This window comes from Bifidobacterium ramosum, assembly GCF_009299505.1.
GTDB lineage: Bacteria > Actinomycetota > Actinomycetes > Actinomycetales > Bifidobacteriaceae > Bifidobacterium > Bifidobacterium ramosum.
Window position 1 is genome coordinate 1 of the sequence record NZ_WBSM01000003.1, and the last position, 230,686, is coordinate 230,686.

Genomic DNA, 230,686 nt, shown 5'->3' on the forward strand with positions numbered 1-230,686 from the left:
CCCCCCCCCCCGGCACTGTTGTGATCGTTGCGACGCGCGCCGGTGCCGGCGCTGTCGTTTGCCGCTTTGAACGACTGCCGCCACCGTGCGAAGCAGTGTTCGATGCGCTTGTGACCGATCAGTGCGGGATCGAGTCCGGCCTCACGAAACAGTTTGACCGGCGATGCCCCTTCGTTATACTGACGGATGCAGTATTCCTTGAACGCGTCGGAGTACGTGATGCGTTTGCGCGACGCTGCGACGACGGCTGGCAATGATCTGAGATATGCGACTTCCTCGGGGCTGAAGGCCCCTCCTCCGCTGGCCAACGGAACCTCCTTATGCGGCAGCGATCGGCTCCGATCCCTCCGATCGGCGCTCATCGGGGTGTTTTCATTGTCCTCATCACAGCCAAACAACCCCTTATCGCTGTTGGTTCAAAACTAGTCCCGCTGCATGCGGCATGCTTTACCCCCTTAAGGGGTAATTTTCCGCCCCGTAACCCCGTCGATACGAGGTTCGAGACTCCGTCGTCTTCCCAACGGACATACAGCCGATTCATACGACAAAAACGGCTGTATGTCCGTTAAGATGCAGGTCGCTCGCGCCCCGTCATTCTCCCGCTCCCTTCTCTCAACGGACATACAGCCGATACCACCCCACATATCGGCCGTATGTCCGTTAGAGGCACACGGCAGAGAACCCCGCACAGAGCTCCATCAGCCACCTGCACAGACCTGCACAAACACCCGCACAGCCCCTCGACGATGGACGTCTACAGCTGCTGCGCAATGGCCTGATCCAAGGCCTCCTTGAACTTCACATTCAGAGACTTCCGCGCCTCGGAGATGGACTCGCCCTTGCGGTACTCGGCCAAAGCCGAATCAACCAGCCGGATATCCGCGTCGATATCGTCCTTCCCGCCGGCCTCCGCCCGCCGCTGGCCCACGTACAGCGCGTAATACACTTTCTGGTCGTACACCGACATTCCCAGCTGCCCCATGCGCTCGCGATACGCATAATACCGGTCGATGTAACCCGGCAGCCTGTCGAGATCGAACTTGGGTTCCCCGTTGTTCGCCCCGCCGAAAATGTCGTAGTAGTAGTCGACGAACAGCCGCTTCTTCTGCATCCCGACACGTTCCGGATATCCCTTGATCGTATACAGTATCTGCGCGAGCTTTTCCATATCGATACGCCGGGTGTATTCCCGTTGCCCACCGTGCGTTCCCATGTCGAGACCGGTATCGCCGACCTTGCGCACATATAGGATGCCTTTTTCGCGCAGGTATTGCTCAATGCGGATCTGCACCGGATCGACCGATTTGAGATCCGCCGGGGACACCGCATTCTGGCTGTTCGTGAATTCGGCGATCTTATTGCCGAGGTCGGGGTCGCCCTTCGTGCTGAACAATCGCACGAGCAGGGACGGCATCGCCAGTTCGTCCTCGCCGCTCTTGAGGCCGGCCTTCCACTGGTACAGCGTCCGCAGGGTCTGGCCGCCGTTGACCACTTGGAAGTCGCGTATCGTGAAGTGGTATTTCTTGTGTCCGTTTTCCGGCTGGGCGGTGATGTCGTCTGCGATGATGGTGACGCCGTTGTTGTACATGAAGAACCGGGTCGGCTCCTGCGTCAGCGTCTGGATCATCGACTTGTTGTACGACGAGCGTTCGCCGAGATAGCCGCGCACGTTGTCGTACAGCACCTGGAAGTCGAGTCCGGCGTCGCGCAGCGCGGACAGATCCGACAGCGCGTAGTTGTTTGCCAGCGCCGTGTCCTTTGCCGTAATACGAATGAGTTCGCAGGCCGGCATTCTGACAAGGTACGACTTCGCCGACGACAGGTCGGATTCGGTGAACGACAGCGCGGCGTCGGAGTCCACGATGAATTCCGCTGTGGTGTCGTGCGGCCGTTCGTCGAGATAGACGAGCAGGTCATCGAGCACGACCGGCTGGTAGTCGATGTCGTATTGCCGTTGGATGAGGTCGAGTTCCGGCGTGGGGTCGATCGGATGGGATTCGTTGGAGATGTGGAACAGACGTGTGGTCCATATCTCCGATGAGTTCTCGCGCTGTATGATCGCCTCGAGTTTCTCCTTCGGCCGCCCGGCGAAGCCGGACGCATCCTCCTGGGCGACGGCCATCAGGAACTTGGTGGAATCGACGGCGTCCTGCAGGTGCTGCCCGGCCTGGACCTTGAAGCTTTCCCGATATTTGAAGTTGAAGAGGTTGATGACGTGGTTGTCTTCATCGAACAGCACCGCGTCCACACCGCCGTCGTTGCTGCCCGGTTCGTGGAAAATGGTTCCGCAGAAACTGGTATCGATGATGCTGTCAAGGATGACGCGGAAATCCTTCTGCCCCGTCGCGCACTCGATCCCGAGGAAGTAGAAGCCGAGCCGGGCCTTATCGACATCGTTGAGCGCATCGTTCCGGAAATCGGCGATCTCTTGTTGGATGAGATCGAATTGTTTGAGGGCCTTGAGCTGGACTAGTTTGAAATCGTTTCTGGTGGCCATGGCTGCCGCGCTTTCGATAGGAATGATTGTGATGGTGGATGCTGTGGATTCGAACAACCGGAGGAACACGAGCGGTCATCCGAAGTAACAAAAGGTCCACAGCTCATACGTGCTGTGGACCTTTTGGCTATCTATCGATCCGACGGACGAGCATGCGCGTCAGATCGTCAACGTCGCATCAGGCGCGGAGAGCGCGCTTGGTGGAACGGGACTTGCCGTACACGGTGATGGCAGCGGCGGCGAGCAGCAGGCCGACCATCGTGAACAGCGCGGTGCCGGCGGCACCGGTGAGCGGGAGCTGGGCGGCGGACTTCACGTTGAGGACCGTAGCCGTAGACGCATCAGCAGCGCCCGGGGTGACCAGGTGCAGGTTGTCCTGCTTGATCGTGGCAACACCATTCTTGACGGTGACGGTGAACTCAGCGAGGAAGTTCTTGTCATAACCGGCCTGCGGGGTGGTTTCCTTCACCACGTAGTCGCCATCGGCCAGACCACGGACGTACAGGGAGCCGTCCGCGGTGCCAACCTTGGCGGTCGTCAGATCAGCAGTCGCGCCCTTGGTGTCGGCAGCGGCCTTGACGTACTTGCCATCGGCTTCCTTGGTGAAGACCAGCTTGTTGGCATCGGCGACGGAGTCCTTGTACACGTTGAACGTGACACCGTTCAGACCCGTGTTGTCCTTGTTGACCTTCTGGAAGTTGAAGCCAGCGGTCGGCAGTTCAACGGTCTTGCCCTCGGACTCGGTGTCGCTGTTATTCTTCACGGTCGCGGTGTTGGTGACCTCATTCACGGCATCCGTGGTCACGGTGCCGGTGTAGGTGACCTGAATCGTCTTGCCGGCGTAATCCTTGGCGTTCGTGACGACGATCGTGGTGGTCGTGCCGTTCGCGTCAGCAGCGGAACCGGTTTGGGTGAGGGTGTAGTCACCGGCGGCCTGATCCGTGGTCTGGGTCAGATCCTTGTCAGTGCCATTCGCGTTGCCCTCGAGCACCGTGACCTTGAAGCCCGGGTTGGTGGTCACGTCGAGGCCCTTGGAAGCGACATCCTTGAACGTCACCGCATAGGAATCGTAGCCAGCGGCCACATCCGGAACCTTGGACGTAATCGTGTAGTTCACGGTGTCGCCGACGTTCACGGACGTCTTGTCAGCGGTCTTGGTCGGCGGCGGAGTCACATGATCCTCGCCCTTCGAGTTGAACGAGCCAACAGCCGTGATGTCCTTCTGGCCATCAGGCGTGTTCAGCGCGATCTTCGCAGCGGTCGCGTCAGTCAGCGTGGACGCGACGATAGCAGTCGCGCCACCCCTCGCTCCGGCCTTGGTGTCGGTGACGATGTACCAGCCCTCGGCAAGGTTCTCGAGCTTCGCAGCGGAACCGTCCGTACCATCGACCGTCTTATCGGCGGTCTTGCCGGTCAGCACAAGCGCATCGGCGAACTGGCGCAGCTGAGACGGAGTCAACGTAGCGACATACGCGGCCCAGTTGTTCTGGTAGACGTTCGCATCGTTGCCAGTCGGCGTCAACTTGGCCGTATCGAGAGCGCTTTTGAGCGTCTCGTTCCAACCGTCAGCCGTGGCGACGTCAAGAGTCGTCTTGCCGTTGGCCGTCGTCGGGTTGGAGAACGTGGCGAACTTGTAGGCCGTATACGTGTGATCGGTCTGCGAGTTGTTCACCGTGATCGACGGATCACCCTCGGCCGCGTTGGCGGTGGTGGCGCCGAGGGCGAGACCACCGAACAGGGTCGCCGCAGCGGCGACACCCGCGAAAAGCTTCCTCAACTTCATGAGAAACCCTCTCTTCCTTGATTTCCTTGTGATTATTTGGTTATTGCTTTTCTGCAATCGCGGAGGCAGGAACCGTTTCCGGCTTCCGCGATCCGCAAATCCTGATACGAGAGCGAACGCCCTCGACTCATACCGTCAGCCCTTTGCGCCTGCGGTATTCGTAGGTCAACGCCAACGCGAGCGCGGCCATCGCGGCGAACGCGCCGCCGCCGATCAGCCAGTCACGAGCCGACGCGTCGCCACCGGTCAACGGCAACTCCGACACCGCCACATACGCATTCACGAACGTGGGAGCGGTATTGCCGTCGTTGTCGTACGCGACCGTCGCGCTCAGCGAACCGTCAGCATCGTTCTTCTTGACCGTCACCGTGACGGTGTACGTGGAGTCGTCGTACTTCCAGCCGGCGGCTTTCTCCGTATCGTTTTCCTTGACGGAGAACGTGTACGTGCCTTCCTTCGTGAACGTCAGTTCGGAGAACGCACCATCGGTGACTGACTTGTCGTCCTTCACGCCGACGCGCTGCGTCGTACCGTCCTCGATCTCACCGACCGTGTGAGCGGACAGCGTCACGCAATCCTTCCAGTCGGCCGCGGCGCACTGAGTGAGTTTCGTATCGCCGGCCGTCACATCGGCATTGATCGTATCCGTACGAACCAGCGAGAACGTGAAGTTCTTGTCGTTCGCACCGGACCAATCCGCGCCCTTCACCTGCTTGTTCAGCGAGATACGGGCCTTCGCATCGACGGTCTCGTCGGCAAACTGCACGATCACCGAACCGGTGACGAGGTTGCTCAGACGAAGATCACCGAGATTCGTATGATTGGCCTCGGCATTGTAGTCGGAATCTTTTTCCGACGCGGACGGCACCGCATCTTGGGTCGAGCTGACCAATCCCCAGCCTTCGTCGAACGCATACAACGTATCGCCGCCAGCCTGACGCGCGCTGTAGCCGTATGCCAGCACCGGGCTGCCGTCGACGTCGTACTTCAGTTGCAGATCCGTGGTCGTCTTGCCCGTTGCGGTCACGATCTCGTTCTTATCGACCTTGGCACGGTATCCCTCGGCCGCAGTCGCACCTACCGTCGGGGAACCGCTCGTGGCATTGAATTCGCTGACGCTGCGCGGCGAGCTCTTGATCCACGTCAGTGTGTTGTCCACGTCATCGTTCGTGGCGAACGACGACATCGGGCGCACCAACCAGCCGGCGCCGCGGTACACGCGCATGTCGTCATCGGCCGAACCGGCATCGGCGAACACGCCGTAATCGTTCACCACGATCTTCGACTTGGTCGTATTCAGCTTGTAGCCGTTCGGCTGGCTGGTTTCGGCCAGGCAGTACGTGCCCTTGGTGAGCCTGTTGGCCCCCGTCGGGAAGAGACCTGAGCCGTTGATCTTCAGACCGTTCGCTGTCGATCCGCCGTTCACGGTCACCGTGTCGTATGCGTTGCCCAAGGTCGCCGTGGAGCAGTCGACATCCGCGCCGCTGACGCTGTCGCTGATCTTGTACAGCGAGAACGTCGCATTATCGGCGATCGACTTGCCGGCCTCATCGACCTTCTGCACGAACAGTTCGTTCTTGATGTTCGGAATGTAGAAGTTCGCGGAGAACTGTCGCGTGAAGTTCGCGAAGTTCATGCGCACGGTGTTATCCACCGTGACATTGTTCTTATCCGAGGAGTAGTAGTACGCGACCGTGTATTCGGTCTGGTCCTTCTCGTTGCTGCCGAGCAGGTAGTAGTACTTCTCGATGTCTCCGGGGAGGTTCTCGATATTGACCTCGTAGCCGCCGCTGGTGGTGGGTTCGAACTCGTTCGCTTCGCCATTGGCCTTATTGGCCTTATACGACTCGATCACGCCGGCCAAGCCAGTGGCCGTCGAGTACCGCCAGCCCTTGAGCTGATCGCCGGAGACGCCCTTCCACGCGGCATCCGAATTGATGTCGTCTACCGACTTGTCGCGCTTGAGGACCACGGCGAACATCACACCACCGTTATTGGGACTCGGGTCGATCGGGCGACCATCCACATCGGTGATGTTCGTGGTGGCGGTCGTGGTCACCTTGGCCAGAGCAAGGGAGCCGGTCTGCCACAGGCTGCCCGAATTGCTCGGATTGGTTTCCGACAGCACCACGCCGCTTTCGGTACCTGTGCCCTGCTCGTTGTCCACTACCCTGTAATGCAGGTGCATTTCCGTGGCGTCAGGCGCACGACGGTAGCCGTCCGGAACCTTGTCCTCCACGAGGGCGTAATGCGTGTAGTGGTTGGCGCCGGTGTACAGATCATCGAAGCTGACGATCTTGCCTTCCGCGTCCTTCAGAACCAGCGTGCCATCGCTTTCGGTCGTGCCGGTACCGATCTTGGTGCGACCGGCAGTTGAATACTTGTCGTCCGTGGCGTACAGCGAAAACTCCGCACCCGCGACCGCGGCGTTGTTCTGATCGACCTTGTGGATCTCGCTTTCCGGAATCGTCTTCAGGTTGAACTTCAGGCTCATGTTCGAATCCGTGTTGCCGCGTTCGAGATAGAAGAAGTTCAGCGTGTGATACGTGTTGTCGGCGAAGGTATCGCCCTTCCACGATGTCGTGTTCAACCGACGCGCCGCGTTATACAGCTCACGCAAGGTCGTATCGGATTCACCGCTCACGCGGACCGATCCGGTGCTGAAATCGATATCGAGCGTGGACGCGTTATGGATGCCGCCCAGATCACCGACCAGCACGCCGTCGATGAACACCCACACGTCATCGTCGCCGGAGAAGTGGTAGCTCATGCGCTCGCCCTTGCCGAGTCCCTCTTGGATGATGCCACCCTTCGGCTGCACGAAACGGGACGACATGGACAGACCGAAATAGTGGTTGAGCTGCGTGGAGCGGGAACTGATATCCTCCTGCGTCAAGTTGCCGCGCCGATTCTCATACAGAACATCGCTGGCGGCGTTGAACGGGAAGAACTGACCGTCCGTATTGCCGTCGTTGCCGCCATGCTTGACAGCCCACGTATCGTACAAGGTCCAAGCCTTCGAAGCCGTATCAAGCGTGGCGAAATTCGCGCTGTCGAACGTACCATCCTGGTACGCACTATTCATCGCGTTGTAGTAGTAATAACCGTTGCTATCCACCTGCAGCAAGCCCGAAGTATCCATATAGGCGCTTTTGCCGGTCACATTCGTTCCGTCAAACAGGTAGGACAGCGATTGGTTGCCATACGTGGCAGACAGTTGCGGATATCCGTCGACCAATATTCTCGACACAAGACCCTGTCGCGGAGTAGAGCTGGTCGTCCACTTATTGATAAGATCGCTGAAGGTACCGTCGTTATTCCTGAACTTCAAGCTGTGTCCGCCGTTAATGCCCGTATTGGCTATATTCCGGCAGTCCGTGTTGTCTTGAGAAGGATCTTGGCTGCATGCCCAGTAATCAAACGCGTTGATCGTCGTGCCGTTCGGCGACACGCCTTGCACGGTGTGGTCGTTCAACGCAGCGGGGATCACGGCCGCATCAGTCTGAGCATTATCCGCCTGCGGAGCGTCCTTGGCCGCATCGGACTTTGACTGATCAGCGGAAGTCTTGTCATCCGCCGGCTGATCGGGCTGCGGGGCGTCGGTCTTCTGCTGATCGCCGGACGTGTCAGCGGCCGTTCCGTCGGTTGCGTTGCCGGCCGAACCGTTAGTCGGATCGGTCGCCGCCGCATCATCCTTCACGGCGTCCGTTGCGTCGTTGGTCGCATCAGTCGTACCGTCGCCGGTTGTATCGGTCTTGGTCTGGTCGGTCGCCTGCTGCGTCTGCTGCGTAACGGTCGTGGCATCGTTCGCATCCGTCGCACCGTCGCCAGACTTGTCTCCCAACGCGAACGCCGTGCCGGAAACCGCCAGCGTGGCCAGCATCGCCACGGCAGACACCGATGCAACCAGACGTGCCGCGTTCTTGCGGTGCGTCTTGGCCGTCGCCTCACTCCATAGGTCTGAAATCTTCTTCATAGCCTCATCCATCGCCTATCTTTTCGGCGCATGCTGCCAGACACAAGCCAGTACACGCCCACTAATGAGTGAAGCTAATTCCCCCTTACTCAGGATGCGTACACCCCAGTAGGGTGCAGCACCTACCCCCACCCGCCGTCGATGCCAGCACACAAGCCGAATCCGTACCCCCGAACCAGCCGGCGTCGTTTTCCTCACAGACACATTCGCCCGGCGTGTCTATCCACATACCGAAATGAACGCATGGTGAACGTCGCCGATCCGCTCACACCGTGAACATTGCTGGATACGACAGTCATCCCCTCCCCTTGACGGACATACAGCCGATTCCACCGGTCAGATCGGCTGTATGTCCCGTTAGGATGCATGAGCCGCATCACGCTCAGTCAACCCACAGCCGACGTCGGCAGCCTCGCGCGTCCTTCCCCCAATCCTCAATCCTCAACGTACATACAGCCGATCAGCCCCACGGAATCGGCTGTATGTACGTTAAGGAAACAGAACAACATCCCGCGTCCCGGACCGCAACGTCACTTTCCCAACGGACATACAGCCGAAAACACCGGTCAAATCGGCTGTATGTCCGCTGAAAGAAGGTATGTCTACCTGACGAAGCCACCGTATGCCCTAACAGACATACAGCCGTTTTGACCGACCAAATCGGCTGGAAGTACGTTAGGCTGCATGAGCTGCATCACGCCCAGTCAATCCACAGCCGACGTCGGCAGCCTCGCGCGTCCTTCCCTCAACCCTCAATCCTCAACGTACATACAGCCGGTCAACCCCACAGAATCGGCTGTATGTCCGTTGGGAACAGGCATGACCACGCAACCAGACGACCATCCCGTTCCACCCGCCGGTCACGCGATGGCATTTCATTTTCATATTCCATCACGTGCGCTTCCATGTGGTCACGCGATGGAATATCACACACATTTTCCATCCCGTGACCGCAGCGCCGACGGACAAAATCGTAAGATCGGCCATTTTTCAACGATCCGTTAATCACGGGACGGCAATCGCCCCTCGTTTTCCATCCTGTGACCGGCATTCCTGTCACAGGATGGAAAAACGCACAGAATTTCCATCGTGTGACCGTCGCATCCATCCATCATCACCGAACGTAATCACCGTCACTCTTGAGCCGCACTCAACGCGACCGTGAAGACGGTCACCGATTCGTATCGAGCCGGCCGCAGCCGGGCACGCTCAGTCGGCTCGGAACACGCTGCGCAAGCACTCACGGAACGTACATACAGCCGTTGCCGCCAGCCGAATCGGCTGTATGTACGTTGGAGAAAAGGCATGTCTACTTGGAGAAGCCGCCTCATACCCCAACGGGCATCCGGTACCCCAACGGACATACAGCCGTTTTGACCGACCAAATCGGCTGGATGTCCGTTGGGATGCATGAGCCGTATCACGCTCAGTCAACTCACAGCCGACGTCGGCAACTTCGCGCGCCTCTTCTTCAACCCTCAGCCCTCAACGTACATACAGTCGATCAGCCCCACGGAATCGGCTGAATGTCCGTGAAGACAATGAAACGTTCCGACATCAACAACGTCACCACCTACCCTAACGGATATCCAGCTAGTTCAGCGGGTTACATCGGCTGTATGTCCGTTAGGGGAATGGGAACATGCTTCGTCATTGGTCCCATCATCACGTCACCGCATGTACCAGATCTCCTCTCTAACGGACATACAGCCGAAAACACCGACCGAATCGGCTGTATGTCCGTTGAGAGGATGAGCAACAACGCGAAAAGGCCGGAAACCTTGCAAATCCTAGGTTTCCGGCCTTTCGTGGAGCGGATGACGGGAATCGAACCCGCGTAATCAGTTTGGAAGACTGAGGCTCTACCATTGAGCTACATCCGCGTGCCGCTTGTGACGACTTGTGCCATTATACACAAATCCCCACGCGCGGCAACCCGACGTTCCGGGCGGTCATACGACGGCGGCACCGCACGAGTCGCGCAATACGACCGTACGCAACCGCACAGTCACTGCGAACCGTGACCGTACGCAACCGCACGACCTATCACACGATCTACCGCACGACGACGCGACCTTCGTACGGTTCGAGATCGGCGTCCATCGAGTTCATGATGTACTGCGATCCATTGAGGTGCACGTGCTGCGGATGCTCGGAGAAGTTGAACAGTCCGACGATGGTGCGCTCGTCGCCAGCCAAACCGGTCGAACCGGCACCACCGGCACCACCGGCCGAACCGGCGACTCCATCCGCACCCGGCACGGCACCGCCGACCTTGCGCACCACCGCAAGCACCGAGTCGTTGAACGTATCCCACGTCGACACCCACGCGTCCGGCGCGAAGCACGGATCGTCGCGCATCTCGCGCAGACCCTCCATGCCTTCCCACAGCTCGTGCTGCAGCGTGCCCGGCTTCTTGCGCAGTGCGGCGGCCGACCAGTCGAACTTGCTGCGGTGCAGGTTGCGGCTGTCCTCCACGCGATCCGGATCCTCCTTGTAGTCCCAGCCGTTGAGCTGCGCGATCTCGTCGCCGCAGTTGAGCATCGGGAAGCCGCGCAGGAACGCCATCGCGCGGTGCATGAGCAGGTCACGCTTCACGGCCTGCTCCAGCTTCGGCTTGTCGTGCGTGATGATCGCCTTCTCGATGCCGCACAGGCTTGCGGTCGTGCCGCAGCTGCGCGCGTCGCGGGTCGCCTCGTCGTAGTTGTACAGCTCGCCCATCGACCAGCTGCCCGGCACCGCGCCCTCGTAGAAGTGGTACAGGAACTCCTTGTGCAGCAGCGGATCGATGCCGATGTAGCGCTCCACATCCTCGTCGAGACCCCAGCCGATGTCGTCGTGGCAACGCAGGTAGTTCACGAACCAGCAGTTCTCGGGCAGGGCGTTAAGCTTGTCGATCTGCGCCTTGAGCAGCCGCACGTCGCGGCTGGCAAGCGCGCTCCACAGGTTCACCATGATCGACACGTTGTACAGCATGTGGCATTCGGGCGCTTCAGGCGTGCCGAAGTACGCGGCGAGCTCCTTCGGCGCCATGACGACCTCGCCCTTGAGCACCACGGCTGGGCACACGCATTCGAGGATGATGCGCAGGATGCGCACGATGGTGTGCACGGTCGGCAGGTTGCGGCAGTTGGTGCCGAGCTCCTTCCAGATGTACGGCACCGCGTCGATGCGGAACACCTCGACGCCGAGGTTCGCGAGGTGCATGACGCTCGACATCATGGCGACGAGCACCTTCGGATTGCGGTAGTTGAGATCCCACTGGAACGGGTAGAACTGGGTCATGACCCACTTGTGCATCTGCTCGTTCCACGTGAAGTTTCCGGGTGCGGAGCCGGGGAAGACCTGCGGCACGACGGCGTCGTACTGGTCCGGGATGGTGCGGTCGTCGTAGCAGAAGTAGTAGTCCTGGTATTCCGGGTCGCCGGCCTGCGCGGCCTTGGCCCAGCGGTGCGTGGACGCGGTGTGGTTCATCACGAAGTCAAGGCACAGGCTGATGCCGGCCTTGCGCAGCTTCTTGGTGAGGTTCGCAAGGTCCTCGTTGGTGCCGAGCGACGGGTCGACGTTGTCGAAGTCCTCGACCGCGTAGCCACCGTCGTTGTTCGGGTGCGGCATCTGCAGCAGCGGCATGAGGTGCAGGTAGGTGAGCTTCTGCTCCTTGAGGTACGGGATCTTCGCGGCGAGCTGTTTGAGATCGCCGGCAAACAGGTCGGTGTACATGGTCATGCCGAACATGTCGCCGCGCTTGTACCACTCGGGGTCGGCCTCGCGCGCGACGTCGAGCTGGCGCAGGTCCTTGGGGCGCGCCGCGGCGGCCGCGGTCATCGCGTCGACGAGCTGGTCGTAGGCGGCACGGTCGTGGTACAGGCTCATGACGAGGCGTTCGAGTTCCTCGCGGTGACGGTCGAGGCGGACCTGGAAGATCGCGTCGGGTTTCGCGGGGCGGGTCGCGGCGGCGGACTTGGTGGCCGTGGTTGACTTTGCCGACTTTGCCGACTTGGCTGATTTTGCTGACGTTGACTTGGCTGCGGTGCGACGGGTTGCGGTCGCGGACTTGGTCCGGGTCGTACGGGATGCGGTACCGGTGGACGACGCGGACTTGGTCCGGGTCGTCTTGGTGGCGCGGGTCGCCGACACGGTGGCCTTGGCGGGTGCGGTCTTGGACTGCGCGGATGCGGATGCGGCAGATGCGGATTCGGCGGATGCGGTCTCGACCGTGGACGATGCGCTGGTCATACGAAACTCCTTCGTTTCCGGGGGATATCGGATCGACCTCGCGATGGGCTGCGTCGATCCTCGATCTTGCGTTATATTGCAGCCGATTATGTCAAACCGGTTCGACATCAACGACACGACCACCTCCCGGCGCAACGAATCATTTTCTTCATACTTCTTAACGGACAACCAGCCGATTCGCCCCACCAAATCGGCTGTATGTCCGTTAAAAAAACACAAGAACACGTAAGAACGTAAGAAGCAATACGACGTAAGAAGCAATACGAGAAAGCACCACAATGAAAAATCACAACGAAAAATCACAGGCACAGACCCACGAATTCACGCCCCTCCCCTCTAACGGACATACAGCCGATTCGGGTACATCAATCGGCTGTATGTCCGTTGAGGATGAAGACGGAAACCAACAAGAAAATCAGGACGCACCCAACCGTCACGAACTCCTGCTCCCCTAACGGACAACCAGCCGATTCGGGCACATCAATCGACTGGATGCCCGTTAGAGAGGAAGGAGCGAGAGTATGAGAGAAGAAAGACCGTTCCCAAGTCTATCTCCACCAACCTTTCCCAACGGACATCCAGCCGATTCACCCCACCACATCGACTGTATGTCCGTTGAGGAAAAGAGTGGCGAGACGGAGGCGCAAGGACGCGTACCGCGTGCGGCTCCCCTCTCCGAGGGGAGCTGTCGAGCGCAGCGAGACTGAGGGGAGCGGCGGGACGCCCGCCCGATCACGCATCCAGCACGACGACTGCGGACGCGACCGGACCATCATGACTCAACGACACATGCCATCGCACAGCCGGCCATCGGTCAACCGGAAACCCACGCCGCAACGCGGCTTCGACATCGGCGGCCAGTACCACGTGCGGCACGCCGTGCGCATCGTCGAGTATCTCGATCCTCGACCACGGGAAATCATCCAGCGTATACGGCAACTCGCGCACGCCGGCAGCCGCACCGTCATCCGCGACAGTCGCCAGTGCCTCGCACCACGCCTTGAGCACAGCTTCCTTGCCGGCCCACTTCGCCGCCAGATGCACGGCCTCGCCATCATGTTTCCGCATCGCCCGCGCCGATGCCTGCCGCAGCTCACGCACAGAGAACAGTCCGCGCATCCGCGTTCCGGGTTCGGCCAGTTGCGCCGTGAACGCGGCCACGTCGACCACGTCATGCCCCAGTCCCAGCATTGTCGTCCTCCTTATATATAGCGCATTAAAGTGTCCGCACGTATGATCATGCATCGTACATTCGCGCGCGCAACCGCATACGCCATAACCACATGTCCGTCCACAACCATAAACGGACATACAGCCGAAACCACTGCCGGAATCGGCCGTATGTCCGTTGAAGAGCGGTGCATGAAACATACAAGGCTGCCATAAGCGCTTCATCGCCTTTCCCCTTTAACGGACATACAGCCGATTCCATAGGTCAAATCGGCTGTATGTCCGTTAAAAGAGAGGGGATCCCAGAGAGAAGGACCGTTCCGACGCTCGGTCCCATCTCTCCCCTCTAACGTACATACAGCCGAAAACGTGGCCCGAATCGGCTGCATGTACGTCATATGAGAAAAAACAAACGGACATACAGCCGATTCCACGGGGTAAATCGACTGTATGTCCGTTGGAGAAAGACGCAGCACACGCAAGCCAAGCGAGCTACTTCTGCCAGCCGACGTCCTCCACGTGCAGCAGCATGCCACTGCCGGTCGAGGAGAATCCGGCCGGACCGAAGTTCGCCAACCCGTCCTTCACCGCGAACGACGTCGGCCCGTTCCACATTGGCAGACGCGTGTACCGCTTCATCGCGCTCTTCTCCAGCGTGTTGAACATGTCGCGCGCCTTGTCGGCGTCGGGCTCGGCGGAGATCTGGTCGAGCACTTTCTGCTGTTCGGCCGTGCCGCCCCACTCGTTGGCCGCGTCGGAACCGTAGGAGCCGGAGCCGGCGGTCGAGTAGCCGAACGGATCGGTGTTCTCGCCGCCGACCGTCATCGCCTGCCACGACGCGTTCTCAAGTACCTGCGCGAACTTGGCGCTCACCTGCACGTCCATGTCGACCTTGATGCCGGCCTTCTTCAGCATGCTCTGGAACGCCGCGGCGATCGCGGTGGTGGTGCTGTCGTCGCTGAACATCGTCCACTTGATCTCGAGCGGCTTGCCGCCCTTCTCGTAGTAGCCGTCGGAGCCGAGCGTGTAGCCGGCCGACTCGAGCGTCTTCTTGGCGTTCGCGGTACTGTAGTTGCCCTCGTCGGGGAAGTTGTTCTCGTAGCCCTTCTGGAACGGCAGGATGACGTTCGACGTGGTGATGTCCTGGTTCCAGTCCATGCCCTGGAACTTGATCTTGGCGAGCTGCTTACGGTCGACGGCCTGGCTGACGGCCTTGCGTACCTCGACGTTGTCGAGCGGCGTGGAGTCGACGTTGAGCACGATGTAGTACAGCGAGTTGCCGTAGCCGATGCGCAGCGACACGTCCTTCGTGGAGCGGGCGCTCTTGATGGCGTCGACCGTGCCGGCCTCCATCGCGTCGGTTTCGCCGTTGAGGAAAGCGTTGGTCGCGGCCTGCGTCTCCATCGCCTTGAACGTGACCTTGTCGAGCTTCGGCTTGTTGCCCCACCACTTCGGGTTCGGCGTGAAGACGATTTGCGACTCGTTGAAGCTGTCGACCACGAACGGGCCGGCGCCCCACTCGCTGTGCGGGTTGTTGGCCCAGCCCTGCGCGAAGACCTGTGCGTCCTGGTTCTTCGGGTGCATAAGGTAGCCGAACAACGACTCGTACGGATAGTACGGCTTCGAGAAGGTCACCACGGCCTGCTTGTCGTTGTCGCCGCGCTTGACGCTCGCGATGTTGCTGTAGCCGGTGGTGCCGGACGCCGAGTACTCCGTGTTCTCGCCGTTCATGGTCTTCCACACGGTTTCGAATGCGGTCCAGTCGATCGGCGTGCCGTCGTTCCAGTTGGCTTTCGGATTGATGTTGTACACGACGGTTTCCGGATCGGTCGACGTGAGCTTGACCGACGTGAGATAGTCAGGGTTCGGCGTGACCGTACCGCCGTCGACGCTGTAGTCCCACAGGCGCGGCATGTACATCTGCCACAGCCATCCGGTGTAGGCGGTGAAGCCGGCGGTGGTGTTCAGATTGAAGTTGGGTCCGATCGACGAGATCGGCAGGGTGAGGGTGCCGCCTTGCTTGATGTTGTCGCGTGACTGCGTGTTGTTGTATGCCTTGGTGGCGGACGGCATCGGCAGGGTGCCCTTGTAGGACGACGGTGTGCCGGATGCGGGTTCTTCCTTCAGCGTTTCGCCGCTGGCGTTGTTCGATGATCCGCATGCGCCCAGTGCGACGACAAGTGCCGCCGCGCTCAGCGCGACGACGGTCCGGCGGGCGATGCGTGTCATGGTGGTGGTCATGGTAGTCATGGTGATCATGAAGTGCCTTCCTCTCGGCTCGCGTTGGGTTATCGATACTCAAGCTTGTGACCGTATGGTAGGCAGCGCGCATGTCGCATACGACCGATTGTCCACGACGCGTACGCGACTGGACATGTCGGGGTAACCGGTTCGTAACACTCGCGGCTTATGGGATTCGGCTTCCGCAACGCACAAGTCGCTACTCCTCCCACCCCCATTCAACGGACATACAGCCGATTCCACCCCCGTTTTCGACTGTATGTCCGTTAGAGAGAAGGGACCTCAGAAAGAAAATCAGAGAGAAGAGAAAAAAATCAAAGAAAAGACGAAAAGACCGTTCCAACACCTGATTCCGTCTCACCCTCCAACGGACATACAGCCGATTCCGCCCTTGTTTTCGGCTGTATGTCCGTTGAGGGGAAGGTGGCTCAGGCTTCGAAGAAGCCGGAAGCGCCGAGACGGGCGTCGGGATCGAGCAGCATGGCCTTCTCGACCTCGTGCGCGTCGTAGCGCGAACCGTCGGGCAGACGCGTGCCATCCTTGCGGAAGCGGCGCTCCTCGATCGGCTCGTACAGCGCGGCGTGACCCATCATGCCTTCCTCAAGCCGACGCTGACCGGCGACCAGCCGCGCGTTCGCACGATCACGCCACGCGTCGAGCGCCTTCTCGCCGTCTACATGCGCAACGGCCGCCTCGAACGCGCCCGGATTCACGATCGCCACGAATCCGGACACATGTCCGAAGCCGAGCGACGTCGCCAGTCCGGCCTTGATCGTACGTCCGGCGACAGTCGAACCGGTCGAACCTGCGGCACCATCACCAGCCGTCGCCGCGTCGACCGCAAGCGAACCGGCAGCACCGGCCGAGCCAGCAGCACCCGCACCGATCGCCAGCGGCGTCCGCAGCCACACCATGTGGTCGTCGCGCGCAAGCTTCGGATCCACGCAGTCGAGCGCCGCGTTCGCCGGAATCACGCCCGTGCGGAACAGCTGCGTGAGCCCGTTGATCTGGAACACGCACGCGCCGCCCTTCGCGTGGCCGGTGAGCGTCTTCTGCGAGATGACGAACAGCGGGTTGCCGTCGGTGCGGCCGATCGCGTGCGCCAACGTGTTGTGCAGTTCGGATTCGTTCGGATCGTTCGCGTTGGTGGACGTGTCATGCTTGGAGACCACGGCGATGTCGTCCGGCGTGACGCCGAGCGCGGCCAGATCGCGCACGAGCTGCGAGTCGCGACCGCCGCGACCGGCCGCGAGCGCGCCGAGTCCCGGAGCCGGGATCGACGTGTGTGCGCCGTCCGCGAACGAGTGCACGTAGCCGACGACACCCGCGACCGGCAAACCGAGCCGCGCCGCGATGTCGCCGCGCGTGAGCAGGATCGTGCCGCCACCCTGCGATTCGACGAAGCCGCCGCGGCGACGGTCGTTCGCACGGGAGAAGAACCGCGCGTCGATGCCCTTGCCGTACATTTCGGCGGAGTTCGCGGTGGCGTTCATGTTGCCGAAGCCGATCACGGATTCCACGCCGATGTCGTCGATCGCGCCGGTGACCACGAAGTCGGCCTTGCCGAGCTTGATCTTGTCGAAGCCCTCCTCAAGCGACACCGCGGCGGTGGCGCATGCGGAGACGGGCTGGACCATGCTGCCGTAGCCGCCGATGTACGACTGCATGACGTGCGCGGCGACGACGTTCGGCAGCGCCTCCTGCAGGATGTCGGTCGGGATCTCGTGGTTGAGGAAGCGGTCGAGGTACAGCTTGCGCATCGACATCATGCCGCCGAAGCCGGTGCCCTGCGTGCTCGCCACCATCGACGGGTGGATGGCCTGCAGGATCTCGACCGGCGTGAATCCGGCGGACAGGTACGCGTCCACGGTGGTGACGATGTTCCACAACGCGATCTTGTCGACGTCGCCGACCATCGAGGCGGGGATGCCCCACTTGACCGGGTCGAATCCGGTCGGGAACTGGCCGCCGACGGTACGGGTCATGGTGGCGCGGCGCGGCACGCGGATCATCGATCCGGCGTGGCGGGTCACGTTCCACTCGCCGGATTCGGCATCGCGGGCGATGGTGGTGTGCGCGGCGTCGAGCGCGACGTATTCGCGCGCGGCGTCCTCGGTCGGTACCGAGAAGGTGACGTCGTGGTCGAGGTAGACCTCGGCCTCCTCCTCGTCGTTGCCGCCGGAAACAGTGCCGGACTTGCCACCGTCGGACGAACGGTAGTCGTCGCCCATGCCGTCCTCGAACGGGCGGATGCCGGAGCGCGCCACGACCTCGTCGTGGTAACGGTCGTGGATGTCCTCCTCGGGCACGAGGTTGCCGTCGGTATCGTACCAGCCGGGCTTCGGGCTGTCCTGCCACGTGAGCAAGCCCATATTCCACGCGAGTTCGAGCACCGCACCGGCGGACAGATCGACGGTACCGTCGGCGTGGATGCCGAGTTCGGCTTCGGCGCGGGTGCGTCCGGAGCCCCACGGGCCGAGTTCGCCGATGGAGACGATCACGACCTCGTCCTCCGGCCGCGCGGTGACGCTCGACCAGTCGGTCAGGTTGACCGCCGGCTGGGTCGGCACGTGCGGCGTGGGCAGCGCCTTGACTCGCTGCCCACGCGAGGAGGAGGACAGTCCAGTGGACTGTCCGACGACGGAGCCATCCGCCTCCTGTCCTGCGATACCCTTCGCGTCCGCCTCCGCTTCCGCACGCAATGCACGGATGTCGAGCGGCTCGTTGCCGAGTCCGCCGGTCAGGTCGACGTCAAGCGGGGCGACGGCTGCGGCCGCGCGCGATTCGGCGGTGCACAGGTCGAGCAGTCGCGTCGCGATCTCGGCGGTCGAGTATGTGCGGATGCCGTGACGTTCGACCACACTGACCAGCGGATCGTTGCCGCCCATGAGTCCGGTGCCGCGCACCCAGCCGATCTTCGGATGGGCGAACGTCACGCGATCGGACCACACACGTTCGGCATGCGCACGACGCACGATCGCGTCAAATGCGGACTTGACCTCGCCGTACGCGCCGTCGCCGCCGAACACGCCGCGGTTCGGCGAACCGGGCAGCACGACGTGCATCTTATGCTGCACGTCGGTGTCCGCGCCGATCTTCGCGAGTCCGGCGATCGCGCGTTCGATGCCCCACAGCATGAGGCGCGCCTGCGATTCGAACAGTGCGCCGGAGTCGGCCATCGTGCCGTGCACCGGCGGCGCGGCGAACGGGAAGAACAGGGTCGGCTCGTACGCGGGCTTCAGGATCGTCGTGGTCGCGCCGCTCGTCTTCTTCTGTTCGTTGCCGATCCAGTTGACCAGCGCGTCGACGTCGCGGTAGCTGGACAGGTTCGCGGGGACGAGCCAGAGCTTCGCGCCCGCCGTGGCATGCGTACGGTACGTCTGCTTCGCCCATGCCTTGACGCTCGGCTTGAAGCTGTGCGATGTGGCGATGACGGTCGCACCGCCGGCGAGGAGCCCCGCGACGACCTGCGCGGCGATCGAGTTCGGTGCGACGCCGGTGACCACGGCGATGTCGCCCGCGAAGCGCGATGCGGCCGGGTCGTCGGACACGGACTGCAGCGCCTCGTGCGCGATGCGACCCAACGCGTCGGCCAGATCGCCGGTCGCCTTGCCCGCGAACCAGCGGGCCTCGTCGGCCACGGCCTTGCCGAGACCGCGGAAGCCGCCGTTGAGCAGCGCCGGGTTGTTGTCGTAGAACGCGCGGGCGAGGTCCTCGCGGGCGGACGCCCAGCGGTCGTCGAACAGGATCGCATTGTTCGCATCGAACCGAGGCTCGACTTGCTGCGGCCAGTCGGCGCCGAGTTCGGCGGTGACGGTCGCGACCACGGCCGCGTTGCGGGCGGCCTCGTCGGCGTCGAAGTCGACGGCCGGCGCGCTGATGCCGAGCTGGTTGAGCACGGTACGCGCCGCGGTCGCAAGCACGCCGTGTTCGCCGGTGACCTTCGCGGCGAACGCGTCAAGCGCGGCGGAATCGACCACCGCACCGCCCGCCGCACCACCGGCGGACGGCTTGGACACGGCCACACCCTTGGTCTGGCCGACCAGTGCGACCGCGTCATCGATGAGCTGATCGGCGGCGGCCGCGTTCGCGACGGCACCGGTCGGCAGTTTCGCAAGATCGCCGCCGCGCGAGCTGGCGCCCTCGCGGGTGTCGAGCAGCAGCGCCGCGGTAGTGGCGGCCACCCAGCCTTCGCCGAGCTGCCACACGCCGGTCACGCGGTCGCGGATGTGCGACGGCTTGACGCCGGCCGCACCGAACAGCGCGCGCAGACGGTCGCGGATAATGTCGGAGAGCACCGCGCCGAACGGCTTGTAGTTCGGTGCGGCCTTGTTGACGATCTGCGCGAGCTGCGTGAGCGTCGCCTCGGCCGCGCCGTCGACGCTGGCCACGCCGAGTTCGGCGCTGATGTCCATGAGCAGCTGGTTGCGGCGGGAGGACACGCCGTTGGTGAGCGTGTCGGTGGTGTCGGACGCGCCGATCTGATCGAGGCGCACCTTGGCGGAGTACGCCATGAGCACGCCGATCGCGTCGGATGCCTTGAAGGGCAGGTCAGAGACCGGGCCGGCAGGCACGGCGTCATTCGCTGCGGACGCAACAGCCGACGCGGCCGGAGCGGAGACCGGTGCCGCCGCGACCGGAGCCGCCGCGGAACCGAGCTTGTCCACCGCCGAACCGCCCGTCGGAGCGGCCGCCGGCGTCGCCTTCGCCGCAGACGCGGCAGTCTCGACAACGGCATCGTCCGCAACTTCCGGCGCGAGTGAGTCCGTATCCGTCATATACACACGCCCCTCGTCGCGGCCGACGTTATACACGGCCACCGAGCGATCCGCGAACTGCGGCAGGCGCAGCGTCTTCGTACCGAGGTTGGCGAGCGTCGGCGCGTTGCCGAGGCCGACCTCGACGTACTCCTCCACGCCGAGTCCGCCGGCGGTACGGTCGGAGAACATGAGCGCCTGCGTTTCGATCCACCGCACCGGCGACGCGAATTGCCAGCTCAGCAGTTCGGTGAGCAGCAGCCGGCCGAGCTTCTGGTCATCCGCCGCGTAGGAGTCCCACACGGCCGGATCGTCCAACGCGGCGCGAATGCGCTCCGACGGCACGACCTCGAGGATCTTCGCCGCGAACTCCTTCGTCATCTCGAACGGCGCGGCCACGAGGTTCGGAATGTACCGGCCGACCAGACGTCCGCGATAGTCGATGTGCTGCGGCAGCAGCGCGTCGAGCTTGTCGCGGAACTCCGGCACGCCCTTGCGCAGCAACGTGGAGTGGAACGGCACGTCGATGCCGGGCACGAGCATGAACGGCGGTTTGCCGCCGTATTCCTTCGCGCGGCGGCTGGCGTCGGCCTGCAGCGCCTTGAGTCCGGCGATGGTGCCGGCGATCGCGTACTGCTGGCCGGCGAGGTTGTAGTTGACGATCTCGAGGAACTCGCCGCTGGCCTTGGCGATCGACGCGACGTATTCACGCACGCCGTCGTCGCCCACGCCGAACTGGTTCGGCCGCAGCGCACCCATGCGGTAGTTCGAACGGCCCTGCGCGTCACGGTCGATGAGATGATGCATGGTCGAGCCGCGGTGGAACACGAGTTCGAGCACGGTCTCCAGAGGGATGACGCCGGCGAACGAGCTCAGCGCATTGTATTCGCCGAGCGAATGGCCGGCGAAGTACGACGGCCAGATGTCCGCGCCGGCTTCACGCAGACGCGCGGTCTGGGCGAACGCGACGGTCGCGAGCGCGACCTGCGTGAACTGCGTGAGGTTGAGCAGTCCGTCAGGGTGACGGTAGGTGACGCCGTTGGCGGTGAGTTCCTTCGGATTGTCACGCACGACGGCGAGGATCGAGAACCCGAGCTTGCTGCGCGTGAGTTTGTCGGCACGCTCCCACACATCGCGGGCGGCGGCGGACTTGGCGCGCTCGTCGAGCACCATGCCCTGCTTCTGGATGCCCTGGCCGGGGTAGACGAACGCGCTGATCGGCGCGCGGGCGATTGCGGTGCCGCGCGAGACAAGCGCACCGTCGATCTTGCAGGTGATTTCGAGCGCAAGGCCGCCGTGCCGCACCTTGCCGACGCGTTCGACGGTGATCTCGACGCGGTCGCCCAGCTGCACCATGCCGTACATGTTGTACGTCCAGCCGGCGATCTCGTAGTGCGCGCCCTTGGCGTCGATGGCCTGCGCGACGTGCTGGGCGACGGCGGACAGCCACATGCCGTGCACGAGCGGCGCCTTGAGTCCGGAGATGCGCGCGCCGCGCACGGACGTGTGGATCGGGTTGAAGTCGCCGGACGTGCGAGCGAACGCGGTCATGTCGTTCGGCGCGGTGACGGTGACGCGGCGCAGGATGCGGCGCGCGGTCGGTGCGATCTCGAAGCGATCGTTGTCAGCGTTGCTACCGTTGTCAGTATTGCTATCGTGTGCGTCATGTGCAGCCGTACGGATCGCCAGCCAGTCGCCGTTGTCGGGAGCAGCGGTCGGCAGTGCGTCGGAGTACGCGCGGCCGCGGATCGCAAACCGTTCGGTTTCATGCGCAAGCGGCGTGCCGTCGGCGGCGGTATGGATGACGTGGATCGTCACGACGCGACCGGACGACGATTCGGCGTACGGTTCGGCCCACGAGGTGAGACGGACCGTTTCGCCGACATGCTTGAGCAGTTCGGATTCGCTGACGTCGAGTTCGATCAAGTGATCGAGATGGACAGCGTTGAGCAGTCCTTCGATGATCGGGAAGCCGTCGACCATGACCGAGCCGAGCGCCGCATAGATCGCCGGCCATGCCGGGCCGACGAGTGCGTCGGGTGCGATGCGCGAGGCGACGAGGTCCTGCGGCAGTTGGCCGGCGGTGGCGGCCTCGTGGTCGAAGCCAAGGTTGGCCGAGAGGGTGTACGTGGCATGCGCTTCGCCGAACGTCCTGCCTTCGGCGGCGACGATCTCGGGCATCGCGGCGAGCATGTCGCCGGTGATGGCGGTGTTGCCGATGCCTGCGGTGGCGGCGAGCATCGCGTAGACGTGTTTCGGCAACCGTTCGCGGTCGACGACCGGCAGCAGGCCGGATTCAGCCGGACGCACGATGAGCGGAATCACGATGTCGCGCACGGCGTGCTTGGACAGGCCGCCGTCCGGGTCGTGGTCCCAATGCGTGTCGAGATGGATGTCGAGATCGAGCAGGGTCGCGCCGTCGCGCTCGCCCACCGTGGTGATCTCGTAGTCGCGGTCGCCGACCGCGGTGCCGTACGCGGGGTTGGTCATGAGATGGCCGACCCACGAAATGTTCGGCGCCTTGCGAACGTATGCCTCGACACTGTCCGCACCGCCCAGCTGTGCGAACGCTGTCACCGCATGATCGGCACCGTCGGTACCATCACGATCAGCACCGTCATGATCGTCAGCAGCAGCCGTCTCGCCGGCCACACGGTCGACCATCGCGGATTCGAACCGGCCGAGGATGTCGGCGATCGGCTCGTCCACGCTCGTGATGCCGGCCACCGAGATCGGTCCCGGGATCACACGCACCGAATCGGCGGAATACCGCGCGTCCTCGGACTGCCAGAGCTGATCCTGACCCCACCAGCGCAGCAGGTCGTGGTCGATCACCGGCACGAACGGCATCGGTTTCGGGTACTCGCGCACGAGCACCGGGAACCATGCGGCGTCGGCCGGCACCACGGTCAGCGTACGGGCCTGCGGATATGCGGCGGCGAGCTTCGCGATCGCGGCGTCCGGGTCGGCTTCGACGTCGGCGCGCGAGGCGAACAGCGACGTGATCTCGCCGTGGTCGACGTCGCTCACGCGCGCTTCGATGCGCTGCAGCAGGTGCAGGAAGCGGTCGGCGTACGTCGGGTCGACCCACGGGAACGCGAGTTCGGCGAACCGCTGCGCCCACTCGAGGTAGGTCATGGTTTCGAGGTCGCCGAAGTACGGCTTGGCGGTCTTGTCGAGCGCGGCGATGATCTCGTCGCGGCGCGACTCGAGCTCCTCGGGGTGCTTCATCACGCGCACGAGCAGCCGGCCGCACGCGGCGGACGAGTTCTCGACCTCGTAGATGTCGGCGTGCAGGTGGCTCAGGCCGGAGGTCATGCCGCCGACGTCCTTGCCGCTGGGCACCCAGCGTTCGCCGAGCGGGGCGAACGGGTCGTCGTCGGCCGCGTCCGCACCGTTCGTCGCGGTGATGCCCGGCGTGGCGACGAGCATGCGCTTGACCTGCGGACTGGTGTGTGCCTCCTTGGCGGTCATGGCGGCGGTGCCGACGAGCACGCCGTCCACCGGCATCTTCGGACGGCCGTATGCGAGCGCCCAGTCGCCGGAGATGTAGTCGGCGCCGCGTTCCGGCGTGCCGATGCCACCGCCGGCGACGAGCACGAGGTTGCTCTGTTCGCGTACCTGCGCATACGTGGTCAGCAGCAGGTCGTCGAGCGACTCCCAGCTGTGGTGGCCGCCGGCGAGGCCGCCTTCGACCTCCATGATGATCGTGGTCGGCGCGACGGCCTTCGCGATGCGGATCACCTGGCGGATCTGATCAACGGTGCCTGGCTTGAAGCACACGTATGGGAAACCGTCCGCGTTGAGGTCGCGGATCAGCGCGACCGCCTCGTCGAGCTCCGGGATGCCCGCGGAGACGACCACGCCGTCGATCGGTGCGCCGGACGCGCGCTTCTTCGGTACGATGCGCGTGCCGCCGAACTGCAGGTTCCACAGGTAGCGGTCCATGAACATCGCGTTGAACTCGACCGTGCGGCCTTCCTCGAGCAGCTCCTCGAGCTTGGCGACGTGACGATCGAACACGTCGGCGGTCACCTGACCGCCGCCTGCGAGTTCGGCCCAGTAGCCGGCGTTGGCCGCGGCCGCGACGATCTCGGGGTCGACGGTGGTCGGGGTCATGCCGGCGAGCAGCACCGGCGCCTTGCCGGTGAGTTCGGAGAAACGCGTGCGCACCTTGTCGCCGGCCGGCGTGTGCAGCACGACGGGTGCGAACGTGCGCCAGTCCTGCGCGCGGGCCGGTTCGCCCTCCATCGTGGACAGCGCGGCGCGGTCGGCGGCGGTGCCGGCTTCGACCACGCCCACACCGGTGCCCTGCGCGACGGTCGTGATGAGCTTGCCCACGGTCGCGTCGGGGCCGAAGTCCACGATCCATAGACGCGCCGGGTCGGTCGCGGCGAGCGTATCCTGCACGCGCGCGGCCCAATCCACATGGTTGAGCAGCACTTCGGCGGCGAGTTCGCGCGCATGGTCGGCGTTCAGACCGCATGCGGTCGCCCACGCGACGGTCTGGTCGACCGCGGCGGCCATGAGCGGGCTGTGGAACGGCAGCGTGACGTCGAGATATTCGAGCGTCGGGTCGAACACGCGGCCGCCGCGCACCTTGTCGGCGCGCAGCTTGGCCTGCTTCTTATGTTCCTTCTCGACGGCGAGCGCGAACGCGGCGAGGTCTTGCGGGTAGCCGGACAGCACGACGTGGTTCGCGGAGTTGGTGACGGCCACGGCGATCGGGCCGCGGGTGGCCGGGTTCTGCTCGACGCGGGCGATGAGCGCGTCGACCTGCGCGCGCGTCGCGTCCTTGACGGAGAGCATCGGCGTGGCCGGACCGTCATCGGCGGCCGTGGCGAGGCGCGGCACGAGCGCGAGTTCGCGGGCGCGGCGCGTGCCGGCGATGCCGATGAGCTTGGCGATGGCGAGGATCTCGTCGATGTCGGCGGCCGCCGCGTCGATCGAGCCGGCCTCGTGGATCGCGCGCACCATGTGCACGGCGAGGATGCCCTGCGAATGGCCGAGCACGGCAAGGGGCTTGGCAGTGGCGACGTCGTAGCCGAGCGCGGCCGCGTCAAGCAGCGCGCCGAGCTGGGCGAGTGCAATGCCCGGCACGGAGACGGCCGCATCGGCCGCGGCGCCAAGCCTGGCCGAGTTCGCGCCGTTCGCCGCGGCGACGGCGAACACGTCGAGTGTGCGGCCGGTGGTCGCGAGCAGGTCGGCGGCGACCGGCGCGAGCATCGCGTCGGCGACGGCCGCGTGGTCGTGCAGCGCGGCGGCGAGCGTCGGGTCGACGGTCTGCTCGTTGAGCGCCGCGGTCCACGGCGTGGACTGTCCGGCGAACGCGAGCGCATGCGGCTCGCCCGCCAGCTTGTTCAAGAAGAAGGTAGTCATAAGAGTTCCTTTACGTAGGTTGATCGGTCGTGTTCAGAAAGTCTGCGACATCAGAGAGGCTGGTTGCCGTGGTGCCGGTTCGTCGCGCGCGTCCGCCGTTTGCCGGCGAGCAGCCGCAGCGATTCGGCGATCGCCTGCCGCGTCTGTTCGGGGTCGATCATCGCGTCGATCTGCCCGGTTTCGAGCGACAGGTTCGCGTTGACAGTCGTCCGCTGGTAGTCGGCGACGAGCTGCGCGCGCAACGCGTCTACGTCGCGCCCGGATTCCTTCGCCTTCTGCAGGTCCTTGCGGTGGATGATGTTGACCGCGCCGGTCGCGCCGAGCACCGCGATCTGCGAGCTCGGCCACGCGAAGTTCATATCCGCGCCGATCGCCTTGGATCCCATCACAATGTACGCGCCGCCGAACGCCTTGCGCAGCACGACGGTGACCATCGGCACCTGCGCGTTGCCGTACGCGTAGATCACCTTCGCGCCGCGCCGGATGATGCCGGCGTGCTCCTGTTCGGCGCCCGGCTTGTATCCGGGCGTGTCCACAAGCGTGATGACGGGCAGGTTGAACGCATCGCACAACCGCACGAACCGCGCGACCTTCTCGGACGAGTCCACGTCGAGGATGCCGGCGTTCACGTTCGGCTGGTTCGCGACCACACCGACCGGCCGGCCTTCGATGCACGCGAAGCCGACGACGGCCGATCCGGCGAACAGCTCCTGCACCTGCACGAACTCGCCGTAGTCGACGATGCAGCGGATCACGTCGAGCATGTCGTACGGCTGGCGGTCGTTGTCGGGTACGATCTGCGCGAGTCGTTTCGCGGTGTCGCGTTCGGCTCGGGTGACGGCGTACGCGTACGTCGGCGGCTGACTGTCGGAACTCGACGGCAGGTACGCGAGTACGGTGCGCGCGTAGTCGATCGCGTCCGCTTCGTCTTCGCCGAGGTAGTGCGCGACGCCGGACTTCGCGTTGTGCACGTAGCCGCCGCCGAGGTCGTCCATGCTGATGACCTCGCCGGTCGCGGCCTTGACGACGTCCGGTCCGGTGACGAACATGTCCGAGTTCTCGCGGGTCATGATGATGAGGTCCGTGAGGGCCGGGCAGTAGACCGCACCGCCCGCGCACGGACCGAGGATGATGGAGATCTGCGGCACGAATCCGCTGGCCGCGCAGGTGCGGCGGAAGATGCGGCCGTATTGGGTGAGTGCGGCGACGCCTTCCTGGATGCGCGCGCCGCCGGAGTCGATGAGCGCGACGATCGGCACTTTCAGTTCGAGCGCCTGATCCATGAGCCGGCAGATCTTCTCGCCTTCCGCACGGCCGAGCGTGCCGCCGCGCACGGAGAAGTCCTGCGCGTAGACGGCCACCTTGCGGCCGTACACGTCGCCGAATCCGGTGATGACGGCCGCACCGGCCTTGCCGCCGTTGATGTCGCCGCCGGCGAACCGGCCGATCTCCTCGAACGTGCCGGTGTCGAGCAGCAGGTCGAGCCGTTCGCGGGCGGTGCGTTTGCCTTTGACGTGCTGACGGTCGCGGGCGTGCGCCTCGGCGTCGCGCGCGAGTTCGGCGGCGCGGGCGACGGCCGCGCGGATCGGCTGATGATCGCCATCCGGCTGTTTCACGTACTGTTTCACCGCCGGCGACTGCATGATGTCGGTCATTGCGCATCTCCCTTCTTCGCGCCGTCCACGTCGAGCGTCACCAACGTCTCCCCCGCGTCGACGCCGGCCGCCGGGCCGACGAAGATCTTCGTGACCGTGCCGGCGGCCGGCGCGTACACGTAGTTCTCCATCTTCATCGACTCGAGCACGACAAGCAGGTCGCCCTTCGCAACATGCTGGCCCTCAGCCACGTTGATGCGCGTGACCACGGCCTGCATCGGCGCGGAGATGACGCCCGGCCGGCCGGCGTTCGCCGGCTTCGCGGCCGCGGTCCGGTGCAGCCCGGACCCGCGCAGCGGCTGGGTCGGACGCTTCGCGCCGCGGGCGCGCGCCGAGCCGGTGATGTTCTCGACGATGTCGAGCGGCACGGTGAGCTTGACCCGTTTGTCGTTCATTTCGATGACGAACGTTTCGGTCGGCGTCGGCTTCGGTTCGGCCTGCGTCGCGCCCGCGCCGGACGCACCGCCCGCACCGCCGCTGAGCGACGCCGGCTGGCCTGCCTTCGTCGCGTTCGCCTCACGGTTGAGGTACTTGCGTTCCAGCCACTTCGTGCTCACGTCGAACGCGTGGCCGTGCTCGGCCGTGAACTCGTCGTCGCGGAACACCTGCTCGAACAGGCTCTTCGGCGTCGGCACACCCTCGATTCGCAGCTCCCCCAACGAGCGACGAACCCGGGCGACCGCGGCCGCACGATCCTGCGCAGTGACGATCAGCTTGCCCATCATCGAATCGAACTTCGGCGAGATCGTGTCGCCCTCCACCACGCCGGAGTCGACGCGCACGCCCGGCCCGGACGGCCAGTGCAGCACCGTGAGCGTGCCGGAGCTCGGCGTGAGGTTCGTGGCCGGATCCTCGCAGGTGATGCGCAGCTCGAAGCTGTGCCCGCGCGGTTCGGGCGGCGTGGTGAGCTCGCCGCCGTCCGCGATCGTGATCTGCTCGCGCACGAGATCCAGCCCGCACACCTCCTCGCTCACCGTGTGCTCGACCTGCAGACGCGGGTTGACCTCGAGGAAGTACACCTTGCCGGTGTCGGTGAGCATGAACTCGCACGTGCCGAGACCGACGTAATCGACCGCCTCGAACAGCCGGCGCGAGTAGCGTTCGAGCTGCTCGTGCACGCCCTCCGGCAGGAACGGCGCGGGGGCCTCCTCGATGAGCTTCTGGTTGCGGCGCTGCACGCTGCAGTCGCGCGTCGAATAGACGGCGAAGTTGCCGTGGCTGTCGCGGCCGCACTGCGTTTCGACATGACGGCCCTTGTCGATGAACCGTTCGACGAAGTATTCGCTCAGGTCGCCACCCTGCAACGCGTCATGGTTGAGGTAAAAGCCGCGCAGTTCGTCGTCGCTGCGCACGATGGTGATGCCGCGTCCGCCGCCGCCGTCGGTGCGCTTCATCATGATCGGATAGCCGTGGGTGTGCGCGAAGTCGTAGAGCGTGCGGATATCGCCGGCCGATTCGTTGAGGCCCGGCACCGGCGGGACCTTGGCGCGCGTGGCGACACGGCGCGCGGTGATCTTGTCGCCGAGATCGGTGAGCGCTTCGGGGCGCGGGCCGATCCAGATCGCGCCGGTCGCGAGGACCTTGGCCGCGAACGACGCGACTTCAGAGAGGAATCCGTAGCCGGGATGCACCGCGTCGGCGCCGGACCGGCGCAGCACGTCGATGAGCAGATCCTCGTTGAGATACGTGTCCTTGTAGGTGTCGCCCGGCAGCAGGTAGGCCTCGTCGGCCATCGCGACGTACGGCGCGTCGCGATCCTGCTCGGCGTAGACGGCGACCGTGGCGAGCCCCATTTCGTGCGCGGTCCGTACGACGCGCAGGGCTATCTCACCTCGGTTCGCGATGAGTATTTTTTTGACAGTTTTCGTCATACCGTCAAAACATAGCCCTATTTGTACGACGATTCAGCACACGATCCGACAAAAAGCGACGCCGCTTTTTGTCGGGATACGCAAACGTAACCGAAAGCCGGCCGGCGTACGATACCGAACCAAGTTGACGAAACTGCCACTTTCGTCAGCAGCAGACCGCCCACAGTCGCAGGACACTGTCAGCGCAGCTGACTGAGGGAAGCACACGAGGGCGCCATACGAAAGGGGAATCACATGGCCAATCTCACCGAAACCACGCAATCCGTTCCATCCGCAATCGCCAGCCGCCGCGCATTCGCCGGCGCCATCGTCAAGCCGGTCGTGTTCGCTGTGCTGCTCGCACTAGCGACAATGGCCGGGCGCATCCCGATCCCGGGCACGCCGGTACCGATCACACTACAGACCTTCGTGGTGATGGTCGCCGCGCTCACGATGAGCTGGCGGCAGGCCGGCGCGGCGATCGCGCTGTATCTGGCGGCGGGCGCGGCCGGACTGCCGGTCTTCTCTGGCGGCGCATCCACCGCGGCGCTGCTCGGTCCGAGCGCCGGGTTCCTCATCGGCTTCCTGCCGGCCGCGGTCGTGACCGCGCTGCTCAAGGGCTCCGCGCGACGTACGGCGGCGAGCGCCGATCTGCTGCGCGGTGCGGCGCACGCGTCCGGCCTGTCGAGCGACGGTTCCGTCGCTGACGATTGCACTGCCGATTCCCGTGCGGTGCGCACGATCCTGACCGCGTTGCGCTACTTCGCCGCTGCGGTCATCGGCTGCATCGTGCTGGATTATCTGTTCGGCTTCACCGTGCAGTCCGCGATCACCGGCATGCCGTTCGGCGCGGTCGCCCTAGCGTCCATGGGCTTCGTGGCCGGCGACCTCGTCAAGGCCGCCGTCGCCTCTCTCGCCATCGCCGGCGCCGCCACCCTCCGTCGCTAGTCCCTCAGTTCGGCTCCCCCTGCGGGACATTGTCAACAGGCAAGCCAACAACCCGTGAGCGAAGCCGACTGAAGATACGCCCCCTGGCTCCTCCTACAGGACATTGCCGTCGAGCAAACAGCAGAGCTGTTTGTAGGCAATGTGCGAGCCGACAGGCGAGCCAGTAAAACGCGAGCGACAGCTCGTCCATAATCGCAGGACGAGCTGTCGCCGTAGGCGACTGAGGGGGGGGTCACACCCACCACCTCCTATCCCAGCACACCCACATCCGCCGTACGCACGATCCGAACATTCCCGTCCACATCCCGTATCGTCAGCGACGCATCGTCATTCAACGCAACCGCAATCCCACGCAGCGTCGAACCGTCGGTGAAATGCGCTTCGACATCATGGCCCAGCGTCCAACACACGCCGCGCGTCTCCGCCAGCAGATCACGCGCATCACCGCGCGGATCCGCGACGAACCACGCGATGCGCGACCGCAGCGCCGCGACGATCTTCGCCGCGATCGCGTCGCGTACATCATCCGTCGTACCGTCCAGCCGCCAATGCAGTTGCAACGACGTGGCCTGCGCCGTAGGCAGCCGGTCGGCCGGCACGGCGATGTTGAGTCCGATGCCGAAGATCAGCGCCACGGACTGCGGGTCGTCCGGAGGGAACACCATTTCGGCGAGGATGCCGCCGAGCTTCTTGCCGTCGCAGAAGATATCATTCGGCCATTTCAGCTGTAACGCGGCGTTGTCCGGTCCGTCGGCATCGTCGCACGGCATAGCGTCGCCCAGCCCATCGGCATCGTCACGCATGCGAGTCGCACTATTCGCGCGAACATCGTCACATGCCTCCGCACGCGTACCGTGACGTACAACGCCATCCAACGCATCCAACGCACTCAGTCCGGCGATCATCTGCAGCCAGCCGTTGACCGACGCGTCGGTCGCCACCGCACGCGGCACGACGATCGCGAATGATACGGTGAACGACTCCCCCGCCGCACTGCTCCACGTATGATCGAGCCGACCGCGGCCCGCCGTCTGTTCGTCCGTCGCGATCACCGCGATCCGACGACCGCCGGCGATCAACTCGCGCGCGACCGTATTCGTCGATCCGACTGTATCGAACAGCAACACCTCACCATCCGCCGCCGCAACCGTCCGAGGCATCCGTTCCCCCGCACGCCGCGCCGCCGCGGTCATCACATCATTCATCGCACTCATCCCACCAGCCTAACCCCTCCCACCCCAACGTACATACGACCGATTACCCCATCCCAATCGGCTGTATGTACGTTAGAAAAACAACATCCCGCCTTTCTTAACGGACATACAGCCGATTCACCGTACGAAATCGGCTGTATGTCCGTCAGGGGAAAAGAGCCCAACAGGGAAGAACACCCGCGCACCGTCCCGCTCTCCCCTACCGTTCATCCCTTCCTAACGGACATACAGCCGATCATCCACCCCGAATCGGCTGTATGTCCGCTGGAAAGAATGAAGAGGGTGAGCTTCAGTCGAGAAGGCTGACCTCACTGGACAGCAGCGCGCGCGTCCCGCCGTCCAGCGTACGCACGCTGAGCGACGCGTCGTCGTTGAGCGCGATGACCTCGCCGCGCACCGAACTGCCGTCGATGAGCTGCGCGTGAATCGTACGCCCCATCATCCAGCACACGTGCCGCATCTCCGACCGCAGACGACCGGCCTGAATCATCGGCATGGCCACCAGCGCTGCCAGTCGCGACCGCAGCGACTCGACCAGACGGGAGGCGATCATGTCGCGCAGCTCGGCCACGGACGGCAGCGGACCGAAATGCATCTGCAGCGACGTGGCCTGCGCGGTGGGCAGCCGGTCGGCGGGCATGTTGAGGTTGACGCCGACGCTGAAGACGACGGCCATGCTCGCCGGCCTGCCATCGGTCGCAACGGCAGCACTCGCGGATTCGCCCAGCGGCAGCACCTCGGTGACGGTGGCGCCGATCTTCAGCCCGTGACAGTAGATGTCGTTCGGCCATTTGATCTGGAATCCGCATTCGGGATCGAACGGCCGCGCGCCGGCGGCGTCGATCGTTCCTTCCAACGCGTCGAGCGTGGCCAGTCCGGCGATCATCTGCAGCCAGCCGTTGACGAGCTCGTCGTCGGCCACCGATTCGGGAATCACCGCCACGCAGGTCGCCGTGAACGATCGGCCCGGCAGCGTGACCCACGTGCGGCCGAACCGTACGAGCGCCTTGGCGAGCTGATCGGCCATGAGCACGGTGATCGGAATGCCGTGCGGCGATTGCAGGGCGATCTCGTTATGCTCGATCATGCGACGCGCCAGGGCGTGGGTCGATTCGACCGCGGCTTCGGCGACGACTTTGTCGGCCACTTGTTCAGTATCGGCAAGCCGCGGCGTTGCGGCTTTCATCATGGAAATCATGGGATTACGATACGCCGCGACCGCGGACGCGTCAAAACGCGCAGCACCGGTCGGCTCGGGATATGGACGAATCGCATCCGATCGTCAACTTCGTCCCGCACTCTCCCTATCCGATGCTCCCATCCGCCTCCCTGTCCGATGTTCCCACCCACAGCCCATACGGAGCGGCCACCCGCCGACCGTCCATCTCCGCGCATCGCCGACCGCGTACCGCCGACCGCACATCACGTACGAGACGACCGTAACTCAACAACAACGCCTCCCCACTGTTGAGTTACGGCCTCCCACGGTCCCTCAAACGACCGTAACTCAACAACAACATCTCCCTACTGTTGAGTTACGGTCGTTTCGGGCACCAGAAACGACCGTAACTCAATGACAAAGTACGGTTTTCATTGAGTTACGGCCGTTTCAGCCTGCCCTTATAGAATGGCGTATTATGACCGCACCCGCACAGCCCCAGCCACACCGGCGACCCGGCACAACCGGCACGCCCGGCAACGCAACCGCCAGCCGCACACCCGCCACACGCGCCGCCATCACCCACCGCATCGCTGCAACCGCCCGCTGGACCCTCGCCGTGCTCGCCTGCCTGTGGATCGCCCTGTGCATCGGCGTCGGTCCGCTCTACTGGGAGGACGGCTCGATCGCTGACTGGACCGCAGCGAACACCACGTACGCCATCGCCGCGTTTGCAGTAACGTTCGCCATCGTCTGGACGCTCGCCCGCCGCGGCGCCGGCCTGCGCGCCCTGCCGAGCACCTGGCACCTGCCGATGGAATGGCGCGCGTGGAACCGCAAGGTCCGCGCCGGCAAGGTCATGACGACCTTCCGCCGCGTGTTCGCCGTCATCGGCCGCGGTCTCACCCACGCCACCGACCGCTCGTGGAAGATCCTGCTGATCCTGCTCGTCGGCTGGCTGTGGATCCCGGCCACCCTGCTCAGCGCGTTCGGCGCGGACATCCGCTCGCAGGCGCGCGAGTTCAGCTGGGCATGGAACCAGTGGACCGGCATGACGCAGCCGTACATCGGCTTCTTTTCGTTCGTGCCGATGGACATCTATCCCACCGCGCACTACATGTGGCCCGACAACCCGACGTTCCTCACCGATCAGCACAACGTGGTGCTCACCGTGATCTACGGCGGCGCAGCGGCGATCTCCCGCTATCTCACCGACTCGAACGACGCCGGGTTCGTGGTGCTGTCGGCGTTGCAGTGGCTGTTCGCCGCGTTCTGCTGCGCGTCGGCCGCGAACCGGTTCCTCAACCTGCCGTGGCTGCGTCCGGCCTACGCCGCCGGCGCGCCCGACTATCTGCGCCCGGAGCGCCCGCGTTACCGCCGTCCGGTGGAGTTCGCGCGGCCGGAGCGCGGCATGCGGTCGTCGTTGACGATCACGCAGCTGCCGCCGCTGCCGTGGCCGGATCGTGCGGCCGGCGGGTTCGCACGGTTCGTGATCCTCGCGTTCTTCCTGACGTGCCCGCTCGCGTTGTTCTCGACGATTTCGCTGACCAAGTCGCCGTTGTTCGCGTTCTCGTTCGTCTGGTGGTTCGGCGTGTGGATCGAACTGCATATGACGTGGCGTCGCGGCAAGGTGTCGGCGCGCAATCCGCTCGGTCATATCATCGCGTTGCCGAAACGGTCGACGATCGCGTTCGTCGCGTCGACGTGCATGATGCTGATCTCCGCGAAGTACGCGTGGTATATCGTCGCGTTGCAGATCGTCCTCGCGCTGGTCGCCGACCGCAAACGCTGGCGCACGTACGTCGTCGCGCTCGTCCTGCCGGTTGTCCTCATCCACGGCGGCACCACGGCGATGATCTCGTCGGGCATGATCATCGGCGGCGATCCGATCGAAAGTCGCGGCGTGCAGCTGCAGATGATCGCGCGCGTCGCCAAACTCAATCCGAACGGCATCCCGGCCGACGCGCGCAAGAAACTCGAGCCGATCTTCAACCTCGATCAGATGGCCGAGGCGTACTTCCGGCAGGACGCCGACCCGGTCAAGTCGTCGGGCATCCAGTCGAAGAAGGTGAGCTACAAGTGGCGCACGGTCACGGCCGACGACATGAAGGACTTCAACGCGGCATGGCTCGAGATCACCAAGGCGAACCCGGTGATCGCGCTCGACGCGCTGCTCGCGGAATGCTTCGGCTATTTCGATCCGACCGATCTGCCGTACGTGTCGATGGACTACTACGTGACGAGCGACTACGTGCAGAAGAGCAGCACGTGGCTCAAGTCGGTCAATCACGACTGGCGCGAGACCGTGGTCGGGTTCGCGCGCGGCTGGGGGTCGATTCCGCTGCTCGGCTGGCTCACGCACGGCAATTTCTACGTGACGATGACGTTGCTCATCGGCGCGGCGGAGGTGATTCTGCGGCGGTGGCGTACGCTGCTCACGCATATGCCGCTGCTGTTGCTCATGGGCGTGATGGCGACCGCGCCGGCGAACAATTTCGAACGGCATATGCTGCCGGTCGCGTTCGTGTTCGGGTTCGTGTGTCTGACGTTCTGGCGGGAGACGCAGGCGGCGAAAGCGGCGGCTGCGAACGCTGGCCTGACTGCGGAACGGGCGACAGTTCAAACGTCGCCGCGGTCGGATAACGGTGCGAACGTTAGCGCTGGCATTGACATTAACGCAACCGTTGGCACGGCTGCGAACGTTGGCGACAATGTCAATGCGAACGTAGGCAACACAGCGAACGTAAGCAGTGCAGTGAACGTGAGTGCCGCGGAAGACGCGAGCGCCGCGGAGCAGACGACTAAGCTGGACTGATATGACGACGCAACGTGACATGACGGAACAAGACCTGACGACGGGCAGCGGCGTAACGCCGCAACGTACGGCCGGGGATGTGTTGGATCTGATCACGACGCACGACGGCGATGTGGAGACCGTTGCGTTCGAATGTCTGGCAGGCGGGCTGACGGATGCGCGCGTGGCGTCGCTGATGCATGTGTTGGGATGGTCCGATGACGTGCGATGCTTTGCGGTGGCCGGGTTCGCGCCGACTGTCGGCGGCGGCGCGACGGGCGGATTCGGCGGTGATGCCGTGATGCATACGTTGGCGCGGTTGCGTACGACGGCACATGATCTGGGCGGATCGCTGGTGATCGCCGGCACGCATGAGGGAATCTGCGTGGTGCTGACCGCGTCGCGTGCGGCAGCGACGCCCGAGGTGACCTGCACGGCGATGATGGGCGTGTTCGACGCCGACCGGCCGGTGGCGCTCGGTCCGGAACGGCATGGTGTACACGGCGCGTCGGCCACGATCCGTGCGGCGCTGGCCACGCTGGCGGCGGCGCCGGCGATCCGGGAATCTCGTGCGGCGCAAGGCGCGGGTAGACCGACGAGCGTCGCGAGGCAGGAATTGAACCGTCTGGTGCGGGCAGAGGACGCGTTGCCCGAACGGGCGTTGCTGGGCGACGAGGATGCGAAACGTGAACTGATCGACGCGGTATACGGCAGTTTGGCCGCAGGCGGCGCGGACGATCCGACGCTGGAGACGGTCTCGACGTTCGTGTTGTCCGGCGGATCGCTGGAGACGACGGCGAAGGCGCTGAACGTGCATCCGAACACTGTGCGATACCGGTTGAAGCGCGCCGCCGACACCACCGGATGGGATGCCACCGACCCCCGCGAGGCCTACGTCCTGCGCACCGCCATCGCCCTAGGCCGCATCGCCGCCGCTCGCTCCTAATCCCCCTCCGCTCCCCTTCCCCCTAACGGACAACCAGCCGATTCCACCCACATAATCGGCTGGTTGTCCGTTGGAAAAACGGACGTACCAGCGGGACGATCCACCACCCCTAACGGAAACGACAACCGGACGATCCATCCCAGACAACACGTTCCGCTTACCCCTCTAACGGGCATACAGCCGATTCACCCCACCAAATCGACTGTATGTCCGTTGGGGGAAGAGAACGAAGGCTCCCGCACGGCATCCAGATACGACAGGGCCCGCGCTGCGTAACGCAACGCGGGCCCTGTACTGTCAGTCACTCTGTCAGTCACTCACCGTGACCGTATGATCCGATTCGTTCAACGAACGAGACGGAATCAGGCAACGGTCATCGGGTCGACCGGGACGCCCGGGTTCATCGTGGAGGTGATGGTCGCCTTGGTGACGTAACGGCCCTTCACGGTGGACGGCTTGAGACGCTTGACTTCGTCGGCCACGGCCTTGAAGTTCTCGTCCAGAGCGGCCTCGTCGAAGCTCATCTTGCCGATGAGGAAGGAGAGGTTGCCGTGCTTGTCGACGCGGAAGTCGACCTTGCCGCCCTTGATCTCGTTGACGGCCTTGGTCACGTCCATGGTGACGGTGCCGGTCTTCGGGTTCGGCATGAGGCCACGCGGACCGAGCACGCGGCCGAGGCGGCCGACCTTGCCCATCATGTCCGGGGTGGCGACGACGGCGTCGAAGTCGAGGAAGCCGTCAGCGACCTTCGCGATCAGGTCGTCATCACCGACGATGTCGGCGCCGGCCTCGGTAGCCTCGGTGGCCTTCGGGCCACGGGCGAACACGAGGACCTTGGCGGTCTTACCAGTGCCGTGAGGCAGCAGGACGGAGCCACGCACCAGCTGGTCAGCCTTGCGCGGGTCCACGTTCAGGCGCAGCACCGCTTCCACGGTCTGGTCGAACTTGTACTCCGGCATGCTCTTGAGGAGCGCGATGGCCTCGTTGGCGGTGTAGAGGTTGTTGCGATCGACCTTCTCGGCCGCTTCGCGATACTTCTTGGAACGCTGTACCATTAGTCCTTCTCCTCTTCTCAGTCGGTGACCGTGATGCCCATCGAACGGGCGGTGCCCTCGATGATCTTCATGCCGGCTTCGATGTCACGAGCGGACAGATCGGCCATCTTGGTTTCGGCGATCTCGCGGACCTGAGCCTTGGTGACGGAGCCGACCTTGTGGGTCAGCGGGTTCTCGGTGCCCTTTTCGATGCCGGCAGCCTTCTTGAGCAGAGCCGCGGCCGGCGGGGTCTTGAGGATGAAGGTGAAGGAACGGTCTTCGAAGACGGTGATCTCGACCGGGATGACCTGACCCATCTTGTCCTGCGTCTGGGCGTTGTACGCCTTGCAGAAGTCCATGATGTTCACGCCATGGGAACCCAGAGCCGGGCCCAGCGGCGGAGCCGGGTTGGCCTTGCCGGCCTGGATCTGGAGCTTGATCAGCGCCGTGACCTTCTTTTTAGGAGCCATTGTATGGTTCTTCTTTCTATGAAGCGGTGATAATGGCGAACGCCTTGGTCTCCCGCGGCGAACTCCTCCCGCAACCGTATGATTGCTGTGCTGTGCTAGCAGGCTTTCGTACGCACTGTCCGCACGTCGATGGCCCTCCAGACACAAACCATCTCATTATGCCGTATCGTGACGACAATCGTCACGTCGACGGACGTTCGCACTCCCCACGCAACTCGCCCATCACAACGCCCACCCATACCGCAACGGACATACAGCCGATTCGGTATGGGAAATCGACTGTATGTCCGTTGAGAGCAAGCATGTACGTTCGGGGAAGCGCTGAGCATGGCAACGACGACAGCAGATTACTGTTACCTCGTCAACTTGCTCCCTATCTTCAACGGACATACAGCCGATTACGGTAGGCAAATCGACTGTATGTCCGTTGAGAAAAGTGTGTTACGGGAGGGGAAACCCGTACATCGGCGGAATCGTCGCGCTACCGTCTCTCCTCCCCAACGGACATACGGCCGATTACGGGCAACGAATCGGCTGTATGTCCGTTACGAAGAGACGAACGAGACGCACGTCAGCGCCGGGTCAGCTCCTCCTCAATCTGCTCGAGCGACTTGCCCTTCGTCTCCGGCACGAACCGCAGCACGAACGGAATCGACAGCGCGGCGAACACGCCGAAGATCGCGAACGGGCCGCCCACGTTGTTGCCGAACGCGTCGAGCAGCATGAGGAAGAACTGCGACACGATGAAGTTGCCGAGCCAGTTCGCGGCCGAACCGAACGACGAGCCGATGCCGCGCACCGACAGCGGGAAGATCTCGCCGACAAGCACCCACGCGATCGGTCCCCACGACACCGCGAAGCCGAGGATGTAGAACGCGATCAGGATCATCGTCGGCACGGCGAGCGCCGACACGTCGCCCACGAAGTTCATCACGGAGAGGATCGCCAGCGCGACGGTCATCACGACGGAACCGAAGATGAGCAGCTGTTTGCGGCCGAACCGGTCCATGATCATCGTCGCGACGATCGTGGAGACGAAGTTCACGACGCCGATGCCGACCGACACCCAGATCGCGTCGTTTTCGGGGAAACCGAAGCCCTTGATGAACACCTGCGGCAGGAAGTAGATGACCGAGTTGATGCCGACGAGCTGCTGGAACAGCATGATGCCGACGGCCGCGACGAGCGCCGGCCGGGCGATGCGAAACAGTTCGCGCACGCCGCCCTTGGTGTCCTGCGCGGCGACTTCCTTGATCTCGTCAAGCTCGAGCTGCACCTGCGTCTGGTCGACGTCCGTGCGGATGAGCGTGAGCACCTTGAAGGCGTTGCGCTCGTCGCCCTTGTTGACGAGGTAGCGCGGCGATTCCGGCAGCAGGATGCCGCCGATGAGCAGCAGCGCGGCCGGCACGAGCGCCGAACCGAGCATCCAACGCCAGTCGGCGAAGCCGAGCAGATCGTGGCCGAGGAAGCCGAGGTTCGAGGCGTACGCGAGCAGGATGCCGAACGTGATCATGAGCTGGAACAGCGTGGACAGCGAGCCGCGGCGCTCCTTCGGCGCGAGTTCGGCGAGATAGGCCGGGGTGAGCGCGGAGGCCGCGCCGACCGCGAGGCCGAGGATGATGCGGGCGGCGACCATCATGAGAAAGCCGGTGGAGGCGGCGCACAGGCCGGAGCCAATGAGGAACAGGATCGCGGAGACGATGAGCAGCTTCTTGCGGCCGAAGCGGTCGGACAGCGCGCCGATCGACAGCGCGCCGACGCACGAGCCGATGAGCACGGACGACGTGATGAAGCCGGTCTGCGAGACGGTCAGGCCGAAGTCGGATTCGATGAGCGGCGACGCGCCGGAGATGATGCCGGTGTCGAAGCCGAACAGCATGCCGCCGAGCGCGCCGAACGTGAAGATGAACGCCCCGTTGAGCGGGAATCGCGTGGAGAAGGTGCGCGATTCGACGGTTTCGATGGTGTCGATGATGCCGGCGGCGTTCGCGGAGGCGTTGGTTTCGGTGGGTTTGGTTGATGCTTTGGTTTCGGTGGGTTCAGTGGTTTCGGTGAATGATGCAGTCGTCGTCATGGTCGATCCTTCCGTCGTCCTCGATTTCAGCCGAAACGAACAAGACCTGAGACAGGGCGACGTACGGAATGATCGATACGGTTGCCCAGTCTCAGGTCTTGCCTCGTTTCGAGTAACAACCCTGTTCACTGCGTTTGATTGGTGTATTCAGGATACGACGGCGACGTGTACGACACTCCGATCATCAGAAAATATTTTGCAATCGATTACCACTGGATTTACAACGATTACAGGCGTTACTTATCACTGTTGTTACGCCCTGTTTCTCACGTCTCGCGCCGATTGCCTTTTTCTTTGTGACGGACATACAGCCGATTACGGCGCGTAATCGGCTGTATGTCCGTCATCACAGAGGCAGGGGCAGGGAGATCCGTCACGGATCAAGAGCAGAGGCAGAAAAGAAGAAACCCGGCGGGGAGACCGCCGGGCGAGAGAGAAGAGAGAAGAAGGGTTCAGTTATGGGGTTCGCCTGGAACCTCGCCATCGGCCGTAACCGTTGACATGCTCTATATAACCGTCCGTTTCTTGGAGGAACGATGCGCCTTCCTCACAAAACCCTGTGAATCGTGTGACGGGATTGTGGATTCCACCCCGTCACACGGTTCCGTGACGACGCTGCGCCACTGCCGTCACTTGTTCAGTTCGGCCTTGGCGGCAGCGAGGCGCTTGGCCTCGGCCTCGCGGCGGGCGGCGAGCGCCTCGTCGAAACGGGCCAGCTCCTCCTCCACGGCCTCCTGCGGGATCTTCGCGAAGATCGGCGTCGGCTTGGCCACCGGGGTGCCCGGCACGATCGCCTCGCGCTTCCACGGGTGCACGGTCTCGCCGAACTTGTAGTCGCCGGTGATGATCGGGTATTCGAAGCCCGGCTTGTCGAGGTCCTCGACCTCCTCGATGCGCGGCAGTGGCGAGAAGGTGCCGGTGCCGCCGAGCGCCTCCCACACCTTCTGCGCGGAGTGCGGCAGGAACGGCGCAAGCAGGTGGTTCGCGTCGGACACGGCCTGCGCGGCCACGTGCAGCACGGTGCCGAGGCGGGCCGGATTGTCCTTGATCTTCCACGGTTCGGTGGCGGAGATGTACTTGTTGATGTCGCCGACGATCTTCATGGCCTCGTTCAGCGCGCCCTTCTGGCGGTGGTGTTCGATCAGTCCACCGACAGTCGCGAACGCGGCCTCGGCCTCGTCGAGCAGCGCACGGTCCTCATCGGTCATAGACGCCTCGTCGAGCGCCGGGATCTCACCGAAGTTCTTGTTGATGAGGTTCGCGACGCGGTTGACCAAATTACCCCACGAGGAAGCCAGCTCCTCGTTGTTGTGACGCACGAACTCGGCCCACGTAAAGTCGGAGTCGGAGGATTCCGGGCCGGCCACGGAGATGTAGTAGCGCACCGCGTCCACGGGGTAGCGGGCGAGGATGTCCTTGACGTAGATGACGATGCCGCGCGAGGAGGAGAACTTCTTGCCTTCCATCGTCATGAACTCGGAAGCCACGACCTGCTCAGGCATGTTGAGCGGGCCGTATTCGCCGGTCTCGCCGCCCTTGGAGCCCTGGCCGTTGTACGCAAGCATCTCGGACGGCCAGATCTGCGAGTGGAACGTGATGTTGTCCTTGCCCATGAAGTAGTAGGCCGGGGACGCCGGGTCGTTCCACCACGCGCGCCACGCCTCCGGGTCGCCCTTGCGGCGCGCCCATTCGATCGACGCCGACAGGTAGCCGATCACCGCGTCGAACCACACGTACAGCTTCTTGTTCGGGTTGTCGATCCAGCCCGCGACCGGGACCGGGATGCCCCAGTCGATGTCGCGCGTGATGGCGCGCGGCTTGACCTCCTTGAACAGGCCGATCGAGAAGTTGATGACGTTGGTGCGCCAGCCGGTGCGGGTCTTGAGCCACGCGAGGTTCGCGTCGGCGAGCGCCGGCAGGTCGAGGAAGTAGTGTTCGGTCTCCTCGAAGCGCGGGGTTTCGCCGTTGATCTTGGAGACGGGGTTGATGAGCTCGTCCGGATCGAGCTCGTTGCCGCAGGCGTCGCACTGGTCGCCGCGCGCGCCCTCGGTGTGGCAGATCGGGCATTCGCCCTCGATGTAGCGGTCCGGCAGGGTGCGGCCGGTGGACGGCGAGATCGCGACTTTCTGCGTGCCCTTGTAGATATAGCCGTTCTTGAGGCACTGCTTGAACAGCTCCTGCACCACGTGCTCGTGGTTGCCGGTGGTGGTGCGGGTGAACAGGTCGTAGCTCAGGCCGAGATCGCACAGGTCCTTGGCGATGACGCGGTTGTAGCGGTTGGCGAGCTCCTGTGCGGTCACGCCTTCCTTTTCGGCTTCGACGAGGATCGGGGTGCCGTGTTCGTCGGTGCCGGACACCATCAGGACGTCGTTGCCCTTCATGCGCTCGTAGCGCGCGTAGACGTCGGACGGCACACCGAAGCCGGCGACGTGACCGATATGACGGGGGCCGTTCGCGTACGGCCATGCAACATTCACCAGAATATGACTCATAGTCCCTGATTATCAGGCTCAGCGGGGACACCGCGCGCACGGCTCGCCTGTGCGGAACCGTCCCGGCTTGGACGGCGTTGACGCCGGCGTTTCGCAGCCACTCGGTTTCGGCTGTATGTCCGCACCGGTCTTGCGGGAACCGACTGTATCGTCATTGGCCATCCGCACGTTATCCACTGACTTATCCACAATTTTTGTCAAAAATCGCGTTTTTGTCCACATATCCACATTTTTCGTATCGCCGATGGCACCCGGCGTGTCTCATCGCATAAGGTCGTCACCATGATCATCAACCACAACGAAGTAGGTAACGGGATCGCCGCCGATCCCCATGTCCCCGCCCGGCTGCGCACCATCGACGAGCAGGCCGCACGCAAGCCGCTGCTCAGCGACAAGGAGCTGCCCGGGCCACTCAGTCTGACCATACTGTCCGGATTCGGCGCCATGTCACGACTCGACGGCAACAGCGGATACCAGACCAACCACGCCGGCACGTTGTACGGCCGGTCGACGATCGTCCAGAAGATCGCGCCACACGGCACCATCGTCTGCGCGTTGACGGCGGCGTGGATCTGGGTCGGCGGGTTGTTCCCCGAAACGGTCGACGTCATTTCGCGCTCGCACTACCGCGCGCCCGTGCACGATCGCAAGATCCGCGTGTTCAACCGCAAAAGCCCGTATCGGCAGATCGTGCGCGTGGGCGACCTGCGCGTCACGACACCGGCACGCACCGTCTGCGATCTTGCGTTGCTGCCGGAACACTCGTCCGACGACGGGACAATCGGCCGGATCATCATGGACGTCATGATGGAATATCGCGTGCTGCCGGCCGACTGTCTCGACATTCTGGGCGAAAACCCGTTCTGGCCGCGCGTTGCGGTGGCACGTGGCCTGTTCGAGGAATTGGAGCAGTCATGATGTCGCCGATGACCATGACGAAGACCGCGCAACGACGGCATGCGCGGCATCGTACGATACGGCAGCGCGACGGACCGGCGGTCGATGTGCCGCGACGATTACGTACGTTAGCGGAACGACGTGCCGACGATGGCACGAACGTCGATCGTCAACGACGCGTGCGTGACGGACCGGCGGGACCGCCGCCGGCGCCACCGTTGTCGTTGACGCCGTTGGTCGCCTGCGATCCGGCCACCGATATGGAGGTGCTCTGGCATATCGCACGCGACGTGCCGCACTTGCGACGATGGCTGGTGGCGAATCCTCAGGCGGATGCCGCGTTGCTCGAATTCGTGGCGCAGTCCGGTGGCCCGGGCGTGCGCGAGGCCCTGACCGTTCTCCTCGGCGACTGATCAAACCCGGCGTCAGCCTGGGCTCCCCTTCCCGAGGGGAGCTGTCGAGCGCAGCGAGACCGAGGGGAGCAGCAGACGGCCGCCGTCACATCACTGCTTGATCGCCAGTACGGCGCTGTATACCTGCTTGCGATTGGGCAGCGAACCGTCCGGCAACGGGTGCTCTTCGACGACCTGCGCGATCGCGTCCTTGATGCGCAATCCGTCCTCAAGCGCGCGGTCGATGGCAAGCACGGCCAGCTCCTCGACGCTCAACGTGGCCGGCGCGGCCGCTACTGCTTCTTCATCGGATGCGCCGCCGATCACGAGCACGATCTCGCCGCGCGGCGGATCGTCGATGACGCTCTGCCGGATCTCGGCGACCGTGCCGCGGCGAATCTCCTCGTAATCCTTGGTCAATTCGCGGCACAGCGCCATCGGACGGTTCGGCCCGAATCCGTCGAGTAGGTCGTCCATGGATTCGGCGATGCGGTGCGGCGTCTCGTAGAACACGATCGTGCGCCGCTCGGGTTGCAGCATGCGCAAGTGCTGCACGCGTTCGGCATGCTTGCGCGGCAGGAATCCTTCGTAGCAGAAGCGATCCGTCGGCAGTCCGGACAACGCAAGCGCATCCAACACGGCGGAGGGGCCGGGCGCGCAGGTGACTGGCAGGCCGCGATCGATGGCGCGGCGGACGATCGCCAGTCCCGGGTCGTTGATCGTGGGCATGCCCGCGTCGGACACGACGAGCACGGTTGCGCCGGTTTCGACGCTATCGAGCAGACCGTCGGCCTTATTGCGCTCGTTGTGGTCGTGGTACGCGACGACCCGCCCGTTCACATGCACGCCGAGACGGTTCGCCAGATCGTACAGACGGCGCGTGTCCTCGGCCGCGACGATGTCCGCGTTCGCCAGCAGCGCCTTGAGACGGTCGGACGCGTCGCCGACGTTGCCGATCGGCGTGGCGGCCAGCACGACCGTGCCACGCGGAATCGCAATCGTACGGTACGACTCCCCTGCCGCACGTCCCGCATCCGCGCGCGCGGTCGTATCCACCGCGACGTCACCATCCGCACAAGTCCGTTCCGCGCCTTCGTACGTCATCTGCCCATCATTCACGTTTCCCATACCGTCCAGTATTCCCCACACTAAGTACCGCGCCGGGCACCGCATCGTCCGTCACGCCCACTGTCGCACCAACCGTCGCATCGTTCGTCGCATCGTTCGTCGCATCGCCCATCGCATCGCCCATCGCATCGCTCTTCCCATCATCCGTCATCCCCATAACCCATATCCTCCAACGGACATCCAGCCGAAACCGCCGTCCGAATCGGCTGTATGTCCGTTGAGAAAAACAACCGAAGCTGAGACAGCAACATCCAACAGATAAAACCAACGGATAAAACCAAACGCTCCACTCCGCCCCAGCCCAAACCGCCTCCCCCTAACGGACATACAGCCGATTTTGCCCGCCCGATCGGCTGCATGTCCGTTGGAGGAACATGGCCAAACGTCAAAACAGACCGAACGGCACGAACGCCCAGCTCCATCCCCGTCCATCCGCCACCCCCTCTCAACGGACATACAGCCGATTCACCCCATCCAATCGGCTGGTTGTCCGTTGAGGGAAGGGAACCGGCGCACGGTCAGCACGCATGACGACGTCGCCCGCCCATCCGGCATGACCGAACGCATCACTACAGTGGGAGGCATAACGGTACTGCGCATCGTCAAAGGAGCATCATGCAATACATCGACCGCACCATCACGGGCATCGACGACACCGAAGCCAGGTTCATCGGGTACGTCATCGACAACAGCGAGGAAATGAACCTGGACCGCCGCCGTCCCGCGGTACTGGTCATCCCCGGCGGCGGCTACCGCATGACCTCCGACCGCGAGGCCGAGCCGGTCGCACTGCAATTCGTCGGCGCCGGATACAGCGCGTTCGTGCTGCGCTACTCGTGCGCGCCCAGCCGCTATCCGACGGCGCTGTGCGAGGCCGCCGAGGCGATGCGGATCATCCGCAACCACGCCGACGAATGGCATCTCGACGCGCGGCGCATCGCGGTGATCGGCTTTTCGGCGGGCGGCCATCTCGCCGCGAATCTGGCGACCGTCACCGGCGACGCCGATCTCATCGAGCACGGCTACCAGCCCGACGAGGTGCGCCCGAACGCGCTGATGCTCGCCTATCCGGTGATCACGTCCGGCCCGCTCGCCCACCGCGACAGCTTCGACGCGGCGCTCGGCCCGGAGCGCAAAAACAACGCGGCGTGGCTGGAGGCGCTGTCGATCGAGCGCCACATCGACGCGAAGACGCCGCCGGTGTTCGTCTGGCACACCATGACCGACGCGACCGTGCCGGTGGAGAACACGCTGATGCTGGTCCAGTCGTGCAAGGCGGCCGGCGTGAGCGTGGAGGCGCATCTGTTCCCGGAGGGCGCGCACGGGCTGTCGCTCGGCACGCGGGAGACGGCGTGGCATGAGCAGCCGGACGGCATCGTCGAGTGCGTGCAGTCGTGGCCGCGGCTTGCGATCGACTGGCTGCGCCGCACGTTCGCTAGATAAATAAGTAAGTCCGCACCGTCACGGTCCGTGCTGCCCGACCTCCCGTTTCTCCCGTTCCTCCCTTTAACGGACATACAGCCGATTACACCGTTGTAATCGGCTGTATGTCCGTTAAAGGGAGGACGGTGCGGGGAGTGGGACCGGCCAAAAGCGGCAGGCCCGCCGTTCGCCGACGGAACCGCGCGCAGACCCGACGACATCGCATACAGACCCGACGGAACCCGTGCAGACCCGACGTTCGCCAACGAAACCGCGTGCAGACCCGCTGGTATCGTTCATAGAGCTTATCGAATGAGACATATGCAACGATACTGACGGGATTTTCATGGGTTTCATCAATTTCATCATCGAACTGCTCAAGGATCCGCGCGCGGCGATCGCCAGCTGGATCGCGATGGGCGTGGCTCCGACGCTCGGTTTCATTTTCCTCATCGTGTTCATCGAGACGGGCGTGGTCTTCTTCCCGTTCCTGCCCGGCGACTCGCTGCTGTTCGCGGCCGGCGTGTTCGCGGCCCCCGACGCGGCGACCGGCCAGGTCGCGCTGCCGCTGCACTATCTGCTGCCGGTCGTGTGGTGCGCGCCGATCATCGGCGATCAGTGCAACTACTTCATCGGCCATTTCTTCGGCCGTCGCATCATCGAGTCCGGCAAGGTCAAAGCGATGACCCCGGAGCGCATCGAAAAGACCGAAGCGATGATCGAGAAGTGGGGTCCGCTCGCGGTGTTCCTCGGCCGTTTCTTCCCGTTCATTCGCACGTTCATGCCGTTCATCTCGGGCATTTCGGGCATGCGCTGGCGCCGCTTCACGCCGTTCTCGGTGCTCGGCGGCTTCATCTGGTCGTCGCTGTTCACGCTGCTCGGCTACTTCTTCGGCAACATCCCGGCCGTGCAGCAGCACTTCGAACTGGTGATCGTGCTGATTCTGGCAGTTTCGCTGATCCCGACGATCGTCGGTCTGCTCAAGGCCAAGTTCGGCAAGAAGCGGTCCGGCGACGACTCCGCGGCCGATGCGGGCTCCGCCGTGCCGCGCCACGCCAAGTAGCCAATCCCTATCGATCAGAAGCCATTACAAAATCTTCACAATTCAAGTTGCGTTCCCCGCAAGAGCGTATTAAAGTGATGCGAGTTGTCCTGCAGAGCAAGACAACAAACCACGGGGCTGTAGCTCAGTTGGTAGAGCGCTTCGTTCGCATCGAAGAGGTCGTGGTTTCGATTACCATCAGCTCCACAAACCCTCCGGGATTCCACCCCCGGAGGGTTTTTCTTTTTCTCCTCGCCGCACCGGTCACGCGATGGCGGCCCAATGCCCGGGATCGACCTCCCGCAGCGGCACCGCCAGCCCGCCGCCGCCGAGCCCGGCTGCGAAGGCCTCCGCATCGAACTCCACCCGCCGACGCGCCCGCTCGGCGCGAGGATCCGGCTCGGGCACGGCGGAGATCAGACTGCGCGTGTACGGGTGCAGCGGGTTGCCGTACACCTCGTCGGCCGGCCCGGTCTCCACAATCCGCCCCTTCCACATCACGGCGATCCGGTCGGAGATGTAGCGCACCATCGACAGGTCGTGCGCGATGAACAGATACGTCAGCCCGCGCCGCCGCTGCAGGTCCTGCAGCAGGTTCACAATCTGCGCCTGGATCGACACGTCGAGCGCGGAGATCGGCTCGTCGCACACCACGAACGACGGATCGACCGCGAGCGCCCGCGCGATGCCGATGCGCTGCCGTTGGCCGCCGGAGAACTCGTGCGGATACCGGTCGGCGTGTTCCGGCCGCAGCCCGACCATGTCGAGCAGTTCCGCCACGCGTTCGGCCCGTTCGGCCCGGGCACCACGCCCACCGCGTCCGGAGGACACCAGATGGAAGTTATCGATGCCTTCGGCGATGATGTCGCGCACGGTGGCGTGCGGGTCGAGGCTGGCGTACGGGTCCTGGAAGATCATCTGCACCTGCCGGCGGAACGCGGCGACGTCCGCGCGTCTGCGGATGCCGCTGATGTCACGTCCGTCGAACAGCACGCGTCCGGAGGTGATCGACAGCAGTTTGACGATCATGCGGCCAGTGGTGGATTTGCCGCAGCCGGATTCGCCGACCAGTCCCAGCGTTTCGCCACGTGCGATGGAAAAGCTGATGTGGTCGACGGCCGGCGTCGCGCCGCGCCCGTCTCGCCCGACACGCCCGTTACGTCCGTCGCCGTACACGTGCGTCAGTCCCTCGACCCGCAACAGTTCGTCGCGCGCCGGCTCGTCATGTCGTCCGACGGCAACCCCGACGGTGGTTCCGACGGTGGTTCCGACAATCTCATTCGTCCCGCTCATCACGCCGCTCCTTCCAGATGCTGCAGCTCGTGCCATATCCTCCACCGCCACCGGATCTCCGCGGGCGGTTCGACCTGCGGCGCACGCGGGTCGAGCAGCCACGTGGCCGCCGCATGCGTGGGCGACACGGCGAAGAACGGCGGCTCGTAGCGCTCATCGACCGCGAGCGCGTAGGCGTTGCGCGGTGCGAACGCGTCACCGGCCGGTATCGCGGCGAGGTTCGGCGGCACGCCAGGGATCGGCCGCAGCCTCCCGCGCTCGGTGTCGAGCGTCGGCGTGGAGCCGAGCAGTCCCCATGTGTAGGGGTGCCGCGGGTTGTAGAAGATCTCGTCCGCGGTGCCGTATTCCACGATGCGCCCCGCGTACATCACGGCCACGCGGTCGGCGGCCTTCGCCACGACGCCGAGATCGTGGGTGACGAGGATGATCGCCGTGCCGGTGTCGCGCTGGATGTCGGCGAGCAGGTCGAGGATCTGCGCCTGCATGGTCACGTCGAGCGCGGTGGTCGGTTCGTCGGCAATGAGCACGTCGGGATGGCAGGCGAGCGCGATCGCGATAACGATGCGCTGGCGTTGGCCGCCGGAGAATTCATGCGGATACTGGTGGAACCGTCGCGCCGCGTCAGAGATGCCGACCTGGTCGAGCAGCCGGATGGCCCGTTCGCGCGCCTCGCGACGCCCGACCGACGTGTGCAGGCGGATCGTTTCGGTGATCTGCCGGCCGATGATCATCGTCGGGTCGAGCGAGGTCATCGGGTCCTGGAAGATCATGGCGATGCGGTTGCCGCGCAGGTCGCGCAGCGCCTTGCGGTCGAGCGCGAGCACGTCGCGTCCGTCGAACCGCACGTCGCCGTCCAGCCGTGCGTTGCGTGGCAGCAGCCGCATGAGCGATCGGCAGGTCACGGATTTGCCGGATCCTGATTCGCCGACCAGCGCGAGCGTCTCGCCGGCGCGCAGGTCGAAGCTCACGCCGCGCACGGCGTGCACGTCAAGGTTGTCCTTGCGGAAGGTGACGTGCAGGTCGCGTACGGACACGCGCACCGGTCGCTCGTCGCCGCCCGCGGACGCGGCAGTCCCGGACGCGGCGGCCCCGGACGCAATGCCCCCGGTCTCAACGACGTTCCCGGAATCCTCAGTAATCTCACTCATCACTACCCCCTCATCTTCGGATCGAGCACGTCGCGCAGGCCGTCCGCGCACAGGTTGAACGACAGCATGATCACGCACAGCACGGCCGCGGGAATCCACATCTGGTACGGGTAGATGCGCACCACCTTGAACCCGTCGTTGAGCAGCGTGCCGATCGACGCGTTCGGGATCTTCATGCCCACGCCGATGAAGCTCAGGAACGTTTCGAAGAAGATCGCGGTGGGGATTGAGAACATGAGACGGATGATGATGAGGTTCAGGATGTTCGGCAGCACGTGCCGCACCGCGATGGCCGCGCGTGGCGTACCGAGCACGATGGCGGCCTGCACGTATTCGAGCGAGCGTATCTGCAGGGTCTGCCCGCGCACCACGCGCGCCATGGTGATCCAGAAGGTGATGGCCATCGCCACGATGATCGACACGAGTCCCGGCTGGAACACGAGCAGCATGAGCACGACGACGATCAGGCTGGGCACGCCGCTGATGATTTCGAGCACGCGCTGCATGAGGTCGTCGACGCGGCGTGAGGCGAGGCCGCTGACGAGGCCCCAGGTCACGCCGATCGCGATGTCGAGCACGGCGGCGACGAGTGAGATGGTCAGCGAGATGCGGGTGCCGTACAGCAGTCGCGACAGCAGGTCGCGGCCGAACTGGTCGGTGCCGAGGACGAAATGCTGGTTCTGCGCGCCGATGAGTCGGTACTGTTCGGCCGCGTCGGAGAACCAGTACGGCGGCAGGTTCGCGTATTCGACCTTCTGCGCGTTGGGGTCGGCCGGCGCGAGGACGGGCGCGCTGAACGCGACGACGAACAGCGAGACGAGGACGATCGCGGCGGCGATGGCGGTTTTGTTGTGCCGCAGTCGCAGCCAGGCTTGGACGGCGTGGCTCAGATGCGGTACGTCGGCGGCGTCATGGTCGGCGACGGCCGCCGCGCGCGGTACGAACAGCGCGTCCGGCACGGCGGCCGGGTCGGCGGGACCGTCCGCGACGTCACGAGTGACGTCACGTGTAACGTCGTGAGTAACGTCACGCTCGACGCCACGTACGTCATCGCGGCGTTCGCCGTCACGTTTCACGCCATGTTCCACACCGTGCCGCACCCCGGCGATCTCCCCCGGCACCACGCCGGCGATCCCGATATCGGCAACACTCATCGCGTCACTCCCCTTCCTTGCCGACGATCCGCACGCGCGGGTCGGCGATCTGGTACAGCACGTCCATCAGGAACACGACCTCCACCAGCACGGCCGAATACCAGATCGTCACGGCCATGATCGTGTAGTAGTCGTTCGACAGAATGGACTTGGTGAACTGCTCGCCGATGCCGGGCACCGAGAAGATCGTCTCGATCACCAGCGAACCGGTCATCAGGCCCGCGATCATCGGTCCGATCACCGTGATCAGCGGGATCAGCGAGTTGCGCAGCGCGTGCCGAACCACGATCATCGGCTCGCTCATGCCCTTCGCGCGGGCCAGTTCGATGTAGTCGGACGTGAGCACGTCGATCATCTCGGTGCGGATGAACCGCGCCGCGTCGGCGAGTGGCGCGATCGACAGCGCCAGCGTCGGCAGGATCGTCGAACGGAAGCCCTGATCCCACAGACCCACCGGCAGTAGCCGCAGCGAGATCGCGAAGATCGACTGCACGATCACGGCGACCACGTAGTTCGGCACCGACCGGCCGAGGATCGCGATCGACGAGCAGAACCGGTCGATCCATGTGTTCTGGTTCGCGGCGGCGAGCGCGCCGAGCAGCACGCCCAGCACCGTGCCGAGCACGACGGCCTGCAGACCGAGCTGGATGGACGGGCCGATGCGCGTGGCCATGAGCGTGGTCACCGGCTGGTCGGAGAACTGCAGCGAGATGCCGAAGTCGCCGTGCAGGATGCCGCCGAGATACGCGAGGTATTGGAGGAGCAGCGGCTTGTCGAATCCGTACTTCTTGTTGAGTTGCACGAGCTGGTCGTTGCTCAGCAACGCCTGGTTGTTGTACGGCGTGCCGGGCAGCGCGTGCATGAGGAAGAACGTGACGGTGACGATGATGAGCATCGTCACGGCCATCATGACCAGCCGCGAGCCGATGAAGGTGAGCCAACGTCGCATCGGAGCCGTCCGTCAGTTGAACTTGGCCAGCGCCGGGTCGATGGTGCCGCCCAGCGAGCTGGTCACGTAGCCGGTGAGGTTCGGGTTGACGAGGTAGCTGTTGGACGCCTGCACCAGCGGGATCACGACCTGGTTGTCGATGAGGTACTGGTTGGCCTCCTTGAGGTGCTGCCAGCGGAGCTTGAAGTCGGTGCCGTCCTTGGTGTTGAGGTCGTTGACGAGTTCGGTGAGCTCCTCGCTCTTCCACTGCGAGTGGTTGTGCTCGTAGCTGGTCTCATGCTGCTGCACGTACGAGGTCGGGTCCCACGTGCCGGACCAGCCGCCGAGCGCGAGGTCGAACTTGTAGCTCATCATCTCCTCGAAGCGCACGGAGCTCGGCACCGACGCGACGTCGATGGTCAGGCCCGGCAGCGTGTCCTGCAGCTGGGCCTGCAGGTACTGGCCGATCTTCTTGCTCTGGTCGTCGTCGGAGGTCACGAGGCGGAACTTCACGCTGGACGTGCCGAGTTCGGACAGCGCCTTCTTGAACAGCGTCTTGGCCTTGTCCTTGTCGGTGGGCGCGAGGTTGCCCCAGTCCTCGGCGATGCTCTTGCCGTTCTCCGGGTTCTTCGCGATGCCGTTCGGGATCACGCCCACGGCCGGGGTGGCTTCGCCGTTGAGGATGGCGCTGGCGAGCTGCTTGCGGTCGATGGCGAGCGAGAGCGCCTTGCGCAGGTTGAGGTTCTGCAGGTTCTTGTTGGAGCTGATGCCGAGCTCGAGGTTCGTGGCGCGCAGCGAGGGCACGGTGACGAGCTCCTTCTTGCCCTGGTACTGCTTGATGTAGTCGCCGGTGATGTGCACGCCGTCGATCTGCCCGGATTCGAACAGGTTCACCTTGGAGGCGGCGTCCTTGACGACCGACACGTCGATCTCCTTGAAGTGGACGTTCTTCGCGTTCCAGTAGTTCGGGTTCTTCACGTACTTCCAGTTGACGTTGGTGCCGTTCCAGTCGGCGAGCTTGTACGGGCCGGTGGCGAGCAGGCTGTCGGCGTTGAGCGCGTAGTTCTTGCCCTTCTCCTCGACGAACGACTGCTTGACCGGCGAGAGCAGCGTGTCGGTGAGCAGTTGCGTGATGTACGGGTTGGGCGAGGTCAGCGTGAACCGGACCTGCGTGTCGGACACGGCCTTGATGCCGAGCTGGTCGACCGGCAGCTTGCCGGCGGTGATTTCGGTGGCGTTCTTGATGTAGTTGAGGTTCTTCGCGGACTGCGATCCGGTGGCCGGGTCGACGACGCGACGCACGCCGTACACGACGTCGCTGGCGGTGAGCGGGGAGCCGTCGGAGAACTTGAGACCGTCGCGCAGGGTGACGTCGACGGTCAGGCCGTCCTCGCTGACCTTCGGCAGGCTTTTGGCGAGCGCCGGGGTCACGTCGCCGTTGGAGTCCTGGCGGTACAGCGGTTCGGCGAAGAAGCCCACGGCCTCGCCGGAGATCGTGTCGTAGGTTTTGCCGGAGTCCATCGTGGTGACCTCGCCGGAGGCCTCCCATTTGAGCGTGGTGCGTGACGACGAGCCGTTCGCGCCGTTGGCGTTGGCGGCGTTGGTCGAGGTGCCGCCGGAGCCGCATGCGGACAGTGCCATGACGATCGCCGCGACCGAGGCGATGACGCCGAACGCGCGGCGGCGGGCGGAGGTGTGTTGCGTCGCGTGCGGCGACGGCGGGGTAAGGCGAACCATATTGATCTTCCCTTCTCTTATGGTGTGGTTGCGTTTGGTTATGGTTGGGTATGGTGATGTGATGATCGGTGATGATTGATGATGATCGTTGCCGACGAGATGATGTCGGTTTGGTGACGGTTGAGCGCGTATCCGTGTGGAATATGTGCAGATACGCGCGTCCGTGTAAGCAGGATGTGCGCCGATCGAAGACGGATGATCGGACATGATCGAAAGTGGTGATACGTACGGTCGGATGATCCCGTACCGGCGATGGCCGACCGTACGTACGCGTCGATGATGTGGTCGCGCCCGACGAGTCCCCACTGGTGAAGGCGCTACCGCATCATGCGGTGATGCCGCATGTCCGAATCTCCCCTAATCCGGCCGTTCGGTCAGCGACACATTCGACAGGAACGGCACATCATCGCGTACATCACGCACATCAGGCCGCGCACTGCGCCGCGGACCTGCGATGATGCCTTGCTGCCGTTCATGTTTCCCCCTACGAGCGTGTACCCTGTGCACATCGCCCGCCATCATCATCACACACGACCCGCCGCAACACACGCCCCCGCCTATAGCCATTCCCTATACGCCGCTATCAATCCCAGCCGTTCCACCCATCGCATGGCTCCCCTCCACGAGGGGAGCTGTCGACGCAGTCGACTGAGGGGAGTACACCCAACCACCCCATAGCCCGCTATCACCAACGCCTATAATCGACTTCCCCCGAATCCGGCGACGTCACCGACATCGCGCCGTATCGTAAGACATACATCAATCACATCGTGCGATCGTCACGCACATCACGAGAAGGGGAATCTCACATGAGCGCAACCGTACCGAACACCGCAGCATCGGCCACAACGTCACCGGCCAACGCCGCGCCGCAGGCCGACGTCGAACACGCGAAGCGGCTGATCGCCGACTTCGTCGACCGGTCGCTGCCCGAATACCAGCGCATCTCGCTGGCCATCCACGACAAGCCGGAGGTCAGCAACTACGAGTTCTTCGCATCCACCACGCTGTCCGACCAACTCAAGGCAGAAGGATTCGACGTGACGCTCGGCGTCGCCAGCCACCGCACCGGCTTCGAGGCGGTGTACGACACCGGCAGGCCGGGGCCGACCGTCGTGTTCCTCGCCGAATACGACGCGCTACCCGGCATCGGCCACGGCTGCGGACACAGCGTGTTCGGGCCGAACTCGTCGCTGGCCGGCGCGGCGCTCAAGCAGGTGATCGACCAGTTCGGCGGGCAGGTGCGCGTGTACGGCACGCCCGGCGAGGAGGGCGGCGAGAACGGCAGCGCGAAGGGCGCGTTCGTCGACGAGGGCTTCTTCAAGGACGTGGACATCGCGCTCGCCGCGCATCCGGGCAGCGGCGGCAACCATCTGACCACGCGCAACCTGGCATGCCAGCCGGTCGACATCGAATTCCATGGCAAGGCGTCGCATGCGTCCGGCAGCCCGGAGCTCGGCGTCAACGCGCTCGACGGCGTGATCCAGACGTTCAATTCGATCAACGCGCTGCGCCAGCACCTGCCCAAGGATGTGCGCATTCACGGCATCATCACCGACGGCGGCGTGCAGCCGAACGTGGTGCCGGACTATGCGAAGGCCAAGTTCTACCTGCGGTCCGCGTCGGTGCCGGGTTTGCTGGAGCTGCGCCGCAAGATCGAGAACATCGTGGCCGGTTCGGCGCTGGCCACCGGCGCGAAGGGCAGTCTGGAGCCGTACCAGCATCAGGTCGACAACATGATCCCGACGCCGCTGTTCGACGCGGTGTGGGAGCGCAACGCGGTGGCGCTCGGGCAGCGCGTGGAGCCGACCGAGCAGGACAAAGTGAGCTTCGGGTCGAGCGACGTCGGCAACGTGTCGCAGGTGGTACCGACGATCCAGCCGGTGTTCGCCATCGCGCCGGAGCCGCTCGGCGGGCATAACGAGAAGGTGGCGGCCGCGGCGGCGAGCGAGTTCGCGCTCGAGTCGATCCGCTGGTCGGCGAAGGCGCTGGCGTTCACCGCGCTCGACGTGCTCACGAATCCGGCGCTGCTCGCCGCGATCAAGGAGCAGCACGCGGGCCGCGTCGCCACCCAGCAGTCCGACGTCGCCGCCGCGATCTAAGCACCTCTACCCCTCCCCAACGGACAACCATCCGATTGGGACGCGAGACCCCTCCCCAACGGACATACAGCCGATTGGGGTGGCAAAAACGGCTGGTTGTCCGTTGAAGAAAAGAGTTGATTATCAGAGGAACGTTCCCAAGGTAATCAACCCACACTCTCCACGGACAACCAGCCGTTTTTGCCACCCAAATCGGCTGTATGTCCGCTAGAGAGACAGACCAGTCAACCCAAGGAACGTCCCAAGACCAACGCCCCCTCTTTCTTAACGGACAACCAGCCGATTTTCCCACTCAAATCGGCTGGTTGTCCGTTGCGGGAAACGGCAATCCGTCATCACCGGCGCATCATTCAGTCACGCGATGGAAAAACGGGCGAATCCGCCATCGCGTGACTTCAATACTGCCGAGAGCAATCACCACAACGGCTATTTTTCAACACTCTCCCAATCACACGATGGCATCGGAAGCCGTTTTGCCATCCCGTGACCTCCAATACCGTCACGCGATGGAAAATCGGACAAATCTGCCATCCCGTGACCTTCGGTGCCGTCACGCGATGGCAAAACACGCGAATCTGCCATCCCGTGACCTACTGCATCCCGGCAAAGCAACTCGCCAAGCGGCCTACGTATACAACGGCCGTTCTCCATCGGGATATCGCATACGACCAAGGCCGTTCGAAGCAACGTCCCTCCCCGCAACAGACATATCGTCAACGGAAAAATTCACTGTGTCGTAGGTTGCGCCCATTTCTCCCTTCAACGGCAACCAATCGAGGCCAGAAGGGTCCACTCCCTCAACGGACAACCAGCCGATCCACCCACCCGAATCGGCTGGTTGTCCGTTTATGCATAGAAAAAATAGAAAAACCTCCCGCAGGAAATCCCCGCGAGAGGTACGCACTGATCACGGCCGCGCGCGCAGAATTAAGGAGAAGAAGGACGCGCGCGGCAGTGACCGCCGTCCCGTCGTCACCCGGTCGACCGGTCCGCTGTTCCCTATGCGGACCCGCGCCGGGGCGGCGGGAAATTCAGTTATGCGAGAAGAAGGCTCACTTCTCCCAGCCGATGTTCTGCGGCAGGTTGCCGGCGAAGCCGGACGGACCGTAGTTGGCGAGGCCCTTCTTCACGGCCACGTACTGGCCCGGGTTGGAGACCGGGACGGTGCCGTAGAGCTTGAGCGCGGCCTTCTCGGCCTCGTTCACGGCCTTGGTCTGGTCGTCGTACTTCTCGTGGGCGCCGGCGGCCTTGACGAGCTTGTCGACTTCAGGAGAACTGACGTAGGTGAAGTTGGACGGGCCGTCGGAGGTGTACAGCTGCGGGGCGGAGGTCACGAAGCCGAGGGCCGCGGAGGCCTGCCAAGCCATCGGCAGCACCTGGTAGTCGCCGTTCATGACGGTGTCGGAGAACTTGGACTCGGCCACGTTCACGACCTTGATCTTGATGCCGGCCTTCTTCATCATCGCCTGGTAGGCGTTGGCGAGGGCCTGCTGGGTGGCGTCGTCGCCGAAGAACGTGAAGGAGACCTCGAGGGTCTTGCCGTCCTTGGCGTAGTAGCCGTCGTCGCCCATCTTGTAGCCGTCGGCCTCGAGGGTCTTCTTGGCGTTGTCGGTGCTGAACTTGGACTCGGCGGGCATGTTGTCCTCATAGCCCTTCTGGAACGGCAGCAGCATCTCGGATCCCGGGCGCTTGGCGTCCCAGTCCATGCCCTGGAACTGGATCTTGTTGTAGGTGTCGGCGTCGAAGGCCTGGGTCAGGGCCTTGCGCACCTGCAGGTCGTCGAGCGGCTTGGACTTGCCGTTGTACTCAAGCACGCGGGTCTTGAGGCTGTAGCCGTAGCGCAGCTGGGCGTCCTTGACGGAACGCACGGCCTTCAGGTTGTCCTTGGTGGAGATGGACGTGGAGGCGTCGATCTCGCCGTTCTGGAACGCGTTGATCTCGGCGGTCGAGGACATGACCTTGTAGACGATCTTGTCAAGCTTGGCCTTGTCGCCCCACCAGTTCGGGTTCGGCACGAAGGTCACGCTGTTGTCGTTGAAGGAGTCGACCTTGTACGGGCCGGCAGCCCACTCGTTGTGCGGGTTCTTGACCCAGCCCTGGGTGAAGGTCTTGGCGTCGCCGGCCTCCGGGTTGACCAGCGAGGAGAACACGAGCTGCCACGGGTAGTACGGCTCGGAGTAGGTCACGATGACCTGCTTGGCGTTGTCGCCCTGCTTGACGCTCGCGATGCGGTCGAAGCCGTCGGTGCTCGGCGGGTTGTAGTTGGAATCCTGGCCGTTGAGGGCCTTCCAGGTCGCCTCGAACGCGGTCCAGTCGATGTCCTTGCCGTCGTTCCACTTGGCCTTCGGGTTGATGTCGTACTGCACGACCATCGGGTCGGAGCTGACGAGCTTCATGTCGGTCAGGTAGTCCGGGTTGACCTTGATCGGGTCGCCGCCGACCTCGTCGGTCATGAGCAACTGCGGCTGGTACCAGCTCCACAGCTCGGACATGTAGCCGGTGTTGCCGTCGGTGGACAGGTAGTTCCAGTTGGACGTGATCTCGGAGATCGGCAGGGTCAGCGTGCCGCCGTCCTTGACCTTGTCACGGTCCATGTGGTTGTCGTAACGCTGGTCGGCCTTCGGCATCGGCAGCGCGCCGGTGTACGACGAATCGAAGCCGGCCGCCGGCTCCTCGGTCGCGGTGGCGGCACCGTTGGAACCGTTGCCGTTGCCCGTGCTGCCGCAGCCCGCGAGCAGCATGGCGAACGCCGCGACGGACGCCGCGACAGCGGTCATCTTGCGCATGTTCTTCATGGTTGTTTCCTCTCTAATCAACCTGCGTGGGAACCCCCGCGCAGGGTCCGACCTGTCATGCGAAATGGCATGCGACCTGATGGCCGCTCGGTCGGGAAGCATTGGCGGCGCGCAGCATCGGCTTTTCGCCGCGGCAGCGTGCCTGCTGGTCGGCGCTCAGCGTGGGCATGAGCGGGCATCGGCCGGCGAACGGGCAGCCCTTGAACGTTTCGGTCGGGCTGGGCACTTCGCCTTCGAGCACGATGCGCTTGCGCGTGCGCTCGGCGGCCGGATCGGGCACCGGCACGGCGCTGATGAGCGCCTGCGTGTACGGGTGCAGCGGGTGCTCGAACACGTCCTCGGTCTCGCCGGATTCGACGATGCGGCCGAGGTACATGACGGCGACCTGGCTGGAGATGTGGCGGACGACCGACAGGTTGTGCGCCACGAACAGATAGGCCACGCCGAGCTTGTTCTGCAGATCCTCGAGCAGGTTGATCACGCCGGCCTGAATGGACACGTCGAGCGCGGACACCGGTTCGTCGAGCAGCACGAGCTTGGGGTTGACGGCGAGGGCGCGCGCGATGGCGATGCGCTGGCGCTGACCGCCGGAGAACTGTGTCGGGAAGCGGTCGACCTGATCGGGGTTCAGTTCGACGAGCCGCATGAGTTCGGCGATGCGTTCGCGGATCTGCTCCTTGGAGTAGTGCTGCACCTTCATCGGCTCGGCGAGGATGTCGTAGATCGGCAGGCGCGGGTCGAGCGAACTCATCGGGTCCTGGAAGACGTACTGCACGGCGGAACGCAGTTCGCGGCGCTGCTCGCGCGGCATCTTGCGTTCGAGCTTGGTGCCGAACATCTCGATCTCGCCTTCCTGCGGCTTGGCGAATTCCATGATCTCCATGAGCGTCGTGGACTTGCCGGAACCGGATTCGCCGACGAGCGCGACGGTCTCGCCTTCGCGCACGTTGAGCGTCACGTCGTCGACCGCGCGCACCTCGCCGATCTTGCGGCGCAGGAATCCGCCGCCGGTCAGCGGGAACGTCTTGCGCATGTGCTGCACGTCGAGCACGGTCTTGCGCTGCTCGCGCGGCACGCCGTCGAACTTCGACTTGACGGCCTCGCCCACGGTGTACACGTCGCGGAACGTGAGGCCCTTGCTCACGATCTCGGCCGCGCGATGGCAGGCGACGAACTGGCCTTCGCGGCCCGGCACCGGCTGCATGGCCGGCTCGCTCTGGCGGCACACGTCGGTCGCGAGCGGGCAGCGCGGGGAAAACGGGCAGCCCTTGGGCATGTTCACGAGGTTCATCGGCGAGCCGGGGATCGGCACGAGGCGGCTGGCGCGTTCGCGGTCGGAGCGCGGCACGGCGCCGAGCAGGCCCATCGTGTACGGCATGGCCGGCTTGGCGAAGATCGTGTCGACGTCGGACTTTTCGACCGGACGGCCCGCGTACATGACGACGATGTCGTCCGCGATGCCGGCGATCACGCCGAGGTCGTGGGTGATGAAGATGACGGCCGCGCCGGTTTCGCGCTGCGCCTTGCGCAGGACTTCGAGCACCTGCGCCTGGATCGTCACGTCGAGCGCGGTGGTCGGCTCGTCCGCGATGATGACGTCGGGATCGTTGGCGATGGCCATCGCGATCATGACGCGCTGGCGCATGCCGCCGGAGAACTCGTGCGGGAACGACTTCAGACGTTCCTCGGGGTCCGGGATGCCGACGAGGTTCATGAGCTCGATCGAACGGTCGTGGATCTGCTGCTCGGTCATCTTCGGGTTGTGGGTGACCAGCGCTTCCTTGATCTGGTCGCCGATCGAGAACACCGGGGTCAGGGCCGACAGCGGGTCCTGGAACACCATCGCGATGCCACGCCCACGGATCTTGCTCATCTCGAGATCGGACTTGGTGAGCAGTTCGTCGCCGTGGTACGTGATCGAGCCGGTCACCTTCGCGTTCTTGTCGAGCAGGCCCATGATGGCCATCGACGTGACGGACTTGCCCGAGCCGGACTCGCCGACGATGCCGAGCGTGCGGCCGCGGTACAGGTCGAAGTTCATGCCGCGCACCGCGTGCACCGTACCGGCTTCGGAGGCGAAGCTGACGGTGAGGTCGCGCACGCTGATGACCGGCTGCTCGTTCTCGTTCGCGGTGTCGTTCACGGTTGCTCCTGTTGCGTTCGTAGTCGTTGCGTTCTTGTCGTTCATGATGATCGCCGTCCTGGCTTACTCGGCCTTGCCGCCGGAACGGGAGTACGGGTCGATCGCGTCGCGCAGGCCGTCGCCGATGAGCTGCACGGAGAAGGTCAGGATGATCAGCATGACCGACGGGAAGACCAGCACCCACGGGGAGGTCTGCACGACCGACTGGCCGGCGTTCAACAACGTGCCGAGGGAGGTGTCGGGGGCCTTGATGCCGAGGCCCAGGAAGCTCAGCGAGGTTTCGCTGTTGACCGCGCCGATGACGCCGAGGACGGTGTTGATGACGAGCACAGAGCCGAGGTTCGGCACGAGGTGGCGCACGATGATCGTGAACGACGGCACGCCCATGAACTTCGCGGCGCGCACGTACTCGCGGTCGCGCAGCGAGAGCGTCAGCGTGCGCAGGGTTCGCGCGTAGCCGATCCAACCGAACGCGGTCAGGCCGATCGCCAGCCAGATCCAGTCGCTGCCGCCCTTGGCCATGCCGACGATCAGCGCGATGAGCAGGAACGACGGGACGACGAGCAGCATGTCGAGCAGCCACATGCCGACGTGCTCGAACCAGCCCTCGAAGAACGCGACCGCGGTGCCGACGAGCGCGGCGATGATCGTGATGCAGATCGAGGAGAGGATACCGATGGTGAGCGAACGGCCGAGACCGCGCACGATCATCGCGTACAGATCGGAGCCGCCGACGGTCGTGCCAAGCCAGTGCTCGGAAGACGGCGGCGCGGCGAGCGCGGCGAAGTCCGGCTCATCGTAGCTCCACTGCGAGAAGCGCGCGCCGAACGCGGCGAAGAAGATCAGGATCAGCAGCACGATCAGGCCGACCACCGCGGACGGACGGCGGCAGAAGCGGCGCACGTACAGCATCATGCGGCCGGTGCGCTTGAAGTCGTCGTGCTCGGACTTGCCGGACTTTCCGGACTTGTTGTCCGTCGTCACATCAGCCGTCTGGCCGTCTCCCTGCTGGAAGTCGCGCACCTCGTCGGTCGCGTCCGCGTCGGCGACCATGTTCTCGGAATCGTTCATCATATCGATCGTCCTTTTACTCACGTTCCACGTATCGGGATCGGGCGTCTCAGCTCAGTCGGATGCGCGGGTCGAGCCACGCGGAGAAGATGTCGGCCAGCAGCGCGCCGGTCAACGTGCACACGCCGCCGAACGCGGCCACGGCGACCGCGCCGTTGATGTCGTTCTGCGCGATCGTCTGCGTGAAGTACATGCCCAGGCCGTTGATCGCGAACACGTTCTCGGTGATGACCGCGCCGGTGAACACGCCTGCGATCGAGAACGCAACGTCCACGGCCGTCGGGATCAGGCTCGTGCGCAGCGCGTGACGGCGGATCGCGATGTTGAGCGGCAGGCCCTTCGCGCGAGCGGTGCGCACGTAGTCGGCGTTCATCGTGTCGAGCAGGTACGTGCGCTGGGTGAGGTGGTAGCTCACCGTGCCGGGGATCGTCATGACGATGGTCGGCAGGATGAGGTGCTGCAGGTAGTCGAGCACCCACAGGACCGGGTTGTTGCCTTGGTACGAGTGCAGGCCGGTCACGTAGAACGCGCGGGTGCCGATGAGGTTGTTGAAGTTGATGGCGATGAGCACGACCATCAGGCCCATGACGGCGGCCGGGATGACCAGGAAGAACGTGGCGATCGAGTTGAGCACGCGATCCTGCCACTTGTACTGGCGGATGGCGGTGTACACGCCGATGCTCACGCCGAAGATGATCGCGAGGATCGTGGCGAGGGTCACGAGCTGGAGCGACGCGGCGATGCGCGATGCGATGGCCGGGCCGACCGGCGACTGGTCGGGGCTCAGGCCCCAGTCCCAGCGGGTCACGATACCCTTGAGCCAGCGACCGTACCGAATGATGACGGGTGTCTGATCGTTGATGTTCGCCATGTCGAGCGAACGGTTGATCGATGCCATCGGCGGGCGCGGATTACGCGACATGTAGTTCGAACGCGGGTCCATGAACGCACTCGCCAGGAAATACGTCATCGACACTGCCACGAACAGCATGATGATGTAGTTGCCGATGCGCTTGATGATGTACTTGAGCACCCTTCACCTCCTAAAGCCTCAGTAGGTTTAACCCTTCTAAGTGAACATGCAAAATTCAATCCAGAATATGAGATGAGGTATTGACGGATTTGCGCTTTGGGGGTATTGCGAAAACCGTTTTAGTTAGCGCTAATCGACCCGTTTTGAACCCGTTTGTTAATTTTGCGTTTCGAGTCCGTACAGCGAACACGCAGTACAATGTCTGCGGATTTTCAGTTGCCGCCTGTACGTGGCTCCGTCCCGGCTCCCCGTCCTGAGGGGAGCTGTCAGCGAAGCTGGCTGAGGGGAGCACACCCACCCGGCAACCACCGTTTATCATCCATCCAAAGGAACCAACCCATGCCAAGCAACGTAGCCATCAAACCCGAGCTGCTGTCCAAGTACGCCGCTGACTTCAACGCCGACCGCGCCAACCTCGTCGCCGCCGACGCCGCCGTCTCGTCCGGTGTCCTCAAGGCCGCCACCGACTATCGCGGCGCCCGCGAACTGCCGCGCGACTTCTCGATCGAGCTCAAGCAGGGCTCGATCACCAACCAGAAGCACTCCGGCCGCTGCTGGATGTTCGCCTCGCTCAACACGCTGCGCTACGAGCTCATGCACCGCTGGAACCTCGAGGACTTCGAGTTCTCCGAGACCTACCTGTTCTTCTGGGACGCCATGGAGAAGTCCAACACATACCTCGAGAACGTGCTCGCCACACTCGACGAGCCGACCGACAGTCGCGTCTTCGAGGCCATCAACTACGGCCCGTCCGACGACGGCGGCTGGTGGCAGATGTTCGCCGCGCTGGTGAACAAGTACGGCCTCGTGCCGAAGAGCGCCTACCCGGAGTCCGCCAACTCCACCGATTCCGGCGCGTTCAAGCAGTACCTCAACTCGAAGCTGCACGGTTTCGCGGCCGAGCTGCGCCGCCGTCACGCGGCCGGCGAGCCGGTCGAGGCGTTGCGCGCGGCGAAGGACGAGGAGATGTTGGTCGTGTACCGCATCTGCGCGATCTCGCTCGGCGAGCCGCCGGCGAAGTTCGACTGGATCGCCCGCACCAAGGGCGACGACAAGGCCGAGAAAGGCGGCAAGGACTGCTGCAAGAAGGCCGAGGGCTGCTGCAAGGACGATCATCAGGCCGCCGAGTCCTGCGATTGCGGCGACGACTGCACGTGCGAGTCCGGCAAGTCCTGCGGATGCAAGGGCGACAAGCACTCCGGCATCGACGACCGTCCGGTCATCCGCGAAACCGGCATCACGCCGCTCGAGTTCTACAGGAAGTACGTGCCGGTCGACGTGAACGACTTCGCGTCGCTGTGCAACTCGCCGATGGAGCGCACGCCGTTCGGCAAGCGCTACGTCATCAAGTATTCCGCGAACGTGGCCGAGGCCGGCGACATGGAGTTCGTCAACGTGCCGCTCGATGTGTTCAAGAAGGCCGCGATCGACCAGCTGACGGCCGGTCATCCGATCTGGTTCGCGTGCGACTGCATGCAGTTCTCGCTGCGCGACGCCGGCTTCTTCGACCAGTCCGTCGTGCGCGTGGACCGCCTGTTCGGCACCGATTTCCCGCTCGACAAGGCCGACGGCCTCGAATACGGCGACAGCCCGAGCAACCACGCGATGACGTTCACCGGCGTGAACCTCGGCGAGGACGGCAAGCCGAACCGCTGGAAGGTCGAGAACAGCTGGGGCAAGGACAACGGCGTGGACGGCTACTACGTGATGTCCGACGCGTGGTTCGACCGCTTCGTGACCGAGATCATCATCCGCAAGGACTTCCTCGACGAGGCCACGCGCGCGCTGCTCACCGCCGAGCCGGTCCAGCTCGACCCCTGGCAGCCCCTCACCAGGCCCTGTCGCTGAAACGGACATACGGCCGATTTGGAATGAGCAAACGGCTGGTTGTCCGTAGAGGAACGAAGCTGGCGTCCTGAGGAACGTTCCTTGGCGCCATACCGCTTCACCTTTACGGACAACCAGCCGTTTTTCAGTCCAAATCGGCCGTATGCCCGTAGGCGGAAGAAGCCCGATCCCCAAGGAACGCCCAGCCGCCACACGCTCACGGCCTCTGCGGGTACACGCCCTCACCCCTAACGGACATACAGCCGATTCGGACGGCGAAAGCGGCTGGTTGTCCGTCAGGGTGAGGCGTGTGGCGTCTGGAACGACCCAAAGCCCTTATAGCTTCTTCCCTTCACGGACATCCAGCCGCTTTCGCCGTCCGAATCGGCTGTATGTCCGTCAGAAAAACGAAAGAGGCGTTGCCCCGGAACATCCCGGGACAACGCCTCCATCGGTGGAAATCACATAACGCGTGCGGAGACTGCCGTCTGAACCCGAAGGCGTACTTCGTACGCCGAGCGGTGAAGAAAGGCAGTATACGCTCCGTTATGTGATTTACTGTAATTTCTCCACCTGGTTGAAGCCCAGCTCCACCGGCGTATCGCGGCCGAAGATGGACACGAGCACGGTGAGCTTCTGGGTGGTGGGCTCGACGTCGGAGACGACGGCGGCCATCGTGGTGAACGGGCCGTCGGTGACGGTGACCTGATCGCCGACCGCGTAGGACACCTCGACGGTGCGCTTCTTGGCGACGGCGGGCTTATCGCCGGCCTTCTTGAGCGCCTCGGACGCGATCATCGGGGCCATCATCTCAACGACTTCCTTGCGCGTGAGCGGAGCCGGATCCTTGGTCGGGCCGACGAAGCCGGTCACGCCTTCGGTCTCGCGGACGATGCGGCGAGCATCCTCATCCGGCCACATGCGAATCAGCACATAACCGGGCACACGCACGCGGGTGATGATCTTCTTGCCCTTGTCGGTGTGCTTCTCGACTTCCTCCATCGGTACTTCGATCTGGAAGATCTTGTCTTCGAGGCCGAAGCTGACGATACGGGACTCGACGTTGGTCTTGACGCGCTTCTCGTAGCCGGAGTACGTATGCAGCACGTACCAGTTGCCTTCGAGGGTCTTCAGCGATTCCTTGAAATCGGCGACGGCCTTCGCGCCGGCATCCTCGACTTCGTCATCATCCGTGGCGTCGGCGGACGCATCGGCATCGTCGGATGCGATCTCGCTGGTCGTCTCGTCGACGTCGGCCTCGCCGTCCGTCGCAACGGGAGCGGTCTCGGTCACGTCGGCCGCATCGGCCACGGCATCGTCGGAGGAAACAACGGAGGCGTTCTCGTCAAGCCCGTCGAGGTTTTCGAGATTCACTTCATCATTCATGCGTCAATTCACCTTCAGGTTGATCAGATCAGCCGAAAATCCACAGCACGAGCTTGCCCAGACCGAAGTCCATACCCGTGACGAGCGCCATGAGGAACAGCACGAAAATGAACACGGCCAGCGACCAGAAGAACAGTTCCTTGGCGGTGGGAGTAACGACCTTACGAAGTTCGTCGATGATCTGCTTGATGAACAAGCCGATCTGCATAAAGACATTTGGTTTCTTTGCCGAGACGGCCTTGCTTGCTTTCGCCATAACCATCCTTACGATCGCATATTCATCAAGAAGACTTGGCAGGGAAGGCGGGACTCGAACCCACAACCTACGGTTTTGGAGACCGTTGCGCTACCAATTGCGCCACTTCCCTAGGTGAACTCTGCCATGCTAGCGAACCTGAACGACAGGACGCTTACGCCCGGCAAAAACCGCCAAGGCGATATAGTAGCGGATGATGGCGATTTCGTCCAATCGTACGAAAAAATCCCGTGGAAAAACCACGGGATTTCAACGTTTGTACGGCATGTCTCGCACCGACTGGCGACGCTGATTTGCAGCGCTTACGCCTCGGTCCTGCAATTATTGACCTCGCTACGCTCGGACTCAATCCTGCCTTCGTTCAGCCTACCGGCCTCGCTCAGGGCTCACCTACGAACAGCCCACTGGGCTGTTCGCTTAACGGTTCGGTCCAGCAACAGCTGGCCTCGCTACGCTCGGGCTCAAGTCTGCTCTCGTTCGGCCTATCGGCCTCACTCGAGACTCGCCTACGCGAAGCCCACCGGGCTTCGCGCTTAACGGCTCGTCCATTCCTTGAAACGGCGCATGCCTTCGGCGAGCTGGTCGTCGGCGAGCGCATAGGAGAAGCGCAGGTATCCGGGGGCGCCGAACGCCTCGCCCGGCACGGCGGCCACGTGGGCCTCGTCGAGCAGCGCGGCGGCGAGTTCGGAGGAGCTTGCGCACACGGTGCCCCGCTCCCCCAGCGGACGGTCGAGCAGGCCGGTCACGTCGGCGAACGCGTAGAATGCACCGGTCGGCGTCGGGCAGACCACGCCGTCGATGTCGTTGAGCGCGGCGACGATCGCCTTGCGACGCGCGTCAAACGCCTCACGCATCGCGTACACGGCGTCGAGCGGGCCGGACACGGCCGCGATCGCCGCACGCTGCGACACGTTCGCCACGTTCGACGTCATGTGTCCCTGCAGCTTGGACGCGGCCTTGGCGACCGGCACCGGCGCGATGAGCCAGCCGACGCGCCAGCCGGGCATCGCATACGTCTTGGCGACGCCGTTGAGCACGATGAGCTGGTCACGGCATTCCGGCACGGCCGCGCCGATGTACGTGGTCTTCGCGTCGTCGTAGTTGAGGTGCTCGTAGATCTCGTCGGAGATGATCCAGATGTGGTGGTCGATGGCCCACTGCGCGATGCCCTTGATCGTTTCGGGCGACCAGACCGCGCCAGTCGGGTTGTTCGGCGAGTTGACGATGATCGCCTTGGTGCGCTCGGTGCGGGCGGCCTCCAGTGCGGCGAGGTCCGGCTCGAAGCCACGGTCGCCGCCGGCGAACACGAGCACCGGCTTGCCGCCGGCGAGCTTGACGGCCTCCGGGTAGCTGGTCCAGTACGGGGTCGGGATGATGACCTCGTCGCCGTCGTTGAGCAGCACCTGGAACGTCGAGTAGACGGCCTGCTTGCCGCCGTTGGTCACGACGACCTGATCGGCGGTGACCTCGTAGCCGGAGTCACGCAGCGTCTTGACGGCGATCGCCTCGCGCAGCTCGGGCAGGCCGGGGGTCGGCGTGTACTGGTAGTTCTTCGGGTCGCGGCAGGCCGCGGCGGCCGCGTCGACGACGTAGTCGGGGGTCGGGAAGTTCGGCTCTCCCGCGCCGAAGCCGATGACGTCGAGTCCGGCGGCCTTCATGGCCTTCGCCTTGGCGTCGACGGCCAGCGTCGCGCTGGGTGCCACGTTGTTGATACGGTCGGAAAGAGTCTGCCAATCAGCCATAGTCATGGCTTCTAAGATAAACCCCGCACGCGATGTTTCTCAAGGGTGTCGCGGCGTTCCATCGTCCCCGAATCCCCATCCCCTCAACGGACATGCAGCCGATTTGCACCCCGGTTTCGGCTGTATGTCCGTTGGGAGGCGAGAGCATGTTGCGATGACTGCGATTTTTGGGAATATGTGACCTCCCCTTTGACGGACATACAGCCGATTTGTAGCCTGATTTCGGCTGTATGTCCGTTAGAGGTTATGACATATCAGCGATGATGGCCGCCGCACTCTCGGCAAGCTCTCATCTCCAACGGACATACAGCCGAAACCGAGCTACAAATCGGCTGTATGTCCGCTACACGGGTCAGAGCAGCACCAGATTGTCGCGGTGGACGAGCGGATGGGCGTATTCCTCGCCCAGAAAGCGCTTGAGCTGCGTGGTGGTGCGGCCCAGCATCTGCGGGATCTCCTCGGAGTCGAAGCCCGCCAGACCGCGCGCCAGATGCGTACCCGCCTCGTCGTCGATCCACACCGGATCGCCCGCCGAAAACTCGCCGTGCACCTCGAGCACGCCCGCCGCCAGCAGGCTCGCCCGCCCGCCGCGCACCGCCGCGGCCGCACCCGCATCGGCCACCAGCGCCCCGCGCGGATTCGCCGCGAACCCGATCCACAGCCGCCGCGACGATCCGCGCTGCTTGACCGGCGCGAACGCCGTGCCCACCGGGTCGCCCATCAGCGCAGGCCCGGCGAACCGCGCGCACGTCATCACGGCCGGGATGCCGGACACCGCCGCCACACGCGCCGCCTCCAACTTGGTCACCATGCCGCCCGTCCCCACGCCGGACGTCGATCCGCCGATGCGCACGTTGCCCAGCGTCTCGACCACATCCGGCACGAACGCGATCCGCCGCGACCCCGGCTCGGAAGGCGGCGCGGTATATAGCGCATCCACATCCGTAAGCAGCACGAGCGCGTCGGCCCGCACGAGATTCGCCACGAGCGCCGACAGCCGGTCGTTGTCGCCGAACCGAATCTCGTTGCTCGCCAGCGAATCGTTCTCGTTGACGATCGGCACCACGCCGAGATCGAGCAACCGGCCGAGCGTACGCTGCACGTTGCGATACTGCTGCGGTCGGATCGTATCCTCGGCGGTGAGCAGGATCTGCCCGACGCGCACGCCGAACCGGCCGAACGCGGCCTCGTACTGGGCCATAAGCAGACCTTGGCCAACCGCTGCGGTCGCCTGCTGCGTGGCGACGTCGGTCGGCCGAGAGTCGAAGCCGAGCGGACCGAAACCGGCCGCGATCGCACCGGACGACACCAGCACGACGCGCGCACCCTGGCGCACGGCCGCCGACAGCGCGGCGACGAGTGCGCCCAACTTGCCGGCGTCCAGATGACCGGACGGCTGGGTCAGCGAACTCGATCCGACCTTGACGACGACGGTCTGCGCAGCCGCGATCGCACGGCGTACCTCGGCTTCCGTAGGCATGGACTACTCCTCGTCCGTATCACCGCGGCCGAACAGGCTCGTCTCGTCGTGACGGTCGTCGTCGACGGACGGATCGGCCCAGTGGCCGGCCGCACGTTCCGCGGCCATCGCCTCGCGCACGGCCGCGCGCGCGTCCATCATCTCGTGGTACTGGCGGCGACGTTCGGAGTTCGTACGGCGACGGCCGCCCGGCTCCTCGCTCTCGAGTCGCAGATCCTTGCCACGGGCGCCCAGCTGCGCGCCGTCCAGCATCTCCGCGCCGGCCGCGATCGTCGGATCCCAGTCGAACTCGACCGCACGCGGGCCACGGCCGATGCGCACCTCGTCGCCCGGCTTCGCGCCCTGGCGGCGCAGCTCGTCCTCCACGCCCAGCTTGGCGAGGCGGTCGGCGAGATAGCCCACGGCCTCGTCGTTGTCGAAGTTCGTCTGCATGACCCAACGCTCCGGCTTGGTGCCGCGCACCTCGAACCAGAACTGCGCGCCATCCGCACTTTCGCGACGCTCCACGGTGAAGTCGAGCGCGCTGCCACCCTCGTCGGCGCGGCGACGGCGGCGACCGCCCTGCTCGAGCGGCTTGATGACCACGCGGGTCTCCTCCTCGGCCTGCTCGCGCTTGGCGACCTCGGCCCGCATGTCCGCGACCATCGCAGCCAGCGCGAAGCCGAGCTCCTTCAGACCCGCATGCGAGGCGGTGGACACCTCGAAGACCTTGAAGCCGAGCTTCTCGAAGTCCGGACGCACGAAATCGGCCAGCTCCTTGGCCTCCGGCACATCGATCTTGTTGAGGATGATGATGCGCGGGCGATCCGGAATCGGAATCGCACCCAGCGGCAGCTCGAGCTTGTCGGCGTACTCGGCCAGCTCGTGCTCGAGCGCCTCGTAATCGGCCATCGGATCACGGTTCGGCTCGAGCGTGGCGCAATCGATCACGTGAGCGATGATCTCCGTGCGCTCGATGTGGCGCAGGAACTCAAGGCCCAGGCCCTTGCCCTCGGACGCGCCCGGAATCAGACCCGGCACGTCGGCGATCGTGTAGCGCGCGTCGCCGGCCATGACCACGCCGAGGTTCGGCACAAGCGTGGTGAACGGATAGTCCGCGATCTTCGGCTTGGCCGAGCTCATCGCGGCGATCAGGCTGGACTTGCCGGCCGACGGGAAGCCGACCAACGCGACGTCGGCGATCGACTTGAGTTCGAGGATCACGTCGCGTTCCTCGCCCAGTTCGCCGAGCAGCGCGAAGCCCGGAGCGCGGCGGGTGCGATTCGCGAGGGCCGCGTTGCCGAGACCGCCCGCGCCGCCGTATGCGGCAACGAACCGGTCGCCCTCGTGGCGCAGGTCGGCGAGCTGCTCGCCGGGGCGCTTGGACTGGCCGGTCTGGCCCTTGGCCTCGAAGATCACCGTGCCGACGGGCACGGGCAGGATCAGGTCGGCGCCCTTGGAACCGTCCTTGGTGTCGCCGAGGCCCATCGTGCCATTGCCGGCCGCGCGGTGCGGCACGAAACGGTAGTCGAGCAGGCTGTTCGCGTTGCGCGTCGCCTCGAAGATGACGGAGCCGCCGTCGCCGCCATTGCCGCCGTTCGGGCCGGCGAGCGGCTTGTACTTCTCGCGCTTGATGCCGGCGGAACCGTTGCCGCCGTCGCCGCCCTTGACGTGGACGGTCACGCGATCCACAAAATCACTCATAGATATACCCTACCTTGCTCTCAGTTCCCGGGATTCCGGCGGACGCATCCCGGGAATTGCGTGATGTTCGATTGTATGGAGCGATCCCCGCAATACCGCCAATATCAAGGTCACATAATGATAGAAAATGTTACGTTTCTGGTTCCCGGGATCATCAGGCGCAATCCCGGGAACCAGAAGTCCGTACAAAAAAGGCCGCACCGGCAACCGGTGCGGCCCTAGAAGACCCAATCAGTCTCAGGCGGCGATCACGTCGACGACCTTGCGGTCGCGGCGAACGCCGAACTTCACGCTGCCGTCGGTGAGGGCGAACAGGGTGTGATCCTTGCCCATGCCGACGTTCTCGCCCGGGTGGAACTTGGTGCCACGCTGGCGGATGATGATGTTGCCGGCCACGACGGCTTCGCCGCCGAACTTCTTCACGCCGAGGTATTGCGCGTTAGAATCGCGACCGTTGCGCGAGCTGGAAGCGCCCTTCTTGTGTGCCATGATCTGTTCCTTTCGGTCCTAAGCCCAAGCCTGAAATCAGGCGATCGCCGTGATCTTGACGGCGGTCAGCTTCTGGCGGTGACCCTTGCGACGGGCAACGCCGGTCTTGTTCTTGTACTTCATGATGTTGATCTTGGGGCCCTTGGCCTCATCGTCAACAACTTCGGCCTTGACGGACACCTTCGCCAGATCAGCGGCGGACAGGGTGACCTTGGCACCGTCGACAACGAGGGCAACCGGGAACTCCACGGCATCGCCCTTCTTGGCGTCGAGACGGTTCACGAGGATCACGTCACCGACCTCGACCTTTTCCTGATGGCCACCGGCCTTCACAATCGCGTACATTCTTCGTTCCTTGCTATGGTGTTATAAAGCTACTTGCCTGACGCACGCAAGCCGCTGGTCAGACACCGACTATCTAACGTACACCGACCTATGTACTAACGCAAGTTGAATTCCGGGCGTGTCAATCGCGACACACCCGGAATATCTTAAATTATGGCGTCGAACAGGAGTCGATCACTCCTCGCCGTCGGCGTTGTTCGCGGCGACGGCGGCCGCGGCGATCGCGGCGAGCTTGGCCTTCACGTCCGGCGAGGATCCTTGCGGAACCTGCACATCCGTGCCACGGCCGTGCTTGTTCGTCTTGATGAACGGATCGCCGCCCTTGAGCGCGTACGGGTCGTCGTAGTCGGCGTTCACGGTCGGCTCGTCGTGCAGGATGAAGCCGCGGCCCTTGCAGGTCGGGCACTCCTCGGAGAACGCCTCCACAAGGCCCTGGCCGATGCGCTTGCGCGTCATCTGTACAAGGCCGAGCGACGTGACCTCCGCCACCTGGTGCTTGGTGCGGTCGCGCGCCAGACATTCGACCAGACGGCGCAGCACAAGGTCGCGGTTCGCCGGCATGACCATGTCGACGAAGTCGATCATCACCATGCCGCCGATGTCGCGCAGCCGCAGCTGGCGCGCGATCTCCTCGGCCGCCTCGAGGTTGCACCGGGTCACGGTCTCCTCGAGCGACTTGCCGCGGCCGATGAAGCGGCCGGTGTTCACGTCGATCGTGGTCATGGCCTCGGTGCGGTCGATGACGATCGAGCCGCCGGACGGCAGGTACACCTGACGTTCCATGCCCTTGCGGAGCTGCGAGTCGATCTGCCACTTGTCGAACACGTCCTTGCCGTTGTGCTCGGCCGGATCCCACTTGACGAGCTTGTCGCGCAGGTCGGGGGCCATTGTCTCGAGGTACTCCTCGATGCGCTCGTACACCTTGTCGCCCTCGACGATCATCTGCTTGAAGTCGTCGTTGAAGATGTCGCGCACCACGCGGATCGCCACGTCCGGCTCGCCCTGCAGCAGCTTCGGACGGCGGCCGTGCAGGAACTCGTCGCGCTTGGCGGTGATGCGCTCCCACTGGCGCACGAGGCTTTCGAGATCCTTGACGATCGCCTCCTCGGACGCGCCCTCGGCGGCCGTGCGGATGATCACGCCCATGTCCTTCGGCGCGATCTTCGACACGATGTTCTTGAGGCGGCTGCGTTCGCGGTCGGAAAGCTTGCGGCTCACGCCGGTCATGCCGCCGGACGGCACGAGCACGAGGAAACGGCCGGCGAGCGTGACCTGCGAGGTCAGGCGCGCGCCCTTGTGGCCGATCGGATCCTTGGTGACCTGCACGAGTACCGGATCACCCGACTTGAACGCCAGCTCGATGCGTCGCGGCTGGCCGTCGAGACGCGCCGCGTCCCAGTTGACCTCGCCCGCGTACAGCACGCCGTTGCGCGCCTGACCAATGTCGACGAACGCGGCCTCCATGCTCGGCAGCACGTTCTGCACGCGGCCGAGATACACGTTGCCGACCGTCGCGACTTCCTGGATGTCGGACACGTAATGCTCGACGAGCACGTTGTCCTCGATCACCGAGATCTGCGTGTGGCGGCCGCGCTCACGCACGACCATGAGCCGTTCGACGTTCTCGCGGCGCGCGAGGAAGTCCTGTTCCATGAGCTGCGACTGGCGGCTGCGCTCGCGGCGGTTGTCGCGGCGGCGCTGCTTCTTCGCCTCGAGTCGCGTGGAGCCCTCGATATCAGTGATCTCGTCGATGTACTGCTGCTTACGCGAGCGTCGCGGCGCGAGTTCCTCGACGGCCTCCTCACCCGACTTGGAACGGCGACGACGGCGACGACGGGTGACGGTCGACTCCTCGCCCTCGTTGTCTTCGTCGTCGCGGCGACGGCGCGGCGTATCCGCGTCACGATCACGGTCGTCGGCGTCGGCGGACGATGACTCGTCCGATTCGGTGGTGTCGCGCTCGGTGTCACGTGCGGCGTCACGACCGCCGCGGCGACGGCGACGACGGGAACGGGTCGGCCCCTCCGACAGATCCTCCTCGGTGATCGGCGCGTACGTGATGTCGTCGAACTCGAGGTCCTCCTCGATCTGCTCGACCTCGGCGGCGGCGCGGCGCTCCTGCGCGTTCAGTCGACGCGAACGGCGCGAACGGCCGGACGCAGCCGTATCGTCCTGCGCGTCAGCATCGTCGGCGGAACGGCCGGCACGATCGTCGTCAGACGGACGATCGACCGCGGCGTCGGACGCCACCGTCACATCGGTGGATGCACCGCGACGGCGACGCGAACGACGCGACGAACGCGACGCTCCCGCGTCACGATCATCGTCATGGCCGGCATCGGCGGTCTCGTCATCGCGATCGGCGGCACGGCTACGATCCGCATGCGCGGCAACCGCCGGCAGCACCGGCTCCTGAAACAGCAGCGACGTCATCGGACGCACGCCACGCGGCGACGCGTCATGGTCGATCGGCAGCAGGTCGACGGCGTCGAACGCGCGCTCGTCACCCGACGCATCGTCACGGGAACGCGTGCGGCGACGCGACGCGGCATCGCCGCGATCATCGCGATCGTCACGCGTATCGAACGGCTCGTAATCCGACACCGGGCCACGACGGCGCGAACGGCCGGACTGCGGCTCGTCATACCGCGCGTCGTACTCGTCGTCAAAGGACGCACGGCGACGGCGCGAACGCACGCGGCGCGACGGCTGATCGTCATCACGGTCGTCGCCATCATGATCGTCACGGCGACCGTTCGCACGCGGCGCATCGGCACGGCTGTCGCTCGCGTCGCCATCATCCGCGGTATGTGCGGCGGCACGGCGGCGGCCGACGGACCGCGACGGACGACGGACCGACGAATCATCATCACTCGACTGTGCATCGCCATCACCGGACGACGTGCGGGAATCCTTCGCCGCGGACGCGGCCTCGGCCGCCACGATGTCGGCAACGCGCGGCTCCTCGAACAGCGGCGCGGCATGCTCCTGCACCGTCAGTTCGACGGCGGCACCGGCGGCACCGGCACCACGCACGACGCGGCGGCCGCCACGACGGCGACGCGGCGCCACGGGCTGTGATGCAGACACCGACGGGAGCGACGCCGCGGATGACGCGGGCTGACCCTGACCACTGGAATCAGCGGCGGACGATGCGGTTGTGGATACGGTATTATCTGCGGCTGCGGCTTCGCCGAGCCCCTCATTATTCACGCTGGGCACAATGCTCCTCGGCGCTGCGCTGCAATCGCACCGCCTTATGTCAAGCCCCATACGGTCGTCACACCACGCTCTCACCGTGGCCGCGCATCGATTGCGCCCATATGAAGCACCGGTCAAAAAGTCAATGCTGCGACGGCGGACACCAGCCCCGCGGAAAGAACCACGCGAGGGGATCGACGCCATCGGATGCTCGGCGGCTTGCAGAACCACCGCATTCAAGTATGACACAAAAATTGACGTCCGGTGAACAACCGCGAAATCATGCGACAGTGCGCGCGTCGCACGGCGTTCGGGGGTGCGGTTCGGGCGAGCAGACGGCCGGAACCGTCACTCAGTGTGCGCAATCGGCACCGTGGCGCGCACTGAGTGACGAAACGACGATCCAAATCATCACTCAGTGCGCGTCGATACGCCGATTGCGCGCACTGAGTGATGATGGCGATCGAGCAAGCTCAATTCCGCAGCCACGCCACGCCCGACGATGTTTATTCGACGCCGATGAGCCATTCCTCCAGGATGTCGGCAAGAAGGGCGAGCTCGGATTCGGGGAGCTGCTCGTCGTGCTTGTGGGCGAGGAGCGGACTGCCGGCACCAAGGTTCACGGCAGGTATGCCAAGGATCGCGAACCGGGCCACGTCAGTCCAGCCGAGCTTGGCGAGCGGCTCGCGGCCCGTACGCTCGCGCACCAGCCGCGCCAGCGAAGCCGCCAGCGGCGAGTCCATGCCGGGTCGGGCGCTCGGCGACTCGTCCTTCATCTCGATGCCGAACCCCGCGAACATGCCGCCGGTCGCCATGTGCTCGCCGTTGCCCAGCTCGGCGCCGCAGTCCGAGCCCATCATGAGCGCCTTGGCCTCAGCGATCGTCTTGTCGGGCGCGAACCGGTAGTTCACGTGCACGCGGCACTCGTCGGGGATCACGTTCGTGCCCTTGCCGCCGGAGATCAGTGTTGCGTTGACGCCCTCACGGTAGACGAGCCCGTCCACCGGCACGTCGGCGGGCTCATACGCGGCAAGCCGACGCAGCACCTCCGCGGCCTTGTGGATCGCGTTCTCGCCCATCCACGCGCGCGCCGAATGCGCGGCCACACCGTGCGTGACCACGTCGAACCGCATCGTGCCGTTGCACCCGCCCTCGATGCCACAGTCGGTCGGTTCGCCGATGATCGCGAAATCGCCGGTGATCCAGTCCGGATGCGCCTCGACCACCTTGCGCAGGCCGTTCTTCTCGGCCGCGACCTCCTCATGGTCGTAGAACACATAGGTCAGGTCGTAGTTCGGGTCGACGCCGCGGTTCGCGCCGCCGTCGCGGCCATCCCCGCCGCCGTTCAGCACCGCGGCCAGATACAGCATCACCGCGTCCGACGCCTTCATGTCGGTCGCGCCGCGCCCCCACAGCACGCGTTCGCCCGGATGCGCGGCGGCCACGTCCTCGCGGATCAGCGGATCGCCCGGTTCGAGCCAGCGCGGCGGGAAGTTGTCGATCACCGGCACCGTGTCGATGTGGCCGGCGAGGATCACACGCTGCGGCTTGCCGAACGAGGTGCTCGCGACGACCGTGTCACCGTGGCGGTGCACGGTCAGATGCGGCTGGGCGCGCAGGAACGTTTCAACCGCATCGGCCAGGGGGCCTTCGTCGTCGCTCACCGAGTACGCGCCCATGATCTGCGCGAGCAATGCCGCGAGCGCCTGCTCACGCGTCGCCGCCCTATCGAATCCGATTGCCGTCGCTGTCTGCCGTGCCAGTTCGTTCGTCATGCGCCTCATCGTAGCGGGTTTCGGCCGCGGCTCCCCCGTTCGTCCCACTTCCCGGGTGCCGTGGCACGAAAACCGATAACTCCCCCCAGCCTTCTCAAAACTCAGAGGCAGATTACACCCTCTGCCGGGGTCTTTCTGCAAACTGAGAGGCAGCATGGCCTCGATACAATCACGAAAAACCACGATAATCATGCCGTCAGGACGGGTTTTCGGGGGCACGGCTGCCTCTCAGTTGCGAGAAAGACGTCAACAAACGCCGAAAAGTGCCTCTCAGTTTGCAGGAAGCCTCCCGACGCCGCCTGCAACCGTCCGCAATGAGATGTCACCGCACAATTAGACGGCGTGTGGCAATATGGGGATAGGTTCAGGTTCGCGGGGCACACCAACGCAATGCCCGCGACGAATGCTGCGTTTGTGTGGCCGGGAGCAGCGGGAAAGAGGGATTATGACGGGTTTGCTGAGCGCGATGGAAGGCTTCTGCGTCATCGGCATCGTGATTCTGGCGGGCTACATCGCCGCGCGCATGCAGATCGGCGGTTCGACTGCCCAGATGGTGCTCAATCGCTTCAGCTTCTTCGTGTCGAGCCCGTGCCTCATGTTCGCGATCCTCTCGAAGGAGCCGATCTTCGACATCTTCCACTCATCGATCGTCGTGGCGTTCTTCTCCGCGATGCTGGTCGGCGTGGTGTTCCTGATCTTGAACCACATGTTCTTCCACATGAGCGCGCCGGACGCGATCATCGGCTCGCTCAACTCGCTGTACCTCAACTCGAACAACATCGGCCTGCCGATCGCCACGTACATCCTCGGCAACGGCGCGATCGTCGCCCCGATCCTCGTCATGCAGCAGGCCCTGTTCACGCCGATCGGCCTGACCGCGCTCGACGTGACCACCAAGGGCAAGGTGTCGGCCAAGGCGATCCTTTCGCAGCCGCTGCACCAGCCGCTGCTCATCGGCTCGCTGCTGGGCATCGCCCTGTCGGCCGTCAACGCGAAGACCGGCTGGTTCATCCCGAACTTCCTGTACGACCCAATCAACATGATCGGCGAGTCCGCGGTGCCGATGATCCTGATGGCGTTCGGCATGTCGTTGCACGGCACGAAGCCGTTGCAGCAGAAGGGCGACGTGCCGGCGATCTTCACGGTGGCGGTGTTGAAGAACATCGTGATGCCGATCATCGCGTTCCTGCTCGCGTACTTCGTGATGGGCTTCCGCGGCAACGTGCTGTACGCGTGCGTGGTGCTCGCCGCGCTGCCGACCGGCCAGAACGTGTACAACTACGCGGCGCGCTACAACGTGGGTCTTACGTTCGCGCGCGACGGCATCCTGATCTCGACGCTGACGAGCCCGGTGTTCATCGCGATCATCGCCGCGCTGCTGAGTTAGCGGCATCGCGATGAACCGTCGCGGCACAGCCTCTCCTCAACGGACATACAGCCGATTCGGGTGGCGAAAACGGCTGTATGTCCGTTGAGGAGAGGAGAGGGAGGAAGAGACTCACCTTGCTAACAACGGCCGCAGCAAACAACGCTTCACCTGCAACAGCCCTGTACCCGCAACGCTCCCTTTCCCCTTCAACGGACAACCAGCCGATTCCACCGTCCGAATCGGCTGGTTGTCCGTTGTGAGCACTACCGCGGCCGCGATGCCGCCACCCGACGCGCCCGCTCGGCGATCGCGTTGAGCCGCTCCATCGCCTCGCGCTGCGCAGCGCTCTGATGCCGCTCCGGCTCGAACGCCCCATACCGCCGCTCGACGGCCGTACGGATCAGAAAATCCGCAATCGCCGGGTTCTTCGGCAGCAGCGACCCGTGCATGTACGTGCCGATCACGTTGTGCACGCGCGCGCCTTCGGTGTGATCCTCGCCGTTGTTGCCGCAGCCGTCCGCGTCCACGCGCCCCAACGGCCGCACGCCGTCGCGCAGAAACGTCTGTCCGGAATGGTTCTCGTAGCCGATCACGTCGCCGAAGTCGTCGCTGTGCTCGACGAGGTTGCCGATCATACGCACGTTCTGGCCGACCGTGTACGCGCCGATCACGCCGATGCCGTCGAGCCGCGTACCGTCGACCGTCTCGAAATACTCGCCGAACAGCTGGTACATGCCGCAGATCATGAGCATCGGCACGCCGTCGGCCGCCAACGTTCGCAACAGGTCAGCGCGGCGGAAGAAGTCGTCGATGATCTTCTTCTGGCCGGTGTCCTGCCCGCCGCCGCCGAGGATCATGTCGACGTGGTCGGGCCAGTCGTCGCCTTGGTTGTATGCGGTGACGCGCGGCTCGTATCCGTACAGCGCGAGCCGGCGCGTGACGGTGAGCACGTTGCCGGAGTCGCCGTAGATGTTCATGTCCTTCGGATACAGGGACATGATGTCGATGGTGGTCATGATGACTTCCTTTGCCGAAGGGACTTACTTGCCGACGCCGGCGTCGGGGACGTCGGCGATGCGGGCGAGCGCGGCGCGTACGGCGAGCATGGCGGTGTACGTGCAGTAGATGTGCTTGGGCGCGTGCGGATGCGCGGGATCGGGGCGTACGAACGCGGCGAGCGCGGCGTCGAGGTCGGTGTCGACCGCGCCGACCGGCACCTGGTCGTATTCGAGGCGCAGGGCCATGTCCCACGCGCGCACGCCGGAGACCTGTTTCACGCCCGTTTCACGCAGACTGGTGAAGTCGACATCCCATAGCCAGCTCATGTCGCGGCCGTCGGCGTATTCGTCGTTGATGACGATCATCGTGTCGGTGTCGGCGGTCGGCGGGAAGCTCGCGAGCGAGAGGCGGAATCCCATCGGGTTCTTGACGAGCAGCAGTTCGGTCGGACTGCCGTTGACGTCGATGACTTCGCCGCGGCCGAACGCGGGGGTGACGTGGGCGACGGCGGCGAGGAGCGCGGAGACGTCGGTGCCGGATTGCGCGAACGTATGCACACGGTCGGCGAACCCGTCGGCCGGCTTGCCTGACGGGCGAACGATGCGGCCCGCGTCGGCGACGACCGCACGCACGACGGCGAGCGCCGCGGCGGCGTTGTACAGGTTGTACACACCCTCGAGCCTGACCGTGGTGGAGCGTGGCTGCGTCTCGCCGGCGAACAGGAAGTCGGCCTCGTGGTCGCCCACGCGGGTGAGCGTCACGTCGGCGGGAAGCGCATTGCGACCGGCGGACGTGTCGCGTGCGTCACGTGCCCCTGCGGACTCGGCGTCGTCTGCGGTACCGTTCGCAGCCGTGCCAGCCGAGTCGTCCGCAGATCCGTCGCCTTCCACGGCGACGGTCGTCGCCATGTCGTCGTCGGACGGGAAGAACGAGCGCAGATCGTCGCTCAATCCGAAATACCGCACGCCGGCCCCCGGCTCGCACACGAGATCCGCGAGCGTCGCGATGCGCGGATCCTCACGATTCAATACCACGGTGCCGGTCGTCGCCTCCGCGACATGGCCGAGCAGCCGCGCGGTGTTGTCGATCTCGCCGAACCGGTCCAGCTGGTCGCGCATCACGTTGAGCAGCAACGCGTACCGCGGGCGCACCTGCCGCACAAAGTGCACGGCGTACGCCTCATCCAACTCGAGCACCGCGATGTCCGCGTCCAGCCGTCCGGCGAGCGTCACCCGTTCGAGCAGCGCGGACACGACGCCGCGCGTGAAGTTCGAGCCGGTCGGGTTCGTGAACACGCGCAGTCCCAGATCGGACAGCATCGAGGCGACCATGCGCGTGGTCGTCGTCTTGCCGTTCGTGCCGGAGACGAGCACCACACCGAGCGGCAGCTGTGCGAGCGTGCGCGCGAGGAATCCCGGATCGATCCGCTCGACGACCTTGCCGGGGAACGCGGATCCGCCATGCCGGGTCGCGCGGGCGGCCACGCGCACGAGCTTGCCGATCGCGGGCGTCGCGAATGCGTTCCACGCCGCGTGCCGAATGTTCCGAACATCGTCGGTCATCTCACACCCCCTGATTCGCGTTGTAGTCCTGCGGCATGTCCTTGAACTTCGACGTCGCGCCGAGGAATGCCAAGTGGAACGTCTCGGTCGGACCGTTGCGGTGCTTCGCCATGATGATGTCCGCCTCGCCCGGCCGGTCCTCCTTGTCGTAGAAGTCCGGGCGATGCACGAGGAACACCACGTCGGCGTCCTGCTCGATCGAGCCGGATTCACGCAGGTCGGACAGCTGCGGCTTCTTGTCGTTGCGCATTTCCGGACCACGGTTCAGCTGCGACAGCGCCACGACCGGCACCTCGAGCTCCTTGGCGAGCAGCTTGAGCGCACGCGAGAACTCGGACACCTCCTGCTGGCGGCTTTCAACATGCTTGCCGGAGGTCATGAGCTGCAGGTAGTCGATGACGACGAGTTTGAGATCGTTGGTCTGCTTGAGCCGGCGGCATTTCGCACGGATCTCCATAAGGGACATGTTCGGCGAATCGTCGATGAACAGCGGCGCGTCGTGCAGCTTGTTCCAAAAGTTGTTGAGCGTGTTCCAGCGTTCCGGCGTGATGTCGTCGGCGCGGCGCATCGCCGCGAGCGGGATGTTCGTTTCGGCGGAGATGATGCGCTGGGCGAGCTCCACCTTGCTCATCTCGAGACTGAACACGATCGACGTCATGCCGTGGTGCAGCGCGGCGGCGCGGGCGAAGTCGATGCCGAGCGTGGACTTGCCCATGGCCGGACGGCCGGCGACGACGACCATCTGACCGGGCTGCAGGCCCTGCGTCACGTCGTCGATGTCGCGGAAGCCGGTCGGCACGCCCTTCTCCATCATGCCGTTCTGTAGTTTGTCGAGCTGGTCGAGCGCGTCGTGGACGACCGGGCCGATCGCGGAGTAGTCCTGCCGCACCTTGCCGACGCTCATCTCGTACACTTCGGCCTGCGCGAGATTCACGACGTCCTCGGCCTGCGATCCTTCCGCCGAATAGCCGAGCTGTGCGATCTTGGTGCCGGCCGCGATGACGTTGCGCAGAACGGCGCGCTGATGGACGATGTCGGCGTAGTACGTCGCGTTCGCGGCGGTCGGCACGGACGCGACGAGGCTGTGCAGATAGTCCGCGCCGCCGACCTTGTCGAGGTCGCCGTCGGCGAGCAGCTTGTTGGCGACGAGGACGACGTCGACTGGCTGGGATGCGGAGAACAGGCCGATGATCGCGTCGTAGATGGTCTGATGCTTCGGCTGGTAGAAGTCGGTGACGTCAATCATCTGCGACACTTCGCCGATCGCGTCCTTGCTCATGAGCATGCCGCCGAGCACGGCCATTTCCGCGTCGTCGTCGTGCGGCGGCACGCGGTCGAACAGCGCGTCGCGCACCGGCGCGCCGCCGTCGCCGGCCGGGCCGCTGCCAATGCTGTTGGCGCCGCCGCTGCGGGCGCGGGTATCGTCCCAAGTAGTTCCGTCTGCCATAGCTACCGAGTATAGGTTCACGCGCGTATCGGGCGCGCGGCCGGCGGCGGCCCCGCCCCTCCGTCCCGTTCTGTCCCGTCCCGCTCCTCCCCGCTCCACCCCCCTAACGGACATACAGCCGATTCAACCATGCTTTTCGGCTGGATGTCCGTTGAGGGGCCAAGGCACAGAGTCCATAAGGCGCTCAAGCGATATCACAATCCCCCGCTCCCTTCTTCACGGACAACCAGCCGATTTAACCGCGCTTTTCGGCTGGTTGTCCGTCGGGAAAAAAGAGACGGCAAAGAACGTAGCAACGGGATCATATGAACATCGGTCACCTGACGTTCATCTTGCCGTCGATTGCGCGACACGCTCGGATTGATGCGATGTGGATAACAGAAAGTGAGTTATCCACATTCCGGGGATAACACGGTGCATAATCCACCAAGTTATCCACATAATGGGGATAACTCTGTGGACAACTTGGGGATAACCAGTGGACAAGTCCACAACCGCACCTCTCCGATTTGTCACAAAGTCAAACCTATGGTAAGCATCGCAAACCAACCACAACCGAACAGCAACACACACATCCGCACGCCATGCATGTTCGTTTTCCGCCGCCAAGCACCCCAGGCATCACCATTCGCCACCCGTATGAGTACGGTGGACGACATGAGCAAGGAGACGCAGCCAGCAGCCGACGCAACGGTCGTCCCATCCGTCAACCGCCGCATCCTCGCGCTGGCCGTCCCCACGTTCGGCCAACTCATCGCCGAACCGGCCTTCATCCTCATCGACACCGCCATCGTCGGCCATATCGGCGACGCCGCGCTGGCCGGACTGTCCGTCGGCTCGACCATCATCCTCACCACGGTCGGCCTGTGCGTGTTCCTCGCCTACGGCACCACGTCGCAGGTCGCACGGCTCATCGGCGCCGGCCGCCGCCGCGAAGGACTCGAGGCCGGCATCGACGGGCTGTGGCTTGCGTTTATCATTGGCATGGTCGTGTCGGGCGCGATCTTCGCCGCCGCCGAACCGCTGTGCGCGGCGATGGGCGCGCGCAGCGACGTGCTCGTCAACGCCGTCGCCTACCTGCGTGCGATCGTGTTCGGACTGCCGGGCATGCTGCTCGTCTACGCGGCGAACGGTATTTTCCGCGGGCTGCAGAAGGTGCGTATCACGCTGGTCGCGGCGGCCGGCGGCGCAGTGCTGAACACGGTGCTTGACTTGCTGTTCGTGTTCGGACTGGGCTGGGGCATCGCCGGATCGGGCGCGGCGACGCTGATCGCGCAGTGGTTCATGGGCGTGTTCCTGCTGATTCCCGCACTGGCGTGGGCGCGCGCGGACGGCGCGAGCTGGCGGCCGCGGCTCGGCGGCATCCTGCACACGGCGGGCGACGGAGCGCCGCTGTTCGTGCGCACGTTGGCGTTACGCACGTCGATGGTGGGCACGGTGGTGCTCGCCACGCACATGGGCACGCAGGTTTTGGCGGGATATCAGGCGGTGAATTCGAGCTGGAATTTCGTGATCAACATGCTCGACGCGATCGCCATCGCCGGGCAGACGCTCGTCGCCACCGAATTGGGGGCCGGCCATCGCGCGCAGGCCCGTGCCATGACCGACGCGACCGGGCGCGCCGGATTGATCGGCGGCACGGTCATCGGCATCGCGCTGGCGACTGTCGGGGTGTTTGCCGCTCCCCTGTTCTCCCCCACCGCCGCCGTACAGCATCTGATCGTTGTCGGCATGATCGTGCTGGCCGTATTCCTGCCGCTCGGCGGGTGGATGTGGGCGCTCGACGGCATTCTTATCGGCGCCGGCGACTACCGGTATCTGGCGGTCGGCTGCACCGCGACCACCGCGGTCTATCTGCCCGCGCTCGTCGGCGTCAACGCGCTCGACGGCTGGCTCATCACGAGCGACACCGCCCGGACGGTCGTGCTGTGGGCCGTCATCAACGTGCTGTTCGTCGGCGGCCGCGCCCTGTTCAACGGCCTGCGTATCCGCGCCGACCGCTGGATGCGGTGAGCAGAGGGGCGATCCACGCGTCAGTCGCGACCGTCATAGACCGACCTTCTTCAGCTTTCTCCAAACTCAGAGGCAGATTTGCCGCAGTGCAGAGATCTTTCTCCAAACTGAGAGGCAGGTCAAGGACGATCAGGCCCCTCGCCATACTCCCTTAATGGGGTGAATCAGGTGCTTTGACAGGACGATCTGCCTCTCAGTTTGGAGAAAGACTCCTGCACAGATCGGAATCTGCCTCTCAGTTTGCGAAAAGCCCCTGTCCGTGCCAAACCCGCCCGCAACGCCGCTCACATGTGGTAGCGCGTGGCGTTGTACATGGCCCGCACCAGCGATTCGCGCCATTTCGACCACCCGTACTGCTTGGTGATCTGCTCACCCGCCGTCGCGCCGAGCGAGGAGCCGTCCGCACGGGTCAGGTCGAACAGCATGTCGAGCAGCACCGGGTCATGGTCGAGCCGCCCGGCCAGTTCGTCGCCAACCGCCGGATCGGAGGGGTTGCGTCCGGTCGCGAACTCCGACAGGGTCAGGTGTTCGCGCACCAGTATCGTGGCCCAGCGCACGATGTCCGGCGGGAAGCCCATGCGTTTCAGGATCACCGGCACATGTTTCGCGCCCTCGGCCGCATGATCGGTCACGAACGGCCGTTTGCCGATGTCGTGTAGCAAACCGGCCAGCAGCAGCGCCGTGTAATGCGCGTCGTCGTACCGCTCGCCGCCGCCAGCCCCCGCCGCCGACTCGCGCCCGAGCCGCGTCACCACCTCAACGCTATGCCGGTCAATCGTGTACCGGTGCGCCGCCGACGCGCTCGGTCGGTTGCGAATGCCCAGCCATTCGGGGATCCACCGCCCAGGAATGTCCACGAAGTCCAGCTCGTCCCACACGTCGAGCAGCGCCGGCCCCGAGGCCAGCAGCCGCACGAATAGCCCACGTGCCTCGTCGCTCCATACCGAGTCGCGGATCGGGCACCGCCGCAGATTCATCAGCGTGGCCGGGTTGATCGGCAGCTCGAACTCGGCGGCCGCGGTCGCCGCCCGCAGCGCCAGTGTCGCGTCGCGCGACGGGTCCACGCCGGGCGCCAGCACCACCTCGCGCTCGTGCGCGACCACTCCCGGCGCCAGCACCTCGAATTTCGGAGCCTCGCGCTTGCCGCCCGCCCGCGGGGTCATCATCTGGAAGAACGAGAACCGCGGCCGCTCGTGCGTGAGCGAATGCTCGGCGCGCGAGGCCGTGGAGTCGAGCGAGAACGCGATCGTGCGCCCGATGCGCGCGAGCCGCGTCTGCAGGTCCTCGATGGATTTCGCCTCGCGCTCCCCTTCGGGCAGGGTCGGGTCGGCGAAGCCGAGCATGGCCGCGACTTTGGCCTGATACGGCGGCAGGAGCAGGTTCGTGTCCTTGTTGGCGACGAGGTGGATGCAGTCACGCACGTCGAGCAGCGCTTTAACCGCCTCGTCGTATGCGCCGTGCGGCCGGTCCGCAAGCCATGACGCGGCGAGCGCGGAGACGAGCACCGAGTCGCGCAGTCCGCCGCGTGTCTCCTTGATGTCCGGTTGGTTGAGGTACGGCAGCCGCCCGAATTCGTTGAGTCGTTTGTCGGCGGATTCGAGCAGTTCCGGCAAGCGTTTGCGCGCGGCTTTGCGCCACCGTTCAAGAATGCTCGCCGCGGTGGTGGTGATCAATCCGGTGTCGCCGGCGAGCGGGAGCACATCGAGCCATCCCATTGCGGCCGGCAGGTCCTTGTCAGTGACCGTCTCGCATTGTTGCCGTGTGCGTACGGAGTGGTCGAGGTCGAGTCCGGAGTCCCACATCGGATACCAGATCTTGTTGGCGAGTTCGTTGAGCTGCTGATCGTTGATCGCGTGCGGCTCGTAGATGATGACGAGGTCGATGTCCGATGACGGGCCGATCTGTCCGCGAGCGAGCGAGCCGACGGCGGCGAGCCCGATGCCGGACGGCGACACGTCGAACGAGACGCCGGCGGTCGCTTCGGACCACAACTGCCGCAGCGCGCCGATCGCGAGTTCGGTGCGCGCCTTGCGTTTGGCCGCGCCGTTACGGTAGATGCCGTCGCTGTCGGGCTGGCTGAGGTCCATGAACCGCGTTTTGAGTTGATCGACCGCCGAAGTCATTGATGACCGCTCCTCACTTACGAAAAATCCCCGCACGGCGTAACGCTGCGTGCGGGGATCTGTCTTACTGATGCCCGAACCGGCCGACCGACAAGCCAGACGTCAGACCGATCGACGATCCGGGAGTCTGTCAGATCGCGGCGGAACCGGTCTCGCCGGTGCGCACGCGGGTTACGGAATCCAGCGGCGCGACCCAGACCTTGCCGTCGCCGATGGTGCCGGAGCCGGCAGACTTGACGATCACGTCGACCAGGGTTTCGGCGTCGGCGTCGTCGGACAGCACCTCGATGCGGATCTTCGGGATCAGGTCCACGGTGTATTCGGCGCCGCGGTAGACCTCGGTGTGGCCGCGCTGGCGGCCGTAGCCGTTGGCTTCGGAGACGGTCAGGCCGTGCACGCCGGCCGCGGCGAGCGCTTCCTTGACATCGTCGAGCTTATGGGGCTGGATGATTGCGGTGATGAGCTTCATCTCACCTCACCTCCTTGAGAACAGAGCTGGCAGTTCCAGCAAAATCGTACGCGCGTTCGCCCTGATCGGCGAGGTCGATTCCACCGACCTCCTGGGCTTCGGTGACGCGCCAGCCGACGGTCTTCTCGAGCGCGAAGGCGATGATCGCGGTGATCACACCGGAGTACAGGATCGCGACGAGCGCGATGATGATCTGCACGACGAGCTGACGCCAGTCGCCGCCGGCCAGCAGGCCGGTGCCTTCGCCGAAGAAGCCGATGAGGACGGTGCCGGTCAGACCGCCGACGCCGTGCACGCCGACCACGTCAAGCGAGTCGTCGTAGCCGAGCTTGAACTTGAGGCCGCAGGCGAGGCAGGTCAGGATGCCGACGATCGCGCCGAGCACGATGGCCCACAGCGGGGAGACGACATCGGCGGCCGGGGTGATGCCGACGAGGCCGGCGACCATACCGGAGGCCGCGCCCATCGCGGTGTAGTGGCCGGTTCGAATCTTCTCGGTGAAGCCCCAGGAGAGCATGGCGGCCGCGGCGGCAGCGGTAGTGGAGACCCACGCGTAGCCGGCGGTGCCGTTCGCGCCGAACGCAGAACCGGCGTTGAAGCCGAACCAGCCGAACCACAGCAGGAACGCGCCGAGCATGACGAACGGGACGTTGTGCGGGCGGAACGGCTGCGTGCCGAAGCCCTTGCGCTTGCCGATGATGAGGACGATGACCAGCGCGGCGACTGCGGCGTTGATGTGGACGACGGTGCCGCCTGCGAAGTCGTGCGCGGCCGCGCCGATGGCCTGCGAGATCGCGCCGTCACCGGAGAGCAGACCGTGGTTCCAGACCATGTGCGCCATCGGTGCGTAGTCGAACGTGATCCACAGGGCGACGAAGATCATCCACGTGCTGTACTTGACGCGCTCGGCGATGGCGCCGCAGATCAGACCCACGGTGATCATCGCGAACGTCGTCTGGAAGGCGACGTCGATGCTGCCCGGATAGTTGCCGTCGGTGTTGGCGGCGGTGAAGACGCCGTCCTGCGCGACCATCGAGTCCTTGAGCAGGAAACCGGTGGCCGGGTCGCCGAAGACGCCGCCGATCGAGGTGCCGGCGTACGCGATCGACCAGCCCCACAGGGTCCAGATGATCGCGGTGACCGACAGCGCGGCCGCCTCCAGCATCAGCATGTTCAGCACGGCCTTGGCACGAACCATACCGCCATAGAAGAACGCCACACCCGGCGTCATGAGGAATACCAGGGACGCGGATGTCAACATCCATGCAGCATTTCCGGTGTCCATGTCAACCTCCCTCTCTTTCGTCTTGTCCGCCAGCTCGTTGCACGAACCGAGCGGTCGGGTAACTCTTTTGCGCTCCTTTGTGGGGAGCTCACATGACGGTATGGAACGCCTGACGTGTTGTGAAAACGTTACGGAACGTTACGCGAATGTAAAACGAGGGAGTACGGACGGCGACGTGCATACGTATGCAGAACGGCGGTTTTTCGCGGGTTTGTCTCGGCGGATGATCGGCGATTCGTCCATGTTACGAAAAACGTCCGCACCCGATTTTCAGGTGCGGACGTTCCATGATGTGAGCTGATGACGCGGTTCGCGCAGGGATGTCGACGGTCTAGGCGTGGCTCCCCTCTCCGAGGGGAGCTGTCAGCGCAGCTGACTGAGGGGAGCTGTCAGCGCAGCTGACTGAGGGGAGCTGCCCGGCCAGCCCAAACCAGTACTACGCCAGAATCCCGTCGACGAATCCCTCCGGATCGAACGGCGCGAGGTCGTCGGGGCCTTCGCCCAATCCCACGAGCTTGACCGGCACGCCGAGTTCCTTCTGCACGGAGATCACGATGCCGCCCTTGGCCGAGCCGTCGAGCTTGCTGAGCACTACACCGGTGATGCCGATCGCCTCGGCGAACACCTTGGCCTGCGTCATGCCGTTCTGGCCGGTGGTCGCGTCGAGCACGAGCAGCACCTCGTCGACCGGCAGGTTCTTTTCGGTGACGCGCCGGATCTTGCCGAGCTCGTCCATGAGGTTGGCCTTGTTCTGCAGTCGCCCGGCCGTGTCGATGATGAGTACGTCGGCGTTGGCTTCCTTGGCCTTGGCGCTCGCCTCGAACGCGACGGACGCCGGGTCGGCGCCGTCCTTGTCGGAGCGCACGACGGGCACGTTCACCTTCGCGCCCCACGTTTCGAGCTGGTCGGCGGCCGCCGCGCGGAACGTGTCGGCCGCGCCCATGACGACCTGCTTGTCTTCGGAGACGAACAGTCGCGCGAGTTTGCCGGCGGTCGTGGTCTTGCCGGTGCCGTTGACACCGACCATGATGATGACGGACGGCTTGTTCGCGCCGGGTTTGTTCGCGTTGAGGCGACGGTCAGTATCGCGGCCGACAAGATCGAGGAGCTTCTCGCGCAGGCCGGCGCGGACTTCCGCGGCGTCGGCCTTGCCGGTGATGCGGGCGTCCTTGCGCAGTTCGTCGACGAGCTGTTCGCTGGCCTCCGCGCCGACGTCGGCGAGCAGCAGCGTGTCTTCGACGTCCTCCCAGTCGGATTCGGACAGGTTGTCCTTGGTGAGGATCGAGAACAGCGCCTTGCCGAACGGATTCGCGCTGTTGGCAAGCTTGGCCTTGAGCCGCTGGATGCGTGAGCCGGCTGCTTCCGGCTTTTCCACGGCCTTCGGCGCAACCTCGGCGGCGGGGGCAGCTGGGGCCNGGGCCTCGGAGGGGGCCGCACCCGAAGCGCCTTCAGACGCCTCTTCCTCACCTTTGCCGGCGGAAGCCGCCTGCCCGGCCTGTGAGCCGCGCTCAGTCGCCTGAGTACTCTCCGCCGCGGCGGCCTGCTTCTTGCGTTCCTCGGCCTCCTCGGCCGCGATCCGCGCGTCCGCCCGGGCCTTGGCCTCATCCTCGGCCTGCTTGAGCGCGGTCTTGCGCGAGCGGTCGTTCCACACGCCCCACGCGATCAACAACACGGCGATGGCCACTACGGCCACAATGCCGATTATCACATTCGTATCCATACTCCCAGCCTAAAAACCGCAACGGACAGCCAAAAATCTACCCTTCCGACACGCGCCGTCCATGATCGGCACACTAATGCAGCCATTAGTTACCCTATACACAAAAATAGAACGATTTTATGTATCAATTTCTAGTATAATAAAAATGAGGAGGCTACCAGTCGATGATATTTATCAACCGTGAAAAACTAACCGCAACACTTCGTGCGCATCGAGACAGCCCGGACATCAAGGTGCTCACCGGCGTCCGCCGATGCGGCAAAAGCACCCTGCTGGCCCATTACGCCCAATCACTCGCCCATGACGGCGTGCCGACATCCAACATCTTCTCCCGCAGATTCGACGCCTTCGACATCCCGATCGGCTACGACGCACAAGCACTGCACGCCGATCTCGCCGCGGCGATGAGCGCCGCGGCACCCGGCCCGTTCTACGTGTTCCTTGATGAGATTCAGGACGTACCCGGCTGGGAACACGTCGCACGCCGCCTGCATACCCGGGACGACACCGATGTCTACATCACCGGATCGAACGCACGGCTGCTGTCGGGAGAACTGGCCACCTATCTGACCGGACGGTACGTGACCATCCCGGTGTACCCACTCTCCTTTGCGGAATACCGGAACTATCGAACATCGGACGGCGCGAGCGAGCCGGTAGACCTGCTGTTTTCGCAATATATGCAGTTCGGCGGCATGCCGGGACTCTTCGTCACCGGGCTGCCCGATGAACGCAAGGCGACAGAAATACTGACCGCCGTCTACGAATCCGTGGTTATGAAAGACGTGGCGAAACGATACGGCATCCGCGACATCGCCACCTTGGAAAAACTGTCACGGTATCTGTTCTCCACATCAGCGAATCTGTTCTCGGTCAACAACGTCGTCAAAGCACTCAAAGGAGCCGGCGCGAACGCGACATTCACGACCATCGACAACCAGATCGACGCACTGGAAAAGGCGTTCATCATCTACTCCGCCGAACAGGCACGCGTGCGGGGCAAGGAACTGCTGCGACCGCAACGCAAGTACTATCCGGTGGATAACGGGCTGCGCAATCTGGCCACCGGCTTCACCGGCGCCGACCGCGGGGCTCAGCTCGAAGGCATCGTCTTCATGGAACTCAAACGCCGCGGATACGAGGTCTCCATCGGTACCATGCCAGGCGGCGAAATCGATTTCATCGCCCGGAACAACACGGAACTGCAATACATCCAGGTCACACTGAACATGACGGAGGAGCAGACCCGGTCGCGCGAACTCGCGCCGCTACAGCGGCTCAACGATGCGTTCCCTCGCCTCGTGCTCACGCTCGACTGGTACAGCGAAGGCGTCACCAAGGAGGGCATTCGCATACGCAACGTTATCGACTGGCTGTGCGAATGACGGCGTAATCAACCGGCGACGTGCCGCCCGCTGACCGCATATGGAAACCGCCCGGCTACACTGGGGCACATGGCCAATACTTCACGCATGACATCACTCCAGCGCCGCGAGCAGCTCATCCAGGTCGGGCGCGCGCTGTTCGCCGCCAAGGGATTCGAGGCGGTGAGCGTGGAGGAGATCGCCGCGAACGCCAAGGTGAGCAAGCCGATCGTCTACGAGCATTTCGGCGGCAAGGAGGGCCTGTACGCGGTGATCGTCGACCGTGAGATGCAGACGCTGACGAGTACGATCACGGCCACGCTGAACGATCCGGACACGCATCCGCGGCAGATCGTCGAACGCGCGGCGCTCGCGCTGCTCACATACATCGAGCAGAACGCGGATGGCTTTCAGGTGCTCGTGCGTGACTCGCCGAGCACCGATCCGGCCGGATCGTTCAGTTCGCTGCTCGGCGACATCTCGCTGCAGGTCGAGGACCTGCTCACCGCGTCGTTCAAACGGCAGAAACTGTCGACCAAGGGCGTGCCGTACTACGCGCAGATGCTCGTCGGCATGATCGTTTTCACGGGCCAGTACTGGGCCGATCGACCGAAGGTGAGCAAGGAGCAGCTCGCCGCGTACATCGTCGACCTTGCATGGCACGGCCTGTCGCGGCTCGATTCCAAGCCGGCACTGCGATTCGAGGGCAGGCATCCCGTCTCCTCCGCTAACGGGTATGCAGCCGATCCGCAAGCGAAATCGGCTGCATGTCCGCCGGAGGAAGCCACCGACCCCGCACGACCCACCGACTGACGCAACCGCGCAGACGTACGCCCCGGCGTCACCCCAACTAAATAGACGTCACCCGCGCAGACACGCGCCCAAGCAGACGCACATCCGCCGCAACACGCATCATCCCTCATCGCCCCCAGCGTCACCCCACCCTCGTGGCAGAAATGTCTCGCTGAGACGTCCGTCAGCGAGCGTTTTCTGCCACGAGTCCATCTGAGTGGCGGTTTTCACTCACTGATGCATCTCTCCACGAGACATTTCTGCCACGCAAATGCCTGCGTGGCAGAAAACGCTCGCCAGCGCATCGCCCAGCGAGCGAAAACCGCCGCGGCAGCCACCCCAACCACACCGCCACTAGCCGCCACGCACCATCCCAGCCAGCCACCCCACCCGACCGTTCGTGCCGCGGAATGTGCAGATCACGCCGAACCCTAGCGTCAGATAAGACACCGGTGCTAGGTTTGGTGAGAAGCAACAGCAGGACGCCCGACACGGCACGGCGCGATCGCGCAAACCCGACCGCCCGCCGCGCCGCAGGACTCGACCGGACAGCAACGAGGAGACCATGACTCAGACCACGACGTCGCCGCAGGGCACGACGGCAACCAGCACGACGACGGCCCGGCCGACCAACCGGACAACCCCCACGCTCACGTTCATCGTGCCCGCGTACAACATGGAGGAGTATCTCGAACGCTGCGTCACGTCGCTGCTGCAGGCGCACGACACGAGCGACATCGAGGTGCTCATCGTCGACGATGGTTCGCACGACTCGACCCCGCAGCTCGCCGACACGTACGCCAAGCGCTGGCCTGCGAACGTTCGTGCAATCCACCAACCAAACAAGGGTCATGGCGGTGCAGTCAACACCGGTATTGCAAACGCTCGCGGCGCATACGTCAAGGTCGTGGACGCGGACGACTGGATCGATTCGCAGTCGATCGACACGATGATGGACACACTGCGCGAACAGACGCGTTCGGCCAGCCCGGTCGACATGGTCGTATCGAACTACGTGTATGACAAGGTTGGCAAACGTCGTCTGCACACGGTCAACTTCCGCCATGCCATGAAGCCGAACACCGTGCTCACGTGGGATGATCTCGGTCACTTCGGACTCGCGGAGTACATCCTCATGCACGCGCTCACGTTCCGCACCGCGGTCGTGCGCGAGTCCGGCATGGTGCTGCCGGAGCACACGTTCTACGTCGATTTCATCTACGCGTACCAACCGTTCACCAAGGTGCGCACGATGATCTACCTCGACATGCCGTACTACCACTACTTCATCGGCCGCGAAGGCCAGTCGGTGCAGACCGACGTGATGATTCGCCGTGTGGACCAGCTGATCCTCGTGAACGAGCATATGACCGAGGCGACGCCGGAGCCGGGCACGGTGCCGGACGGGCTGTACCAGTACATGATCCACTTCCTGACGATCGAGAGCTGCGTTGCGTCGGTGTTCCTGATTCTGTCGCGTGAGCCGGAGAACTACGAGAAGAAACGGCGGATGTGGGCGGCGATCGAGGCGTATTCGCCGGCGATCTATCGTGACGTGCGACGCAAGGTGATGGCTCGCGCGATCAATCTGCCCGGTCCTGTCGGCCGGTGGATCATCCGTCACGGCTACGTGATCGCCGAACGCGTCGTCGGTTTCAACTGATTCGTCTCTGCGGGTTGCAGGTTCGCGGGTTGCAGACTCACCGGATTGCGGCTCGCGGATTACGGTTCGCGAACGACTCGCATGCCTTCCCCTTTAACGGGCATACAGCCGATTCCCACCCCATAATCGGCTGTATGTCCGTTAGAAAAGGTAGGGGCATAGCAGTTAGAGAAGGCACGGGCATAGCACCTTTCCCGGATTGATCCACCCCCTCAACACACGTCCGTCCATCTTCCCTCAATACATGCCCGCCCATCTCCCCTCAACGGACATACAGCCGATTGCACCGTTGGAATCGGCTGTATGTCCGTTGGCGTGTGTGCGTTTGGGCGTTCGGGGCATCCGGGCGTATCGTCTAGTCTGTCAGGATCACCAATGACGCGACCGCAAGGAGACGATATGCAATTCACCTGCGCAGGAACCACGCTGCTGTTCGATGAGGAAACGCTGCGGCTCACGTTCCACCGCAACGGCACGGAATGGACATGGCGTGACGGATTCGTCCCGACGATCACCGGACGATTCGCCGATGCCGACACCGACGCGACAGCAACCGTGACGACCGACACGACGGACCTCACCGCAACGGACGCTACCGCAACCGCAGAATCGCACACGTTCGCATTCACCGATGCGCACGACGTCGCGCACGAGTCGCGCGAAACCGGCACCGGCGTCGGCGTGTTCAGCCGGTACGTCGGTTTCGGCGAGGCAACAACGTTCGCATTCGCGACGTATGTGTGGATCGAGCGCGCGTCCGGCGACGTGATCTTCGAGTGGATGCCGTTGGATGAATCCGGGTTCACCGTCACGCGGCTTACGTGGCCGGGCGAGATGGCATTCGGCGAGCTGGACGACCGCAACGTCACGCTGATCACGCATCAGCAGGGCGTGATGATTCCGAACACGTGGCCGACTGCAGTGAGCTCGGCGCACGGTGACATCGTATTCAGAGGCCAGTTCGAGACGGCGGGCGGATACATGCCGTGGTACGCACAGATCCGCGGCGGCCAGACCGGTGCCGCGACGGCCGATCCCGCGACGACTGGCAATGACTCCCCCGCGTACATCGCGATCTGCGAGACCCCGTGGAACGCCGGCTACACGGTCGAGCATCCGGCCGACGGCGTCGCCGACGCTACGACCGGCACGCCGTCCGGTACCACCGTCGGCATGTGGTTCGAGCCGAGCCTCGGTCGCACGGACTACCGTCGCGTCGTACGGTACCGCTTCCTCGATCACGCCGATCACACGTCGGTCGCCAAGGCATACCGCGCGTACGTCGACGAACGCGGCCGCCTGCGTACGTTGGCGGAAAAGGCCGCGCGCAACCCGTCCGTCCGCCGCCTGATCGGCTGCTCGTGGATGCACGTCGGCATCAAGACCGTCGTCCAACCGGACTCGCGCTTCTACGATCACGAGCATCCCGAGAACAATCTGCACGTGACATCGTTCGCAGCACGCGCCAAGCAGATCGCCACGCTGCACGAACTCGGCGCCGGCCGCATCTACATGCATCTTGACGGCTGGGCCGAACCAGGCTACGACAACCAGCACCCCGACTATCTGCCCGCGTGCGAGGAGGCCGGTGGATGGGCCGGCATGAAGGCGCTCGTCGACTCGTGCCACGAGCATGGCGACCTGTTCGGCACGCACGACCAGTATCGCGACTACTACTTTGCCGCGCGCACGTTCGACCCGCGCAACGCCATACGGCTCGCCGACGGCACGATGCCCGAGCAGGCGATCTGGGCCGGCGGCCATCAGACCTTCCTGTGCGCCGAGCTCGCGCCTGACTACGTTCGCAGGAATTTTGCGGAGATCGCCGCGAACGGCGTGAAGCTCGACTGCGCGTATCTCGACGTGTTCACGTGCAACGAAGGCGACGAATGCGCGCACCCGGAGCATCGCATGACGCGCCGGGAATGCTACGGCAGGCGCGGCGAATGCTTCGAATACCTGCTGTCGCACGGCATTCTGTCGAGTTCGGAGGAGGTGTCGGACTGGGCGGTGCCGAGTCTCGTATTCTGCCATTACGCACCGTACGACTTCCAGATGCGCGATCCGTCCGTGCCGCGGCAGGGCGTGCCGGTGCCGCTGTACAACCTCGTGTATCACGACTGCGTGATCGAACCGTGGATGATGGAGCGCGTGGCCGGCGGCGACGACTACATGCTGTACGCGCTCATCAACGGCGGCGCACCGTATCTGATCCGCGACGCTGCATACGTTGGCGTGGACGGCGACATGAGCCCGGAGCAGCGGGCGCAGGCCGAGAACGACATCGAACGGTGCAACGCGGTCGCCGCACTGCACGAGCGGGTCGGCATGAGCGAGCTGGTGCGGCACGAGTTCGTCGGCGGCGACTGGCTGGTGCAGCGGTCCGTGTTCGCGGACGGCACCGCCGTGACCTGCGACTTCCACGATCAGACGTATCGGGTCGAGCAGGCGGCCTAGGCAGTTAGTGCGGTCAACGGTGCGGCCGGCTGGACGGATCATCGGCTACGGCCGCATCCGGTCAGCGCCAGGCGCCGACCGCGTTGACCTCATCCTTGTGGCGGGCAGCGCACTCCACTGCACATAGCAGAACGTGCGTGGCGGTTTTCGCTCGCTGAGCACCCGCTCAGCGAGCGAAAACCGCCACGCACGCGTCAGGCCGGACCATCCGCCACCCATCAGGCGACCGTCGGACGGCCCGCCGACCATACCGGCCAACCTAACCGTCCGCCCGCACTGCGGACCTCACACCCAGCGATCGGACATCGCGAAGCTGTTATGCATATGATTGCTGCCGTCGTACAGCACACGCCCCAGCAGCTTCGTCGCATGTTCCTGCAGGAAGTCGGCCATGCGATCGTTTGCTTCGCCGAGCACCGCCGTCACCGGCCGCCCATCGAGCGATCCGTCGCCGTCCAACCGCCCGTCGCCGTTGCCGTCCGCACCATCATCGAACCGACCGCTTTCGATCGCCGCGTCGGTCTCCTCGACCAACCGGTGTCCGAACGTGCGAACCTTCTCACGGTAGCCACCGATGGCATTGGCCGTCTCGAACCAGTGCGCGTCCGCGATCACCGCGATCAACCGGTTCGTCCAGTACAAGTTGCCGGTCGACACCTCCGGCGTCGTGTCACGCAGGTATGCGGGCGTGTCAGTAACGTTCGCATAGAACGGCGCGCCCGTGGTGAACGGGCCGGAACCGTAGGAAATCCACATCACCGCACGGTTGCACGCCGGTGCATACGGTCGCAACTGGATCGCGACCATGTGACCGGTGCGGTTCACGCCGATCGGCCGGTAGCGGTGACGCGACTCCGGCGTGCCCTTCGTGCCGTACGGATCGTACGGCGTGCCCTCGAAGTGCGACGCGAGCAGGAAATCGACGTCCTCGATCGTCACCTTGTTCTCCGGCACGCGGCACCACGGGATGTCGTCGGACTCCGGCGTGTAGCGCGCGGCCGGCGAATCCCAATCCTCGCTCGGGTTGAGGTGGCGCTGCATGTACCAGGCGCGCGGCGTGTTGTAGATGTGGTCGCGCGCGGTGCTGTCGCCGAACACGGTGCGCGGGTTGAACCGGTCGGACTGCGAAACGGAACCGTCCGCCGCGAACCCGACGTGCGATGAGCCGGCGCCTGCCATCGTTCGCATCGTGCGGTCGAGATGATGTCCCGCGATGAACTCACGCAGGTCGGCGCTGCAAAGGTATTCATGCTGTTCGCCGAACGCGTCGGTCAGATCGAAGTCGTCGATGCCGAGCTGGTTCGGAATCGTCGCGTAGCAGTCGTCCGGCACGCGCCGCGCGATCCAGTGGTGGCCGCCGATCGTCTCGACGTACCAGATCTCGTCCACATCCGAAATGATGATGCCGTTCGACTCGTACGTACCGTACGTCTCCAGCAGATCGCCAAGACGGCGGACGCCCTCGCGCGCGGTCTTCACGTACGGGATCACCAGCGTGATGATGTCCTCCTCGCCGATACCGCCAGGCTGTTCGGGCTGGTATTCCGCCGTTCCCGGCTCGCCGACGGCGGGCACGAGTTCGACGAACGGGTCGGCCGCGGCGACGCGCTCGTTGACGGAGATCGTTTCGGTCGCGCTCATCGCGACGTTGTGCTCGTTCGTACCGGCTTCGGCGAGGACGCCGCGGTTGGGCAGCACGTTCGGGACGATGCTGTAGCGGCACGGATCGTCGGGCAGGTCGATCTCGACATGGCTGAGCACGCTGCGATAGTGGCGCGGCTGGTCTTGTGGCTGTACAACGATGAAACGCTTGGGATCGTAGCGGCCGGAGCCGGAATCGTCGTCACGGGCGATGATGGTCGAGCCGTCGTAGCTGGCTGATTTGCCGATGAGAATAGTGGTGCATGACATGTGCCCTATTGTGCGCGCGGGTATGGCCGTGGGGACACGCCGGCCGGACGGAAGCAGGCCTCCGGCGGATGGCGCGACACGCCGGCCGCCTGATCACGACACGCTTGATACGTTTGCGGCTTTGGCACGATTCCGCAACTTCGGATTTCGCATAGAGCGTGTCGTGATCAGGCGACCGGCGTGTCGTGAGACAGTAGTGGGGACTGAACTGACGAAAGGAGCCTGACATGGCCATTGATGTGTACGGTGCCGATTGGTGCGGCGACTGCAAGCGCGCGAAGGCGGCGCTGCAGCGGTTCGGCGCGGAGTATGTGTGGCACGATATCGAGTCGGAGGACGGCGCGGCCGATCGCGCGGTGGAGATCAGCGGGCAGAAGCATATTCCGGTGGTGCTGTACTCGGACGGCGCGTTCCAGGTGGAGCCGTCCGCGACCGACATCCAGAAGAAGCTGCAGGAGCTGGGACTGATCGACTGAGGTCGCGAATCTGACAAACGATTCCCATGGAATTCTCAGACAACATACACGACTTCCCCAACCAGCGGGGGTTAACTATGTATCAGGTCGTAAGACCGATATAACTGAACCCTTTCTTCTCTCTCTTCTTTTTCTTCTCCAAGCCCGGCCGCGCGCCGGGCTTTCTTCGTCTCTGGGCAGTGTCGTTCAACGTCGGTCCCGGCCCCTCCTGCCCGCGGACCGCTCAACACACCCCACGAATAGGCAACCACAGCGCACCCCTCTCTCTCAACGGACATACAGCCGATTGCAGCCGCCAATCGACTGTATGTCCGTTACGGAAAAAGGCACTTGTGGGCGCGCGTCACGCCGCTTTCCCTATATCAAGCCGCCCGACCTTTTAACGGACATACAGCCGATTCCGACGGTTTAGCGACTGTATGTCCGTTAGGGATGAAGGCCTCCAACGGAGCACCATCGACACGCATCCCCGCGACTCCCGCCAGCCGCATCTCCAAAACCTGGTCTGACCGCACTGCTTAGCCCGTCCATCTCAACGGACATACAGCCGATTCAGCATCCCCGATCGGCCGCATGTCCGTTGAGGGTAAGGCCTGACAGTGTCCGGCACCGTCGCTTTCTCGTCATTGACTTTCGATTTATTGATGTTATACTTAATTTTATTAAAATATTTCTTCAGTAAGTCTTTACAAAACGTAACCCTACGTTATCCGGCAACGATATCCGACTCCGCGGAAGGAGCAGCCAATGACCGGACCGACCATCCCGCCCTGGATGACGAACCTGAACGACGAGGACCTGACATTCATCAAACGATTCCTGCTGGCATCCGGCTCGATGAAGGAGGTCGCCGCGGAATACGGCGTCTCCTACCCCACCGTCAGGCTACGGCTCGACCGGCTCATCCAAAAGATACAGCTCGGCGAACAACTCGAGAACGAGCCGTACATCGCGCTGATCAAACGACTCGCCGTCGACGACAGACTCGACTTCGGCACCGCGAAGATCCTCATCACCGAATACCGCAAACAACTCGATCACCGCGATCAGCAATGATCATCGGCATGATCGCATTCACACATTCGACACCCGCCACGCCTGACATCCACCACATCTCCATACTCCCCCACTCGCGCCGTCAAGGAGCCTCCCATGGCCATACTCTCCATACACAATCTGATCATCTTCGCCGTTTTCATCGTCATATGCGCCGGCGTCGTCTGGCTACAGATCAAGCTCTCGCGAACCGACGGCCGATGGCTGGGCCTGATACTGCCGACAATCACGCTGCTGATCGCGCTGCTCGCCGCGATCGGCACGCTGACTTGGAACGCAACTCCTTCGGCCGGAGTCTGGAACACCGCGCTGCATGCGATCACCATATTCCTCGTTTGCAATATCCCGACCATCGTGCTGAGTGGCATCTATCTGCACGAACGTGATCAAATCCGTCATCGTGCGGAACTCACGCACATGAGCGTGCAGGATTTGTGAACCGTGCGGTCCATGAAACAGAAAAACCCTTGGAATCGTTGAGATTCCAAGGGTTGAACTGTGCCCCCTGTGGGATTCGAACCCACAACCCACAACTTAAAAGGATGCTGCTCTAACCGTTGAGCTAAAGGGGCAACGTTTCTAAGATACACATCTGCGTCGGACAACACAAGTCGGCGTTGCGAGCGGAGGCACCGCGACGTGTCCCCACTCTCTTAACGGACATGCGGCCGATTACGATGCGCAATCGGCCGCATGTCCGTTAAGAGAGACGGGGTTGACGCACGTCGCGTGAGTCAGCGAGAAGAGTCGGCACCCGTACCATCGGCACCCGTACCGTCGACGACCGGAATCCAGTCGGCGTAGCCTTCCTCGACCATGCGCGAACGCGGAATGAAGCGCAGCGCCGCGGAATTCATGCAGTAGCGCAGACCGCCGCGCTCGGCCGGACCATCGGCGAACACATGGCCGAGGTGAATCTGCGTGTCGGCGGTGCGCACCTCGATGCGGTCGCGGCCGGGAATACGGTGATCTTCATGCTCGGTCAGCGAACCTGCGTCAATCGGCTTGCTGAACGCGGGCCAGCCGCAGCCGGAGTCGAATTTGTCGCGGGACGAGAACAACGGCTGACCACTGACGATGTCGACGTAGATGCCCGACTCGAATTCGTGATCATATTCGTTCACGAATGGTCGTTCGGTGGCAGCGAGTTGCGTGACCGCGAACTGTTCGAGGGTCAGATCCCAGATTTTCTCGATGTACTTTTGCCGGTTCTTCACATTGGCGATCGCGGCGAGCGGCACGTGGCAGTATCCGCTGGGATTATTGAGGAGATAGTCCTGATGCCGGTCCTCGGCCGGATAGAAGTTGCGGAGCGGTTCGACGATGACGGCGGGGCGCTGCGGCTGACGGTCGACAAGCTGCTCGAGCGCGGCGATGTACACGGCGCGTTGCGATTCATCCGTATACCACATGCCGGTGCGGTACTGACGACCACGATCCTCGCCCTGCCGATCAACGGAGAACGGGTCGATGACCTCGAGGAACAGCAATGACAACGTGCGCAACGTGACACGATCCGGATCGAAGACGACCTTCACGGTCTCCGCCGCATCCGTCTCGCCTGAGCACACCTGCTCATATGTGGGCGATTCTGTTCGGGACTGCGCATATCCGACCGTGGTGTCGGTCACGCCGTCCACGTTTTGGAAGTATCGTTCCAGTCCCCAGAAACATCCTCCAGCAAAGTATGCCGTCTGCGTAGCGCTTTCACTCATGCGGCTTACGTTACCCCACACTCCGTATCGCCGCGTGGCAGAAAACGCTCGCCCCACCGAGTCTCAGTGAGCGATTTCTGCCACGCAGGTAAATGAGCGGCAGGAATCACTCGCCGGGAAGGTAGTGAACGAGGAATCTCTGCCACGCACCCATCGACATGGCGGAAAACGCTCGCCGGGCACGCACTCAGCGAGAGGTTTCCGCCACGCGATGGAATGTCGTGGCGGAAAACGCTCGCTGACCATGCGTCTAGTGAGCGAAAACCGCCACGAGACGACGATGTGATTTATCTGACATTTTGCGACGCAGCAGGGCGGAAACGCGCCGAACGGCCGCGACACGCTTACTGCCGACACAATTCCAACCACTACATCTAGTATCGACACGCTCGACACGCCACAAGAACTAGTGGTCATGAAGGAAACACCGAGTTGTACTATTGAGCAACTGTCACCGACCGCGTAACGACCATCGGAGTACACGGGACTCATTCGATACGAAATGGAGGCAACCATGACCGTCACCGTCTTCACCAAGCCGCGCTGCCCGCAGTGCGATGCCACCAAGCGTCAGCTCACCAAGCTCGGCGTGCCGTTCGAAACCGTCGATCTATCCGAGAACCCGTCCACGCTTGAGCAGCTGCAGCAGGCAGGATTCAAGCAGGCGCCGGTCGTCATCACGCCCGACAATTCCTGGACCGGATACCGCCCGGATCTCATCCGCAGTCTGGCGAAGTCCTTTGCCGCCCAGTCCGTGACCGAGCACGACGTCATTTCGATGCCGACTGCCGATCAGCGCGTGCTGGCCGCATAGCCTCGTCACACGGCCCGGCATCGCGACCGCCATCGGCCGGCGCCCGGACACGGCGATCACCGCCGAACCGGCATCATTGCCCCCCCCAAAAAAAAACACGGCGTCACGCGCCGTGATCACACAGACGTCACACCCGCCTCGATGATCACGATCCACGCATCCATACGACACGATCATCACCGTTTCAACAACTCATCACATGAGCAACACAGCACCATCACGCAGCGATCAACTTCGATCGGAAACACGACACGCCGGCGCAGTCGTCTACTTCTCCTCCACATCCGAGAACACCACCCGATTCGTGGAGAGCTGCCGATTCGACGAACTGAACATCGCGACCTACCGCATCCCGTTGCGCGCCGGCGACGAACCGCTCGCCATACGCGAGCCGTACGTGCTGATCGTGCCGACGTACGGCGGCGGGGTCGTCGCCAAGGCCGTGCCGCCGCAGGTCAAACGATTCCTTAACGATCCGGACAACCGCGCATGGATCCGCGGCGTGATCGCCTCCGGCAACACCAACTTCGGCGAGGCGTACGGCGCGGCCGGGCGCATCGTCTCCGCGAAATGCAAGGTGCCGCTGCTGTTCACGTTCGAGCTCATGGGCACCCCCGAGGACGTACGCAAGACGCGCGACGGGCTGGCACGGTTCTTCGCCCAGCGTCAGTCGCATGAGCCGCATCAACATTGAGTTACGGTCTCTTGCACCGCCTACAACGGCCGTAACTCAACAGGATCGCCGCAAACATGTTGAGTTACGGCCTTCCGAGCCCTGCGCAACGACCGTAATTCAACAAGATCGGGATGCCGACGTTGAGGTACGGTCGCTCTCAGGCTCCATAACGGCCTTATCTCAACAACGCCGTCCCCGCAACGCCTTCATCCGTCCATCACCGAAACCCCTGAAAAGACCCACAGAAAGACCGACCATGCCCACCACCTACGATCCGTCCACCGACTACCACGCGCTCAACGCGATGCTCAACCTGTACGACGAGCACCACCGCATCCAGTTCGGCAAGGACAAGGAGGCCGAACGCGCGTACGTCGCCAGCGAGATCGAGCCGAACACACGCCGCTTCGACTCCACCGCCGAGCGCCTCGCCTACCTGATCGACAACCAGTATTACGAGGCCCGCGTCTTCGAGCAGTACTCCCCCGAGTTCCTCGACTCGTTCTACGCGCGCGCGGCCGCCAGCAACTACGAATTCGAGACGTTCCTCGGCACGTTCAAGTTCTTCCGCTCCTACGCGCTCAAGTCGTTCGATGGCAAGCAGTATCTCGAGGACTTCCCGCAGCGTTGCGCCGCGGTCGCGCTTGCGCTGGCCGCCGGCGACGAAGACGCCGCCGTCAGGTACCTCGACGAGATGATCGCCGGCCGCTTCCAGCCGGCCACTCCCACGTTCCTCAACCTCGGCAAGGCGCAGCGCGGCGAGCCGGTCAGCTGCTTCCTCGTACGCATCGAAGACAACATGGAGTCGATCTCGCGCGGCATCAACGCGGCCCTGCAGCTGTCCAAGCGCGGCGGCGGCGTGGCCCTGCTGCTGAGCAACCTGCGCGAACTCGGCGCGCCGATCAAGCACATCGAGAACCAGTCGAGCGGTGTTGTGCCGGTCATGAAGCTGCTCGAGGACTCGTTCTCGTACGCGAACCAGCTCGGCGCGCGCCAGGGTGCGGGCGCGGTGTACCTGAGCGCGCATCACCCCGACATCATGCGCTTCCTCGACACCAAGCGCGAGAACGCGGACGAAAAGATCCGTATCAAGTCGCTCGCGCTCGGCGTGGTCGTGCCGGACATCACGTTCGAGCTGGCCAAGCAGAAGGCGCAGATGGCGCTGTTCAGCCCGTACGACGTCGAGCGCGTGTACGGCAAGCCGTTCGCCGACGTGCCGATCAGCGAGAACTACGAGAAGATGATCGCAGATGATCGCATCCGCAAAACCTACATCGACGCGCGCAAGTTCTTCACAACCCTCGCCGAGCTGCAGTTCGAATCCGGCTACCCGTACATCGTGTTCGAGGACACCGTCAACCGTGCCAACCCGATCGACGGCCGCGTGACCATGTCGAACCTGTGCTCCGAAATCCTGCAGGTGCAGGAGCCGAGCGCCTACAACGAGGACCTCACCTACGCGCACGTCGGCCGCGACATCTCCTGCAACCTCGGCTCGCTCAACATCGCCAAGGCGATGGACGGCGGTCTCGGCGGCACGGTCGAGACGGCGATCCGCGCGCTCACGTCGGTCGCCGAGCAGACCAGCATCAACGCGGTGCCGTCGATCCGCCGCGCCAACGAGGAAGGCCACGCGATCGGCCTCGGTCAGATGAACCTGCACGGCTTCCTCGCGCGCGAAGGCATCCAATACGGCTCCGACGAGGCGCTCGATTTCACCGACATGTACTTCATGACCGTCGCCTACCACGCGTACCGCGCATCGCACGACCTCGCGGTGAGCCGCGGCCGCGCGTTCGTCGGCTTCGAGCGTTCCGCATACGCGAAGCCGGCCGGTCAGGGCAACTATTTCGACAAGTACACGGACGGCCGACGTTCGCTCGAGCCGCGCACCGATCGCGTGCGCGATCTGTTCGCGAAGTACGGCGTCGCGATCCCGACCGTCGCCGATTGGGAGGCGCTGCGCGACGAGATCCTGCGCGACGGCATCTACAACCAGAACCTGCAGGCCGTGCCGCCGACCGGATCGATCTCGTACATCAATCACAGCACGTCGTCGATCCACCCAATCGTCTCCAAGATCGAGATTCGCAAGGAAGGCAAGATCGGCCGCATGTACTACCCCGCGCCGTACATGACGAACGAGAACCTCGAATACTTCCAGGACGCGTACGAGATCGGCTGGAAGGCGATCGTTGACACGTACGCGGAGGCGACGCAGCACGTCGACCAGGGACTCTCGCTCACGCTGTTCTTCCCCGACACGGCCACCACGCGCGACGTGAACAAAGCGCAGATCTACGCATGGCGCAAGGGCATCAAGACCCTGTACTACATCCGCATCCGCCAGCAGGCCCTCGAAGGCACCGAGGTTCAGGGCTGCGTGTCGTGCATGCTGTAAACGAAAGGAACCCGCATGTCGAAGACCCTCTATCGTGCGCTCCTGCGCCTCACCGTACCGGAAGAATTCGCCGACCACGACGAACGCCGCGACGACACCGCCATCAACGAGTAGCCATCAACGAGTAGCCATCAACGAGTAGAAAAGAGCACACCATGGCACCGATCTCCGTCCCACGCAAACCGCTGAAGCTCATCGACCGCGTCAGCGCGATCAACTGGAACAAACTCGAGGACGAGAAGGACCTCGAGGTCTGGGACCGCCTCACCGGCAACTTCTGGCTGCCCGAGAAGGTCCCCGTCTCCAACGACATCCCCAGCTGGCAGGCGATGAGCGAGGAGGAGCACACGCTCACCATGCGCGTGTTCACCGGACTCACGCTGCTCGACACCATCCAGGGCACGGTCGGCGCGGTTTCGCTGATCCCGGACGCGCTCACCCCGCACGAGGAGGCCGTGTACACGAACATCGCGTTCATGGAATCCGTGCACGCGAAGTCGTATTCGAGCATCTTCTCGACGCTGTGCTCGAGCGAGCAGATCGACGCCGCGTTCGCGTGGAGCGAGGAGAACGAGTACCTGCAGAAGAAGGCGCAGATCGTGCTCGACTACTACGAGGGCGACAGCCCGCTCAAGCGCAAGGTCGCCTCGACGCTGCTCGAGTCGTTCCTGTTCTACTCGGGCTTCTACCTGCCGATGTACTTCTCGAGCCACGCGAAGCTCACGAACACGGCCGACGTGATCCGCCTGATCATCCGCGACGAGGCCGTGCACGGCTACTACATCGGATACAAGTACCAGCGCGGCTTGGAACTGGTGGGCGACGCGAAGCGCGAGGAGCTGCGCGAGTACACGTACGACCTGCTCAACGAGCTGTACGACAACGAAGTGGAGTACACCGAGTCGCTGTACGACGGGGTCGGGCTCACGGAGGATGTGGAGAAGTTCCTGCGCTACAACGGCAACAAGGCGCTCATGAACCTCGGTTACCCGGCGCTGTTCCCGGCGGAGATCTGCGACGTGAACCCGGCGATCATCGCATCGCTGTCACCGAACGCGGACGAGAACCACGACTTCTTCTCGGGTTCCGGCTCGTCGTATGTGATGGGCAAGGCCGAGGAGACCGACGACGAGGACTGGGATTTCTGATCGTTCGGTGGGGCTCAGCGGGATTTGACGAGGCCGGCGGGATTCCGCGGGATTTGACGTGATTCACCGAGGCCCGGCGGGTCAGCGCAGCAGCTTTCTCGAAGCTAAGAGGCAGATTTCGCCGACTGATCAGGTCTTTCTCCAAACTGAGAGGCAGGGTGTGGGAGGTACTCCCGCGCCCTGCGTTCGTTGCTGGCGAAGTATCGACGATTGTGGAACCGGTGTAGGCGGACAACTGCCTCTCAGTGTGCGAAAAGACCACTGCAACGAGGAAAATCTGCCTCTCAGTTTGAAGAAAGACCCATTATTGGCCCCGAAGCCCGCAAGTGCGGAACGCGGGCGCTCGCCGTCACCGCACAATGAGCACGCTGTTGCGCTGATCGTAGACGCAGTTATCGTCGATCGGTATGCCGGCGAGGTCGTCGGTCGTGTACTGCTCGGCGCAGGCGAGCCGCGTTTGCGGATCGACGGCGTCCCGGCCGACGACACGCAGCCGGCCGCCGCTCACCTGCATGATCGTCCAACAGACGTCGGCTTCGCCGCCGGTCAGCTCCAACACCTTGAATACGCGGGTCAGGCCGGCAGGGAACAGTATGACCGTGATGCGGAAATCCGGATCCTCCAATTCCAGATCGCGGTTGTCGTGCGGCTTGCGGACGAGCTGCAGCGCGGTGTCATCACCGAGGGCCACGCCGACCATGTCGCGCGGCAGCCGCTTCGTCACCGATCGCACTGCCAACGTCACCACGGCGGTCACCACAATGATTCCGACGGCGGCCAGCGCATATTCCTGCGGCGGCAACGGCCAGCTGACCGACCAGCGCGTCACCCACACGCCAGCGACGCACATCGCGGCGATCACCATCACCACGAATGCCGGACCGAAGGTCTGCCACAGTCGCCGCCGGATGAGCCGGCGCACGGGTCGACGCTCACCCTGCCATTCCTCCCCTGCCGCGGCCGGTTCGCCACGCCGCACGACGCTGTTTCCCATAGTTTCACTATAAGGACGGCGTTACCGAGACATGCCCGCGCGCAGTATCCGATCCGCTGCACCGCACCAGCCGCGCCACACCAGCACGACACGCGTATGCCACGCCAGCGGCACACAGCAGTTCGACGATCAAGAGGCTGATTCCACCGATCGTCGAAGGCGGACACCTCAGGAGGTAGCGGGCAACTGCTCCCACGCAGGCAGTCGGTGCAGCGCACGGATGACATTGCACCGGGCAAGCAAGTCGCTGTCAGCCGAGCACATGGTGGGATACCACATGCGACGGCGAAGCTTGGCCCCCGCGCCTGCGCCGCCACGCAGCAGCACCGCCTCACTACTCCCGTACTGGAAGTGAAGATGGCTGAGCAGTCCGCCTTCGGTCAGCTCGGCGCGAGCCGGCATCGGATCCATCGCGATGAGCACGCGGAACGGACTTCCGGCCGGCGCGGAGTCGGCGTGGAAGACGTAGCACGGCTTGCCTTCGAGCCCGCGGTCGATCATGTGGTCAAGCTGGTAGGCGTAGCGTCCGATCACCGTGGATTCGTCGCTGCGCCATTCGAGCGCGAATCCGTTGCCCGCGTTCTCGCCGTATTCCAACGGTTCGATATGCCATCCGGCGATCGGCGTGTGCCGGTTTTCGCGGCCGGTGGTGCGGCACGCCCAGCGCCAGAATCGGCGGATGCTGCCGCCGAAGAACGGCAATATGAGCGAGAACGCGGACCAGTGCCCGCGCATCGCCGCCTCGGCGTCCGCCCATGCGCGTTCGATGGCGGGGTCGCGGCTATCGATGAGCTGTTCGAAGCTGATCCAGTCGCCGATCCATTCGGCCGGGTCGAAGGTGGTCATTGTCTGCACTCCTTGCGTGAAATCATGACGTCAAACGTCTCGCTCGTATCGCACTTGGTTACGTGAGTTACGGTCGTTGTTAGGCCTGCAGACGGCCGTATCTCAACACTATCGCGACCATACCGTTGAGTTACGGCCGTTTTCAACGGTTAGGGAGACCGTATCTCAACAGTATCTCGCCGCTGTCATTGAGATACGGTCGTTTTCAGCGGCCGCGGAGACCGTAACTCAATAACAGGGTGATCATGTCATTGAGTTACGCCCCCACCTCCCGGTCCAGATCGATGATCCGGTCGCACCACAACGCGGCGAGTTCCTCGTCGTGCGTGACGACGAGCACGGCCTTGCCCCGATCGGCCAATCCCCGCAGCAGCGCGCCGACCTGCATCATATGCGCGCGGTCGAGTCCGCTGGTCGGCTCGTCGAGCACGATGAGCTCCTTGCCACACATGATCGCCGACACGATCGCCAGCCGCTGTTTCTGCCCGCCCGACAGACTCATCGGATGGCGTTCCGCGAACGGCAGCAGATCGAGCGATTCCAGCACGCGATCGGCCTGCTCGCCGAGCGTTGCGGGATGAAGGTACGGTGTTGCTGATGGTTGCACGTCGGTATTGCCGTCGCGCACAGACATACCGTGTGATGCCGCGCCGGAGGAAGACGATTGAGCTGCGTTCAACGGTGCGATCGGTACATCAACCGGCTGCCGGATCACGTCGTCCGCATCGCCGAGGCCGAGCAGCAGTTCCTCGCGCACGCTGTCGGCGAAGAGCTGATAGTTGACGTCCTGCATGACGAGGAATCCGGCGCGGGTGAGCGCGGTCGGACGCGCCGGAGCATCGTGCAGCAGGATCCGCCCGGCGAGTGGCCGCTGCAGGCCGCACAACGTGCGCACCAGCGTACTTTTGCCGGCACCGTTGCGGCCCATGAGCCCGACGATCTCGCTGCCGTACAGCGTGATATCGGCGATGTCGCGCCGGAATGCGCGACGATAGCCGACGGTGAGATCGTGCGTCGCGATGATAGGAACGTTGCCGATGACAAACGACTGACATTCCGTTTGCGGCTCGGAAGGATCGGCAAGCACGGACGCAACAGACGGATGCCGACCTGCCGAATCGATGACCGGACCGACCGACGACGCAGCCGGCATATCGGACGATGTTTCGGTCTTTGCGATAGCCAACGGCTGCGATGTTCCCTGTTCCGAAGGGAGTCCGTCATTGAGATCGTGAGCCGGCAACGGATGTCCGACCGGTGTTCTTTCAGCCATCTCGCCACCGTCCGGCACAATACCGGCCACGCCGGTTTTCGCCTGCAAGGCCGCGCGGTACGGCGCGAGATCGATCGCCCGCAGTCCCCACGCTTCGAGCTGCTCCGCCAGGAGCTTCCCGAACTCGGCGGCCGTATATTCGCCCGCCACCGCACCGCCGTCGAACCGCACGTACCGGTCGATCAGATCGGCGCACCACGCGAGCCGGTGCTCGGCGATCACGACCGTCACGCCGTCTCGTTTCAGTTCCGCGACCATGTTGTGCAGGTCGCGCATCGCGGTCGCGTCGAGGTTGCTGGTCGGCTCGTCCATCACGATGACCTGCGGGTGCAGCATGGTCGCCGCGGCGACCGCGAGCCGCTGTTTTTCGCCACCGGACAGCGTGAAGACACTGCGATCGAGCAGATGCTCGATGCCGAATCGCCGCGCGACTTCGGCGACCCGCGCACGAATGTCGGCGGACGGCATGCCGATGTTCTCGCATGGGAACGCGAGTTCGCTGGTCGTGTCGGCGTTGAAATACTGCGTTTTCGGGTTCTGGAAGACGCTGCCGACGAGCGGCACGAGCGATTCGATCGGCACGTTCTCCGCACCGTTCGCACCGTCGCCGCCCAGTCCGCAGACGAATTGCGTTCCGGTCAGCGGACCGTGGAAGAAGTTCGGGATGAGTCCGTTGACAAGCCGCGTGACGGTGGTTTTGCCGCATCCGGATTGCCCACACAGCATGACGGTTTCGCCGGGGCGGATGACGAGATTGACGTGGGAGAGGGCGAGATCGGCGGGAGACGTTGCATTGCCGGACGCGAAGTCTGCGACCGTCGGATTGGCAGCCCCGACACCGGTATCGTCGTGCGTGTATTGGAACGATGTGTCGGAAATCGTGATAATGGGGGCGGATGGCGATGATGCGGCGCGGGATGGGATTGTTCCGCTCGTTTCGCCCGATCGAGGCGACATAGTGGAAGACGGTTCGCTCACAGCACACCTCCGATCGCGAGCGCCATCGGCGCGGTGCACACGGCCATGGTCGCCCAGTCGAACCAGCGCATGCGGATGACGGTCATGCAGGTGTGTTCACCGGCGATGCCGAGTCCTTTGGTGAGCGCCGCGACGGACAGGTCGCGTGAGACGAACGTCGCGTTCATGAGCAGCGGCACGATGATGAACTCCAATGATTGCACCGGGTGACGCACGAGTGCGAATCGTCCGGCCGCGATGCCGCGCAGAGCCATCGCGTTGCGGATCTGCCGATAGTCGTGCGCGATGGTCGGGAAGAACCGGATGACGACCATGCATGGGATGACGATCATCTCGGGCACGCGCATGCGCCGCATCGCGCACACGAACTCGCTGATCGAGGTCGTGGTGAACGCATATGCGCCGGTGATCAGGCACGGCATCATCATGCGGATGCCGACCGACAGCAGTCCGGCGACGTGACCGACGGTCGCCCATGCGGCCGCCGTGCCATCGCCGACGTTCGCGCCGCCGTCCATCATGCTGATCAACGATCCGCCGGAACCGCCGCCCGCACCGTCCAACGTCACCGCGTCCGACCACAGTCCCAACCCGAGCAGCGCGAAGTACAGCACCGCCAGACGCAGTCCGTTCCGCCACCGTCCGGCCGCGAACAGCGGCAGCAGGAACAGCGCGACCATGATCGCCTCGCCGCGCGTGTCTACGTGAAAGAACAGCAGCAGGTTCGCGAGCAGCAGCAGGTACAGTTTCGCGCGCGGGTCGAGACGCAGGCCGGCGCGCGGCCCGGACCGGCCGACGGGAACGTCGGTCATCAGGCGATGCCGGCCTTGACGAAATGCTTCTTGAGGATGCGCTGGCCGAACCAGCCGCCGATCAGACCGCACACGAGGATCGCGACCATCGCCACGAAAAACGAGCCGACGCTGATCTGCGAGAACAGGTCGTTGATGTACGCCGCGCTTTTGCCGCGGGCCTCGAGCGAGGCGACATACGCGTCCTTCATGAACCACAGCGGCAGGATCGGGCCGGTCAGGCCGTAGCAGAACACGACGTAGCCGATGAGGATGGTGACGCGGTTCCGGTAGTTGCCGATGCGGGCGATGAGGTCGCCGGCGAGCGGAAAGACAACGCTCGCGACGAACGAGAGCGCGAAATGGCCGGAGACGAACAGGAACAGGCCGATCACGACGCCCATGACGGTGATGCCGCCGAACTTGCCGACGCGCGCGACCGAGAGCATGAACACCGGGCCGCAGATGAGCGCGGCGACGGCGGGCAGGAAGATCGTGCCCGCACCGGCGACGAGGGTGGAGACGAGCGTGGCGACGCACACGCACACGAAGTAGAGGGCGGTGAAGATGCCGATCGAGATGAGGTCGGGGATGGCGAGGCGGGAGGACTTGGCGGCCGGTGCGGGCTGCTGCGTGGACCGCTGCGACGCGGGCTGGGCGGGTTGACTGACGTTGGGCTGGGTCATGCGATCTCCGATACGGGTATATGCAGGCTGCGTTTCCGATATCGACGGAACACGCGAAACGGACAAACTCCCCTCAATCTATCGGGCTTCCGCCCGCAACACAATACCCCCGTTCTCCGTCGGCACCGCTCACTCCCGATCGTCCCTCATCCGCGTGGCAGAAAACGCTCGCCAGGCATGCCCTCAGCGAGCGAAAACCGCCACGCGCAACCGTGCGTGGCGGAAATGTCTCGCTGAGACCGTGTCTGGCGAGCGTTTTCTGCCACGCACCGTTCCTAGTGGCGGTTTTCGCTCGCTGAGCGTACCGTCAGCGAGCGTTTTCTGCCACGCGAAGGAGGCAGCACGACCGACAGGCCGTACCGCACCTCTGCCCGCACCCGCGCGCACCTACGCACGGCCGGCCTTGGATGGATCGAGGGTCATGGTCTGGAAGCGGTTCGCCATGAACTCGTCGCCGAAATGCCGCGCGAAGAAGTCCGAGACCGGCGAGTCGGCAGCGATACCGGCCATCCGCGAATACCACGCGTCGAGCGCCATCACCGTCATCGTCGCATCCACGATCATGAACACGAGGCATACGAGCGTGAGCGTGTACCGCCACCCCCACGGAATCCGCTGGATCAGCGCGAGCAGCCGCGGCAGGATCAGCTTGACCCACGCCAGCCCCAGCAGTCCCCAGAAGAACATGTACTTACCCGACGTGCGCCCGTCGATCGACAGCCACTGGCCGGTGTAGTCCCACGCGGTGATGCCGAACGCGACCTCCATGAACCAGCTCGTCAGGTATTCGAACGTGCCGCCGATCACCGCGCTCGCGCAGAAGATCAGCAGCCAGTTCGCGCGCCACAGACGGTTGAGCAGCACGGTCAGGATCACCGCGCCACAGCCGTAGATCGGCGAGAACGGGCCCCACAGCAGGCCCGCGCGATCCTGCCATTCGCCACCGTACAGCGCGAAATGGTAGAGCGTTTCGATCGCGAGCCCGAACACGCAGCCGACCATGAACAGCCAGAAGATATTGAAGAAGTCGAGCGAGATGTAGCCTTTGCCACTCAGGTCGCGGCCGGGCATGCCTTGGGCGAGCGCGCGTTCGTATTCCGAGCGCCTGTCCATATGCCAGAGCGCGGTTTTGAGACGACGTTCCTCGCGCAGCGCCGGATCGACGGTGACGGACAGCGCGACGAGGATCACGAGCTGGACGATCGGCAGGAACAGCGGCGGTTTGAGGCCGTCGAGCGCAACCGCGAACAGTCCTTCGGCGATGGTGAGTGGGATGAGCGCCTCGATCCAGCGGGCCGCGTGCTTGCGCCGGTTGAGCAGCAGCAGGATGCCGAAGATCATGAGGATGACGGTGGTGACCGAGTTCGTGCCGGCGGACAGCCAGCTGAGGATGGCGGTAAGGTCGGGCTGCGTGACGACGACCTGTCCGGAGACGAGTGCGCGGACGACGGCGACTACGGTGAGCACGATGACCGGGACGGTGGTGATGCCGTAGACGACGAGCACGATGCCGTAGATGCGGGTGATCAGCGGGAGACGTTCGTCGTCGATGTCGACGATGCCGTCGCCGTTCACGTCGCCGGGGATCGGCTCAGCGGATTCTGCGAGCTCTGTGGGGATCGGCCCAGCGGGGATCGGTTCGGCGAGTTTGTTGTGCGCTGACGTTTCGCTCATGCCATCCACGCTATCAGCGCCGGCGGATGGCATGATTGTCTGACGACACACAGCCGTTCCAACGGATCCGCACGCCTTACTCTTCAACGGACAACCAGCCGATTTTGGAGCGAGAATCGGCCGGTTGTCCGTTGGAGGTCAGGAACGAGTCATACGAACGACCGTACGTCATACGTCCACCCCCAACGGACATACAGCCGATTTGGCGGCGGAAACGGCTGGATGTCCGTGAAGAGTAAGGCGTAAGTGCCATGGGATGTTCCTCAGTGAGCGAGGCCCTCTCTCTGACGGACATGCAGCCGTTTCCGCCGCCAAATCGGCTGTATGTCCGTCAGAAGACCGGAACGCCCGCATACGCAAACGGGTATGCTCCGCTTCCTCAACGGACAACCAGCCGTTTCCACCATCCGAATCGGCTGTATGTCCGTTGGAGGGACAAAGTTCCACGGGTGGCGTTACGCTACTTGATGCGTAGCGCTACGGATTGCGTAGCACTACATGCGATGTCACCCGACGTCACATGACGTCACATGACGTCACCCGACGCTACGTGACGTCACGCAATATCACGCGACATCACACGAGTTGCGCGACATCACCCAACGTCGCGCATCCGATACCACCGCCAACCGAAAGGGACGCCATGAGCACCGTGCTGAAGATCCTGCGCCGCGACGCACTGCGTCTGCTGCGCGTGCCGACCGCGTGGGTCATCATCATCGGCATCACCGTGATCCCCGCGCTGTACGCATGGTTCAACATCGTCGGTTTCTGGGACCCGTACAGCAACACCAAGGGCGTGCAGGTCGCCGTCGCCAACAACGACGCCGGCACCAGCGACGCGATGCTCGGCGATCTCGACCTCGGCGACCAACTCGTCGACCAGCTCAAGGCGAACCACGACCTCGGCTGGCGGTTCGTCAGCGAATCCGAGGCGATCGCGCAGGTCGAATCCGGCGAAAGCTACGCCGCGATCGTCATCCCGAAAACGTTCAGCGAGGACATGGCCGGCGTGATCACGAACGGCGAAGATCGACCGACGCTCGAATACTACGTCAACGAGAAGGCGAACGCGGTCGCCCCGAAGATCACCGACACCGGTGCATCCACGGTCGACACGCAGGTCAACAACGCATTCGTCTCAACCGCGAGCAAGGTCATCTCCGACGTGGTCAACCAGGCCGGAGACACGATCGCCGCGCAGACGGACGACACCACGCAGCAAACGATCGCACAACTCAACGCCACCAAGCAGAAGATCGCCAAGGCACGCACGTCGATCGCCGATCTGACCGACGCACTCGACCAGATTCCCACCAAGACCAAGGACGCCCGCGCCACGATCGCGCAGACGAAACTCGCCGCCGCGAACGCCGGCAGCACGCTGCAATCGACCGCGAAGCTCATCACCGACGCACAGAACACCGCGCGCGGCACGATCAGCAGCACCAGCGCAGCCATCGATCAGGGCACGAACCTGCTGTCGCAGGCCAGCGCGAAGGCGAACGTCGGCATCGCGGCGATCACCGGCGGCATGACCAGCGCGAACGCGGCGGTCGGCGACGCACTCACCGTCGCCAAGCAGGCCAACGACGCGACCGGCAAACTCATCGAACAGCTCAAGCAGCTGCCGTCCACCAGCGTCACCGCGGATCTCATCGCCAAACTCGAGGCGCAGCACACGAAGATCGGCGACTCGGTCAGCCGACTCACCAAACTCAACACCGACACCGGCACGCTGATCAGCGACACGGCCAGTTCCGCCGACGCGATGAACACGGCCACGCAGACCGCGCTCGACCAGACTGCCAACGCCCGCAAGACCATCGCGAACACCGCCGCACCGCAGCTCGGCGACGGCCTCGACTCGCTCGCCGACACCGCGAACGGCCTCGCGAACACCGTCACCAACCAGGACGCGCTCATCACGCAGACCGAAACCGTGCTCGACCAGCTCGATCAGGCCGCGGCCAACACCACGCAAGCGCTCACACAAACCGATGCGGGCCTCGCGAAGGTCGAGTCGAAACTCGACACCACCGCCACCGATCTGGCAACGTTGGCATCGACGAACACGCTTGCCGACCTGCTCGGCACCGACGGCAAGCTCAACGTCTCCGCGATCTCCGAGTTCATGCTCTCCCCCACCGTGCTCACCACGAAAACCGTGTATCCGGTGGCCACGTACGGCTCCGGCATGGCGCCGCTGTTCACGAACATGGCGCTGTGGGTGGGCGCGTTCGCGTTGATGGTGATCGTCAGGCTCGAGGTCGATGACGAAGGGCTTGACGCGGAGCCTACCGCGAGCGAACGCTATCTCGCGCGGTTCCTGCTGCTCGCCGTGCCGGCCGCCGCGCAGGGCCTCGTCACTACGGCCGGCGACCTGATCCTCGGCGTGCAGACCGTGAACGCGCCGCTGTTCCTGCTCACCGGCGTCGTCACGTCGCTCGCGTATCTGAGCCTGATCTACATGCTCTCGACCACGCTCATGCACGTCGGCAAGGGCCTGTGCGTGGCGCTCATCATCGTGCAGATTCCGGGCGCGTCTGGCCTGTACCCGATCGAGATGATGCCGGGCTTCTACCGCGGGCTGTACCCGTTCTTCCCGTTCACGTATTCGATCGGCGCGTTCCGCGAGACGATCGGCGGGTTCTACGGCAACCACTGGCTGCGCGACATCGCGATGCTGCTCGTGTTCGCGGTCGTCTCGTTCGCGATCGGGCTCGCGGTGCGGCCGCTGCTGACGAATCTGAACCGGCTGTTCGCGCGGCAGCTTGCGGAAAGCGACATGTTCGTCGGCGAGGAGGTGCAGCTGCCGGACCGTCCGTTCAGCATGGCTCAGGCGATCCGCATGCTCGCGGACAAGGACGTGTACCGCGCGGGCGTCGAACGGCGTGCGGCCGCGTTCATGACGCGCTATCCGCGGCTACGTCGCGGCGCGCTCGTGGCCGGACTGGCTGTTCCCGCCGTGCTTGCAGTGACGTTCTCATTCGTGGCCGGCGCGAACGACGCGAGTTCGATCGGCGTGAAGCTCGCCGCGTTGGCGACGTGGATCGTATGGATTCTACTCATCATCGGATTCCTCATGACGATCGAACTGATGCGCGACAGTCTCGAGCGGCAGACGCGGCTCGGCACGCTGAGCGACGATGCGATCCGCGACGTGCTCTATCGGCGCAAACGTTCGCACAGACGGCCCGCGCACACGACGGCCGCTGCCGCATCCACCGCGGCCGCAGCATCAGCCGCACGCACCGACGCAACAAACGCAACCCGCACCCCGCACATCACACACACGAACCACACGGAAGGCAGGCACGCGAAGTGAACGCGATCATCACACTGTTCGTCGGCGATCTCAAACGCATCACCAGCAACGTCGTCTCGATCATCATCGTGATCGGCCTGGTCACCATCCCCGGCCTGTTCTCGTGGTTCAACATCGCCGCGAGCTGGGATCCGTTCTCGAACACCGGCAACCTCAAATTCGCGGTCGCCAGCGTGGACGAGGGCTACCAGTCCGACCTGATCCCGGTCAAGATCACCGTCGGCGACTCGGTCGTCAACGCCCTGCGCGCGAACAGCCAGCTCGACTGGACGTTCACGACTGAAAGCGATGCAATCGATGGCACGAAATCCGGCGAATACTACGCGGCCGTCATCATCCCGAAGGACTTCTCCGAGAAGATGATGACGTTCTTCACGGCCGACACCGTGAGCCACGCGAAGCTCACGTACTACACGAACGAGAAGGCCAACGCGCTCGCGCCGAAGGTGACCGGGCAGGGCGCGGATCAGGTCGCCGCGCAGGTCAACGAAACGTTCGCGCAGACGATCGCCGGCACCGCGCTGTCGATCGCGTCGAGTCTGCTCGATCGGCTCGACGACCCGCAGGCCGCGCAGATGATCGGCTCATTCACTACGAAAATCGCCGATTTCGCGGACGACTTAGACGATACGGCCGCGATGCTGACCATGTACGGCACGCTCACCGATTCGGCCGGATCGCTGATGTCGAGTTCGGTCGAGCTGATCGACACCGCATCGGGTTCGGCGGCGGACGTCAAGTCGCAGGTCGACTCGGCGAAGTCGGGGGCGGCGACGGTGAGCGACGCGCTCGCCTCGGCTTCGGACACGATGACGGACGCGTTGAAGACCAGCGCGAACAGTTTCGACGCGGTGTCGAACAGCATCGACGACGTGTACGCGAGCGCGAGCAAGTCGAGCGACGATCTTGCGGCATCACTGGCCGCACAGGCTGCGAACGTTGACAGACAACGTGCGCAGTACCAGTCGATCCGCGACACGGTCGCCGCGCTCGATCCGGCCACGACGATCGGTTCGGACGCGCAGTCCACGCTGCTGGACGGACTGGACCGGGTGATCGCTCGGCAGACCGCGTTGCGCGACGCACTGAACGACGCGGCGAGCGATCTGACGTCGAAGACCGCGGATGCGACGGCCAAACGGCAGCAGATCAAGGATCTTGCGGATCAAGCTAAGGCGAGCGTCACGTCGGTGCAGTCGGACTTCAACAAGTCGCTCAAACCGCAGATCGACGCGCTGACCTCGTCGGTGAACGATCTGGCCGGCACGCTGACGTCCGGTTCGACTTCGGCCGCGGACGCGATCGACGGGCTGCGCGACACCGCGGACTCGGCCGGCACCAAACTCGCGGACGTCAAGACCACGCTGAACGAGACGGCCGCGACGCTCACGGCCGCGAGCGCAAAGCTGAGTGACTTCAGTACGAAGATGAAGGACGCGCTGAACAGCGGCGACATGGCGCAGGTGCGCGACCTGCTCGGCTCGGACACGGACGCGACGGCGGCGACGCTGGCCGCGCCGGTACAGCTGAAGCGCAAGGCGATCTTCCCGGTCGCGAACTTCGGCAGCTCGCTCGCGCCGCTGTACACGTTCCTGCCGCTGTGGGTCGGATCGCTGCTCATGGCCGTGACACTGAAGACCTCGGTGTCGCGGCGCGTGCGCGACGGACTGGAGACCGCGATCGGCCGGCCGGTGCGGCCGCACGAACTGTATCTGGGCCATTACGGTGTGTTCGCAACGATCGCGCTGCTGCAAAGCACGGTGTCGTGCGGCGGCACGCTGCTGTTCATGCGGATTCAGGCCGTGCATCCGTGGCTGTTCATGCTTGACGGCTGGATGAGTTCGCTCGTGTACTCGTTCTTCGCGTACACGATGGTGGCGAGTTTCGGCAACGTTGGCAAGGCGATCGGCGTGCTGTACCTCGTGGTGCAGATCTGCGGGTCGGGTGCGGCGTATCCGTTGCAGATCCTGCCCGATTTCGTTGGTGCGCTCAGTCCGTGGCTGCCAGTGACGCATTCGGTGACGATGGTGCGCGCGGCGATCGCCGGGATCTACGCGAACGACTACTGGATCGCGCTGGAACGGCTGCTGCTGTTCGTGCCGCCGCTGCTGCTGCTCGGACTGGTGCTGCGCAAGCCTTTGATCGGCTTCAACAAGTGGTACGTGGCGCAGGTCGAAAGCACGAAGCTGCTGTGATCCGTCGCGTCTGTCGCACTCGCCGAGTGCGGGGCCGCATCCGCACGTGTCATATATCGCACGTCATATCATGAACATACCGAAGAAGAAGGAACCATGACCGCCTCAACATCATCCGCCACCCCGCCGCGCGCCACGCGCACGCGCGAGGCGACCGACCGCAAGATCACGCAGGCCACGCTCGACATCCTCGTCTCGGACGGCATCGGCGCGATGACCATCGAGGAGGTGTCGCGCCGGTCCGGTGTTGCGAAAACCACGATCTATCGTCGTTACCGCAACACGGACGATCTGCTGCACCACCTGCAGATCGAGGCGGTGCACCTGCCGGAGTTCGGTCATCTGGACACCACACGTGCCGGTTTGCAGACGCTGCTGGAACGTGTCGCAGCCAGTTTCAACGACGAGATCGGGCTGAAGGCCGTGGGCGCAGTGCTGTCGACCAGTAATCAGGCCGTGCACGGTCTGGCGCGACAGATCATCGACCCGGCGCAACAGCGGTTCGCGCAGTTCATCGCGCGCGGCGTGGAGGCTGGCGCGTTCCGCAGCGACGCGGACGCGCGGTTCCTGTTCGACACGACGCTCGGCTCGATGCTCGCCGCCAAGGCGCTCACCCCCGACGCCGCCGGCGACTGGCCCGAACGCATGACCGCTCTCCTGTGGCCCGCTATCGCACGTTCGTAATCCCGCGTATTCAGTCGCCGCACCGTTATCTCACGCGATGGCATTTCGCCACGTTTTACCATCGCGTGACGCGGCAGCAAGTCACGCGATGGTTTTGTAACGCTCAAATACCATCGCGTGACCCCACATACGCCCTATGCATCCCGATCACAAGGTCACGGGATGGAAAATCACCTCATACTGCCATCCCGTGACGTAGCGATTGGTCACGCGATGGCATGCAACCGTCGCACAACCATCGCGTGACCTTTTCCACATCGATTTCGTGGTCACGGGATGGAAAATCCCGCCCTTGTACCATCGCGTGACCGACAGCCAAATCACGCGATGGCATTTCGCCACGTTTTACCATCGCGTGACCGGCATCCCCGATACGTACTCGTCCCCTAACGGACAACCAGCCGATTCATCCCCCTCAGTCGGCTGTATGTCCGTTGAGGTGCAGAGAAAGGGGCGGCAACGCGCGTCCGACTAGCCGATCGATGCTGTATATCCGCCGCGCGCAGAGGAGGAAACCCAAGGATGCGCACGCTCTGGCACGCCCCCCCCACATCGCCAGCGCAAGAAATTCGGGGAAACGGCCGCATCGTCCCGAATTTCTTGCGCTCAGCATGTCTCAGCGCAAATTTTTCGGGAAAACAGCCCACTCGTCCCGAAATCCTTGCACTGACCAGCCGTCAGCGCAGGAAATTCGGGAACCGCACCGCCCCTCAACGGACATACAGCCGATTTGGATGGGTGAATCGGCTGTATGTCCGTTGAGAAGAGACGGAAACCCAAGGATGCACACGTTCTGGTACGTCTGCCACACGCCGTTGCGCTTATCGGACAGAAACGGGCAGCAAAACGGCAACCAGCACCAGCACCAGCACCAGCACCAGCACCAGCACCAGCCTACTGAATCGACGCCTCCTGACGCGCCACCTCGAGCGCGGCGTTGAACGCATCGGTGGTCCAGCTCGCACCGGCGACCGTATCGACCTTGAGACCCTTGAGCGGCTTGCCGTCGACCACGCCGTTGATCGCCCCGGCGAAATCGGTCTGGTGCTTCTTCGAAATCGTCGTGAACGGATGCCCGACGATCTCAACCTTCTCGACGTTCTGGTCCTTGACGGTCACGTGCACGTCGATGGTGTCCTCGCCGATCGGCCCGTACTGGCCGTTGACCGAATACGTGCCGTCCGCATAGTTGCCGGTGTCCTTCTTGTCGGACTTCGTGCCGGTGTCGCGGCTGCCCGCGCCGGTCGACGCAGACGAACCGGACGAAGAGTCCGACGAACCAGAATCCGACGACCCGCCCGACGACTGCGACTGCTCCTCCTGCGACTGCTCGGTCTCGCCCGAGTTGCCGGCGTATTCGTCGTTCATCGGCGTGGCCTTCGGCTCGCCGCATCCGGCCAGCATCGCGCCAGCCACCACCAGCCCGGCCGCCGCCGCGACCGCGGATTTCCTCAACGTGTTCGTACTCGCGTTTTTGTCGCTCATGCCCGCAACCTTACCTTATTCCTCGGCCCATTCTCGGCCCGCTTCGCTCACTCCGCGATCACTATTCTCCGCCGGTCTTCGCGGCCTTGGTCGGGTCGGCGAACCCGATCGCGGTCTCGCCGGTCTGCGCACCCTCGACGGCCGCGCCGGTCGACGCCGGACGTCCGCCCGCCGCCTCGTACGCGGCGCGCGCGGCCTCATCGTTCCACTTCTCGCCGACGAGCACGCCGTGGTTGAGCATGATCTCTCGCTCCGCACAGCTCGCCACGAGCGCATCGTGCGTGACCACGATGATCGTCGTGCCCTGCTCGTGCAGCTGGCGGAACAGATCGAGCACGATCTTCTCGTTCTTCTCGTCGAGGTTGCCGGTCGGCTCGTCGGCGAGGATCAGCTTCGGATCGTTGATGAGCGCACGCGCGATGCACACGCGCTGCTGTTCGCCGCCGGACAGCTGACTCGGCAGGTGGTGCGCGCGATCCTTCAGTCCCACACGGTCCAGCGCCTCGAGCGCCTGCTTCTCGTCGACGACCGAATGGTAGTACTGCGCGACCATCACGTTCTCCACAGCCGTCAGATGCGGCACGAGGTAGAACTTCTGGAACACGAGGCCAATGAGGTTCTTGCGCACGTCGGCGAGCTGCCCGGCGTTGAGATCCTCGAGTTTGCGCCCTTCGAGCTTGACCGAGCCGCGAGACGGCGTGTCCATGCATCCGATCATGTTCATGAGCGTGGTCTTGCCGGAGCCGGACGAGCCGACGATCGCCAGCCACTGCCCGGCCGGCACGGTCAGGCTGAGGTCGTCCACGGCGTGCAGATCGCCGTAGATCTTCGAGATATGGTCGAGTTCAAGCAGCATATCCATGATGTTTCCTTACGTTATTCACGAGATTCACGAGCGTTGTTCACGAGGCCGGAAGCCGATGCGCTATTCCTCACGCAGCACGACGGCCGGGTCGATGCGCGTGGCGCGGTGGACTGGCGGGATGGACGCGACGACCGCGACCACCGCCGCGAGCAGCACGGACGCGACGCCGAGCCACCAGTTGAAGCCGATCGACCGCTCGAACACAGCCACGCACAGCCATTGCGCGAGCCCGTAACCGATCGCGGTGCCGACGAGACCGCCGATGAGGCCGTACATGGCCGATTCGACGTAGAATTCAGTGCCGATCGCCACCGAGCTGGCGCCGAGCGCCTTGCGCAGGCCGATCTCGTTACGTCTCTGGGAGACGATCGAACTGATCGTAGTGCCGACGCCGACGAGCGTGAGCACGAGCACGACGAGCGAGACGATCCAGAACAACGTTTGCAGCATGGTGATGATGCGCGTGTCGGATGCGGTGATCTTGGTGACCTGCTGTGCTTTGACGTGCATGGAGGTCATGTCGTTGATGCTTTGCACCAGCGCGTTGAGATCGTTCGCACCGGCGGAGTATTCGATGACGTCGACGCCGCGCGTGACGCCGGTGAGCTTGTTGACGTCGGCGTTGGTGGCGTAGATGATCGAGTCCTCGCTGCCGCCGGTGTCGACGATGCCGGCGACGCGGAATTCGGTGCCGGACGTGTCCATGATGTCGCTGGAGACGCGGCCGTCCTGCGTGGGTTGGCCGGAGGACGACTGGGATTGCGATGACGTGCTGCCGTTGGCGTCGGCGTCCGTATTCGTATCGTTCGATGACGACGTTGCGGACGACGATGACGAGGACGACGAGGAGGATGCATTGTCGGAGGCGCGGTAGCCGATGGTGATGCGCGAGCCGACCTTGAGGCCGATCGCGTCGGCGATGTCACGGCCGATGAGCACCTTGCCGTCGGACGGCCATGAACCGTCGATCACCCAGTGATGGTTGAGGTTCTTCACCTGCGCGGCGTCCACGCCGGCCATCACGTACGGCGCGGCGTTCACGCGCACGTTCTCGTAACGGTAGGTCGCGTGCTTTTCGGACCCTTTCGCCGCGACCATCTCGGTGGTGTGCTCGACCATCGCTTCGTCGATGCCGGCCTTGTCGGCCGACGTGGTGGACGAGGTCGGCGTGACGATCAGATTCGCGCCGTACGCGCGCATCTCCTCGTTCATCTGCTGCGGCACGGCGATGCAGATCATCGCCAGGCAGAACAGCGTGGCCGCGCCGACGAGCGACGCGACGACCGCCATCATCGCACGCGAGCGCCGCCGGAACACGGCGCTGAACAGCATGCGGAAGAACATTCCGGTATTCGTCATCTCACCACTCCTTTCCTTGCCAAGTCAGGCTCCCCGAACCAATCCAGGACTCACCGCCCATGCAGCACCTCCGCGGGGCGCAGGCTCAGGATCGAGCGAATCGACGACGCGGACGCGAGCAGCACGGTGATCGCGAGCAGCACGAACACGAGCACGAACACCATCGGCCGCATCGTGATGCCCGAACCGAACACCACATGCCCGATCAGCTGCGCGACGCCCGAGCCGAGCCCAGCGCCAACGATCGCACCGAGCAGCGCGATCGCCGCGGTCTCGGCCATCATCAGCCGCGACACCGCGCCGTCCGTCGCGCCGATCGCCTTGAGCAGCGCCAGTTCGGCCGAGCGTTCCCCGATCGAGGCGACCATCAGGTTCGCCACAGCCACGGCCGCCGCGATCAGGCTCAGCACGGTCATCAGTATCATCACGGCCTGTGTCTTCTGCAAGACGTTGCCCTGCAGCGCGGCGACCTGCCGCACCTGCTTGGCCACCGCGTCCGGAATCACCTCTTCGATCTGGTATGCGATCGAACTCGGGTACGCGGTGCAGTACCACGTCTCCCAGTCGTCCTGGCTGAGCGCGGCCGGGTTCTGCGCGGCCTTGCGCGCGAGGTCGTTCTCCGGCGTGGTGAGGGCTTTCACCTCGATCTTGTCGGCCGCGTCGGGCAGGTCGGCGAGCACCTGCGCGACCGAACTCGACAGGTACAGCGAGCCGTTCTCGTCGTCGCCGGAATCGTACACGCCGACGATCCTGATCGCCTGCTCGTTGTGCTGGCCGGACGTGGTGGTTTTCTTGAGCGTGACCGTATCGCCCACGCCCACGCCGAGCTGCTGCGCGAGCGTCGCGCCGATCATGCCCTGATCGCTGTCGTCCTTCGGCCACGCGCCGCTGACTTTCCACCACGAGCGCATGCCCTCGACGCCGACCACGGTCGTCTCGCCGGACGCGAGTTTCAATTCCTTGTTGAACCATGTGCCGACGAGCGGCGCGGTCGTGCCGTTGACTTCGGCGTGCACGTTGAGCTGCGGCGCGAAGTTGGTGATGTTGAACGCCCAGAAGATCGTCTTGATCTTGGCCGCGTCCGACTCCTTGAGGAACGCGGTCGGGTCGGCCTGGGCGGCCGCTCCCGTAAGCCCGGTGGTGTTGTACAGGTCGGAGACGACCGCGTCGGCCTTCGGCTGCACGATGATGTTCGAGCCGTACGTCGACAGTTCGGCGTTGAGTTTGTCGCCGACGTCGAAGACGACGCCCAGCATCGAGACGCTGACCGTGGCCGACAGGCACACGGTGAGCGCGATGAGCAGCCGCCTGCGCAGCTGGCGCGTGAACGACCGCGCGATCATTCGCAGAAAGAACATGGTTTCCTTGCCTCCTGCCGGCGCTCACTGGAAGTGGGCGCTGAGCGCGTCCAGATCCGCAGTCTGAATGGTGATCTTGCCGTTGCCGGTCTGGTACGGGAACGGCACCGGGTTGCATCCGCCCTTGAAGCCGATGGTCGCCAAGTTGATCGCGACCTCGCACTTCTTGCAGATGATCTTGCCGTCCTTCTCGTAGTAGCCGGCGTCGCCGCAGTTGTCGCATGCGTCGAGGCCGATGCCGTACGCGCCGCCGTTCTTCTTGATGATGATGAACCGCATCACCGTGCCGTCCTTCGCCTTGTATTCGAAGCGGTGTAGATGGCCGTCCTCGACCTGGCTGAACGGGATCGTCGCCACGCCGTCCTTCAACGAGTATGCTTCCGGCGGCGAGAGCGTGACCTCCTGCTGGGTCGCGGCCACGCCGACCGTGAGCGTGAGCGTCACGCCGACCATCGCGACGACGCTCCACGCGGCCGCCGCAATCGCACGACGGCGGAACGCCTTGTGCTTGCGCACGGTCGCCTCGTTCGGTCCGGTCATCGGCATGCGGAATCCGGCGACGACCGACGCGACGGCCGGGATCAGGAACGTGAACGCCTGCGCCATGATCATGCCGCGGTTGTTGTTGATCGACCACGCGAGCGCCACGAACTCGGTGTGGTTCATCGGGAATCCACGCGCCTGCAGGATCTGCGCGAGGCCTGTCAGATGCTGCACGAACAGGATCGCCATCATCAGTACGACGGCGGCCGTGAACGCGGGCCGCACCGCGGTCGACCGCATCGTGCGGAAGATCGCGGCGACGATGATCGACATCGCCAGTCCCAGCGCGAAGCCGAGCGCACGCAACAGCATCGCGGACGTGAAGATCGGATCGCCTGGCTCGACCCAGATCGTCAGCTGCAGGATGACGTCGGGCAGCGCGTAGAACAGCGTAAGCGCGATGTCGATCGCGGCGACCGCGTTCGCGACGTGCATCCAGACCGCATGCCGCTGCCAGTTCGTAGTGATGCGCCGCGCGCAGACGACAACGGCGATCGCGAGCAGATCGACGACGACCGCGACGCACAGCACCGGATAGTTGACGAACGTGCGCTGGTTGATGACGGCCGACGCGCGCAGGGCCGCGAACACGATCGCGGCGACGAGGCCGACGCCGACGCCCCACAGACGCCAATGCGTGCTGATCGGCTTGTCGCGCCCCTCGCCGACCGTGAGCATCACGCTCAGGCACATCACGAGCAATGCGGGGGCCAGCGTCCCCGGCATCACCGTCACGAATTGTTCAAGCATTCGCGTCCTTTCATCGTTCCTGTTCGACGTCCCAATAAACAGCAAAAGCTCCCCTCATGCGGAAGGGAGCGTTGTGCTATGCGGTCATGATTCGATAACCCGAATCACCACTGACGCGGCGTGTAATCCCAGTTGTCGAAAGTGACCTCGATCGGCTCGGTCCAGAAGCGGCCCTTGACACCGGTCTCCGGGTCGACGTGCAGCATCCAGCCCTTGGCGGCCGGGGACTCGATCGAGAGCTTGAGCTGGTAGGTGCCGGCCTTGTCGAGCTTGACGTTGGCGCCGTAGTGCGGGCCGTCGGAGGCGTTCATCTGCATGAAGGTGCCGGAGGTGGCCTTGCCGCCCTCGACCTCCTTGCCGGTGGACTTGTCGATAATCGTGTAGTTCACGGTCAGGTCCGGCACGAAGTCGCCCTTGCCGTAGCCGAGCTCGGTGCCCTTCTCGTTGGCGTGGATGTCGGCTTCGAGGTGGAAGGAGGCGTCCGCGGCCTTGAGGCCGGAGGAGGCCGGCTCCATGTCGATCGGCTGGAAGTATACGGCGCCGACGGTCAGCGGGCCGTTGTCCTGATCCTGCTCTTCAGCGGTGCCCGAGGGGCCGACCGGGACTTCCTCGAAGCCGGTGCCGGCGTCGGAGGAGCCGGAGTCCGACGAGGTGTCGGAGGACTTGGTGTCGGAGGTGGAGGTGTCCGACTTCGTGTCGTTCGATGCGGTGGTGGAGCCGCAGGCGGCCAGCGAGAAGGCCATCGAACCGGCGAGCAGCACGCCGAGGACGGCGGCGAGTTTCTTGTTCTTCATATTTCTCTTCCTTTGTCTAGGTTGAAATTTTGGGGAAAATCTTTTACTTGGCCGCGGCGAGCTCGGCCTTGGCCTTGCGCTGCTTGACGAAGCCGACCACGAACAGCGTGATCACCGCGATGGCCGCGATCACCTGCGCCACAATGCACTCGACGTACGGGTAGAAGCCAAGCCAGTCGTTCGTCGGCACGCCCTGCAGGTAGGTGGCCGGCAGCGCGTCGCCTTCGATGAGCGAGTGCACGCCACCGCCCGCGAAGACGACCACAAGCACCGACATCAGGATCGACGTCACGAGGAAGAACGGGCCGATCGGGATCTTCACCGATGTGAATCGGATGACGAAGAAGATGATCACGAGCACCACGGCCGCGGCGATGCCGCCGACCCACATGCCGTGCGTATCCTGGCTCATCGTGTAGATCGACTGGTAGAAGATCACCGTTTCGGCGCCTTCGCGGAACACCGCGAGGAAGCTCAGCATCGCGAGCGAGATCACCGTGGAGAACGCGACGTGATCGCCCGCCTCGACCTGCGCGGACACGGACTTGACGGCCGCCTCGGTCTTGTTGCGAATGTACCGGTTCCACGCCTCGACCGACGATTTATTGAGCATCCAGTTGCTGGTCCACAGCAGCATGCCCATCGCGACGAGCGCGCACACGCCTTCCATGATCTCCTGGATCGGGCCGGAGCCGCCGAACGCGAGCACGAAGATCACCGCGACCACGCCCGCGCCCGCAAGGCCGGCGAGCACGCCGAGGTAGATCCACTTGGTGAAACGCTTGTTGCCGGACTTCACGAGGTAGGCCACCACGGCCGCAACCACGAGCAGCGCCTCGAGACCCTCGCGGATGAGGATCAGGAACGCCTGACCGACCGCACTGGTGATGAGCTTGGTGAAGCCGCCCTCCTTGTCGGCCGCGCCGCCGTCAAGGATGCCCGCATCCTTGACCAGCATGGCCTTGAGGTCGTCGATGAGCTTCTTCGTGCTCTTCAGGTCCGCGCCGGTGTTCATTGACTTGCGGCACATCTTGAACTGGTATTCGACCTGCGAGACGCGGTCGCCGCTGATCGCGTTCATCACGTTCTTCTCGAAGCCGAGCTTCTCGTAGTACTGGTAGTACGCGTTGTTCACGAGCGTCGCGCCCTTCGCGCCGTCGCCCGCCGCGTACGCCTTGTACGCGTTGTCGAGGATCGGGGTCATCTCGTTGGCCACGTCGGTCCACGAACGGTTGCCCTTGCCCGGATTCTTCTTTTTCTTGGCGTCGAGCTCCTTGCGCTCCTTGGCGATCTGCGCCTGCAGGTCCTCGGCGTACTGCTTCGGGTTGGCAAGGCTCGTGTTCGCGTCGAGCTGTTGCGCGGTCGCAGTCAGATCGTTGACCAGATCAGTGATCTTCTGCTTGAGCTGGTCGTCGTTGCCTGCCGTGTACGAGAGGTTCTGGATGTCCTGGAACGCCTGCTGCTGCGCGGCCTGCTTATCGGAGCTGACCGAATCGCGCACGACGGCGGTGAAGTTGGACGCGATGTAGATCGTGTTGTACGCGGCCATGAACTTGGACGTCGAGCCGGCCGTGTTACCGGACGTGTATTCCTTGAGACCGTCCTGCAGTTGGTCGTCGATGGCCTTGGCGACGGCCGACCACGTCTCGTAATCGACGCTGCCGGTGTCGTCGGCGGACGCGATACGAGCGATCGGCAGGATCGACTGATTCGTCGACGAGTCCGTTGGGATAGGCGCGACGGCGAGGCTGAGCATGGTCACGAACGCGGCGATGAACGCGATCGCGGCGGCCGTGACCTTCGCGATCGTGCACGTTGCCGTACGCGCGACCGACTCGCCGCCCACGGGTTCCGTGGCGACTGTCATCATGGCACGATTCGACATTGGTGAAGCTTCCTCTCATATGCGCAGGCGGGTGTTTCACCCACCGGCCTATAAATTACGAGGAAACTTCCAGAAAAAACAGTCTTGATTTTTCGGTTGTTTTGCGGTAGTGACGCCGCAACGGAATATGAGTATTCCGTAAACCGCCAGAATCCGCCATTCGGCGCGTGCGCGTCCCGACAATCCGGATCACGTACCGTCTCACCATCCGATATTCCGCCGCTGGCCTCCCGCCGCAACACGCCGACCGCCACAGTTCGCCAGCTCCCTCCCCGAGGAGAGCTGTCCCGGTAGCGGGGCACCGCGAATCTTGCGCAGCTCGCTGGCTCCCCTCCCCTGCAATACTGGCTCCCCTCTCCGAGGGGAGCTGTCAGCAAAGCTGACTGAGGGGAGCAATCCCAACCACCCCTCAACGGACATACAGCCGATCCCCACCACCAAATCGGCTGTATGTCCGTCGGAGTACGTCACGCCTCCAGCACAGCGAGCACCTTCTTCTCGTCGTAAAACGCGAAGATCAGCCCGCCCAGGCCGCACAGCACCGCCGCGCACACGGCGGCCGCACGGTATCCGAAGCCACTCCCCGCGCCGATCGTGCTCAGGCCGGTGAACAACAGCATCGACAGGCTCTGTCCCATCTTCATCGCGAACGTGCGCGCCGCGTAGAACATGCCCTGCCGGTCCTCGCCGGTCGTCTTCGAGCTTGCGCCCGCGATATTCGCCACCACGGCCTGCGGCAGAATGCCGAAGATCGCCATCGGGATCGCGCACGCCACCGACAGCACCACACCCTGCGCCATCGCCGGAATCGCACCAAGCACACCCGAACCGAGCAGCGACGCGAACACATACGCGCAGGTGAAGATCACAAATCCGACCAGCATCAGCCGTTTCTTGCCGACGCGACCCGCGAACATGTTCACCGGCAGGTAGAACAGCACCGAAACGCCGGTCATAAGCACGAAATAGATCGTCGTACTCGTCTCCGGCAACTTGAGCAAGCTCGTCACGAAGAACGGCAGACCGGTCTGAAACATCGTGATCGCGATCCAATACACGATGTCGGAGCTCACGAACTTGACGAACTCGCGGTCGCGGAACGTCTCCTTGAGCGAGGTGAGCGTGTCCTCGCTGGTCGGCTTGGAATCCACGTATTCGCGCTCGTCGATGGTGAGCGCGGGCACGAGCATGCAGACAAACGCGATCGCGGCGAGGATGGTGAATGTGACGCGAATGGCGTTCACGCGGCCGAGTCCGGGCACGAACGCGCCCCAGATGACCGGAGCGACGTACGCGACGGCGGTGCCGGCGATGAACGTGAACGAGATGGTCGTGGAGATGTTGAGCTGCTGTTTCGAGTCGTGGCCAAGCTCGGCGATGAGCGCGTTGTACGGCGTGCAGTAGAACGTGAGCGCGATGTAGTAGCCGATGACGGTCACGAACAGGAACGCGGCGTTCGCCCAGCTGGTCGAGTTGACCGGACTCCAGAAGACGAGGACGGTGACGACGGCGAGCGGGAGGGCGGCGAACTGCAGGAACGGGATGCGGCGGCCGCGCGGGGATGTGCTGCGGTCGGACAGGCTTGCGACGGCCGGGTCGACGAACGCGTCGAAGAAGCGGGCGAACGCGGTGATGCCGCCGACGACGGTGACGATCCCGAGGATGACGAGGCCTTGCGGCACGAACACGGTCTGGCCCTGCGCGATGGTTTCAGCGTCAGGCTGGTAGAAGTACACGAGCCAGTTGGAGATGATACCGCTCAGAAGCGCCCAGCCGAACTGTCCGGTCGCAAACGCCCACACCTTCGCGGTGGGTAGGTCCTTGACTGCTGGTGTCCCGGCCGATTGCGCGGTACCCTGTGGTGATTGCGTCATGGTGCTCATCTTCGAACCTCCCGATCAACATTGACACTATGTCAATACTATAACGCGCCCCGCCGCGTTCTCGCCACATCACGCCGCACGTCCTCGCTCCCACTACCCCGTATCCTCGTACAGGCACGCCTCGGCACACCTTCCCCTAGCGGACATGCCACCCTCTCCAACGGACATGCTCCCCTCTCAAGACGTACCCCTCTCCCTAACGGACATACAGCCGATTTCACCCCTCAAATCGGCTGTATGTCCGTTAGGAACGATCCTCTTCGGCCGACGACTCGGCTTGCATCGCCTCCGCCCCGCCATTACACAGCCCCCCCCTATCCTCAGCCCCATACTTTCTCTCGCATTCTCTCCTTCTAACGGACATACAGCCAATTCAGGCACCTAAATCGGCTGTATGTCCGTTAGAGAATCGGGCATGCCCGGCTACGATAGGCCGTATGACCGCACTGACCGAACGCATGCCGCACGTCGCCGCATTCCCCCGCGCACTGGGCACCGGCATCATCGTGCGGTCCGCGGTACAACTAGACCACGACGACCACGCAACGATCACCGCGTTCATCGACACCTACGAATCCGTCCTGTCACGTTTCCGCGCCGACTCGCTGGTCACCGCGATCGGCGACGCCACGCACGGCGGCACGTTCGATTTCCCCGACTGGTCGACCCCGCTGTTCGACCTGTACGACACGCTGTGCGCGGCGACGGACGGCGCGATCGACCCGTGCGTCGGCGAAGACCTGATGCGACTCGGTTACGGCGCGGACTACACGTTCACGGTCGCGCCCGACGCGGACGGACGGCTGGGCGCGGTACATGGGCGGCCGACTTGGCGCGGCGATGTGGAGCGGTATGGCTCGACGTTGGTCACGCGACGTGCGGTGCATCTTGATTTCGGCGCGTGCGGCAAAGGATATCTGGTCGATCTGCTCAGTGCGATGATGCCGCATGACGAGCTGCTGATCGATGCCGGCGGCGACCTGTTCGTGCGATCGTCACAGCCTGTCGTCGTCGCGTTGGAGGATCCGGATGACGTCAGCCGGGCGGTCGGCACGGCAGAGATATCGGCCGGCGCGTGCTGTGCGAGCGCACCGAGTCGCCGTCACTGGCAGGCGGCGGGACGACTCGCGTTGCATCATCTGCTCAATGCGATCGACGGACGACCGGTGCGCGACGTAGCCGCGACGTGGACCGTCGTACGTACCGACGATCGGCAAACCGCGCTATCTACAGCAGACTACCCGACCGCTGTAGCCGACGGGCTGGCGACCGCCTTGTTCGTCGCCGATCCGAACCTGCTGGCCGCCCGCGTCCCCGACCATTTCGAGTGCGCGGTGCTGCGCGCCGATCGCACGGCGGCCATCTCCCATCATTTTCCGGGGCACCCGTTCGTCCAATAAGGCTCTTCGTCTCTCAATCCGTCCTCCCCTCAACGGACATACAGCCGATTCCACCCCACCAATCGGCTGTATGTCCGTTGAGGAAGATGCAGCATGTCCGAAGTCCAGTCCGACGCCGCACCATCACGTTCATCACTTCCCTAGTCCAACGGACATCCAGCCGATTTCCCGGCCCACGGCGACCGTAACTCAACAACAACCGCCCTCAACCATTGAGTTACGGTCGTCTGTACCTCGAAAAACGACCGTAACTCAACATGAGACACCAGATCCTGTTGAGTTACGGCCGTCCCCGCACCACCCCCAACGGACATCCAGCCGATCAACCCACCTAAATCGGCTGTATGTCCGTTAAAGAGACCCCTCGCGCGGCGCTGCGGACACTCCCCAGTGAGCGTAGCTCGTTGGATAACGCGTGTGTCCGCAAGGCGCGGGAGACGAAGGCGTACGAAGGTACGTCGAGTCTCCCGCAACGCTGCGGACACTCCGTTATCCGACGAGCGTGAATTGGCTGTTGTAGAGGTCGGCGTAGAACCCGCCCGCGGCGAGCAGCTCGTCGTGGGTGCCGCGCTCGATCACGTCGCCGTGGTTCATGACGAGGATCATGTCGGCGTCACGGATCGTGGACAGCCGGTGCGCGATCACGAAGCTCGTACGCCCGACGGTGAGCGCGTCCATCGCCTTCTGGATGAGCTCCTCGGTGCGCGTGTCGACCGACGAGGTCGCCTCGTCGAGGATCAGGATCGGCGCGTCCTGCACCATGGCCCTTGCAATCGTGAGCAGCTGCTTCTGGCCGGCCGACAGCGACGTGTTCTCGTCGAGCACGGTGTCGTATCCGTCGGGCAGCGACTGGATGTAGTGGTCGAGTCCGACCGCGCGGCATGCCGCGACGATCTGAGCATCGGTCACGCCCGGCTTCGCGTACGCGATGTTTTCACGCACTGTTCCACGGAACACCCACGTGTCCTGCAGGACCATCGAGAACTGGTCGTGCACGTTCCAGCGCGGCACGCTCTTGGTATCCACGCCGTCAATGGTGATGCGCCCGCTCGCGATCTCATAGAACCGCATGAGCAGGTTGACCATCGTGGTCTTGCCCGCACCGGTCGGGCCGACGATCGCGACCTTCTGGCCGGCCGAAACGTTCGCGGAGAAGTCGTTGATGATCGGCTTGCCCGGCTCGTATTCGAACCGCACGTGCGAGAACTCGACGTCGCCGCGCACCGGCGCGCCCGTGCCGCCCGCACGGCCCATGCCGAGCAGCGCCGGCTTATCGGATTCGTCGGCCATCTCCGGCTCCTCGAGGAAGCCGAACACGCGCTCGGATGCGGCCGCGCACCGCTGCAGGTTCTGGAACGCCTGCGCAAACTGCGCCAACGGCTGCGTGAACAGGCGGATGTACATCATGAACGCCACGATCACGCCGAATTCGATCTGCCCGTCCATCGCGAGCGCCGCGCCGACCACGCACACGACCACGTAGCCGAAGTTGCCGACGAACTGCATGAGCGGCATCATCAGGCCGGACAGGAACTGCGACTTCCAGCCGGAGTCGTACAGGTCGGCGTTGTACCGCTCGAAGCGGCGGATCGAATCGGCCTCGCCGTTGTATGCTTTGACGATGAGGTGCCCGGCGTACATCTCCTCGACGTGTCCGTTGACGTCGCCGAGCGCGGCCTGCTGGCGTACGAAGTACCGCTGCGAGACGGCCATGATCGCGCCCATGAGCACGAGGCCGAGCAGGCTGGATCCGATCGCGCACAGGGCCATGATCCAGTTGTTCCAGAACATCATGGCCAGCGCGCCGACGAACAGCGTCACGGACGTGATGAGCGAGCCGAGCGACTGGCCGAGGGTCTGCCCGATTGCGTCGACGTCGTTGGTGATGCGGCTCAGTACGTCGCCGTAGCTGACCTTGTCGAAATAGCTGAGCGGCAGTTTGTTGATCTTCACGCTGATCGACTCGCGCAGCTGCTGGGCGGTGCGCTGCGTAACGTTCGCCATCAGCCAGCTCTGCAGGTAGCTGAGGACCGCATAGCCGACGTACAGTGCGACGAGCAGCCAGCCGATGCGGCCGACGGCGGCGAAGTCGATCGACCCGGCGACCGGCTTGCCGTGGACGACGGCGGGCAGGCCTTTGGTGATTTCGTTGGTCATGTCCTTGAGTTTGTCCGGTCCGATGATCTGGAAGATCGTACCGGCCGCGCCAAGGATCAGCGCGATGATGATGACGGGGATGTACTTGCGGCAGTAGTGGATGAGCTTGCCCATGGTCTTGCCGAAGTCCTGCGGCTTTTCCGCGGGGCCGCCGCCCGCCGGGCCGTGCGGCCCGCGTCCCATCGGACGGTTCATTGGTCCTGGCATGATAAATAAGTCCTTTCACGAATACGTTCTTGGTTCCCTCACCGAGGGGAGCCGAGGGCACGGCCCTTACGCGGTCAGTTCCGCCTTGCTGAGCTGGGATTCGGCGATCTGCCGGTATATCTCGCAGTTGTCGAGCAGTTCGCGGTGCGTGCCCTGGCCGACGACCTTGCCGTCGTCGAGCACGACGATCCGGTCGGCGTTCATGATCGTGCCGATGCGCTGCGCGACGATCAGCTTGGTCGATCCCTTGGCGTGTTCCGCGAGCGCGTCGCGCACCTCGCGGTCGGTCTTGAAGTCGAGCGCGCTGAACGAGTCGTCGAAAATCAGGATCTCCGGGTCGCGGTAGACGGCGCGTGCGATCGACAGGCGCTGTTTCTGACCGCCGGACACGTTCGATCCGCCCTGCGCAATCGCCGCGTCGAACCCGCCGTCCATGCGATTGACGAATTCCGTCGCCTGCGCGACGTCGGCCGCTTCCTGCACACGTTCGCGACGATCATCGGTCGCTTCTATCGTGCCATCGTTCGCATTGCCGCCATCGTTCGCAACACTGTCAGCGACACCGCCGGCACCATCGCGCACGTCGTCGCCGTAGCTGATGTTGCTCGCGACCGTGCCCTTGAACAGCACGGATCGCTGCGGCACATAGCCGATCCGGTCTCGCAGCGCGGTCAGGTCCCAGTCGCGCACGTCCACGCCGTCGACGAGCACCTGCCCAGCGGACACGTCATAGAAGCGCGGCACCAGGTTGATCAACGAGGTCTTGCCGGAGCCGGTCGCGCCGATGAACGCGACGGTCTGGCCACGCTCGGCGGCGAACGAAACGTGTTCGAGGATCGGCTCGCGCGAGTCGGGATACGTGAAGCTCACGTCGCGGAATTCGACGGTGCCGGTCTGATTGCCGCCGATGCGCGCCACGTCGGCGGCCTGGTCGCCACCGGAGCGCACGAGCGGCTCGGTGTCGAGCACTTCGAGCACACGCTGCGCGGACACGTCGGCGCGCGGCCACAGCACGAACACCATGCTCATCATCAGGAAGCTCATGATGACCTGCACGGAATAGCTGGAGAAGACGACCATGTTCGAGAACACGGTGAGCTTGTCGGTGAGCGCGGCCGCGTCGATCAGGCTGGCGCCGATCCAGTAGACGGCGAGCATGAGCCCGTTCATCACGGTGTTCATGAGCGGCATCATCACGGCCATCGCACGGTTGGTGAACAGCTGCGTGTCGGTGAGGTCCTTGTTGGCCTTGGTGAACTTGGCTTCTTGATAATCCTCGGCGTTGTACGCGCGCACGACGCGTAGGCCGGTCAGGTTTTCGCGGGCGACGAGGTTGATGTTGTCGGTGAGCTGCTGCATCGCCTTGAACTTCGGCATGACGAGCGCCATGAGCACGGCGATCGCGACGAGCAGGATCACGACCGCGATGGCGGTGGCGAGCGTCCATTCGAAGCCGTCGCCGGCGATCTTCATGATGGCCCAGACGGCCATGATCGGCGATTTGACGATGAGCTGCAGGCCCATGGTGATGAACATCTGGATCTGCGTGATGTCGTTGGTCGAACGCGTGATGAGGCTGGCGGTCGAGAATCGGCTCATTTCGGCCGGGCCGAACGATTCGACCTTGCGGAATTCGAGCGAGCGCAGGCGCTGGCCGAAGCTGGCGGCGACGCGGGCCGCGATGAAGCCGGTCACGACCGCGCAGGCGACCGAGCCGAGCGAGACGAGCAGCATCTTGCCACCGGCGATCCAGATGTCGCGCATCTCGCTGCCCGGCGTTTCGACGAGCGTGGTGATGTCGGACATGTAGTCGGGCAGTTCGAGATCGAACCAGATCTGTCCGACGATGGTCACCAGGGCGATGAGCATCTGGCCTATCTCCGCTTTGGAGAGGTATTTCATGATGCGTAGCATTGCGGTTCCCCTTGTGTTGTTGGTTGATGGATGACTGATGTTTTCAAATTATATTCCAGTATTAAATTACTTACAGTGTAAGATATTACACCTGATACTGACGATTTCCTGAGAATGCGACCCGCGTGGCGACCGGATCACGTCCCGACGACGGAGGCGCCGCGCTCCGCATGCGACGCAAGTCGCACATCGTGCGGCAACCAGATCACCATGGCGGCTCCCGCTCACCGAGCGCTGCTCAGCGAGCGATTTTCGCCACAACCCTTCCGAACGACGGTCGCGTGGCAGAAAACGCTCGCTCGGGGACTCCCAAGCGAGCGTTTTCTGCCACGCAGGGACGAGCGCCGCCGTTACGGACGCGACGCGCGTTACGCCTTGTCCTTGGCGCCCTCGAACGCCTTGCGCACCTCCTCGGGCGTCGGCCGCGGCTTGCCCGGGCGGCAGATCGACATGTACGTCATGAACTCGCGCGTCAGATCGACGAACTCGCGCGTGCGCCGCTCCCCCATCTGCGAGAAGATCCAGCAGATCGCGTCGCGCGCCTCCTGCATGTCCAGCTGCCCGCGTTCACGCCCCTCATCGGTCAGGTTCACCAGCACCACGCGGCGATCGGCAGGGTCGATTTCGCGCGTAATCAGGCCCTTTTTCTCCATCGCGGACAGCAGCGTCGAGATGCGGCCGGACGTCGCATTGAGGGCGACGGCCAGCTGCGACGGCGTCATCGTGCCATGATGCGCGAGCTGACGGATCGCGAACATCTCGCCCTGCGCGCCACGAGCCAATTCCCGCTGCATGTCCGACCGATGGCACCACGCGGTACGCCACAGCTCGTCGACGGCCTCCTGTTCGAACCCCATTCGCGTCGCTCCCTTCGCAATACGCCCGGCACATCCCCGTCCATCACGGCGACGTTTCCACTCATCGCATCATAATATCTTACACCAGAAAATATCTTACCCTATACAATAAAATCCCACTCACGCCACATCTCTATAACGGACAACCAGCCGATTCACCCCGCCGAATCGGCTGGTTGTCCGTCAGGAGAGAAAAACACGCAACAAAAAACGGCGGCCGCACCCGCGACCACCGTTTCTCCGCCCCGCTCATCGTCGATCAAGCCACCCCATCGGCAGATCGACGTGACCGTCACAACCTACTTCGGCCAGCCCTTCGGCGTATGCTCCAGCGACCACACGCCGAGCCGATGCGAGAAGCTGCGCTCCCACTTGGCCTCGAGCTCCTCCGGCGTCAGCCGGTTGTCCGCCGAGCGCAGCCGGTTCATCGCGTTCGTATGCGTATCGTCCAACAGCCACTTGCGGATCAGGAAGTTCCACACCATCACCACGGCCGTCGCGACGAGCTTGCCGATGTTCGTGCGCAACAGATACTCGGCGTGCTGCGACACGTACGCGTCGTGATTCATGCCGTACGTCGAAATCCAGATGATCGCGTCGTTCATGAACAGGCCCACCACCGCGGCGCCCACGAAGATCACGATCTCCATCCACCGCGCCATGTCCGGGCGGTGCTTGAACACGAATTTCATGCTCGCCAGATAGTTGAACACCAGCGAGATGATGAACGAGATGGTGGCGGCGAGCACGTTGTGCATATGGAACACGCCGACGAGCAGGTTGAGGATGCCCCAGTCGATGACGAAGGCGACCGCACCGACGATGCCGAATTTCATAAGCTGCGCAATGAGTTTCTTCACTCATGACATTTAACACGCTGCGCTTGACGCGGCGCGATTAGGATGGAGAACGGTACGTATTCCACACAAGGAGGCCACTATGCCCGTTATCCACACTCATGTTTCCGTCAAGACGACGCCCGAGCAGCGCGAGGCGCTGAAGGCTGCGTACGGCAAGGCGATCACCGCGGTGCCCGGCAAGTCCGAAGGTTGGCTGATGTGCCCGTTCGAGGACGAGATGCCGATCTACTTCGGCGGCTCCGACGATCAGCCGGCCGCGTACGTCGAGGTGAACGTGTTCGGCCGTTCGGTGCCGGGTTCGGCGTGGGAGAAGCTGACCGAGTCGATCATGACGGCGCTGCATACGACGCTCGGCATTCCGGAGGACCGTACGTACATCCGATACACGGCCACGACGGACTGGGGCTGGAACGGCGGCAACTTCTAGCCGTTACGTCGTGCCGCGTACGGCACACCCCTCAACGGACATACAGCCGTTTTCATCGTTGGAATCGGCTGTATGTCCGTTGAGGGGAGAAGCGTTTGGGGTGATGGACTCTCATCGAGTACGTCACCTTCATTATTAATAACGGACATACAGCCGATTCCATCGATGAAAACGGCTGTATGTCCGTCAAAGGAAACGCACGACCGACGTCAGATCACACGATCTTCGGCATCGGCGTCGTGAGCGACGTCGTCAGGTTCACCTGCACCAGACCGGCGCCCGCATGCACTTCGACCTTCTTCAGCGTCACGGTGCGCTCATCCTCCGGCAGTCGATCGTTGTCGGTCATCGTGGCCGGCGACTTCACCGCGACCAGCGCAAGATCCGCCAGCGACAGGCCGGCCGACTCGCACAGCGCCACCGCCGCGTCACGCGACGCCACGAACCCGTCCTTGAGCAGCACGCGCTCGGCCGGCACGCCGTACGCATGCTCGGCGACCCACTTCACGTTCTCGATCACCGACATGCCCTTGTGGCTGTGCGGCCGCGCCGGCATCGAACCGTTGAGCAGCGCGTCCACGAACCCGTCCAGCTGCGAGGCCAGACCGGCGCCGCCGTCACGGTACAGGTTGCCGATGATCGGATCGCGGAACTCCAGCTTCGCGGCGGTCTCGCGCAGCGCCGGAATCTGATCGTCCTCGCCCTCCCACAGGTTAACCAGCGGGAACGTCGGAATGTCAAGGCCCTCGAGGCGGTTCACATGGAACGGGTAACGCCACGCCAGCTCCGGATCGTCACGCCACGTCGAGGCGCGGGTCACGACCACCGCGGCGGACGGCCACTGCGCGCCGTATTCGCGGCATGCGATGTCGAGCCACTTCTGCGCGCCCGCATCGGTGCCGTAGCCGGCCTCGACGATCACCACGTCGTGCAGCGCACACGCCATCTCCACGGAGATCAGCGTCGGAATGCCGATCGACACGTTCGCGAACGGGCCGCCGTGCACGTACACCGGCGAGCCGTTCACGGTCTCGGTGAGCGCCGGCTGCACCGCGCCGGACAGCATGTCGGTGATGCGCCACAGGTCGATGAACTCGCCGAACGTCACGGCCTTGCCGTCCTTGGTGCCCGCGATCATGCGGGACACACGCTGGCCCAGCTCATCCATCGAACGCGACAGGCACACGATCTGCATCATCTCGGAGGTCGGGGTGAGCACCACGCGCTCCGCGACGTTGCCCTTGCCGTAGTCCACCGCGATCGAACGCAGCGAACGCGACGGCACCTCGGACACGCGCGGCACGAGCACATCGTCCAGACGTCCCTCGTCGATCGCCTTCTCGGCGAACGAGACGAGCAGGTTCTGCGCGGCCGCGATGGCGGCCATCTCGCCACACAGACCCCAGTCGATGAGCTCCGGGTGGGTCAGCGACGCCTTGCCGCCGCCGGACGCACCGCCCTTCGATCCGGCCGCGGTGATGCCCATGCTCGGCTGGCGCAGCACGGCGGTCGCGTCGATGCCGCGCGCACGCAACGCGTCGATGAGCGCGATCGTGGTGGTGGTCTTGCCTTCGCCGCGGCTCGCCTTGAGCGGCGTGTCGGCGGTGACGAGCACGACCTTGCCGTGCTTGCGCGGCGCGTCCGGGTTGGACTTGAGCCAGTCCATGTAGCCAAATGCGTCGATCTTCTTGACCAGACCGTACTGGCTGGTGAAATCCTCGATGGAGGTCATATACGGGATCCTTTCTCACCTACTGGGCTCCACCGGGCAGGGGAGCCGACTCGCACAACGAGACTGAGGGGTAGTCAGAAGATTATAGGCTTACCCTTCTGACTACCCCTCAGTCACCGAACACTGTCATCAAACAACGTCATCAAACGACGTCACCGAACGACACCTTAGAAATCGGACAGATGGAAGCCGTTCTTCATCTTCATGCTCGTGGTGTAAAGCACGGTGTCGAGCAGCTTGTCCGTCTCGGCCTTGAGCCGCTCCGCAAGCCGCTCGTTGGCCGCGGTGAGCACGTCGCGCACGGCCGTGTTCGCGCGCACCGCCTCGACGATCTCGTCCGGCTCCATCGGCTGCACGTCGAGGTCGATGTCCGCATCGAACTCGTCCAGACCGTCGATCTCGGCGTCGTCCGCATCGGCCGCAGCCTCGGCCACGGCTTCCGCGACCGTCGGCCACACGCCGTCCATCGCGTTGACCTCGGCGTCCGTCCGCGCGACGAACTGGTGGCCGAGCGCGCCGGTCAGCTGCTGGTAGCGGTCCACGAACGGGCGCGTGTCGGCGTACTGCGCGTCGCACAGCGCGGCGATCACGCGGTTCTCCCAGTAGAAGTTCTCGGTGGTCACGCGCGTGGTCGTGTCCTCGAAGTACTTCGGCGTCGCGTTGACGTTCGGATAGAACGGCACGAGCGTGTTGAACGGGTTGGAGCCGTAGGCGAGCCACTGGATCGCGCGGCTGACCTGCGGGCGGTACGGGCGGATCTGCATGACCGACAGCTGGCTCTGGCGGTTGATGCCGATCGGACGGTACATGTGGCGCGTGCGATCGTCGCCGAGCTTGCCGTACGGATCGTACGGGGTGCCCTGATAGTGATCGGACAGCACGTCCTTGATGTCTTCGATCGTGACCTTGCGTTCCGGCTGGCGCGCCCACGGGATGTCGTCGGACTCCGGCTTGTGGTCGGCGTCAGGGCCGTCCCACACCTCGTCGTACGGGTTGAGGAAGCGCTGCATCGACCATGCGCGCGGCGTGTTGTACACGTGGTCCTGGTCGGAGTGCGAGCCGAACGCATCGCGCGGGTTGAACGGCGAGGTCGCCTCGACGGACAGGTCGAGGTGGTTGTCCTCGATGAACTCGGCGAGGTCGGCGGAGCACATGTGGTTCTCCTGCTCGCCGAGCGCGTCGTCGAGGTCGAACTCGTCAATGCCGAGCTGGTTCGGCATGGTCACGTACGCCTCGTCCGGCACGCGCTTGGCGATCCAGTGATGGCCGCCGACGGTCTCCATCCACCAGATCTCGTTGACGTCGGAGAACGCGGTGCCGTTCATCTCGTACGTGCCGTATTCCTCGAGCAGGGCGCCGAGCCGCTGCACGCCTTCGCGCGCGGTCTTTACATACGGCAGCACGAGCGTGACGAAGTCCTCTTCGCCGATGCCGCCGGGGACCTCCGGCTCGTAGTCGGCGTCGCCAGGCTTGCCGTGCGCCGGCTGGAGTTCGACGAACGGATCGGCGCCGAGCACGCGCTCGTTGGTGGTGAGCGTTTCGGTGGCGCTCATCGCGACGTTCGCCTCGTTCACGCCGGCTTCGCCCCAGATGCCGTCCTTGGTGTCAGCGTTCGGCACAGCGGTGTACTGCAGCGGCTCCTCGTCGCTGAGATCGACTTCGACGTGCGAGATGACGCTACGGTAGTGGCGCGGCTGTTCCTCCGGCTTGACGACGACGAAGCGCTTCGGGTTGAACTCGCCGTTGGAGCTGTCCTCGTTACGGGCGATGATCGTGGATCCGTCGTAGCTTGCGTCCTTGCCGACCAGAATCGTGGTGCAGGCCATGTGTGTGCTTCCTTTCTGGAATGATTACGAGATCACGCTTTTCCGGTAACGAAGATACCGCCCTGGTCGGGGGTTTCGCCGCAGTTTCTCAGTGCGTGAAGCAGCTCGTTCATCCAGAATCCCTGATTGAGACCAGGCAGCGGCTCCTTGGTACCCCACACGTGCAGGTAATAATCGTGGTCCTTGTCCGGCGGCTGCGGACCGTTGTAGCGCATCGTCACGGCCGGGTCGTTGTCGCGGCCGACGAATTTGGACGCGGACGAGTTGCGGCCCTGCACGGCCTCCGGGATCATCGCAGGCAGCTGACGGGAGAAGTCCGGCGGGATCTGCAGCGCGTGCGAGTCGTTGAAGTCGTACATGAGCGCGTCGATCGGCAGGTTCGCGACCGTCCAGTGGATCCATTCGAATCCGCACACCGGGATCGAGTCGGGATCGGTGAACGTCCAGTGCAGGTAACGCACGTCCGGGGCGATCTGGTCGATGTAGAACGGGAAGGAGATGACGGGCACGCCGCCATTGCGGTATTCGGGCGCGGCGGCTTTCGCGAAGTCGTCGGGTACCACCGTGAAATCAGCGGAAATCTTCATGCCCTCAGTGTATCGCGGCCGTATGTAACGCAGCGTGGCGGGAAGCGCTCGCTGAGACACGTCTCAGCGAGCGCTTCCCGCCACGCGGGTGACCGCCGGCTGCAAAAACGTACGCTACGGGTCGATATATGTACGTTTTTGCAGTTACTGCTGCACAACCGTACGCCAAGCGATCCCATATGTACGGTTTTGCAGCCGATATCACAACGACGTCACTGCGTGGCCAACATACGTTCCACCAGATCGATCATGAGATCCTTCTCGCCGGGATCGCTGACGGCGATCAGCAACGTGACCGCCGCGAGATCGTTATTGGTGATCTGCGGACGACGGTCCTCGCCGAACGAATCCGCGTTTCGTTCGAGGAAGCTCACGAACAGTGCAGCGGCCGTCCGCTTGTTGCCGTCGGAGAACGGGTGGTCCTTCACCGTGAAATACAGCAGATGCGCCGCCTTCTCCTCCACGGTGGGATAGAGATCCTGCCCGGCGAAACTCTGGTAGATCACGCCGATGATGCGCTCGATCGCATCGCCCCGCTCCTGCCCGAGCAACGCATCGTCCGGGTATGCCCCGCGCAGTTGCGCGACGATCCGCCGAACATCGTCGATCGTGAGCTCCCACACCGGCCTGCTTTGGGGATCGGGGGATAGTTCGTGCGCATCATAGTCGCGAAGCATGTCCAGTCCCGGCAGATATCTGGATACGACGTCCGCGATTCCCGCGGCCAGTTGGTCGTTGCTGCGGGCGAGGATGTCGACGACCTTTCCCAGCTGTTCCAGTCGACGTTCGTTGATTGCGTAGCCGTTCATCAGGTATTGGCGGAGCACGTTCGTCGCCCAGCGGCGGAACTGTACACCACGCTGTGATTTGACCCGGTATCCAACCGAGATGATGACGTCGAGATTGTAGTAGTCGACTTGGTAGGTTTTACCGTCCCTGGCAGTTGTTGCATTTTTTGCAACAACTGCCTCATCACGGGATAATTCCCCTTCCGCGAAAATGTTCCTGATGTGCCTCGATATGGTCGATTTGTCACGACTGAATAGCTCTGCCATCTGATTGAGCGTCAGCCACACGGTGTCACCGTTTACGCTGACCTCCAGTTGAACGGAACCGTCGTCCGATCGATACAGTGCGATGTCCTTGACCGTCATCATTGCCCCCAAGTCCGAAAATTGATGGAAGCCTCAGTGTATCGTATCGCGGCCGTGCATAACGCAGCGTGGCGGAAAGCGCTCGCTGAGACGCGTCTCAGCGAGCGCTTTCCGCCACACAGGGGATCGCCGAGGAGGTCGACGCACATAAAACAACGGACATACAGCCGATTTCGACGAGAAATCGGCTGTATGTCCGTTGAGGAGGAGGAAGGGAATGAGGCTACGCAACCGTCGTTGCGGTCACGTACCACACGTATCGTGCAACGGTTTCGTCGCGACGACCGACCCGACCGCCGCGACGAAACCGGAAACTCACTCGGCCGGCTTATAGAAGTCGCCGTTGAGGGCCTTCGCGGCCTTCTCCTGCGCCTCCTCAAGGGTCCAGTTGGCGAGCTCGGCGCGCACGTCGTCGAGGGCCACCGGGGTCATCGACAGCGAGTTGACACCGATGCCGGCGAGCACAACGGCCAGATCCGGATCGGCCGCGGCCTCGCCGCACACGCCCACCGGCATGCCGTACTTGTTGCCGGCGTCGGCGATGAGCTTGATCATGCGCAGCACCGCCGGATGCCACGCGGTCTGGTAGTTGGCCACGGAGCCGAGCGTACGGTCGGCGGCCATGGTGTACTGGGTGAGGTCGTTGGTGCCGATGGACACGAAGTCGGCGACCTGCGCGACCTTGTCGGCCATGATGGCGATGGACGGCACCTCGGCCATCACGCCGACCTTCTTGAGGCCGAAGCTCTTGCCGAGCTTGACGAAGTACGCGGCCTCGTGCTCGTCGGCGACCATCGGGGCCATGACCCACAGGTCGGCGTCGGTCTGGGCGTCGGCGGCGGCGAGGGCCTTAAGCTGGCCTTCGAGCACGTTCATGTGCTCGCGCAGGGTGCGCAGGCCACGCAGGCCGAGGGCCGGGTTCGGCTCGTCCTCCGGGGTGAGGAACGGCAGCGGCTTGTCCGCGCCGGCGTCCAGCATGCGGATCACGACCTTCTTGCCCGGGAAGCGGCTGAGCAGCTCGGCGTACGCCTTGGTCTGCTCCTCGACGCTCGGCGGCTCGGAGTTGCCGATGAACAGGAACTCGGAACGGAACAGGCCCACGCCTTCGGCACCGTACTCGAGCGCCGGGTCGGCGTCGGCCGGCTTGCCGACGTTGGCGAGCAGCGGGATGTGGTGGCCGTCCTTGGTGGCGCCCGGCTTACCGCGCAGCTCCTTGGCGGCGGCCGCCTTGGCCTTGGCATGCTCGGCCGCGTTGATCTGCTCTTCGGTCGGATCGGTGGTGATGGTGCCGGCGGCGGCGTTGACGATCACCTGCTCGCCGTCCTTGAGATCGGCGGCTTCGGCGGCGGAGACGACCGCGACGATGCCGCGGGCGCGCGCGAGGATGGCGGTGTGCGAGGTCGGGCCGCCCTGCGAGGTGACGATGGCGAGGGTCTTGTCCATGTCGAGTGCGGCGGTGTCGGCGGGAGACAGATCCTCGGCGACGAGCACGAACGGGGTCTCGGAGTACGGCACGCCCGGGGCCGGCACGCCGAGCAGATCGGCGATGACGCGCTGGCCGACGTCGTGCAGGTCGGCGGCACGCTCGGCCTGATATCCGCCGATCGCCTTGAACATGGCTTCGATGCCGGCAAAGCCGTCGAACACGGCGCGCTCGGCGGTCTTGCCCTGCTTGATGAACGTGTTGATGCCCTCGGCCAGCGACGGGTCGGAGGCGAACATGGCGATGGCCTGCAGGATCGGCGCGGCCTTCTTGGTGGCCTCGTCGCCGTTGGCGGCCTCCTCGGCGCGACGGTTGAGGTCGGCGTTCACGAGCGCCAGCGACTTGGTGACACGCTCGATCTCGGTTTCGGCGGGAATGGATTCGGGACGCGGGGTATCCGCCGGCTCCTCCAGCGGGGCGGCCATGCGAATGACCGGACCGACCGCGACGCCACGACCAATGCCAACACCCTTGATTTCCATATGACTGATCTCCTGTTCTGCGGATGCCCGCCTAGGTTTGTCGCGAACCGTCCGACCGCGGAACGGCCCGTGGTGATCCACCAACATCCTCGCCGGTAAATCATTTTCAACCACCCGCAAGTATACGCCTATAAAACCGCGACACGCCAACAGTAAACGTTTTCCGAAAAGTCCAGCAAATCCGTGTTATACTCGTCAATCAGCAGCCAAAGCCAACCGCGGCCGCACAGTAAAACGCAACCGTACGCAACCCGTACCGCATCCAGACGCAAAGGAGTGTCCCATGGTTACCCGCACCATCACCATCAACGACCCCGTCGGCATCCACGCCCGTCCGGCCGCTCAGTTCGCTCAGGCCGTCACCGCCTCCGGCTGCACCGTCACCATCGCCAAGGAAGGCGGCAACCCGGTTCCGGCCGGCTCCATCCTGTCCGTCATGGGCCTGGGCATCAAGCAGGGCGACAACGTCGTGATCGACGTCGAGGGCGACAACGCCGAATCCGTGGCCGACAACCTGACCGGCATCCTCGTCGCGGCCGAGTAACGCCCGTTCCCTCCTATCCTGTCGATACGGCCGCCCGCAACGCAAACGGGCGGCCGTATTATATTCGCCCGAAGCAACCGCAATCCAAACCCACACGCCAGCAGCAAGGAGGCAGCATGGTCACGACGGCCAAACCGGCATCCGCCGCCGCTTCGATCACCAACGTCGCCGCGCTGGCCAACGTCTCCACCGCCACCGTCTCGCGCGTCCTCTCCGGCAAACGCACCAAGGACGACGACATCGCCCGTCGCGTCCGCGCCGCCGCCGAGGAACTCAACTATTCCGTCAACTACGCCGCCAGCGCCCTGCGCTCCGACGTGACCAATACCATCGGCCTGCTTATCCCGTCCGCCACCGATCCGCTCAGCGCGCAGCTGCTCGACGAGCTCGAACCGATGATCGACGTGGATGCGCAACAGCTCCTGCTCGGCATCGGCGCCACCCGCGAACTGCAGGCCGAACGCCTCGAATCGCTCACCGCCCGCAACGTGGACGGGCTCATCGTCATCCCCGCACCCGGCACCGACCCCACCGACACGCTCGAACGGTTCGCACGGCACACGCCCATCGTGCAGGTCGGCGGCCGGCAAAGCTCGTTCCGCACGTCGATGGTGTCGATCGACGAGAACGCCGCCATGGAGGCGAGCGTGCGGCATCTGGCCGAATCCGGAGCGCGGTCGGTCGCGTATCTGGCCGGCAAGGACGTGTCGTTCGAGTCCGCGGAACTGTTCGCGATGTTCCATACGCAAGTGCGGTCGCGCACGCTGTTCACGCGCAACGAGTGGAGTCAGTTTGGCGAGCGGACCGTGCAGCGCGGGTTCCATTGCGCGATGCGGCTGTTTGGTGACGCGCTCGACCGGTCCGGCCGCGACGACCTGTATCGGCTGCGTCCGGAGGCGCTGATCTGCTGCGACGATGCGGTGGCGTTCGGCGCGATGATCGCGTTGGATGCGTTGGATCTGCGCGTGCCGCAGGATGTGCGGATCGTCGGGTACGGTGATTCGCCGCTCGCCATGACGACGATGCCGCAGCTGACGTCGTTGCGTCCGCCGGTGCAGCAGATCGTCGCCGAGGCGTTGCGTCTGATCGCCGCGGGACCGGCCACGCCCGCGCATATCATGCTGCCGCCGCAGCTTATCATCCGCGGGTCGAGTCGCGCAGCGTAGCGACGGCCGCCCGCGCGATCCGAAACGATCCGAATCGCGCAATCCGAAGCGAACCGAAACAGATCAACCATCACTCCGCGTCGGTTCGACATCAGATCAGCATCAAATCAACCCAAGCCGCGTGAACGCGTCGAGCAACCCTCCCCGATCCACGTCGGCGGTCACGAAATCGGCCACCTCCTTCACGGAATCGGTGCCGTTGCCCATCGCCACGGCCACCCCGGCCACCATGAGCATCGGCAGGTCGTTGTCGCTGTCGCCGACTGCGATCGTGTCGGATTCGTCCACGCCCAGCGTTTCGGCGACGCCATGCAATGCCGAGCCCTTGGTGACGCCGGGAATCATCACCTCGCCGTTCACCTTGGCGAACAGGCCCATCGACCCGTTGATCACGGTCAGATAGTCGCCGATCGCCTCGCGCACGTCGTCGATGGTGACCTTCGACCACGGCGGCACCAGGAACGTGCCCTTGCTGGCCGGCACCAGCTCGCCGATCGGCCGGCCGAGCGCGCTGGCACGGTCGCGGGCGTGGTCGATGTCGTGCCAGTACCGCAGCGTCGACTCCCGCGACGTGCCGGAGAACCGCGAACGCACCTTCAGCCGCGTCAGATAGCCGGACGTGGCCCACATGCCCTTGGACGACTGCCACAGATAGTCCACGCCGAGCCGTTCGAAGATCTGCGTCACGCGGGTGACGACCTCGGGGTCAATGAACGCTTCGGACAGCACCTTGCCGCCGACCTCGACGTACGCGCCCGACGCAGCGATCACCCCGTCGAATCCGGGAGCGAGGATATGGTCTTCGATCTCCGGCTTCGCGCGGCCCGTGCAGATCATCACGAGATGATCATTCGCCTGCGCGGCGTTCACGGCGAGTACCGCATCGGCGGGGATGCGGTGGGTGCGGCCGACCAGCGTGCCGTCGATGTCCAGCATGATCAGTTTGCGCGGCATGACGTTGCGCTCCCTTCCGGGCCTGCGACCAGTGCCCGCGAGTACTTCATAGAGAACAAGTGTTCATATACACGACAAGGGCCGAGATGCATGCGTCATCCCGACCCTTGTCACTATCGGCGCTCAGCGATCCGATATCCGGTGGTTCACAGCTCCTCGCCGTTGCTGGCGATGACCTTGCGGTACCATTCGAACGACTTCTTGCGAGACCGTTTGTACGTGCCGTTGCCGTAGTCGTCGGCGTCAACGTAGATCATGCCGTAGCGCTTCTTCATCTCGCCGGTGCCGAACGAGATCACGTCGATGCAGCCCCACACGGTGTAGCCCATGACCTCCACGCCGTCGAGTGCGATGGCCTTGCCGACCTCTTCGATGTGCGAGCGCAGATAGGCGATGCGCGCGTCATCGGCCACGTAGCCATGCTCGTCGGGCGTTTCGTACATGCCGATGCCGTTCTCGACGACGAAGATCGGCTTGCGGTAACGCTCGTACAGCGTGCACAGCACGTAGCGCAGGCCGACGGGGTCGATCTGCCAGCCCCAGTCCGTCGCGGCGATGTACGGGTTGCGTACCTGACCGGGCAGACCGTGGCCATCCCAGCTGCCGACCGCGTCCGCGGAGACGGCGGCGGACATGTAGTAGCTGATCGAGATGAAGTCGACGATGCCGTGCTTGATGATGTCGGCGTCACCGGGCTCCATCTTGATGTCGAATCCGTCGCGCTCCCAACGATGCGTCAGGTAGTGCGGGTACTCGCCATAGCAGTACACATCGCCGAACAGCAGACGGTCGCGCATCAGGACTTCGGCATGCATCACGTCGTCCGGACGGCAGGTCGCCGGGTAGATCGGCACCATGGCGAGCATGCAGCCGATCTTGAAGTTCGGGTTGATCTCGTGGCCCTTGCGCACGACGAGCGCGCTGGCGACGAACTCGTGGTGGATGGCCTGCCAGACCTTCTGCTCGACCTCATGCGGGGTGTCGTTCGGGTCGGGGATGATGCCGGAGTTGGTGTACGGGAAGATCTCGGTGTGCATTTCCATCTGGTTGTTGACCTCATTGAAGGTCAGCCAGTACTTCACCAGATCCTTGTAGCGCTCCATCACCGTGGTGGCGAAACGCACGAAGCAGTCGATCGCCTTGCGGTTGGTGAAACCGCCCTGCTTGGCGAGGGCCAGCGGCATCTCGAAGTGCGAGAGCGTGACCACCGGCTCCATGCCCTTGGCACGGTAGTCGCGGAACAGCTCCTCGTAGAACTTGAGGCCGGCCTCGTTCGGCTCGGCGTCGTCGCCGTTCGGGAAAATGCGCGACCACGAGATGGAGGTGCGGAAACACTTGAAACCCATCTCCTGGAAGAGCGCATCGTCCTCACGGAACGTGTGATAGTAGTCGATGCCGCGCTGGTTCGGGTAGTTCTTGCCCGGTTCCACGCCGTCGGCGGTGATGACTCGCTTGACGCCGTGCGCGCCGCCGGTCAGCACGTCGCAGATGCTCGGCCCACGGCCGTCCACATTCCACGCGCCTTCCAGCTGATGTGCGGCGACCGCGCCGCCCCAGAGGAATCCTTCGGGGAACTTCATGTCAGGCTTCCTGACCCTTACCGTCGGCCTCGGTCTTGCCGTCGAGGCGCTTGTACAGGTCGATCATCTCGACGACCATCGCACGGAACACCTCCGCGGCCATCATCTGATCCTCAACGTGAGTGAGCAGCAGACCCATCTTGACGGGGTTGCCGGCCGCTTCACGCTGGACGAGGCCGGAGTGCACGGCGTGGCCTTCGCGGTAGCTGGTGTCGCCTTCCTCGAGGGACGCCTTGGCACCTTCGTAGTCACCTTCCTTGGCCTTGTTCAGGGCTTCCATGTAGTCGGACTTGGCGGTGCCGGCCGCGGTGATCAGCTGGAAGCAGGTGGTTTCCAGATCGAATGCTTCTTCGTCTGCCATTTCGTTACGCTTTCTGTCGGTTCGTTATCGGTTTGCGTGTCTTGCTTGTCGAGACTGTCGTGACTGTCGGATTCGGCGGCCGATCACTTGCCGGCGAGCTTGAGGGCGAAGTCGAGCACCTTGTCGCCGCGGGCCATGCCGTAGTCCTGCGGGGCGATGACCTCGACCGGCTTGTTCGGGAATTCCTTCTGGATGTCCTTGAGCATGTAGCGCACCTGCGGGCCGAGCAGGATGACGTCGGCGTCCTGGGCGTTGGTTTCGAGGGTGGAGACCGGCATGGCGGAGATGTCGAAGTCCTCGCCGCGCTTGGCGGCCGCGTCCTGCATCTTCTTGACCAGGATGCTGGTGGACATGCCATCGGAGCAGCACAGTACGATCTTCATGATTGATTCTCCTTTGAATAATGTGTGGTTTGGTTGTCGGTTGGACGACGTTGTGTTGTGTTGAATTATGTTGGGTTGCAGTACAGAGGGCCGTGTCGCCGATCCGGGGACCCGCGGCACGGCCGACTGTTCTTTCAGAGACAGGAGGGGTACGTCTGTATCAGTATCCGTCTCGCCGTGTCAGCTCGTTTGCACGAACCGATCACTCGGCGGTGCCGGCTTCCTGCTCGAGGCAGATCTTGTCCTGCATCTTCACGAACGGCATGTAGATGAAGACGGCGATCACACCGATGATGACCTGCAGCAGAGCGGCCTTCCAGCCACCGAGGATGATGCCGGAGATGATCGGCGGGGTGGTCCACGGCACCTGAACGGCACCGAACGGAGCGATGAAGCCGATGGAGATCGCGCCGTACATGATGACCATGGCGACAAGCGGGGTCAGGACGAACGGGATGAGCATGATCGGGTTGAACACGATCGGCAGACCGAAGATAACCGGCTCGTTGATGCCGAAGATGCCCGGCACGATGGAGAGCTTGGAGACGGTGCGCAGCTGCTCAGACTTGGCGAAGAGCAGGGCGGCGACCAGCAGGCCCACGGTCAGGCCGACGCCGGAGTACTTGCAGAAGCAGTCGATGACCTGCGGGGTCAGGTAGTGGTAGCCGTTGGCCTTGGTGTACGGGGTGACGCCGGCATCGAAGAGCTTCTGGTTGCTCAGGGTGTTGGCGAGCAGGAGCGGGGTGACCACGCCGGAGACGACGTTGGCGCCGTGAATGCCGCACCAGAACAGGAGGGACATGAGCACGATGATGATGATCGCGCCGCCCCAGGTATCGGTGAGGGACTGCAGCGGGATCTGGAGGATCTTGAAGATGAGCTCGGTCAGGGACAGGCCGCCGAACACCTTGCACAGGTGGTACAGGATGGCGGAGCCGGTGACGACGAACAGGCCCGGGATCAGGGCGGAGAAGGCGTTGGTGACGCCCTGCGGCACGGCGTCAGGCATCTTGATCTTCAGGTCGTGCTTGATGCAGGCGGTGTAGACCCAGCCGACGAGCAGACCCATGATGATGGCGGAAATGATGCCGTTGGAGCCGGTCCAGGTCTGGTTGAAGATGCCGGAGAGCTCAGCGGTCTTGTCGCCGAGGGCCTCGACGTTGTCCTTGGACAGGGTCATCGAGGACGGGGAGACGATGAAGAACGCGACGAGCGAAAGCAGACCGGAGGAGATGCCGTCGCACTTCTCGTTGCGGGCGTAGGCATAACCGATGCCGACCGCCACGATGATGGCCAGGATGTTGAACGTTGCAGTGGAGACCTGGTTAAGGCCGACGTTCCACATGTCGCCGAAAATACCGGCCATGAAATCGCTGTAGCCCTCGAACGGCAGGTTGGCGAGCAGCAGGAACAGCGAGCCGATCAAGGTTGCCGGCATGGTGAGGACGAAGCCGTCCTTCAATGCTACCAGCGCCTTGAGGCTGGCGAACTTCATGAAGCCATTCAGCATCGCATCGCCGATGGCTTGCATCTTTTCCTTCATCTTGTGTCTTTCCCTTCCTTGGGATGTCAGGGCGGCTTAGCCCCTCTTCCTTGTATGGTTTCCAGTTGTTCGCAATTTCTTGAGTTATTCGAATAACTATGGCTTCATTATATACAAGCGATTTACACCGAGTCAAATTGATGAAAACACGCGGTTTCCCAATCGAAAACCGTTGAAAACACTAGAGTTCGGCGCACCTATGATCGCAATACGACGCTCTAACGTCAAAAATTTATTCGAATAATTTTTTGACAATGTGACGCTATTCGTCATCGCAAGCGACACACGGCGCCCGCCATCAACGCATCGAGGCCATCGAGTAGAACCTTGCGTTCCTGTAGTGATACAGGTTGTACGAGGCATTGAACAGCCTGCCGTTCGACAGGAACGCGTCGTCCTCGATGCAGATCGCCGGATCCCCCTCTTTGAGCCCCAGCTGACGCGCGGCCTCCGCGCCAAGCCAGTCCACATGGATCACCTTGTCGGTGAACCCGAAACGCAGCCCCAGATCATCGCGCATATACCGGTACAACGATCCGGACGCTATGTCCTCGTTAAGAAAAGGCACATACTCCTTGAGATACCAAGCCGTCTCATAGCTGACCGGCAGGTCATCCACACACCGCAAACGCACCACGCGCCACACCGGAGCATCCACATCGCAGCGCATGCGCTTCGCCAGCTTCTCGTCCGTACGGGTCAATGCAAGCTCGCGCACCTGCGAAACAACCTTCCTGTCCGGGAAATCAGCCGCGATGCCGTAGGACGTGCTGATCGGCATGTATATGCCGTCGCGTTCCTCACGCACGAACACGCCGGAACCGCGCACCGGAAACACCTCGCCCGCCTCGGCGAGCACGGCGATCGCGCCGCGCACGCAGTACCGAGACACACCATACTGCTCGATGAGCTGGTCCTCGGTGGGCAGACGGTTCGTCTCGGAGAACTCACCCGATTCGATGCGACGCAGTATCTTGCCGGCCAATTCCCGCTGCTTCACGGTCATACGAACTCCTCGCCAATATCAGCGATTCCGCGATCACGCCGTCGCGCCGCTCAAAAATCGCATAACTTCACATTCTTCGAATAACTCAAGTATATGGCGCCTTATGCGCGCAACACATGCTTCCGCTCACTATGCATACATCCGCCCCCGTCGCCGGCACAACCGTACACCACGCCGCTCCATCCGTACGTTGTTGCAAAGCAACCAGCACAAACGTACAGATGGCGCCGCCCAGCGTACGTTTCTGCAGCGTTGCCAGCAGAAACGTACTCCAGCGACCGCTCAGCGTACGTTTTTGCAGAGAAATCAGCAGAAACGTACTCGTACGGACGGTATCGCGACCCGTCAGCGCGGAATCAGCGCACAGAACAACGCCTCGAACAGCAGCGTCGGATTGCCGTTGCCAGCCAAGCGACGCCGCGACGTGGCGATGTCGTCCAACCGCCGCACCGCGCCCTCGCGCGTCAGCCGCACCGACAGTTCGGTGATCGCCGACCGGTTCTCCAGATTGACCAACCCGACCGCATCCTCCGCATCGTTCTGCAGCACGGCCACGTCGCGGTACACCGACGCGATCGAGTTGAGCGCACGGTCGAGCACGTCGCGGCTGCGACGCGTGGCCCGCCGTTTGAGCTCGTCCTTCTTGGCAATCTGGTTGTACGCGCCGCGCAGGTTCGGCGGAACGCGATCCTTCTCCCCTAGCCCGTTGATCCGGCGGAATTCGGCCTCCGCGGCGGCGGCCTGACGGTTCACGTCGTCGTCGGCCTGTGTTTTCGCATTGTCGATGAGGTTGCCGGCGAGCAGCACCGCGTCGGACGCGCGGGTGAGGTTCAGCACGCCGACGATCAGTTCGTCGCGGTCGGACATGACCTTCTCGTCGGTGGCGTACAGCCGGGCGACGCCGATGTGCCCTTCCGCGAGCCGGGCCGCACGCGCGGCGACGTGTTCGGTGAAGCGTTTGTCGTCCGGCAAGGTCGGATTCACCGTATGCATGAGAAAATCGGCGACGGCGCGGTCGGACGGTACGGCGAGGTTGACGATGCGCGTGCGCGAGCGAATGGTCGGCAGCACGTCCTGCGCGCTCGGGGCGCACAGCAGCCAGATAGTATGTTCGGCCGGCTCCTCGATCTCCTTGAGCAGCACGTTCGTGGTGCGTTCGAGCATGCGGTCGACGTCTTCGATGATGATGATCCGCCACGGCGCGGTGCTGGGCATCTGCTCGCTCACGCCGATGAGGTCGCGCACCTCGTCGATGCCGATGGTGACCTTGTCGGTGGCGAGGACGCTCACGTCCGGGTGCGTGCCGGCGAGCACCTGGCGGGTGACCTTGGTGGGTTCGTCGCCCAGGCCGTGGTCGGGGCTTTCGAGTGCGGCGGCGAAGGCTTTGGCCACGTTGGACCGGCCGGAGCCGGGAGGCCCGCAGATCAGCCACGACTGGGCGATTGATTTCGGGTCGCCGGACGCGACGGCCTTGAGCTGGTCGACAACGGCCTGCTGGCCGACGATGGCATCCCACACGCTCATCACGCACCGCCTTGCGTCATTGGCGCCAGCAGGGCGTCGATATCCTCACGGATCGTCGACCACACGCCGTCGACCGGCTGGGCGGCGTCGATCACACGGAACCGGTCCGGTTCGGCGGCGGCCAGATCGAGGAACGCCTGCCGTGTGCGCGTCTGGAAATCGTTGCCGGCGGATTCCATGCGGTCCTCATCGTGCTGCAACCGCGCGTGCGACAAGGCCGGGTCCATGTCGAGCAGATACGTGCGCACGGGCAGCAGATTGTTGATGGCCCACATGCTTAGGGATCGGATGTCGGCGGCGGTCAGTTCGCGGCCGCCGGACTGGTAGGCGAGCGACGAGTCGAGATAGCGGTCGGTGATGACGACCGCGCCGCGTTCGAGCGCCGGTCGGATCGTCTCCGCCACGTGCTGCGCGCGGTCGGCGGCGAACAGCAGGGCCTCGGCGCGCGGGGCGATGTCGACGGCAGCGCCGTCCACGCCGTGCAGCAGCATGTGGCGGATCGACTGGCCGAGTGCGGTGCCGCCGGGTTCGCGGGTGACGACCACGGTCCGCCCCTGCGCCTCGAGATACGCGCGCAACCGTTCGACCTGTGTGGTTTTGCCCACGCCGTCGACGCCCTCAAACGAAATAAACAGTCCGGTCATGGTTCCCCACCTTAGCGCACGCCGGCTATTGCCATGCTTTTCTCAAACTGAGAGGCAGATTCCGACTCGTGCACGGGTCTTTCTCCAAACTGAGAGGCAGCCGTCTTGGGCATGCCTTGGATATATTGACACATTACCCCAAGTTAGGGGGTATATCACTGTTGTTTCTCCGAACTGGCTGCCTCTCAGTTTGGAGAAAGACCTCCGCATCCGTCGAAATCTGCCTCTCAGTTTGCAGAAAGCCGCGCTCCGGCTCCGGCTGCCACGTGCAAGAATCTCCCGCACAACAAACTGGAGGCCGGGCTGATGCGCCCGGCCCCCAGTCATCGTTACTCGGCTTTCGCCGCCGCGGACTTCCGCGTCGTCTTCTTAGCGGCGGTGCCAACCTTCTTCGCCGTGGCCGATGACTTGGCCGCTGTCTTCTTCGCGGCCGTCCCCGTCTTCGACGCGGTCTTGCGCGTACGCTTCTTCGCCGGACCGGCCGCACGCTTCTCGGCGAGCAGGCGGAACGCCTCGGCGGGTTCGATCGACTCGGGCGTGTACTGCTTGGGCACCGTGCGGTTGGTTTCGCCGTCGGTGATGTACGCGCCGTAGAAGCCGTCCTTGATGGTCACGGGCTTGCCGGTCTCCGGATCCGGGCCGAGCTCGCGCAGCGGCGGCTTGGCCGCGCCGCGCCCACGTCCGCGGCCGTACTTCGGCTGGGCGAACAGTTCCTTCGCCTTGTCCAGATCGACGGTGAAGATCTCGTCCTCCGAACCGAGCGACCGCGTTTCGGTCTTGCCATCCGCAGTGGTCTTGGTCAAGTACGGGCCGTAGCGGCCGTTGTTCGCCTCGACCTTGGATTCGCCGATCTCGCCGGTTTCCGCGTTCGTCTCCTCATACGTGCCCACGAGCCGCGGCAGACCGAGCAGACGCAACGCGTCTTCGAGCGTAAGCGATTCGGGACTCATCGTCTTGAACAGCGACGCCATCTTCGGTTTCGGCGCGGCGGCGGCCTTCTTCGTGGTCTTCTTGGCCGCACCGTCGGCGGCGCCCGCACCCGACTCGGCACTCGCCTCCGCCGGCACCAGCGCCACATACGGCCCGAACCGCCCGTTACGCACCTCGACCGTGCCACCCGTCGCCGGGTCCACGCCCAGCACCCGCGGTCCACCCGCGTTGTGCTCGATGAGGTCATGCCCGACTTCGACGGTGAGCTCGTCCGGCGCAAGCGTGTCCGGCAGGGACGCGCGCTTCGGGTTGCCCTCCGCATCCAGATGCTCCATATCTTCCAGATACGGGCCATACCGGCCAACGCGCACGTGCAGCCCATCGCCGATGTTGATCGTGTTGATCGCCCGCGCGTCGATCTCGCCGAGCTGCGCGACCTGCTGCTGCAGGCCCGCGTGCGCCTCGTCGGCGTTCGCGGCCGCACCCTCGCCCGAGCCGAAGTAGAACCGGGTCAGCCAGTCGCGCCCGGTTTCGCGTCCGTGCGCGATCTGGTCGAGTCCGTTTTCCATGTCGGCGGTGAACTCGTAGTCCACGTACTTCGGGAACTTCGTCTCGAGCAGTTTGATGACCGAGAACGCAAGCCACGACGGGATGAGCGCCCGCCCGCGTTCGTACACGTATCCACGGTCGATGATCGTCGAAATGATGCTCGCGTAGGTCGACGGACGGCCGATTTCCTTGGCTTCCAGCGTCTTGACGAGCGATGCTTCGGTGTAGCGCGCCGGCGGCTGCGTCTCGTGCCCGTCGGCGGTCACGTCGTCCGCGCCCATCTGCTGACCGGTGGCCATCGGCGGCAACGACGCATTCTCTTCGCTGTTCTTCGCGGCCTTGCCGCCGTCGTTCGCATCGGCCTTTGCACCAGTGGCCGTCTTGCGTCCTTCCCCGGTCGCCTTCATGAAGCCCGGGAATTCGATCACGGTGCCGGATGCCTGGAACACGGCCTCGCCGTACGTCGCGTCGGCCGGCGCCGACAGCCGCACGGTCGCGGTCGATCCGGTCGCGTCGGCCATCTGCGACGCCAGCGTGCGCTGCCAGATCAGCGTGTACAGTTTCAACTGGTCCGGTGGTACCTTGCTGGCGAGTTCGGCCGGGTCGCGGAATCGTGCGCCGGCCGGGCGGATGCATTCGTGCGCCTCCTGCGCGCCGGCGGTCTTGGTCGCGTACTGTTTCGGCGCGTCCGACAGGAATGCCTTGCCGTAGTGGTATTCGACGGCGTTGCGTGCGGCGGCGATCGCCTCCTGCGACAGGGTGACGGAATCGGTTCGCATGTAGGTGATGTAACCGTTTTCGTACAGTCCCTGCGCGGCGCGCATGGTCTGCCGTGATCCCATGCCGAGTCGGTTGCCGGCGGTCTGCTGCAGCGTGGATGTGGTGAACGGCGGCTGTGGACGGCGGCGGTACGGCTTGGTTTCCATCGACATGACGGTGAACGTGGCCGACTTGAGCGCCGCGGCGATCGCGTTCGCGTTCGTTTCATCGAGTTGGCAGACGTTATCGGCGAATCCGGCCGGCGTGAGTTTGCCGTCCGCGCCGAAGTCCTTGGATACGGCGAGTCGTTTGCCGCCGAGCGCGACCATGCGCGCGTCGAATCGCGCGGCCTGGCCTTCCGCGTCGGGTGCGGACAGTTCAGCGGTCACGTCCCAGTACGGCGCGCGGACGAATGCCATGCGTTCGCGTTCGCGTTCGACGATGAGTCGCGTGGCGACGGACTGTACGCGGCCGGCGGACAGGCCGGGGCCGACCTTGCGCCACAGTACGGGCGACAGTTCGTAGCCGTAGAGTCGGTCGAGGATGCGGCGCGTCTCCTGCGCGTCGACCATGTCGCCGTCGACGTCGCGCGTGTTGGTGAGCGACGCCTTGATGGCTTCGGGCGTGATCTCGTGGAAGACCATGCGCTTGACGGGCACCTTCGGCTTGAGGGTCTGCACGAGATGCCACGCGATCGCTTCGCCTTCGCGATCCTCATCGGTGGCGAGGTAGAGTTCGTCGGCGTTCTTCAACGCGGATTTCAGCTCTGAAACCGTGCGCTTCTTGTCGCCGTCAACGATGTAATACGGTTTGAACCCGTCCTCGACGTCCACGCCGAACTTGCCGAACTTCGCTTTGTCGGCGGCGGGCACCTGGCTGGGCTGGGCGAGATCGCGAATATGACCCACCGACGCCATGACGGTGTACCCATCGCCGAGATACCCGCCGATCTTCTTGGCCTTGGTGGGAGACTCCACGATGACGAGCTTGCTGCCGGTTGCCATGTCTTCTCCTTACATAATGCCTACGGAACGTCATATTAACCATGACGTGCGGCCAAAGCCCAAAATCACGTGTGCCACAACGGTTCCGTTCTCCCGGCTCCCCCTGCCAGGAGGAGCCGGTGAGCGCGGCGAGACCGAGGTGTCGGCCCGGCCAGCACCTACCGCCGCGGCGGCGCCGGCGGCGCGCCCACCAGCCCGAGCCGGCTTAACGGCGCCGCGGTCAGCTGCCGCATCGCGAGCGCCAGCCCGCCCACCAGCAGCGTCACGCCGCCCACACCGACGATCGTCGACAGATACGCGCCCGACGCCGACCACGCCGCACTCAGCGCGAGTCCCGGCAGCACCTGCCAGATCACGTACGCGGCGTACGCGCACGCGAGCAGTCCGCCCGTGATCATCACCGTGCCGACGATCTGGATGCTGATCGACGACACGCGCGTGCCCGGTTCGTCCATCGCGCTCTTCGCCGTGCCGGCGAGCGCCAGCAACGTCACGCCGCCGACCAGCAGCACCGACATGACCACGTCGGTCGGCCGATGCCAGCCGCCGGCGATCACCGACAGTCCGATCACCGCGGTGAATCCGGATACGATCAACGCGCAGACCGCACGCCATACGCGCGGCACGGCGATCAGCAGCAGCATCGACACGGTCGCTGCGAGGATCGTATGGCCGGACGGCGCGGAGTTCGCGTGTGGCGTCTGCGTGTCGATCAGATACGGCCGCGGCAGCAATTCCTTGAGAAACGTCGCCGCGTAGCACAGTACGGCGAGCGCGACGAACTGGACGAGCAGCAGCCAACGTTTGCGTACGATCGTCACGACGATTGCGACCGCGCCGAGCAGTAGCGAGACGATGACGGTGGGGTTGAGCGGCACCGCCGGGACCACGTAATTGTCGGAGATGAGGAACGGGTCGAGTGCGGCGGCGAGCCAGCCGGGCAGCGCGTCGCGGAAGCCGGTGACCACGATCTCGTCGTACGATTGGCCGGTTTCGGTGCGTACGCCGAGCCACCACGCGCCGAATGCGACGGCGATGAGCAGCAGACCGAGCACGACGCACAGGATGCGGCTGGAGACGCGCGGACGGACGGTGAGCGGGTCGACTTCGGCGAGTCCGCGCAGCTCGTCGTCGGGCGTGTCGTCACGGACATCGTGACCGTCGGCACGCGTGTCGCGGATGCCGCGATCGCGCGCGGCGTTCACAGTACCGTACGTACCGTGCGCGAGACCGTATGCACCGTCGTGCGCGGCGTCGCCCGACGTGGTCGGATCGGCGTCGGCATCATACGTCGACCAGGACGGCTGCGGGGCGAGCATGTTCACGGAACTCTGGGGATCGCGCACGATCGGCTGCTGTTCGTCACTCATACGCACGACTCTACTAGCCCCGCGACCCCCGTTCGCCAATAGCTGGCCAACGAGGACCCCGAAACCAGCTGTCCATTCGCTGAACCGACCCCCCTAACGGACATACAGCCGATTCCACCCACGAAATCGGCTGTATGTCCGTTAGAGAGGGAGAGGCGATGACAAGGAGCACGGCAGAGCGCGGCGATGCGCAGCACATGGCGCAAGCAATGAAAAACCTCCACGCACCCGTCAGAGGCCACTTACCCTTGCTGCATTCCTGCCCTGGGGGAGTTGGGTGACATAGCGCCGCGTGGAGGCTGTTACATAGTGTACAGCATCCCCGGACACCAGCCCGCCGGCATCACCGTCGATTTGTGAGAGTTCGGCAGAAGATCGCGGAGGAAACCGGGCGAATCGGTTCAATTCGCCCGGTTGTTCAGGGGCCATGGTTACGGTGGTACCCATGGTTTCACAGTCACGACGTACTTCAGGCGGCTCTCACCGGGCAGGCAGCACTCCGCGCTCGGCGAGCAGCCGCACGACCAGAAAACCAGCCGCACGGCACTACGGCGGCGGGTCGCACCGCGCCACCGGCCCCACCCGTCACAGCCGCGGCAACCGTAATCGTAACGGACGCAGCAGCCGCCATCCGATCCTCAAGTGGATCCTCATCATCCTCGGATCGCTGATCGGACTGGGCATCCTCGGCGGCGCCGGCGCGTTCGCCTACCTGTACATCACCACGGAAATCCCACAGGCCGACAAAATCGCACTCGCGTCGAAAACGACCGTCTACTATTCCGACGGCACCACGGAGATCGGATCGTTCGCCGAACAGAACCGCGAGATCATCCAGTGCACCGACCTGCCGGACTACGTCGGCAACGCGATCGTCGCGTCCGAAGACCGCACGTTCTACACGAACAAGGGTATCGATCTCAAGGGCATGGCCCGCGCGCTGTACAACAACGTCACCACCGGCAGCCGCCAAGGCGGCTCGACGATCACGCAGCAGTACGCGGAACGCTACTACATCGGCGCCACCACCACGTCGTACGTCGGCAAGGCGCGCGAGGCGATCCTCGCGCTCAAGCTCGCGCAGTCACAGGACAAAAGCGAGATCCTGTGCAACTACATGAACACGATCTACCTCGGACGCGGCGCGTACGGCATCCAGGCTGCGGCGCAGGCGTACTTCAACAAGGACGCGAAGGACCTGAGCCTGAATGAGGCCGCGATGATCGCCGGCATCATCCCGTCGCCGTCGTCGTGGGACCCGGCCGTGGATTCGAAGATGGCCACGCAGCGCATGAAGCGCGTGCTGAACATCATGGCCGAGGACGGCTACATCACGTCCGGAGAGCGGTCGAAGGCCGACTCGCTGCCGAAGACCGTGGAATACACGCAGAACAACGTGTTCGGCGGCTACAACGGCTACCTGCTCACCACGGTCGAGAACGAGCTGATCGGCTCGGGCACGTTCACCAAGGATGACATCGAGACGGGCGGCTACACGATCGTCACCACGCTCGACAAGACGCTGCAGGAGGAGATCCAGACCGTCGGCGACACGCGGCCGGACGGCATGCCCGAATCGATCCAGGTGGGCGGCATCGCGGCGGATCCGCGCGACGGCACAGTCAAGGCCATCTACGCCGGTTCCGACTATCTGACGCATCAGCTCAACAACGCCACGCAGGCCACGTTCCAGCCGGGCTCCACCATGAAACCGTTCGCACTGCTGGGCGCCGCGCAGGAGGGCGTGAACTTCAACACGCTGTTCAACGGCAACTCGCACCAGCATTTCGCGGGCATCACCGCCGAGGTGAACAACGCGCTCGGCAACAACTGGGGCAACATCAACCTGTATCAGGCCACCGCGAACTCGGTGAACACGGTGTTCATGAACGTCAACGAGCATCTCACGCCGCAGCGCACCGCCGAGATCGCGCATCAGGCCGGCATCGAGAGCGACATCGACGAGACGTCGCCGTATAACGTGCTCGGCATCAACGCGAGCACCGTGTGGGACCTCACGCAGGGCCATTCGACGATCGCCGCGAACGGCGTGAAGAACACGCTGCACGTCGTCGCCACGGTGACCGACTCCGCCAAGAAGGAGGTCTACAAGACCAACGCGGAGAACGAGAAGGTCTTTGATGCGAACGATTGCGCGCTCGTGCAGAAGGCCATGCAGGGTACGACGACGAACGGTACGGCTGCCGGTACGGCGGCGGCGCTCGGCCGCGCGGTCGCCGGCAAGTCGGGTACGGCGAACGACGAGACCGCCGCGTCGTTCGTGGGATACGTGCCGCAGTTGATCAACGTGTGGGCGATCTGGAACCCGGCCGACGACGGTACGCCGCAGGTGGTGCCCGAGTTCGCAGGGTACGGCGTGTCGTCGACCGGCTATCCGGCGCACCTGTTCACCGAATTCATGACGCAGGCGCTGAGCGGCGTGGAGGTCGAGAACTTCCCTACCGCGACCGACGACGGCAAGATCGGCGGTCCGGACGGCACGTGGGGTCTTGGTTCGACGTACTACCAGCAACAGCAGGACGCGGCCAAGAAGAAGGCGCAGGAGGAGGCCGACGCGAAGAAGAAGGCCGAGGAGCAGCAGAGCCAGCAGTCGCAGTCCGGCACCGGTGCGGGTGATGGGTCAGGTGACGGCAATTCCTCGTCCACAAACGACGGCAACAGTACGACGGGCGGCAACAGCGGCACCGGAACCGGCAACGGATCCACAACCGACGGAAGCACGGGTACCGGAGGCACCGGCTCGACCGAAGGCGGCACCGGAACCGGCAATACCGGCGGCACCGGCAGTACGGACACCGGTTCGACCGGCAACGGCGACAGTGATTCGACCGCCAACGGCAATGCCGGCACGAACGACTCGGCCGGCTCTACCAACCAGTAACGTCGCTTTTCTCGCCGCACTGACGGGCATCTGCCGTATCGAGCGTCCCAACGTCGAACGGCCCCGACCCTCTAACGGACATACAGCCGATTCAGGGCACGAAATCGACTGTATGTCCGTTGAACAGTGAACGCATGCCGTCGCAGACGTTCCCGGCGTCGAACAGACCACTCCCCCACCTCAACGGACATACAGCCGATTCCATACCCTGAATCGGCTGTATGTCCGTTGGGTGTATCAGGCAGACCGCAACGGCATCTCTACGCCCGTCCACAGCCTACGTCCATCCGCAACGCATTCCTACGCCCATCCGTAACATCCCTACGCTCATCCGCAGCGCCGAAGCTCACCAACTAAAAAACGGACATACAGCCGATTCAGACCCCCGAATCGGCTGTATGTCCGTTAATGGCTACTAATTACTAGCTACCAGGTATTGAGTTATGCGCGGCGACATCGGCAACCGCCGGCCACCGCAACCCGCGTCAGCGCTCCGAACGGTTCACCGCGGAGATGATCGCCTTGAGCGAACTGGTGATGATCGACGAGTCGATACCGACGCCCCAGATGATCTGACTCTCCGCATCCTCGCCGACCTGTGCCTCGACGTACGAGGCGGCCATCGCGTCGGTGCCGACGGACATCGTGTGCTCGACGTAATCCATCACCGACACCTCGATGCCGAGGTTCGAGATCGCGTTGATGAACGCAGCGATCGGGCCATTGCCGATGCCGCTCAGCTCGCGCACGACCGGCTCGGCGGCGTTCGTCGCGCCCGCGCCACGGTCGAGCAGCTTCGCCTTGAGCACGGTGTCCGAACCGTCCTCGCCGGAGGAGACCGACACCTTGAGCAGCTTCAGGCGGCCCCACTGCTCGAGGCTCTCGTCGCGGGTGTCGCCCACGACCGCGCCGGCCGCCGTCGCGCCCGACTCCTCGACCGGCAGGTACTCGTCCTTGAACAGACGCCAGATGTCCTCGTCCTTGACTTCCTTCTTGGTGTCGTCCGCGTACTTCTGCACGATCTTGTCGAACTCCACCTGCAGGCGCTTCGGCAGGTCGAGGTTGTGGTTCGTCTTGAGCAGGTACGCCATGCCTCCCTTGCCGGACTGCGAGTTGACGCGGATGATCGCCTCGTACGTGCGGCCGATGTCCTTCGGGTCGATCGGCAGGTACGGCACGAGCCACACGAAGCTGTCGAGGTCGGCGCCGGCACGGTCGGCCGCCATCTGACGCGCCTCGAGACCCTTCTTGATCGCGTCCTGATGCGAGCCGGAGAACGCGGTGAACACGAAGTTGCCCGCGTACGGGTGGCGCTCGGAGATCTTGATCTGGTTGCAGTATTCGACCGTCTTGCGGATCTCCGGCACGTTCGAGTAGTCGATCTGCGGGTCGATGCCCTGCGTGAGCAGGTTCAGGCCGAGCGTGACGAGATCGACGTTGCCGGTGCGCTCGCCGTTGCCGAGCAGACAGCCTTCGACGCGATCCGCGCCGGCCAGCATCGCCAGTTCGGTGGCGGCCACGCCCATGCCCTCGTCGTTGTGCGGGTGGAGGCTCAGCACGATCGAGTCGCGGTCGTTGAGGTTGTTGGAGACGTACTCGACCTCGTCCGCGAACACGTTCGGCGTGGTCATTTCGACCGTGGCCGGCAGGTTGATGATCATCTTGTGCTCCGGCGTCGGCTTGATGACGTCAATCACCGCATTGCACACCTCGACTGCGTACTCCGGCTCGGTGCCGGTGAACGACTCCGGGCTGTACTCGTAGTACAGGTCGATGCCCTTGGCCTCGCCTTCGAGATGCTTGCACAGTTCGGCCGCATCGATGGCGAGCTGCTTGATCTCGGCCTTGTTCTTGCGGAACACGACCTCGCGCTGCAGCACGGACACGGAGTTATAGAAGTGCACGACCGCGCGCTTAGCGCCGCGCAGCGCCTCGTAGGTGCGACGGATGAGGTGCTCGCGGCACTGGGTGAGCACGACGATGGTCACGTCGTCCGGGATCAGCTCGCGTTCGATGAGCATGCGGATGAAGTCGAAATCGGTTTCGGACGCGGACGGGAAGCCGACCTCGATCTCCTTGAAGCCCATGGAGACGAGCAGGTTCCAGAAGCGCAGCTTGCGTTCGGAGTCCATCGGGTTGACGAGCGCCTGGTTGCCGTCGCGCAGGTCGACCGAGCACCAGCGCGGGGCGCGCTGCAGGCGCTTGCCCGGCCATGTGCGCTGCGGGTAGTCGAACGGCACCTGCTTGTCGTAGGCGGCGTACTTGTTGTACGGCATCTTGCTCGGCTTCTGCGGATCGCCGATGAATCGCGCCGGAGGCAGCAGCGGGTCGTTGTTCCCTCCGTTGGACGCTGCGGCGACTGCCGCGAGATCAAACACTGACGATTGATCCTGACCCATCACTCCTCCTTTTCTTGGAATTGCGCCGGTGGTTCAGCCCGGCCGTATCGTTTACGTGTACGTAACATGTACAACCTTTCATCATACCGGTCTTACCCCTGCAAATCGCCGTCATTCCGGCATTTGGCGGCGACCGACATACGATGGTGCGCGGCTGACGCACGACGGGAGACTCCGTCGCGAAACGTACGGCAAACGCACGGTTGCGGAAACGTGATGCTCCCGCGCAGATCGCGCGCATCGTCCGCTGCCGCGCCCCGACGCACGGTTAGATAGGGTGCATGACACACCGCGCCCCACTCAAGTTCCGCAACGACGGCACCTTCCGTGTGCTGCAAATGGCCGACATCCAGGACGGCCCAAACGTCCACCCCGACACGATCCGCATGATCGAGGCTGCGATCAAGGCCGCCGACCCCGATCTCGTCGTCTTCACCGGCGATCAGATCCGCGGCTACGATCCGGCGTATATCGACACGTTCCTGCGCCGCCGCGGCGAGAATCCGGGCGCGAGGGTGCGGCTCGTCACCGAGATCGAGGCGAAGCTCAAGGGCATCCACCGCCGCATCGCCGCCCGCCGCAACCCCGATCTGCCGCCCGTCGACGACGTCGTCACGCTCGACGACCTGCTCGACGACACGCGGCAGAAGGTGCGTGACACGTTCAGCGCGTTCCTCGGACCGCTCGTGCGTGCGGGCGTGCCGTTCGCCGCGACCTACGGCAACCACGATTTCCAGTGCGGCATCCTCGCCGACGAGCAGGACGACATCTACCGCGAGTATCCGGGATGCTTGAACCCCGCCGATTCGTTGGAGCCGGGCACGTTCGCGCTGCCGATCGCCGCGTCCGACGGTTCCGATCATGTCGCGATGAGCGTCGCGCTGATCAATTCGGGCGACTACGCGGGCAAGCCGGAGGAGAACGACGCGCAGTATCCGCGCTATGTCGCCAATTCGCGCGGTCTGGACCTTGCGGACGCCGACGGCTACGGCACACCAAGCGACAAGGCGATCGCATGGCTGGGCACCGTGCAGCGCGACCTTGCCGCACGCAACGGCGACGGACGGCCGGTACCGACGATCGCGTTCCAGCACATCCCGCCGCAGGAGTTCTACGACTGCCTGACCGAGGTGCCCGCGTGGACGCCGAACGCGGTGGAGGGCGCGCGCAATTTCGCCGGGCACTGCTATGTGCTCAATCACGAGATCTGCCGTCCCGGCTCGCGACTCGGCGAGGCGATCGGCTGCGCGGACGAGAACGTGGGCGAGGTCGAGGCGATGCGCGACGCGGGCGGCTATTTCGCGCTGTTCTGCGGTCACGACCACAAGAACTCGTTCGTGGGGCACGTCGACGGCATCGATCTCGGCTACGCGCCGACCTGCGGATTCGAATGCTACGGCCCGAAGTCGCGCTACCGCGGCGTGCGCCTGTTCGAGTTCCGCGAGGATAATCCGCGCAACTACGTGACGCGCATGCTCACGTGGGGCGAGCTGGTCGGCCGGTATTCAAGCAACGAGCTGCGCGTGTTCTTCGAGGACCACTGCATCACCGACGCGATCGGCCTGCGCAACGAGCTGCGCCGCCCGCAGGTGTTCGCCGGCGTCGCCTTCGGCACGACCGCAGCGTTCGCCGCCGTCGTGCGCGCCGCGCTCAAACAGGCGAAGCGCTGACATTACAACCGTCCGGGTATGACCGTCGTTAGCGGCGCGTCGTACCCGGACGGGCCAGCCATCGTCCGCACCGCCGCCGCTGTCCGCATCACCGCGCCACCGCACCGCCGCCGACGGTCACGGCAACTCACGGCATCGTGTATTCGTCGAACATTTTCCAGTCGTACGGCTGCTCGACCAGATAGTACGCCGTCTCCCCGCTGACGGCCGGTTTCATACCGACCATCGCGTTGCGGTACTGGTTGCGCGCGTCGCCGGTCGGCACGAACGGATCGACCGACGTCGTCCCATCGTCCACCGTCTTGCTGGTCGTATCGTACGCACTGCTGTCGCGCACCAGTACGAACGGCCGCGAACCGTCAACCGGCGACTGGCTAAGTGCCTCCGAGAATGCGTTCTGATCGAAGTATCCGCTGTCCTCCAGCGCGTCCACGTTCGCTCCGGCCGCGAAGTACACCAGAAAATCCTTCATGCGGTATGTGAGTCCGCGCTCGCACGTCTGGCCAGTGGTGCCTTCGAACACGGTGTCGCCGCAGTTCGGCAGCCCGAGCCCGGCGTATAGCTCCGCAATGCCCCAGTTCTTGTCGAGCCCTTGGGCGAGCAGGTGGTTGCGCATGGGGAACTGCCCGGTGGGGTTGGCCGGGTCGGCTTCGAGCAGCGTGCCGCCGATGTCGTGCGCGAAGTTCGTCAGGCCGAGCCGGTCGGCGGGCTGCGCGGGATCGTCGCCGTTGAGCACCAGATAGTGCTCGCCGGAACCGTCGGATGCCTGCCGGTCGGTCAGGGTCAGGCACTGCCCGTCGGCCTGCCCCTGTGCCGTCGTCGGTGTGCCGTACGTCGCGTCCTGTGCCGTGCCGGTATCCGTGATCACGTCCTTGCAGTACGTGCCGGCGAGCGCGGCCGTGATCACGCCGGACGTCGCGCCCGTACGCACCGCACGCAGCCCGTCCAGATCGTCTCGGGTCTCGCTGAACACGTCCTTCGCGCCGGTCATGTCGACACCGTAGTACAGGGTGACGGTCTGTCCATCGCTCAATGTCGCGCCGGGGCGTGGATTGCTGGCGACGATGGTGCCGAGGTTGCCGCTGGACGAGAACCGCGGTTGCAGATCGACCGTGTAACCCTGCGATTCGAGCGATTGCCTGGCGTCGTCCGACCGTTGTCCGATGATGTCCGCGCCGAGTACGTTGGCGTTGTTCGCGACCGCCACGCCGACGGTGACGGTGTCGCCCGACGTGACTGCCGTGCCGGGCGCGGGGTTGGTCGCGACGACCGTGCCCGCGGGATGCGCGTCGGTGTCGTCGACCGGCATGCTGGCGTACTGTATGGCCACTCCCATGCCCTGCAGGACCGTCGGCACGTCCGTTGCGTCGTTGCCGATGATATCGTCCGGAATGCCGGATCCGCGCGACACGATGAACGTCAGATCGTCGGGGATCGAGTCCTTGGTGATGCGATAGCCGGCGTTCGCGGTACCGCCGTAGCCGATCAGCGCGCCTTGCGTGAGCCCTGAGAATCGGTATTGGGTCGTGTATCCGACGCCGAGTTTCAGCCGTTGGATGTTGTCGGTGACGGTGCTGAGCATGACCGGATGGGCTGCGTCCGTGGTCGGTTCGGGCAGGGTGTAGGAGTCGATGGTCGCGGTGGAGCCGGACGGTGTCGTTTCGGCCGCATGCATATTGCGCCACATACGCGTCGCCACCACACCCGTCAAGCCGAGCATCGCAACGATGACGATCACCGCAATCGTCACGCGCGTCCACGACCGCGCAACAATGCCGTCCGACGACCGTTCGACGGATCGAGTTGGCTTATCCGGCAACCGATCGATGGACGGCGCACGTCCGTCCGACGTATGGCCGTCGCCGCGAAATCGTCCGTCATGCCCGGTACCCATCATGACCTCCCTGTCATGCGATCTCAGTCATCGAGACCACGTGGCTTCAGTATCCCACTTCCCGACTTCGACACTCCGGCGCGTCTCCCCCGAAACGTACATACAGCCGAACAAATCGTACATACAGCCGAAACAGGCCTCCGCCCGCGCAATCCCCCAACGCACATACAGCCTCAGCACACCAACACCCTCAGCCTTCAACGGACATACAGCCGATCCACCCGCCTAAATCGACTGTATGTCCGTTACAAGGCTGAAGACACGACGCCCGTCAATCACCCCCGTCTCTCGTTTCGCATCAACCGTCCCTCCCCTTCAACGGACATACAGCCGATTCCACACCTCAAATCGGCTGTATGTACGTCGAGATATCGAACGCTACCGGAACAAACTCGCATACCGCTGCGGCGTCGTTCGTCATTCTTTCTCCCGACGCCTCACCCCTCAACGGACATACGGCCCCAACGCACCAACACCCTACCTTCAACGGACATACAGCCGATCCACCCACCCAAATCGACTGTATGTACGTTCGAAACACAGCGCACTAACGAAACAGGCTCACGCCGCGACGCGACATGCAATACGCGTTCCCCAGCCACGTATGCCGCGAATTCGGCCACACCGCACCCAGCCGCGGCGCATTCTGGCTCATCCAGATGCTCGGCACACGCCCGTCCGCACTGCGCGACCCCAGCAGATTGAACCCGTTCTTCTCAAGCAGCCACTCCGGGTGCTGCGTCGCGATCGCCAGTCCTTCCTCAAGCGTGAGCGGCGTACGTTCGTCGGAGTCGATGAGTTTGCGCGCCACATCCGGCTCGCGGTTGATATAACACGTGCCGGTGTGCGGCTCGACGACCAGATAAAACGGCCCTTCCGGCGGTTCGAAGCCGTCCTGCGGCAGGAAACTGGCGATGTCGCGCGGCGGCATCGTCGTGAATCCGGCCATGCGGTTGATGCTGGTTCGCGCGATCAGCGACTCTGGCGACACGAGTTCGCGCGTCGGAATGAGCAGGATGTTCGCACCGAGACGACGTTGCAGGTCGTCACTGTCCGGATCGCAGTGTTCGAGCGCGGTGATTAGCGGTCGCGCAAGCGCGCGGAAGGCTGCTGCGGAAATGTCCGCGACGTCCGGATATCCCAGCGCCACCAAACGGTCCAACTGCTTGCGTGCTTCATCCGATGCGATCGACATATCTCCCAGCCTACCAGCGGCCCGCCCGTCCACCCGGCTTCCAACCGCCCCGCTCCGTTCGGCCACGGCCGTCAGTCCCATCCGCGACCGTAACTCAACAACATCACGATCCCATCATTGAGTTACGGCCGTTCTTACGCCCAATAACGACCGTAACTCAACAACTTCGCGACCATAGTGTTGAGTTACGGTCGTCTCGGCCCCCGAAAACGACCGTAACTCAACACATCAATGCCGTAAATGTTGAGTTACGGTCTTCCCCTCCTCCCCGACACATCCGTCGCACTGCGCCCCGCGCTACACCACGACGTCACGGTCCGGCCAGCATATGGGAGCGCGCGCGCCGTTATGCGGCGCGGTTCGTACAATGGTCGGCAACTCGCAGTTCGTTTATCCGCACAAACATAGGGGTTGGTATGTCCGAAAAACTCAAGGTCGGCATCCTCGGCGCGACCGGCATGGTCGGCCAGCGTTTCGTGACGTTGCTCGAGAATCATCCATGGTTCGAGGTGACGACGCTCGCCGCGTCCGCGCACTCGGCCGGCAAGACGTACGAGGAGGCGGTCGGCGACCGTTGGAAGATCGAGACGCCGATGCCGGAGTACGCGCGGCACATGACCGTGGTTGACGGCGACGACGCCGAGAAGGTCGCGGCCGGAGTCGATTTCATGTTCTCGGCCGTGAACATGCCGAAGGATCAGATCCGCGCGATCGAAGAGCGGTATGCGAAGACCGAGACACCGGTCGTGTCGAACAACAGCGCGCATCGCTGGACGCCGGACGTGCCGATGGTCGTGCCGGAGATCAACCCGGAGCATTTTGCGGTGATCGAGCATCAGCGCAAGCGCCTCGGCACGACGCGCGGCTTCATCGCGGTCAAGCCGAACTGTTCGATCCAGGCGTATACGCCGGCGCTGGCCGCGTGGAAGGAGTTCGAGCCGCACGAGGTCGTCGTGAGCACGTATCAGGCGATCTCCGGCGCGGGCAAGACGTTCAAGGACTGGCCCGAGATGGTGGGCAACATCATCCCGTTCATCTCCGGCGAGGAGGCGAAGAGCGAGAAGGAACCGCTTAAGGTGTTCGGCCACGTGGACCCTGAGCGCGGCGAGATCGTGCCGTTCGACGGACCGCTGCGCATCACGTCGCAGTGCATCCGTGTGCCCGTGCTCAACGGCCACACCGCGACCGTGTTCCTCAACTTCGGCAAGAAGGCCACGAAGGAGGAGCTGATCGACCGGCTCGTCAACTACACGTCCCGTGCGGCCGAGCTCGGTCTGCCGCACGCGCCGAAGCACTTCATCCAGTACCTGACCGAGGACGACCGCCCGCAGGTGCGTCTCGATGTCGATTACGAGGGCGGCATGGGCGTGTCGATCGGCCGTCTGCGTGAGGATTCGATCTTCGATTGGAAGTTCGTGGGACTCGCGCACAACACGTTGCGCGGTGCGGCCGGCGGCGCGCTCGAATGCGCCGAGATGCTCAAGGCGCTCGGCTACATCACCAAGAAGTAGTCACCGCGCTCAGCGTATGCGAACGGCCCCCATCCGGACCATTCCGGCGGGGGCCGTTCGCATGCACTTACCCATCATCGGCCCGTCGCCGGCAACCTTGCATCCGCTCCTTGCTCCGATTCCCATAACGAGACGGACATACAGCCGATTACAACGGTGAAAACGGCTGTATGTCCGTTAGAGGGGGAAAGGATCACAAGTCCGCGGCCGCACCGCACCCGGTACGTCGGCGCCTAGAACTCAGCGACCGGTGCCGCCGTAGACGACGGCCTCGATCTGGTCGGCATCAAGCCCGTACGCGGTGTGCAGCGCGCGCACCGCGTCGTCGAGCTGCTCGAGCGGCACGAGAGCGGCGATGCGGATCTCGGACGTCGAGATCATCAGCACGTTGATGCCCTTCTCGCTCAGCGCGTTGAAGAACTTCGCGGCGAGGCCGGAGTGCGTCTTCATGCCGACGCCCACGACGGCGACCTTGCCGACGTTGGTGTCGACATCGAACGAACGATAGCCGAGCTCCTCGTGCTTGTCGAGCAGCACGTCCTGCACCTGCTTGACGGTCGCCTCGGGCACGGTGAACGAGATGTCCGCGGTGCCGACGGACGCGCCGGCCTGCACGATCATGTCGACGTTGATGCCGGCGGACGCCAGTTCGGTGAAGACCTTGGCGGCCATGCCCGGCTCGTTCGGCACGCCGCGCACGGTGGCGAGCGCCTCGCTGCGATCGTGTGCGATGCCGGAGATGACCGGCGCTTCGGGACCGAGGTCGGGGAACAGGTCGCCCATGGACTTGTCTGCTTCGTTGTTGCTCATGTTGGTTGCCTTACTTGTGCGGTATGTGTGAAATCTGATGATGGATTGTGGTCGACTGGTGATGACTGATCAAGTACGATCAGTCCCGATCGGCCCGGATGATCACGGTGATCAGTTGCGATGACCGGCTGATCAGTCCAGGTTCGGCAGCGTACGCGGGTCGACGCCGTCCGGCACGACGAGCGTACCGTTGCGATGAGAGAAGGACGAACGCACATGCAGCGGCATGTTGAACCGCTGCGCGTATTCGACGCATCGCAGGGCAAGCACCTTGGAACCGCAGCTGGCCATTTCGAGGATCGCGTCGTAGCCGATCGCAGGAATGCGCCGCGCAGTCGGCACGATGCGCGGATCGGCGGTGAAGATGCCGTCCACGTCGGTGTAGATCTCGCAGATGTCGGCGCCGAGGGCCACGGCCAGCGCGACGGCGGACGTATCGGAACCGCCGCGGCCGAGCGTGGTTGCGTCGCCCTTCGCGTTGATGCCCTGGAAACCGGCCACGATGGCGACGTCGCCCATCGACAGTGCGTTCTTGACGCGATCCGGGCGAACGGCCTTGATGTGCGCCGCACCGTAGCGCGCATCGGTGAAGAAACCGGCCTGCTGACCGGTGAACGAGTGCGCGCGGTCGCCTTCGGCGTGGATGGCCATCGCGAGCAGACTCATGGAGATGCGTTCGCCGGCGGTCATGAGCATGTCCATCTCGCGTTCCGGCGGATTGGAATCGATGCTGAGCGCCTGGTCGATCAGGTCGTCGGTCGTGTCGCCCATCGCGGAGACGACGACGGCGACCTTGTTGCCCTTCTTCTTCGTTTCGACGACGCGCTTGGCCACGCGCTTGATGGAGTCAGTATCGGCGACCGACGAACCGCCGTACTTCTGCACGATGAGAGCCACTGCTGTCCATTCTCTCTTGGGATAGATGTGTCGCCTATTCTACGTAAGCGGCACGATTATAAGGATCGCCGGCCAGGCCGCACGCACGTCCACCCACCATACGGACACGACGAACTGGCACTGAAAGACGCATGCGTGACGACCGCATGCACGCATGTCCCGCGACCGTCACGCGCCAAAACGCACAGTGGCGGAAAACGCTCGCTGAGAGTACTCTCAGCGAGCGTTTTCCGCCACTACAGAACGGTCACATAACCACGCAGACGCGCACTATTCCATCACAAACCGTGCGCACTACTGATCACAGATGCTCACGCAGGCCGCGCAGACGCGCCAGCGACACCTCACGGCCGACGATCTCCATCGACTCGAACAGCGGCGGCGACACACGGCGGCCGGACATGGCCACGCGCACCGGCCCGAACGCGAGACGCGGCTTGTAGCCGCCGTCCTCCACGAGCGCCTTGTTGAGCGTCTCGTGCAGCAGATCGGTCTTCCAGTCGGCCTCGGCCACGCCTTCGAGCGCGGCGATCGCCAGATCGAGCACGGCCGGCGCGGAATCTTTGAGCGTCTTCTTCGCGTCGTCCTCCGGCTCGAGGTAGCCTTCGGTCGACAGCAACGAGCCGACCATGCCGGCGACCTCGCCGAGCAGACGCACACGCGGCTGCACGAGCGGCGCGGCGGCGGTCAGCACGGCCTGTTCACGCGCGGTCAGCTCATCCCAAGACGCAGCGGAGACCACGCCATCGCGATGCAGGTACGGCACGGAACGACGCAGGAAGTCAGCGGGATCAAGCATGCGGATGTGCTCGGCGTTGATCGAGATCGCCTTGTCGAGGTCGAAGCGGGCCGGGTTGGCCTTCACGTCGCGCACGTCGAACTTCTCGATCATTTCCTCCATCGAGAACACGTCGCGGTCCGGCGCGATCGACCAGCCAAGCAAAGCCAAATAATTCAGCAGGCCCTCGCGGATGAAGCCGGCGTCGCGGTGGTTGAACAGGTTAGACTCCGGGTCGCGCTTGGAGAGCTTCTTGTTGCCCTGACCCATCACGTACGGCATGTGGCCGAACAGCGGGGTGGTCTTGGCGATGCCGAGCTCCTCGAGGTAACGGTAGAGCACGATCTGGCGCGGGGTGGAGCTCAGCAGATCCTCGCCGCGCAGCACGACGTTGATCTCCATCATCGCGTCGTCGACGGGGTTGGTGAGCGTGTACAGCGCGTCGCCGTTCGGGCGCACGATCACGTAGTCCGGCACGGAGCCGGCCTTGAACTCGATGCGGCCGCGGATCAGGTCGTCGAACGCGATGTCCTCGTCAGGCATGCGGATGCGCAGCGCGGGCTTGCGGCCTTCGGCGCGGAACGCGGCCTTCTGCTCCTCGGTGAGGTTGCGGTCGTAGCCGTCATAGCCGAATTCGGCCGGGCGGCCGGCGGCGAGGTTGCGTTCCTTGATCTCCTCCGGCGTGGAGTAGGACTCGTACGCGTAGCCGGCGGCGAGCAGCTTGGCGGCGACGTCCTTGTAGATGTCGGTGCGCTCGGACTGGCGGTACGGGCCGTGCGGGCCGCCGACGTCGATGCCCTCGTCCCAGTCGATGCCGAGCCAACGCAGCGCCTCAAGGATCTGGTTGTAGCTTTCCTCGGAGTCGCGGGCCGCGTCGGTGTCCTCGATGCGGAAGATCAGCTTGCCGCCGGTGGCGCGGGCCTCGGCCCAGTTGAACAGGGCGGTGCGGACCATGCCGACGTGCGGGGTGCCGGTCGGCGACGGGCAGAAGCGCACGCGCACGTCCTTCGGCAGGGCGGGCTTGGTGTCTTTCGGATTTTCAGTGGTTGCGGAAGTGGTTTCAGCTTCAGTCATAATCCCTTATTCTGCCGCGCGAGCGGGACGTGAGGAGGGACGCGGAGGCACGGACGATCGTCGCGTTCGACTTGCGGCATGACCGCGCGTCGCGACGACCGGCGATACACTGGATTGCGTTGGATCGCACTGGATTGCAACGATGAACAGATGACGGAGGACGGCATGGCGGCGCAGCGGCATGTGACGATGAACGATGTGGCGAAGCGGGCCGGTGTGTCGTTGAAAACCGTTTCCAACGTGGTAAACGGCTATCGGTTCGTCAGGGACGCCACGCGGCGCAAGGTGCTCGACGCGATCGACGAACTCGGCTATTCGGTGAACGTGGTGGCCAAGAGCCTGCGTGAGGGGCGCAGCAACGTCATTGGCATTTCGTTGCCGGATATGCGTCTGCCGTATTTCGCGGAGCTGTACTCCTGTCTGGCCGGGGAGGCGCGCGCCGCCGGCCGCCGCGTGATTTTCGCGCCGTCCGGCGTGAGTCGCACGAACGAACTCGACGTGTTGCACGGTTCGTTTGCATCGTTGATCGACGGGCTGATTCTGTCGCCCAAGTATTTGACCGGCGGCGACGCCGACAAGCTGAACGTGGACTATCCGATCGTACTGATCGGCGAGCAGATGCGTACGAATGCGCGCGACCGTGTGATCACGGAGAACGAACACGGCATCTATCGGGCGACAGCTTCGCTGGTCGCGAAGGGTTGCCGTCGCATTGCGGTCGTCGGCGTGGGCGGCAAGGGAGTCGCGTCCGAACCGATGCGGCTGCGGGGTTATCGGCATGCGCTGGAGGACACCGGCATCGCATTGGATACATCGTTGGAGATTCCGGCCGACATCTGGTACCAACCGGCCGGTGCGGACGCGGTGGGCGTGCTGTTCCGTGACGGATTGCGGGTCGACGGCATCGTGTGCATGAACGATCTGCTGGCGATGGGCGTGATGCAGGAGCTGCGTCGCCGTGGTGTACTCGTGCCGGACGACGTGAAGGTCGTCGGCTACGACGATTCGATCGATGCGCAGTATTTCGCGCCGTCGCTCAGTTCGGTCGACCCCGACCTGCGATCGGTCGCCCGCACGGCGATCGCACTGCTGTGCGCACGGATCGACGGCGTGGATCCATCGTCGATCGACGCACTCCGTTCCGTCATCCCATCGCCGAACGCGTCGTCGCAAACCACCGTATCATCCGTCGCACCATCCGTCACGGCGGCATCCGAATCATCCGAGAGTCCAGCAGCATCACGTACCGGCTCATACGTCGTATCACGCACCGGATCATCGCGGTCCGATGCGGCCGCCAACAGCGGCACACCGGAATCCGTCACCGGGTACGTCACGGTCACGGTGCCGTCGAAACTCGTCGAACGTGAATCCACGGCGGTCCGGTAGTCGGACATTCGGCAACGAACGTTCCGTCACGTCACCTCTCCATCTCCAGGCGAGATCATGTCGAGCGTTCCGTCACGGCATATCTCTTCACCCCTGCGGACATCCTCCAGACGTCCCCAACCGCCACTCCCCTCACCCCTACGGACATACAGCCGATTCCATCGATGAAAACGGCTGTATGTCCGCACGGGTACAGGGCACCACCCGCTAACCCCACCAAACCACGCACCCACGCACAAAAAGGCCGCCAACCGCGGGAGGAGCCACGGCTGGCGGCCTTGCCCCCGGCGTCCTGTACAAGCGACGCCGGCGACGGTGATGAGAAAGGAAGGGAATGAGAAGAGTGAGTAGCTGCTGGTGACCGGCCGTTCACCGACCAGTCACCAGCCAAAGCAAGGAGCCAAGCCGCGGCCCTTACTTCATACCGGTCATCGCGATGCCTTCGACGAAGCGCTTCTGCACGAAGAAGAACACGATGAGCAGCGGCAGGGCGGAGATCAGCGCGCCGGCCATCACCACGCCGTACGGCGTGACGGACGAGCCGTGGCCGGTCAGCATGGCCAGACCAGCGGTGATGGTGCGGGTTTCCGGCTTGGAGGTCATGATCAACGGCCAGAGCAGGTCGTTCCAGTTGCCCATGAAGTTGAACATGCCCACGGTCAGGATCGCCGGCACGGCGTTCGGCAGGATGATCTGCGCGAAGATGCGGAACTCGCCCGCACCGTCGATGCGCGCCGCGTTATCGAGGTCCTTCGGGATGGAGATGAAGAACTGACGCAGCAGGAAGATGCCGCCGACATCGGCCATACGCGGGATGATGATGCCGAGGTAGCTGTTGACCAGGCCCATCGAACCGAGGAGCTTGTAGACCGGGATGAGCAGCGCCATGCCCGGGATCATCATGGTGGCGATGAGCACGGCGAGCAGGATGCCGCGGCCCTTGAAGTCCACGCGGGACAGGCCGTAGGCGGCGAGCGAGTCGAAGAACACGGAGATGATGGTCACGGCGCCGGCGAACACGATGGTGTTGAGCAGCTCGCGGCCGATCGGCAGGCGGGAGAACAGGCTGGTGTAGTTGTCCAGCGTCCACGCGCTCGGGATGACCTTCGGCGGCCAGGTCTGGGTGACGGCGTTCGGCGTGAACGAGACGATCACGACGATGATCAGCGGAAAGACCATGAGGAAGGTCACGAGCACCAGCGCGATGTAGCTCAGCGTCAGGCTGATGGTGTGCTTGGTGCGCGCCTGCTTGCGCAGACGTTCGTTTTCGGCGTTGATGCGCGCGTTTTCGGATTCCTGTTCCGCGGTCAGTTTCACGGAGGTTGCGGTTGCGGTGCTCATGCGATCTCCTCCTTCTCGTGCTTGTTGTTGGTGTACAGCTGGATGAGGCCGACGATGAGCGTCATGATGAGCAGGACGTACGACAGTGCGGACGCGTAGCCGAGCTTGCCGTTGCCGAACGCCTCGGTGTAGATGCGGTACACGATGGTTTCGGTGGAGCGGGCCGGGCCGCCGGAGGTCAGGATGAAGACCTGATCGAAGACCTGGAAGGAGCCGATGAGGCCGAAGATGACCACGTAGTTGAAGGTCGGGCGCAGGGCCGGCAGCGTGATGTAGCGGAACTTCTGCCATGCGCTCGCGCCGTCGAGCGACGCGGCTTCGTACAGTTCGGCGGAGATACCCTGCAGGCCGGCGAGGAAGATGACCATGAAGTAGCCGAAGTTCTTCCACACGGTGATGAAGACGATGGTGGCCATCGAGGTTTCACGCGTGCCGAGCAGGTCGAGGTGCGACGGGCCGCCGAGCAGCGAGACCCAGTACGGGATGAGGCCGAGGGACGGGGAGAGGATGAACTGCCATGCGATCGCGGCGACGGTCAGCGAGATCACGAACGGCAGGAACATGCAGGTGCGGAAGAATCCGACGAACTTGAGGTCCTTGCGGTTGAGCAGCAGTGCGAACGCGAGCGCGACGATCACGACGATCGGGGCGTACAGCACGGCGTAGACGAGGGTGTTCTTGACGTCGGTCCAGAAGTCCGCGCTCTGGAACAGCGTGACGTAGTTTTTGAAGCCGATGAATTTGGCGGGTCGGCGTGCGTTGGAATTGATGCGGCCGTCGGTCAGCGACGTGATGAACGTCTGGATGGCCGGATAGAAGACGAAGATGGCGAGGACGATGAGCGCGGGCGCGGTGAACAGGATGCCGGTGCGCAGGTTGCGCGCCTGGATCGCTTTCTTGTTCTCCTTGGCGACCTCGTGCGCTTCGCTCTGCGAAGTTGCTGTGGTCATTTTGCTCCTCCAAAAGAACACATGATTGCTTGGGAATAGGAACGCTCCCCTTCCCTTTCGGGAATGCGGTCGGGAAGGGGAGCGTCGGTTGGCTGGGATCAGCCGTGTGGGTTGGGGTTGGCTGTCGGCTACCGGCTGCCGGAGACCGGCGGTCGGTTACTGATTGATGACCGACTGTCGGTTACCGGTTACCGGTTGCGGATTGCGGATTACCGATCAGTTGTCGGCGTACTCGTCGAGGTAGCCCTGGATCGAGGTCTCGGCCTGGTCGAGCAGACCCTGGATGTCGTCGTCGGTGCGGACGGTGTTCTGGGTCAGGGTGTCGAGGGAGGCGGAGATGTCGCCGAAGCCGCCCTTGAGGCCGGCGATGCCGATGTAGGAGTTGTCGGTGTACTGCGAGATCTTGGCGATCAGCGGACGGCTGGACAGCTCATCCTCGGTGACGGTCTTGTTGTTCGGCGGGTAGGCGGAGCCGAGGGACCACTTCACCTGGTTGTCGTGGTTGTTGTAGAACTTGAAGAACTCGTAGATGCCGGGGAGCTTCTCGGAGTCGCCGACCTGCGAGGTGACCCACCAGTACAGGCCGGTGGAGCCGGTGTTGGAGCCGGTCTTGCCGTCGGCGTACTTGTAGGTGCCGTCACCGTCCGGCACGGCGAAGGTGTCGTGGTTGATGCCCTTGTCGGTGGCCGCCTGGTCCTCCCACGGGCCGACGATCACCATCGCGGACTGGCCGGACTCGAAGGATTCGCGGGCCGCGGTGTCGTCCAGACCCGGGACGGCGTAGCCGCCCTTGTAGAACGCGCGCATCTTCTCGAGGAAGGCCTTGTTCTCCTTGGAGTTGATGGAGACCTTGCCGTCGGTGGTGTACAGGCCGGTGCCGTTGCCCTTCATGAAGGCGGCCCAGCCGGAGTCGGCCATCGCGAGGCCGTACTGCGAGCCGTCGGACTTGGTGAGCTTCTTGGCGACCTCGAGCATCTGGTCCCAGGTGGTCGGGATGTCCTTGTCGGTCAGGCCGGCGGCCTTCCACATGTCGGTGTTGTACCACACGGAGGTCGGCGCGTAGCCCATCGGGACCGCGCACTTCTCTTCCTTGCCGTCGATGTTGAAGGTGATCTGCTTGACGACGTTGTCGAGGTAGTCGTCGGTGCCGTTGTCCTTGTCCGCGTAGAAGTCGCTGACGCACTGGAAGGTGCCGTCGATGGACCAGCCCTGGCCGTTGTCGGCGCCGGTGGTCACGAAGTCCGGGCCGTCGCCGGTGGTGACCTTGGTCACCATCGTCTCGCCGATGGTGCTCCACGGCTGCAGCTGGGCATCGATCTCGTACTTGTCCTGGGACTTGTTGAAGTCGTCGACGATGGACTCGAGCGTCTTGCCATCGGCTTCGGAGAAGCCGTGCCACATCGTGATCTTAATCTTGCCGTCGGCGGTCTTCTGAACGTCGCCGCCGCCGTTGCCGCTGGAACCGCAGCCGGCCAGCGCCATGCCGGCCGCAAGCACGGCCGCCGTGGCCGCGATGAGGTTCTTCTTGATCTTCATTGGTTTCCTCCTTGGTACTCCGGTTTCCCAGAAATCTTGGTCGTTGTAGGCGGGCGGCCCTGTGGTCCTCCGTCCGGCGGACGGAATGCGGCTGGCGACAACATCGTTGCTGCAACCGCGGTGGTTGGTAAGCCTTTGGTTTGTGGAGCCTCAGCGCTCGTTTACAACGTTGGAATTCACTATAACACGTTTTCCATCGTTGTACAAATCGGATATGCAACCCGTTTGACACGCCTGAAAAACTGCCGTTTTCCATGCGAAACGCCGATCTTCAACTCGATGACGGCGGCGTTTCGCACAACGTGAATGTTCGGTTATGGGTTTTGGTTGACGGCGGACGTCACACGCGCGCTGCGTATGTTGTGCGTACGACGTACGCCGCATACGCGACGCATCGCGCGATGCCCACGTCACGGATGACGTAATGGCTACGCCTCGGCGACCAGCTCGACCGACGGCGTTCCGGCCTTCGGGCCGCCGTCGGGCGGCAGCACGTCGGTCGTGACGGGCGTCCACAGGTTGTCCGGTTCGGGCACACCAAAGTCGGGCGTGCCGTCCTCGTTCCAATGCACCACGCCGACGCGGGCGTGACGGTTCGGGTCGAACAGCGGATCGCCCTTGATATCGGTGTAGTTGCGGGCGTGGTAGATCATCAGGTCCTGCGAGTCGTCCTCGGACTTGGTGAACGAGTTGTGGCCGGGACCGTACTGGCCGTTCTCGGCGCAGGTCTTGAACACCGGCACCGGGCTCTTGGTCCAGCTCGCCGGATCCATCAGGTCGGAGCCGCGCGTGGCGGTCAGCAGGCCGACCGCATACGGCACGCCAGTGCCGGACGCGGAGTACGTGATGTAGATCTTATCGTCGTGGAACAGGAACGCCGGACCTTCGTTGACGAGGAAATCGATGCACTCCCAGTCATACTCGGGCTTGGTGAGCATCACCGGGTCAGCGGCCAACGTCCACGGATTCGCCATCGGGGCGATGTACAGGTTGGAGTTGCCCGGGATGTCGTAATCCTTCTGTGCCCAGACGAGGTACTGCACGCCGTCGATCACCTCGGTGGTGGCGTCGAGCGAGAACGAGTCCATCGGGGTGACGATCTGGCCCTTTTCCACCCAGTTGTCGTTGGTGGGGTCGTCGTCGGTGTTCTCCAGCACGAACATACGGTGCGTGGGCATGCCGTTCGGCTCGAACTCATGCTCCGCGCCGGCGAAGTAGATGTACCACGCGCCGTTCACGCGATGCAGTTCGGGGGCCCAGATGTACTTGCTGCACACACCGGACTCATGCTTGCGCCAGACCACGGTCTCCGGGGCCTTCTGCAGGTCGTTGATCGTCGAGGCGTGGCGGATGGCGATTTTGTCATACTCGGGATCGGACGCAGTGAACCAGTATTCGCCGTCGACCTTGAGCACCCACGGATCCGCACGCTGGAGCACGATCGGATTGTTGTAAACAGTCATTGTTTCTTCCTTCCGCAATCCAAGTGGCTCAGTGTTTACATCGATGAATATAGCAGGTATACAACGATGTAACAACTCGGCGTTTCTAACGATGTAACGCCTACCCACCAGTCGCTCCCACCCCAATCCACAATCAACCCTCCCTCTCCCACGAAACAATCACCCCCATCCGCAAACTCATACCTCCACCCAAAAAACGGACATACAGCCGATTCACCCACCCAAATCGACTGTATGTCCGCAAAGATCAAACCGAACAACAGCGAAGCATCCTCACCTTCGCCCAACCCCACCTTCTGCTGACATACAGCCGATCAAACACACCCACCGCATTCTTCCTAACGGACATACAGCCGATCACCCCATCCAAATCGGCTGCATGTCCGTCAAAAGGAAAGACAAACCCGCCAGTCTAACTCAACGGGATCGGCCACTCCCGCCGGAATCCCCTCTCCCCCAACGGACATACAGCCGTCTTAGGTAGGCGAATCGGCTGTATGTCCGTCAGGGTCAAGCCATTCCTAAACGCCTGTCCTTTATCCTTACGGACATACGGCCGATTTCCATTCCCAATCGGCCGTATGTCCGTTGAGAGGCACGCATCACATCCAAACGCAATGAACCGCCGAACATCCCCACCCAACCTCAACGTTCCTCCCCTCTAACGGACATACAGCCGATCATCCCATCCAAAACGGCTGCATGTCCGTTAGAGGGGAGCTATACCTATAGATTTGAGCCATTCCTAACACGTGAGTCATTCCTAACACGCCTGTCCTTACCCTTAAACGGACATACAGCCGATCACCCTGCCCAAATCGGCTGTATGTCCGTAAAGAAAAAGCGACCCGCAGCTGCATCCACCCCACCAATCCCCTCCCCTAACGGACATACAGCCGATTCACCCACCAGAATCGGCTGTATGTCCGTTGAAGGTCGGGAATCAAAGACCAGAAAAACGCGACGGTGACGCAAACGGAGCGACATCGCCCTCCACCCCTGCAGATCATACCGGCGAAACCGCGTCTCAATTCGTATACAACGTTATAATGCCAATACGCAACGTTCAGCGCACCATCCGCAGGCAAAGGAGCACTATGGATATCAGACATTGGACCTATGCCGACTTCCCGGCGTTCGACGAGCCGGTCCCCGGCGCCAAGCGCATCGCCACGACCGGCGGCGAGATCGGCGTGACCTACCATCCCAACGTGCCGTACGCGACGGACGGCAACGTAACGCTGCATCTCCAGATCCTCACTCCGCAGACGCGCAATCAGACCGACCGCGACACGTACCCGTGCATGGTGCACGTGCAGGGATCGGCCTGGATGAAGCAGGACACATACGCGCTCATCCCCATGCTCAGCCGCATCGCGGAGCGCGGCTTCGTCGTCGCGATCGTGGAATACCGCCATTCCGGCATCGCCTCGTTCCCCGCGCAGATCCAGGATGCGCGGAATGCCGTGCGTTTCATGCGAGCCAACGCCGCGCGGTATCACGTCGACGTCGACAACCTGTTCCTGTCCGGCTGTTCGTCGGGCGGTGAGGTCGCGCTGCTCGCGGCGGTCGCGCAAACCGGCGGCCGACCCGACATGGACGATCCGTCACTGTCGCTCGTGCCGGATGCCGCCGATGTTTCGGCCGCAACGCGGGGCGTGCTCGACTATTACGGTGCGGTCAACGGTCAAATGGACGACGGCTTCCCGTCCACGACCGACCATCATCTGGCCACAAGTCCGGAGGGCATGCTGATGGGGCATATCGACATACGGGACAGGCCGGATCTGCGTGCGGCGATGACGGTGGAAACCTATGTGACACCGGAACTCGATCTGCCGCCGGTCATGATTTTCCACGGTACCAAGGATCGGCTGGTCAATGCGCGGCAGAGCGTGAGTCTGTATCACCGGCTGCGGGATGCAGGAAAAACGGCCGAACTCTATCTGCTTGAGGACGCCGATCATGGCGGTGCGGAATTCTGGACGGACGACATGTGCCGCGTCGCCACGGAATTCATGCGCCGCAACTGCGTACGGTGACATTTCGCGGCATCCTTGCCGCACGTCGGCCGATGACCTCGCGCCACCGCAAGAAATTCGGGCAATCAGCCCCGTCGTCCCGAATTTCTTGCACTGCGCACCGCTCAGCACAAGGATTTCGGGAAACAAACCGCAATCTCCCGAAATCCCTGCACTGACCGATTCTCAGCGCAAGAAATTCAGGAGATCAACCCTCATATCCCGAATTTCTTGCGCGGCAAAGGGCCGCGGCAACACTCTCTCTCCCCTCCCTCTTTAGCACCCTCTCTCCTTAACGGACATACAGCCGATTTCGGTAGTGAAATCGGCTGTATGTCCGTTGAGGTTAGGAGCGGATCAGGAACGAATACGGGTGAAGCCCGGAAGGAGACGATGCAGAGCGCCGCACAAGCGCTCCGAAAACACTCAGATCACACGTGTGGAGTTGCGCACCACCAGGGTGGATGAGACCTTGCGGAACACGGGATCGGTCGAGTCGCCCTCCAGCGGCGGCTGCCCGTCGATGCGGTTCTTCAACGCGCGCACCGACAGCCGCGCCACGGCCTCGAGCCCCGGCGCGATCGACGTCAGCGCCGGCGATAGGTACTGCGAGTCGTCGGAGTTGTCGAAGCCGATCACCGAGATGTCCTCGGGAATCCGCAGGTTGTGCATCTGGATCGAATGCATCACGCCGGACGCGAGCATGTCGTTGAGCGCCACCACGCCGTCCGGCCGCACGCCGGAATCAAGCAGCGTGTTCATCGCCGCCACGCCGTCGTTGCGGTGCCACATGATCGACAGCACCACGAGCGCCGGGTCGAACGGCACGCCGGCCTCCTCCAGCGCCTCGCGGTATCCGCGGAATCGCAGGGCGGCCGAGCCGACCTCCTCGCCCGGGTGCACGCCGACCACGGCCACGCGCTGGCATCCGGTCTGCAGCAGGTATGACGTGGCCCGCTTGGCGCCTTCGACGTTTTCGGTGGCGATGTGGTCGACCTTGTCGGTGAAGATGCGTTCGCCGATGAGCACGAGCGGGTAGTCCACCTCGACTTCGGCCGCGTCGTCGGGCCCGAGTTCGAGCGGGCTGTAGATCAGGCCATCCACCATCGCGGTCTGCGAGCCGTGCAGCGCGTCGAGCTCGCCCTCGCGCGAGTACAACGTCGGCTCCACGATCACGCGCAGGCCGAGCTTTTTCGCCTCGGTGATGATCAACGATGAAAGCTGCGCGAAGTACGGCAGCTGCAGGTCCGGGATGGCGAGCGCGATGATGCCGGTGCTGCCGCGGCGCAGGTTGCGTGCGGACACGTTGATGACGTAGCCGAGCTCGTCGATGGCCTTGTGCACCTTCGCACGGGTGGCATCGGAGACGAATTCGTAGTCGTTGACCACGTTCGATACGGTTTTGATGGAGACGCCGGCCGCCTTGGCGACCTCGCGCATGGTGACGACGTGGTCGCCGTCCTTCGCGGTTGTTTTCTTGACCATGGGTAATCCTCAATATTCTGTTCTCGGTAAATAACGGCTTGCGCCGCGTACTGCACTGCACGTTGGCGGGGCCGGCGAGCCGAAGCCCCCGACCCCGTTCGCCGCCGTATGGCGGCCTTACCGCACGGCGATTTCCATCGTTATCCCAGCATAGGCCGGATTGAGTTCCTCGTCGCGCTGCATGTCGAGAATCGGCATGCCCTCGTTCGACCAGTGGACACGCCGCACCTGCGCGTCGCGCCCGCCGTATCGCCCGTTTTCGTATTCCGCGTTGTGGAACACGTAGATCAGGTTGCCGTCCTCGTCGTGCGACCACATGCCGTGGCCGGTGCCCAGCTGCCATTCACCGTTGTACATGCCGGATTTCTGCAGCGGGTAGTCGAGTTTCGTCCACGTGGCCGGATCGGTCAGGTCGGCGCGCACGCCGGCCGGCGCGGTGACCAGGCCGGTCGTGTAGTCGATGCCGACGAGCGAACCGGAGTAGATCAGGAAGATCCTTCCCTCGTGGACGAACGCGTTCGGCCCTTCGGCGATCATGTTGTCCCACGCGAACTCGGGCACGACGATCTGCGTCGGCTCGCCGGTCAGCCGCGTCGGCCGGTTGGGGTCGAACGGCGCGATCCACACGCTGCCGACCTGCTGCCACGCGTAGTACCAGCGGCCGGAGTCGACGATCACGGTCATGTCGAGCGAGATGCGCTGCACCGGGTTCAGGATCCGTTCGCCGGGGCCGAGGATCGGTTCGGGAACGGTCCAGTTGGCGGGGTCGCGCGGGTCGAGGTCGCGACCGTCCGCATCCTGCTTGAGCTGCATGATGTGGCAGCGGCCGGTCCACATGTCGGGTTTGCCGGCGCGGTCGTTCGCGGTGCCGTCCGGGTTGGCGGCCGGCCCGTCGAAGCACGGCATGAACAGCACGGACAGCCTGCCGCCGATCACGTGCAGTTCGGGCGCCCAGAAGCAGCCGGTCATCGCACGGCCTTCGCTGTTGCGGTCGCCGCGGACGAGCAGGTCGATTTCGCGGTCGCGCCCGCCGGCGGCGTCCGACAGGTCGGCGATGGCGGTCGCCACGCGCAGCGGCATGTGCGTGCGTCCGCCGTTTGGATCGATGCAATTACCGTCAGTGTCATCCGTGGCGATGAACATGAAAAGTTGTTCACCGTTGTAATTCCATGCGAACACGGATGGGTCGGCGCGTTCGACGGCGAACGGCACGGGATAGTCTGCCTGGCGGATGCGGCCGTTGATGGCGCGGCGTTCGCCCGGCTTGAGTCGGCCGGCCGCGGCGTCGTCGGCAAGTGCGGCGAGCTGCGTCTGGTTCCAGTCGACGGCGCGCATCGCCGTGGATCCGTCGGAGTACTGCAGTTTGGCGGTGGTGCGGCCGAGCGAGCCGATGAGGTCGCGGGCTTCGCCGTCGTACAGGTCGGCCGAGACGGTCATGGTCGGCACGGCGACGCCGGTGTTGTAGACGCGGCCGAATCGCGCGATCAGCGTCGCGGCCTCCTGTTCGGTGATGCCGATCTCGTTGCCGGGGACGGCGTTCGCGATGCCGTACTCGCGACGGACGGCGACGTCGTTCGCATCGAACGTATCGTCGTCCTCGACCGGCAGCGTCGTGCCGACCGAGGCGACGATGTCGGCACAGACCGAGCGCATCGCGCGACCGTCGTCATCATGCCAGCGGATGATGTACCGATGATCTGCATCGTTGTACGTCACCGTCGGGCGATGCACGCCGGCCGTGGTGTCGAGCAGCACCAGTCCACGCTGATCGTACGCCGTCAGATCCCGGCTGGTCGCCAGCAGGAACGCCGATCGTTCGGAGCCGTCCGCGTCGCCACCGCGCGCGGTGCGGGTCGCCGCGACGGCGAATCTGCCGGACGCCAGACGGAACAGGTACGGGTCCTTGAGGCTTTTGAGTTCGAGGTCGACGCCGGGCATCGCCGCACCGTAGGTAACGGCGTCGCTGGCCGGCCGTTCGGGCGTGTACCGATCGGCAGAGAACCGCGCCGAGGCGGTGCAGGCGCGGCGGGATTCTGGCGTCGCCGCGGCGATCGGCACGCCGGCGGCGAAGAAGATGCCGTAGTTCTCGTTGAGCGGCGTCCACGAGCCGTCGAGGTGCGAGCACAACGCGAGATGCATGCTGAATGCAACATCCTCGTTGTTCGCTTCCTCGCGCGACGTGGGGACACGCGTGTAACACAGCAGGGAGTAGGAGTCGGACATTCCTCGTCCTTTCGGATTCGACAATTCGCTTACAACGATGTATATTGTACTTGAATTTACATCGTTGTACAAATCAGCGTGGCTTTCTATAGCACGCTCGAAGGAGAGGAACAACATGACATTCACCGGAACGCTCCGCCGCGCGGTCACCACGGCGGTGGCGGCGGCCATGCTCGTCGGCACGCTGGCCGGCTGCTCGTCGACCGCCAACTCGAACGCATCGTCGAACGCCAAGAACGCCAACGCCACCAGCCAGTCCAGCACCACCGACATCAAGCGCGGCGAATCGCACGACCCCGACATCGTCAAGGCCAACGGCAAGTACTACATCTTCGGCTCGCACCTCGCCTGGCTCAAAAGCGACGACCTGATCAACTGGACGCCGTTCAAGAACAACCTGAGCACCGACTACGAGAAGATCTTCGCCGACATCTGGACCAACTGGTCGAAGCAGTCGTCCAACCCCGACGTCAAGGGCAACATGTGGGCGCCCGAGGTCTACTGGAACAAAACCATGAAGAAATGGTGCATGTACATGTCGATCAACGGCGCCAACTACCGCTCGGCGATCGTGCTGCTCACCGCCGACGACATCGAGGGCGACTGGACGTACGTCGGCCCAGTGACTTACTCCGGCTTCGAAAAGGTGAACGCCGGCAAGACCGACGTGTGGAAGGTGCTTGGCGAGGGCGCCGACCTGACCCGCTACACGTCGCAGACCGACACCGGCATCAACGCGATCGACCCGTACATCTCCGAGGACGACAACGGCGACCTGTGGATGAGCTTCGGCTCATGGTTCGGCGGCATCTGGATGCTCAAGATTGACCCGAAGACCGGCCTGCGCGACTACAGTACGAAGTACGAGACGGTCAAGAACAAGTCCGACGCGTACTACGGCATCAAGATCGCCGGCGGCTTCGGCAACTCCGGCGAAGGCAACGCGATCATTCATGCCAACGGGCACTGGTACCTGTTCCTCTCCTACGGCGGTCTGACGCAGACCGGCGGCTACCAGATGCGCATGTTCCGCTCCGACAAGCTCACCGGACCGTACATCGATGAAAAGGGCAACACCGCCATCAGCACGCGCGCCATCGGCAACAACTGGCAGAGCGAGAACGGCGTGCGCCTCATGAGTTCGATCCAGTGGAGCGGCAACGACAACGCGAACATCGAAGTCGCGCAGGGCGGCAACTCGCTGCTCACCGACGACGACGGCACCATGTACGTCGTGTACCACAGCCGCTTCTCCGGCACCGGCGAAAAGCACGAGGTGCGCGTGCACGAACTGCTTGCCACCGACGACGGCTGGCTTGTGGCCGCGCCGTACGAATACACCGGCACCAAGGCCGCCGACACCAAGTACACCGCCAAGAACGTGGCCGGCGACTACGAGTTCGTGATCCACGAGCAGAAGACCTCGTTCAAAGGCCCGAAGAAGGTCACCGACAAGACCAGCACCGACTACCGCGGCGTCAACAAGCCGGTCAACATCACGCTGACCGAGGACGGCAAGGTCACCGGCGACAAGACCGGCACGTGGAAGCTCGACAAGACCGACGGCACCGGCGACATGACCATCACGCTCGACGGCGTGGAGTACCACGGCGCGTTCGATAAGCTGCCGCGCGACAAGGACCGCAAGGTCGAGATGACCTTCTCCGTGATCGGCGACAACCTCTGCGCCTGGGCCTCCCAGAAGTAGCGGCCGGCGCCGCGCCGGACGGGTGCGCCTGTCCGGTATGGGTGCGTCTGTTCTGTCTGGCGCACCCGTACCGGACGGCGCACCCGTTCTGTCCGGCACGTCCGTTCCGGCCGGCATACGTCCGTTTCGCCCGGCCTCTTCCGTCGTTCATCAATCCCTCATATCGCCTTTCCCTCTAACGGACATACAGCCGTTTTCAACGATGGAATCGGCTGTATGTCCGTTAGGGGGTGGGGTGACGGCGCACAGCGTTCGCGATCGTCATAGTGCCATATGCGTCACAGTGCCACATGGGTCACAGTGCCATACGCGTCACAGCGCCACGGCGTTTCGCGTAGCGGCACAGCGTCTCGCATGCCTCACACAACCGCGTCGCGAACATCGCAGAGTTTCACGCAACCGCTCACACCGTTCTCATCAATCCCCATATCCCATCTCCCTCAACGGACATACAGCCGATTCGTCCATGCTTTTCGGCTGTATGTCCGTTGACGTACAAGAGAACAACACACTAAGGAATGTTCCATGGCAACGTCGCACGAACACCCACTCGCCCCGCACCACGTCGCGATCCACGACCCGGCCATCGTCGAGGACAACGGCACGTACTACATCTTCGGCACACACCGCCGCTGCGCCCGCAGCACCGACCTCGTCCACTGGGAGTACTTCGAGAACAACCTGAGCCGCGATCCGGCCTCACTGCTCGGCGGCATCTGGGAGGCGTGGCCGAAGCAGCCGGAGAACCCGGCGCTCGAAGGCAACACGTGGGCGCCGGACGTGATCTGGAACGAGGTGATGCGCAAGTGGTGCATGTACCTGTCGGTCAACGGTCACGAATTCCGCTCGGTGATCGTGCTGCTCACGGCCGATCGTCTCGACGGCGACTGGACGTGCGTCGGGCCGGTCGTCTATTCCGGTTTCAACGTTGACAATGTGGACCGCACCGATGTGCCGCGCGTACTGGGAGACGAGGCCGCGCATGGCGATCTGTCACGGTATGCATCGTTGAAGGATACGCGGATCAACGCGATCGACGCCGCGCCGATCCGTTGCGATCACGGCGAGATGTGGATGAGCTTCGGCTCATGGTTCGGCGGCATCTGGATGTTCAAGCTCGATCCGACGACCGGCCTGCGCGACTACGGCGTGCGCTACCCGCTCGTCCACGATTCCGCCGACCCGTACTACGGTGTGAAGGTCGCCGGCGGCTACTGGAATTCCGGCGAAGGCTCGTATTTCGTGCATCGCAACGGCTGGTGGTACCTGTTCATGGCCTACGGCTGGCTCGGCCGTACCGGCGGCTATCAGATCCGACTGTTCCGCTCGCGCAACCTCGTCGGCCCATACGTCGATCAGAACGGCAACCCCGCGATTTCCAACGGTGAAATCCCCGACAATCAGACCAAAGGCACCGGCATCCGACTCACGTCGTCGATCAGATGGAGCGGCGGGCCGGCCGACGACGACACAATCGAAGCGTCGCAGGGGCATAACTCCGTGCTCACGCGCGGTTCGGACGGCCGGCTGTTCCTCACCTATCACACGCGGTTCGTCGGCCGCGACGACAATGACTACGAGACGCATCTGCGCGAACTGCTGCCGACCGCGGACGGCTGGCTGGCGGCTGCGCCGTACGAGTACCGCGGCGAGGTCGCCGCGCCTCCGACCGTCGCGAATACCACCGATCCGTACGCGACTCCGACGCACGCGGCGAACACCGGGACCGAACCGGGAGCGGCAGACGCGCACGACCAATCATCGTGCACATGCGTCCGACCGACGCACGAATCGGATCTCGCGCACCCGTCGCTGGTGAGCGGCGACTACGAGTTCGTCCGGCATGATCCGCATACGTATTTCAACGGCACGCGTGACGCGGACGGCACATGGCACGGCGTGAATCTGCCCGAGACGATCACGCTGCAGCCGGACGGGCGCGTGACCAGCGGCGGCGTGGTCGACTTCTTCGATACGCCGGACGCGAACCTGCCGCGGTCGACCGATGGCCCGGTGTCGCGCGGATCGTGGCGGATGCTTGGCGCAACGCCGGCCGGCGTGCGCTGCTGCGACAGCGACATGGCGATTACGATTGACGGGATGACGTACACCGGCGTCTTCGCCGTACTGCCGCGCGAGACCGACGGCCGGGCGACGCTGACGTTCTCCGCGATCGGCGGCAATCAGGCGGTCTGGGGGTCCCGCATCGAGGCCCGATCCTGAGTCTGCTCTAGCACCTCAGCGGACATACAGCCGTTTTCACCGTTGGAATCGGCTGTATGTCCGTAAAGGTAGGTACGCCAAGACGTTTACGACTGGTCTATATGTCTCACGTCTCACAACGGACATACGGCCGATTTGCCCGCGGGAAACGGCTGCATGTCCATTAGAGGGAAGCACGTCATCACGCTTGCAACGGCCCCACACGCCTCACGCACCACCGTCCAACGGACATACAGCCGTTTTTCGTGGGTAAATCGGCTGTATGTCCGTCGAGGGACAAGGCTAGAGCTCGACTTCGGGCTTGGTGGGATCGTCCTTGACGTGGGCGAACTTGGCGGCGAGTGCCTCCTTGTTCTTGCGCTCGTCCTCTTCCTTGGCGCGACGCTTGGCCTCGTCCGGGTCCCACGTCACATCGTCGTAGTGGCGCGCCCATTCGGCCTCGGCAATCGGCGCGATCACACCGGTCGTCGCCACCGTCGTGCCGGCATCGCCAGCATCTGCTCGGGCGGCCAGCAACGTACGATACTGATCGTCGGTCAGGCAGATACGCGGCACCGCGGTCTGCTCACGCAGCTCGTTGACGAACAGGACGATCGGCAGCTGCGCAACGGCCGCAGCGGTCGTATCGTCCGCACCAACACCGCTTTGTTCAACGATGGACAGCAGTCCGTCGCAGATCACCAGCGACTCGGCGAACCGTCGCGTCAGCCCATCGACGGCACGCGTCGCACTGTCGTCGTCCGTCGTGTCCGTCACACCGCCCGGCACGCCATCCGCCGCACTGCTATCATCCACCGCGCCGCCGGTCACGCCGTCACCGTCCGCCGCAACATCGTCGGCACCGTCACCCGCAACGCCAGCACCATCGCCCAGCGTCCGTTCGATCACCGTCACCGCCTCGCGCAGCCCGTCCGCAGTCGCAGCCGGCCACTCGACGCCCATCGCGGACGCCGCATCGAACAGCACGGACGGATCATGCGCGTCACGATACCCGACCATCGTGTCGTACGCGTCGTTCGCGGCAAGCAACGCGTCGACGATCGACTGCGGACGGCCGGGGATCTCGTCGGCGCCTTCGTACACGAACTCGGCGTCCGGCATGGTCACGTCCTCGCCGGTCGCGACGCGTGCGATCGTACGGGCGAGCCGCACCTGCAGGTTCTCCGCATACTTGGCGTCGTTGTCCATCTGCTTGGCGTCGGTCAGCGGCCACAACGCGACCAACCGCGCGCCGGCCTCCGCGGCCGCGCGCACGGACGGCAGCGCGGCGATGCGCTCGACGTCGTATTCATCGATAGAAAAAGTCATCTTCGCTCCTTTGCACACGTATTCGCCGCCGCCGTCACGAAAGACGCACGTCCACGCACGCGCCGCACGGCAACCATTCACCATTGTCCCGCTACCGCACGTCGGCCGCAGGGTCGACATACGTGATTGCCATCACATCGCCGGTCTCACAGTCGTAGGTAATCGATGTAACCGACGCGAGCGCCGTATGCCGCAGGAACATCCAGTGCTCGGGATGCCCGGTCTCCAGCAGATGCCGATACGACCAGATCGGCGACTCGTGGCTCACCACCACGATCTGCTCGCCGGGATGCTGCCGCACCTTCTCGCGTGCGAAATCACCCACGCGCGCCGCGATCGACCGATACGACTCGCCCCAGCTCGGCTTCCACAGGTTCAGCACGAGCTTCCAGTTGCCGTTCCGCCACAGCGCACCCTCGCCGTGACCGATGCGTTTGCCGCGGAACTCGTTGCCCGCCTCGATCACCCGTTCGTCGGTCGTCAGTGTCAGCGGCTCCTGCCCGCGTGCGGCACGCACGCCGTTCAGCGCGTCGATAATCGCGTCGGCCGTCTCGCGCGTACGTTCCAACGGCGACGAATACACCGCGGCGATCGTGTTCGTCTGCGGGTTCGCCGCCAGATACGCGCCCGTCGCCTGCGCCATGCGCAACCCGCGATCCGACAGGTGGAACCCCGGCAGCCGCTCGTACAGCAGATGATCGGGGTTGTACACCTTGCCGTGACGGACGAAATGGATGGTGGTCGCGGGCATCGTCGTCTCCTTCGTATGTGGTTTCGCGGACTGTCGCGGCCGGACGGCGGCCGCACGTTCTCCATCAATTATTCAACATGTATGTACCGGTATACCGCGTGTCGCGACAGGCGAACTTCTAGAGTAGCCGTGACCGAATAATTCACGACGAGACTTTGTCCGATCACACTTAAATACCACGCGGTAACCATACGTCGGTACGTCGGTCAGCGGATCGACCGACCAGACCGACCAACGACACGACACGACACCGACCGACAGCCCAGCACGGACCCGATCCGGCACCACCGACCGACCGCCGCGACGCAAAGCGGCGGCTCGGCCCACCATCCAACCGTGAGCAGAAAGGAGCGGCACCATGGCACCGAACCAGCAGAACCAGCATTCCCAGCGGCAACAGCCCGATCACCAGTACCAGCAGCGACACCACAACGCGGTCAACGCGATCAAGGACGTCAACCACAAACTCTTCGGCGGTTACGCGGAGCTGCTGCGCATACCGCACACCGCGCGGTTCGCCGTCGGCTCGGTGATCGCCTGCATGCCGTTCCCGATGGTCGGCATGACGATCACGATCTCCGTGCAGCACTACTACGGCAACTACTCGCTCGCCGGCGCGCTGACCGCCGTGCAGGCGATCGCGCTGGCGGTCTTCTCCCCCGTGCTCGGCAAGCTCGTCGACAAGTTCGGCCAGCGGCAGGTGTCGATCCCGACGATCATCGTGTGGATGATCGCGGCGACGTCGCTCGTGACGTGCATCACCGCGCGCGTGCCGGAATGGATCCTGTTCTGCATCGTGCCGTTCATGGCCGCGATCCCGCCGTGGGGCGCGATGAGCCGCCAACGCTGGACGACGCTGCTCAAGGGCGACCGCGAGCGCACGAACCGCGCGCTGAGCCTGTCGAGCGTGTTCGACGAGGCCATGTGGGTGATCGGCAACCCGCTCGCTTCGACGCTGGCCGTGATCTCCGGTCTGCTTGCGTTTTCGGTGACCGGCATGTGCGTGCTCGTCGGCGCGCTGATGTTCCTGACCGAGCTGACGACCGAGCCGAAGTCGCAGACCGTGCTCGCGCGCGAGGCCGGTATGACGCGCAAGCAGTACCGCGAGCGCGAGGCGGCGCGGGCGAAGGCGCTGCAGGCCGAAGCCGCGGTCGAACGCGCGCGATGCGAGGCGAAGGCAGCCGGACTGTCCGACGAGCAGGTGCGCGCGGCCGTGCGGCAAGCGCAGGACGACGCGATGGCCGGCAAGAAGGAGTCGATCTGGGGACCGGGCCTGATGGCGTTGTGTGTGACGTGGTTCGGCTTGGGCGCGTTTCAGTCGGCGGCCGGCATTTCGATTGTCGCGTTCGCGACCGAGGCCGGCATGAAGCAGTACACCGGCTTCGTGTTCGCGTGCTTCTCGTCCAGCTCGTTGCTCGGCGCGCTCGTGTACGGTGCGAAAAGCTGGACGATTCCGCTGTGGAAGCGGTTCTACTTCTGCCTGACCGTGGTCAATCTCGGCATCGGATGCTTCCTGTTCGCGCATCATCTGTGGGTGATCATGATCATCTATCTGTTGGTGGGCGTATGTCAGGCACCGACGTGGGTGAACGGCAACCAGCTGATGCTGCATCTGGTGCCGCCGACGCGGTTCACCGAGGGCATGGCGTGGATGGGCGCGATGAATTCGATCGGTGGGTCGATGGGATCGGCGATCGCCGGGCAGTTCATCGACCGCATGGGTTCGCATGGCGGATTCCTGGTGGTGACGACGCTTGCGCTCGGGTCGCTGGTGATCGCGTTCGTCGGGTTCCTGCAGATCAAGTCGAGCACGGAGACGCCGACGCTCACGACCGTGAGTGTGTGAGGGCGACCTCTTAACGGACATACAGCCGTTTCCATCGATGGAATCGGCTGTATGTCCGTTAAGGGGAATGGCAGCTGAGTGAGGGAACGTCCGCACACTCTTCGCGCCTCGCGCAGCGCCACAAATGTGACACACGTCACAGAACTGCGCAAAACACTGGAATCTAGCCGAAAATCAGGTACCCTTGAAAGCAGTACATGAGGAGATGTACATGGCGCAGAGGCCATACCGAAGAAGGCAGAGAAGGGGTATCTGATGGAACGCAGACATTGCAGCATCGTCGGCTGCGGACACGAGGCGGAAGAATACGGACTATGTACGGCGCACTTCACATCGGCGCTGGTGCACGGCACGTTGCAGTACGCCGTCCACAACCACTCGGCGCACTGACCATTCGCATCGTCGCCCGCCGGCGCATGTCGCATGGTGCGACGTAAGATAGGCGCACAACCGAACGGGAGCCCGGAAGGGCTGAGAGGAAGTCGCGACTTCGACCGTCAACTTGATGCGGGTAATGCCGCCGTAAGGAACGAGTTGTTCATGCCGCAAGGCGATCGCGACGTCTCGTATCAGCCATTCCGGTGACGTATCGTCACGTTGCGTCTGCATGGCCAACGGATGCGACAGGATCGGCGGGACGGCGCGTGGACTCGTCACCATGCGTACGGAACGGTGCGGTTCGATCGTGACGACGATACGCCGAAGTGATCGTTCGTGATCATAACTGAATAATAATTAGTGATTTTTGCCAGGGTCATGAAGGGGCGCACCACCTCACAGGGTACGGCTGCTTCAGCGACCCTTTTTTGTTGCGGCGGACGACGCGCCAGCGCACCGTCCGCCGCAACGGCATCAGTACAACCACACCCAACGAAACAGGGGGGATGTCGATGATCGTCAACGGTCAGGAAGAGCAGCTCGACGAACCGATCAGCGTCGCCGAGTTCATCGAACGCAGGGGACTGAGGGCGGCCCGCGTCGCCGTCGAACTGAACGGACAGATCGTCCCGCGCGCCAAACGTGCGGAGACGATGCTCAAGGGCACCGATACCGTCGAAATCGTTACCTTTGTGCAAGGTGGCTGATCGTCAGCGACGACGATCGTCACACGATACGCACGAATGATCACGACGATCACGCAACATACACAATAGGAAGGAATACGATCATGACCACTACGGAACCTACACTCGACGAACTCGTCGGCACCGCGACGAACACGGCACTGCTGCCGGAACCGGATGCCCACGCCTACGACTCGATCGCCACCGGCGACGCCGATCCGCTCATCCTCGGCGGACACAAGTTCACCAGCCGCTTCATCCTCGGCTCGGGCCGCTACGACCTCAACCTCATCAAGGCCACGATCGAGAACGCGGGCACGCAGATCGTCACGATGGCGCTGCGCCGCTGCCGCACCACCGAAAACAACCTGCTTGACTACATCCCCAAGGGCATCACGATGCTGCCGAACACGTCGGGCGCGCGCAACGCTGAGGAGGCGGTGCGCATCGCGCGGCTCGCCCGCGAGGTGTGCCAGACCGATTTCGTGAAGGTCGAGATCGAGCACGAGACCAAGTACCTGTTGCCGGACAACGCGGAGACGATCCGCGCGACCGAGATGCTCGCGAAGGAAGGGTTCGTGGTCATGCCGTACATGTTCCCGGATCCGATCGCGGCGCGGCAGCTCGAGGACGCGGGCGCGGCGTGCGTGATGCCGCTCGGCTCGCTGATCGGCTCGAACAAGGGCCTGCGCATGCGCGACTTCATCGAGGTGATCATCGCGAACGCGCATGTCCCGGTCATCATCGACGCGGGCATCGGCCGGCCGAGCCAGGCCGCCGAGGCGATGGAGATGGGCGCGGACGCGGTGATGGCGTACACGGCGATCGCCTCCGCGGGCAACATCCCGGTGATGGCGCGCGCGTTCAAGCATGCGATCGAAGCCGGCCGCGAGGCGTATCTCGCGGGCCTTGGCACCGTGACCGAGGGCCATGCCGTCCCGTCCAGCCCGACGAACGCCGCCGACTACCTCGCCCCCAGCTCCCCCAGCAAGTAACACCGACTCGCATCAATGCCGGCTTCGCGTCCGGACAAACGGCCGTAACTCAACAAGATCACGCAACCACTGTTGAGTTACGGCCTTTTTCGAGCCTGAAAACGACCGTAACTCAATGAGATCACCACGTTCCTGTTGAGTTACAGTCTTTTTCAGCCGCTACAACGACCGTAACTCAACATGAGCATCTCGTTCTCATTGGGTTACGGCCTTTTAGACCGTGGAAGCGACCGTAACTCAATAGGAATGTCGCGTTCTCATTGAGTTACGGCCGCTCGGTCGTCAGTCCGCCGACGCGTCATACCGTCACCGTCACCGTCACGCGGCGTCGCGGCCGTCCAGCAGCGCCAGTTCGTCATCGGTCAGCCGCAGATCGATCGCAGCGAACGAATCGTTAATTTCCTGCGGATTGCGCGCGCTCGGAATCGTGAACAGCCGGTCGTACCGGGTCAACTCCCATGCCAGCACGATGCGCTGGTATGAGACGCCACGCATCGCCGCAACGGTACGGAACCGGTCGTAGGCGTGCCGATCGAACGGGTCGAGGAACCCACCCAGCGGCGACCAGCAGACGAAATCGATGCTCAGCTCGGCGCAATGCTCCATCGTGTGCTCGGGATCGGGATGCGACGGGGAGAACTGGTTCTGCACGGCGATCAGATCACGGCCGAGGATGGCGCGGGCCGTATCGATCTGCGCGTTGTCGACGCGGGAAATGCCGGCATATCGGATCACGCCCTCGTCAAGCAGCGTACGCAGCGCACCGATCTGGTCCTCGTACGGCACGTTCGGATCCGGACCGTGCGAATACAGCAGGTCGAGTGTGTCGACGCCGAGATGCAGCGCGGATTCCTTGGCGTCGCGGATCATGGTTTCGGGGCGAGAGTCGGCCATCCAACCGTACTGGCTGCCGGCGGCCTGCAACCGTTGACGCGTGGGATCGGGCTGTGTCGCCGGACCGCCCGCGATCGTTGCGGCAGTTGCTGATTCGGGGACGGTCAGCGTACGTCGGTAGCCGGTTTTCGTGGCGACGAGCACTTCGTCGCGCGGACCGTTCCAGCTGCGCAGCGCGTCACGGACCAGCCGCTCGCCGTACCCGAAATCCTCGGCGACACCGGTGCCGTTAGGGCCGGGAGCGGATGGCAGATAGTACGACCACGCGGTGTCGAGATAACGTACGCCGGCGTCGAGTGCGGCGTGAATCGTGGCGATCGCCGTATCCCGATCCGGCCGGCCTTCGATCGCCAGTGCCATCGTGCCCATGCCGAGTCGCGGGATGCGATATCCAGCGAAATCCACGACGTTGGCGAAGTTGGATCCGTACCGCAGCGTCGCGGCGTGTGCTTCCTGTTGGTTTGTCATGGCTCCCATCATCGCACGCGCTCTCGCCTTCCAACGCAGGTCGCGCCGCTACTCCTGCGATCTCCCGCAACCTTTCTCAGCCTCCCGCGATCTCTCTCAACGGACATACAGCCGATAACCGGGTCCGAATCGGCTGTATGTCCGTTAGAGAGGAAGGCAGCTGCGAACCCGAGGGATCGAGAGTCAATAACACAACAAGTCAAGCCCTACTCCCCCAACGGACATACAGCCGAAATCACCCATGTAATCGACTGTATGTCCGTTGAAGAGTGGGGCGGGCGGAACAACGGTTTGCCAAGGAGCGGAAGCCAAGGATACGGGCAGAACTCAAGCCCGAATCAGCGAAACCGTATCGTCAGTGCTCGAGTGCGGCCTTGAGATCGCGCGACTGGAAGCGCTCGTGCAGCAGACAGTATCCACCGAACACCGCAAGCCACACCAGACCCGCGATCGCGGAACCGCGCGTATCGTCCGCCAGGAACAGCGTCGCGTACACGAACACGAAGAACGCGATCGCGAGCGTGTTCGTGAACTTCCACGCCGGCATCACGAACCCGTCCGGGATGAAGTCGGCCGAGCGGCGGTAGCGCCGGTGCGCGATCATCGTGAGCACGTAGATGAAGATGATGACCGCGGATGATGCGGACGCGAACAGCACGAACGCGCCGGAGACACCCGGGATCGCGTTGATGACCGGCGACAGCAGGATCAGCGCGGCGGACACGAGGATCGCACGCGCCGGCACCTGACGGTTCGACACCTTGCCGACCTTCTGGAACGTCGGCGATTCGGATTCGATCGCCAGCTGGTACAGGTGGCGGCCGGCCGAATACAGCAGCGAGTTCAACGCCGAGGACGCGGCAGTGATCACCACGAAGAACACGAGTGCGGCCGCCCACTTGAGGCCCGCGTACTGGAACACCATGATGAACGGCGAGGCGAAGGAGCCGTCCGCGTTCGGCTTGAACGTAGTCCACGGCACGATCGCCATGATCGCGAGCAGCGCGCCCACGTAGAAGATGAGCACGCGCACGATGATCTCGTTGACGGCCTTCGGCAGCACCTTACGCGGGTTCTGCGTCTCGGAGACGGTGACTCCCACGAACTCGATCATCTCGTACGCGTAGAACACCATCTGGAAGCTCATGAGGAACGCGAGCCAGCCGTTCGGCGCGATCGAGAAGTTGTTCGTGATGTTGTCGATGCCCGCGTGACCGCCCGGAGAGACGGCGTCTTGTCCGGTGATCTGCACGGCGTCGTAGTGGTAGCCGATCACGACCATGACGACTGCGGTGGCGATCATCGCGCAGATGAGCGTGATCTTGATCATCGAGAACCAGAATTCCGCCTCGCCGAACGCTTTGACGGCGATCAGGTTGATCGTGACGAGCGCGGCGAGGAAGCATAGCTCGATCAGCCATTTCCAGTGGATCAGGTTGATGCCGAACGTGTCGAAGAACGTGATGAAGTAGGTGGAGACGGCCGTGATCTCGCTCATGCCGATGAGCACGAGCACGATCCAGTACGACCAGCCGGCGAACTTGCCCCAGCCGTTGCCGAGGTAGCGTTTGATGAAGTTGATGAACGTGTGCTGGCTCGGGTCGCGGTACATGAGTTCGCCGATGGCCCGCATGAGCAGGAACATGATGACGCCGACCGCGATGTACACGAAGATGATGCTCGGGCCGGTCAGTGCGATGGATTTGCCGGAGCCGAGGAACAGGCCGGTGCCGATCGTGCCACCGATGGCGATGAACTGGACGTGGCGGTTGTTCAGGCCGCGCGCCATCTGATTGTCTTTGTCGAGATTCTCGACCGATGTGAGGGTGCCGGCGCCGTTGGCTTGACCGCCGGTCGAGCCGTTCGGCTGATCACTGGGCCGGGCGCTCTGATTGTTGTTCATGTCTCTACCTGCTCTTTCCGTAACAGGTTCAAACTGTAGCATCGCGCATGTTACGGGAACAGGGGCGGTTCAATGCTGCGACGTGACAATATCGTGCGCATTTGGGCCAAAAGTTCAATTCGTTGAACTTTTGGGATGGTGTGCTGGAGGCTGGTGGCGTTGCTCCCCTCAGTCTCGCTTCGCGAGCCAGCTCCCCTCACGGAGGGGAGCCTTATATCCACGCACTTGGCCCCCTCTCTGAGGGGAGCTGTCGGCCGCAGGCTGACTGAGGGGAGCAACGCCACCAGCCTTCAAGCAGCCTTCCCAGCCATCACTCCACGCTTTTGAGCGACACGGCGGGGTCGATGCGGTCGAGCACCGGGTTGGTGAAGAGCTGCACGAGCAACGCGAACACCAGCGTGACCGCGGCGGCGATCGCGTAGCTTTGCCAGCGCACGCTCACCTCGAAATAGATGCCGGGCATGGCGAGCGCCGCCGTGAGCAGCCCGCCGACCCATCGCCCGACCGGCAGGCCGACGATCACGCCGATCACGGTCAGGATCATCATTTCGCGGTTCACGTACCGATGCACTTCGCGGTCGTAGAACCCGAGCACCTTAAGCGTGGCCATCTCACGCACACGTTCGGACACGTTCGTGTTCGCAAGCGTGAACAGCACCACGAGCGCCAGTCCGCCGGCCAGCGCAACGATCAACGCCACCACGGCCCCCATGAGCTCGAAGCTGAAGCTGCGCCGCAGATTCGCCGTGCTTACCACGCTGAGCACGTCCGCATCCTTGGCGAGTTGATCGGCGTAGGCGATCTGATCGTCGTCAGATCCGTCGTACCGCGCGAAGATCGTGTTCATTTCCACACCGTCGACCACGGTCGTCTCGCCATCGGCCGCACCGGCCACACCGACGGCAGAGCCGCTGTTGCCGTCCGTCGTCCCAGCCACGGTCGTTGCCGACGAGTCACCGGCGTCACCGGAATCCGCAGCCGCACCGGACCCACCGGTACTGCCGCCGTCATCCATGCCCGAATCACCGCCGCCGAACGCATCCTGGTAATCGCCGGCCACCATGTACACGTCCGAGCCGATCACCGACCGGCTGACGCCCACGACACGCACCAGCTTGCGCTGCGCGTCGCCGTTCTTCAGCGTGACCATATCGCCGGCCCTCACGCCGAGCGCGTTCGCGGCGCTTTGCGAAACGATCACACCACCCGGCAGACCGTTCTCGAACGTCTCCACGCGGATCGGCAGTCCGTCGGAGGCCGACCGCAGGTCGACGATTCGGTCCATCGCGGATCCGTTCGGTACGGTAACGATCTGCACGGTTTCCGTCTCGTCCATGCCGGTGGTGATTTCGCCGGTTTCGACCCGCGCCAACGCCACCGAATCAGACGAGGACGTCGATTTCGATGCGCCGGACAAATCAGAAGAACCAGAAGAGCCATCGACGATCCTGCCGTCGCTGCGCAACCGTTCCAGCATCGTCGCGACGTGATCATGATCGGTAACGACCATGAGATCATACCGGTATATGTCCCGGTATTGCGTGTTCGGCAGCGCATCCACTGTGTCGCTGATCGCCAGCCCGCACACGATGAGCGCGGTGCAGCCGGCCACGCCGCCGACCGTCATCACGAGCCGCGATTTGAATCGCACAAGATTGCGCACGGTGACCTTGTTGAGGAACTTCATGCGCCGCCACAGCGGCCCGATCCGTTCGAGCAGCACGCGAGAGCCGGCCCGCGGCGCCTTCGGCCGCATGAGTTCGGCCGGCGTCTGCCGCAGCTCGCCCGCGCACGCGACCACCGTGGCCGCGACCACGCCGACCACGAACAGTGCGATGCCGGCCGACCCGTACACCCAGTCGTACTCGAATCGCACGCCCGGCACGGTATAGAGCCCCTGCAATACCACCAGCAGGAACGCTGGAATGCCGATAAACCCGGCGATCAGGCCGATCCCACCACCGATCAGGCAGGCGAGCGCGGCAAACAGCACGTAGCGCATCGAGATCGCGAACGGCCCGTAGCCGAGACCGACGTAGGTGCCGATGAGTCCACGTTCCTCCTCGACCATGCGCGTCATCGCGGTTAGGCTCATGAGCACGGCGACGAGCAGGAACACGACCGGGAACGCGCGGCCGATCGATTCGATCGAACTCAGGTCGGACTTGATCGCGCTGAATCCTCCGATCGCGGATCGCGTCTGCACATACCAGCGGGCCACGGCGATGTCGTCGATGCGCTGCTGCTGTTTGGCGAATGCAGCGTCCGCATCCTTGCGCTTCTGGTCAAGTTCGGCCTGTGCCTTGGTGAGTTTGGCTTCGTTGTCGGCAAGCTTGGATTCCGCGGTTTTGAGCTGTTTGCGGCCGTTTTCGAGTTTGTTGCGACCGTCTTTGAGCTCGTCGGCTTTCTTGTCGAGTTCCTTCGTCTGCTGGTCGAGGTTGGCGGATTGGCTGTCAAGCTGCGCACGCTGTTGCTTGAGTGTTGCGGCGCTGGCGGATGCTTCCTGTTCTTTGGCAGCCAGTTGTGCGTCCTGCTGGTCGAGTTTCATCTGCGCCGGCGCGATGGCGCCGTCGAGGGTGGATTGCAGTTGCGTGCGTTGTTGTGTGAGCTGCGTTCGTTGGGATTCCAGTGCGGAACGTTGTGCGGCAAGCTGCGCGGCGAGCGCGGCAAGGTCGGCGTCCGCCCGGTGGGTCGGGGCGTCGATGCCGAGCGCGGCGAGCTGCTTACGTACCTGCTGCCAGCCGTCATCGTTGGCGTGCGTGTCGGTGTCTGTATCGCGCACGGACTGCGTTGCCGACTGGACCGTAGTCGACTGCACTGTAGACGACTGCATCGTGTCTGACGGTGCGGCAGTCGACGGCCCTGTCGCATCGGATTGCGCCATGCCCAACTTGTTCAACCCATCCGCCGCCCGATCGACCGCCACGATCGAATCGTTGAGTGTCGCAATGCTCTGACCGGTCTGCTGGATGCCTTGTTCGACCGGCTTGCGTTGGGCGTCCAGTTTGCTTTGCGCGGCGGCGAGCTGCTGACGAGCCGTGGTCAGTTGCGCGGTCGCGGTATCCAGCTGTGACTGTGCGGTGTTAAGCTGTGCACGCCCGGATTCGATCTGCTGACGCGCCTGCGTGATCTTGCTGCGCGCTTCGGTGATCTGCCGTTCACCGTCCTTGATGGTGATCTCGGTTTCGCCGAGTTTACGGCGGTTGTTGTCGAGTTCGTTGCGGCCGCTGACGAGTTGCGAGTTACCTTTGTCGATGCTCTGCTGCGCCTTGTCAAACTGTTGGTCGGCTTTGGTTTTGGCGTCGTCGAGTCGCTGCTGTGCGGCGTCGACGAGTTGTTGGCGACGGGCCTGCTGCCGTTTGGTCTGCACGGTGTGTTCGATGCGGGAAGCCACGTCGCGCACGAGGGCGTCGTATGACTTGCCGAACGAGTTTTCCGCCGTGGTACCGTCGACGATCAGGCTGATCGCGGTGTAGATGCTGCCGGTCACACCGTCGCCCGGCGCGAAGAAAGTGTAGTCGGATGCGACGGTCTGGCGGAATGCCTCGCTGCCGATGCCGTCCGGATTGCTGAGATCCTTGGGATCGAGGACTTCGCCGACGATGGTCAATTCGGTCGGGAAGGACGGCGACTGTTCGGCAATGTCGTTGGATGTGTCGGAGTCACTGGACGTACTGGTGTCTCCGGACGTGCCGGAGTCGCCGGACGATGCGTCGTCGGCCTGTTCGTCGCCATCCGCCGTATCGGACGCCGTGTCGGACAACGTATCTGACGCAGCGACCGGCGTGACGGTCAGCGTATCGCCGATCGACCGGCCGCTGTCCAATAGGAATTTCGCGGTGACGGCGACCTCGCCGGCAGTCATGGGCATACGCCCAGATTGCAGATACGGCTGGTCGATCCCGCTTCCGCCGATCTCATGGATCGTCACAGTCTTGTCGCTGCCGTCCACATCGGTGGTCACCGATTGGCTACGCTCCGGCTGTACGGTACGCACCCCGTCGATGCCGCGTAGCGCGGCCACGTCGTCGTCGGTCAGGCCGAGCGTCGACATCACCTGAATATCATGCAACCCCTGCGCATCATAGAACCGATCCGCCGCACGGAACATGTCGCGGCATCCCGCGTAAATCCCCGTCAACACGGCCACGCCAAGCAACGAGATCACGGCGATCGACACGAACCGCCGCCACCCGCGCAGCCAGCAGCGCACCGTGTCCTTGGCGAACGCCGCCGACATGCCGCGGCCATGTGAACCGGTCATACCGTCGTAGCCCGCGGAACCGGCCTGGTCGTACGCCGACTCCTCGTCGGCGACGTCGTCAAGCTGACGTTCCAGCTCCTCCGAACCGTTCACGCCGCCATCTCGCTCGTTCCGTCTCCGTTGTCCCACCATCGCGATCACCACTCGATATCCGCGATCGGCGTAGGTGCCGGATTCACGTCCTCGCGCACCACCGTGCCCGAACGGAAGCGGATCACCTTGTGCGCCATCGGCGCGAGCGCGGAATTGTGCGTGATGATCATGACCGTCATGCCCTCCGCCACGCAAATGTCCTGCAGCAGCTGCAATACCTCCTTGCCGGTCTCGTAGTCGAGCGCACCGGTCGGCTCGTCGCACAGCAGCAGTTTCGGTTTCTTCGCGATCGCGCGGGCGATCGATACGCGCTGCTGCTCGCCGCCGCTCAACTGCGCGGGGAAATTGTTGAGGCGATCGCCGAGTCCGACTTTGCGCAAAGTCTCTGCCGGATCGAAATGGTCGGGGCAGATCTGGCTCGCCAGCTCCACGTTCTCGAGTGCGGTGAGGTTCGGCACGAGATTGTAGAACTGGAAGACGAAGCCGATGTCGTTGCGACGGTAGGTGATGAGGTCGCGTTTGCGCAGTGCGGTGATATCGTGCCCACCGACGATCACCCGGCCGGACGTGGCCGTATCCATGCCACCGAGAATGTTGAGCGCCGTGGTTTTGCCCGCTCCGGATTGGCCGAGAATGACGGTCAGTTCGCCTTCGCCGGCGGTGAAACTCGCCCCGTCGAGCGCACGGATCACCGATTCGCCGGCAGGATACTCCTTGACCACATGGTCGAATTCGATATACGCCATCGTGCACTCCCGTCGTGTCCGCCGCTGTTACCGTCACGTCGTACGGTCGCCGCCGCAACCGCGCGACGACTACCGTCCATTTAACTCCCCCAGCGCGAACATGACGAGCGATGCACACGCTGTCAGCGTACGGAACCATGGCGTCGCCGGGCGCGCCGCACGCACGCCCGTCAGCTGTATGTACGTTCGAACAGACACCAATATCACGCGCAAGACCGCGCGTCACTTCCTTGTATTCAAATTCGCAAATCCCAGTCTGAATCATTCGAAAAAAATCACATAAAATATTCGAAAAAGCTAGTGTCATGTATTCGAAAAAGCTAGGATGAACCTACTCGACAACATGGAAGGGCACGGAATATGCAGACCACAAGCGGCTACATCGCAAGGATCGTCGACTCCACGATCGACGAATACCTCAACACATTTCCAGCAGCGTCCATCGAAGGCCCGAAATGGTGCGGCAAAACCACGTCCGCGGCCGAACACGCCGCTTCAACGATCAGCCTGACCGATCCGTCCGGCAACTTCCGCAACCGAGAACTCGCCCATATCGAACCATCGCTGGTCCTAGAGGGCACCGAACCCCGTCTGATCGATGAATGGCAGGAAGCACCCGGCTTATGGGATGCGGTCAGGTTCGCATGCGACCGCAACACGCATCCGGGTCGTTTCCTGCTTACCGGGTCATCCACGCCGCGCGCAACGCAACGCCCCATGCATAGCGGAGCCGGACGCATCGCACGGATCCGCATGGATTCCATGACGCTTTTGGAACAGGGAAAATCCACGGGAACAATCTCGCTGAAAGGCCTGTTCGACGGCGCATCCTACACCTCGGCCTCATCCCTCAGTCTGGATGATCTCGCCCTGCTCACCGTCCGCGGAGGATGGCCAGCATCGTTGTCCAGCAATGCAAAACAGGCTTCACTCACAGCACGCAGCTACCTTGACGCAATCGTCAACGACGACATCTCCGAAGTAGACGACGTCGATCGCGACCCCGTCAAGGTACGACGACTACTCACTTCCTTGGGACGTAACGAGGCGACGCTCGCCAGCAAAACGACGCTGCTCAAGGACACCGCGGAATACGTTGATGCGGCCAAACCCGGTCAGCGCGCGGCAACACTCGCCGAAACCACGTACAACGAATACGTCGGCGCCCTAGAACGCATGTATTTCATCGATGACATTCCCGCGTGGCACCCGGCATTGCGTTCTCCCGTGCGTATTCGCATGGCCAGAAAACATCATCTAGCCGACCCATCCCTGGCCGCGGCAGCGATCGGCGCAACGCAGGAGACACTGCGCACCGACCCGAAAACCCTTGGATTCCTATTCGAGTCGCTGGCCACACACGACCTGCTGGCATACGCTCGGGCAATGGATGCGTCGGTGATGCATTACCGCGACGACGCGAATCTTGAAGTTGACTTGATCGTGGAAACGCGCGACGGACGCTGGGGCGCATTTGAAGTCAAGTTAGGAGCCGCACAGATTGAAGACGGTGCGGCCAATGTGCTTCGTCTGAACCACAAGATGACCGAACGAGGGCAACGCCCAGCTTCGGTCAAGGCCGTGATCGTCGGAATCGGCGGGATCGGCCACAGGCGTCCGGATGGAGTGCAGGTCATCCCCATCGACGCACTGGGACTATGAGTGTCGTGGCCGCAGTACACATGAAGACGCGGCCGCGGCACAACCCTCCGCCGGACGATGCACTTCTATCGTTCAGGCCTTGCGGGCGAGCTGGACGGCGGTGCCGGAGGCGGTGACCATGAGCATCGAACCGTCCGCGCCGAGCACCTCATAGTCGACGTCAACGCCGATCACCGCATGCGCACCGAGAGCCTCGGCACGCTGCTGCATCTCGGCGATCGCCTCGTTGCGGGCGTTCGTCAGCTCCTCCTCATAGCCCTGGCTGCGGCCACCGAACACGTTGCGCAGGCTCGCGCCAATGTCCTTGAACATGTTCACGCCGGCGACGACCTCGCCGAACACGATGCCCTGATAGTTCGTGACCGTGTAGCCGTCCACGGACGGCGTGGTGGTGACCAGAATCATGACGATCTCCCTTGCTCGAGACGTACGGCCATTGCCGGCCGATCCCAACGGTTCCATTGTACGTTCGCACGGTTCGCGACGTTCCGCATGACCCGCGCGCACGGCATCGGCGACCCGTAATCGTGTCCGTGCTATGCCATGCGGACCCGGCTGCGGTCGTAATGGCACGAAAAACGACCCTTACCAAGTCCCATAACACAACAGGGATTCAATAAGGGTCGTCCACGGCCGTCTCAACCGCCACGATCAGCGTTCCTCCGCAAGGCCCCGACGGGAAACATCCGCCGCCCCAGCCCTAACGAAGGAACAGCCGCCCGATCCAGTCAATGGCAAGCCGAATCCACGATTGCACGCACGGCACGATGTTCTTGTCCTCATCGTCCCAGGCGGTTTCCTTGGTGCCGAGCGCCAGTCCGTGCACGCCCTCGGGATACAGATGCGCCTCGATCGGCACCCCCGCCTCCTTGCATGCGGAGACCAGCATCATCGTGTTCTCCATTGGCACACAGTCATCGGTTACGGTGGTCCAGACGAACACCGGCGGCGTCTTCTCGTCGATATGCTTCTCGATCGAGAGCTTGTCGAGCCATGCCGGATCATCCTTACGGTCGTCGCCGAGCAACGCGTCAAAGCTGCCGCGATGCGCCAGCGCCCCCGAAGTGACGACCGGATATCCAAGCATAAGCGCGTTCGGCCGCACCGCGTCCGGATCATAGCCGTGCGCGGCCAGGTCATCGTCGCCGACGCTCGTCGCCAGGTTCTCGGCCAAATGGCCGCCTGCGGAGAAGCCGATCACGGCCACTCGTCCGGGATCGACATGCCATTCGCCCGCATGCTCCCGAATCAGCCGCATCGCTTCGGCCGCTTCGCACAGCGCGGTCGGATACACGCTCGGCTTGCACGAGTAGCGCAGCATGAAGGCGTGATATCCCGCGCCCACGAAGGCGAGCGCGATCGGTTCGCCTTCCCGGTACGAGATCGTCTCATACCCGCCCCCCGGCAGCACAAGCACGGCCGGGCGCTGGCGATCCATGTTGACTTCGGGGTTGTTGTCGATCACATAGCCGGTGAACTGTGCTTGCGTGCCGTCGATGCCGGTGATGGTTTGGTCAATGTAATGCATTGGTACCTTCGTTGTCTCGGACTGGAATTCGGTGGAATGGGATGTTCAGCGACGTTCGTAGGCGGCTTCACGCTGGTTGATGGCGCGGATCGCATCGATGTCGATCTTGGGGACGCGATCGTAGGAATACAGACCGTTGCATTCCTGTTCGACGTCGTACAGCTGCGTGTAGCAGAAGCCGAACATGCGCGGATTGTCAAGCAACGCGCCGGTCAGTCCACGATAGCGTTCAATGTATTCGGTTTCGCTGCGCGCAGCCTCGCCGTACCCCCACGACTGCGCGTTGTCACGCTGCGATTCGGGGATCCATTTGATGCCGCCGTATTCGCTGACGAAGAACGGCTGACCGCCGTGGTACCGCTGACGTTCCGGGAACGGTTCGGTGTACTTCGGCTCGCCGTCGGCCGCCGCCGCGTCGCCGTCGCCGGCACCGGCACCGGCACCGGCACCGGCACCAGCGGCATTGTCCGCAAGTCCCGCATAGTGCCCGGAGAACGCCGCGACGTCCTGCTCGTAGTCGTGTACGTCGTAGATGTCGGTGATGACATGGAACATGCCGCTGGTATCGATGCATGGGCGCGTCGGATCGATGGCCTTGGTCGTGTGGTACACGATGGACAGCACGGCATCGTCCTGCTTGCGGCCGTTGAGGTCCCATGTCTCGTTGAACGGGCACCATCCGACGATCGACGGATGGTTCACGTCACGCCGCACGATCTCCTCCCACTCCGGCAGGAACGATTCGATACCGTCGGCCGTGGTGATGTCGAGGTTCCAATTCGCCATTTCGCCCCAGGCCAGATAGCCGTGCAGGTCGCAGTAGTACAGGAACAGCGGCTCGAACGCCTTTTCGTGCAGTCGCGCGCCGTTGAATCCCGCCGCCTGCGAGAGCAGCACGTCGCGTTCGAGCGCCGCCGCGTCGGGTGCAGTGTAGATGCCGTCCGGGTAGAAGCCCTGATCGAGCACGAGTCGCTGGAACACGCGCTTGCCGTTGATCAGGAAGTCCTCGCCGTCGATCGCGACGGAACGCAGCCCGAAGTACGTGTGCACGACGTCTTCGCCGAAGGTGAGCGTCACGTCATACAGCCCGCCGACGCCGACCTGCCACGGGTGCACGGCGTTGAGTTTCACCAGCGCGGCCGCACGATTCCCATCGCCCCGGACATGAGCCGAACCGCAGGCCTCTCCCTGATATGAGATCACGACATCCAGTTCGCCCTCACCCACGGTCTGCGTCTCGATGAGCACGCTGCCGTCCGCGAGGTTCGGCGTGATGCGCAGGTCGACGAGGTGCCGCTGCGGCACGAATTCCAGCCAGACCGTCTGCCAGATGCCTGTCGTGCGCGTGTACGAGCAGCCGTAGGACTCGTATCGGTCGGACTGTTTGCCGCCGGGCTGGCGATGCGAGCGCACGTCGTCCTTGGCGCAGACGACCAGCTCGTTGTCGCCCTCGTGCAAGGCGTCCGTCACATCGAACGCGAACGACGCGTAGCCGCCGCGATGTTCACCGACCTCGCGCCCGTTGACGAATACGTGCGCTTCGTAGTCGACCGCACCGAAGTGCAGGATGACGCGGCCGGTCAGGTCCTCCGCTGATACGGCCACCGCACGGCGATACCAGCAGCATGGGATGAAGTCGGTGTGCCCGAGGCCGCTCAACCGGCTTTCCGGGCAGAACGGCACGGTGATGTGCTTGGTCAGCGGCGGGTTGCTGCCCCAGCCTTTGTCCATACCGCTCGCCGCATAGTCGAAATCAAAATCCCATTCGCCGTTAAGATTCGTCCAGTGATCGCGCCGCATCTGCGGGTTGGGATGTTCCGGGCGCGGGATAGCCGCCGTCGCTTCGACGTCGTCGCCGGCCGATCGCGCTGCCTGTTCGTTCATGAGGTGTTCTCCTTTGCACACGTTGTTGCACACGTTGTCTTACGGTTGCGGGTTCCCGCACGGACCGCCGTCACCGGCCTGTCGTACGGGAACCCGCATGTGATCACATGTCCCTCGCAGCGCGTGCAATTCGCATTGCCCGCCGCTCAGGCGCGGGACGTTGCGGCGTCATCAGCCGCGGTCCACGCTCTCGTTGACCTTTTCGATCGAGGCCAGCGCGTCCTCCACGGAGGACTGGCCGGTGTACACGTTCTGCATCTGCACACCGATCTCGTTCTCCAGGTCGGCGTACTTCAGCTTGCGGGTGAGCTTGGATTCCGACTGGGTCTTGTTGACCATTTCGACGCTCTCGCGCTGGGTCTCGGTGATATCCTTGCGCAGTTCGACCTTGGCCTTCGTGTAGACCGGGGAGCCCTGCAGCATGTTGGTCCACAGCGTCTGGCCCTTGCCGGTGGTCATGAACTCGATGAATTTCATGGAGGCTTCCTTGCGCTTGCTGTCCTTGTTCACGGTCAGCGCGTAGTCGACGCCGGTGGTCGGGCCGGAATGGATCGGGCCGACCTGCGGGAATTCGATCATGCCGAGCGTATCGTTGGCGATCTTGCCCGTCAGTCCGGGCATGCCTTCAGGAATGACGACCATCGAGGAGTGCCACGAACCGCTGGCCAGGAACGGGGTCTTGCGCTCCGCGAAGTAGTTGTCGTTGGTGTCCGGGTAGGTCGGGACGCCGACCGCGCCGTCCTCGAAGATCTGATCGTCGGCCATCTGCTTCCAGGCCTTCATGGTCTTGACGAAGGTCTCGTCGGTGAACTTCATCTTGCCGTCCTCGGCCTTGTAGATGTCGCCTTCGCCGAACTCGTTGCTCAGGTAGACGAACAGGTCGACGAGGTGCCAGATGTCCTTCGCGCCGTACGCGATCGGCACGAGGCCCTTGGCCTTGAGCTGCTTGCAGATCTTGACCAGCTCGTCATAGGTCTTTGGCATCTCGGTGATGCCCAGCTCCTTGAGGAACGTCTCGTTGTACAGCAGGTATTCCTGGCCGGTCAGCAGCGTCGGCATGCCGACCAGCTTGCCGTCCTTGTCGGTCATCTGGTCGATGGCGGTCGAGCTGACGTTGTCCTTCCAACCCTTCATGTACTGGTCGGAGAGCTTGGCCATGTCGTCGGCGAACTTGCCGTACTGCGTCACCATCGAGCCGGAGTTGAGGGCGAACACGTCCGGGCCTTCGCCGCTGGCGATGGCCGTACGCAGCTTCTTCTCGTATTCGGCCTGATCGGCGTTACGCCACAGGTTGATCTTGATGTTGGGGTTTTCCTTCTCCCACTCGGCGATGATCGGCTTCCACTGATCCTCGACCGGCTGCCACGCCCAGAAGTCGATGCTCACCGGCTTGTCGGCCGTTCCCAGTCCTTCGTCCGCGCCACCGGCGTTGCCGCTGCCGCAGGCGGCCAGCATGCCGACGCTGACCAGAGCCGCCGTTACCGTCGTGATGACTTTTTTGATGCCACGCATGATGTTGCTCCTTTGCTCGTTGTGATGCGTGTTCGGCCGCGCCGTGGGGCACGGCCAACAGTTGTATTGGTTTTTAGTGGTTGATGGATGTTCTGCAGTATCCGGTCAGCGACGCCCCGTTCAAGGTGCACGTGAGCCGGTTCTCCGCGACGGATCGTTCATTATCCGTCCGCACGTTGTCGAACGTCCATATGACTTCTCTGGTTCGAATGGAAGTGGTCCCTCCTTGTGTTTCGATGATGATCGTGCACAATATGCGTCCGTACCGGTCGCGGCGGGCTTCCGCCGGATTGTCGGTGCGTTCGACGGCGGCCGGCATGGCCGAACCCTCGTCTCCCGTCACGCCGACGTGCTCGGCATCGGCGGTGACCGTTGCGTTCGGCAACATGATTTCCAATGTGCCGTCGGCGCGGTCGAAGGCCACGTCGAATACGTACCGCACGCCGGTCGTGGATTGGACGGCCGACGGCGGCAGGAATTCCCGCTCGCAACGGACCGGCCTGTCCTTCCAGACGCGCGCCCCCCGCTCGTCGAACGACAGTGCACCGTCGACGATCCGCAGTTCCCTGCCGATGTCTGCAAGCCGCTCGCCCCACAGATCCGCGTGATCGGTGACACGCATCGCGGCGAACCGTGTGCTCGTATACTGCGAGAACAGGCCGATCGCCCCACCGTCCAGCGGGATATCCGCACGAATGATCGGCATGTCGTCCACACGCAGCTCACAGGTGCCGAACGTTCTTGTGACGGCCCACCGGTGCCATTGCGCGGGATCGAGATACGGCATCTCGCGCTGCGACGAAGCAAACTCACGATGCACGCCGTCCACCGCGCCGAGGAGGCGGAATCGACGATCGCCGGCGTCCCACACCAATTCGGCGTGGTTGCGCTCGTCCTTATACGCGACGGCGAATCCGAATCGTCCGCCCGCGTCGGCGGTGGACGCCTTCGCCCAGAACGACGCCAGGTACGTGTTCCACGGCCGTTCCTCGCGCAGGATCGCGCGGAAGACCCCGTGCAGGCTTGTTTCCAGCTGATGTCCGCTCACGGTCGCCATACCGGACAGTACGCGCCAGTTGCCGTCATCGTGCAGGTCCCGGTCGTCACCGCCGAACATATCTTCCACGTCCGGTTTGGCGGGAGCCCACTGAGGATCGCGAGTCGGGGCCACCGTCCGCAGTTCGCCTTCCATGTAGTCGATCGGATCAATGCACATCTGCCGACGCTCGGTCTCGTCGCCGGACAACTCGGGAATCCGTTCTCTCGCATGGTAGATGATCCAGTCGTCGACGCCGTTCGGCGCCTTGATGATCGAGTTGTGGCCGGTGCCTTCGACGTGGCCGCGACGATGGATCAACGGATCAAACGTCCCGTAGCCGGCGTGCTTGCGCCAGTCGAGTTCGTCCAGCGGCGTGTCGCCGGACAGCGCGGCCTGCGCATATCCCACGAAATACGTCTCGTTGGTGAACGAGTTGCCGGAGTACGTGATATACGCCTGATCGCGGTGAGTGAACAGCGTCGCGCCCTCGATGGTGTGCCAGTCGCGGCCGTCGCCGAAGCGATTGCGGGCGAAGATCTCTTCGTCGCGGGTCGGCAGGATCAGCGGGCGCGGGTTGCCGACTCGGCTGGTGGGCGTATCCAACCGGTCGATCATCACGGAGGTTCCCGGACGGTCCAGGCTTACGCCCGCACGCTGATTGTCGGCGTAGAGCAGGTACATGGTGCCGTCCGCACCCCGAACGACCTGCGAATCGATCGCGAATCCATCAAACAGTGTCGTGACGCACTCGAACGGGCCTTCCGGACGGTCGGCGGTCGCGACGCGCATGATCTGCTCGTGATGATTGTCACTGTCCTCCGGCATGTCGGACACATACATATACAACGTGCCGTCAATCAGGATCACGGACGGAGCCCAGTACTCCTTGCGCCCCGCTTCCGTGTAGCAGGTGCCGAGACGATCCCAATGAACCAGATCCGCCGATCTGGAGACCTGCACGCCGTCCGCACACGACGAGTAGCACCAGTATTCGCCAAGATATTCGAGGACGAACGGGTCGGGCGCGGTATGCGCGACGCCGTCGGCGTATTGCAGCGGGTTGGTGTAGCGCTGCGCCACGGCCGAAGTTGATTGCTGTGTCATGATCGCACTCCTGGCTGGCTCAGCTCTTCACCGAGCCGGACGTCATGCCTTCCTGCAGCCACTTCTGGCTGATGAGGTAGACGATGACCGACGGAATCATCATCAGGATGAGGGCCGCGTACATTTCGGCCATCATTTCCTCGGTGTGGTTGCGGCCGTCCATGAACGAGGTCGCGACGAGCGTGATCGGATACAGGTTCTTGTCGCGCAGCATCAGGAGCGGGGTGAGGTAGTCGTTCCACGAGTAGACGAAGGTGAGCACGCCGGTGGTCGCGATCATGGGCAGGCTGAGCGGCATGAGGATGCCCCAGTAGATGCGGAACGTGGAGCAGCCGTCCACACGCGCCGCCTCGATGATCTCGTTGGGGATGCCGTCCATGTAGTTGCGCCACAGCAGCAGCATCTGCAATGCGTTGAACGCGACCATCGGAATGATCAGACCGGTGTAGGTGTTGGTCAGGCCAAACGTCTTCATCGTGAAGAACTCCGGCATCATCACGGCCGCGCCCGGAACCGCGAGGCAGGCCAGCAGCATGAAGTACAGGACGTTCGACCCGACGAACTTCATCTTGGAGAACGCATAGCCGGCGAGCGACGTCAGGAGGATGACGATCACGGCAGTGGCGATCGAGATGAAGGCGCTGTTGAACACGGCTCTGCCGTAGTTGATGTCAGGATTCGTGATCACCCACAGGTAGTTGCCGAATCCGTTGATGTTCAGCGACTTCATGAACGCGATGGCGATCGGGATGAGCCACAGGATCAGGAAGATGAACAGCACGATGTACATGATGATCGTGGTGCTGAGTTTGCGCTTCATGGCATGACCTCACTTCTCGCGATTCGACAGCCACATCTGGCCGAGGGACATCAGGATGGCGATGATCAGGACGAGCACGCCGATCGCGGAGGACAGGCCGCCCTCGTACTGCTGGATGCCGACCTTGTACAGATACGTGTTCAGGAATTCGGTCGCACGGCCGGGACCGCCGCCGGTGGTCTGCATCACGATATCGAAGGTCTTCAGCGAGCCGACGATGCCGAGCACGATCAGCACGTTCGTGGTGCCGCGCAGCATCGGGAGCGTGACATAGAACAGGGTCTTCCAGAATCCGGCGCCGTCGATCTTCGCCGCCTCGTACACCTCCTGCGGGATAGACATCAGACCGGCGTAGTAGATGATCATGGAGAAACCGGTCCACTGGAAGATGTTGACCACGCAGATCGTGAGCAGGGCCGTCTTGGGATCGCCGAACCAGGAGTGGGCCAATCCGCCGAGACCGATGTCGGCGAGCACCTGATTGAAGCCGCCGAGGTTCGGATCAAGCACGCCGCGGAACACGGCTGCGATGATGACGGCGGCCATGGTGACGGGCATGAAGAAGAACGCCTTGAACAAGTTGGAACCGGGCATGCGCTCCTTGAGAATGACGGCGAGGAGCAGACCGAGCGCCGCCTGGACGACGACCGTCACCACTAGGAAGATGAGGTTGTTAAGCAGTGCCTGGAAGAAGATGGAACCGGGCGTCAGCAGCTTGGTGTAGTTCTTCAGCCCGATGAAGCTCGCATCCATGCTGATGCCGTCCCAATCGGTGAACGACATGGCAATGGTGAACCCCATGCAGTAGTAGATGAACGCGCCTGAGATGATCACCAGCGGCAATACATAGAGATATGGGATGATGCGGTATCTCCAAGACCGCGAAGACCGTGCCGTGGTCTTCCCCGACTTGGACTGAATGGCCTTCATCGTCGTTGCTCCTTACGTGCAGTGGTAGTCGGCCCTCGTCGGCCGATCACCACGGACAGTGGTTGTAACACTTTCCTATGTCCTCTAAAACGTTTCAGGTTTTGCTCGACGGTCGTTGTCTAAAACGTTTCAGATTGGATGGAATTAATATATATCGCTTTCAGGGAGAAGTCAAATCAACGTTGTCGTCAATCGCGACGGCACGTCATCCCTTCGCTCCGATGACCGGAAAACCAGGGGATGACTGCCTGCAGACCAACGAATATTCGACCTCGATACGCTGCTTGGGAGCACGTCTTCCCTGATTCACCTGCTCCAGAATGCTTTCCACGGCCAGTTTCGCGATCTGCCGGCGCCCCGGGTCGATCGTCGTCAGCGAAGGCGTCGTGTACTGCGACTCGTCGATGTTGTCGAAGCCCACCACCTGCACCTGCGCCGGCACGGACACACCCATCTCCTTCAGCTGACTGATCACACCGAAGGCCAGCATGTCATTGCACGCGAAGACGCCGTCGAACCGCAGCCCCTCCTGCATCATGTCGGAGATGGCCCGCGCTCCCGCACGGCTGTTCCAGTCCCCGGTTTCCCGTATCAATCTCTGGTCGACAGGCAGGCCGTACTCACGGAGCGCCGCGACATAGCCCTCGGTACGCAACGATCGCGCGGAGACGTTGCCCGGATCCACCGCGCCGCCGACAATGGCGATCGACCGGCAGCCGGCCGAGACAAGATGACACGTGGCGGCCTTCGCCGCATAAATGTTCTGCACGATGATGTGGGGAGCGTCGACGCCGAACATGCTCTCGCCAAGCACGACCAAGGGAAAATCCCCCTTGATCTTCCGGGCGTCGCCGTCGCTCAGCTTCAACGGGCTGAGGATCAGCCCATCGGTCATCCGCTGGCTCATGATCTGAATGCTGTGCATCTCGCGCGCCGCATCGTATCCGGTCGACTCCACGATCACGCCGTAGTCGTACTCGCGCGCAACCTGAATGACCTCCTCGGCCAACTCGGCGAAGTACACCTGCGTCAGATCGGGAATGGACAGCGACAGCAGCCGCGTCACCCCGCGTCGCAGGTTGCGTGCGGTACCGTTGACCACATAGCCGAGCTGGTCGATGGCATCCTGGACGCGTTCCTTCGTCGCCGCGCTCATATATGGATAGCCGTTCATGTAATTGGACACCGTACCGATGGACACCCCGGCGGCCTTCGCCACATCATGCAGGGTCACTCTCGCGGCGGCACCATTTGCGTCCGTCATACCAGACCCCTTCCCTTGCCGTCCGTCCACATCAGCCGGAAACCGGCATCGTCATCGCGATGATACCCGCATCGTCGTGTGGCATCGGCACCTATATTACATGCCGGAGCGCGCACGCCCCTTGCCGCATGCGCCGAGCGGACGCAACCGACGGCCGCATGGCCTCCATAATCTTCGTTCACGGCAACGACGCCTCCTTGGTCGCTTTTCGACGGGGCGCATCGGGAATGGCGGCATACACGCGTCATCGTCGGCGCACCATCGATTTTTGAAACGTTATAGAAATCATGATACCATGATCACAACACACACGCTGTCATATTGATCACAGGAGATCATCCCATGCAGATAGCCACACCGGTACTGCCCTCCACCGAGGCCGTTTCACCACTGTCCATCCACGAATCCACCATCGACGGCGGCTTCTGGGCCACCATGCAGAAACTCAACGCCGACCGAATCCTACCGCACATCATCACATGGGAACGCCGCATGGGATGGGTCGACAACTTCCGCCTATCGGCGGAACACCACATCGAGCAACGACGCGGAGCCGTCTTCACCGACTCCGACGTCTACAAGATGCTGGAAGCCATCGCCTGGGAGCTGGGTCGACAGCCCAACGACGCCCTGCAACGAGAATTTGACGACATCGTGCAGTGGATCGCCAAAGCACAGCGCGAGGATGGCTATCTCGAAACCTCGTTCGGCGACACCGGCCAGCCTGCACGCTACAGCGATCTCGAATGGGGACACGAGCTGTACTGCTGCGGCCATCTGCTTCAAGCCGCCACCGCCCGCATCCGCATCGGACATCCTGATTGCGCATTGGTCGGCGTGGCCCGCCGGTTCGCCGATCGCATCGTCGAAGACTTCGCCCCCGGGCGTATCGAACGCATCGGCGGTCATCCTGAAATCGAAACCGCGATGCTGGAATTCGGACGAGCCACCGGCAACGACGCATATATACAAGCAGCGACCCGGTTTATCAACCGTCGTGGTCACCACACGCTGGCCGACAGCCACTTCGGCCGGGAATACTTTCAAGACGACATACCGATCCGTCAAGCCACGCGGCTGCGCGGCCACGCCGTGCGGGCCCTCTATCTGACAGCCGGCGCGATAGACTGCGCCGTCGAAAACCATGACGACGAACTGCTCGGCATCGTGCGTCGCCAATATCAGGACACCTTGGAGAAACGCACCTATCTCACCGGCGGCATGGGCTCCCGGCACAGCGACGAGGCGTTCGGCGACGACTACGAACTGCCGCCCGATCGCGCATACTGCGAAACCTGCGCCGGCGTCGGCTCCATCATGGTGGCATGGCGGCTGCTGCTGGCGACCGGCGACCTGTCCTACGGCAACATCATCGAACGCACGCTGTATAACGTGATCGCAGCCTCCCCGTCCACGGACGGCACCTCGTTCTTCTACGTCAATCCCCTGCAACAACGCAACCGCACGCACGAGGCCGCACCGGACCAGTGTAGCCTGCGCGCACAGGCATCGACGCGCGCGCCGTGGTTCGAAGTCGCATGCTGCCCGTCGAACGTATCCCGCACGCTCGGACAGCTGTCCGCCTACGTCGCCGTCAACAACGGCAACGGCCTGTCGCTCATCCAATTCATGCCTGGCACGATCCGCACCACGCTGCATGACGGCGGCACGCTCGCGCTGCGGATCGAAACACAATATCCCGACGATGGCATAGTGACCATCACCGTGCTCGACGCCCCGCAAACCGCATGGACGTTCTCGACACGCATCCCGGACTGGGCCGGCACGATGACCGTCACGGTCAACGGGCGGAGCCGTACCGATCAAGGCGCACAGGCAAGCCTTACCGGCGTCATGCCGGCCGGTACCACCATCCGACTGGAAATGCCGGTCGCACCGCGCATCACCTACCCCGACATGCACATCGACGCAGTCCGCGGATGCGCCGCCGTCGAACGCGGGCCGATCGTCTACTGCATGGAATCGATCGATCAGAAACTCTCGCAGGACCTCAACAGGTATCGCATCGATCCGCAGTCCACGTTGACCGACGACGGCCGGTACATACTGGCGACGGGTTCACTGCTGAACGACGGCCCGACCGATGATCCGACCGACGGTTCAGCCGATGATGGCAGGCTCCCCTACCATGACGCCGAACAGCACATCGGCGGACAACCGTGCACGCTGCGGCTGGTTCCCTACCACGATTGGGCGAACCGCGGGCCGAGCACGATGCGAGTCTGGATCCCGCTGGGTGAGTAGTGGCTCGCGGCGGCCGTAATCGAGTCCGTATTGCACCTGCGGACCCGATTACGGCCTGAATAACGAGAAAAACGGCTTACCGAGTCATCATGCCGCAGCATGGACTCAGGTACGGCCATCAACGAATCGTCAGCGTGCGATAGACCGGAACCGCACCCCGGTCTATCGCACGCTGACGATGTCGGCACCGAACGGCCACAGCGCCAGCTTGGCCATCTTGAACGACTGGATGCCGAACGGAATGCCGACGATCGTGATGCAGTTCGCCAAGCCCGCGCCAACATAGCCGATCGCCATCCACCAGCCGACCAGCACCACCCACACGACGTTGGCAAGCATCGAGCCAACGCCGCCGCGGTAGATCACGGTCCGACCGAACGGCGTCAGCGTAAGTTCCGCCATCTTGAACGCCTGCAATCCCAACGGAATGCCGACGATCGACACGCACAGCAGCAGTCCGATCACCGCCCATCCGAGCGACAGGAACAGTCCGCCGAGAATCAGCCACAGAATATTGCCCAACAATCTCATGGTTCCATCATGGCATGCGCGCGGCGTGCGGAGGGTCAGGGAAACCACTGATTCATCCCTGAGTCGCAGACTGTGGGCCGGATCCGTCCTGGCCGGCTCAGCCGCAACACACGAACCGCCTGGCTACCGCACCAGGAACACCATGATGATGATCATCGCGAATCCGACGAGATCGGTCATGGAGAACACGGCGCCGGTGACCAGCACGGCGCTGACGGTCGCGGCGAGCGGTTCGCTGGTGCCGAGCATCGTCGCGCGCATCGACCCGATTCGCAGCACACCGGCCAGAAACAGGCCGTACCCGCCGAACGTGCCGCACACCACCGTGTACACCATGAGCAGCACGCCGACCCAGTCCAACGCGGGCGAATTGGCCCATGGCTGCACGATCGGCAGCAGGATCGCGCCGGAGATCACGAACATGATGCCGTTGACGGTGAGATTGCCCCACTTGGTCATGAGTTTCGCCGGCAGAATCGACAGGCCGCCGGTCGCGAGCGCGTTGATCGCACCCCAGAACAGACCCATCAACGGCAGTTTCAACGTGGTCAGGTCTCCACCGGTCGCGATGAGGACGGTGCCAACGAATGCAAGCGCGACGCCGATGCCCTCGCGCAGGGCAGGTAGTCGACGGCCGTGGATGCACACGTACGCAAGCACGACGAGCAGGTTCAGCGACTGCAGGACGGTCGCGGTGCCGGAGTTCGTCCAGTCGATCGACGACAGGTAGGCGACCTGCGTGATGAGGACGCATACCAGCGAGCAGACAACGAGTTGCGGATACGAACGATGGTCGCGGATCGCGCCGCGCAGTTGCTTGGGTTCGCGGGCCGCCGCGACGGCGAGGAACAGCGCGCCGGCGAACAGTTCGCGGATGCACGCCAGCCAGAACGGGTCGGCGTGGTACGTGCCCATGAGCACCTTGGACACGGTGGCGTTGGTGCCCCACATGATGCCGCCGGCGAGTACCAGGCCGATGCCGATCAGCATGCTGCGCGGCGTCTGTTGGATCGCAGGGTTGGGTTTGGTGCGTACGTTGGCTGCGGCTTTCGCGCTGGTTGTGGCGCTCACGTTGGCATTGGTGCCAACGTTGGCCTCGGCGTCGGTTCCGGTATTGGTATTGGTATTGGTATTGGTATTGGTATTAGCGTCAGTGCTGGCTGTGATATCGGCGTCGTTGCCCCGCATGCTCATGCCCGTCCGTTCCTCGTCCCTCGTCGTACAGAATCTGCAACGCTACGATACAACGGCTTCCCGCCATCATCCGTCACCTTTGACAGACAAAACGACCTCACCCTCCTACGGACATACAGCCGATTGGAGGGCAAAAACGGCTGTATGTCCGTTAGAGGTAAGGCACTAAGCACTTGGGAACGTTCCTACGACAGGATGCGCGCCTCAATCACTTCAACGGACATACAGCCGTTTTCGCCCCGCCAATCGGCTGTATGTCCGTTGGAGAGGCGGAAGCCCCCCCACAGACGCAGCACATCCGTCACGGGACCACGCTACAGCGAAGAAGCCCCGCTACAACTGCTGCGCGTTGTCGATCAGCGCGGCCTTGAGGTCGCTCTCGATCTGCCGCATCTTCACCTGCGCGGCCTCGCGGTTCGCCTTGCCTTCCTTCTGGATCTGCACGGTCTCGCGCAACGTGGCGATGAGCTCGGAGTTGATCTTCTCGAGCGTGTCGATCTCGATCACCGACCGCTGGTTCGCCTTCTCGGCGTCCACGGCCCCGCGGTGCAGTGCCTCGGCGTTGCGCGTGAGCAGCTTGTTGGTCACGTCGTCGGCCTTGTTCTGCAGGTCGAGCGCGGCCCGCTGGTTCGACAGGCCGAGCGCGATCACCATCTGCGACTTCCACACCGGGATCGTGGTGGAAATCGTCGTATCGATCTTGTCGACGATGGTCTGGTCGGCGTTCTGGATGATCTTGATCTGCGGCGCGGTCTGCAACGTGACGACGCTCACTCGGTCGAGGTCGTCGAGCCGCTTGGCGAACCGGTCGAGCTTCGACTTGAAGTCCTTGAGCACCTGCGCCTGCATCGCGTCGCCGCTCTTCGCCGCCTCGGCTTCCAAAGCCGGCAACTGGTTCGCGTTGAAGTCGGCGAGCGCCTTCTTGCCGGCGAGCACGGTGAGCTTGAGCGAGCGGTACTGCTGTGCGTTCTGGTCGTACATGGTGTTGTACATGGCGATGTCGGCGACGAGTTTGGCCTGCGCCTTCTCGAGTTTGGTGATGATCTCGTCGATCTGCGCGTCGACCTTCTGGTAGCGGCGGCGCAGTTTATCGATGGAGACGGCGACCTGGCCGATGATCGGGATCTTGCGGAAGCCGCCGAGTTCGGCCTCGTCGATGGTGGTGAGCATGGTCGCGAGCAGGTCGCCGGCCTCGCCGGTGTCCTTGGAGCGCGTTTCGGACAGGATCTCGTCGGCGAACGTGGACGTGGCGCGCTGCACGTCCTTGCCGTACGACGATTCGATACCGTCGCGCGTCAGGTCGATGTTGCCGGCGAGCTGGGCGATCTGCTGCTGGTCGGCCGGCGGGAGTTTGGCGATCTGTTCGTCCGGCGTGAGCGCGGCTTCGGCCTTGGCCTGGTCGGCGGTGGGAACGACCGCGCCGGCTGCCGGGTCGTCCGATGCGGTGAGGCTCGGCGACGTGACGGCGCTGTTGCCGCCGGCGAGGTCGGCGAGGGTGAGTTGTTTGGTCATGGGTGCTTCCTTTCCGTTACAGATGTTGGGTCACGAGTCGCGTGATCATGACGGCGGCGTGGCCACGACAATGTCACGTCGTCCGTCGGCCATCGGCCGTTATCCGCGGGTCGAGTCGAGCAGTTTGATGATGCCCTGCATCGCCATGTTGTTGGGCAGTTCGGTGACGGCGGTGATCTGGTCGAGCGTGCCGGGCACGTTGAACCGCTTGATGGAGTCCGTGCCGGCGAAGTTGGCCGCGCGGAACCCGTGCCGCTCCCATGTGAGTTTCTGCACGTCCGCGGATTTCAGGAGCTGCATCAGTTTCGCGCCCTTGTCGTCGAGCGCGATCAGGGTGTGCGTGCTCCACACGGTCGGCGTGGGGTAGACGATCACCACGTCGTCCTTGATCTGTTTGAACGCGTCCGGCTGGTTGACCGCGAGGTCGAGCAGCTGCGATTCGTAGCCGATCATCATGGGTTTCGAGCCGATGCCGAGCGTGAGGAACTGGTTGAAGCTGTCTTCCGAGCTGGTTTCCATCCAGCCGGATTTCGCGAAGATCGCGCGGATCTTGTCCGTGTCGCGCGACACCGATTCGATGGTGGCCGGCTGCCCGCCGTTCAGCACGGTCGCGACGAGCGCCGCGTATTCGTTGCCGGAGTTCGATTTGACCGGGTCGGTTGAGTCGATGCGGAACTGGCCGTAGCCGTTCGTGTAGCCGAGGTCGTTCCAGGTCTTGTTGTTAACCATCGCGTCGACGGCCTTGGCCATGTCCATGCGATACACGCCCGCGTCGTCCTTGCTCATGATCCCGCTGCCGACGAGCGCGTCGGCGACGGCCTTGTGCGTGTAGATCACGATCGGCGAGTTGAAGACGATGTCGGCGTTCGATGTGTCCACGCCGTTCGCCTTGCCGTATTCGACGGCCGCGCGCGACGACGGGAACAGGTAGTCCATGCCCTTGCGGTCGGCGTCCATCATGGCGAGCGATCCGGCCTTGCGATAGTTGATTTTGAGCCCGGACTGCTCGGCCAGTTTGGCGAACTGCTCGTCGTCGAACAGACCGATTTTCTCGCCGCCGAGGTAGCCGTTGACCTGTTGGATTTCGACCGGTTTGGGCTGGGCCTGTCGCCAGACGATCGTGCCGAGGATCACGCCGACGACCGCGAGCAGTGCGACGAGTCCGATGATTTTCGATTTCGTGAGTTTCATGACGTCCTCTCCCCCGACGCGTTTCCCGGCGCGTCCGCCGACTGGTCGTCGTGCGTGACGTCCGTTGCGTTTGCGGCAACGTTCGCAGCGTCGGCAACGTTCACATACGACGTATCACGTGCAGTAACGTTCGCATCATCGGCGGCGTGCGTATCGTCCGTCGCGTAGCCGTCCATGCTCGCCAGTCGTTGGATCGCCTCGGAATCGGCCGCGATGCCCAACGTCTTCGCCGACACTGCACGCGACAGTTCTCCGGCCGCCGTGCGTTCGAGTACCTGCAGAGCCTCGACCGTTTCCCGTCGTGCCGCGCCGAGCTGGTCGCGCGCGCCGGACCGTTCCACATCGACATACGATGTGAGCAGTTTCGCCGTCTGCTCGCCGTACACGTTCGTGTAGTGCCGCAACGTCGCATACGCGCTGGTGTCCGTGCTCACGTACTGTGTCAGGTCGCGGGTCGCCGCGATGAAATCGTCGGCCTCCGACCTCACCTGCGGGTCGCGTACCTGCCCGGCGAGCATGCCGATCCGGTTGAGCAACGCGTTCGCGTCGTCGATCGCGGCCGCGGCCTTCTGTCCGTTCGGCAGCGCGGACACGACGATCTTGCCGAGCCGGCGTTCCGGCTGCAGCAGCGTCGAGCCGGCGACATAGCCGAGCGCCGCGCACACCAGCCCGAGCACGAGTCCGAGCATGCCGCCGCCGGCCAGCCAGAACGCGAGGCCAGCCAATCCCAACCCGACGACGAACCCTGCAATCACGCCGATCATCAGTTGAATCCCTTGACTTGGCGGAAGACGGCGGCGAGGTCGCCGTTGCGGCCGTCGAACACCTTCGCGTTGCTTAGTTTCGCGAGTTCGTTGAGCTGGTCGGGGTCGGCGTCGCCGAACATGATCGAGAAGATCGGCACGTCCTGCCCGCGCGAACGGTATTCGTCGGTGAAGTAGTGCCTGTCGCTGGTGTCGGACTGGCCGTCGGTCATGAGCACGATCGCGGTCGTGTAGTCGCTGAGGTTCTCCGGCAGCATGCCGAGTGCGGAGTTCAGGCCGTCGTAGATGTTCGTGCCGCCGGTCGCTTCGGTGTTTTCCGCGCGCGACAGCAGTTCGCCGGTGTTCGTGCCGTTGACGCGCGTCGCGTTTTCGGCGGTGGACGAGAACGGGATGAGGATGTTCACGTCGCCGTCCGACGGTTCGATGTGCGACTGCTTCGCCTGGTTCGGGTCGAGCGCGGCCTTGAGTCCGCCGACCACGCCGTCCTTGCCGTCGCCGCTCATCGAACCGGAGTAGTCGACGACCCAGATCGTGTAGCTGGGCTTGCGCAGTTTGGTCTGGTAGACGGTGAGCGCCTGGTCGATGACGTCGGCGGACGGCAGTGCGATCGTTTTCAGCGCGTCGGCGCTCGTGTTCACGCCCCAGTCGCTGCGGAACGACTGTTTGACATCGTTATCACCGGCGTATGCGAGCGTGCCACCGAGACCGGTGCGGCGCCCGGCACGCTCGAACAAGAGCTTGGCGTCCTTGGAACTCAGGGCCTTCTGGAACTTGGAGAACGCGTCGTCAAGGTTCTGGCCGCGGTCGACATAGCCGAGCGGCGAATCGGACACCGCGATGCCGTCGGCCGGATAGATCGTCAGCAGCGGGTCATGACCGTTGTTCTCGAGTTGTTTGTCGGTCTGAATGACCAACGATTCGTAGTTGACCATCGAGTCGAACCGGTCGGGATTCGCAACGACCATGTCCTTGAGCCAGTCGGACGAACCAGACGAGCGGTCCACGCCCTTGAGCAGCGCGGCCACCTGATTGGTGAGTTTCGCATCATTGAGATCGTTGGCATTGAGCGGCTCGTCACGGCCGGTGAGCGCGGTCATGAACGCAAGGTATGCGGACGCGCCGGAATTCGATTGCGTGGCCGAAGTCATCGAGAACTTGAGTTTGCCGGACGATACGGCAGCGAGGATGTCCGCGGTTTTGACCGGCGTCGTCTTGCCGGACGAATCCGCCCAACCGAGCGCTTCGGCCTTGGATTTGGCGATGCCGAACACGATCGGCGTGGTGGATGTGCTGGTCGCATCCTTGACGATGTGCTTGGTGTCGCCCATCGAAATCCACATCGACGACGCCGGCCACACTGCGTCGTAGTTGCCGCCGCCGCTTTCGAGTGCGGCCATGATGTCGAGCGACCCCATGTAATTCATGGTGACGGCTACGCCGGAATCGTCAACCGCCCGCTGGATCGCGTCGGCGACCTCCTTGTTCTCCGACCCGGACGCGATGTTGAGTGTGGCCGCGTCCTTGCCGTTGGCCGGCGTGAACGTCTGGGTCTTGCCGGGGTCCGCATTGCCGCCGGTTGAACCCGGCATCGAGCACGCAGCGAGCATCGTCAGCGAGGCGACGATCGCAACTGTCGCCATCACGGCGCGGCGGATGGCCGATCGCACAGCGGTCACGCCGAAGGTCATACCGGATCCGGCCGCCACGTCACAGCCTGTTTCACGAAGCGTTTCACACACTACGTTGTCGCGAGAACCCTTGATTGTTCCACTCATATCACCATTGTGGAATACCGTGATATCCCGCCTGCCGACGACACCTGAACGCACGGTGAATTATCAGTTAAGCATCGTCCGCGACAACGTATATTCATATCGCCGCTACGCGCCGTTCATACAGCCCCCATATCACAGCGCTCACCACAGTCCCTCATCCTCTCCCCATATAGCAACCCCCTCCCCTCAACGTACATACAGCCGATTTCACCCTATCAATCGGCTGTATGTCCGTTAGGAAAGAACACCACCGCCCTCGGCCTCTTCTCTTCTTCCCTGTCCCTTCGCACCCAGCCCTCGTCCTCGCTCTTAAACGTACATACAGCCGATTACGCATCCCGAATCGGCTGTATGTACGTTGAGTAATCAGACCGTGCGAATGGCTGAGCGTGGCGCAGTCATCTAGCTACACCCTACTAACGTACATACAGCCGATCCGCGGTATGTTTTCGGCTGTATGTACGTCAAGGGAGACAGTCCACAACCGCCATCCCTCATCTCATTCCTTTCCTCAACGTACATACAGCCGATTTCACCCCACCAATCGGCTGTATGTCCGTTGAGTGAAACCGCATGCGCACCGGAGAAGTGGAAACGTATGGACGCATGCGTACAGACGCATGCGCATCGACGCGCACGCGACACACGCGATGCAACACACGCGATGCACACACAACACACGCGCGAGGCACACGCGAGACGCACGGCAGCCCCGCGTACCGCCATCCGGCGCGCGACGCACCGATTCGCGGTACGCTTGGTAACTATGGAACTCACTGTTTTGAACCACCCGCTGGTCGAGCACAAGCTCACCGTGCTGCGCGACAAGAACACGTCCTCCGCCACCTTCCGCGAGCTCGTCTCCGAACTCGTCATGCTGGAGGCGTACGAGGCCACCCGCAATCTCGACGTGGTCGACAAGCCGATCGAAACGCCGGTCGCCCCGATGGTCGGCAAGCACATCGCCGAACCCCGCCCGATCATTGTGCCCGTGCTGCGCGCCGGCCTCGGCATGCTCGACGGCATGACCAAGATGATCCCGTCCGCCGAAGTCGGCTTCCTCGGCATGAAACGCGACGAGGAGCACCCGACCCAGCAGATCACCTACGCGAACCGCCTGCCCGACGACCTGACCGGCCGCCAGTGCTTCCTCATCGACCCGATGCTCGCCACCGGCGGCACGCTCGTCGCCGCCACGCACTACCTCGCCGAACGCGGCGCCAAGGACGTCACCGCGGTGTGCATCATCGCCGCGCCGGAAGGCATCCAGTTCGTGCAGGAGCACATCGACCCGTCCATCGACTTCAAGGTCGTCGTGTGCGCGGTCGACGAGAAGCTCAACGACAAGTGCTACATCGTGCCGGGTCTCGGCGACGCCGGCGATCGCCTCTACGGCGTCATCGACTAGCGGAGCGTCCTCGTCGTTGTTCCGCGGTCGGCGTACGTACGCAGTACGCCTTCCCTCGGTGCGCCTAGAGGCCGCATTCGCCAGTCGGTTCCGCCGCATGAAACGACGACCCATCATCCGCGTGGCAGAAAGCGCTCGCTGAGATCGTTCTCAGCGAGCGCTTTCTGCCACGAGATACGACAAAGTGGCGGTTTTCGCTCACTGACGCACCCGTCAGTGAGCGAAAACCGCCACTCGCGTTATCGAGCCCCGTACCGGCTCACTGCTGCACGGAGTTGTTGTAGTCGTCGAGCGTGGTCTGCATGGCCTTGACCTGATCGCTCAGCGCGGTCTTCGGATCGGCGCCTTCGAACACCTTCTCGACGGCGGTTTCCACGGCCTTGCGGGCCTGCGGCATCACGCCGGCCGAGCAGCCCTGCGTGGCGGAGGTCAGCTTCGTGTCGGCGAGCTGCTTGACGGCCACGTCGAATTGCGGGTACTGCTCGCGCCACTGCTTGTCGGTCGCGGTCTCCAGCGCCTTCTTCGAGGTCGGGAAGTAGCCGGTGCCGGTGTGCCACGTGGCCTGGTTCTCAGGTTCGGACAGGAACTTCACGAACTGCCAAGCGGCCTGCTGCTCCTCGTCGGAGTGCTTCACGTTGGAGATCCACAGCGACGCACCGCCGATGATCGGGCCGGAGTCGTTGTTCTTGATCTTCGGGTAGTTACCCACACCGACCTCGAAGCCCTTCTGCTTGGCGGCCTCCATGATGCCTGCCAGATCGGCCGTGGATTCGACCGTGATGCCGACCGAACCGGTCTCGAACGCGTTGACCGCCGCGTCGGTGTCGGTGCCGGTGTTGCCGGAGATGCCGGAGTCGATCATGCCCTTCCACCACTTCATGAACGTCACCGCACCGTCGTTGTCGAACGTGAACTTTGTCGCGCGGTCGGCGCCGCGGCCGTTGTCAGGCGAGCAGTACAGGTCGCCATTCGCGGCGATCTCCTGCTCCAGATACCAGCCGTACACGGCCGCGTTGAAGCCGTACTGCGCGGGGCCGCCGTTCTTCTGCGAGAGCTTCTCGGCATCGGCCTTGACCTCGTCGAGCGTGGCCGGCGCCTTGTCCGGGTCGAGTCCGGCCTTCTTGAACATGGTCTTGTTGTAGTACAGCACCGGCATGGAGGTGTTGAACGGCATCGAGTACAGCTTCTTGTTGACGGTGTAGTAACCGGCCACGTTGGGCTGCAGGTCGGACGTGTCGTAGTTGTCCTTGTCGATGAAGTCCTGCATCGGCGTGATCGTGCCGGAGTCCATCATGAAGCGCGAGCCGATGTCGTAGATCTGCATGAGCGTCGGCGTGGACTGCGACTGCACGGCGGACTTGTACTTGGTGATCGCGTCGTCGTACTGGCCCTGATACGTGCCCTTGACGACGATCTTGCCCTTGTTCTCGTCGTTGAACTTGCTGATGAGCTTGTCGAGCACCTGTCCGTTGGTGCCGGACATCGAATGCCAGAAGTTCACGACGACCGCGCCGCTGGAATCCTTCTGCGTGGCGGTGGTCGCGTTGGCGCTGCCGCATCCGGCGACCGCCATCAACGATCCGGCGGCCGCGACCGCGGCCACCAGAGTACGCATGGTCTTGTTCATGATTACCTCTCTTTGTTGGAAAAACTTACGTACGCGCGTATCGAATCCGGTTTACTTGGACGATCCCGCGGTCAGGCCGCGCACGATCTGCCGCTGGCCGAGGATGACGATGAGCAGCGTCGGGATGACGGCGAGTACCGCGCCGGCCATGACCAGACCGGGGTTGAAGTTATCCGGCGACTGCAGCTGCGTGATGCCGATCTGGATGGTCTGCATCTCCGGCGTTTCGGTGACGAGCAACGGCCAGAAGAAGCCGTTCCAGTGGGTCAGGAACGTGTAGATGGCGAGCGACGCGATGGCCGGGCGGCTCAACGGCAGCACGATCGACCACAGCAGGCGCAGGTTGGACGCGCCGTCGATACGCGCGGCCTCGACCAGTTCCATCGGGAACTGCTTCATGAACGAGTACATCATGAAGATGCCGAAACCGCTGGCCAGGTACGGCAGGATCAGCGCGAGGAACGTGTTGCGCAGACCGAGCGACGAGATCGTCAGGT

At 63.7% G+C, this 230,686-nt stretch carries 154 protein-coding genes, 4 tRNA genes, 1 other RNA gene, 2 pseudogenes and 1 riboswitch (1 of these 162 cut by a window edge); of the genes and pseudogenes, 44 read left to right on the forward strand and 117 right to left on the reverse strand.

Annotated features, from left to right (window positions below; translation table 11 throughout):
• The 11 genes from DSM100688_RS04255 to DSM100688_RS04305 all read right to left on the reverse strand — a co-directional run.
• Window positions 1-308: HTH domain-containing protein (locus DSM100688_RS04255; RefSeq protein WP_338070096.1), on the reverse strand; the 308-nt coding region annotated here is incomplete at its 3' end.
• A 446-nt stretch (window positions 309-754) separates the two neighbouring features.
• Window positions 755-2,497 (reverse strand): AIPR family protein, encoded by a 1,743-nt coding sequence (locus DSM100688_RS04260; RefSeq protein ID WP_152357923.1) that lies wholly within the window; start codon window positions 2,495-2,497, stop codon window positions 755-757.
• Window positions 2,498-2,675: 178 nt separating this feature from the next.
• The gene (locus DSM100688_RS04265; protein WP_152357924.1) at window positions 2,676-4,280 is read right to left on the reverse strand and encodes a SpaH/EbpB family LPXTG-anchored major pilin; all 1,605 of its coding nucleotides are present in this window, start codon (window positions 4,278-4,280) and stop codon (window positions 2,676-2,678) included.
• Window positions 4,281-4,407: 127 nt separating this feature from the next.
• Entirely contained in the window at window positions 4,408-8,256 is a 3,849-nt protein-coding gene (locus tag DSM100688_RS04270) for a Spy0128 family protein (RefSeq protein WP_163146839.1), read from the reverse strand.
• A gap of 1,809 nt (window positions 8,257-10,065) precedes the next feature.
• A tRNA-Gly gene (locus DSM100688_RS04275) sits at window positions 10,066-10,139 on the reverse strand.
• Between the two features lie 172 nt (window positions 10,140-10,311).
• Window positions 10,312-12,492: an alpha-amylase family protein gene (locus DSM100688_RS04280; RefSeq protein ID WP_152357926.1), complete on the reverse strand. Its 2,181-nt coding sequence runs from the start codon at window positions 12,490-12,492 to the stop codon at window positions 10,312-10,314.
• A gap of 732 nt (window positions 12,493-13,224) precedes the next feature.
• Entirely contained in the window at window positions 13,225-13,683 is a 459-nt protein-coding gene (locus DSM100688_RS04285; protein ID WP_152357927.1) for a holo-ACP synthase, read from the reverse strand.
• 471 nt (window positions 13,684-14,154) lie between these two features.
• Complete coding sequence (locus DSM100688_RS04290; protein WP_239519353.1) at window positions 14,155-15,921, reverse strand: ABC transporter family substrate-binding protein; 1,767 nt, start codon at window positions 15,919-15,921, stop codon at window positions 14,155-14,157.
• A gap of 410 nt (window positions 15,922-16,331) precedes the next feature.
• Entirely contained in the window at window positions 16,332-26,039 is a 9,708-nt protein-coding gene (locus tag DSM100688_RS04295) for a type I polyketide synthase (protein ID WP_152357928.1), read from the reverse strand.
• 50 nt (window positions 26,040-26,089) lie between these two features.
• Window positions 26,090-27,694 carry an acyl-CoA carboxylase subunit beta gene (locus DSM100688_RS04300; protein ID WP_152357929.1) on the reverse strand — a complete coding sequence of 535 codons (1,605 nt, stop codon included), beginning with the start codon at window positions 27,692-27,694 and terminating at the stop codon, window positions 26,090-26,092.
• Window positions 27,691-29,565, reverse strand: coding sequence for an ATP-binding protein (locus tag DSM100688_RS04305; RefSeq protein ID WP_152357930.1), 1,875 nt, complete (start codon window positions 29,563-29,565; stop codon window positions 27,691-27,693). Before DSM100688_RS04305 ends, DSM100688_RS04300 begins: the two co-directional genes overlap by 4 nt.
• Before the next feature lie 234 nt (window positions 29,566-29,799).
• Here DSM100688_RS04305 and DSM100688_RS04310 point away from each other — a divergent pair, with 234 nt between their 5' ends.
• Window positions 29,800-30,492 (forward strand): biotin transporter BioY, encoded by a 693-nt coding sequence (locus tag DSM100688_RS04310; protein WP_152357931.1) that lies wholly within the window; start codon window positions 29,800-29,802, stop codon window positions 30,490-30,492.
• 248 nt (window positions 30,493-30,740) lie between these two features.
• On the opposite strand, the gene DSM100688_RS04315 is transcribed toward DSM100688_RS04310, so the two are convergent.
• Window positions 30,741-31,685: a biotin--[acetyl-CoA-carboxylase] ligase gene (locus DSM100688_RS04315; RefSeq protein WP_420837479.1), complete on the reverse strand. Its 945-nt coding sequence runs from the start codon at window positions 31,683-31,685 to the stop codon at window positions 30,741-30,743.
• Window positions 31,686-31,995: 310 nt separating this feature from the next.
• A complete protein-coding gene (locus DSM100688_RS04325; protein WP_239519351.1) occupies window positions 31,996-32,895 on the reverse strand; it encodes a biotin--[acetyl-CoA-carboxylase] ligase in 900 nt (299 codons plus the stop codon).
• 448 nt (window positions 32,896-33,343) lie between these two features.
• On the opposite strand from DSM100688_RS04325, the gene DSM100688_RS04330 reads away from it, so the two are divergent.
• Together DSM100688_RS04330 and DSM100688_RS04335 are read left to right on the forward strand one after the other, a co-directional pair.
• Window positions 33,344-35,680: a DUF6020 family protein gene (locus DSM100688_RS04330; protein WP_239519350.1), complete on the forward strand. Its 2,337-nt coding sequence runs from the start codon at window positions 33,344-33,346 to the stop codon at window positions 35,678-35,680.
• 19 nt (window positions 35,681-35,699) lie between these two features.
• The gene (locus DSM100688_RS04335) at window positions 35,700-36,605 is read left to right on the forward strand and encodes a PucR family transcriptional regulator (protein ID WP_152357935.1); all 906 of its coding nucleotides are present in this window, start codon (window positions 35,700-35,702) and stop codon (window positions 36,603-36,605) included.
• 362 nt (window positions 36,606-36,967) lie between these two features.
• Here DSM100688_RS04335 and rplA read toward each other — a convergent pair whose 3' ends face one another.
• The 4 genes from rplA to metG all read right to left on the reverse strand — a co-directional run bounded on the left by rplA (window position 36,968) and on the right by metG (window position 42,675).
• The gene (gene rplA / locus DSM100688_RS04340; RefSeq protein WP_152357936.1) at window positions 36,968-37,660 is read right to left on the reverse strand and encodes a 50S ribosomal protein L1; all 693 of its coding nucleotides are present in this window, start codon (window positions 37,658-37,660) and stop codon (window positions 36,968-36,970) included.
• Between the two features lie 17 nt (window positions 37,661-37,677).
• On the reverse strand, window positions 37,678-38,109 hold the full coding sequence (gene rplK / locus DSM100688_RS04345) for a 50S ribosomal protein L11 (RefSeq protein WP_152357937.1): 432 nt from the start codon (window positions 38,107-38,109) through the stop codon (window positions 37,678-37,680).
• A gap of 571 nt (window positions 38,110-38,680) precedes the next feature.
• On the reverse strand, window positions 38,681-40,183 hold the full coding sequence (locus DSM100688_RS04350) for a sugar porter family MFS transporter (RefSeq protein WP_163146838.1): 1,503 nt from the start codon (window positions 40,181-40,183) through the stop codon (window positions 38,681-38,683).
• 629 nt (window positions 40,184-40,812) lie between these two features.
• Window positions 40,813-42,675, reverse strand: coding sequence for a methionine--tRNA ligase (gene metG / locus DSM100688_RS04355; RefSeq protein WP_152357938.1), 1,863 nt, complete (start codon window positions 42,673-42,675; stop codon window positions 40,813-40,815).
• Between the two features lie 282 nt (window positions 42,676-42,957).
• On the opposite strand from metG, the gene DSM100688_RS04360 reads away from it, so the two are divergent.
• Window positions 42,958-43,593 (forward strand): hypothetical protein, encoded by a 636-nt coding sequence (locus DSM100688_RS04360; protein WP_152357939.1) that lies wholly within the window; start codon window positions 42,958-42,960, stop codon window positions 43,591-43,593.
• Window positions 43,594-43,601: 8 nt separating this feature from the next.
• Window positions 43,602-43,985 (forward strand): variant leucine-rich repeat-containing protein, encoded by a 384-nt coding sequence (locus DSM100688_RS12050; protein ID WP_239519349.1) that lies wholly within the window; start codon window positions 43,602-43,604, stop codon window positions 43,983-43,985.
• Window positions 43,986-44,075: 90 nt separating this feature from the next.
• Here the strand turns inward: DSM100688_RS12050 and rsmI are convergent, their stop codons facing one another.
• Window positions 44,076-45,092 carry a 16S rRNA (cytidine(1402)-2'-O)-methyltransferase gene (gene rsmI, locus DSM100688_RS04370; protein ID WP_152357940.1) on the reverse strand — a complete coding sequence of 339 codons (1,017 nt, stop codon included), beginning with the start codon at window positions 45,090-45,092 and terminating at the stop codon, window positions 44,076-44,078.
• Entirely contained in the window at window positions 45,076-45,249 is a 174-nt protein-coding gene (locus tag DSM100688_RS11765) for a hypothetical protein (RefSeq protein ID WP_163146837.1), read from the reverse strand. Before DSM100688_RS11765 ends, rsmI begins: the two co-directional genes overlap by 17 nt.
• A gap of 458 nt (window positions 45,250-45,707) precedes the next feature.
• Between DSM100688_RS11765 and DSM100688_RS04375 the strand changes: the two genes are divergently transcribed.
• From DSM100688_RS04375 to DSM100688_RS04385, 3 genes are all read left to right on the forward strand, one after another.
• Entirely contained in the window at window positions 45,708-46,535 is an 828-nt protein-coding gene (locus tag DSM100688_RS04375; protein WP_152357941.1) for an alpha/beta hydrolase, read from the forward strand.
• Between the two features lie 325 nt (window positions 46,536-46,860).
• Window positions 46,861-47,577 carry a DedA family protein gene (locus DSM100688_RS04380; protein WP_152357942.1) on the forward strand — a complete coding sequence of 239 codons (717 nt, stop codon included), beginning with the start codon at window positions 46,861-46,863 and terminating at the stop codon, window positions 47,575-47,577.
• A gap of 113 nt (window positions 47,578-47,690) precedes the next feature.
• Window positions 47,691-47,763: transfer RNA gene (locus DSM100688_RS04385), tRNA-Ala, on the forward strand.
• A gap of 57 nt (window positions 47,764-47,820) precedes the next feature.
• Here DSM100688_RS04385 and DSM100688_RS04390 read toward each other — a convergent pair.
• The 5 genes from DSM100688_RS04390 to DSM100688_RS04410 are packed head-to-tail and all read right to left on the reverse strand — an operon-like array spanning window position 47,821 to window position 53,816.
• Window positions 47,821-48,849, reverse strand: a complete 1,029-nt coding sequence (locus DSM100688_RS04390; RefSeq protein ID WP_152357943.1) for an ABC transporter ATP-binding protein — start codon at window positions 48,847-48,849, stop codon at window positions 47,821-47,823.
• Window positions 48,849-49,997, reverse strand: coding sequence for an ABC transporter ATP-binding protein (locus DSM100688_RS04395; RefSeq protein ID WP_152357944.1), 1,149 nt, complete (start codon window positions 49,995-49,997; stop codon window positions 48,849-48,851). The genes DSM100688_RS04390 and DSM100688_RS04395 overlap by 1 nt, the downstream gene beginning before the upstream one ends.
• A gap of 2 nt (window positions 49,998-49,999) precedes the next feature.
• A complete protein-coding gene (locus DSM100688_RS04400) occupies window positions 50,000-51,151 on the reverse strand; it encodes an ABC transporter permease (RefSeq protein WP_152357945.1) in 1,152 nt (383 codons plus the stop codon).
• 4 nt (window positions 51,152-51,155) lie between these two features.
• Window positions 51,156-52,100, reverse strand: coding sequence for an ABC transporter permease (locus DSM100688_RS04405; protein ID WP_152357946.1), 945 nt, complete (start codon window positions 52,098-52,100; stop codon window positions 51,156-51,158).
• A gap of 12 nt (window positions 52,101-52,112) precedes the next feature.
• Complete coding sequence (locus DSM100688_RS04410; protein WP_163146836.1) at window positions 52,113-53,816, reverse strand: peptide ABC transporter substrate-binding protein; 1,704 nt, start codon at window positions 53,814-53,816, stop codon at window positions 52,113-52,115.
• A gap of 809 nt (window positions 53,817-54,625) precedes the next feature.
• Between DSM100688_RS04410 and DSM100688_RS04415 the strand changes: the two genes are divergently transcribed.
• Window positions 54,626-55,918: a M20 family metallopeptidase gene (locus DSM100688_RS04415; protein WP_152357948.1), complete on the forward strand. Its 1,293-nt coding sequence runs from the start codon at window positions 54,626-54,628 to the stop codon at window positions 55,916-55,918.
• A gap of 1,052 nt (window positions 55,919-56,970) precedes the next feature.
• On the opposite strand, the gene DSM100688_RS04420 is transcribed toward DSM100688_RS04415, so the two are convergent.
• From DSM100688_RS04420 to DSM100688_RS04435, 4 genes are read right to left on the reverse strand one after another with little or no spacing between them, the layout of a single operon-like run.
• On the reverse strand, window positions 56,971-58,713 hold the full coding sequence (locus DSM100688_RS04420; protein WP_152357949.1) for an ABC transporter family substrate-binding protein: 1,743 nt from the start codon (window positions 58,711-58,713) through the stop codon (window positions 56,971-56,973).
• 55 nt (window positions 58,714-58,768) lie between these two features.
• Window positions 58,769-60,901 carry a dipeptide ABC transporter ATP-binding protein gene (locus tag DSM100688_RS04425; protein WP_170286278.1) on the reverse strand — a complete coding sequence of 711 codons (2,133 nt, stop codon included), beginning with the start codon at window positions 60,899-60,901 and terminating at the stop codon, window positions 58,769-58,771.
• 18 nt (window positions 60,902-60,919) lie between these two features.
• Window positions 60,920-61,930, reverse strand: a complete 1,011-nt coding sequence (locus DSM100688_RS04430) for an ABC transporter permease (RefSeq protein ID WP_152357950.1) — start codon at window positions 61,928-61,930, stop codon at window positions 60,920-60,922.
• Between the two features lie 46 nt (window positions 61,931-61,976).
• Window positions 61,977-62,960, reverse strand: coding sequence for an ABC transporter permease (locus DSM100688_RS04435; RefSeq protein WP_163146835.1), 984 nt, complete (start codon window positions 62,958-62,960; stop codon window positions 61,977-61,979).
• A gap of 339 nt (window positions 62,961-63,299) precedes the next feature.
• On the opposite strand from DSM100688_RS04435, the gene DSM100688_RS04440 reads away from it, so the two are divergent.
• Window positions 63,300-64,808, forward strand: coding sequence for a C1 family peptidase (locus DSM100688_RS04440; protein ID WP_152357951.1), 1,509 nt, complete (start codon window positions 63,300-63,302; stop codon window positions 64,806-64,808).
• A 534-nt stretch (window positions 64,809-65,342) separates the two neighbouring features.
• Here the strand turns inward: DSM100688_RS04440 and nusG are convergent.
• The 10 genes from nusG to dapE form a co-directional block, all read right to left on the reverse strand.
• Complete coding sequence (gene nusG / locus DSM100688_RS04445) at window positions 65,343-66,173, reverse strand: transcription termination/antitermination protein NusG (RefSeq protein WP_152357952.1); 831 nt, start codon at window positions 66,171-66,173, stop codon at window positions 65,343-65,345.
• A gap of 28 nt (window positions 66,174-66,201) precedes the next feature.
• Window positions 66,202-66,429 carry a preprotein translocase subunit SecE gene (secE, locus tag DSM100688_RS04450; RefSeq protein ID WP_152357953.1) on the reverse strand — a complete coding sequence of 76 codons (228 nt, stop codon included), beginning with the start codon at window positions 66,427-66,429 and terminating at the stop codon, window positions 66,202-66,204.
• 36 nt (window positions 66,430-66,465) lie between these two features.
• A tRNA-Trp gene (locus DSM100688_RS04455) sits at window positions 66,466-66,541 on the reverse strand.
• Window positions 66,542-66,962: 421 nt separating this feature from the next.
• On the reverse strand, window positions 66,963-68,171 hold the full coding sequence (locus tag DSM100688_RS04460; protein WP_152358091.1) for a pyridoxal phosphate-dependent aminotransferase: 1,209 nt from the start codon (window positions 68,169-68,171) through the stop codon (window positions 66,963-66,965).
• A 352-nt stretch (window positions 68,172-68,523) separates the two neighbouring features.
• Window positions 68,524-69,651, reverse strand: a complete 1,128-nt coding sequence (proB, locus tag DSM100688_RS04465) for a glutamate 5-kinase (protein ID WP_152357954.1) — start codon at window positions 69,649-69,651, stop codon at window positions 68,524-68,526.
• Between the two features lie 3 nt (window positions 69,652-69,654).
• Window positions 69,655-71,334 carry a GTPase ObgE gene (obgE, locus tag DSM100688_RS04470; protein WP_152357955.1) on the reverse strand — a complete coding sequence of 560 codons (1,680 nt, stop codon included), beginning with the start codon at window positions 71,332-71,334 and terminating at the stop codon, window positions 69,655-69,657.
• 237 nt (window positions 71,335-71,571) lie between these two features.
• Window positions 71,572-71,823, reverse strand: coding sequence for a 50S ribosomal protein L27 (gene rpmA, locus DSM100688_RS04475; RefSeq protein WP_152357956.1), 252 nt, complete (start codon window positions 71,821-71,823; stop codon window positions 71,572-71,574).
• 36 nt (window positions 71,824-71,859) lie between these two features.
• Window positions 71,860-72,168 carry a 50S ribosomal protein L21 gene (gene rplU, locus DSM100688_RS04480; protein WP_152357957.1) on the reverse strand — a complete coding sequence of 103 codons (309 nt, stop codon included), beginning with the start codon at window positions 72,166-72,168 and terminating at the stop codon, window positions 71,860-71,862.
• Between the two features lie 174 nt (window positions 72,169-72,342).
• Entirely contained in the window at window positions 72,343-75,441 is a 3,099-nt protein-coding gene (locus DSM100688_RS04485) for an Rne/Rng family ribonuclease (protein ID WP_152357958.1), read from the reverse strand.
• A gap of 434 nt (window positions 75,442-75,875) precedes the next feature.
• On the reverse strand, window positions 75,876-77,144 hold the full coding sequence (dapE, locus tag DSM100688_RS04490; RefSeq protein ID WP_163146834.1) for a succinyl-diaminopimelate desuccinylase: 1,269 nt from the start codon (window positions 77,142-77,144) through the stop codon (window positions 75,876-75,878).
• A 445-nt stretch (window positions 77,145-77,589) separates the two neighbouring features.
• Here dapE and DSM100688_RS04495 point away from each other — a divergent pair, with 445 nt between their 5' ends.
• Window positions 77,590-78,531: an AEC family transporter gene (locus DSM100688_RS04495; protein WP_152357960.1), complete on the forward strand. Its 942-nt coding sequence runs from the start codon at window positions 77,590-77,592 to the stop codon at window positions 78,529-78,531.
• 245 nt (window positions 78,532-78,776) lie between these two features.
• Here the strand turns inward: DSM100688_RS04495 and DSM100688_RS04500 are convergent, their stop codons facing one another.
• The 3 genes from DSM100688_RS04500 to dnaB are packed head-to-tail and all read right to left on the reverse strand — an operon-like array spanning window position 78,777 to window position 82,521.
• Window positions 78,777-79,532 (reverse strand): type 1 glutamine amidotransferase, encoded by a 756-nt coding sequence (locus tag DSM100688_RS04500; RefSeq protein WP_152357961.1) that lies wholly within the window; start codon window positions 79,530-79,532, stop codon window positions 78,777-78,779.
• A 21-nt stretch (window positions 79,533-79,553) separates the two neighbouring features.
• Window positions 79,554-81,074, reverse strand: coding sequence for a Mur ligase family protein (locus DSM100688_RS04505; protein WP_152357962.1), 1,521 nt, complete (start codon window positions 81,072-81,074; stop codon window positions 79,554-79,556).
• A gap of 1 nt (window position 81,075) precedes the next feature.
• A complete protein-coding gene (dnaB, locus tag DSM100688_RS04510) occupies window positions 81,076-82,521 on the reverse strand; it encodes a replicative DNA helicase (RefSeq protein WP_163146833.1) in 1,446 nt (481 codons plus the stop codon).
• Between the two features lie 384 nt (window positions 82,522-82,905).
• On the opposite strand from dnaB, the gene DSM100688_RS04515 reads away from it, so the two are divergent.
• Complete coding sequence (locus DSM100688_RS04515; RefSeq protein ID WP_420837477.1) at window positions 82,906-84,534, forward strand: MATE family efflux transporter; 1,629 nt, start codon at window positions 82,906-82,908, stop codon at window positions 84,532-84,534.
• A 284-nt stretch (window positions 84,535-84,818) separates the two neighbouring features.
• Here DSM100688_RS04515 and DSM100688_RS04520 read toward each other — a convergent pair whose 3' ends face one another.
• The 4 genes from DSM100688_RS04520 to ftsY all read right to left on the reverse strand — a co-directional run bounded on the left by DSM100688_RS04520 (window position 84,819) and on the right by ftsY (window position 90,131).
• Window positions 84,819-86,657 carry a [protein-PII] uridylyltransferase family protein gene (locus DSM100688_RS04520; RefSeq protein ID WP_152357964.1) on the reverse strand — a complete coding sequence of 613 codons (1,839 nt, stop codon included), beginning with the start codon at window positions 86,655-86,657 and terminating at the stop codon, window positions 84,819-84,821.
• A gap of 130 nt (window positions 86,658-86,787) precedes the next feature.
• A complete protein-coding gene (locus tag DSM100688_RS04525; RefSeq protein WP_152357965.1) occupies window positions 86,788-87,126 on the reverse strand; it encodes a P-II family nitrogen regulator in 339 nt (112 codons plus the stop codon).
• A gap of 1 nt (window position 87,127) precedes the next feature.
• On the reverse strand, window positions 87,128-88,411 hold the full coding sequence (locus DSM100688_RS04530) for an ammonium transporter (RefSeq protein ID WP_152357966.1): 1,284 nt from the start codon (window positions 88,409-88,411) through the stop codon (window positions 87,128-87,130).
• Between the two features lie 436 nt (window positions 88,412-88,847).
• Complete coding sequence (ftsY, locus tag DSM100688_RS04535) at window positions 88,848-90,131, reverse strand: signal recognition particle-docking protein FtsY (protein ID WP_152357967.1); 1,284 nt, start codon at window positions 90,129-90,131, stop codon at window positions 88,848-88,850.
• A gap of 164 nt (window positions 90,132-90,295) precedes the next feature.
• Between ftsY and DSM100688_RS04540 the strand changes: the two genes are divergently transcribed.
• The 4 genes from DSM100688_RS04540 (at window position 90,296) to DSM100688_RS04555 (ending at window position 96,407) form a co-directional block, all read left to right on the forward strand.
• A complete protein-coding gene (locus DSM100688_RS04540) occupies window positions 90,296-91,516 on the forward strand; it encodes an ATP-binding protein (protein WP_152357968.1) in 1,221 nt (406 codons plus the stop codon).
• 87 nt (window positions 91,517-91,603) lie between these two features.
• The gene (locus DSM100688_RS04545; RefSeq protein WP_163146852.1) at window positions 91,604-92,308 is read left to right on the forward strand and encodes a TetR/AcrR family transcriptional regulator; all 705 of its coding nucleotides are present in this window, start codon (window positions 91,604-91,606) and stop codon (window positions 92,306-92,308) included.
• A 544-nt stretch (window positions 92,309-92,852) separates the two neighbouring features.
• Window positions 92,853-93,950 carry a glycosyltransferase family 2 protein gene (locus DSM100688_RS04550; RefSeq protein ID WP_152357970.1) on the forward strand — a complete coding sequence of 366 codons (1,098 nt, stop codon included), beginning with the start codon at window positions 92,853-92,855 and terminating at the stop codon, window positions 93,948-93,950.
• 399 nt (window positions 93,951-94,349) lie between these two features.
• Window positions 94,350-96,407 (forward strand): DUF5696 domain-containing protein, encoded by a 2,058-nt coding sequence (locus DSM100688_RS04555; RefSeq protein ID WP_152357971.1) that lies wholly within the window; start codon window positions 94,350-94,352, stop codon window positions 96,405-96,407.
• Between the two features lie 285 nt (window positions 96,408-96,692).
• Here DSM100688_RS04555 and DSM100688_RS04560 read toward each other — a convergent pair whose 3' ends face one another.
• Window positions 96,693-98,318 carry a C69 family dipeptidase gene (locus tag DSM100688_RS04560; protein WP_152357972.1) on the reverse strand — a complete coding sequence of 542 codons (1,626 nt, stop codon included), beginning with the start codon at window positions 98,316-98,318 and terminating at the stop codon, window positions 96,693-96,695.
• 227 nt (window positions 98,319-98,545) lie between these two features.
• Between DSM100688_RS04560 and DSM100688_RS04565 the strand changes: the two genes are divergently transcribed.
• The 3 genes from DSM100688_RS04565 (at window position 98,546) to DSM100688_RS04575 (ending at window position 100,288) form a co-directional block, all read left to right on the forward strand.
• Window positions 98,546-98,794: a mycoredoxin gene (locus DSM100688_RS04565; protein WP_152357973.1), complete on the forward strand. Its 249-nt coding sequence runs from the start codon at window positions 98,546-98,548 to the stop codon at window positions 98,792-98,794.
• 747 nt (window positions 98,795-99,541) lie between these two features.
• Entirely contained in the window at window positions 99,542-99,850 is a 309-nt protein-coding gene (locus tag DSM100688_RS04570; RefSeq protein ID WP_152357974.1) for a DUF2089 family protein, read from the forward strand.
• Window positions 99,851-99,946: 96 nt separating this feature from the next.
• Window positions 99,947-100,288: a hypothetical protein gene (locus DSM100688_RS04575; protein WP_152357975.1), complete on the forward strand. Its 342-nt coding sequence runs from the start codon at window positions 99,947-99,949 to the stop codon at window positions 100,286-100,288.
• A gap of 61 nt (window positions 100,289-100,349) precedes the next feature.
• On the opposite strand, the gene DSM100688_RS04580 is transcribed toward DSM100688_RS04575, so the two are convergent.
• Together DSM100688_RS04580 and msrA are read right to left on the reverse strand one after the other, a co-directional pair.
• Window positions 100,350-100,422 (reverse strand) — tRNA-Lys (locus tag DSM100688_RS04580).
• 162 nt (window positions 100,423-100,584) lie between these two features.
• Window positions 100,585-101,565: a peptide-methionine (S)-S-oxide reductase MsrA gene (msrA, locus tag DSM100688_RS04585; RefSeq protein ID WP_152357976.1), complete on the reverse strand. Its 981-nt coding sequence runs from the start codon at window positions 101,563-101,565 to the stop codon at window positions 100,585-100,587.
• A gap of 514 nt (window positions 101,566-102,079) precedes the next feature.
• Between msrA and DSM100688_RS04590 the strand changes: the two genes are divergently transcribed.
• The 4 genes from DSM100688_RS04590 (at window position 102,080) to nrdF (ending at window position 106,604) form a co-directional block, all read left to right on the forward strand.
• Complete coding sequence (locus DSM100688_RS04590; RefSeq protein ID WP_152357977.1) at window positions 102,080-102,379, forward strand: glutaredoxin family protein; 300 nt, start codon at window positions 102,080-102,082, stop codon at window positions 102,377-102,379.
• A 199-nt stretch (window positions 102,380-102,578) separates the two neighbouring features.
• Window positions 102,579-103,073, forward strand: coding sequence for a class Ib ribonucleoside-diphosphate reductase assembly flavoprotein NrdI (gene nrdI, locus DSM100688_RS04595; RefSeq protein ID WP_152357978.1), 495 nt, complete (start codon window positions 102,579-102,581; stop codon window positions 103,071-103,073).
• A 238-nt stretch (window positions 103,074-103,311) separates the two neighbouring features.
• A complete protein-coding gene (gene nrdE / locus DSM100688_RS04600) occupies window positions 103,312-105,456 on the forward strand; it encodes a class 1b ribonucleoside-diphosphate reductase subunit alpha (protein ID WP_152357979.1) in 2,145 nt (714 codons plus the stop codon).
• Between the two features lie 155 nt (window positions 105,457-105,611).
• Window positions 105,612-106,604 (forward strand): class 1b ribonucleoside-diphosphate reductase subunit beta, encoded by a 993-nt coding sequence (nrdF, locus tag DSM100688_RS04605; RefSeq protein WP_152357980.1) that lies wholly within the window; start codon window positions 105,612-105,614, stop codon window positions 106,602-106,604.
• A gap of 349 nt (window positions 106,605-106,953) precedes the next feature.
• Here nrdF and DSM100688_RS04610 read toward each other — a convergent pair whose 3' ends face one another.
• The 6 genes from DSM100688_RS04610 to DSM100688_RS04635 form a co-directional block, all read right to left on the reverse strand.
• Window positions 106,954-107,598, reverse strand: a complete 645-nt coding sequence (locus tag DSM100688_RS04610; RefSeq protein ID WP_152357981.1) for a hypothetical protein — start codon at window positions 107,596-107,598, stop codon at window positions 106,954-106,956.
• Window positions 107,599-107,766: 168 nt separating this feature from the next.
• Complete coding sequence (locus tag DSM100688_RS04615) at window positions 107,767-108,444, reverse strand: hypothetical protein (RefSeq protein ID WP_152357982.1); 678 nt, start codon at window positions 108,442-108,444, stop codon at window positions 107,767-107,769.
• Between the two features lie 256 nt (window positions 108,445-108,700).
• Window positions 108,701-110,674 carry an ATP-binding cassette domain-containing protein gene (locus tag DSM100688_RS04620; protein WP_152357983.1) on the reverse strand — a complete coding sequence of 658 codons (1,974 nt, stop codon included), beginning with the start codon at window positions 110,672-110,674 and terminating at the stop codon, window positions 108,701-108,703.
• Between the two features lie 17 nt (window positions 110,675-110,691).
• A complete protein-coding gene (locus DSM100688_RS04625; protein ID WP_152357984.1) occupies window positions 110,692-111,507 on the reverse strand; it encodes an energy-coupling factor transporter transmembrane component T family protein in 816 nt (271 codons plus the stop codon).
• Window positions 111,507-112,172 (reverse strand): MptD family putative ECF transporter S component, encoded by a 666-nt coding sequence (locus DSM100688_RS04630; protein ID WP_152357985.1) that lies wholly within the window; start codon window positions 112,170-112,172, stop codon window positions 111,507-111,509. Before DSM100688_RS04630 ends, DSM100688_RS04625 begins: the two co-directional genes overlap by 1 nt.
• Before the next feature lie 387 nt (window positions 112,173-112,559).
• The gene (locus DSM100688_RS04635) at window positions 112,560-113,879 is read right to left on the reverse strand and encodes a putative ABC transporter permease (RefSeq protein ID WP_420837478.1); all 1,320 of its coding nucleotides are present in this window, start codon (window positions 113,877-113,879) and stop codon (window positions 112,560-112,562) included.
• A 610-nt stretch (window positions 113,880-114,489) separates the two neighbouring features.
• Here DSM100688_RS04635 and DSM100688_RS04640 point away from each other — a divergent pair.
• From DSM100688_RS04640 to DSM100688_RS04650, 3 genes are all read left to right on the forward strand, one after another.
• On the forward strand, window positions 114,490-117,174 hold the full coding sequence (locus DSM100688_RS04640; RefSeq protein ID WP_152357987.1) for a YhgE/Pip domain-containing protein: 2,685 nt from the start codon (window positions 114,490-114,492) through the stop codon (window positions 117,172-117,174).
• A complete protein-coding gene (locus tag DSM100688_RS04645) occupies window positions 117,171-119,369 on the forward strand; it encodes a YhgE/Pip family protein (protein WP_152357988.1) in 2,199 nt (732 codons plus the stop codon). Before DSM100688_RS04640 ends, DSM100688_RS04645 begins: the two co-directional genes overlap by 4 nt.
• Window positions 119,370-119,465: 96 nt before the next feature.
• Window positions 119,466-120,053 (forward strand): TetR/AcrR family transcriptional regulator, encoded by a 588-nt coding sequence (locus DSM100688_RS04650; RefSeq protein ID WP_152357989.1) that lies wholly within the window; start codon window positions 119,466-119,468, stop codon window positions 120,051-120,053.
• Between the two features lie 894 nt (window positions 120,054-120,947).
• Here the strand turns inward: DSM100688_RS04650 and DSM100688_RS04655 are convergent.
• The 8 genes from DSM100688_RS04655 to DSM100688_RS04690 all read right to left on the reverse strand — a co-directional run bounded on the left by DSM100688_RS04655 (window position 120,948) and on the right by DSM100688_RS04690 (window position 130,966).
• Window positions 120,948-121,538 carry an FMN-binding protein gene (locus tag DSM100688_RS04655; protein WP_152357990.1) on the reverse strand — a complete coding sequence of 197 codons (591 nt, stop codon included), beginning with the start codon at window positions 121,536-121,538 and terminating at the stop codon, window positions 120,948-120,950.
• 61 nt (window positions 121,539-121,599) lie between these two features.
• Complete coding sequence (locus DSM100688_RS04660; RefSeq protein ID WP_152358093.1) at window positions 121,600-122,394, reverse strand: ABC transporter ATP-binding protein; 795 nt, start codon at window positions 122,392-122,394, stop codon at window positions 121,600-121,602.
• A 69-nt stretch (window positions 122,395-122,463) separates the two neighbouring features.
• Complete coding sequence (locus DSM100688_RS04665) at window positions 122,464-123,762, reverse strand: ABC transporter permease (RefSeq protein ID WP_152357991.1); 1,299 nt, start codon at window positions 123,760-123,762, stop codon at window positions 122,464-122,466.
• A 50-nt stretch (window positions 123,763-123,812) separates the two neighbouring features.
• A complete protein-coding gene (locus tag DSM100688_RS04670) occupies window positions 123,813-125,120 on the reverse strand; it encodes an ABC transporter permease (protein ID WP_152357992.1) in 1,308 nt (435 codons plus the stop codon).
• A gap of 24 nt (window positions 125,121-125,144) precedes the next feature.
• On the reverse strand, window positions 125,145-126,413 hold the full coding sequence (locus DSM100688_RS04675) for a DUF2318 domain-containing protein (RefSeq protein WP_152357993.1): 1,269 nt from the start codon (window positions 126,411-126,413) through the stop codon (window positions 125,145-125,147).
• 104 nt (window positions 126,414-126,517) lie between these two features.
• Window positions 126,518-127,207, reverse strand: a complete 690-nt coding sequence (locus tag DSM100688_RS04680; protein ID WP_152357994.1) for an iron transporter — start codon at window positions 127,205-127,207, stop codon at window positions 126,518-126,520.
• A 43-nt stretch (window positions 127,208-127,250) separates the two neighbouring features.
• Entirely contained in the window at window positions 127,251-128,963 is a 1,713-nt protein-coding gene (locus DSM100688_RS04685; RefSeq protein ID WP_152358094.1) for an FTR1 family iron permease, read from the reverse strand.
• 596 nt (window positions 128,964-129,559) lie between these two features.
• Complete coding sequence (locus tag DSM100688_RS04690) at window positions 129,560-130,966, reverse strand: MFS transporter (RefSeq protein WP_163146831.1); 1,407 nt, start codon at window positions 130,964-130,966, stop codon at window positions 129,560-129,562.
• A gap of 446 nt (window positions 130,967-131,412) precedes the next feature.
• Here DSM100688_RS04690 and DSM100688_RS04695 point away from each other — a divergent pair, with 446 nt between their 5' ends.
• Window positions 131,413-132,375 (forward strand): FAD:protein FMN transferase, encoded by a 963-nt coding sequence (locus DSM100688_RS04695; protein ID WP_204316660.1) that lies wholly within the window; start codon window positions 131,413-131,415, stop codon window positions 132,373-132,375.
• A gap of 489 nt (window positions 132,376-132,864) precedes the next feature.
• Here the strand turns inward: DSM100688_RS04695 and DSM100688_RS04700 are convergent, their stop codons facing one another.
• The 5 genes and pseudogenes from DSM100688_RS04700 to DSM100688_RS04715 form a co-directional block, all read right to left on the reverse strand.
• Entirely contained in the window at window positions 132,865-134,715 is a 1,851-nt protein-coding gene (locus DSM100688_RS04700; RefSeq protein ID WP_152358096.1) for an ABC transporter ATP-binding protein, read from the reverse strand.
• 90 nt (window positions 134,716-134,805) lie between these two features.
• Window positions 134,806-135,630, reverse strand: a pseudogene (locus DSM100688_RS12335) (ABC transporter ATP-binding protein); the annotation flags it as partial.
• Between the two features lie 207 nt (window positions 135,631-135,837).
• Window positions 135,838-136,653: pseudogene (locus DSM100688_RS12340) on the reverse strand (ABC transporter permease); the annotation flags it as partial.
• A gap of 368 nt (window positions 136,654-137,021) precedes the next feature.
• Window positions 137,022-137,510, reverse strand: a complete 489-nt coding sequence (locus tag DSM100688_RS04710; protein WP_152357997.1) for a MarR family winged helix-turn-helix transcriptional regulator — start codon at window positions 137,508-137,510, stop codon at window positions 137,022-137,024.
• 299 nt (window positions 137,511-137,809) lie between these two features.
• On the reverse strand, window positions 137,810-138,346 hold the full coding sequence (locus DSM100688_RS04715; protein ID WP_163146851.1) for a GtrA family protein: 537 nt from the start codon (window positions 138,344-138,346) through the stop codon (window positions 137,810-137,812).
• A gap of 103 nt (window positions 138,347-138,449) precedes the next feature.
• Here DSM100688_RS04715 and DSM100688_RS04720 point away from each other — a divergent pair, with 103 nt between their 5' ends.
• On the forward strand, window positions 138,450-138,797 hold the full coding sequence (locus DSM100688_RS04720; RefSeq protein ID WP_152357999.1) for a phenylpyruvate tautomerase MIF-related protein: 348 nt from the start codon (window positions 138,450-138,452) through the stop codon (window positions 138,795-138,797).
• A 214-nt stretch (window positions 138,798-139,011) separates the two neighbouring features.
• On the opposite strand, the gene DSM100688_RS04725 is transcribed toward DSM100688_RS04720, so the two are convergent.
• The 5 genes from DSM100688_RS04725 to ptsP all read right to left on the reverse strand — a co-directional run bounded on the left by DSM100688_RS04725 (window position 139,012) and on the right by ptsP (window position 146,061).
• Window positions 139,012-140,529, reverse strand: a complete 1,518-nt coding sequence (locus DSM100688_RS04725; protein ID WP_152358000.1) for a formate--tetrahydrofolate ligase — start codon at window positions 140,527-140,529, stop codon at window positions 139,012-139,014.
• 167 nt (window positions 140,530-140,696) lie between these two features.
• Window positions 140,697-142,355: a C69 family dipeptidase gene (locus DSM100688_RS04730; protein WP_152358001.1), complete on the reverse strand. Its 1,659-nt coding sequence runs from the start codon at window positions 142,353-142,355 to the stop codon at window positions 140,697-140,699.
• A gap of 32 nt (window positions 142,356-142,387) precedes the next feature.
• The gene (locus DSM100688_RS04735) at window positions 142,388-142,942 is read right to left on the reverse strand and encodes a YbhB/YbcL family Raf kinase inhibitor-like protein (RefSeq protein ID WP_152358002.1); all 555 of its coding nucleotides are present in this window, start codon (window positions 142,940-142,942) and stop codon (window positions 142,388-142,390) included.
• Between the two features lie 212 nt (window positions 142,943-143,154).
• On the reverse strand, window positions 143,155-144,099 hold the full coding sequence (locus DSM100688_RS04740; RefSeq protein WP_152358003.1) for a virulence RhuM family protein/type II toxin-antitoxin system death-on-curing family toxin: 945 nt from the start codon (window positions 144,097-144,099) through the stop codon (window positions 143,155-143,157).
• 312 nt (window positions 144,100-144,411) lie between these two features.
• On the reverse strand, window positions 144,412-146,061 hold the full coding sequence (ptsP, locus tag DSM100688_RS04745; protein WP_152358004.1) for a phosphoenolpyruvate--protein phosphotransferase: 1,650 nt from the start codon (window positions 146,059-146,061) through the stop codon (window positions 144,412-144,414).
• A 283-nt stretch (window positions 146,062-146,344) separates the two neighbouring features.
• Here ptsP and DSM100688_RS04750 point away from each other — a divergent pair, with 283 nt between their 5' ends.
• Both DSM100688_RS04750 and DSM100688_RS04755 read left to right on the forward strand, forming a co-directional pair.
• Window positions 146,345-146,605, forward strand: a complete 261-nt coding sequence (locus DSM100688_RS04750) for an HPr family phosphocarrier protein (RefSeq protein WP_152358005.1) — start codon at window positions 146,345-146,347, stop codon at window positions 146,603-146,605.
• A gap of 116 nt (window positions 146,606-146,721) precedes the next feature.
• The gene (locus tag DSM100688_RS04755; protein WP_152358006.1) at window positions 146,722-147,771 is read left to right on the forward strand and encodes a LacI family DNA-binding transcriptional regulator; all 1,050 of its coding nucleotides are present in this window, start codon (window positions 146,722-146,724) and stop codon (window positions 147,769-147,771) included.
• Between the two features lie 102 nt (window positions 147,772-147,873).
• Here DSM100688_RS04755 and DSM100688_RS04760 read toward each other — a convergent pair whose 3' ends face one another.
• From DSM100688_RS04760 to ffs, 11 genes are all read right to left on the reverse strand, one after another.
• Window positions 147,874-148,725, reverse strand: a complete 852-nt coding sequence (locus DSM100688_RS04760) for an HAD family hydrolase (RefSeq protein ID WP_152358007.1) — start codon at window positions 148,723-148,725, stop codon at window positions 147,874-147,876.
• Between the two features lie 146 nt (window positions 148,726-148,871).
• Window positions 148,872-150,305 carry a 6-phospho-beta-glucosidase gene (locus DSM100688_RS04765; protein WP_152358008.1) on the reverse strand — a complete coding sequence of 478 codons (1,434 nt, stop codon included), beginning with the start codon at window positions 150,303-150,305 and terminating at the stop codon, window positions 148,872-148,874.
• Window position 150,306: 1 nt separating this feature from the next.
• The gene (locus DSM100688_RS04770; RefSeq protein WP_152358009.1) at window positions 150,307-150,666 is read right to left on the reverse strand and encodes a PTS sugar transporter subunit IIA; all 360 of its coding nucleotides are present in this window, start codon (window positions 150,664-150,666) and stop codon (window positions 150,307-150,309) included.
• 83 nt (window positions 150,667-150,749) lie between these two features.
• On the reverse strand, window positions 150,750-151,049 hold the full coding sequence (locus DSM100688_RS04775; protein WP_152358010.1) for a PTS sugar transporter subunit IIB: 300 nt from the start codon (window positions 151,047-151,049) through the stop codon (window positions 150,750-150,752).
• A gap of 202 nt (window positions 151,050-151,251) precedes the next feature.
• The gene (locus tag DSM100688_RS04780; protein WP_204316659.1) at window positions 151,252-152,592 is read right to left on the reverse strand and encodes a PTS sugar transporter subunit IIC; all 1,341 of its coding nucleotides are present in this window, start codon (window positions 152,590-152,592) and stop codon (window positions 151,252-151,254) included.
• Window positions 152,593-152,890: 298 nt separating this feature from the next.
• A complete protein-coding gene (locus tag DSM100688_RS04785; protein WP_152358011.1) occupies window positions 152,891-153,598 on the reverse strand; it encodes a GntR family transcriptional regulator in 708 nt (235 codons plus the stop codon).
• A gap of 345 nt (window positions 153,599-153,943) precedes the next feature.
• Window positions 153,944-155,122: a DNA polymerase III subunit delta' gene (locus DSM100688_RS04790; RefSeq protein ID WP_152358012.1), complete on the reverse strand. Its 1,179-nt coding sequence runs from the start codon at window positions 155,120-155,122 to the stop codon at window positions 153,944-153,946.
• Entirely contained in the window at window positions 155,122-155,766 is a 645-nt protein-coding gene (gene tmk, locus DSM100688_RS04795) for a dTMP kinase (RefSeq protein WP_152358013.1), read from the reverse strand. The genes DSM100688_RS04790 and tmk overlap by 1 nt, the downstream gene beginning before the upstream one ends.
• Window positions 155,767-156,095: 329 nt before the next feature.
• Complete coding sequence (gene topA / locus DSM100688_RS04800) at window positions 156,096-159,008, reverse strand: type I DNA topoisomerase (protein WP_152358014.1); 2,913 nt, start codon at window positions 159,006-159,008, stop codon at window positions 156,096-156,098.
• A 158-nt stretch (window positions 159,009-159,166) separates the two neighbouring features.
• Window positions 159,167-160,378 carry a phosphatase PAP2 family protein gene (locus DSM100688_RS04805; RefSeq protein ID WP_152358015.1) on the reverse strand — a complete coding sequence of 404 codons (1,212 nt, stop codon included), beginning with the start codon at window positions 160,376-160,378 and terminating at the stop codon, window positions 159,167-159,169.
• Window positions 160,379-160,587: 209 nt separating this feature from the next.
• Window positions 160,588-160,682, reverse strand: an RNA gene (ffs, locus tag DSM100688_RS04810) — signal recognition particle sRNA small type.
• A 141-nt stretch (window positions 160,683-160,823) separates the two neighbouring features.
• Here ffs and DSM100688_RS04815 point away from each other — a divergent pair.
• A complete protein-coding gene (locus DSM100688_RS04815; protein WP_152358016.1) occupies window positions 160,824-163,280 on the forward strand; it encodes a transglycosylase domain-containing protein in 2,457 nt (818 codons plus the stop codon).
• 485 nt (window positions 163,281-163,765) lie between these two features.
• On the opposite strand, the gene leuA is transcribed toward DSM100688_RS04815, so the two are convergent.
• Window positions 163,766-165,679 carry a 2-isopropylmalate synthase gene (gene leuA, locus DSM100688_RS04820; RefSeq protein WP_152358017.1) on the reverse strand — a complete coding sequence of 638 codons (1,914 nt, stop codon included), beginning with the start codon at window positions 165,677-165,679 and terminating at the stop codon, window positions 163,766-163,768.
• A gap of 281 nt (window positions 165,680-165,960) precedes the next feature.
• On the opposite strand from leuA, the gene DSM100688_RS04825 reads away from it, so the two are divergent.
• Window positions 165,961-167,349 carry a metallophosphoesterase family protein gene (locus DSM100688_RS04825; RefSeq protein ID WP_163146830.1) on the forward strand — a complete coding sequence of 463 codons (1,389 nt, stop codon included), beginning with the start codon at window positions 165,961-165,963 and terminating at the stop codon, window positions 167,347-167,349.
• A 127-nt stretch (window positions 167,350-167,476) separates the two neighbouring features.
• On the opposite strand, the gene DSM100688_RS04830 is transcribed toward DSM100688_RS04825, so the two are convergent.
• Window positions 167,477-169,243: a PASTA domain-containing protein gene (locus DSM100688_RS04830; RefSeq protein ID WP_163146829.1), complete on the reverse strand. Its 1,767-nt coding sequence runs from the start codon at window positions 169,241-169,243 to the stop codon at window positions 167,477-167,479.
• Window positions 169,244-169,790: 547 nt separating this feature from the next.
• Window positions 169,791-170,438: a DUF5701 family protein gene (locus tag DSM100688_RS04835; protein WP_152358019.1), complete on the reverse strand. Its 648-nt coding sequence runs from the start codon at window positions 170,436-170,438 to the stop codon at window positions 169,791-169,793.
• A gap of 416 nt (window positions 170,439-170,854) precedes the next feature.
• Between DSM100688_RS04835 and asd the strand changes: the two genes are divergently transcribed.
• Window positions 170,855-171,949 (forward strand): aspartate-semialdehyde dehydrogenase, encoded by a 1,095-nt coding sequence (gene asd / locus DSM100688_RS04840; protein ID WP_152358020.1) that lies wholly within the window; start codon window positions 170,855-170,857, stop codon window positions 171,947-171,949.
• A gap of 240 nt (window positions 171,950-172,189) precedes the next feature.
• On the opposite strand, the gene DSM100688_RS04845 is transcribed toward asd, so the two are convergent.
• From DSM100688_RS04845 to gltX, 3 genes are all read right to left on the reverse strand, one after another.
• A complete protein-coding gene (locus DSM100688_RS04845) occupies window positions 172,190-172,759 on the reverse strand; it encodes an ACT domain-containing protein (RefSeq protein WP_152358021.1) in 570 nt (189 codons plus the stop codon).
• Window positions 172,760-172,891: 132 nt separating this feature from the next.
• Entirely contained in the window at window positions 172,892-173,656 is a 765-nt protein-coding gene (locus DSM100688_RS04850; protein ID WP_152358022.1) for an aspartate kinase, read from the reverse strand.
• Between the two features lie 301 nt (window positions 173,657-173,957).
• Window positions 173,958-175,508: a glutamate--tRNA ligase gene (gene gltX, locus DSM100688_RS04855; RefSeq protein ID WP_152358023.1), complete on the reverse strand. Its 1,551-nt coding sequence runs from the start codon at window positions 175,506-175,508 to the stop codon at window positions 173,958-173,960.
• A gap of 78 nt (window positions 175,509-175,586) precedes the next feature.
• On the opposite strand from gltX, the gene DSM100688_RS04860 reads away from it, so the two are divergent.
• Window positions 175,587-176,897 (forward strand): LacI family DNA-binding transcriptional regulator, encoded by a 1,311-nt coding sequence (locus DSM100688_RS04860; RefSeq protein WP_152358024.1) that lies wholly within the window; start codon window positions 175,587-175,589, stop codon window positions 176,895-176,897.
• 414 nt (window positions 176,898-177,311) lie between these two features.
• Here the strand turns inward: DSM100688_RS04860 and DSM100688_RS04865 are convergent, their stop codons facing one another.
• From DSM100688_RS04865 to DSM100688_RS04880, 4 genes are all read right to left on the reverse strand, one after another.
• Window positions 177,312-178,238, reverse strand: coding sequence for a carbohydrate ABC transporter permease (locus DSM100688_RS04865; protein ID WP_152358025.1), 927 nt, complete (start codon window positions 178,236-178,238; stop codon window positions 177,312-177,314).
• Window positions 178,235-179,188 carry a carbohydrate ABC transporter permease gene (locus DSM100688_RS04870; RefSeq protein ID WP_152358026.1) on the reverse strand — a complete coding sequence of 318 codons (954 nt, stop codon included), beginning with the start codon at window positions 179,186-179,188 and terminating at the stop codon, window positions 178,235-178,237. Before DSM100688_RS04870 ends, DSM100688_RS04865 begins: the two co-directional genes overlap by 4 nt.
• 216 nt (window positions 179,189-179,404) lie before the next feature.
• Complete coding sequence (locus DSM100688_RS04875) at window positions 179,405-180,724, reverse strand: ABC transporter substrate-binding protein (protein WP_152358027.1); 1,320 nt, start codon at window positions 180,722-180,724, stop codon at window positions 179,405-179,407.
• A 428-nt stretch (window positions 180,725-181,152) separates the two neighbouring features.
• A complete protein-coding gene (locus DSM100688_RS04880; RefSeq protein WP_152358028.1) occupies window positions 181,153-182,187 on the reverse strand; it encodes a glycoside hydrolase family 43 protein in 1,035 nt (344 codons plus the stop codon).
• Window positions 182,188-183,284: 1,097 nt separating this feature from the next.
• Between DSM100688_RS04880 and DSM100688_RS04885 the strand changes: the two genes are divergently transcribed.
• Entirely contained in the window at window positions 183,285-184,229 is a 945-nt protein-coding gene (locus DSM100688_RS04885) for an alpha/beta hydrolase (protein ID WP_152358029.1), read from the forward strand.
• 405 nt (window positions 184,230-184,634) lie between these two features.
• On the opposite strand, the gene DSM100688_RS04890 is transcribed toward DSM100688_RS04885, so the two are convergent.
• Window positions 184,635-185,693, reverse strand: a complete 1,059-nt coding sequence (locus DSM100688_RS04890) for a LacI family DNA-binding transcriptional regulator (RefSeq protein WP_152358030.1) — start codon at window positions 185,691-185,693, stop codon at window positions 184,635-184,637.
• 117 nt (window positions 185,694-185,810) lie between these two features.
• A complete protein-coding gene (locus DSM100688_RS04895) occupies window positions 185,811-187,916 on the reverse strand; it encodes a family 43 glycosylhydrolase (protein ID WP_152358031.1) in 2,106 nt (701 codons plus the stop codon).
• Between the two features lie 115 nt (window positions 187,917-188,031).
• Here DSM100688_RS04895 and DSM100688_RS04900 point away from each other — a divergent pair, with 115 nt between their 5' ends.
• Together DSM100688_RS04900 and DSM100688_RS04905 are read left to right on the forward strand one after the other, a co-directional pair.
• The gene (locus tag DSM100688_RS04900) at window positions 188,032-189,624 is read left to right on the forward strand and encodes a glycoside hydrolase family 43 protein (RefSeq protein ID WP_152358032.1); all 1,593 of its coding nucleotides are present in this window, start codon (window positions 188,032-188,034) and stop codon (window positions 189,622-189,624) included.
• A 525-nt stretch (window positions 189,625-190,149) separates the two neighbouring features.
• A complete protein-coding gene (locus DSM100688_RS04905; RefSeq protein ID WP_239519347.1) occupies window positions 190,150-191,847 on the forward strand; it encodes a glycoside hydrolase family 43 protein in 1,698 nt (565 codons plus the stop codon).
• Between the two features lie 282 nt (window positions 191,848-192,129).
• Here DSM100688_RS04905 and DSM100688_RS04910 read toward each other — a convergent pair whose 3' ends face one another.
• The gene (locus DSM100688_RS04910; RefSeq protein ID WP_152358033.1) at window positions 192,130-193,155 is read right to left on the reverse strand and encodes a hypothetical protein; all 1,026 of its coding nucleotides are present in this window, start codon (window positions 193,153-193,155) and stop codon (window positions 192,130-192,132) included.
• Window positions 193,156-193,246: 91 nt separating this feature from the next.
• Entirely contained in the window at window positions 193,247-193,906 is a 660-nt protein-coding gene (locus DSM100688_RS04915; RefSeq protein ID WP_152358034.1) for a histidine phosphatase family protein, read from the reverse strand.
• Window positions 193,907-194,264: 358 nt separating this feature from the next.
• On the opposite strand from DSM100688_RS04915, the gene DSM100688_RS04920 reads away from it, so the two are divergent.
• The 4 genes from DSM100688_RS04920 (at window position 194,265) to DSM100688_RS04930 (ending at window position 197,811) form a co-directional block, all read left to right on the forward strand.
• Window positions 194,265-195,752 (forward strand): MFS transporter, encoded by a 1,488-nt coding sequence (locus tag DSM100688_RS04920; RefSeq protein ID WP_152358035.1) that lies wholly within the window; start codon window positions 194,265-194,267, stop codon window positions 195,750-195,752.
• A 255-nt stretch (window positions 195,753-196,007) separates the two neighbouring features.
• Window positions 196,008-196,142 carry a hypothetical protein gene (locus tag DSM100688_RS12210; RefSeq protein ID WP_275575903.1) on the forward strand — a complete coding sequence of 45 codons (135 nt, stop codon included), beginning with the start codon at window positions 196,008-196,010 and terminating at the stop codon, window positions 196,140-196,142.
• A gap of 54 nt (window positions 196,143-196,196) precedes the next feature.
• A riboswitch (TPP riboswitch) is annotated at window positions 196,197-196,298 on the forward strand.
• Window positions 196,299-196,642: 344 nt separating this feature from the next.
• A complete protein-coding gene (gene thiS / locus DSM100688_RS04925) occupies window positions 196,643-196,837 on the forward strand; it encodes a sulfur carrier protein ThiS (protein WP_152358036.1) in 195 nt (64 codons plus the stop codon).
• Between the two features lie 83 nt (window positions 196,838-196,920).
• Window positions 196,921-197,811: a thiazole synthase gene (locus tag DSM100688_RS04930; protein ID WP_152358037.1), complete on the forward strand. Its 891-nt coding sequence runs from the start codon at window positions 196,921-196,923 to the stop codon at window positions 197,809-197,811.
• A gap of 318 nt (window positions 197,812-198,129) precedes the next feature.
• On the opposite strand, the gene DSM100688_RS04935 is transcribed toward DSM100688_RS04930, so the two are convergent.
• From DSM100688_RS04935 to DSM100688_RS04950, 4 genes are all read right to left on the reverse strand, one after another.
• Window positions 198,130-199,074: an aldo/keto reductase gene (locus DSM100688_RS04935; protein ID WP_239519358.1), complete on the reverse strand. Its 945-nt coding sequence runs from the start codon at window positions 199,072-199,074 to the stop codon at window positions 198,130-198,132.
• 454 nt (window positions 199,075-199,528) lie between these two features.
• Window positions 199,529-201,076, reverse strand: a complete 1,548-nt coding sequence (locus DSM100688_RS04940) for an amino acid permease (protein WP_152358039.1) — start codon at window positions 201,074-201,076, stop codon at window positions 199,529-199,531.
• Between the two features lie 310 nt (window positions 201,077-201,386).
• A complete protein-coding gene (locus DSM100688_RS04945) occupies window positions 201,387-205,340 on the reverse strand; it encodes an FtsX-like permease family protein (protein WP_420837480.1) in 3,954 nt (1,317 codons plus the stop codon).
• A 137-nt stretch (window positions 205,341-205,477) separates the two neighbouring features.
• Window positions 205,478-206,179, reverse strand: coding sequence for an ABC transporter ATP-binding protein (locus tag DSM100688_RS04950; RefSeq protein WP_152358040.1), 702 nt, complete (start codon window positions 206,177-206,179; stop codon window positions 205,478-205,480).
• Between the two features lie 360 nt (window positions 206,180-206,539).
• Between DSM100688_RS04950 and DSM100688_RS04955 the strand changes: the two genes are divergently transcribed.
• Window positions 206,540-207,841, forward strand: a complete 1,302-nt coding sequence (locus DSM100688_RS04955; protein ID WP_152358041.1) for an ATP-binding protein — start codon at window positions 206,540-206,542, stop codon at window positions 207,839-207,841.
• Between the two features lie 72 nt (window positions 207,842-207,913).
• Here the strand turns inward: DSM100688_RS04955 and DSM100688_RS04960 are convergent, their stop codons facing one another.
• The 8 genes from DSM100688_RS04960 to DSM100688_RS04995 all read right to left on the reverse strand — a co-directional run bounded on the left by DSM100688_RS04960 (window position 207,914) and on the right by DSM100688_RS04995 (window position 217,922).
• On the reverse strand, window positions 207,914-208,246 hold the full coding sequence (locus DSM100688_RS04960; protein WP_152358042.1) for a putative heavy metal-binding protein: 333 nt from the start codon (window positions 208,244-208,246) through the stop codon (window positions 207,914-207,916).
• Between the two features lie 295 nt (window positions 208,247-208,541).
• Window positions 208,542-209,369: an alpha/beta hydrolase gene (locus DSM100688_RS04965; RefSeq protein WP_152358043.1), complete on the reverse strand. Its 828-nt coding sequence runs from the start codon at window positions 209,367-209,369 to the stop codon at window positions 208,542-208,544.
• Between the two features lie 45 nt (window positions 209,370-209,414).
• A complete protein-coding gene (locus DSM100688_RS04970) occupies window positions 209,415-211,253 on the reverse strand; it encodes a glycoside hydrolase family 2 protein (RefSeq protein WP_152358044.1) in 1,839 nt (612 codons plus the stop codon).
• Window positions 211,254-211,424: 171 nt separating this feature from the next.
• On the reverse strand, window positions 211,425-212,765 hold the full coding sequence (locus DSM100688_RS04975; RefSeq protein ID WP_152358045.1) for an ABC transporter substrate-binding protein: 1,341 nt from the start codon (window positions 212,763-212,765) through the stop codon (window positions 211,425-211,427).
• 73 nt (window positions 212,766-212,838) lie between these two features.
• On the reverse strand, window positions 212,839-214,908 hold the full coding sequence (locus tag DSM100688_RS04980; RefSeq protein WP_152358046.1) for a glycoside hydrolase family 43 protein: 2,070 nt from the start codon (window positions 214,906-214,908) through the stop codon (window positions 212,839-212,841).
• Window positions 214,909-214,927: 19 nt separating this feature from the next.
• Window positions 214,928-215,728, reverse strand: a complete 801-nt coding sequence (locus DSM100688_RS04985) for a carbohydrate ABC transporter permease (protein ID WP_152358047.1) — start codon at window positions 215,726-215,728, stop codon at window positions 214,928-214,930.
• A gap of 9 nt (window positions 215,729-215,737) precedes the next feature.
• A complete protein-coding gene (locus DSM100688_RS04990) occupies window positions 215,738-216,658 on the reverse strand; it encodes a carbohydrate ABC transporter permease (RefSeq protein WP_152358048.1) in 921 nt (306 codons plus the stop codon).
• Between the two features lie 205 nt (window positions 216,659-216,863).
• The gene (locus DSM100688_RS04995) at window positions 216,864-217,922 is read right to left on the reverse strand and encodes a LacI family DNA-binding transcriptional regulator (protein WP_152358100.1); all 1,059 of its coding nucleotides are present in this window, start codon (window positions 217,920-217,922) and stop codon (window positions 216,864-216,866) included.
• A gap of 342 nt (window positions 217,923-218,264) precedes the next feature.
• On the opposite strand from DSM100688_RS04995, the gene DSM100688_RS05000 reads away from it, so the two are divergent.
• Window positions 218,265-220,187 (forward strand): glycoside hydrolase family 127 protein, encoded by a 1,923-nt coding sequence (locus tag DSM100688_RS05000; protein WP_152358049.1) that lies wholly within the window; start codon window positions 218,265-218,267, stop codon window positions 220,185-220,187.
• 162 nt (window positions 220,188-220,349) lie between these two features.
• Here the strand turns inward: DSM100688_RS05000 and DSM100688_RS05005 are convergent, their stop codons facing one another.
• From DSM100688_RS05005 to DSM100688_RS05035, 6 genes are all read right to left on the reverse strand, one after another.
• Entirely contained in the window at window positions 220,350-220,718 is a 369-nt protein-coding gene (locus DSM100688_RS05005; protein WP_152358050.1) for a YccF domain-containing protein, read from the reverse strand.
• Window positions 220,719-220,841: 123 nt separating this feature from the next.
• On the reverse strand, window positions 220,842-221,708 hold the full coding sequence (locus DSM100688_RS05010) for a DMT family transporter (protein WP_163146849.1): 867 nt from the start codon (window positions 221,706-221,708) through the stop codon (window positions 220,842-220,844).
• A 537-nt stretch (window positions 221,709-222,245) separates the two neighbouring features.
• Window positions 222,246-223,424, reverse strand: a complete 1,179-nt coding sequence (locus DSM100688_RS05015) for a toxic anion resistance protein (protein ID WP_239519345.1) — start codon at window positions 223,422-223,424, stop codon at window positions 222,246-222,248.
• A gap of 99 nt (window positions 223,425-223,523) precedes the next feature.
• Window positions 223,524-224,615 carry a substrate-binding domain-containing protein gene (locus DSM100688_RS05020; RefSeq protein ID WP_152358051.1) on the reverse strand — a complete coding sequence of 364 codons (1,092 nt, stop codon included), beginning with the start codon at window positions 224,613-224,615 and terminating at the stop codon, window positions 223,524-223,526.
• Window positions 224,612-225,379, reverse strand: a complete 768-nt coding sequence (locus tag DSM100688_RS11770) for a hypothetical protein (protein ID WP_239519344.1) — start codon at window positions 225,377-225,379, stop codon at window positions 224,612-224,614. The genes DSM100688_RS05020 and DSM100688_RS11770 overlap by 4 nt, the downstream gene beginning before the upstream one ends.
• Window positions 225,379-227,055: a vWA domain-containing protein gene (locus DSM100688_RS05035; RefSeq protein ID WP_240811837.1), complete on the reverse strand. Its 1,677-nt coding sequence runs from the start codon at window positions 227,053-227,055 to the stop codon at window positions 225,379-225,381. The genes DSM100688_RS11770 and DSM100688_RS05035 overlap by 1 nt, the downstream gene beginning before the upstream one ends.
• Before the next feature lie 865 nt (window positions 227,056-227,920).
• Between DSM100688_RS05035 and upp the strand changes: the two genes are divergently transcribed.
• Window positions 227,921-228,562, forward strand: a complete 642-nt coding sequence (upp, locus tag DSM100688_RS05040) for a uracil phosphoribosyltransferase (RefSeq protein WP_033492598.1) — start codon at window positions 227,921-227,923, stop codon at window positions 228,560-228,562.
• A 259-nt stretch (window positions 228,563-228,821) separates the two neighbouring features.
• On the opposite strand, the gene DSM100688_RS05045 is transcribed toward upp, so the two are convergent.
• Both DSM100688_RS05045 and DSM100688_RS05050 read right to left on the reverse strand, forming a co-directional pair.
• Window positions 228,822-230,189: an ABC transporter substrate-binding protein gene (locus tag DSM100688_RS05045; protein WP_152358052.1), complete on the reverse strand. Its 1,368-nt coding sequence runs from the start codon at window positions 230,187-230,189 to the stop codon at window positions 228,822-228,824.
• Between the two features lie 51 nt (window positions 230,190-230,240).
• On the reverse strand, window positions 230,241-230,686 hold the final stretch of the coding sequence (locus DSM100688_RS05050; RefSeq protein ID WP_152358053.1) for a carbohydrate ABC transporter permease. Its footprint extends 514 nt past the window's final position; the window shows 446 of its 960 coding nt (coding positions 515-960); its start codon lies beyond the right edge, outside the window; it ends in the stop codon at window positions 230,241-230,243.

Excerpts from the sequence above, each read along its gene's own strand:
- DSM100688_RS04260 (WP_152357923.1), bottom strand. The coding sequence starts at position 2,497 with ATGGCCACCAGAAACGATTTCAAACTAGTCCAGCTCAAGGCCCTCAAA.
- DSM100688_RS04265 (WP_152357924.1), bottom strand. The coding sequence starts at position 4,280 with ATGAAGTTGAGGAAGCTTTTCGCGGGTGTCGCCGCTGCGGCGACCCTG.
- DSM100688_RS04270 (WP_163146839.1), bottom strand. The coding sequence starts at position 8,256 with ATGAAGAAGATTTCAGACCTATGGAGTGAGGCGACGGCCAAGACGCAC.
- DSM100688_RS04280 (WP_152357926.1), bottom strand. The coding sequence starts at position 12,492 with ATGACCAGCGCATCGTCCACGGTCGAGACCGCATCCGCCGAATCCGCA.
- DSM100688_RS04285 (WP_152357927.1), bottom strand. The coding sequence starts at position 13,683 with ATGCTGGGACTGGGGCATGACGTGGTCGACGTGGCCGCGTTCACGGCG.
- DSM100688_RS04290 (WP_239519353.1), bottom strand. The coding sequence starts at position 15,921 with ATGATCACCATGACTACCATGACCACCACCATGACACGCATCGCCCGC.
- DSM100688_RS04295 (WP_152357928.1), bottom strand. The coding sequence starts at position 26,039 with ATGACTACCTTCTTCTTGAACAAGCTGGCGGGCGAGCCGCATGCGCTC.
- DSM100688_RS04300 (WP_152357929.1), bottom strand. The coding sequence starts at position 27,694 with ATGACCGACATCATGCAGTCGCCGGCGGTGAAACAGTACGTGAAACAG.
- DSM100688_RS04305 (WP_152357930.1), bottom strand. The coding sequence starts at position 29,565 with ATGACGAAAACTGTCAAAAAAATACTCATCGCGAACCGAGGTGAGATA.
- DSM100688_RS04310 (WP_152357931.1), top strand. The coding sequence starts at position 29,800 with ATGGCCAATCTCACCGAAACCACGCAATCCGTTCCATCCGCAATCGCC.
- DSM100688_RS04315 (WP_420837479.1), bottom strand. The coding sequence starts at position 31,685 with ATGACCGCGGCGGCGCGGCGTGCGGGGGAACGGATGCCTCGGACGGTT.
- DSM100688_RS04325 (WP_239519351.1), bottom strand. The coding sequence starts at position 32,895 with ATGATGAAAGCCGCAACGCCGCGGCTTGCCGATACTGAACAAGTGGCC.
- DSM100688_RS04330 (WP_239519350.1), top strand. The coding sequence starts at position 33,344 with ATGACCGCACCCGCACAGCCCCAGCCACACCGGCGACCCGGCACAACC.
- DSM100688_RS04335 (WP_152357935.1), top strand. The coding sequence starts at position 35,700 with ATGACGGAACAAGACCTGACGACGGGCAGCGGCGTAACGCCGCAACGT.
- rplA (WP_152357936.1), bottom strand. The coding sequence starts at position 37,660 with ATGGTACAGCGTTCCAAGAAGTATCGCGAAGCGGCCGAGAAGGTCGAT.
- rplK (WP_152357937.1), bottom strand. The coding sequence starts at position 38,109 with ATGGCTCCTAAAAAGAAGGTCACGGCGCTGATCAAGCTCCAGATCCAG.
- DSM100688_RS04350 (WP_163146838.1), bottom strand. The coding sequence starts at position 40,183 with ATGACGACGACTGCATCATTCACCGAAACCACTGAACCCACCGAAACC.
- metG (WP_152357938.1), bottom strand. The coding sequence starts at position 42,675 with ATGAGTCATATTCTGGTGAATGTTGCATGGCCGTACGCGAACGGCCCC.
- DSM100688_RS04360 (WP_152357939.1), top strand. The coding sequence starts at position 42,958 with ATGATCATCAACCACAACGAAGTAGGTAACGGGATCGCCGCCGATCCC.
- DSM100688_RS12050 (WP_239519349.1), top strand. The coding sequence starts at position 43,602 with ATGACCATGACGAAGACCGCGCAACGACGGCATGCGCGGCATCGTACG.
- rsmI (WP_152357940.1), bottom strand. The coding sequence starts at position 45,092 with ATGGGAAACGTGAATGATGGGCAGATGACGTACGAAGGCGCGGAACGG.
- DSM100688_RS11765 (WP_163146837.1), bottom strand. The coding sequence starts at position 45,249 with ATGGGGATGACGGATGATGGGAAGAGCGATGCGATGGGCGATGCGATG.
- DSM100688_RS04375 (WP_152357941.1), top strand. The coding sequence starts at position 45,708 with ATGCAATACATCGACCGCACCATCACGGGCATCGACGACACCGAAGCC.
- DSM100688_RS04380 (WP_152357942.1), top strand. The coding sequence starts at position 46,861 with ATGGGTTTCATCAATTTCATCATCGAACTGCTCAAGGATCCGCGCGCG.
- DSM100688_RS04390 (WP_152357943.1), bottom strand. The coding sequence starts at position 48,849 with ATGAGCGGGACGAATGAGATTGTCGGAACCACCGTCGGAACCACCGTC.
- DSM100688_RS04395 (WP_152357944.1), bottom strand. The coding sequence starts at position 49,997 with ATGAGTGAGATTACTGAGGATTCCGGGAACGTCGTTGAGACCGGGGGC.
- DSM100688_RS04400 (WP_152357945.1), bottom strand. The coding sequence starts at position 51,151 with ATGAGTGTTGCCGATATCGGGATCGCCGGCGTGGTGCCGGGGGAGATC.
- DSM100688_RS04405 (WP_152357946.1), bottom strand. The coding sequence starts at position 52,100 with ATGCGACGTTGGCTCACCTTCATCGGCTCGCGGCTGGTCATGATGGCC.
- DSM100688_RS04410 (WP_163146836.1), bottom strand. The coding sequence starts at position 53,816 with ATGGTTCGCCTTACCCCGCCGTCGCCGCACGCGACGCAACACACCTCC.
- DSM100688_RS04415 (WP_152357948.1), top strand. The coding sequence starts at position 54,626 with ATGAGCGCAACCGTACCGAACACCGCAGCATCGGCCACAACGTCACCG.
- DSM100688_RS04420 (WP_152357949.1), bottom strand. The coding sequence starts at position 58,713 with ATGAAGAACATGCGCAAGATGACCGCTGTCGCGGCGTCCGTCGCGGCG.
- DSM100688_RS04425 (WP_170286278.1), bottom strand. The coding sequence starts at position 60,901 with ATGAACGACAAGAACGCAACGACTACGAACGCAACAGGAGCAACCGTG.
- DSM100688_RS04430 (WP_152357950.1), bottom strand. The coding sequence starts at position 61,930 with ATGATGAACGATTCCGAGAACATGGTCGCCGACGCGGACGCGACCGAC.
- DSM100688_RS04440 (WP_152357951.1), top strand. The coding sequence starts at position 63,300 with ATGCCAAGCAACGTAGCCATCAAACCCGAGCTGCTGTCCAAGTACGCC.
- nusG (WP_152357952.1), bottom strand. The coding sequence starts at position 66,173 with ATGAATGATGAAGTGAATCTCGAAAACCTCGACGGGCTTGACGAGAAC.
- secE (WP_152357953.1), bottom strand. The coding sequence starts at position 66,429 with ATGGCGAAAGCAAGCAAGGCCGTCTCGGCAAAGAAACCAAATGTCTTT.
- DSM100688_RS04460 (WP_152358091.1), bottom strand. The coding sequence starts at position 68,171 with ATGGCTGATTGGCAGACTCTTTCCGACCGTATCAACAACGTGGCACCC.
- proB (WP_152357954.1), bottom strand. The coding sequence starts at position 69,651 with ATGCCTACGGAAGCCGAGGTACGCCGTGCGATCGCGGCTGCGCAGACC.
- obgE (WP_152357955.1), bottom strand. The coding sequence starts at position 71,334 with ATGAGTGATTTTGTGGATCGCGTGACCGTCCACGTCAAGGGCGGCGAC.
- rpmA (WP_152357956.1), bottom strand. The coding sequence starts at position 71,823 with ATGGCACACAAGAAGGGCGCTTCCAGCTCGCGCAACGGTCGCGATTCT.
- rplU (WP_152357957.1), bottom strand. The coding sequence starts at position 72,168 with ATGTACGCGATTGTGAAGGCCGGTGGCCATCAGGAAAAGGTCGAGGTC.
- DSM100688_RS04485 (WP_152357958.1), bottom strand. The coding sequence starts at position 75,441 with ATGGGGCTTGACATAAGGCGGTGCGATTGCAGCGCAGCGCCGAGGAGC.
- dapE (WP_163146834.1), bottom strand. The coding sequence starts at position 77,144 with ATGACGAACGAACTGGCACGGCAGACAGCGACGGCAATCGGATTCGAT.
- DSM100688_RS04495 (WP_152357960.1), top strand. The coding sequence starts at position 77,590 with ATGACGGGTTTGCTGAGCGCGATGGAAGGCTTCTGCGTCATCGGCATC.
- DSM100688_RS04505 (WP_152357962.1), bottom strand. The coding sequence starts at position 81,074 with ATGACCGACGATGTTCGGAACATTCGGCACGCGGCGTGGAACGCATTC.
- dnaB (WP_163146833.1), bottom strand. The coding sequence starts at position 82,521 with ATGGCAGACGGAACTACTTGGGACGATACCCGCGCCCGCAGCGGCGGC.
- DSM100688_RS04520 (WP_152357964.1), bottom strand. The coding sequence starts at position 86,657 with ATGACTTCGGCGGTCGATCAACTCAAAACGCGGTTCATGGACCTCAGC.
- DSM100688_RS04525 (WP_152357965.1), bottom strand. The coding sequence starts at position 87,126 with ATGAAGCTCATCACCGCAATCATCCAGCCCCATAAGCTCGACGATGTC.
- DSM100688_RS04530 (WP_152357966.1), bottom strand. The coding sequence starts at position 88,411 with ATGGACACCGGAAATGCTGCATGGATGTTGACATCCGCGTCCCTGGTA.
- DSM100688_RS04540 (WP_152357968.1), top strand. The coding sequence starts at position 90,296 with ATGATATTTATCAACCGTGAAAAACTAACCGCAACACTTCGTGCGCAT.
- DSM100688_RS04545 (WP_163146852.1), top strand. The coding sequence starts at position 91,604 with ATGACATCACTCCAGCGCCGCGAGCAGCTCATCCAGGTCGGGCGCGCG.
- DSM100688_RS04550 (WP_152357970.1), top strand. The coding sequence starts at position 92,853 with ATGACTCAGACCACGACGTCGCCGCAGGGCACGACGGCAACCAGCACG.
- DSM100688_RS04555 (WP_152357971.1), top strand. The coding sequence starts at position 94,350 with ATGCAATTCACCTGCGCAGGAACCACGCTGCTGTTCGATGAGGAAACG.
- DSM100688_RS04560 (WP_152357972.1), bottom strand. The coding sequence starts at position 98,318 with ATGTCATGCACCACTATTCTCATCGGCAAATCAGCCAGCTACGACGGC.
- DSM100688_RS04565 (WP_152357973.1), top strand. The coding sequence starts at position 98,546 with ATGGCCATTGATGTGTACGGTGCCGATTGGTGCGGCGACTGCAAGCGC.
- DSM100688_RS04570 (WP_152357974.1), top strand. The coding sequence starts at position 99,542 with ATGACCGGACCGACCATCCCGCCCTGGATGACGAACCTGAACGACGAG.
- DSM100688_RS04575 (WP_152357975.1), top strand. The coding sequence starts at position 99,947 with ATGGCCATACTCTCCATACACAATCTGATCATCTTCGCCGTTTTCATC.
- msrA (WP_152357976.1), bottom strand. The coding sequence starts at position 101,565 with ATGAGTGAAAGCGCTACGCAGACGGCATACTTTGCTGGAGGATGTTTC.
- DSM100688_RS04590 (WP_152357977.1), top strand. The coding sequence starts at position 102,080 with ATGACCGTCACCGTCTTCACCAAGCCGCGCTGCCCGCAGTGCGATGCC.
- nrdI (WP_152357978.1), top strand. The coding sequence starts at position 102,579 with ATGAGCAACACAGCACCATCACGCAGCGATCAACTTCGATCGGAAACA.
- nrdE (WP_152357979.1), top strand. The coding sequence starts at position 103,312 with ATGCCCACCACCTACGATCCGTCCACCGACTACCACGCGCTCAACGCG.
- nrdF (WP_152357980.1), top strand. The coding sequence starts at position 105,612 with ATGGCACCGATCTCCGTCCCACGCAAACCGCTGAAGCTCATCGACCGC.
- DSM100688_RS04610 (WP_152357981.1), bottom strand. The coding sequence starts at position 107,598 with ATGGGAAACAGCGTCGTGCGGCGTGGCGAACCGGCCGCGGCAGGGGAG.
- DSM100688_RS04615 (WP_152357982.1), bottom strand. The coding sequence starts at position 108,444 with ATGACCACCTTCGACCCGGCCGAATGGATCGGCGACTGGATCAGCTTC.
- DSM100688_RS04620 (WP_152357983.1), bottom strand. The coding sequence starts at position 110,674 with ATGTCGCCTCGATCGGGCGAAACGAGCGGAACAATCCCATCCCGCGCC.
- DSM100688_RS04625 (WP_152357984.1), bottom strand. The coding sequence starts at position 111,507 with ATGACCGACGTTCCCGTCGGCCGGTCCGGGCCGCGCGCCGGCCTGCGT.
- DSM100688_RS04630 (WP_152357985.1), bottom strand. The coding sequence starts at position 112,172 with ATGACCCAGCCCAACGTCAGTCAACCCGCCCAGCCCGCGTCGCAGCGG.
- DSM100688_RS04635 (WP_420837478.1), bottom strand. The coding sequence starts at position 113,879 with ATGCCATCCGCCGGCGCTGATAGCGTGGATGGCATGAGCGAAACGTCA.
- DSM100688_RS04640 (WP_152357987.1), top strand. The coding sequence starts at position 114,490 with ATGAGCACCGTGCTGAAGATCCTGCGCCGCGACGCACTGCGTCTGCTG.
- DSM100688_RS04650 (WP_152357989.1), top strand. The coding sequence starts at position 119,466 with ATGACCGCCTCAACATCATCCGCCACCCCGCCGCGCGCCACGCGCACG.
- DSM100688_RS04655 (WP_152357990.1), bottom strand. The coding sequence starts at position 121,538 with ATGAGCGACAAAAACGCGAGTACGAACACGTTGAGGAAATCCGCGGTC.
- DSM100688_RS04660 (WP_152358093.1), bottom strand. The coding sequence starts at position 122,394 with ATGCTGCTTGAACTCGACCATATCTCGAAGATCTACGGCGATCTGCAC.
- DSM100688_RS04665 (WP_152357991.1), bottom strand. The coding sequence starts at position 123,762 with ATGACGAATACCGGAATGTTCTTCCGCATGCTGTTCAGCGCCGTGTTC.
- DSM100688_RS04670 (WP_152357992.1), bottom strand. The coding sequence starts at position 125,120 with ATGTTCTTTCTGCGAATGATCGCGCGGTCGTTCACGCGCCAGCTGCGC.
- DSM100688_RS04675 (WP_152357993.1), bottom strand. The coding sequence starts at position 126,413 with ATGCTTGAACAATTCGTGACGGTGATGCCGGGGACGCTGGCCCCCGCA.
- DSM100688_RS04680 (WP_152357994.1), bottom strand. The coding sequence starts at position 127,207 with ATGAAGAACAAGAAACTCGCCGCCGTCCTCGGCGTGCTGCTCGCCGGT.
- DSM100688_RS04685 (WP_152358094.1), bottom strand. The coding sequence starts at position 128,963 with ATGCTCAGCCTCGCCGTCGCGCCTATCCCAACGGACTCGTCGACGAAT.
- DSM100688_RS04690 (WP_163146831.1), bottom strand. The coding sequence starts at position 130,966 with ATGACGCAATCACCACAGGGTACCGCGCAATCGGCCGGGACACCAGCA.
- DSM100688_RS04695 (WP_204316660.1), top strand. The coding sequence starts at position 131,413 with ATGACCGCACTGACCGAACGCATGCCGCACGTCGCCGCATTCCCCCGC.
- DSM100688_RS04700 (WP_152358096.1), bottom strand. The coding sequence starts at position 134,715 with ATGGGACGCGGGCCGCACGGCCCGGCGGGCGGCGGCCCCGCGGAAAAG.
- DSM100688_RS04710 (WP_152357997.1), bottom strand. The coding sequence starts at position 137,510 with ATGGGGTTCGAACAGGAGGCCGTCGACGAGCTGTGGCGTACCGCGTGG.
- DSM100688_RS04715 (WP_163146851.1), bottom strand. The coding sequence starts at position 138,346 with ATGAAATTCGGCATCGTCGGTGCGGTCGCCTTCGTCATCGACTGGGGC.
- DSM100688_RS04720 (WP_152357999.1), top strand. The coding sequence starts at position 138,450 with ATGCCCGTTATCCACACTCATGTTTCCGTCAAGACGACGCCCGAGCAG.
- DSM100688_RS04725 (WP_152358000.1), bottom strand. The coding sequence starts at position 140,529 with ATGACCTCCATCGAGGATTTCACCAGCCAGTACGGTCTGGTCAAGAAG.
- DSM100688_RS04730 (WP_152358001.1), bottom strand. The coding sequence starts at position 142,355 with ATGGCCTGCACCACGATTCTGGTCGGCAAGGACGCAAGCTACGACGGA.
- DSM100688_RS04735 (WP_152358002.1), bottom strand. The coding sequence starts at position 142,942 with ATGAAGATTTCCGCTGATTTCACGGTGGTACCCGACGACTTCGCGAAA.
- DSM100688_RS04740 (WP_152358003.1), bottom strand. The coding sequence starts at position 144,099 with ATGATGACGGTCAAGGACATCGCACTGTATCGATCGGACGACGGTTCC.
- ptsP (WP_152358004.1), bottom strand. The coding sequence starts at position 146,061 with ATGGAAATCAAGGGTGTTGGCATTGGTCGTGGCGTCGCGGTCGGTCCG.
- DSM100688_RS04750 (WP_152358005.1), top strand. The coding sequence starts at position 146,345 with ATGGTTACCCGCACCATCACCATCAACGACCCCGTCGGCATCCACGCC.
- DSM100688_RS04755 (WP_152358006.1), top strand. The coding sequence starts at position 146,722 with ATGGTCACGACGGCCAAACCGGCATCCGCCGCCGCTTCGATCACCAAC.
- DSM100688_RS04760 (WP_152358007.1), bottom strand. The coding sequence starts at position 148,725 with ATGCCGCGCAAACTGATCATGCTGGACATCGACGGCACGCTGGTCGGC.
- DSM100688_RS04765 (WP_152358008.1), bottom strand. The coding sequence starts at position 150,305 with ATGAAGTTCCCCGAAGGATTCCTCTGGGGCGGCGCGGTCGCCGCACAT.
- DSM100688_RS04770 (WP_152358009.1), bottom strand. The coding sequence starts at position 150,666 with ATGGCAGACGAAGAAGCATTCGATCTGGAAACCACCTGCTTCCAGCTG.
- DSM100688_RS04775 (WP_152358010.1), bottom strand. The coding sequence starts at position 151,049 with ATGAAGATCGTACTGTGCTGCTCCGATGGCATGTCCACCAGCATCCTG.
- DSM100688_RS04780 (WP_204316659.1), bottom strand. The coding sequence starts at position 152,592 with ATGAAGGAAAAGATGCAAGCCATCGGCGATGCGATGCTGAATGGCTTC.
- DSM100688_RS04785 (WP_152358011.1), bottom strand. The coding sequence starts at position 153,598 with ATGACCGTGAAGCAGCGGGAATTGGCCGGCAAGATACTGCGTCGCATC.
- DSM100688_RS04790 (WP_152358012.1), bottom strand. The coding sequence starts at position 155,122 with ATGAGCGTGTGGGATGCCATCGTCGGCCAGCAGGCCGTTGTCGACCAG.
- tmk (WP_152358013.1), bottom strand. The coding sequence starts at position 155,766 with ATGACCGGACTGTTTATTTCGTTTGAGGGCGTCGACGGCGTGGGCAAA.
- topA (WP_152358014.1), bottom strand. The coding sequence starts at position 159,008 with ATGGCAACCGGCAGCAAGCTCGTCATCGTGGAGTCTCCCACCAAGGCC.
- DSM100688_RS04805 (WP_152358015.1), bottom strand. The coding sequence starts at position 160,378 with ATGAGTGACGAACAGCAGCCGATCGTGCGCGATCCCCAGAGTTCCGTG.
- DSM100688_RS04815 (WP_152358016.1), top strand. The coding sequence starts at position 160,824 with ATGGTTTCACAGTCACGACGTACTTCAGGCGGCTCTCACCGGGCAGGC.
- leuA (WP_152358017.1), bottom strand. The coding sequence starts at position 165,679 with ATGGGTCAGGATCAATCGTCAGTGTTTGATCTCGCGGCAGTCGCCGCA.
- DSM100688_RS04825 (WP_163146830.1), top strand. The coding sequence starts at position 165,961 with ATGACACACCGCGCCCCACTCAAGTTCCGCAACGACGGCACCTTCCGT.
- DSM100688_RS04830 (WP_163146829.1), bottom strand. The coding sequence starts at position 169,243 with ATGGGTACCGGGCATGACGGACGATTTCGCGGCGACGGCCATACGTCG.
- DSM100688_RS04835 (WP_152358019.1), bottom strand. The coding sequence starts at position 170,438 with ATGTCGATCGCATCGGATGAAGCACGCAAGCAGTTGGACCGTTTGGTG.
- asd (WP_152358020.1), top strand. The coding sequence starts at position 170,855 with ATGTCCGAAAAACTCAAGGTCGGCATCCTCGGCGCGACCGGCATGGTC.
- DSM100688_RS04845 (WP_152358021.1), bottom strand. The coding sequence starts at position 172,759 with ATGAGCAACAACGAAGCAGACAAGTCCATGGGCGACCTGTTCCCCGAC.
- gltX (WP_152358023.1), bottom strand. The coding sequence starts at position 175,508 with ATGACTGAAGCTGAAACCACTTCCGCAACCACTGAAAATCCGAAAGAC.
- DSM100688_RS04860 (WP_152358024.1), top strand. The coding sequence starts at position 175,587 with ATGACCGCGCGTCGCGACGACCGGCGATACACTGGATTGCGTTGGATC.
- DSM100688_RS04865 (WP_152358025.1), bottom strand. The coding sequence starts at position 178,238 with ATGAGCACCGCAACCGCAACCTCCGTGAAACTGACCGCGGAACAGGAA.
- DSM100688_RS04870 (WP_152358026.1), bottom strand. The coding sequence starts at position 179,188 with ATGACCACAGCAACTTCGCAGAGCGAAGCGCACGAGGTCGCCAAGGAG.
- DSM100688_RS04875 (WP_152358027.1), bottom strand. The coding sequence starts at position 180,724 with ATGAAGATCAAGAAGAACCTCATCGCGGCCACGGCGGCCGTGCTTGCG.
- DSM100688_RS04880 (WP_152358028.1), bottom strand. The coding sequence starts at position 182,187 with ATGACTGTTTACAACAATCCGATCGTGCTCCAGCGTGCGGATCCGTGG.
- DSM100688_RS04885 (WP_152358029.1), top strand. The coding sequence starts at position 183,285 with ATGGATATCAGACATTGGACCTATGCCGACTTCCCGGCGTTCGACGAG.
- DSM100688_RS04890 (WP_152358030.1), bottom strand. The coding sequence starts at position 185,693 with ATGGTCAAGAAAACAACCGCGAAGGACGGCGACCACGTCGTCACCATG.
- DSM100688_RS04895 (WP_152358031.1), bottom strand. The coding sequence starts at position 187,916 with ATGTCCGACTCCTACTCCCTGCTGTGTTACACGCGTGTCCCCACGTCG.
- DSM100688_RS04900 (WP_152358032.1), top strand. The coding sequence starts at position 188,032 with ATGACATTCACCGGAACGCTCCGCCGCGCGGTCACCACGGCGGTGGCG.
- DSM100688_RS04905 (WP_239519347.1), top strand. The coding sequence starts at position 190,150 with ATGGCAACGTCGCACGAACACCCACTCGCCCCGCACCACGTCGCGATC.
- DSM100688_RS04910 (WP_152358033.1), bottom strand. The coding sequence starts at position 193,155 with ATGACTTTTTCTATCGATGAATACGACGTCGAGCGCATCGCCGCGCTG.
- DSM100688_RS04915 (WP_152358034.1), bottom strand. The coding sequence starts at position 193,906 with ATGCCCGCGACCACCATCCATTTCGTCCGTCACGGCAAGGTGTACAAC.
- DSM100688_RS04920 (WP_152358035.1), top strand. The coding sequence starts at position 194,265 with ATGGCACCGAACCAGCAGAACCAGCATTCCCAGCGGCAACAGCCCGAT.
- DSM100688_RS12210 (WP_275575903.1), top strand. The coding sequence starts at position 196,008 with ATGGAACGCAGACATTGCAGCATCGTCGGCTGCGGACACGAGGCGGAA.
- thiS (WP_152358036.1), top strand. The coding sequence starts at position 196,643 with ATGATCGTCAACGGTCAGGAAGAGCAGCTCGACGAACCGATCAGCGTC.
- DSM100688_RS04930 (WP_152358037.1), top strand. The coding sequence starts at position 196,921 with ATGACCACTACGGAACCTACACTCGACGAACTCGTCGGCACCGCGACG.
- DSM100688_RS04935 (WP_239519358.1), bottom strand. The coding sequence starts at position 199,074 with ATGGGCACGATGGCACTGGCGATCGAAGGCCGGCCGGATCGGGATACG.
- DSM100688_RS04940 (WP_152358039.1), bottom strand. The coding sequence starts at position 201,076 with ATGAACAACAATCAGAGCGCCCGGCCCAGTGATCAGCCGAACGGCTCG.
- DSM100688_RS04945 (WP_420837480.1), bottom strand. The coding sequence starts at position 205,340 with ATGACCGGTTCACATGGCCGCGGCATGTCGGCGGCGTTCGCCAAGGAC.
- DSM100688_RS04950 (WP_152358040.1), bottom strand. The coding sequence starts at position 206,179 with ATGGCGTATATCGAATTCGACCATGTGGTCAAGGAGTATCCTGCCGGC.
- DSM100688_RS04955 (WP_152358041.1), top strand. The coding sequence starts at position 206,540 with ATGCAGACCACAAGCGGCTACATCGCAAGGATCGTCGACTCCACGATC.
- DSM100688_RS04960 (WP_152358042.1), bottom strand. The coding sequence starts at position 208,246 with ATGATTCTGGTCACCACCACGCCGTCCGTGGACGGCTACACGGTCACG.
- DSM100688_RS04965 (WP_152358043.1), bottom strand. The coding sequence starts at position 209,369 with ATGCATTACATTGACCAAACCATCACCGGCATCGACGGCACGCAAGCA.
- DSM100688_RS04970 (WP_152358044.1), bottom strand. The coding sequence starts at position 211,253 with ATGAACGAACAGGCAGCGCGATCGGCCGGCGACGACGTCGAAGCGACG.
- DSM100688_RS04975 (WP_152358045.1), bottom strand. The coding sequence starts at position 212,765 with ATGCGTGGCATCAAAAAAGTCATCACGACGGTAACGGCGGCTCTGGTC.
- DSM100688_RS04980 (WP_152358046.1), bottom strand. The coding sequence starts at position 214,908 with ATGACACAGCAATCAACTTCGGCCGTGGCGCAGCGCTACACCAACCCG.
- DSM100688_RS04985 (WP_152358047.1), bottom strand. The coding sequence starts at position 215,728 with ATGAAGCGCAAACTCAGCACCACGATCATCATGTACATCGTGCTGTTC.
- DSM100688_RS04990 (WP_152358048.1), bottom strand. The coding sequence starts at position 216,658 with ATGAAGGCCATTCAGTCCAAGTCGGGGAAGACCACGGCACGGTCTTCG.
- DSM100688_RS04995 (WP_152358100.1), bottom strand. The coding sequence starts at position 217,922 with ATGACGGACGCAAATGGTGCCGCCGCGAGAGTGACCCTGCATGATGTG.
- DSM100688_RS05000 (WP_152358049.1), top strand. The coding sequence starts at position 218,265 with ATGCAGATAGCCACACCGGTACTGCCCTCCACCGAGGCCGTTTCACCA.
- DSM100688_RS05005 (WP_152358050.1), bottom strand. The coding sequence starts at position 220,718 with ATGAGATTGTTGGGCAATATTCTGTGGCTGATTCTCGGCGGACTGTTC.
- DSM100688_RS05010 (WP_163146849.1), bottom strand. The coding sequence starts at position 221,708 with ATGCTGATCGGCATCGGCCTGGTACTCGCCGGCGGCATCATGTGGGGC.
- DSM100688_RS05015 (WP_239519345.1), bottom strand. The coding sequence starts at position 223,424 with ATGACCAAACAACTCACCCTCGCCGACCTCGCCGGCGGCAACAGCGCC.
- DSM100688_RS05020 (WP_152358051.1), bottom strand. The coding sequence starts at position 224,615 with ATGAAACTCACGAAATCGAAAATCATCGGACTCGTCGCACTGCTCGCG.
- DSM100688_RS11770 (WP_239519344.1), bottom strand. The coding sequence starts at position 225,379 with ATGATCGGCGTGATTGCAGGGTTCGTCGTCGGGTTGGGATTGGCTGGC.
- upp (WP_033492598.1), top strand. The coding sequence starts at position 227,921 with ATGGAACTCACTGTTTTGAACCACCCGCTGGTCGAGCACAAGCTCACC.
- DSM100688_RS05045 (WP_152358052.1), bottom strand. The coding sequence starts at position 230,189 with ATGAACAAGACCATGCGTACTCTGGTGGCCGCGGTCGCGGCCGCCGGA.